The 229,420-nt window shown below is 61.5% G+C and carries 199 protein-coding genes, 4 tRNA genes and 6 pseudogenes (2 of these 209 only partly in view); 96 read left to right on the forward strand and 113 right to left on the reverse strand.

Annotated elements, in window-relative coordinates; genetic code table 11:
* The 4 genes in view from lpdA to OSC50_RS08625 are tightly spaced (at most 4 nt apart) and all read right to left on the reverse strand, a layout consistent with a single transcriptional unit that may run on beyond the window.
* Positions 1-1,347 carry the 5' portion of a dihydrolipoyl dehydrogenase gene (gene lpdA / locus OSC50_RS08610; protein WP_266246038.1) on the reverse strand. The gene continues 33 nt to the left of window position 1, outside the view, so only the first 1,347 of its 1,380 coding nucleotides appear in the window; the start codon lies at positions 1,345-1,347; the stop codon falls past the left edge of the window.
* Positions 1,348-1,351: 4 nt separating this feature from the next.
* On the reverse strand, positions 1,352-2,608 hold the full coding sequence (locus OSC50_RS08615) for a dihydrolipoamide acetyltransferase family protein (protein WP_266246036.1): 1,257 nt from the start codon (positions 2,606-2,608) through the stop codon (positions 1,352-1,354).
* Positions 2,609-3,667, reverse strand: a complete 1,059-nt coding sequence (locus OSC50_RS08620; protein ID WP_181081791.1) for an alpha-ketoacid dehydrogenase subunit beta — start codon at positions 3,665-3,667, stop codon at positions 2,609-2,611.
* Between the two features lies 1 nt (position 3,668).
* The gene (locus OSC50_RS08625; RefSeq protein ID WP_253508413.1) at positions 3,669-4,904 is read right to left on the reverse strand and encodes a 3-methyl-2-oxobutanoate dehydrogenase (2-methylpropanoyl-transferring) subunit alpha; all 1,236 of its coding nucleotides are present in this window, start codon (positions 4,902-4,904) and stop codon (positions 3,669-3,671) included.
* A 195-nt stretch (positions 4,905-5,099) separates the two neighbouring features.
* Here OSC50_RS08625 and bkdR point away from each other — a divergent pair, with 195 nt between their 5' ends.
* A complete protein-coding gene (bkdR, locus tag OSC50_RS08630; RefSeq protein WP_034137807.1) occupies positions 5,100-5,588 on the forward strand; it encodes a Bkd operon transcriptional regulator BkdR in 489 nt (162 codons plus the stop codon).
* Between the two features lie 108 nt (positions 5,589-5,696).
* Here the strand turns inward: bkdR and OSC50_RS08635 are convergent, their stop codons facing one another.
* Positions 5,697-6,560, reverse strand: coding sequence for an MBL fold metallo-hydrolase (locus OSC50_RS08635; protein ID WP_266246031.1), 864 nt, complete (start codon positions 6,558-6,560; stop codon positions 5,697-5,699).
* A gap of 95 nt (positions 6,561-6,655) precedes the next feature.
* Between OSC50_RS08635 and OSC50_RS08640 the strand changes: the two genes are divergently transcribed.
* The 7 genes and pseudogenes from OSC50_RS08640 to OSC50_RS26130 all read left to right on the forward strand — a co-directional run.
* Entirely contained in the window at positions 6,656-6,991 is a 336-nt protein-coding gene (locus OSC50_RS08640) for an ArsR/SmtB family transcription factor (protein WP_017527038.1), read from the forward strand.
* Positions 6,992-7,042: 51 nt separating this feature from the next.
* Entirely contained in the window at positions 7,043-8,287 is a 1,245-nt protein-coding gene (locus OSC50_RS08645) for an NAD(P)/FAD-dependent oxidoreductase (protein WP_266246025.1), read from the forward strand.
* Positions 8,288-9,094, forward strand: a complete 807-nt coding sequence (locus OSC50_RS08650) for a sulfite exporter TauE/SafE family protein (RefSeq protein ID WP_253508407.1) — start codon at positions 8,288-8,290, stop codon at positions 9,092-9,094.
* A 212-nt stretch (positions 9,095-9,306) separates the two neighbouring features.
* Complete coding sequence (gene nosP, locus OSC50_RS08655; RefSeq protein ID WP_181081786.1) at positions 9,307-10,452, forward strand: nitric oxide-sensing protein NosP; 1,146 nt, start codon at positions 9,307-9,309, stop codon at positions 10,450-10,452.
* Complete coding sequence (locus OSC50_RS08660; RefSeq protein WP_266246022.1) at positions 10,394-12,337, forward strand: PAS domain-containing hybrid sensor histidine kinase/response regulator; 1,944 nt, start codon at positions 10,394-10,396, stop codon at positions 12,335-12,337. The genes nosP and OSC50_RS08660 overlap by 59 nt, the downstream gene beginning before the upstream one ends.
* Before the next feature lie 122 nt (positions 12,338-12,459).
* Positions 12,460-12,534 (forward strand): annotated as a pseudogene (locus tag OSC50_RS26125) (hypothetical protein); the annotation flags it as partial.
* Between the two features lie 122 nt (positions 12,535-12,656).
* Positions 12,657-12,731, forward strand: a pseudogene (locus tag OSC50_RS26130) (hypothetical protein); the annotation flags it as partial.
* Between the two features lie 320 nt (positions 12,732-13,051).
* On the opposite strand, the gene OSC50_RS08665 reads toward OSC50_RS26130, so the two are convergent.
* From OSC50_RS08665 to OSC50_RS08690, 6 genes are all read right to left on the reverse strand, one after another.
* The gene (locus tag OSC50_RS08665) at positions 13,052-13,717 is read right to left on the reverse strand and encodes a response regulator transcription factor (RefSeq protein WP_266246020.1); all 666 of its coding nucleotides are present in this window, start codon (positions 13,715-13,717) and stop codon (positions 13,052-13,054) included.
* A gap of 23 nt (positions 13,718-13,740) precedes the next feature.
* Positions 13,741-14,280 (reverse strand): PQQ-dependent catabolism-associated CXXCW motif protein, encoded by a 540-nt coding sequence (locus tag OSC50_RS08670; RefSeq protein ID WP_181081715.1) that lies wholly within the window; start codon positions 14,278-14,280, stop codon positions 13,741-13,743.
* Between the two features lie 107 nt (positions 14,281-14,387).
* On the reverse strand, positions 14,388-15,179 hold the full coding sequence (locus OSC50_RS08675; RefSeq protein WP_181081716.1) for an ABC transporter permease: 792 nt from the start codon (positions 15,177-15,179) through the stop codon (positions 14,388-14,390).
* The gene (locus OSC50_RS08680) at positions 15,176-15,916 is read right to left on the reverse strand and encodes an ABC transporter ATP-binding protein (RefSeq protein ID WP_266246017.1); all 741 of its coding nucleotides are present in this window, start codon (positions 15,914-15,916) and stop codon (positions 15,176-15,178) included. The genes OSC50_RS08675 and OSC50_RS08680 overlap by 4 nt, the downstream gene beginning before the upstream one ends.
* Complete coding sequence (locus tag OSC50_RS08685; protein ID WP_266246015.1) at positions 15,913-16,872, reverse strand: YVTN family beta-propeller repeat protein; 960 nt, start codon at positions 16,870-16,872, stop codon at positions 15,913-15,915. Before OSC50_RS08685 ends, OSC50_RS08680 begins: the two co-directional genes overlap by 4 nt.
* A gap of 26 nt (positions 16,873-16,898) precedes the next feature.
* A complete protein-coding gene (locus OSC50_RS08690; protein ID WP_253508401.1) occupies positions 16,899-18,071 on the reverse strand; it encodes an ABC transporter substrate-binding protein in 1,173 nt (390 codons plus the stop codon).
* 181 nt (positions 18,072-18,252) lie between these two features.
* On the opposite strand from OSC50_RS08690, the pseudogene OSC50_RS08695 reads away from it, so the two are divergent.
* The 13 genes and pseudogenes from OSC50_RS08695 to OSC50_RS08755 all read left to right on the forward strand — a co-directional run.
* Positions 18,253-18,390 (forward strand): annotated as a pseudogene (locus OSC50_RS08695) (sensor histidine kinase); the annotation flags it as partial.
* A 231-nt stretch (positions 18,391-18,621) separates the two neighbouring features.
* On the forward strand, positions 18,622-19,083 hold the full coding sequence (gene pedF / locus OSC50_RS08700; protein WP_253508399.1) for a cytochrome c-550 PedF: 462 nt from the start codon (positions 18,622-18,624) through the stop codon (positions 19,081-19,083).
* Between the two features lie 3 nt (positions 19,084-19,086).
* On the forward strand, positions 19,087-19,962 hold the full coding sequence (locus OSC50_RS08705; RefSeq protein ID WP_266246010.1) for a substrate-binding periplasmic protein: 876 nt from the start codon (positions 19,087-19,089) through the stop codon (positions 19,960-19,962).
* 9 nt (positions 19,963-19,971) lie between these two features.
* Positions 19,972-20,721, forward strand: coding sequence for a quinoprotein dehydrogenase-associated SoxYZ-like carrier (locus tag OSC50_RS08710; RefSeq protein WP_266246008.1), 750 nt, complete (start codon positions 19,972-19,974; stop codon positions 20,719-20,721).
* Between the two features lie 16 nt (positions 20,722-20,737).
* Positions 20,738-21,670: a quinoprotein relay system zinc metallohydrolase 1 gene (locus OSC50_RS08715; RefSeq protein ID WP_266246006.1), complete on the forward strand. Its 933-nt coding sequence runs from the start codon at positions 20,738-20,740 to the stop codon at positions 21,668-21,670.
* A gap of 115 nt (positions 21,671-21,785) precedes the next feature.
* The gene (locus tag OSC50_RS08720; RefSeq protein ID WP_181081724.1) at positions 21,786-23,561 is read left to right on the forward strand and encodes a PQQ-dependent methanol/ethanol family dehydrogenase; all 1,776 of its coding nucleotides are present in this window, start codon (positions 21,786-21,788) and stop codon (positions 23,559-23,561) included.
* A 121-nt stretch (positions 23,562-23,682) separates the two neighbouring features.
* On the forward strand, positions 23,683-25,203 hold the full coding sequence (gene exaC / locus OSC50_RS08725) for an acetaldehyde dehydrogenase ExaC (protein ID WP_181081725.1): 1,521 nt from the start codon (positions 23,683-23,685) through the stop codon (positions 25,201-25,203).
* A 460-nt stretch (positions 25,204-25,663) separates the two neighbouring features.
* The gene (gene pqqA, locus OSC50_RS08730; RefSeq protein ID WP_010209364.1) at positions 25,664-25,735 is read left to right on the forward strand and encodes a pyrroloquinoline quinone precursor peptide PqqA; all 72 of its coding nucleotides are present in this window, start codon (positions 25,664-25,666) and stop codon (positions 25,733-25,735) included.
* A gap of 127 nt (positions 25,736-25,862) precedes the next feature.
* On the forward strand, positions 25,863-27,026 hold the full coding sequence (gene ercA / locus OSC50_RS08735) for an alcohol dehydrogenase-like regulatory protein ErcA (RefSeq protein WP_253508391.1): 1,164 nt from the start codon (positions 25,863-25,865) through the stop codon (positions 27,024-27,026).
* Positions 27,010-28,380 carry an ATP-binding response regulator gene (locus tag OSC50_RS08740; RefSeq protein ID WP_266247604.1) on the forward strand — a complete coding sequence of 457 codons (1,371 nt, stop codon included), beginning with the start codon at positions 27,010-27,012 and terminating at the stop codon, positions 28,378-28,380. The genes ercA and OSC50_RS08740 overlap by 17 nt, the downstream gene beginning before the upstream one ends.
* Positions 28,381-28,457: 77 nt before the next feature.
* Complete coding sequence (locus OSC50_RS08745; RefSeq protein ID WP_181081728.1) at positions 28,458-29,921, forward strand: DASS family sodium-coupled anion symporter; 1,464 nt, start codon at positions 28,458-28,460, stop codon at positions 29,919-29,921.
* A 185-nt stretch (positions 29,922-30,106) separates the two neighbouring features.
* A complete protein-coding gene (locus OSC50_RS08750; RefSeq protein WP_181081729.1) occupies positions 30,107-31,753 on the forward strand; it encodes an MFS transporter in 1,647 nt (548 codons plus the stop codon).
* Complete coding sequence (locus tag OSC50_RS08755; protein ID WP_181081730.1) at positions 31,750-32,892, forward strand: HlyD family secretion protein; 1,143 nt, start codon at positions 31,750-31,752, stop codon at positions 32,890-32,892. Before OSC50_RS08750 ends, OSC50_RS08755 begins: the two co-directional genes overlap by 4 nt.
* Before the next feature lie 10 nt (positions 32,893-32,902).
* Here OSC50_RS08755 and OSC50_RS08760 read toward each other — a convergent pair whose 3' ends face one another.
* The 6 genes from OSC50_RS08760 to copC form a co-directional block, all read right to left on the reverse strand.
* Positions 32,903-33,760 carry an aldose 1-epimerase gene (locus tag OSC50_RS08760; protein ID WP_253508381.1) on the reverse strand — a complete coding sequence of 286 codons (858 nt, stop codon included), beginning with the start codon at positions 33,758-33,760 and terminating at the stop codon, positions 32,903-32,905.
* Between the two features lie 116 nt (positions 33,761-33,876).
* Positions 33,877-34,752 carry an SMP-30/gluconolactonase/LRE family protein gene (locus OSC50_RS08765; RefSeq protein ID WP_253508379.1) on the reverse strand — a complete coding sequence of 292 codons (876 nt, stop codon included), beginning with the start codon at positions 34,750-34,752 and terminating at the stop codon, positions 33,877-33,879.
* 25 nt (positions 34,753-34,777) lie between these two features.
* Positions 34,778-35,596: an NAD-dependent epimerase/dehydratase family protein gene (locus tag OSC50_RS08770; protein ID WP_266247609.1), complete on the reverse strand. Its 819-nt coding sequence runs from the start codon at positions 35,594-35,596 to the stop codon at positions 34,778-34,780.
* 194 nt (positions 35,597-35,790) lie between these two features.
* Positions 35,791-37,053 carry an OprD family porin gene (locus OSC50_RS08775; RefSeq protein ID WP_266247611.1) on the reverse strand — a complete coding sequence of 421 codons (1,263 nt, stop codon included), beginning with the start codon at positions 37,051-37,053 and terminating at the stop codon, positions 35,791-35,793.
* Between the two features lie 306 nt (positions 37,054-37,359).
* Positions 37,360-38,217 (reverse strand): copper homeostasis membrane protein CopD, encoded by an 858-nt coding sequence (gene copD / locus OSC50_RS08780; protein ID WP_266247613.1) that lies wholly within the window; start codon positions 38,215-38,217, stop codon positions 37,360-37,362.
* Between the two features lie 3 nt (positions 38,218-38,220).
* Complete coding sequence (gene copC / locus OSC50_RS08785; RefSeq protein ID WP_266247615.1) at positions 38,221-38,586, reverse strand: copper homeostasis periplasmic binding protein CopC; 366 nt, start codon at positions 38,584-38,586, stop codon at positions 38,221-38,223.
* Positions 38,587-38,701: 115 nt separating this feature from the next.
* Here copC and OSC50_RS08790 point away from each other — a divergent pair, with 115 nt between their 5' ends.
* Positions 38,702-39,322: a TetR/AcrR family transcriptional regulator gene (locus OSC50_RS08790; RefSeq protein WP_181081737.1), complete on the forward strand. Its 621-nt coding sequence runs from the start codon at positions 38,702-38,704 to the stop codon at positions 39,320-39,322.
* A 119-nt stretch (positions 39,323-39,441) separates the two neighbouring features.
* Here OSC50_RS08790 and preA read toward each other — a convergent pair whose 3' ends face one another.
* From preA to hydA, 3 genes are all read right to left on the reverse strand, one after another.
* Positions 39,442-40,716 (reverse strand): NAD-dependent dihydropyrimidine dehydrogenase subunit PreA, encoded by a 1,275-nt coding sequence (gene preA / locus OSC50_RS08795; RefSeq protein ID WP_181081738.1) that lies wholly within the window; start codon positions 40,714-40,716, stop codon positions 39,442-39,444.
* Positions 40,716-42,083, reverse strand: coding sequence for an NAD(P)-dependent oxidoreductase (locus OSC50_RS08800; RefSeq protein WP_266249675.1), 1,368 nt, complete (start codon positions 42,081-42,083; stop codon positions 40,716-40,718). Before OSC50_RS08800 ends, preA begins: the two co-directional genes overlap by 1 nt.
* A gap of 164 nt (positions 42,084-42,247) precedes the next feature.
* Positions 42,248-43,687, reverse strand: coding sequence for a dihydropyrimidinase (hydA, locus tag OSC50_RS08805; RefSeq protein WP_266247618.1), 1,440 nt, complete (start codon positions 43,685-43,687; stop codon positions 42,248-42,250).
* A 590-nt stretch (positions 43,688-44,277) separates the two neighbouring features.
* On the opposite strand from hydA, the gene OSC50_RS08810 reads away from it, so the two are divergent.
* Positions 44,278-45,759, forward strand: coding sequence for an NCS1 family nucleobase:cation symporter-1 (locus OSC50_RS08810; protein WP_266247621.1), 1,482 nt, complete (start codon positions 44,278-44,280; stop codon positions 45,757-45,759).
* A 25-nt stretch (positions 45,760-45,784) separates the two neighbouring features.
* On the forward strand, positions 45,785-47,053 hold the full coding sequence (locus tag OSC50_RS08815; protein ID WP_266247624.1) for a Zn-dependent hydrolase: 1,269 nt from the start codon (positions 45,785-45,787) through the stop codon (positions 47,051-47,053).
* Between the two features lie 61 nt (positions 47,054-47,114).
* On the opposite strand, the gene OSC50_RS08820 is transcribed toward OSC50_RS08815, so the two are convergent.
* Positions 47,115-47,573, reverse strand: coding sequence for an REP-associated tyrosine transposase (locus tag OSC50_RS08820; RefSeq protein ID WP_253508363.1), 459 nt, complete (start codon positions 47,571-47,573; stop codon positions 47,115-47,117).
* 364 nt (positions 47,574-47,937) lie between these two features.
* Here OSC50_RS08820 and OSC50_RS08825 point away from each other — a divergent pair, with 364 nt between their 5' ends.
* Positions 47,938-48,393, forward strand: a complete 456-nt coding sequence (locus OSC50_RS08825) for a polymorphic toxin type 44 domain-containing protein (protein WP_253508361.1) — start codon at positions 47,938-47,940, stop codon at positions 48,391-48,393.
* Positions 48,377-48,757, forward strand: a complete 381-nt coding sequence (locus tag OSC50_RS08830; protein WP_266247627.1) for a hypothetical protein — start codon at positions 48,377-48,379, stop codon at positions 48,755-48,757. Before OSC50_RS08825 ends, OSC50_RS08830 begins: the two co-directional genes overlap by 17 nt.
* Positions 48,758-48,956: 199 nt before the next feature.
* Here the strand turns inward: OSC50_RS08830 and OSC50_RS08835 are convergent, their stop codons facing one another.
* Genes OSC50_RS08835 through OSC50_RS08845 form a run of 3 tightly spaced genes read right to left on the reverse strand, consistent with a single transcriptional unit; the run spans position 48,957 to position 54,739 of the window.
* On the reverse strand, positions 48,957-50,375 hold the full coding sequence (locus OSC50_RS08835; RefSeq protein ID WP_181081744.1) for an efflux transporter outer membrane subunit: 1,419 nt from the start codon (positions 50,373-50,375) through the stop codon (positions 48,957-48,959).
* Complete coding sequence (locus OSC50_RS08840; protein WP_181081745.1) at positions 50,359-51,528, reverse strand: efflux RND transporter periplasmic adaptor subunit; 1,170 nt, start codon at positions 51,526-51,528, stop codon at positions 50,359-50,361. Before OSC50_RS08840 ends, OSC50_RS08835 begins: the two co-directional genes overlap by 17 nt.
* On the reverse strand, positions 51,518-54,739 hold the full coding sequence (locus OSC50_RS08845; protein ID WP_266247628.1) for an efflux RND transporter permease subunit: 3,222 nt from the start codon (positions 54,737-54,739) through the stop codon (positions 51,518-51,520). Before OSC50_RS08845 ends, OSC50_RS08840 begins: the two co-directional genes overlap by 11 nt.
* A gap of 192 nt (positions 54,740-54,931) precedes the next feature.
* Between OSC50_RS08845 and OSC50_RS08850 the strand changes: the two genes are divergently transcribed.
* Complete coding sequence (locus OSC50_RS08850) at positions 54,932-55,342, forward strand: PA0061/PA0062 family lipoprotein (RefSeq protein ID WP_253508357.1); 411 nt, start codon at positions 54,932-54,934, stop codon at positions 55,340-55,342.
* On the opposite strand, the gene OSC50_RS08855 is transcribed toward OSC50_RS08850, so the two are convergent.
* Positions 55,339-55,491, reverse strand: coding sequence for a hypothetical protein (locus OSC50_RS08855; protein ID WP_181081748.1), 153 nt, complete (start codon positions 55,489-55,491; stop codon positions 55,339-55,341). The genes OSC50_RS08850 and OSC50_RS08855 overlap by 4 nt on opposite strands.
* 187 nt (positions 55,492-55,678) lie before the next feature.
* Here OSC50_RS08855 and OSC50_RS08860 point away from each other — a divergent pair, with 187 nt between their 5' ends.
* Positions 55,679-56,341, forward strand: coding sequence for a peptidase C39 family protein (locus OSC50_RS08860; RefSeq protein WP_266247630.1), 663 nt, complete (start codon positions 55,679-55,681; stop codon positions 56,339-56,341).
* Positions 56,342-56,388: 47 nt separating this feature from the next.
* Here the strand turns inward: OSC50_RS08860 and pbpG are convergent, their stop codons facing one another.
* Positions 56,389-57,312, reverse strand: coding sequence for a D-alanyl-D-alanine endopeptidase (gene pbpG / locus OSC50_RS08865; protein ID WP_266247632.1), 924 nt, complete (start codon positions 57,310-57,312; stop codon positions 56,389-56,391).
* Positions 57,313-57,518: 206 nt separating this feature from the next.
* Entirely contained in the window at positions 57,519-58,373 is an 855-nt protein-coding gene (gene folD / locus OSC50_RS08870; RefSeq protein WP_266247634.1) for a bifunctional methylenetetrahydrofolate dehydrogenase/methenyltetrahydrofolate cyclohydrolase FolD, read from the reverse strand.
* A gap of 275 nt (positions 58,374-58,648) precedes the next feature.
* Between folD and OSC50_RS08875 the strand changes: the two genes are divergently transcribed.
* The 12 genes from OSC50_RS08875 (at position 58,649) to OSC50_RS08930 (ending at position 69,239) form a co-directional block, all read left to right on the forward strand.
* Positions 58,649-58,725: transfer RNA gene (locus OSC50_RS08875), tRNA-Arg, on the forward strand.
* Positions 58,726-58,757: 32 nt separating this feature from the next.
* Positions 58,758-58,833, forward strand: a tRNA-His gene (locus OSC50_RS08880).
* A 57-nt stretch (positions 58,834-58,890) separates the two neighbouring features.
* Positions 58,891-58,975, forward strand: a tRNA-Leu gene (locus OSC50_RS08885).
* Positions 58,976-59,052: 77 nt separating this feature from the next.
* Positions 59,053-59,128 (forward strand) — tRNA-His (locus OSC50_RS08890).
* A gap of 328 nt (positions 59,129-59,456) precedes the next feature.
* Entirely contained in the window at positions 59,457-60,767 is a 1,311-nt protein-coding gene (gene tig, locus OSC50_RS08895) for a trigger factor (protein ID WP_181081752.1), read from the forward strand.
* A 91-nt stretch (positions 60,768-60,858) separates the two neighbouring features.
* Positions 60,859-61,494, forward strand: a complete 636-nt coding sequence (gene clpP / locus OSC50_RS08900) for an ATP-dependent Clp endopeptidase proteolytic subunit ClpP (protein ID WP_181081753.1) — start codon at positions 60,859-60,861, stop codon at positions 61,492-61,494.
* A 112-nt stretch (positions 61,495-61,606) separates the two neighbouring features.
* On the forward strand, positions 61,607-62,890 hold the full coding sequence (gene clpX / locus OSC50_RS08905; RefSeq protein WP_034098852.1) for an ATP-dependent Clp protease ATP-binding subunit ClpX: 1,284 nt from the start codon (positions 61,607-61,609) through the stop codon (positions 62,888-62,890).
* A gap of 159 nt (positions 62,891-63,049) precedes the next feature.
* Positions 63,050-65,446, forward strand: a complete 2,397-nt coding sequence (gene lon, locus OSC50_RS08910) for an endopeptidase La (RefSeq protein ID WP_181080981.1) — start codon at positions 63,050-63,052, stop codon at positions 65,444-65,446.
* A gap of 127 nt (positions 65,447-65,573) precedes the next feature.
* Positions 65,574-65,861: an HU family DNA-binding protein gene (locus OSC50_RS08915; protein ID WP_221034285.1), complete on the forward strand. Its 288-nt coding sequence runs from the start codon at positions 65,574-65,576 to the stop codon at positions 65,859-65,861.
* Positions 65,862-66,090: 229 nt separating this feature from the next.
* Positions 66,091-67,965: a SurA N-terminal domain-containing protein gene (locus OSC50_RS08920; RefSeq protein ID WP_266247639.1), complete on the forward strand. Its 1,875-nt coding sequence runs from the start codon at positions 66,091-66,093 to the stop codon at positions 67,963-67,965.
* 166 nt (positions 67,966-68,131) lie between these two features.
* Positions 68,132-68,932 (forward strand): DUF2242 domain-containing protein, encoded by an 801-nt coding sequence (locus OSC50_RS08925; protein ID WP_181080979.1) that lies wholly within the window; start codon positions 68,132-68,134, stop codon positions 68,930-68,932.
* 112 nt (positions 68,933-69,044) lie between these two features.
* Positions 69,045-69,239, forward strand: coding sequence for a hypothetical protein (locus OSC50_RS08930; RefSeq protein WP_181080984.1), 195 nt, complete (start codon positions 69,045-69,047; stop codon positions 69,237-69,239).
* An 8-nt stretch (positions 69,240-69,247) separates the two neighbouring features.
* On the opposite strand, the gene OSC50_RS08935 is transcribed toward OSC50_RS08930, so the two are convergent.
* The 5 genes and pseudogenes from OSC50_RS08935 to OSC50_RS26140 form a co-directional block, all read right to left on the reverse strand.
* Positions 69,248-70,282, reverse strand: a complete 1,035-nt coding sequence (locus OSC50_RS08935) for an AraC family transcriptional regulator (RefSeq protein WP_266247643.1) — start codon at positions 70,280-70,282, stop codon at positions 69,248-69,250.
* A 4-nt stretch (positions 70,283-70,286) separates the two neighbouring features.
* Positions 70,287-71,417, reverse strand: a complete 1,131-nt coding sequence (locus tag OSC50_RS08940) for a carbon-nitrogen hydrolase family protein (protein ID WP_181080977.1) — start codon at positions 71,415-71,417, stop codon at positions 70,287-70,289.
* 229 nt (positions 71,418-71,646) lie between these two features.
* On the reverse strand, positions 71,647-73,425 hold the full coding sequence (locus OSC50_RS08945; protein WP_266247645.1) for a sensor domain-containing phosphodiesterase: 1,779 nt from the start codon (positions 73,423-73,425) through the stop codon (positions 71,647-71,649).
* Positions 73,426-73,569: 144 nt separating this feature from the next.
* Positions 73,570-74,451, reverse strand: coding sequence for a methyl-accepting chemotaxis protein (locus OSC50_RS26135; RefSeq protein ID WP_434085276.1), 882 nt, complete (start codon positions 74,449-74,451; stop codon positions 73,570-73,572).
* A 24-nt stretch (positions 74,452-74,475) separates the two neighbouring features.
* Positions 74,476-75,231 (reverse strand): annotated as a pseudogene (locus OSC50_RS26140) (MCP four helix bundle domain-containing protein); the annotation flags it as partial.
* A 303-nt stretch (positions 75,232-75,534) separates the two neighbouring features.
* On the opposite strand from OSC50_RS26140, the gene OSC50_RS08955 reads away from it, so the two are divergent.
* Both OSC50_RS08955 and OSC50_RS08960 read left to right on the forward strand, forming a co-directional pair.
* Entirely contained in the window at positions 75,535-77,574 is a 2,040-nt protein-coding gene (locus tag OSC50_RS08955) for an NADPH-dependent 2,4-dienoyl-CoA reductase (protein ID WP_266247649.1), read from the forward strand.
* 57 nt (positions 77,575-77,631) lie between these two features.
* The gene (locus OSC50_RS08960; protein WP_266247652.1) at positions 77,632-78,522 is read left to right on the forward strand and encodes a 1-aminocyclopropane-1-carboxylate deaminase/D-cysteine desulfhydrase; all 891 of its coding nucleotides are present in this window, start codon (positions 77,632-77,634) and stop codon (positions 78,520-78,522) included.
* Here OSC50_RS08960 and OSC50_RS08965 read toward each other — a convergent pair.
* From OSC50_RS08965 to OSC50_RS08975, 3 genes are all read right to left on the reverse strand, one after another.
* Positions 78,512-79,069, reverse strand: coding sequence for a cytochrome b (locus OSC50_RS08965; protein WP_181080973.1), 558 nt, complete (start codon positions 79,067-79,069; stop codon positions 78,512-78,514). The genes OSC50_RS08960 and OSC50_RS08965 overlap by 11 nt on opposite strands.
* A 114-nt stretch (positions 79,070-79,183) precedes the next feature.
* Positions 79,184-80,011 carry a phosphonoacetaldehyde hydrolase gene (gene phnX, locus OSC50_RS08970; RefSeq protein WP_253508337.1) on the reverse strand — a complete coding sequence of 276 codons (828 nt, stop codon included), beginning with the start codon at positions 80,009-80,011 and terminating at the stop codon, positions 79,184-79,186.
* Entirely contained in the window at positions 80,008-81,138 is a 1,131-nt protein-coding gene (locus OSC50_RS08975) for a 2-aminoethylphosphonate--pyruvate transaminase (RefSeq protein WP_266247655.1), read from the reverse strand. The genes phnX and OSC50_RS08975 overlap by 4 nt, the downstream gene beginning before the upstream one ends.
* Before the next feature lie 110 nt (positions 81,139-81,248).
* On the opposite strand from OSC50_RS08975, the gene OSC50_RS08980 reads away from it, so the two are divergent.
* Together OSC50_RS08980 and OSC50_RS08985 are read left to right on the forward strand one after the other, a co-directional pair.
* Positions 81,249-82,106, forward strand: coding sequence for a LysR substrate-binding domain-containing protein (locus tag OSC50_RS08980; protein WP_266247658.1), 858 nt, complete (start codon positions 81,249-81,251; stop codon positions 82,104-82,106).
* A gap of 100 nt (positions 82,107-82,206) precedes the next feature.
* Positions 82,207-82,914: a YebC/PmpR family DNA-binding transcriptional regulator gene (locus OSC50_RS08985; protein WP_034098834.1), complete on the forward strand. Its 708-nt coding sequence runs from the start codon at positions 82,207-82,209 to the stop codon at positions 82,912-82,914.
* 52 nt (positions 82,915-82,966) lie between these two features.
* On the opposite strand, the gene OSC50_RS08990 is transcribed toward OSC50_RS08985, so the two are convergent.
* From OSC50_RS08990 to OSC50_RS09005, 4 genes are all read right to left on the reverse strand, one after another.
* Positions 82,967-84,274 carry a protein kinase gene (locus OSC50_RS08990; protein WP_266247662.1) on the reverse strand — a complete coding sequence of 436 codons (1,308 nt, stop codon included), beginning with the start codon at positions 84,272-84,274 and terminating at the stop codon, positions 82,967-82,969.
* A 39-nt stretch (positions 84,275-84,313) separates the two neighbouring features.
* Positions 84,314-85,408 (reverse strand): cell division protein ZapE, encoded by a 1,095-nt coding sequence (zapE, locus tag OSC50_RS08995; RefSeq protein ID WP_266247665.1) that lies wholly within the window; start codon positions 85,406-85,408, stop codon positions 84,314-84,316.
* Between the two features lie 110 nt (positions 85,409-85,518).
* Positions 85,519-86,256, reverse strand: coding sequence for an anti-sigma factor family protein (locus OSC50_RS09000; RefSeq protein WP_266247667.1), 738 nt, complete (start codon positions 86,254-86,256; stop codon positions 85,519-85,521).
* Positions 86,253-86,759, reverse strand: coding sequence for an RNA polymerase sigma factor (locus OSC50_RS09005; protein WP_266247670.1), 507 nt, complete (start codon positions 86,757-86,759; stop codon positions 86,253-86,255). The genes OSC50_RS09000 and OSC50_RS09005 overlap by 4 nt, the downstream gene beginning before the upstream one ends.
* Positions 86,760-86,914: 155 nt before the next feature.
* On the opposite strand from OSC50_RS09005, the gene OSC50_RS09010 reads away from it, so the two are divergent.
* Both OSC50_RS09010 and OSC50_RS09015 read left to right on the forward strand, forming a co-directional pair.
* A complete protein-coding gene (locus tag OSC50_RS09010) occupies positions 86,915-87,997 on the forward strand; it encodes a catalase family peroxidase (RefSeq protein WP_266247672.1) in 1,083 nt (360 codons plus the stop codon).
* A complete protein-coding gene (locus OSC50_RS09015) occupies positions 87,994-88,533 on the forward strand; it encodes a cytochrome b (protein ID WP_253508325.1) in 540 nt (179 codons plus the stop codon). Before OSC50_RS09010 ends, OSC50_RS09015 begins: the two co-directional genes overlap by 4 nt.
* A 17-nt stretch (positions 88,534-88,550) precedes the next feature.
* On the opposite strand, the gene OSC50_RS09020 is transcribed toward OSC50_RS09015, so the two are convergent.
* A complete protein-coding gene (locus OSC50_RS09020; protein WP_181080963.1) occupies positions 88,551-89,702 on the reverse strand; it encodes a M14 family metallopeptidase in 1,152 nt (383 codons plus the stop codon).
* 461 nt (positions 89,703-90,163) lie between these two features.
* Positions 90,164-90,514 (reverse strand): DUF6124 family protein, encoded by a 351-nt coding sequence (locus OSC50_RS09025; RefSeq protein WP_181080962.1) that lies wholly within the window; start codon positions 90,512-90,514, stop codon positions 90,164-90,166.
* Positions 90,515-90,645: 131 nt separating this feature from the next.
* Between OSC50_RS09025 and OSC50_RS09030 the strand changes: the two genes are divergently transcribed.
* Positions 90,646-91,278 (forward strand): LexA family protein, encoded by a 633-nt coding sequence (locus OSC50_RS09030; RefSeq protein ID WP_181080961.1) that lies wholly within the window; start codon positions 90,646-90,648, stop codon positions 91,276-91,278.
* On the opposite strand, the gene OSC50_RS09035 is transcribed toward OSC50_RS09030, so the two are convergent.
* Genes OSC50_RS09035 through OSC50_RS09050 form a run of 4 tightly spaced genes read right to left on the reverse strand, consistent with a single transcriptional unit; the run spans position 91,275 to position 96,800 of the window.
* On the reverse strand, positions 91,275-93,200 hold the full coding sequence (locus tag OSC50_RS09035) for an acetyl/propionyl/methylcrotonyl-CoA carboxylase subunit alpha (RefSeq protein ID WP_266247676.1): 1,926 nt from the start codon (positions 93,198-93,200) through the stop codon (positions 91,275-91,277). The two genes, OSC50_RS09030 and OSC50_RS09035, sit on opposite strands and share 4 nt — an antisense overlap.
* Positions 93,197-94,003, reverse strand: coding sequence for a gamma-carboxygeranoyl-CoA hydratase (locus tag OSC50_RS09040; protein ID WP_253508321.1), 807 nt, complete (start codon positions 94,001-94,003; stop codon positions 93,197-93,199). Before OSC50_RS09040 ends, OSC50_RS09035 begins: the two co-directional genes overlap by 4 nt.
* Positions 94,004-94,017: 14 nt before the next feature.
* Positions 94,018-95,625 (reverse strand): carboxyl transferase domain-containing protein, encoded by a 1,608-nt coding sequence (locus tag OSC50_RS09045; protein ID WP_266247678.1) that lies wholly within the window; start codon positions 95,623-95,625, stop codon positions 94,018-94,020.
* Positions 95,626-95,636: 11 nt separating this feature from the next.
* Positions 95,637-96,800: an isovaleryl-CoA dehydrogenase gene (locus OSC50_RS09050; RefSeq protein WP_181080957.1), complete on the reverse strand. Its 1,164-nt coding sequence runs from the start codon at positions 96,798-96,800 to the stop codon at positions 95,637-95,639.
* Positions 96,801-96,950: 150 nt separating this feature from the next.
* Here OSC50_RS09050 and OSC50_RS09055 point away from each other — a divergent pair, with 150 nt between their 5' ends.
* The gene (locus OSC50_RS09055; protein ID WP_266247679.1) at positions 96,951-98,582 is read left to right on the forward strand and encodes an AMP-binding protein; all 1,632 of its coding nucleotides are present in this window, start codon (positions 96,951-96,953) and stop codon (positions 98,580-98,582) included.
* Between the two features lie 21 nt (positions 98,583-98,603).
* Here the strand turns inward: OSC50_RS09055 and OSC50_RS09060 are convergent, their stop codons facing one another.
* On the reverse strand, positions 98,604-99,659 hold the full coding sequence (locus OSC50_RS09060; RefSeq protein ID WP_266247681.1) for a 2OG-Fe(II) oxygenase family protein: 1,056 nt from the start codon (positions 99,657-99,659) through the stop codon (positions 98,604-98,606).
* A gap of 365 nt (positions 99,660-100,024) precedes the next feature.
* Between OSC50_RS09060 and OSC50_RS09065 the strand changes: the two are divergent.
* Together OSC50_RS09065 and OSC50_RS26050 are read left to right on the forward strand one after the other, a co-directional pair.
* Positions 100,025-101,119, forward strand: a pseudogene (locus OSC50_RS09065) (dermonecrotic toxin domain-containing protein); the annotation flags it as partial.
* A 2,778-nt stretch (positions 101,120-103,897) separates the two neighbouring features.
* Positions 103,898-105,124 (forward strand): NEL-type E3 ubiquitin ligase domain-containing protein, encoded by a 1,227-nt coding sequence (locus OSC50_RS26050; protein ID WP_350355784.1) that lies wholly within the window; start codon positions 103,898-103,900, stop codon positions 105,122-105,124.
* A gap of 549 nt (positions 105,125-105,673) precedes the next feature.
* On the opposite strand, the gene OSC50_RS09075 is transcribed toward OSC50_RS26050, so the two are convergent.
* From OSC50_RS09075 to OSC50_RS09085, 3 genes are all read right to left on the reverse strand, one after another.
* Complete coding sequence (locus OSC50_RS09075) at positions 105,674-106,573, reverse strand: hydroxymethylglutaryl-CoA lyase (RefSeq protein WP_266247686.1); 900 nt, start codon at positions 106,571-106,573, stop codon at positions 105,674-105,676.
* A 16-nt stretch (positions 106,574-106,589) separates the two neighbouring features.
* On the reverse strand, positions 106,590-106,982 hold the full coding sequence (locus OSC50_RS09080) for a MerR family transcriptional regulator (protein WP_034098804.1): 393 nt from the start codon (positions 106,980-106,982) through the stop codon (positions 106,590-106,592).
* 135 nt (positions 106,983-107,117) lie between these two features.
* Entirely contained in the window at positions 107,118-108,053 is a 936-nt protein-coding gene (locus tag OSC50_RS09085; protein WP_181080952.1) for a LysR family transcriptional regulator, read from the reverse strand.
* A 151-nt stretch (positions 108,054-108,204) separates the two neighbouring features.
* Here OSC50_RS09085 and OSC50_RS09090 point away from each other — a divergent pair, with 151 nt between their 5' ends.
* Positions 108,205-109,434: an acyl-CoA dehydrogenase gene (locus tag OSC50_RS09090; RefSeq protein ID WP_253508309.1), complete on the forward strand. Its 1,230-nt coding sequence runs from the start codon at positions 108,205-108,207 to the stop codon at positions 109,432-109,434.
* Between the two features lie 323 nt (positions 109,435-109,757).
* Here OSC50_RS09090 and OSC50_RS09095 read toward each other — a convergent pair whose 3' ends face one another.
* Both OSC50_RS09095 and xthA read right to left on the reverse strand, forming a co-directional pair.
* Positions 109,758-111,092 carry a substrate-binding domain-containing protein gene (locus OSC50_RS09095; RefSeq protein WP_266247690.1) on the reverse strand — a complete coding sequence of 445 codons (1,335 nt, stop codon included), beginning with the start codon at positions 111,090-111,092 and terminating at the stop codon, positions 109,758-109,760.
* Between the two features lie 103 nt (positions 111,093-111,195).
* Positions 111,196-112,008, reverse strand: coding sequence for an exodeoxyribonuclease III (gene xthA, locus OSC50_RS09100; protein ID WP_181080949.1), 813 nt, complete (start codon positions 112,006-112,008; stop codon positions 111,196-111,198).
* A gap of 169 nt (positions 112,009-112,177) precedes the next feature.
* On the opposite strand from xthA, the gene OSC50_RS09105 reads away from it, so the two are divergent.
* The 7 genes from OSC50_RS09105 (at position 112,178) to OSC50_RS09135 (ending at position 123,293) form a co-directional block, all read left to right on the forward strand.
* Positions 112,178-112,828 (forward strand): GNAT family N-acetyltransferase, encoded by a 651-nt coding sequence (locus OSC50_RS09105; RefSeq protein WP_266247692.1) that lies wholly within the window; start codon positions 112,178-112,180, stop codon positions 112,826-112,828.
* Positions 112,829-112,892: 64 nt separating this feature from the next.
* The gene (locus OSC50_RS09110) at positions 112,893-114,620 is read left to right on the forward strand and encodes an autotransporter assembly complex protein TamA (RefSeq protein WP_266247695.1); all 1,728 of its coding nucleotides are present in this window, start codon (positions 112,893-112,895) and stop codon (positions 114,618-114,620) included.
* Complete coding sequence (locus OSC50_RS09115) at positions 114,620-118,291, forward strand: translocation/assembly module TamB domain-containing protein (RefSeq protein ID WP_266247697.1); 3,672 nt, start codon at positions 114,620-114,622, stop codon at positions 118,289-118,291. The genes OSC50_RS09110 and OSC50_RS09115 overlap by 1 nt, the downstream gene beginning before the upstream one ends.
* 333 nt (positions 118,292-118,624) lie before the next feature.
* On the forward strand, positions 118,625-119,098 hold the full coding sequence (locus OSC50_RS09120; protein ID WP_181080945.1) for a MarR family winged helix-turn-helix transcriptional regulator: 474 nt from the start codon (positions 118,625-118,627) through the stop codon (positions 119,096-119,098).
* Positions 119,095-120,546: an efflux transporter outer membrane subunit gene (locus OSC50_RS09125; protein WP_266247700.1), complete on the forward strand. Its 1,452-nt coding sequence runs from the start codon at positions 119,095-119,097 to the stop codon at positions 120,544-120,546. Before OSC50_RS09120 ends, OSC50_RS09125 begins: the two co-directional genes overlap by 4 nt.
* A 15-nt stretch (positions 120,547-120,561) precedes the next feature.
* Positions 120,562-121,764, forward strand: coding sequence for an HlyD family secretion protein (locus OSC50_RS09130; RefSeq protein WP_181080943.1), 1,203 nt, complete (start codon positions 120,562-120,564; stop codon positions 121,762-121,764).
* Positions 121,764-123,293 (forward strand): DHA2 family efflux MFS transporter permease subunit, encoded by a 1,530-nt coding sequence (locus OSC50_RS09135; protein WP_253508296.1) that lies wholly within the window; start codon positions 121,764-121,766, stop codon positions 123,291-123,293. The genes OSC50_RS09130 and OSC50_RS09135 overlap by 1 nt, the downstream gene beginning before the upstream one ends.
* A gap of 94 nt (positions 123,294-123,387) precedes the next feature.
* Here OSC50_RS09135 and lpxH read toward each other — a convergent pair whose 3' ends face one another.
* Both lpxH and OSC50_RS09145 read right to left on the reverse strand, forming a co-directional pair.
* Complete coding sequence (gene lpxH, locus OSC50_RS09140) at positions 123,388-124,137, reverse strand: UDP-2,3-diacylglucosamine diphosphatase (protein ID WP_181080942.1); 750 nt, start codon at positions 124,135-124,137, stop codon at positions 123,388-123,390.
* Positions 124,134-124,637, reverse strand: a complete 504-nt coding sequence (locus tag OSC50_RS09145; protein WP_181080941.1) for a peptidylprolyl isomerase — start codon at positions 124,635-124,637, stop codon at positions 124,134-124,136. The genes lpxH and OSC50_RS09145 overlap by 4 nt, the downstream gene beginning before the upstream one ends.
* Before the next feature lie 249 nt (positions 124,638-124,886).
* On the opposite strand from OSC50_RS09145, the gene OSC50_RS09150 reads away from it, so the two are divergent.
* The 3 genes and pseudogenes from OSC50_RS09150 to OSC50_RS26145 form a co-directional block, all read left to right on the forward strand.
* Positions 124,887-126,587 (forward strand): glutamine--tRNA ligase/YqeY domain fusion protein, encoded by a 1,701-nt coding sequence (locus OSC50_RS09150; RefSeq protein ID WP_181080940.1) that lies wholly within the window; start codon positions 124,887-124,889, stop codon positions 126,585-126,587.
* A gap of 18 nt (positions 126,588-126,605) precedes the next feature.
* Positions 126,606-127,994 (forward strand): cysteine--tRNA ligase, encoded by a 1,389-nt coding sequence (cysS, locus tag OSC50_RS09155; RefSeq protein ID WP_266247705.1) that lies wholly within the window; start codon positions 126,606-126,608, stop codon positions 127,992-127,994.
* A gap of 244 nt (positions 127,995-128,238) precedes the next feature.
* Positions 128,239-128,346 (forward strand): annotated as a pseudogene (locus OSC50_RS26145) (CysS/YqeB C-terminal domain-containing protein); the annotation flags it as partial.
* A 250-nt stretch (positions 128,347-128,596) separates the two neighbouring features.
* On the opposite strand, the gene OSC50_RS09160 reads toward OSC50_RS26145, so the two are convergent.
* The 7 genes from OSC50_RS09160 to OSC50_RS09190 all read right to left on the reverse strand — a co-directional run bounded on the left by OSC50_RS09160 (position 128,597) and on the right by OSC50_RS09190 (position 135,740).
* The gene (locus OSC50_RS09160; RefSeq protein ID WP_253508288.1) at positions 128,597-128,935 is read right to left on the reverse strand and encodes a Na+/H+ antiporter subunit G; all 339 of its coding nucleotides are present in this window, start codon (positions 128,933-128,935) and stop codon (positions 128,597-128,599) included.
* Positions 128,932-129,210, reverse strand: coding sequence for a K+/H+ antiporter subunit F (locus tag OSC50_RS09165; RefSeq protein ID WP_253508286.1), 279 nt, complete (start codon positions 129,208-129,210; stop codon positions 128,932-128,934). Before OSC50_RS09165 ends, OSC50_RS09160 begins: the two co-directional genes overlap by 4 nt.
* On the reverse strand, positions 129,207-129,695 hold the full coding sequence (locus OSC50_RS09170) for a Na+/H+ antiporter subunit E (protein WP_266247710.1): 489 nt from the start codon (positions 129,693-129,695) through the stop codon (positions 129,207-129,209). Before OSC50_RS09170 ends, OSC50_RS09165 begins: the two co-directional genes overlap by 4 nt.
* Positions 129,692-131,374 (reverse strand): monovalent cation/H+ antiporter subunit D, encoded by a 1,683-nt coding sequence (locus tag OSC50_RS09175; RefSeq protein ID WP_253508282.1) that lies wholly within the window; start codon positions 131,372-131,374, stop codon positions 129,692-129,694. The genes OSC50_RS09170 and OSC50_RS09175 overlap by 4 nt, the downstream gene beginning before the upstream one ends.
* Positions 131,371-131,715, reverse strand: coding sequence for a Na+/H+ antiporter subunit C (locus tag OSC50_RS09180; RefSeq protein ID WP_181080932.1), 345 nt, complete (start codon positions 131,713-131,715; stop codon positions 131,371-131,373). Before OSC50_RS09180 ends, OSC50_RS09175 begins: the two co-directional genes overlap by 4 nt.
* The gene (locus tag OSC50_RS09185) at positions 131,715-134,636 is read right to left on the reverse strand and encodes a monovalent cation/H+ antiporter subunit A (RefSeq protein ID WP_266247713.1); all 2,922 of its coding nucleotides are present in this window, start codon (positions 134,634-134,636) and stop codon (positions 131,715-131,717) included. Before OSC50_RS09185 ends, OSC50_RS09180 begins: the two co-directional genes overlap by 1 nt.
* 174 nt (positions 134,637-134,810) lie before the next feature.
* Complete coding sequence (locus tag OSC50_RS09190; RefSeq protein WP_266247715.1) at positions 134,811-135,740, reverse strand: DMT family transporter; 930 nt, start codon at positions 135,738-135,740, stop codon at positions 134,811-134,813.
* Positions 135,741-135,833: 93 nt separating this feature from the next.
* Between OSC50_RS09190 and OSC50_RS09195 the strand changes: the two genes are divergently transcribed.
* From OSC50_RS09195 to OSC50_RS09245, 11 genes are all read left to right on the forward strand, one after another.
* On the forward strand, positions 135,834-136,397 hold the full coding sequence (locus tag OSC50_RS09195; protein WP_181080929.1) for a helix-turn-helix domain-containing protein: 564 nt from the start codon (positions 135,834-135,836) through the stop codon (positions 136,395-136,397).
* A 154-nt stretch (positions 136,398-136,551) separates the two neighbouring features.
* A complete protein-coding gene (locus OSC50_RS09200) occupies positions 136,552-137,748 on the forward strand; it encodes an SfnB family sulfur acquisition oxidoreductase (RefSeq protein ID WP_253508276.1) in 1,197 nt (398 codons plus the stop codon).
* 12 nt (positions 137,749-137,760) lie between these two features.
* Positions 137,761-138,087, forward strand: a complete 327-nt coding sequence (locus OSC50_RS09205; protein ID WP_034098753.1) for an acyl-CoA dehydrogenase — start codon at positions 137,761-137,763, stop codon at positions 138,085-138,087.
* Positions 138,087-139,520: an LLM class flavin-dependent oxidoreductase gene (locus tag OSC50_RS09210; protein ID WP_253508274.1), complete on the forward strand. Its 1,434-nt coding sequence runs from the start codon at positions 138,087-138,089 to the stop codon at positions 139,518-139,520. The genes OSC50_RS09205 and OSC50_RS09210 overlap by 1 nt, the downstream gene beginning before the upstream one ends.
* Before the next feature lie 110 nt (positions 139,521-139,630).
* Positions 139,631-140,479, forward strand: coding sequence for an AMP-binding protein (locus OSC50_RS09215; protein ID WP_253508272.1), 849 nt, complete (start codon positions 139,631-139,633; stop codon positions 140,477-140,479).
* Positions 140,476-141,246: an ABC transporter ATP-binding protein gene (locus tag OSC50_RS09220; protein ID WP_181080925.1), complete on the forward strand. Its 771-nt coding sequence runs from the start codon at positions 140,476-140,478 to the stop codon at positions 141,244-141,246. Before OSC50_RS09215 ends, OSC50_RS09220 begins: the two co-directional genes overlap by 4 nt.
* Positions 141,246-142,127 carry a branched-chain amino acid ABC transporter permease gene (locus tag OSC50_RS09225; RefSeq protein WP_253508270.1) on the forward strand — a complete coding sequence of 294 codons (882 nt, stop codon included), beginning with the start codon at positions 141,246-141,248 and terminating at the stop codon, positions 142,125-142,127. Before OSC50_RS09220 ends, OSC50_RS09225 begins: the two co-directional genes overlap by 1 nt.
* A 4-nt stretch (positions 142,128-142,131) precedes the next feature.
* Entirely contained in the window at positions 142,132-143,181 is a 1,050-nt protein-coding gene (locus OSC50_RS09230) for a branched-chain amino acid ABC transporter permease (RefSeq protein ID WP_266247724.1), read from the forward strand.
* A 20-nt stretch (positions 143,182-143,201) separates the two neighbouring features.
* Positions 143,202-144,542: an ABC transporter substrate-binding protein gene (locus OSC50_RS09235; RefSeq protein ID WP_253508266.1), complete on the forward strand. Its 1,341-nt coding sequence runs from the start codon at positions 143,202-143,204 to the stop codon at positions 144,540-144,542.
* A 3-nt stretch (positions 144,543-144,545) separates the two neighbouring features.
* Positions 144,546-145,313, forward strand: coding sequence for an ABC transporter ATP-binding protein (locus OSC50_RS09240; RefSeq protein ID WP_266247728.1), 768 nt, complete (start codon positions 144,546-144,548; stop codon positions 145,311-145,313).
* A gap of 12 nt (positions 145,314-145,325) precedes the next feature.
* On the forward strand, positions 145,326-146,720 hold the full coding sequence (locus OSC50_RS09245; RefSeq protein WP_266247729.1) for an FAD/NAD(P)-binding protein: 1,395 nt from the start codon (positions 145,326-145,328) through the stop codon (positions 146,718-146,720).
* An 820-nt stretch (positions 146,721-147,540) separates the two neighbouring features.
* Here the strand turns inward: OSC50_RS09245 and OSC50_RS09250 are convergent.
* The 4 genes from OSC50_RS09250 to OSC50_RS09265 are packed head-to-tail and all read right to left on the reverse strand — an operon-like array spanning position 147,541 to position 152,146.
* Positions 147,541-148,785 (reverse strand): efflux RND transporter periplasmic adaptor subunit, encoded by a 1,245-nt coding sequence (locus OSC50_RS09250; protein ID WP_266247730.1) that lies wholly within the window; start codon positions 148,783-148,785, stop codon positions 147,541-147,543.
* Complete coding sequence (locus OSC50_RS09255; protein WP_266247732.1) at positions 148,775-150,253, reverse strand: TolC family protein; 1,479 nt, start codon at positions 150,251-150,253, stop codon at positions 148,775-148,777. The genes OSC50_RS09250 and OSC50_RS09255 overlap by 11 nt, the downstream gene beginning before the upstream one ends.
* Complete coding sequence (locus tag OSC50_RS09260; protein WP_266247734.1) at positions 150,246-151,445, reverse strand: ABC transporter permease; 1,200 nt, start codon at positions 151,443-151,445, stop codon at positions 150,246-150,248. Before OSC50_RS09260 ends, OSC50_RS09255 begins: the two co-directional genes overlap by 8 nt.
* On the reverse strand, positions 151,442-152,146 hold the full coding sequence (locus OSC50_RS09265) for an ABC transporter ATP-binding protein (protein ID WP_181080916.1): 705 nt from the start codon (positions 152,144-152,146) through the stop codon (positions 151,442-151,444). The genes OSC50_RS09260 and OSC50_RS09265 overlap by 4 nt, the downstream gene beginning before the upstream one ends.
* A 356-nt stretch (positions 152,147-152,502) precedes the next feature.
* Between OSC50_RS09265 and OSC50_RS09270 the strand changes: the two genes are divergently transcribed.
* Both OSC50_RS09270 and OSC50_RS09275 read left to right on the forward strand, forming a co-directional pair.
* Positions 152,503-153,240, forward strand: a complete 738-nt coding sequence (locus OSC50_RS09270) for a TetR/AcrR family transcriptional regulator (protein ID WP_253508253.1) — start codon at positions 152,503-152,505, stop codon at positions 153,238-153,240.
* Between the two features lie 291 nt (positions 153,241-153,531).
* The gene (locus tag OSC50_RS09275; RefSeq protein ID WP_266247738.1) at positions 153,532-156,630 is read left to right on the forward strand and encodes a hypothetical protein; all 3,099 of its coding nucleotides are present in this window, start codon (positions 153,532-153,534) and stop codon (positions 156,628-156,630) included.
* 261 nt (positions 156,631-156,891) lie between these two features.
* On the opposite strand, the gene OSC50_RS09280 is transcribed toward OSC50_RS09275, so the two are convergent.
* The 4 genes from OSC50_RS09280 to OSC50_RS09295 all read right to left on the reverse strand — a co-directional run bounded on the left by OSC50_RS09280 (position 156,892) and on the right by OSC50_RS09295 (position 164,489).
* On the reverse strand, positions 156,892-158,805 hold the full coding sequence (locus OSC50_RS09280; protein WP_253508249.1) for an RCC1 domain-containing protein: 1,914 nt from the start codon (positions 158,803-158,805) through the stop codon (positions 156,892-156,894).
* Between the two features lie 95 nt (positions 158,806-158,900).
* Positions 158,901-160,859 carry an RCC1 domain-containing protein gene (locus OSC50_RS09285; RefSeq protein ID WP_253508247.1) on the reverse strand — a complete coding sequence of 653 codons (1,959 nt, stop codon included), beginning with the start codon at positions 160,857-160,859 and terminating at the stop codon, positions 158,901-158,903.
* A gap of 556 nt (positions 160,860-161,415) precedes the next feature.
* Positions 161,416-162,480, reverse strand: a complete 1,065-nt coding sequence (locus OSC50_RS09290) for an FUSC family protein (RefSeq protein ID WP_253508245.1) — start codon at positions 162,478-162,480, stop codon at positions 161,416-161,418.
* Between the two features lie 392 nt (positions 162,481-162,872).
* Positions 162,873-164,489: an NADP-dependent glyceraldehyde-3-phosphate dehydrogenase gene (locus OSC50_RS09295; RefSeq protein WP_266247741.1), complete on the reverse strand. Its 1,617-nt coding sequence runs from the start codon at positions 164,487-164,489 to the stop codon at positions 162,873-162,875.
* 149 nt (positions 164,490-164,638) lie between these two features.
* Here OSC50_RS09295 and OSC50_RS09300 point away from each other — a divergent pair, with 149 nt between their 5' ends.
* The gene (locus OSC50_RS09300; RefSeq protein ID WP_181076597.1) at positions 164,639-165,502 is read left to right on the forward strand and encodes a Dyp-type peroxidase; all 864 of its coding nucleotides are present in this window, start codon (positions 164,639-164,641) and stop codon (positions 165,500-165,502) included.
* A gap of 17 nt (positions 165,503-165,519) precedes the next feature.
* Here OSC50_RS09300 and OSC50_RS09305 read toward each other — a convergent pair whose 3' ends face one another.
* Positions 165,520-166,260: a carbonic anhydrase gene (locus OSC50_RS09305; RefSeq protein ID WP_266247744.1), complete on the reverse strand. Its 741-nt coding sequence runs from the start codon at positions 166,258-166,260 to the stop codon at positions 165,520-165,522.
* 197 nt (positions 166,261-166,457) lie between these two features.
* On the opposite strand from OSC50_RS09305, the gene OSC50_RS09310 reads away from it, so the two are divergent.
* Complete coding sequence (locus OSC50_RS09310) at positions 166,458-167,591, forward strand: MFS transporter (RefSeq protein ID WP_181076600.1); 1,134 nt, start codon at positions 166,458-166,460, stop codon at positions 167,589-167,591.
* Position 167,592: 1 nt separating this feature from the next.
* On the opposite strand, the gene OSC50_RS09315 is transcribed toward OSC50_RS09310, so the two are convergent.
* A complete protein-coding gene (locus OSC50_RS09315; protein ID WP_181076601.1) occupies positions 167,593-168,114 on the reverse strand; it encodes a DUF3087 family protein in 522 nt (173 codons plus the stop codon).
* A gap of 126 nt (positions 168,115-168,240) precedes the next feature.
* Between OSC50_RS09315 and OSC50_RS09320 the strand changes: the two genes are divergently transcribed.
* The gene (locus tag OSC50_RS09320; RefSeq protein WP_181076603.1) at positions 168,241-168,423 is read left to right on the forward strand and encodes a hypothetical protein; all 183 of its coding nucleotides are present in this window, start codon (positions 168,241-168,243) and stop codon (positions 168,421-168,423) included.
* A gap of 11 nt (positions 168,424-168,434) precedes the next feature.
* Positions 168,435-168,635 carry a DUF6021 family protein gene (locus tag OSC50_RS09325; RefSeq protein WP_181076604.1) on the forward strand — a complete coding sequence of 67 codons (201 nt, stop codon included), beginning with the start codon at positions 168,435-168,437 and terminating at the stop codon, positions 168,633-168,635.
* A 48-nt stretch (positions 168,636-168,683) separates the two neighbouring features.
* Here the strand turns inward: OSC50_RS09325 and OSC50_RS09330 are convergent, their stop codons facing one another.
* Positions 168,684-168,920 carry a DUF6555 family protein gene (locus OSC50_RS09330; RefSeq protein WP_181076606.1) on the reverse strand — a complete coding sequence of 79 codons (237 nt, stop codon included), beginning with the start codon at positions 168,918-168,920 and terminating at the stop codon, positions 168,684-168,686.
* Between the two features lie 119 nt (positions 168,921-169,039).
* Between OSC50_RS09330 and OSC50_RS09335 the strand changes: the two genes are divergently transcribed.
* Positions 169,040-169,879: an arylamine N-acetyltransferase family protein gene (locus tag OSC50_RS09335; RefSeq protein ID WP_181076607.1), complete on the forward strand. Its 840-nt coding sequence runs from the start codon at positions 169,040-169,042 to the stop codon at positions 169,877-169,879.
* A 124-nt stretch (positions 169,880-170,003) separates the two neighbouring features.
* Complete coding sequence (locus OSC50_RS09340; RefSeq protein ID WP_253508234.1) at positions 170,004-170,756, forward strand: outer membrane beta-barrel protein; 753 nt, start codon at positions 170,004-170,006, stop codon at positions 170,754-170,756.
* A gap of 255 nt (positions 170,757-171,011) precedes the next feature.
* Here the strand turns inward: OSC50_RS09340 and nuoN are convergent, their stop codons facing one another.
* From nuoN to OSC50_RS09450, 22 genes are all read right to left on the reverse strand, one after another.
* Positions 171,012-172,475, reverse strand: a complete 1,464-nt coding sequence (gene nuoN / locus OSC50_RS09345; RefSeq protein ID WP_181076610.1) for an NADH-quinone oxidoreductase subunit NuoN — start codon at positions 172,473-172,475, stop codon at positions 171,012-171,014.
* Between the two features lie 7 nt (positions 172,476-172,482).
* Positions 172,483-174,015 (reverse strand): NADH-quinone oxidoreductase subunit M, encoded by a 1,533-nt coding sequence (gene nuoM, locus OSC50_RS09350; protein ID WP_034098707.1) that lies wholly within the window; start codon positions 174,013-174,015, stop codon positions 172,483-172,485.
* Between the two features lie 39 nt (positions 174,016-174,054).
* On the reverse strand, positions 174,055-175,908 hold the full coding sequence (nuoL, locus tag OSC50_RS09355; RefSeq protein WP_266247751.1) for an NADH-quinone oxidoreductase subunit L: 1,854 nt from the start codon (positions 175,906-175,908) through the stop codon (positions 174,055-174,057).
* The gene (nuoK, locus tag OSC50_RS09360; RefSeq protein WP_003174727.1) at positions 175,905-176,213 is read right to left on the reverse strand and encodes an NADH-quinone oxidoreductase subunit NuoK; all 309 of its coding nucleotides are present in this window, start codon (positions 176,211-176,213) and stop codon (positions 175,905-175,907) included. The genes nuoL and nuoK overlap by 4 nt, the downstream gene beginning before the upstream one ends.
* Before the next feature lie 2 nt (positions 176,214-176,215).
* The gene (gene nuoJ, locus OSC50_RS09365) at positions 176,216-176,719 is read right to left on the reverse strand and encodes an NADH-quinone oxidoreductase subunit J (RefSeq protein WP_016974048.1); all 504 of its coding nucleotides are present in this window, start codon (positions 176,717-176,719) and stop codon (positions 176,216-176,218) included.
* Between the two features lie 9 nt (positions 176,720-176,728).
* Complete coding sequence (gene nuoI, locus OSC50_RS09370) at positions 176,729-177,277, reverse strand: NADH-quinone oxidoreductase subunit NuoI (protein WP_003174725.1); 549 nt, start codon at positions 177,275-177,277, stop codon at positions 176,729-176,731.
* Positions 177,278-177,288: 11 nt separating this feature from the next.
* Complete coding sequence (gene nuoH, locus OSC50_RS09375) at positions 177,289-178,296, reverse strand: NADH-quinone oxidoreductase subunit NuoH (protein ID WP_181076612.1); 1,008 nt, start codon at positions 178,294-178,296, stop codon at positions 177,289-177,291.
* The gene (nuoG, locus tag OSC50_RS09380; RefSeq protein ID WP_266247755.1) at positions 178,293-181,007 is read right to left on the reverse strand and encodes an NADH-quinone oxidoreductase subunit NuoG; all 2,715 of its coding nucleotides are present in this window, start codon (positions 181,005-181,007) and stop codon (positions 178,293-178,295) included. Before nuoG ends, nuoH begins: the two co-directional genes overlap by 4 nt.
* A 136-nt stretch (positions 181,008-181,143) precedes the next feature.
* Positions 181,144-182,502: an NADH-quinone oxidoreductase subunit NuoF gene (gene nuoF, locus OSC50_RS09385; protein WP_266247757.1), complete on the reverse strand. Its 1,359-nt coding sequence runs from the start codon at positions 182,500-182,502 to the stop codon at positions 181,144-181,146.
* On the reverse strand, positions 182,499-182,996 hold the full coding sequence (gene nuoE / locus OSC50_RS09390) for an NADH-quinone oxidoreductase subunit NuoE (protein ID WP_003174721.1): 498 nt from the start codon (positions 182,994-182,996) through the stop codon (positions 182,499-182,501). Before nuoE ends, nuoF begins: the two co-directional genes overlap by 4 nt.
* Before the next feature lie 2 nt (positions 182,997-182,998).
* The gene (gene nuoC, locus OSC50_RS09395; protein WP_253508228.1) at positions 182,999-184,783 is read right to left on the reverse strand and encodes an NADH-quinone oxidoreductase subunit C/D; all 1,785 of its coding nucleotides are present in this window, start codon (positions 184,781-184,783) and stop codon (positions 182,999-183,001) included.
* Positions 184,784-184,854: 71 nt separating this feature from the next.
* Entirely contained in the window at positions 184,855-185,529 is a 675-nt protein-coding gene (locus OSC50_RS09400) for a NuoB/complex I 20 kDa subunit family protein (RefSeq protein WP_003174719.1), read from the reverse strand.
* 10 nt (positions 185,530-185,539) lie between these two features.
* Positions 185,540-185,953 (reverse strand): NADH-quinone oxidoreductase subunit A, encoded by a 414-nt coding sequence (locus OSC50_RS09405; RefSeq protein WP_003219575.1) that lies wholly within the window; start codon positions 185,951-185,953, stop codon positions 185,540-185,542.
* Positions 185,954-186,523: 570 nt separating this feature from the next.
* On the reverse strand, positions 186,524-187,849 hold the full coding sequence (gene aceA, locus OSC50_RS09410; RefSeq protein ID WP_003174717.1) for an isocitrate lyase: 1,326 nt from the start codon (positions 187,847-187,849) through the stop codon (positions 186,524-186,526).
* 506 nt (positions 187,850-188,355) lie between these two features.
* Positions 188,356-189,093 carry a secretin N-terminal domain-containing protein gene (locus OSC50_RS09415; protein WP_253508226.1) on the reverse strand — a complete coding sequence of 246 codons (738 nt, stop codon included), beginning with the start codon at positions 189,091-189,093 and terminating at the stop codon, positions 188,356-188,358.
* Between the two features lie 216 nt (positions 189,094-189,309).
* A complete protein-coding gene (locus OSC50_RS09420; RefSeq protein WP_181076620.1) occupies positions 189,310-189,732 on the reverse strand; it encodes a GNAT family N-acetyltransferase in 423 nt (140 codons plus the stop codon).
* The gene (locus OSC50_RS09425; RefSeq protein ID WP_181076622.1) at positions 189,725-190,891 is read right to left on the reverse strand and encodes a ribosomal protein uL16 3-hydroxylase; all 1,167 of its coding nucleotides are present in this window, start codon (positions 190,889-190,891) and stop codon (positions 189,725-189,727) included. The genes OSC50_RS09420 and OSC50_RS09425 overlap by 8 nt, the downstream gene beginning before the upstream one ends.
* A gap of 83 nt (positions 190,892-190,974) precedes the next feature.
* The gene (purB, locus tag OSC50_RS09430; RefSeq protein ID WP_007940861.1) at positions 190,975-192,345 is read right to left on the reverse strand and encodes an adenylosuccinate lyase; all 1,371 of its coding nucleotides are present in this window, start codon (positions 192,343-192,345) and stop codon (positions 190,975-190,977) included.
* A gap of 125 nt (positions 192,346-192,470) precedes the next feature.
* Positions 192,471-193,094, reverse strand: a complete 624-nt coding sequence (gene hflD / locus OSC50_RS09435; RefSeq protein WP_016969254.1) for a high frequency lysogenization protein HflD — start codon at positions 193,092-193,094, stop codon at positions 192,471-192,473.
* Positions 193,091-194,215: a tRNA 2-thiouridine(34) synthase MnmA gene (gene mnmA / locus OSC50_RS09440; protein WP_253508224.1), complete on the reverse strand. Its 1,125-nt coding sequence runs from the start codon at positions 194,213-194,215 to the stop codon at positions 193,091-193,093. The genes hflD and mnmA overlap by 4 nt, the downstream gene beginning before the upstream one ends.
* Positions 194,216-194,274: 59 nt before the next feature.
* Complete coding sequence (locus OSC50_RS09445) at positions 194,275-194,721, reverse strand: NUDIX hydrolase (RefSeq protein ID WP_181076626.1); 447 nt, start codon at positions 194,719-194,721, stop codon at positions 194,275-194,277.
* 160 nt (positions 194,722-194,881) lie between these two features.
* The gene (locus OSC50_RS09450; RefSeq protein ID WP_266247771.1) at positions 194,882-197,107 is read right to left on the reverse strand and encodes an NADP-dependent isocitrate dehydrogenase; all 2,226 of its coding nucleotides are present in this window, start codon (positions 197,105-197,107) and stop codon (positions 194,882-194,884) included.
* A 493-nt stretch (positions 197,108-197,600) separates the two neighbouring features.
* Between OSC50_RS09450 and icd the strand changes: the two genes are divergently transcribed.
* The gene (icd, locus tag OSC50_RS09455) at positions 197,601-198,857 is read left to right on the forward strand and encodes an NADP-dependent isocitrate dehydrogenase (RefSeq protein WP_181076630.1); all 1,257 of its coding nucleotides are present in this window, start codon (positions 197,601-197,603) and stop codon (positions 198,855-198,857) included.
* Positions 198,858-198,932: 75 nt separating this feature from the next.
* On the opposite strand, the gene cspD is transcribed toward icd, so the two are convergent.
* On the reverse strand, positions 198,933-199,238 hold the full coding sequence (gene cspD / locus OSC50_RS09460; protein WP_277527055.1) for a cold shock domain-containing protein CspD: 306 nt from the start codon (positions 199,236-199,238) through the stop codon (positions 198,933-198,935).
* Positions 199,239-199,462: 224 nt separating this feature from the next.
* On the opposite strand from cspD, the gene clpS reads away from it, so the two are divergent.
* Both clpS and clpA read left to right on the forward strand, forming a co-directional pair.
* Positions 199,463-199,831 (forward strand): ATP-dependent Clp protease adapter ClpS, encoded by a 369-nt coding sequence (gene clpS / locus OSC50_RS09465; protein ID WP_010567912.1) that lies wholly within the window; start codon positions 199,463-199,465, stop codon positions 199,829-199,831.
* Positions 199,832-199,860: 29 nt separating this feature from the next.
* Complete coding sequence (gene clpA / locus OSC50_RS09470; protein ID WP_181076633.1) at positions 199,861-202,131, forward strand: ATP-dependent Clp protease ATP-binding subunit ClpA; 2,271 nt, start codon at positions 199,861-199,863, stop codon at positions 202,129-202,131.
* A 176-nt stretch (positions 202,132-202,307) separates the two neighbouring features.
* Here clpA and infA read toward each other — a convergent pair whose 3' ends face one another.
* From infA to aat, 3 genes are all read right to left on the reverse strand, one after another.
* On the reverse strand, positions 202,308-202,526 hold the full coding sequence (infA, locus tag OSC50_RS09475; RefSeq protein WP_002553999.1) for a translation initiation factor IF-1: 219 nt from the start codon (positions 202,524-202,526) through the stop codon (positions 202,308-202,310).
* Between the two features lie 100 nt (positions 202,527-202,626).
* A complete protein-coding gene (locus OSC50_RS09480; RefSeq protein ID WP_181076635.1) occupies positions 202,627-203,334 on the reverse strand; it encodes an arginyltransferase in 708 nt (235 codons plus the stop codon).
* 56 nt (positions 203,335-203,390) lie between these two features.
* Positions 203,391-204,071 (reverse strand): leucyl/phenylalanyl-tRNA--protein transferase, encoded by a 681-nt coding sequence (gene aat / locus OSC50_RS09485; RefSeq protein ID WP_266247775.1) that lies wholly within the window; start codon positions 204,069-204,071, stop codon positions 203,391-203,393.
* Positions 204,072-204,322: 251 nt separating this feature from the next.
* Here aat and OSC50_RS09490 point away from each other — a divergent pair, with 251 nt between their 5' ends.
* From OSC50_RS09490 to cysG, 7 genes are read left to right on the forward strand one after another with little or no spacing between them, the layout of a single operon-like run.
* Complete coding sequence (locus OSC50_RS09490; protein ID WP_181076638.1) at positions 204,323-204,595, forward strand: hypothetical protein; 273 nt, start codon at positions 204,323-204,325, stop codon at positions 204,593-204,595.
* On the forward strand, positions 204,570-206,975 hold the full coding sequence (locus OSC50_RS09495) for a DNA translocase FtsK (RefSeq protein ID WP_181076639.1): 2,406 nt from the start codon (positions 204,570-204,572) through the stop codon (positions 206,973-206,975). Before OSC50_RS09490 ends, OSC50_RS09495 begins: the two co-directional genes overlap by 26 nt.
* 54 nt (positions 206,976-207,029) lie before the next feature.
* Positions 207,030-207,653 carry an outer membrane lipoprotein periplasmic chaperone LolA gene (gene lolA / locus OSC50_RS09500; RefSeq protein ID WP_266247779.1) on the forward strand — a complete coding sequence of 208 codons (624 nt, stop codon included), beginning with the start codon at positions 207,030-207,032 and terminating at the stop codon, positions 207,651-207,653.
* Positions 207,654-207,680: 27 nt separating this feature from the next.
* Positions 207,681-209,003: a replication-associated recombination protein A gene (locus OSC50_RS09505; RefSeq protein WP_181076643.1), complete on the forward strand. Its 1,323-nt coding sequence runs from the start codon at positions 207,681-207,683 to the stop codon at positions 209,001-209,003.
* The gene (gene crcB / locus OSC50_RS09510) at positions 209,003-209,377 is read left to right on the forward strand and encodes a fluoride efflux transporter CrcB (RefSeq protein ID WP_266247780.1); all 375 of its coding nucleotides are present in this window, start codon (positions 209,003-209,005) and stop codon (positions 209,375-209,377) included. Before OSC50_RS09505 ends, crcB begins: the two co-directional genes overlap by 1 nt.
* A 16-nt stretch (positions 209,378-209,393) precedes the next feature.
* Positions 209,394-210,674 (forward strand): serine--tRNA ligase, encoded by a 1,281-nt coding sequence (gene serS, locus OSC50_RS09515; RefSeq protein ID WP_181076644.1) that lies wholly within the window; start codon positions 209,394-209,396, stop codon positions 210,672-210,674.
* Entirely contained in the window at positions 210,675-212,069 is a 1,395-nt protein-coding gene (cysG, locus tag OSC50_RS09520; RefSeq protein ID WP_266247785.1) for a siroheme synthase CysG, read from the forward strand.
* Positions 212,070-212,141: 72 nt separating this feature from the next.
* On the opposite strand, the gene OSC50_RS09525 is transcribed toward cysG, so the two are convergent.
* The 6 genes from OSC50_RS09525 to tusD form a co-directional block, all read right to left on the reverse strand.
* Positions 212,142-213,137, reverse strand: a complete 996-nt coding sequence (locus OSC50_RS09525) for a glutathione S-transferase family protein (RefSeq protein ID WP_266247786.1) — start codon at positions 213,135-213,137, stop codon at positions 212,142-212,144.
* An 88-nt stretch (positions 213,138-213,225) separates the two neighbouring features.
* The gene (locus OSC50_RS09530; protein ID WP_266247788.1) at positions 213,226-214,227 is read right to left on the reverse strand and encodes a glycosyl transferase family protein; all 1,002 of its coding nucleotides are present in this window, start codon (positions 214,225-214,227) and stop codon (positions 213,226-213,228) included.
* Positions 214,224-214,559: a TusE/DsrC/DsvC family sulfur relay protein gene (locus OSC50_RS09535; protein WP_181076650.1), complete on the reverse strand. Its 336-nt coding sequence runs from the start codon at positions 214,557-214,559 to the stop codon at positions 214,224-214,226. The genes OSC50_RS09530 and OSC50_RS09535 overlap by 4 nt, the downstream gene beginning before the upstream one ends.
* Entirely contained in the window at positions 214,556-214,834 is a 279-nt protein-coding gene (gene tusB / locus OSC50_RS09540) for a sulfurtransferase complex subunit TusB (RefSeq protein WP_181076652.1), read from the reverse strand. The genes OSC50_RS09535 and tusB overlap by 4 nt, the downstream gene beginning before the upstream one ends.
* A complete protein-coding gene (gene tusC, locus OSC50_RS09545) occupies positions 214,834-215,184 on the reverse strand; it encodes a sulfurtransferase complex subunit TusC (protein WP_181076653.1) in 351 nt (116 codons plus the stop codon). Before tusC ends, tusB begins: the two co-directional genes overlap by 1 nt.
* 1 nt (position 215,185) lies before the next feature.
* Positions 215,186-215,578, reverse strand: coding sequence for a sulfurtransferase complex subunit TusD (gene tusD / locus OSC50_RS09550; RefSeq protein WP_181076655.1), 393 nt, complete (start codon positions 215,576-215,578; stop codon positions 215,186-215,188).
* Between the two features lie 157 nt (positions 215,579-215,735).
* Here tusD and OSC50_RS09555 point away from each other — a divergent pair, with 157 nt between their 5' ends.
* Positions 215,736-216,911, forward strand: a complete 1,176-nt coding sequence (locus OSC50_RS09555; protein WP_266247790.1) for a CaiB/BaiF CoA transferase family protein — start codon at positions 215,736-215,738, stop codon at positions 216,909-216,911.
* Between the two features lie 103 nt (positions 216,912-217,014).
* Here OSC50_RS09555 and OSC50_RS09560 read toward each other — a convergent pair whose 3' ends face one another.
* Together OSC50_RS09560 and OSC50_RS09565 are read right to left on the reverse strand one after the other, a co-directional pair.
* On the reverse strand, positions 217,015-217,509 hold the full coding sequence (locus OSC50_RS09560; protein WP_253508199.1) for a SprT family zinc-dependent metalloprotease: 495 nt from the start codon (positions 217,507-217,509) through the stop codon (positions 217,015-217,017).
* A gap of 128 nt (positions 217,510-217,637) precedes the next feature.
* Positions 217,638-218,240: a Yip1 family protein gene (locus OSC50_RS09565; protein ID WP_181076660.1), complete on the reverse strand. Its 603-nt coding sequence runs from the start codon at positions 218,238-218,240 to the stop codon at positions 217,638-217,640.
* 280 nt (positions 218,241-218,520) lie between these two features.
* On the opposite strand from OSC50_RS09565, the gene ttcA reads away from it, so the two are divergent.
* Both ttcA and OSC50_RS09575 read left to right on the forward strand, forming a co-directional pair.
* Positions 218,521-219,345 carry a tRNA 2-thiocytidine(32) synthetase TtcA gene (gene ttcA, locus OSC50_RS09570; RefSeq protein ID WP_181076661.1) on the forward strand — a complete coding sequence of 275 codons (825 nt, stop codon included), beginning with the start codon at positions 218,521-218,523 and terminating at the stop codon, positions 219,343-219,345.
* A gap of 67 nt (positions 219,346-219,412) precedes the next feature.
* Entirely contained in the window at positions 219,413-220,084 is a 672-nt protein-coding gene (locus tag OSC50_RS09575) for a DNA-3-methyladenine glycosylase I (RefSeq protein WP_181076663.1), read from the forward strand.
* Between the two features lie 50 nt (positions 220,085-220,134).
* On the opposite strand, the gene OSC50_RS09580 is transcribed toward OSC50_RS09575, so the two are convergent.
* Genes OSC50_RS09580 through arsC form a run of 3 tightly spaced genes read right to left on the reverse strand, consistent with a single transcriptional unit; the run spans position 220,135 to position 221,487 of the window.
* Positions 220,135-220,539, reverse strand: a complete 405-nt coding sequence (locus tag OSC50_RS09580; protein ID WP_253508197.1) for a DUF2069 domain-containing protein — start codon at positions 220,537-220,539, stop codon at positions 220,135-220,137.
* Positions 220,523-221,137, reverse strand: coding sequence for an NAD(P)H:quinone oxidoreductase (wrbA, locus tag OSC50_RS09585; RefSeq protein ID WP_181076666.1), 615 nt, complete (start codon positions 221,135-221,137; stop codon positions 220,523-220,525). Before wrbA ends, OSC50_RS09580 begins: the two co-directional genes overlap by 17 nt.
* A complete protein-coding gene (gene arsC / locus OSC50_RS09590; RefSeq protein WP_181076667.1) occupies positions 221,134-221,487 on the reverse strand; it encodes an arsenate reductase (glutaredoxin) in 354 nt (117 codons plus the stop codon). The genes wrbA and arsC overlap by 4 nt, the downstream gene beginning before the upstream one ends.
* 115 nt (positions 221,488-221,602) lie before the next feature.
* Here arsC and OSC50_RS09595 point away from each other — a divergent pair, with 115 nt between their 5' ends.
* The gene (locus tag OSC50_RS09595) at positions 221,603-222,064 is read left to right on the forward strand and encodes a TlpA disulfide reductase family protein (RefSeq protein ID WP_181076669.1); all 462 of its coding nucleotides are present in this window, start codon (positions 221,603-221,605) and stop codon (positions 222,062-222,064) included.
* Between the two features lie 73 nt (positions 222,065-222,137).
* On the opposite strand, the gene OSC50_RS09600 is transcribed toward OSC50_RS09595, so the two are convergent.
* The 4 genes from OSC50_RS09600 to OSC50_RS09615 form a co-directional block, all read right to left on the reverse strand.
* A complete protein-coding gene (locus OSC50_RS09600; RefSeq protein ID WP_181076670.1) occupies positions 222,138-222,542 on the reverse strand; it encodes an META domain-containing protein in 405 nt (134 codons plus the stop codon).
* Positions 222,539-222,979 carry a hypothetical protein gene (locus OSC50_RS09605; RefSeq protein ID WP_181076672.1) on the reverse strand — a complete coding sequence of 147 codons (441 nt, stop codon included), beginning with the start codon at positions 222,977-222,979 and terminating at the stop codon, positions 222,539-222,541. The genes OSC50_RS09600 and OSC50_RS09605 overlap by 4 nt, the downstream gene beginning before the upstream one ends.
* A 71-nt stretch (positions 222,980-223,050) precedes the next feature.
* Complete coding sequence (locus OSC50_RS09610; RefSeq protein WP_181076674.1) at positions 223,051-224,040, reverse strand: 2-hydroxyacid dehydrogenase; 990 nt, start codon at positions 224,038-224,040, stop codon at positions 223,051-223,053.
* A 37-nt stretch (positions 224,041-224,077) separates the two neighbouring features.
* Positions 224,078-226,831 carry a response regulator gene (locus OSC50_RS09615; RefSeq protein WP_181076676.1) on the reverse strand — a complete coding sequence of 918 codons (2,754 nt, stop codon included), beginning with the start codon at positions 226,829-226,831 and terminating at the stop codon, positions 224,078-224,080.
* 205 nt (positions 226,832-227,036) lie between these two features.
* Here OSC50_RS09615 and OSC50_RS09620 point away from each other — a divergent pair, with 205 nt between their 5' ends.
* The gene (locus OSC50_RS09620) at positions 227,037-227,753 is read left to right on the forward strand and encodes a response regulator transcription factor (RefSeq protein ID WP_266247794.1); all 717 of its coding nucleotides are present in this window, start codon (positions 227,037-227,039) and stop codon (positions 227,751-227,753) included.
* Positions 227,740-229,110, forward strand: coding sequence for a sensor histidine kinase (locus OSC50_RS09625; protein WP_266247796.1), 1,371 nt, complete (start codon positions 227,740-227,742; stop codon positions 229,108-229,110). Before OSC50_RS09620 ends, OSC50_RS09625 begins: the two co-directional genes overlap by 14 nt.
* A gap of 3 nt (positions 229,111-229,113) precedes the next feature.
* Here the strand turns inward: OSC50_RS09625 and OSC50_RS09630 are convergent, their stop codons facing one another.
* Positions 229,114-229,420 carry the 3' portion of a DUF2062 domain-containing protein gene (locus OSC50_RS09630; RefSeq protein WP_181076681.1) on the reverse strand. The gene runs 209 nt beyond the window's last position, so the window shows 307 of its 516 coding nt (coding positions 210-516); the start codon falls outside the window, past its right edge — the gene reads right to left on this strand; it ends in the stop codon at positions 229,114-229,116.

Consider the following 229,420-nt stretch of genomic DNA (forward strand, 5'->3'; position numbering starts at 1 on the left):
TGCCGCTTCCTGCACAGCCTCACCGAGGGTCGGGTGCGCGTGAATGGTGCCGGCCACGTCTTCCAGGCGCGCGCCCATTTCCAGGCTCAGGCCGAAGGCCGTGGACAGTTCGGACACACCCACACCCACAGCCTGCCAGCCGACGATCAGATGGTTGTCCCGCCGCGCCACCACCCGCACGAAGCCGGTTTTCGACTCCAGCGTCATCGCCCGGCCATTGGCCGCGAACGGGAAGCTCGACACGATGCAATCCAGTCCCGCCGCCTTGGCATCGTCGGGCGTTTTGCCGACCACCACCAGTTCCGGGTCGGTAAAGCACACCGCCGGGATCGCCGCCGGGTTGAACTCGCGGTGCAGGCCGCTGATCAGTTCGGCAACCATTTCGCCCTGGGCCATGGCTCGGTGCGCCAGCATCGGCTCGCCGCTCAGGTCGCCGATGGCATACACATTGCGCATGCTGGTCTGGCAGCGGCTGTCGATCCTTATCGCCGCGCCGTTCATGTCCAGGTTCAGCGCTTCGAGGTTCCAGCCCTGGGTGTTGGGTTTGCGACCCACCGCGACCAGCACCTGGTCGGTGGCCAATGACAAGGTGTCGCCGTTGGGGTCACGAACCTGCAGGTTGCCGTCGGCAAACCCGGTGACGCTGTGCTTGAGGTACAGCGTTACCCCCAGTTGCTTGAGGGATTCGGCCACCGGCTGGGTCAGCTCGCCGTCGTAGGCGGGCAGGATGCGATCCTGCGCCTCTACTACGCTGACCTGCGCCCCAAGCTTGCGGTAGGCGATTCCCAGTTCCAGGCCGATATAACCACCGCCCACTACGATCATGCGTTTGGGCACGCGGGTCGGCGCCAGGGCTTCGGTAGACGAGATAATCGGCCCACCGATGGGCAGCATCGGCAGGTTGACGCTTGTGGAACCGGTGGCCAGCAGCAGGTGTTCGCACTGGATGCGTTGCTCGCCGACATCGACGGTCTTGCCGTCGACTACCTTGGCCCAGCCGTGTATCACCTGCACCTTGTGCTTCTTGAGCAAGGCTGCGACGCCGGTGGTCAGGCGGTCGACGATGCCGTCCTTCCATTCCACGCTTTTGCGGATGTCCAGTGTCGGCACGTCCACTTCTATGCCCAGCGGCGAGCCCTGGCTGTGATGCACGCTTTGCTGGAATTGCTCGGCCACATGGATCAAGGCCTTGGACGGAATACAGCCGATATTCAGGCAAGTGCCCCCCAATGCCTGGGCTTCCACCAGGATGGTCGGGATGCCCAGTTGACCGGCGCGGATCGCCGCGACATAACCGCCGGGGCCGCCGCCGATGATCAGCAGGGTGGTATGGGTAATTTGTGTCATGCCCTTACTCCAGGAACAGGCTGGCGGGTTGTTCGAGCAGGCCGCGAATGGCCTGGATGAATTGCGCCGCGTCCATGCCATCGACCACGCGGTGATCGAAGGAGCTGGAGAGGTTCATCATCTTGCGAATCACGATCTGGCCCTTGATCACCATCGGCCGTTCGACGATGCGATTGACGCCGACGATGGCTACCTCCGGCAGGTTCAGCACCGGCGTGCTGACGATACCGCCCAACGCGCCGAGGCTGGTCAGGGTGATGCTGGAACCGGACAGTTCTTCACGGCTGGCCTTGCCATTGCGCGCGGCCGTGGCCAGGCGCGCGATCTCTTCGGCGGTGCCCCACAGGTTGCGGGCTTCGGCATGCCGCACCACCGGCACCATCAGGCCGATGTCGCTCTGGGTGGCGACGCCCACATGCACCGCGCCGAGGCGGGTGATGACCTGGGCTTCGTCGTCGTAACGCGCATTGATCTGCGGAAAGTCGCGCAGCGCCACGACCATGGCGCGCACGATAAACGGCAACAGGGTCAGCTTGCCGCGTGTGGCACCGTGTTTTTCGTTAAGGTGCACGCGCAGCTCGTCCAGCGCGGTGACGTCGATTTCTTCCACATAGCTGAAATGCGCGGCGCGCCGGGTGGCGTCCTGCATGCGCTGGGCGATCTTGCGGCGCATGCCGATCACTTGGATCTGTTCTTCGTCGTGGCGTTCGGCGTAAGAGGCGGCAGCGGTTTTATGTTGCGTCGCAGGCTGGAGCAAGTAAGCGTCCAAATCTTCGTGCAGAATGCGGCCCGCCGGGCCAGAGCCTTGGACCAGGCGCAGCGGGATGCCGGCATCCAGCGCATGCTTGCGCACGGCGGGGGAGGCCAGCGGGCGTTCGTCGGCTTCGCGGGCTACCGGGGCTTGCGCTGGAGCCTGAGTTGGTGCGGGTTTGCTTTGGACCGGGGCTGGCTTGGCTTCAACCACGGGAGCGGCTTTCACCGGTTCAGCCTCGAGCGGCACGTTCTTGGTATTGCCCGCGCCTTCCACTTCAATGCTGATCAGAATACTTCCCACGGCCATGACTTCGCCCGGCGCGCCGCCGAGGGCGATCACCTTGCCGTGCACCGGCGAGGGAATATCCACCATCGCCTTGTCGGTCATCACATCCGCCAGCACCTGGTCTTCGACCACCATATCGCCGACGTTCACATGCCACTGCGACAGTTCTACTTCCGCGATGCCTTCGCCAATGTCCGGCATCTTGATAACGTGCGTGCCCATTCAGACCTCCATGACCCGTTGCAGCGCCGCGCCCACACGGGACGGCCCAGGGAAATACGCCCACTCCTGCGCGTGCGGGTAGGGGGTGTCCCACCCGGTGACGCGTTCGATCGGCGCTTCCAGGTGGTGGAAGCAATGCTCCTGCACCAGCGCTACCAGCTCGGCGCCAAAGCCACAGGTGCGCGTGGCTTCATGCACCACCACGCAACGGCCGGTCTTTTTCACCGATTTGACGATGGTTTCCAGGTCCAGCGGCCACAGGCTGCGCAGGTCGATGACTTCGGCGTCGATGCCGGTTTCCTCGGCGGCCACCTGGGACACATACACGGTGGTGCCGTAGGTCAGCACGGTGACGGCCGAGCCCGGACGCACAATGGCGGCCACGTCCAGCGGCACGGTGTAGTAACCGTCCGGCACTTGGGCTTGCGGGTGTTTCGACCACGGGGTGACAGGGCGGTCGTGATGGCCGTCGAACGGGCCGTTGTACAGGCGCTTGGGTTCGAGGAAGATCACCGGGTCATCGTTTTCGATGGAGGCGATCAGCAGGCCCTTGGCGTCATACGGGTTGGACGGCATCACCGTGCGCAGGCCGCAGACCTGGGTGAACACCGCTTCGATACTTTGGCTGTGAGTCTGGCCGCCATAGATGCCGCCGCCGCAGGGCATGCGCATGGTCAGCGGCGCGGTGAACTGGCCGGCGGAGCGATAACGCAGGCGCGCGGCTTCGGAGATGATCTGGTCGGTGGCGGGGTAGACGTAGTCGGCGAACTGGATCTCGGCCACCGGGCGCAAACCATAGGCGCCCATGCCCACCGCCACGCCGACGATGCCGCTTTCGGAGATCGGCGCGTCAAATACCCGCGAAGTGCCGTACTTGCTCTGCAGGCCTTCGGTGCAGCGGAACACGCCGCCGAAATAACCGACGTCCTGGCCGAACACCACCACGTTGTCGTCGCGTTCGAGCATCACATCCATGGCCGAGCGCAGGGCCTGGATCATGGTCATGGTGGTGGTGGTCATGGCGGTTTCCACTTCGATGCTGTTGTTGTGATCGTTCATGTCAGATCCCCAACTGCTGACGCTGGCGCTTCAAGTGCTCCGGCATCTCTTTATAGACGTCTTCGAACATGGTCGCGGCGCTTGGGATCTGGCCACCGGCCAGGGTGCCGTACTGTTCGGCTTGTTTTTGCGCGGCGATGACCTCGGCTTCCAGTTCGGCACTGACCGCCGCGTGCTCCTCTTCGGACCACTGGCCAATCTTGATCAGGTGCTGCTTTAGACGGGCAATCGGGTCGCCCAGCGGGAAGTGGCTCCAGTCGTCGGCGGGGCGGTACTTGGATGGATCGTCCGAAGTGGAGTGGGGGCCGGCGCGGTAGGTGACCCATTCGATCAGGGTCGGGCCCAGGTTGCGGCGCGCACGCTCGGCGGCCCAGGCGGAAGCGGCGTACACCGCGATGAAGTCGTTGCCGTCCACACGCAGGGAGGCGATGCCGCAACCGACGCCGCGTCCGGCGAAGGTGGTGGCTTCACCGCCGGCAATGGCCTGGAAGGTGGAGATGGCCCATTGGTTGTTGACCACGTTGAGGATCACCGGCGCGCGGTAGACGTGGGCGAAGGTGAGGGCGGTGTGGAAGTCCGATTCGGCGGTGGCGCCGTCACCGATCCAGGCCGACGCGATCTTGGTATCGCCCTTGATCGCCGACGCCATGCCCCAGCCCACGCCCTGTACGAATTGGGTGGCGAGGTTGCCGGAAATAGTGAAGAAGCCAGCGTCTTTGACCGAGTACATGATCGGCAGCTGACGACCTTTGAGCGGGTCGCGCTCGTTGGACAGCAACTGGCAGATCAGGTCCACCAGCGGCACTTCGCGGGCCATCAGGATGCTTTGCTGGCGGTAGGTGGGGAAACACATGTCGTCGATGTTCAGGGCCAGGGCCTGGGCGCTGCCGATGGCTTCCTCGCCAAGGCTTTGCATGTAGAACGACATTTTTTTCTGACGCTGGGCGACCACCATGCGGTTATCGAAGATCCGTGTCTTGAGCATGGCGCGCATGCCCTTGCGCAGGATCTCTACGGGTACGCCTTCAGCCCATGGGCCCAGGGCCTGGCCCTGATCATCGAGTACACGGATCAGGCCCTTGGCCAGGTCGGCGGTGTCGGCGGGTTCTACGTCGATGGCGGGTTTGCGCACCAGGCCGGCGTCGTTCAGGCGCAGGTAGGTGAAATCGGTCTTGCAGCCTGGGCGGCCCGAGGGTTCGGGAACGTGCAGGCGCAGCGGTTCGTACTGCTGGGTCATGGCTTTCTACGCTCTATCTTGTGAATTTCTTGTAGTGGGCGCGCTAGCTGACAATCAGTCCCCGGATAGGGGAAATCTTGTCCTACAACAATCATAGGCGGGGCGTAGAAGAATATTTATCTGTGTTTCATTGCGCTCATGATCATTTGCGGATAAAAAATCTGCATAAACATAATAAACAGGTGATTTTGTCTCATGCGCAAACTGGACCGTACCGATATCGGCATTCTCAACGCCCTGCAGGAGAACGCGCGGATCACCAACGCCGACCTGGCCCGCTCGGTCAACCTGTCGCCCACGCCGTGTTTCAACCGGGTCAAGGCCATGGAGGAACTGGGCCTGATCCGTGAGCAGGTCACCTTGCTGGATGCCGATCTGCTGGGGTTGCACGTCAACGTGTTTATCCATGTCAGCCTGGAAAAACAGAATGAGCTGGCCCTGCAACAGTTCGAAAGCGCCATCGCCGACCGCCCCGAGGTGATGGAGTGCTACCTGATGGCCGGCGACCCCGACTACCTGATTCGCGTACTGGTGCCGACGATCCAGGCGCTGGAACGTTTCATGATGGACTTTCTGACCAAAGTGCCGGGCGTGGCGAATATCCGCTCCAGCTTTGCGCTCAAGCAGGTGCGCTACAAGACCGCGTTGCCATTGCCCTCCAACGGCATCAGCCTCGGTTCCTGATGCAACCCAGGCACACATGTGGGAGGGGGCTTGCCCCCGATGGCGGTGAATCAGCTAGCGCCAAGCTGCCTGTCACACCGCCATCTTGGGCAACTCGAATCCCGCATTTCAGAGCTGGTTGAGGGGGATCTTCAGGTAGGTCACCCCATTGTCTTCCGCCGGCGGCAGATGCCCGGCCCGTACATTCACCTGGATCGCCGGCAACAACAGCGTCGGCATCCCCAGCCCCGCATCGCGCTGGGTGCGCATCGCCACAAACGCCGCTTCATCCACGCCGTCATGCACATGAATATTGCCTGCGCGCTGTTCGGCTACCGTGGTCAGGCATTTCGCCTCGCGCCCCCGGGGTGGATAGTCATGGCACACGTACAGTTGGGTCTCCAGTGGAAACGCCAGTAATTTGCGCATTGAGGCGTACAACTGCCGCGCATCGCCGCCGGGGAAGTCGCAGCGCGCGGTGCCCACATCCGGCATAAACAGGGTATCGCCGACCAGGATCAACCGACCCTCGATCAGGTAGGCCATGTCCGCCGGGGTATGACCGGGCACATGCAAGGCCTGGGCTTGCAGGCCGCCGATGTGGAAGCACTCGTCCGGGGCGAACAAATGATCGAACTGCGAACCGTCCGCCCGGAATTCCGGCTCCAGGTTAAATAGGTTTTTGAATACGTCCTGCACTTTGCTGATGCACTGGCCGATGGCGATCTTGCCGCCCAGTGTGCGGCGCAGGTAGGGCGCGGCGGACAAGTGGTCGGCGTGGGCATGGGTTTCCAGCAGCCACTGCACCTGCAAACGGTGTTCGTGTACGAATGCGATCACCTTGTCCGCCTGGGTGGTGTCGGTGCGGCCGGAGGCGGGGTCGTAGTTGAGCACCGAATCGACGATGGCGCAGGCGCCGCCGTCCGCTTCGTAGACCACATAGGTATAGGTCGACGACGCCTCGTCCAGAAAGGATTGAATCAACGCTGGCATGGCGGTAGCCCCTGATGCTGGAAAAAAGTGATTACAATCACTTTATATTTAAACATAATGTTTTCAGATTAAGTGACACACAGGACCCGACGCAAATGGAATCTACCTTGAGTGAGGGCGAAGTCGCCCAGTTGCGTGCGTCCGCGTCCAAAGCCTGCGCCTTGCTCAAGGCGTTGGCCAATGAAGACCGCCTGTTGATCCTGTGCCAGTTGACCCAGGGCGAACGCAATGTCGGCGAGCTGGAGACCATGACCGGCGTGCGCCAGCCGACGCTGTCCCAGCAACTGGGCATCCTGCGCGACGAAGGGCTGGTGGCCACCCGTCGCGAAGGCAAATACATTTTCTACGGGCTGGCCAGCCACGAAGTGATTCAAGTGATGAAGACCTTGTCCGGGCTGTACTGCGGCGCGGTCATAAAAAGTTGGGCGTAACGCCATCCGGCGGCGACCCTTGTGTGCATTGACAAAAAAAGGCGATAGACCATGACCGACCAACACTGGGGCCAAACCATCAGTGGCGACATCGTTGTCATCGGCGGCGGCTCGGCGGGCATCGGCCTGCTGGCCAGCCTGCTCAAGCGCGACCCCCATCTGAACATCACCCTGATCGAACCCAGCGACTACCACTGCTACCAACCGGCCTGGACCCTGGTGGGCGGCGGTGCCTACGACCTGGAAAAAACCCGCCGTCCCCTGGCCGACGTATTGCCCAATGGCGTGACCTGGGTGCAGGCCGCCGTCACCGAGGTGCTGCCGGACAGCCAGAGCCTGGTGCTCGACAACGGCCAGCGCGTGACCTGGAACAATCTGGTCGTCTGCCCTGGCCTGCGTCTGGCCTGGGAAAAAATCGAAGGCCTGCAGGACACCCTCGGCCAGCACGGCGTGACCTCCAACTACAGCTACGAGCACGCCGTCTATACCTGGCAGCAAGTCAAGCAACTCAAGGCCGGTAAGGCACTGTTCACCCAGCCGGCCATGCCGATCAAATGCGCCGGCGCGCCGCAGAAGGCCATGTACCTGTCCTGCGACCACTGGCTCAAGCAAGGCCATCTGAAAAACATCGACGTGGAATTCAACCTGGCCGGCGCGGCGCTGTTCGGCGTGGCGACCTTCGTGCCGCCGTTGATGAAATACGTGGAGAAATACAACGCGCGCCTGGCCTTCAATACCAACCTGGTGAAAGTCGACGGTCCGGCACGCAAAGCCTGGTTTGACGTCAAGGACGCTGAAGGCAACGTCACCCGTGTCGAAAAAACTTTCGACCTGCTGCACGTGGTCCCACCGCAAATGGCGCCGGAGTTTATCCGCAACAGCCCACTGGCCGACGCCGCCGGCTGGTGCGACGTGCACCCGCACAGCCTGCAGCATCAGCGCTATGCGCGTGTCTTCGGCCTGGGCGATGTGTGCGGCACCAGCAATGCCAAGACCGCCGCGGCGGTGCGCAAGCAGATTGTGGTGGTCGCCGAAAACCTGTTGGCCCTGCGCAAACAGGCGCCGCTGCCGCTCAAGTACGACGGCTACGGTTCCTGCCCGCTGACGGTGGAGAAGGGCAAAGTGGTGCTGGCCGAGTTTGGTTACGGTGGCAAGCTGCTGCCGACGTTCGCCCTCGACCCGACGCGGGCACGTCGTTCCATGTGGTTTCTCAAGGCCACGTTGCTGCCATGGTTCTATTGGAACGGCATGCTCAAGGGCCGCGAATGGCTGACCCGCCTGAGCAAGGTGGACTGAATGCTGCTGGCCAGTGTGTTGGGCGTGTTGATGGGCATGGTCATGGGCTTGACCGGCGCCGGTGGCGGCATCCTCGGTGTGCCCGCGTTGGTGCTGGGGCTGGGCCTGAGCATGACCCAGGCCGCGCCGGTGTCGCTGCTCGCTGTGGGCGCGGCGGCGGCGGTGGGGGCGATTGACGGTTTGCGCCATGGCCTGGTGCGTTATCGCGCCGCGTTGCTGATCGCGTTGCTCGGCGCGCTGTTTTCCCCGCTGGGGGTGTTCGTCGCCCACCAGATGCCCGAAGCGCTGCTCAAGGGCCTGTTCAGCGCGTTGATGGTGCTGGTGGCGTGGCGCATGCTGCAACGGGAGAAACTCCAGGCCGGGCCGAGCGACCATGGCGCCGCCTCCTGGGGCCAGAAAAACTGCATGCTCAACCAGCAGACCGGGCGCCTGGCCTGGACCGCCAAATGCACCGCCACCCTGGCCACCCTGGGCGCCATCACCGGTGCGGTGTCGGGTCTGCTCGGCGTGGGCGGTGGCTTTCTGATCGTGCCGGCATTCAAACAGCTTACCGATGTGCAGATGCGCGGCATTGTCGCCACCTCGTTGATGGTGATCAGCCTGATTTCGCTGATCGGCGTGGTCGGCGCGTTCCATGCCGGCGTGCGTATCGATGCCGTCGGCTGGGTGTTTATCGCAGCCAGCATCGTCGGCATGCTGGTTGGCCGGCGCCTGTGTTCGGTCATCGCCGCACGCACCCTGCAGGTGGGGTTTGCCAGCCTATGTGTGGTGGTGGCGATTGGCATGCTGGTCAACGCCCTGCATTGATCGTTCCCACGCTCCGCGTGGGAATGCCGCCCTGGACGCTCCGCGTCCGCTCTTGACGGTCGTGACGCGGAGCGTCACCCGCTGCATTCCCACGCGGAGCGTGGGAACGATCAAGCGCCTTCATCCCATCGCATCCCCCCACCCAGTACCCAAGTAGCATAGGTCGCATCCCCCGCCCTTCGTACACTCATGCATCAGAGGGGGAGGCAACGATGCATAACAGTGAAGGCGTAGTCAGTGCCATGTCCCAGGCCACCGATGAAGGGCAGGCCGCCGAGGAGTTGGCGCAGCAACTGTTGCATCCGTACCTGGGCTTCGTGCTGTTTTTCTGCTCGGCCTCTTACGACCTGCAGGCCCTGGGCCAAGCGTTGCAAGCGTGCCTGGGCAACGTGCGCGTGGTGGGCTGTACCAGCGCCGGCGAGATCACGCCCCAAGGCTACGGCCGCAATTGCATTACGGCGATGGGCTTTAATCACGCGCATTTTTCTATCGCCACCGAGCTGATCGACCAAGTGGAACACTTCAGCCTGATCGACGCCCAGCACATGGTCGAACGCCTGGTCGGCGGCTGTCGCAGCAATACCCTGGCGCCGATCAAGGGCAATACCTTCGCCCTGACCCTGCTCGATGGCCTCTCCAGCCGCGAAGAAATGGTACTCGCCGCCCTCAGCGCCGCCCTTGGCGATATCCCGCACTTCGGCGGTTCGGCCGGTGACGACAACTTCCTCACCCACACCCACGTGTACTTCAATGGAGCGTTCCACAGCGGCGCGGCGGTGGTGGTGCTGGTCAATACCTGGTTGGATTTCGAAGTGTTCACCACCCACCACATCCTGCCGCGTGCGGAAAAACTGGTGGTGACCGGCGCCGACAGCCCGTCACGACGGGTGTACGAGCTCAATGCCGAACCCGCCGCCGAGGAGTACGCGCGGCACATCGGCGTGGCGGTGGCCGACCTCGACCACCGCGTCTTTGCCGCCCACCCGCTGGCGGTGCGTATCCATGATCAGTACTACGTGCGCGCCATTCAACAGGTGCACGAAGACCTGAGCCTGAGTTTCTACTGCGCCGTGGAAAACGGCATCGTACTGACCGTGATGAAACCCGGCCCGATTCTGCCCAACCTGGAAAGCCTGTTCGACGGCCTGCACTCTCGCCTCGGCGATTTGTTGCTGACTGTCGGCTGCGACTGCTTCCTGCGCCGCCTGGAGCTGGAAGACGCCGGGGGCCTGGAACAGATCGGCAGCTTCCTGCAAGCCAAACGGGTGATGGGGTTCAACACCTACGGAGAACAGTTCAATGGCATGCACATCAACCAGACCTTCACCGGTGTCGCCATTGCCCGAGGCCGGCGCTGAACTGCTCGCCCAGGTGGCCCGACTGCAACAGGACAACCACAAGCTGGCGCGGATCAATGCGGCGCTGATCGAGCGTATCGAGTCCGGCATGGCCCAGGGTAATAACCCGTACACCACCTTTCAGCATTCGGTGGTACTGGCCGAGCAAGTGCGCGAACGCACCGATGCCTTGAACCAGGCAATGGCCGAACTCAAGGCCAGCAACCACTTGCTGATCAACGCGAGGCTGCGCGCCGAGACCCTGCGCGGTGAACAGGCGGCGGCGCAAAAGGCCCAGGAAAGTGAACGCTGGATTCGCCTGATCACCGATAACGTTCCGGCCCTGATCGGCTACTTGAATGCCGACCTGGTCTACGAATTCACCAATAAGGTCTATGAACAATGGTACTGCTGGCCGCGCGGCATGATGCTCGGCCTGAGCCTGCGCGAAGTCCACAGCGAGCAGCATTGCCAGCGCCTGGACGCCTATGTCGCCCGCGCCCTGGCCGGGGAGAGCGTGACCTTCGAGTTCGCCGAGACCAACATCAATAACCAGGAGCGCTACATGCTGCGCTCCTATGTGCCGAATATGCTGGCCAGTGGCGAAGTGGTAGGGATCTTTGTGTTGATCCGCGACATCACCGAACGCCGCCGCACCGCCGAAGCGTTGCACCAGGCCTATCAGCACCTGGAGCAACGCGTGGCCCAGCGCACCTCGGAACTCACTGCGCTCAACGGCCAGTTGCTCAAGGAAATCGATGAGCGCCGGCGCATGGAAACCCGCCTGCGCGAGGCCAAGCTGGAGGCGGAACAGGCCAACCTGTCGAAAACCAAATTCCTCGCGGCCGTCAGCCACGACCTGCTGCAACCGCTGAACGCCGCGCGTCTGTTCACCAGCGCTTTGCTGGAGCGCCCGAGCGAAAAGCTGGTGCGCAACGTGAGCAATTCCCTGGAAGACGTGGAAAACCTGTTAGGCACCCTGGTGGATATTTCCAAGCTGGATGCCGGGGTGATCAAGGCCGATATCGCGCCGTTCGCCTTGAGCGAACTGCTCGATAACCTGGCCGTCGAATACACCCAACTGGCCCGCAGCGAAGGCTTGGAGCTGCGCTTCATCGGTTGTTCGGCACTGGTGCGCAGCGACATCCAACTGCTGGCGCGGATTCTGCGCAACCTGCTGAGCAATGCGATTCGCTACACCTACAGCGGTCGCGTGGTGCTGGGCTGTCGTCGCCAGCATCAGCGCCTGTCGATCCAGGTGTGGGACAGCGGCATGGGCATCGCCGAGGAGCGCCTGGAGGAGATATTCCAGGAGTTCAAACGCGGCGATGTGCAGCGCCGCGATCAGGATCGCGGGCTGGGGTTGGGCCTGGCGATCGTGGAGAAAATCGCCGGCATTCTTGGCCATCGCATCAGCGTCAAATCCGTACCCGGCAAGGGCTCGATGTTTGCCGTGGAAGTGCCCTTGAGCGCCACCGCACCAAAAAACCTGCCTGCGCCCAGCATGAGCGAACCGATGCTGGAGCGTTTACAGGGCGCGCGGGTGTGGGTGCTGGATAACGACGCGGCGATCTGCGCGGGTATGCGCACGTTACTCGAAGGGTGGGGCTGCGAGGTGATCACCGCCTTATCGGAGCAGGACCTGGCTGGCCAGGTGGACAATTACCACGCCGAGGCCGACCTGCTGATCGCCGACTACCACCTGGACAACGACCAGAACGGCGTCGACGCCGTGGCCCACATCAACGCCCGCCGCAGCCGCCCGATACCGGCGCTGATGATCACCGCCAACTACAGCAACGAGCTGAAACTGCAGATCCGTGAGTTGGGGCATACCTTGATGCACAAGCCGGTACGCCCAATGAAACTCAAGACCGCCATGAGCCACCTGCTCGGTCGGCCCTGACAACTGATCGTTCCCACGTTCTGCGTGGGAATGCCGCACTGGACGCTCTGCGTCCGCTTTTAACGGGCGTGACGCGGAGCGTCACAGGATGCATTCCCACGCGGAGCGTGGGAACGATCATCCATACCTTGATGCACAAGCCGGTACGCCCAATGAAACTCAAGACCGCCATGAGCCACCTGCTCGGTCGGCCCTGACAACTGATCGTTCCCACGCTCTGCGTGGGAATGCCGTACTGGACGCTCTGCGTCCGCTTTTAACGGGCGTGACGCGGAGCGTCACAGGATGCATTCCCACGCGGAGCGTGGGAACGATCATCCATACCTTGATGCACAAGCCGGTACGCCCAATGAAACTCAAGACCGCCATGAGCCACCTGCTCGGTCGGCCCTGACAACTGATCGTTCTCACGCTCTGCGTGGGAATGCCGCACTGGACGCTCTGCGTCCGCTTTTAACGGGGGTGACGCGGAGCGTCACAGGATGCATTCCCACGCGGAGCGTGGGAACGATCATCCATACCTTGATGCACAAGCCGGTACGCCGAATGAAACTCAAGACCGCCATGAGCCACCTGCTCGGTCGGCCCTGACAACTGATCGTTCCCACGCTCTGCGTGGGAATGCCGTACTGGACGCTCTGCGTCCGCTTTTAACGGGGGTGACGCGGAGCGTGGGAACGATCAGCACATTTGATTTGTGTTGTGCCAGACGGGTCAGCGGCGCAGGTATGAGCCGAAATCGATATCCCCGGCACTGAGGATCGCCTGCACCCGGTTATGCACGTTCAACTTGCGCAGGATCGCCGACACGTGGGCCTTCACTGTGGTCTCGGCGATTTCCAGGGTGTAGGCGATCTGTTTGTTCGACTCGCCCTTGGTCATGCGTTCCAGCACCAGCAATTGCTTGCGCGTCAGGGCTTGCAGTAGTTCGGGGGCGAAGCCGGGGTTTTCGTTGAGGCGGCGCTGGCCCCCGGGTTTCTGGGTGCGGATGATGTCCGGCGGCAGGTACACGTTGCCGTTGAGAATCTGCTGGATCGCCTCGGTCATTTGCAGGCGCGGCGAGGACTTGGTGATAAACCCCACCGCGCCATAGGTGATGGCTTGCAGCACAATCTGCTTGTCCTGCTCGGCGGAAACGATTACCACCGGGATGGTCGGCGACTCATTGCGCAGGTTGATCAGGCCGTTGAGCCCGTGCATGCCCGGCATATTCAGGTCGAGCAGGATCAGGTCGAGGTCGTCGTGTTCCTGGGTCAGGGCGAGGGCGCTGTGCAGGTCGGCGGTTTCCATCACTTCGCTGCCGGGGAAGCCGTCGCTGATGACGTTATGGATCGCCTCGCGAAACAGCGGGTGATCGTCGGCAATCAGGATTTTGTACATGGCCGTTCACCTTCTTGTTGTGGTTATTGAAAAGGCTCGGGTGTCGCAGCCGTCACTGGCAGGTTTGCCGCTTCCCATGCATCCAAGCCGTCGCGGTACCAATACACAGAGGTATAGCCTAGGTTGGCGGCACGTTTTACCGCGTTCCAACTCAGCCAGCAATCGGAGCGGCAGTAGAACACCAGCGGGCGCGACAGGTCGCCGCCGGTGTACTTGTACAGGTGCCGCGCGAAGTAACCTTGCCACTCCGGCGTCAGGTCGCCGTCGCCGGTATTGGCCAGCCAATAGCTGCCGGGCAGGTTGGCGTGGGGCTGGTCTTGGATGAAACGACCTTGCAGCCATTGGCGACGGTAAACGTCGATCAGCACCGGTGCGGGCACCTGGCCGAGCAAGGCTTGCAGGGCCGGGGTGTCGACGATGGTCGCCCCCGGCACATGGTCGGGGGTAGGGCTGCGGTACAGGCTGATGCGATAGCCGTCGGTGGAAAACAGCGGCGTGTCGGCCTGGACCTGGGCGGTGAGCAGGCACAGCAACGCCAGCAGGGGCAGTCGGGCGGGCAGCATGGCAGGGCGATCCTTATCGTTATGCGCCCATTACACGTGAGTCCCGCGCCCTTGGGAATGCGACGATAGACAGCAAAACCAGTACCAAAGTAGTAGTTTTTGCGCCCTCAGCCCGGTTTGCGCAAGGCCGCGTGCTGCGGGTTGAAGGTCAGCACCGCCAGCAGGGTGAACAACCCGGTCAGGCCCAGGCAGATCACCAGGGCCAGGCCGGCCAGGCGTTCATACAGGGCAAAGCGCACCAGCTCCACCGCGTGGGTGAACGGGTTGACCGCGCACAACCAGTACAACCACTGGCTGGCATCGCGCATCTTCCACAGCGGGTACAGCGCCGATGACAGGAAAAACAGCGGGAAAATCACGAAATTCATCACCCCGGCGAAATTCTCCAACTGACGAATCGCGTTGGACAGCAACAGCCCCAACGCACTGAGCATCAACGCCACCAGCAGCAACGCGGGCAAGGCGAGCAACAGACCCATGGCCGGCGGCTGCACGCCGTAGACCCAGGCAATGGCCAGGAACCCGTACACCTGCAACAGCGAAATCAACGCCGTGGCCAGCAATTTGCTGCACAGCAAAAACGTGCGTGGCAGCGGGCTGGTCAGCAGCACGCGCATGCTGCCCATCTCACGGTCGTAGACCATCGCCAGCGAGCCCTGCATGCCGTTGAACAGCAGGATCATGCAGGCCAGCCCCGGAATGATGTACACCTCGTAGGGGATGTAGGTGTCGTAGGGTTCGATTACCGAGATGCCCAACGCGGCGCGAAACCCGGCGGCGAACACCACCAGCCACAACAGCGGCCGCACCAGGGCGCTGAGAAACCGTGTGCGCTGCAACACAAAGCGCAGCCATTCGCGCAGCACGATGCCACGCAGGCACTGCCAATACGCGTTCATGCCGGCGCTCCCGTTGCGGTGGGGCGGGTCAGGCCCGCGAACAGGCGGCCCAGGTCGCCGTCGTGGTTCTGCACCAGCGTGTCGACTTGCCCGCTGGCCACCAACCGGCCCTGATGCAGGATCATCAGCGCGTCATCGGTGTGCACTTCATCGAGCAGGTGCGTGGTCCACAGCACGCTCAGATTGTGCTCCCGGCACAGCCGGCGCACATGCTGGTTCAGCCCCAGGCGGCTGGCCGGGTCAAGGCCCACGCTGGCTTCGTCCAGCAACAGCAGGCGCGGTTCATGCAGCAGGGCGCGGGCGATTTCCACGCGGCGCCGGTGCCCGCCGTTCAGGGCGCGGACCTTTTCGCGCCGCCGTTCGCCGAGCCCCTGGCGCGCCAGCTCGGCCTCGACGCGCAGGTCGGTTTGCCGGCGTGACAAGCCATGCAGGGCGGCGTGATAGCGCAGGTTCTGTTCCACGTTCAGGTCCAGGTCCAGGGTGCTTTGCTGGAACACCACCCCCAGTCGAGTGAGGGCCGCCCGCGGTGCGTCGCGCAGGGAGTGGCCGCCGACGTGGATCTCGCCGCGTTGCAGGTCATACAGCCGCGTCAACAGCGCGATCAGGGTGGATTTGCCGGCACCGTTGGGCCCCAGCAATGCGCTAAAGCGCCCCGGCGCCAGGCTGAAACTCACCTCGCACAACGCCTGTCGAGCGCCATAGGCAAAGTGCAGGTCGCGCACCTCAAGAGCGTTCATGGTGTGACCACCACGCCCCACGGATAGCGCCCCACCTTCACCGACTTGATCACCTTCAGGCTGTCCACATCGATCACCGACACATCGCCGCTGACGCCGTTGGTGGCCAGCAGTTGCTTCTGATCCGGGGTGAATGCCAGCTGCCATCCGCGGCGGCCCACCAGCAGGTAATCGAGCACCTCGAAGGTCTTGGCGTCGACTACCGCCACATGGTTGGCCGGGCCGAGCGCGACAAACCCGTATTTGCCATCGGCGCTGAGTTTGATACCGACCGGCTGCACCTTATCCGGGTGCACGCCCTTGATGGCGAATGTCAGGGTCTTGAGCACCTTGCGGCTGGCCACATCGAGAATGGTCACGGTGCCGCCGATTTCCGCCGAGGCCCACAGCTGCGAGCCATCATGGTTGAACTCGACGAAGCGCGGGCGTTGATCCACCAGGGTGCTGTCGGCCAGGGTCTGGGTGCTGGTGTCGATCCAGTGCAGCATGTTGGTGGTTTCGCTGGTATTGACCGCCCACTTGCCGTCCGGGCTCACGGCCATACCCTCGGGTTCCACGCCGACGCTGATCTGGCCGAGCACCTTGGCGGTCTCTGTGTCGATCACGGTGACCAGCGCATCGTCTTCGTTGGACACATACAACCAGCGGTTATTGGGGTGCAGGGCAAACTGCTCGGGGTCTTTGCCGGAAGGCAGCTCCTTGACGATTCTGCGCGTGGCCACGTCCATCACCTGCACACGGTCCGAGTCGCTGGCGCAGATGTACAGCAGCTTATTGTCATGGGACAACAGCAGGCCCCGTGGGCGCTGGCCGACCTTGAGGGTGTCGGTGACTTGCAGTGTCTGCATGTCGATCAGGCTCAGGCTGTTGTCTTTCTCGTTGGAGACCCAGGCGGTGCTGGCCATGGCATGCCCGGCGGCAAGCAGCAGGGCGCATGAGAGCAGGGTGCGGCGCATGGCGAGTTCCTTATTATTGTGAGCGATCAGGGAAAGCGGCAGGTCACCTCGGGTTGGTCATAACCCAGGCTGTCCATTTCATTGGTGGGGTGCAGGAAACCGTCCTGGGGCGACGTGCTGACCAGCGCGCGCGGCTGCACGATGGGAATCGGCTGGCGCAGTTGGCCGTTCCAGGCGCGGTAGCTGAGCTTGCGGCCCTTGAAACCATCCAGGGGCAACTGCTCGCTCAGCTCCAGTTGACGAATCGCCTGAGGGTCGACCTGGCGCAGTTTGTTGACCGCGCTGGCAACGCTGCGCACGGCCATCCAGGCGGCGAAATCGCGGTCGTTCATCCAGCGTCCGGCCAGGGCTTCGAAGCGCTTTTGCAATTGGGCGGCGCCGTAGGTTTCCACGGTCTTGTGCCAGCCGGTGGGTGTAAGGCCCTGGGTGCCGGCGACGGGGCGCGGGTACCAGGTTTGATAGGGGACATACTCGCCGAAGTCACCGCGTTCGTCGGCCACCAGCACCACGTCGTAGTCGGCGGTCTGGGTAAACAGCGGCATATCGGCCTGGGCGCTGCGGCGTTGGTCGTTATCGAAACGCCAGGCTTTTTCCGCGACCAACTGCACGCCGAAGCGTTTGGCGGCACGGCGCAGGGCGGCGGCGTAGGCCTGATCGTCTTCGGTGGGGCCGACAATCAGCAACGCCTTCTGCCATTTGCGCAGCACCAGAAACTGCGCCAACGCATCGGCGAGCATCGCGCGGCTGGGCAGGGTATGCAGCACATTGGCCAAACAGTCGGTGCTGCGCAGGCGGTCGTCCGGGCTCCCGGCGTTAAACAGCAGGCTGTCGGGCAGGGCGGCACTGAGTTGACGCAGGCTGGCGGCCGGGGCATTCACCACGAACAGGCGCAGGCCCTGAGCGTGCTGGGCTTGGGCCGCAGTGAGCAGCGCTTCGGGGCTGTCCACACTGGCGCTGGTCAAGCTGTAGCGCTGGTTGAGAAACGCGCCGGTGCTGTTGCTGTCGATGATCGCCAGCTCGGCGCCGCGCTGCCCGGCATCGGCGGGTTCGGGAATCACATTCGACAGCAGCGGCCCTGGGTCGGGTCGATAGCCCAGGTAGCCGATCTGCACCTGCAAGGGCGCTTCAGCGGCCTGGCCGTGGCTAGCCCAGGCCATTGTCAGCAGGCAGATCACGGCATAAGGGGCGAGCTGGCGCATAAGGCACTCCATGACAGGTAGCGCCAGCATAGGAAGCCTTAGGGTTGCTGCAAATATGCAGAAAGTAGCGCTGGGGCAGTACCAAGGTAGTAGCGGCGGCGAGCGACGGTCTTAGCATGGACCACCTGGCCTCATTCACAGGAGTGACACGAGCATGCGCGTCTTCACCGCCTGGCCTGGGCTGTCGGCCCTGTGGCGCATCAACCTGTGGGGGTGCAGCTTCTTCACCTTGGTGACCGGCGCGTGTATGGCACTGCTGCTGCACCAAGCCTTGGCGGACGTGGAGCGCGAATTGCAATCGGCCGCGGCGGCGGTGGCCTGACTGGGCGACACCGCCGAGCGCGACCCCGCCAGCCTGCACTGTAAAGTCCCGCCGTGGCCGGGAAGATTTCCCGAGGCGCCGCTGTTTTAGGCCTGCCCCACAAGCCCTACTACCAAGGGAGGAGAGCGCGCCCACCAAAGCAGCATACGGCCCATGCGCCGGGGTTTCTAAGATGGTTGCCATAGCCTCTGCAATGAGGTTTTGCGTGCAATCCTGAGGGCAAAAATAATGACAACAAAACACAACGCCTTGCTCGTGGCCGGGCTGCTGGCCGGTGTGATCGCTGCCGGCTCCGCCTGGGCCCATGGCAACGTGGTCCCGCAAGCGGTGGAAACCAAGGGCCTGACCTCGATCAAGGACGCCGGCGTAGCGGTCAACGAAGACGGCTGGGCGGCGGTCAATCCGTACCGCACCTCGCTTGAACACGACCGCGCCGTGGAAATCGGTGCGTCGGCCTATAACCAGAACTGCGCCGCCTGCCACGGCCTGGAGGCCAAGTCCGGCGGGATCGCCCCCGACCTGCGCATGCTCGATGTGGGCGAAGCCGGTGATGAGTGGTTCGTCGAGCGCGTGCGCCATGGCGCCGTGCGCGACGGCCGCGTGTACATGCCGAAAATGGCCGATTACTTGAGCCAGGAAGCCTTGTGGGCGGTGCGCACCTACCTGGACAGCGTGCACGTCGAGGAGTAAGCCATGCGCCTGTTCGCTTATGTGCTTGGCCTGGCCCTGCTGTGCTGCCAGCCGGCACAGGCGCAGGTGCGCAGCTATGACCAGATGATCGCTGCCGGCGAAATCAACGTGGCGGTGTACCAGGACTTTGCCCCCTACAGTTTCCAGGACGGTGGCACCCCGCGCGGGGTCGACGTGGAGCTGGCCCGGGCCCTGGCCAAGGCGTTGGGGGTGCAGCTCAAGTTGATCTGGGTGCCGGCCGGGGAGAAGCTCGACGACGACCTGCGCGACTACATCTGGCGCGGCAGCCCGTTGCACAACCAGCAACTGGCCGACCTGATGATGCGTGCCCCCTACGATCACGATTACGCGCAAAAGCGCAACGATCAGGGCGAGCTGGAAAATGCCCATGTGGTGATGTTCGGGCCGTACCAGAATGAACAATGGCAGGTGGCCTATGACCGGCGGCGCCTGGCCAGCGTCGCCAGCGTGGCGGTGTTCGAACGGCACCCGATCGGCGTCGAGGTCGACAGCGTACCGTCGTTCTACCTCACCTCGGTGTTCAACGGCATGCTCGCCGCCAGGACCCATCACTACCCCGACGTGCCCCAGGCCTTCGCGGCGATGAAGGCCGGTGAGGTCGACGCCGTGATGGCGATGCGCGGCGAAGTTGACTGGCAGGTGCACGAGGCCCATGACCCGCAATTGGCCCTGGCTGAAAACGCCTACCCGAACCTGGGCAAGCAACGCTGGGAGATCGGCATGGCGGTGCACGAGAGCAATCGCCAGTTGGCCTATGCGGTGGAAGAAGCGCTGGAAAGCCTGATCCGTGACGGCGTGGTGCACGCCATCTATGCCCATTACGGCCTGCGCTACGAAGTGCCCGAGATGTATCAATAGGAGCAGGCGATGAACTGGCGACTGAGCTGCATCCTGGCTTGCTGGCTGCCGCTGGCGGCCCACGCCGTGGAGGTCGACCCGGTGCCGTCGGTGATGTGGGACTTCTATCACAAGCAGTTCCTGGCGCAGGCACCGTTCGTGTTCGACGACCGAGTCAAGCTGCTGGCGCCGCCATTCGCCGAAGATGCGCGCCAGGTGCCGCTGGAAATCGATGCGCGCGCCTTCAACGGCCATGTGGTGAAAATCCTCGCCTGGGCCGAGCTCAACCCACTGCCGAAAATCGTCGACTTCCAACCCAGGGCCGGCGTGCTGCCGTGGTTGTCGCTGCGCATTCGTGTCGAACAGGCCACGCCGTTGCGCGCCGCAGTGCTTACCGACGACGGCCTGTGGCATGTGGGCTCGACTCTGATTGACGCGGCCGGTGGCGGCTGCACCGCGCCCAGCGTGGTACGCACCCAGCCGGGTTGGGAAGAGCACATCGGCGAGGTGCTCGGCGGGCGCTACCCCCGTGGCGAATTCAGCCGCGTGCGCGTGCAGGTGGCGCACCCGATGGACAACGGCATGGTCAGCGGTATCCCCGAATTTTTTATCAATCATGCGCAACTGCGTGGTCAGGACGATCAGGTGCTGGCCGAGCTGGAGTTGTTCCCGGCGGTCAGTGAGAACCCCAACCTGGCCTTCGATATCGACGCGCCGGGACCCACTCGCCTGGTGCTGCGCGACAACAGCGGCAATGAGTTCGACGCGGCCATCCCCTGACCAGAAGGAGCGCGCCATGCGCTGGATTTTCCTGTTGTGCCTGGGCCTGAGCCTGCCGGCCCTGGCGGACCTGGACTACACCCTCAAGCCCCGGCTGATCGCCGAAGACACCTGGCTGCTTGAAGGCAGCACCGACAACTTCGCCAAAGCCAATGGCGGCAATATCGTCAACACTGCCTTTATCGTCACCGAGGCCGGCGTGGTGGTGATCGACACCGGGCCGTCGCGCCGCTACGGCGAAGCCCTGCGCCAGGCCATCGCCCAGGTTACCTCCAAGCCGGTAATCCAGGTGCTGATCACGCATCATCACCCCGACCACGCCCTGGGTAACCAGGCGTTCAAGGACGTGCCCATCGGTGCCCTGGCCGACACCGCGCGCCTGCTGCAGGAGCAGGGCGACAGCATGGCCGAGAACCTCTACCGCATGGTCGGCGACTGGATGCGCGGCACCGAGGTGGTGCTGCCGACCCAGGTGCTGCAACCCGGTGTATTGAGCGTGGGCCAGCATGACCTGCGTTTGCTTGCGCTGGCCGGGCATACCGGCGCCGATCTGGCCATTCTCGACCAGCGTACCGGCGTGCTGTTTGCCGGTGACCTGGTGTTCTACCAGCGCGCCCTCACCACGCCGCACAGCCCAGGGCTGGCGGTGTGGCTGGCCGACCTCGACACCCTGCAAGCCTTGCCCTGGCGCCTGATCGTGCCCGGCCACGGTCCGGTGGCCGACGATGCACAGCCCTTCGCACAGATGCGCGACTACCTCACCTGGCTCGAGCAACTCTTGCGCGACGGCGCGGCTCAGGGCAGCGCCATGGCCGAGATGATCCGCAGCCCAATCCCTGAGCGTTTCGCCGCGATCAGCCTGAGCCGCTACGAACTGATCCGCAGCGTCAGCCACCTGTACCCGCGCTACGAACGCGCGCAGATGCAACGGGTCGATACCCGCTACTAAGGAACTAGCAATCTCGATACTGCGGTCAATTGTGACAACTGCCCCTGCGCCCAAGAATCGGCACCAGACCGGGAAAATTTCCCGGGTATAACAAAAAACCGCAGAGGTAGCCGTCATGACCCAACCCGCCCGCCGCCAACCCTTCGCCTTGAGTGTGTTGCTCGGTGCCATCCTGTTATCCGGCCAGGCCATGGCCGCCGTGAGCGATCAGGACATTCTCCAGGACCCGAAAAACCCCGGGCAGATCGTCACCAACGGTCTGGGTGTGCAAGGCCAGCGCTACAGTCCGTTGGACACTCTGAATGTGGACAACGTCAAGGACCTGCGCCCGGTCTGGGCATTCTCCTTTGGCGGCGAGAAACAGCGTGGGCAGCAGGCGCAGCCGATGGTCAAGGACGGGGTGATGTACCTCACCGGCTCCTATTCGCGGGTGTTCGCGGTGGATGCGCGCACCGGCAAGAAGCTCTGGCAGTACGATGCGCGTCTGCCGGATGACATCCGCCCCTGCTGCGACGTGATCAACCGAGGGGTGGCGCTGTACGGCGACCTGGTGTTCTTCGGCACCCTGGACGCCAAACTGGTGGCCTTGAACAAAGACACCGGCAAGGTGGTGTGGAGCAAACGCGTGGCCGACCACAAGGAAGGCTATTCCATCAGCGCCGCGCCGCTGGTGGTCAACGGCAAGCTGATCACCGGCGTGGCCGGCGGCGAATTCGGCGTGGTGGGCAAGATCGAAGCCTACGACCCGAAAAACGGTGACCTGCTGTGGACCCGGCCGACTGTCGAAGGCCACATGGGCTATGTGTACAAGGACGGCAAGGCCGTGGAAAACGGTATCTCCGGCGGCGAAGCGGGCAAGACCTGGCCGGGCGATCTGTGGAAGACCGGCGGCGCGGCGCCGTGGCTGGGCGGCTACTACGACCCGGAAACCAACCTGCTGTTGTTCGGCACCGGTAACCCGGCGCCATGGAACTCGCACCTGCGCCCCGGCGACAACCTCTACTCCTCGTCGCGCCTGGCGCTGAACCCGGACGACGGCAGCATCAAATGGCACTTCCAGAGCACGCCCCACGACGGCTGGGACTATGACGGCGTCAACGAGCTGATCTCCTTCAACTACACCGAAGGCGGCAAAGAAATCAAAGCAGCGGCCACGGCGGACCGCAACGGTTTCTTCTATGTGCTGGACCGCACCAACGGCAAGTTCATCCGCGGTTTCCCGTTTGTCGACAAGATCACCTGGGCCACCGGCCTGGATAAGAACGGCCGGCCGATCTACAACGAAGCCAGCCGCCCCGGCGCTCCGGGCAGCGAAGCCAAGGGCACGTCGGTGTTCGTTGCGCCGGCCTTCCTCGGCGCGAAAAACTGGATGCCGATGGCCTACAACCGCGACACCGGCCTGTTCTATGTGCCGTCCAACGAGTGGGGCATGGACATGTGGAACGAAGGCATCGCCTACAAAAAAGGCGCGGCGTTCCTCGGCGCCGGGTTCACCATCAAACCGTTGAACGAAGACTACATCGGCGTGCTGCGCGCCATTGATCCGGTGAGCGGCAAGGAAGTCTGGCGGCATAAAAACTTCGCGCCGCTGTGGGGTGGCGTGCTCACGACCAAGGGCAACCTGGTGTTCACCGGCACGCCGGAAGGTTTCCTGCAGGCCTTCAACGCCAAGACCGGCGAGAAAGTCTGGGAATTCCAGACCGGCTCCGGCGTGCTCGGCTCGCCGATTACCTGGGACATGGACGGCGAGCAGTATGTCTCGGTGGTCTCCGGGTGGGGCGGCGCGGTGCCGCTGTGGGGCGGTGAAGTGGCCAAGCGCATCAAGGACTTCAACCAGGGCGGCATGCTCTGGACCTTCAAGTTGCCCAAAGACCTGGTGGCCAAGCACTAGGTCTACGACCAAATGAGCAACACCCCCCTGCCAACGGCGCATTCGCCCTGCCGTGGGGGCACCTTACTATCGGGTGATCGCCTGTTGATCGACAGGCCCGGACCCAGACAGAGGTTTCAACATGATCTACGCACAACCTGGCACCCCTGGCGCCATCGTCAGCTTCAAGCAGCGCTATGGTAATTACATCGGCGGCGAGTTCGTCGCACCGCTCAACGGCGAGTACTTCACCAACACGTCGCCCGTCACCGGTGAAGTGATCGCCGAATTCCCGCGCTCCAGCGCCGCCGATATCGACAAGGCCCTGGACGCCGCCCATGCCGCCGCCGATGCCTGGGGCAAGACCTCGGCCCAGGACCGCGCCCTGGTGCTGCTGAAAATCGCCGACCGTATCGAGCACAACCTCGAAGTGCTGGCCGTGGCCGAAACCTGGGACAACGGCAAGGCCGTGCGCGAAACCCTCAACGCCGACGTGCCGCTGGCCGCCGACCATTTCCGCTATTTCGCCGGCTGCATCCGCGCCCAGGAAGGCGGCGCCGCCGAGATCAACGAACACACCGCCGCTTACCACTTCCACGAACCACTGGGCGTGGTCGGCCAGATCATTCCGTGGAACTTCCCGCTGCTGATGGCCGCGTGGAAACTCGCCCCGGCCCTGGCCGCCGGTAACTGCATCGTGCTCAAGCCGGCCGAGCAGACGCCGCTGTCGATCATGGTGTTTGCCGAGTTGATCAATGACCTGCTGCCACCGGGCGTGCTGAACATCGTCCAGGGCTTTGGCCGCGAAGCCGGGGAGGCGCTGGCCACCAGCAAGCGCATCGCCAAGATCGCCTTTACCGGCTCCACGCCGATTGGCGCGCACATCATGCATGCGGCCGCCGAGAACATCATCCCGTCCACCGTGGAGCTGGGTGGCAAGTCGCCGAATATCTTCTTTGAAGACATCATGCGTGCCGAACCCCAGTTCATCGAAAAAGCCGCCGAGGGCCTGGTGCTGGCGTTCTTCAATCAGGGCGAAGTGTGCACCTGCCCGTCGCGGGCGCTGGTGCAGGAGTCGATCTACGAGCCGTTCATGGCCGAGGTGATGAAGAAGATCGTCAAGATCAAGCGTGGCAATCCACTGGACACCGAGACCATGGTGGGCGCCCAGGCGTCCGAGCAGCAATACGATAAGATCCTGTCCTACCTCAAGATTGCCCAGGAGGAGGGCGCCGAGCTGCTCACCGGCGGCGCGGCCGAGCACCTGGAGGGCGACCTGTCCAGCGGTTACTACATCCAGCCGACCCTGCTCAAGGGCCATAACAAGATGCGCGTGTTCCAGGAGGAAATCTTCGGCCCGGTGGTGGGCATCACCACGTTCAAGGACGAAGCCGAAGCCCTGGCCATCGCCAACGACAGCGAATTCGGCCTGGGCGCCGGGCTATGGACCCGCGACATCAACCGTGCGTACCGCATGGGCCGGGCGATCAAGGCCGGTCGGGTGTGGACCAACTGCTATCACCTGTACCCGGCGCATGCGGCGTTCGGCGGCTACAAGAAGTCGGGCGTGGGACGTGAGAACCACAAGATGATGCTGGACCACTACCAGCAGACCAAGAACCTGCTGGTGAGCTACGACATCAATCCGTTGGGGTTCTTCTGATTTTCTAATTGCAATTAGACCAAGTATGGGAGGGGGCCTGCCCCCGATGAGGGAGTGTCAGCTTAAACAGCTGTGACTGACACACCGCCATCGGGGGCAAGCCCCGATGCCAGTCAGTTAAGGAGGAACACTGGAACTTTGGTGAGCGGGCTTGCCCCGCGTTGGGCTGCGCAGCAGCCCCCAATAGGAGCGTCGCAGTATGCCAGGCAGCTCCGGGACTATGTTTTGGGGCTGCTTCGCAGCCCAACGCGGGGCAAGCCCGCTCGCCACAGGGTACTGGTTGCCCGTTCCGTCTCTTAACTGACCGGCATTGGGGCAAGCGCCATACCATAGTTTTGCTCCCTGTACATTCGCGACCAATGCACTGCGGTATTTACTTCGAAAGTAGCATTCGCACCCCCATCCCCCCATGCACTAATGCGTTTACCGGAATCTTCCGGCACAACAAGAGGACTCTTCCATGTGGACCAAACCCGCCTTCACCGACCTGCGTATCGGCTTTGAAGTGACCATGTACTTCGCCAGCCGTTGATTCAAACCCGGCCAGCCCAGTGCTGGCCGGTGCGCTATTGGGAATGACCCTTTGGTCTGATTGCAAACGCCTGCGGATCGGTTAGTGTGGAGCGCATCTTCCAAAAATAATAAGAACAGGCTTTCCAATGAGCCCCAACCTGAGCCTCCTGCGTAAATTCGTCTCGCCTGAAATCATCTTCGGCGCCGGTTGCCGGCATAACGTCGGCAACTACGCCAAAACCTTCGGTGCGCGCAAAGTACTGGTGGTCAGCGACCCCGGTGTGATCGCCGCCGGCTGGGTCGCCGACGTGGAAGCCAGCCTGCAGGCCATCGGCATCGACTACTGCCTGTACAGCGCGGTGTCGCCCAATCCGCGCGTGGAGGAGGTGATGCTCGGCGCCGAGGTGTACCGGGAAAACCATTGTGATGTGATCGTCGCCATCGGCGGTGGCAGCCCCATGGACTGCGGCAAGGCCATCGGCATTGTGGTGGCCCATGGGCGCAGCATTCTGGACTTCGAAGGCGTGGACACCATCCGCGTGCCCAGCCCGCCGCTGATCCTGATCCCGACCACCGCCGGTACCTCGGCGGATGTGTCGCAGTTCGTGATTATTTCCAACCAGCAGGAACGCATGAAGTTCTCCATCGTCAGCAAGGCGGTGGTGCCGGATGTGTCGCTGATCGACCCGGAAACCACCGCCAGCATGGACCCGTTCCTGTCCGCCTGCACCGGCATCGACGCATTGGTGCATGCCATCGAGGCGTTTGTGTCCACCGGCCATGGCCCGCTCACCGACCCCCATGCGTTGGAGGCCATGCGATTGATCAACGGCAACCTGGTGCAGATGATCGCCAATCCGGCCGACATTGCCCTGCGCGAAAAGATCATGCTCGGCAGCATGCAGGCCGGGCTGGCGTTTTCCAATGCGATCCTTGGCGCGGTGCATGCCATGTCCCACAGCCTCGGCGGCTTTCTCGACCTGCCCCATGGCCTGTGCAACGCGGTGCTGGTCGAGCATGTGGTGGCGTTCAACTACAACTCGGCGCCGGAGCGCTTCAAGGTGATTGCCGAGACCTTCGGCATCGACTGCCGAGGCCTGAACCATCGGCAGATCTGCGCGCGGCTGGTGGAACACCTGATTGCGCTCAAGCACGCCATCGGCTTTCACGAAACCCTCGGCCTGCACGGTGTGCGGGTGGCGGATATTCCATTCCTGTCCCAGCATGCGATGCACGACCCGTGCATCCTCACCAACCCGCGCGAGTCGAGCCAGCGTGACGTTGAGGTTGTGTATGGCGAAGCTCTCTAACGACCAGCAGCGCGCTCTTGCCGGGTTGCTCGGGCTGGGCGACCAGTCGGCGCGCAAGAGCCATTACCCCGAATTGACAGCGCGCCTGGACGAACTGGAAGCCGAGCGGCGGCGCTATATCCGTCTCAACGATGAACTGGAACAGCGGGTGGCGGCGCGTACCGATGAGTTGCTGGAGGCCAACCGCAATCTGCAACAGCAGATCGCCCAGCGTGAACAGGTGGAACGGCAACTGCGCGACGCCCGCGACGCCGCCGAGGCCGCCAACCGCAGCAAGGACAAATACCTCGCCGCCGCCAGCCACGACCTGCTGCAACCGCTGAACGCCGCGCGCCTGCTGATCGCCACCCTGCGCGAGCGGGCATTGCCCAGTGTCGAGCAGGTACTGGTGGAGCGCACCCATCAGGCCTTGGAAGGCGCCGAGGACTTACTCACGGATCTGCTCGATATCTCGCGACTCGACCAGGCGGCGGTCAAGCCGGACGTGGCGGTGTATCGCCTGGAGGAACTGTTTGCGCCGCTGGTCTCGGAGTTCCAGTCGGTGGCCCAGGCGGCGGGGCTGAACTTGCGTGCGCGCACCGGCGGTTATGCGATTCATACCGACCTGCGCCTGCTGACGCGGATCCTGCGTAACTTCCTCAGCAACGCCTGCCGCTACACCGATGAAGGTTGCATTCTGCTCGGCGCCCGCCGCCGTGGCGATTGCCTGCGCCTGGAAGTGTGGGACACCGGGCGCGGGATCGCCGCCGACCGGCTGGAGGCGATCTTCCTGGAGTTCAACCAGCTCGACGTCGGCCGCGCGTCGGAGCGCAAGGGCGTGGGCCTGGGGTTGGCGATTGTCGAGCGTATCGCCGAGATCCTCGGCTACCCGGTGGCCGTGCGTTCATGGCCGGGGCGCGGCTCGATGTTCAGCATCGAGGTGCCCATCAGCGCAGAGATGCCGCCCGCGATCAGCCAGTTGCCGACCCTGCCCAGCACCGGCAACCCGCTGCCGGGGCGGCGTTTGCTGGTGATCGACAACGAGATCAGTATCCTCGACAGCATGCGCGCGCTGCTGGGCCAATGGGGCTGCGACGTGGTCACCGCCACCGACCAGGCCGGCGCAGTGCTGGCGCTGCAGGGCAGGGCGCCGGAGTTGATCCTGGCCGACTATCACCTCGACCACGGGGTGGTGGGCTGTCTGGTGGTCAAGCAACTGCGCGAGCATTTCGGTCACAAGATCCCCGCCGTGATCATCACCGCCGACCGCACCGACCAATGCCGCCGCGCGCTGCGCAGGCTGGATGCGCCGCTGCTGAACAAACCGGTCAAGCCTGGGAAGCTGCGTGCCGTGCTCAGCCAGTTGCTGGCTTAGAAGCTTGATACCTGTCAACACGTCGCAGCCGGCGTTGCGGCAAGCTTAAGGCCTGACCCGGAGGCCTGGAGTACGCCATGAACGCCGCACCTTTCAAACTGCCCATGGGCCTGGTGGTCGCCGTGCTGGCGCTGGCCGGCGTGCTGCTGTTGCCGCTGCCCGCCGACCTGCCGGTGGCCGGCCAGCGTATGTTGGCGATCCTTGCGTTTGCCGTGGTGGTGTGGATCACCGAGGCGGTGTCCTATGAAGCCAGCGCGATCATGATCACTTCGCTCATGGCATTTCTGCTCGGCACGGCACCCTCGCTGCAGGACCCCGCGCACCTGATCGGCTCCAGCCCGGCCATCGGCATGGCGCTCACCGGCTTCGCCAACCCGGCGCTGGCGCTGGTGGCGGGGGCCTTGTTCATCGCGGCGGCCATGACCCACACCGGCCTGGACCGGCGCATCGCCCTGGTGACGTTGAGCCGCATCGGTACCAGCACCCGGCGCATCCTGCTGGGGGCGATTGCGGTGACGATCCTGCTCAGCCTGGTGGTGCCCAGCGCCACGGCGCGCAGTGCCTGTGTGGTGCCGATCATGATGGGCGTGATCGCCGCCTTCGGCGTGGACAAGCGCTCGAATATCGCCGCCGGGATCATGATTGTGGTGGCCCAGGGCACCAGCATCTGGAACGTCGGCATCCAGACCGCCGCGGCGCAGAACCTGCTCACCGTCGGCTTTATGGACAAGATGCTCGGCCAGCGCGTGTCGTGGCTCGACTGGCTGATCGCCGGCGCGCCGTGGGCGCTGATCATGTCGGCGGTGTTGCTGTTGCTGGTGCTCAAGCTGCTGCCGCCGGAAACCGACAGCATTCCCGGCGGCAAGGAAGCGGTGGCCCAGTCCCTGGTGGACATCGGCCCCACGACCGGCCCACAGAAACGCTTGCTGGCGGTGTCGGTGCTGCTGCTGTTGGCATGGGCCACGGAAGGGCGCCTGCATCCTTTCGACACCACCTCGACCACCTACGCCGGGTTGGTGTTCCTGCTGCTGCCGGGCATCGGCGTGATGACCTGGAAAGATGTGCAGTCGCGCATTCCGTGGGGCACGGTGATCGTGTTCGGCGTGGGTATCAGCCTGGGTACGGCGCTGCTGACCACCCAGGCCGGGCAGTGGCTGGGGGCTGCGGTGGTGGCCCACACAGGATTGGATCAGGTCGGGCCGCTGGGGGTGTTCGCGATACTGGGTGCGTTCCTGATCCTGATTCACCTGGGGTTTGCCAGCGCCACGGCGTTGACCTCGGCGCTGTTGCCGATCCTGATTGCGGTGCTGCAGACCCTGCCCGGCGAATTCAACCGCTTGGGTATGACCCTGTTGCTGGGGTTTGTGATGAGCTACGGGTTTATCCTGCCGATCAACGCGCCGCAGAACATGGTGTGCCTGGGCACCGGAACGTTTACCGCGCGACAGTTTGCCAAGGTGGGGATTCTGGTGACGTTGATCGGGTATGGGTTGATGTGGGTGCTGGCGGCGACTTACTGGAGTTGGCTCGGTTGGATTTGATTTGACGTTTACCTCTGGCTGCACCTGAGATCAAATGGGGGAGGGGGCTTGCCCCTCCCACTTTCTGACCCTACCCACTTCTGACATCCATTCCACCCCAAGATGGCAAGATGAACTCCGCTCAGGTTTACTGTTCTCTGAGTAGAGGTATCACCGACGCCCCCGTCGGTCATCTAGGTCATTGAATGGACAAATACACCCCCCGCACCTGGCAACCCCACGAACGCCCGAGCCTGCCCGGTTCGCCGTCGACGCCATTGCACCCCACCTATAAGCGCTGGCTGTTCGCGATGGTCGGCGTGCTGGTGGCGATCACCGGTGGGCTGGGCAATTCGTTGGTGATCGCCAACCTGCAATACCTGCAAGGCGCACTCGGTGCGACCACCGCGGAAATGGCCTGGCTGCCTGCCGCCTATGTAATGACCAACGTGTGCATGAACCTGCTGCTGGTGAAGTTTCGCCAGCAGTTCGGTCTGCGTGCCTTTACCGAAGTATTCCTGGTGCTGTACGCGCTGGTGACCTTCGGCCATCTGTTCGTCAACGACCTTAACTCGGCCATCGCCGTGCGGGCGGCCCATGGCATGGTCGGCGCGGCGCTGAGTTCGTTGGGGTTGTACTACATGATCCAGGCGTTCCCGGCCAAGTGGCGCATGAAAGCCCTGGTGCTGGGGTTGGGCACCGCGCAATTGGCGCTGCCGCTGGCGCGATTGTTCTCCGAGGATTTGCTGCAGATCGCTGAATGGCGCGGCTTGTATCTGTTCGAATTGGGCCTGGCGCTGATCTGCCTGGGTTGCGTGTTTCTGCTCAAACTGCCACCCGGTGATCGTTTCAAGACCTTTGAAAAACTCGATTTCCTCACCTTTGCGATCCTCGCCAGCGGCGTAGCGCTGCTGTGTGCGGTGCTGTCCCTGGGGCGTATCGACTGGTGGCTGGAAGCGCCGTGGATCGGCATCGCCTCGGCTTGCTCGCTCGTGCTGATCATGGCCGGCCTGGCCATCGAACATAATCGCGCCAACCCGCTGCTGATGACGCGCTGGCTGGGCAGCGGTGTGATGATCCGCCTGGCGCTGGCGGTGGTGTTGATTCGCATGGTGTTGTCCGAGCAGTCCACCGGCGCGGTGGGTTTTATGCAGGTGCTCAATATGAGCTACGAGCAGATGCACACCCTGTATGTGGTGATGCTGGCCGGGGCGATCAGCGGGCTGGTGGTCAGTGCGTTGACGATCAATCCGGCGCATCTGTTGATGCCGCTGATCATCTCCCTGGCGCTGATGGCTACGGGGTCGGTGATGGACAGCTTTTCCAACAACCTGACCCGGCCGCAGAACCTGTATGTCAGCCAGTTCCTGCTCGGCTTTGGCGGTACGTTCTTTCTGGGGCCGACCATGGTGCTGGGGACCAGGAACGTGCTGACCAACCCGCGCAACCTGGTGAGTTTTTCGGTAATGTTCGGCATCTGCCAAAACCTCGGCGGCCTGATTGGCGCGGCGTTGCTTGGCACTTTCCAGGTGGTGCGCGAGAAGTATCACTCCAGCATGATCGTCGAGCACCTGACCCTGCTCGACCCTCGTGTGGCAGCGCGCGTGCAGAGCGGCGGTTCGGCCTATGGCGGGCTGGTCGCCGACCCGGAACTGCGCAACCTCATGGGCATTCGCAGCCTGGCCACGGCGGCCACCCGTGAGGCGAATGTGATGGCCTACAACGATGTGTTCATGCTGATCGCGATCATCGCCATCCTGACCATGTTGTGGATCTTCATCCGCAGCCTGTGGCTGATGAGTACAACCAAGGCAGCAACCCCTCCCGTTCAATCCAGCGGCGTTACTTCATGACTGAAACAACGACTACCACCAACGCCATCGCCTCCACCCCCGAAGGCACCACGCCCTCGGGTGCGACCGTGAATGAACCGCGCTCGCTGCGGGTGCGCATCCTGTCATCCCTGGGCTTTGCCGCGATTGCCATCGTCGGTGTGTTGATTGTGCTGTACGCCTGGCAATTGCCGCCGTTCAGCAGCGCGGTGGAAACCACTGAAAATGCCCTGGTACGCGGCCAGGTCACGATCATTGGCCCGCAGCTCAGCGGCTATGTGTTCGAGGTGCCGGTGCAGGACTTTCAGTACGTCAAGGCCGGCGATCTGCTGGTGCGCCTGGACGACCGCATTTATAAGCAGCGCCTCGATCAGGCGCTGGCGCAACTGGCGGTGCAGAAGGCCGCGCTGGCCAATGTAGTGCAGCAGCGCAACAGCGCCGAAGCCACGATCAAACTGCGTCAGGCAGCCTTGGCGGACAGCCAGGCCCAGGCGCGCAAAAGCACCGCCGATCTGCGGCGTAATCAGGAGCTGATCAGCGATGGCTCGGTGTCCAAGCGCGAGCTGGACGTCACCCGCGCAGCAAATGCCCAGACCCAGGCGGCAGTGGCCCAGGCCCAGGCCAGCCTGGAAATCGCCCGGCAGGATCTGCAAACGGTGATCGTCAACCGCGGCTCCCTTGAGGCCGCGGTGGCCAGTGCCGAGGCGGCGGTGGAGCTGGCGCGGATCGACCTGTCCAATACCCGCATTACCGCACCGCGTGACGGCCAATTAGGGCAGATCGGCGTGCGCCTGGGCGCCTACGTCAACTCCGGCGCGCAGTTGATGGCGCTGGTGCCGAAGCAGTTGTGGGTGATCGCCAATATGAAAGAAACCCAGATGGACAATGTGCAGGTCGGCCAGCCGGTGACCTTTACCGTGGATGCGCTGAACCACCGCAGGTTTCACGGCACGGTGCAGCATATTTCCCCAGCCACCGGTTCCGAGTTCAGCCTGTTGCAGGCCGACAATGCCACCGGCAATTTTGTGAAGATTGCCCAGCGCGTGCCGGTGCGGATTACCGTCGACCCGGATCAGGCCGAGAGCGAACGGTTGCGGCCGGGGTTGTCGGTGGTGGTGAGTATCGACACCGCCGGCCGCCTGAAAAACAGCCCGCCCTGAAGGATTGCGGTCAGTGCGGGAGGTATTTCAGGGTGAAATCGAGGTGGGTTGATTGGCCCTGTTCCAGCAGCTTCAGCCCCGGCCTGCCCGGCAGGTGATGGGCATTGACCGGATGGCTTACCGGTTCGATGCAAAAGAAGCCGAGCCCCGGCGGGCAGTACAGCAGGAAGTAATCGGCGCCGATGGCCCGGCACTCCAGGGCATAGCCCAGCTCCGGCTGTTCGATCCGGCAGGCCCCATCCCACTGGCAGAAGCCATTGTCCACGAGGCCATCCGGCAGGTTTTTCAATATGTGGAAATCCCAGGCATCCGGAATCGTCGCCAACGCTGTCGGTAACTTGCTCGCGTCGCTCAGCCATACCTGCGCCGCCCTGGCCTGCAATTGCGTGCCGGCCCGGCGCGGAAAGTAGGGGTGCAACCCCAACCCATGCCACGCCGCCTTTTCGGCCAGATGGGTCACGCACAATTGAATGCTCAGTTCGCCGTTATTCAAGCGAAACCGTTGCTCGGCGCGATAGGCGAAGGGCGTTTGGCACAACACCTCCAACACTGCCTCAGTCGTCGTTTGGCTGACCACTTGCCATGCCTGCTGCCAGGCCGAACCATGAATCGCAAAGGGGTCGGTAAGGCTGTTGGGCGTCAGGGCCAGCCAGCCGTCGGGGTTCTCAAAACCGCCTTCGGCGATGCGGTTGGACCACGGCACCAGCGGGTAGCAGCCAAGCTTGCCGGGCAGCCCGGTGTTCAATGCCTGCTGGTCGCTGTGCCGTAACAGCGGCTGGCCGGTGGCGCGCACGCACCAGTTGACGAGGCTGCCGCCCACGGCAGGGTTCAGGGTGAGGTGAGTCACATGATCTTCAAGTTCAAGCATGATCACTCCGCTGAGCGCTCCCACGCTCTACGCGGAAGCGCTGCCTTGGATGCTGTTGGATCGTGACGCGCAGCGTCACAGGATGCATGCCCACACAGGCGCGCAGGAAGAATCAGTCAGAGGGTGAAGGTGGGCTCCGGCAGGCCGGTCACCCCGGGGTTGAGGGCGAATACGCCGCCGGCGAGCGACTGCGGGCCCTGGTCATCACGGATCGAGGTGACGAACAAGGTGTCCAGGCGACTGCCGCCAAACGCGCACATGCTGGGCTTTTTCACCGGTACGCTCAAGGAGCGATCGAGGCGGCCGTCGGGGGTGAAACGGTGGATCAGCCCGGCGTCGTTGGCGCAGATCCAGTAACAGCCGTCGGCGTCCACGGCGGCGCCGTCGGGACGGCCGAGGTGGTTGTGCATGTCGACGAACTCGCGGCGGTTGGACGGTGTGCCGGTGTCGAGGTCGTAATCAAAAGCCCAGATCCGTTGCACCAACGGGTGCGAATCCGAGACGTACATCGTGCGGCCGTCGGGGCTGAAGGCCAGGCCGTTCAGCGTGATAAAGCCTTCCAGCTGAGCATGCGGCGCGGAACCTGACGCATAGCGGTAAAGGATGCCCTCGGCCGCATTCAGGCCCATGTCCAGTACCATGCTGCCGGCCCAGAAGCGCCCCTGGCGATCACAGCGGCCATCGTTCAGGCGCATGTCCGTGCGCGGGTGCTCGACACCGGCCAGGAGCGTGGCGTCGAGGCTTGCGTCGTTATGCGGGGTGAGTTGGAAAAACCCGGTTTCCATGCCGGCGACCCAATTGCCCGCGTCGGTGCGGGCGATGCAGGCGAGCATCTGCGGGGCTTTCCACGCAGCCAGGTGGCCGGTGGCGGCGCTCCAGCGCTGCAGGCCGCCGTTGGGGATATCCACCCAATACAGGGCGTTTTCCTCGGGTACCCACACCGGGCATTCGCCCACGGCGTTGCGGGCGTCGACGATCAATTCAGCAGTCATGGCCACTTCCTGGGTTGGTGAACGCTCAATCGCCAAACGGCCCGGCCGCGCAGAACGCGCCGCCCTGGTACACCTTGGCCGGGTCGTTGTCAGCCACCGGCGGCTGGGCTTCGACCTGGGCGCGGAACACTTCGGAGTTGTCCTTGGGCACGAAGCCCAGGTGCGCGGCGTAGCGGTTATCCCACCAGGTGTCGAGGTTGTCCGACATACCGTAGACCACGGTGTGGCCGACGTTGGGCGTGTACAGGGCGCGTTCGAGCAGTTGGGTCAGGTCATCGAAGCTCAACCAGGTGTGCATCATCCGGCGATTCTGCGGCTCGGGGAACGAGGAGCCGATGCGGATGCTGACGGTCTCGATGCCGTAGCGATCGAAGTAGAAACTCGCCATGTCTTCGCCGTAGGACTTGGACAGACCATAGTAGCTGTCCGGGCGGCGCGGGGAGCGGGCGTCTATTTTTTCGTCCTGCTTGTAGAAGCCGATCACATGGTTGGAGCTGGCGAAGATCACCCGTTTGACGCCATGGCGGCGCGCGGCTTCGTAGATATGGAAAACCCCGCAGATATTCGCGCCGAGAATCTCCTCGAACGGTCGCTCCACCGACACGCCGCCAAAGTGCAGGATTGCGTCGACGCCTTCCACCAGGTGATGCACGGCTTGTTTGTCCGAAAGATCGCACGGCTGCACTTCTTCCTGGGCGTTGGCGGCGGGGGCCATCTCGGCGATATCCGACAGGCGCAGTACGTGGGCGTAGGGGCGCAGGCGTTCGCGCAGGACTTTGCCCAGGCCGCCGGCGGCCCCGGTGAGCAGCAGGCGATGGAAGGGAGTTGGGGTGATGGTGGTCATGAGCATTCCAGATTTTTGTTGTAGGTTGGCGTATGACTATGGCGAAGTATTGTTACGGAGCTCCGGGTTGTCAACGTCGATTCGGCTTGCCGCGACAGCGGTGGGTCAGCTAAGGAAACATCGGCTGACCCGGCCTCATCGGCGGCAAGCCCCCTCCCACATGAGTTGGGCGTCAGTGTCAGGTTGTGCAATCTTTAGAGCAGCGAGATCGGGTAGCTGATGAATATCCGGTTCTCATCGAACTCGTTGGTGCTGAAATCCCGACGCATCGTCGAGTTGCGCCATTTCACGTTGAGGTTTTTCAGCGCGCCGCTCTGCACGGTGTAGGCCAGTTCCGATTCGCGGCCCCATTCCTTGCCGTCAGTGATCGTTCCGGTGTGCACGTTGCTGCCGCTGATGTAGCGGTTCATCAAGGTCAGGCCGGGTACGCCGAGCACCGCGAAGTTGAAGTCGTGACGCAGTTGCCAGGATTTTTCCTTGGCGTTGTCGTAGCTGGAGTTGTAGCTGTCGTTGGCCAGGGTGCCGCCGCTGGTGCCGTTGACGCGCATCCACACGCTGTCGCCGCTGAGTTTCTGCAGGCCCACGTAGAACGTGTTGCCGCCGTACTTGGCCGAGAGCAGGGCAAACGCGGTTTTGTTATCGAGGTCGCCGGCCAGTGCGCTGCCGTCCTCTTTGCCGTTGAAAAAACCGAGGTTGGCGCCCAGGGTCCAGTCGCCCACCGGTTGGCTGTGGATGAGGTTGACGTACTGCTGCTGGTAGATATCGCTGAGCTCGGCGTACCACAGGCCGACCTGGGTGCGCTTGTCATTGAAGGTGTATTCACCGCCGCCGAAGTTGAAACGGTCGGACTTGAACGCCGTTTTGCCGTTCATGAACATGTCTTCCATGCTCGCGTCGTTGCGCGGGCTGTTGCCGCGAAATTGCCCGCCGTAGAGGGTCAGGCCCGCGATTTCATTGGACGTGACCTGGCCGCCGCGGAAGGTTTGCGGCAGTGAGCGGCCATCGTCGGAGCGCAGGATCGGCAGCACCGGCATCCATTCGCCGACTTTCAATTCAGTCTTCGACAACTTGGTTTTCAGCGCCACGCCCAGGCGTCCGAAGTTGTCGGCGGGGCGGCCGTCGTCGTGGATCGGCAACAACTGGGTGCCGCCGGTGCCTTTACCGCCATCGAGTTTCTGCGAGTACAGCCCCAGCACGTCAATTCCGAAGCCAACGGTGCCTTGGGTGTAACCGGACTTGGCGTCGAGAATGAAGTTCTGCGTCCACTCTTCAGCCTTGCCCTGGGCGTTGCCTGGGTTAGTGAAGTTACGGTTGAAATAGGCGTTGCGCAGGTTGAGGGTGGCCTTGGCGTCGTCGACAAAGCCGTCGGCATGCGCGGCGAAGGGCAGGGTGATGGCCAGGCTGCCGAGGCCGACCAGGCCCAGGCGTGCGCAGGAATTGCGGGCGAGTTGACTCACAGTGACGCTCCATTCTTTTGTTGTTTTTATTGGATGTCATACGTCGTCGTACAACATTGGTGCGGATATTTGCGAGAAATTCTCGGAGTGTCAAGCAGAAGTCATACGATGACTAAGGTGCGCGAGGTTAATGTGAGAGGGGCGGCACGGGTATCAGTGAAAACATCCCTTGAGGCTCTTGTGGTGAGCCAGCTCACCACAGGGCAGGCCTGCTCCCCACAGAGTTATGTGCCAGCCTCTAAGACCTGTGTAGATACCTATGGCTATCGCAGGCAAGTCGAATCGTCGCACCGCCCCTCCCACATTTCAGCCAGCCAGGACCATCGGAGGCAAGGTGCCCAGCACCGAAACGGCCGCTACCGCACAAACACCGAGCAGCCACTCCAGCATTACGCTGCCTTTCAAACTGGCCAAGCGCTGTTCGTCGCTATCCAGGCGCAGCCGGTTCAGCAGGGCCAAGCCCAACATGCCCAGCACCAGCATCACCTTGATCAATAGAATCAACGCAAAACCACTGAACAACGGCGTGGGCCACAGTTGCCCGGTGAGGACACGCACGTTGATCAACCCGCTCACCAGCAACGCCGCAACCAGGCCATAGCCGACGCCGCTGAAACGCCTGAGGACCGGCTCCAGCCGGTAACTCGGCGCTTGCCTGAAGATCAGCACCAGCAACAGCAACCCGCCCAGCCACGCGCCGACACACACCAGGTGCACCACTTGGTTGAGGATCAGCAGGCGTCCGCTCATCCCGTCCAGCATAGCGCCGTGCCCCACCGGGGCCAGAGTGGCCAGCAACAGTGCCAGAAGCGGCAGGCGCAGCGCCGGCCAGGGTTTGACCAGGGCGATCACCAGCAGCAGGTTCAGCAACAGGTGCCAGACCCACACCTGGCCGAAGAACGTCTTACTCAACACCAGGCGTACGGTGTTCGGCTGCAGTGCTGCGTCCCAGCCGCCGGCCATGCTCGCGGTGATCAGCAGCAACCAGGCCGCGCCGGACGCCAGGCCGATCCAGGCCAACCCACGGGTGAGGCGCAGCAAGGTGCGGTCCAACGCCGGCTGTGTATCGCCGCCCAGCAGCCAGGGCCTGAAGGCCCAGGCTCCGAACATCAGCAGCACGACGATAAAATGCACGAAGCGGCACAGCACCAGCAGGGTTGCCATCGCTTATTGGCCGACCTTGAAGCGATAAGTGCCTTCGCTTTTGTGGGTGTCGACGGAGACCGCATGCCACTCGACGGTATAAGTGCCGGCTGCCAGCGGCGCGGCCGGTGTGACCACCAGGACTTTTTTGTCGGCGTCCGGGGTTTCCAGGCCTTTGATAGCGACTTCGGTGCCGTCCTTGCTCAGGGACACCTTGGTGAAGGTGGCCTCGACGCCTTCGCTGAAAGTCAGACGCAGGTCTTTGGGCGGGGTGACGGTACTGTCCTGCGCCGGGGTGGCGCTTTTCAGGTGGGCATGGGCAAATGCCGCCGAAGCGCCCAGCAGGGACGCGAGCAGGGCAACGGTGGTCAGGGCTTGCTTGATCAACATTGTGCAATACCAATCAATGGGGAAGAGCGGGCAGTGTACGAAGTTTCGACTGTGCCTGTCGCCCCGATCTAGAGCGGTGGTAGTCTTTGGTTTATGTCTTTGTCAGGGAGCCCACATGGGCAATCACAAGAGTGGCATTCGCCGAGCCAACGTCGAAAAAATCCTGCTGGCGGCGGAGAAAGTCTTCGCCGAGAAAGGCTATGGCAGCACCGCCATGGCCGACATCGCCGAACAAGCGCAACTGCCGCGCTCCAACCTGCATTACTACTTCACCACCAAGAGCGAGCTGTACAGCGCGGTGCTGTTCGATCTGCTGGACCTGTGGAAACAGGATGCCCTGAGTTTTGAAACCTTCGATGACCCACGGGTGGTGCTCAGCAGCTACATCCGCGCCAAGATGCAGCGTTCACGCACACGGCCGTACGGCTCGAAAGTCTGGGCCAACGAAATCATCCACGGCGCGCCGACCCTGGGTGAGGCGCTCGACGAAAGCCTGTACGACTGGGCCAAGATGAAGGAAGCGAAAATTCGCCAGTGGGTGGAAGACAAACGCATCCTGCCGGTGGAACCGTCGAGCCTGCTGTATATGATCTGGGCTTCGACCCAGCACTACGCCGACTTTGATCACCAGGTGACGATTTTGAATGATCACCAGCCGTTGTCGGATATGCAGTTCGAGAAGGCGATCCAGACGGTGACCAGTGTGATTCTGCGGGGGATTGGGTTGGAGCCTTGAGTATCGTGGTGGGGCTTGGGGCCTCATCGGGGGCAAGCCCCCTCCCACACTTGACCGCATTCATTCAGACAGACTCGGTCGAATGTGGAAGGGGGCTGCCCCCGATGAGGCCTGAAGGGCTACACCGCCTCCCTGTACGGATTCCTCGGATCCTGCGTCCAATTCAAAAACGGCTTGCCCGTGTCGATGGGCACCATCTCGATGCAATCGGCCACCGGGCAGGTGATCTGGCACAGGTTGCAGCCCACGCATTCATCATCGATCACTTCGTATTTATGCGTGCCGTCCGCTTGTTTCAGGCTGGCGATGGCCTGGTGCGAGGTATCCTCACAGGCAATATGGCAACGCCCACAGCCAATGCACGCCTCTTGGTCGATCTTGGCGATCACCTGGTAGTTGATGTCCAGATACTTCCAGTCCGTGGTATTGCCCACCGCGCGGCCGGAAAACGCTTGCAGGCTCTGGTAGCCATGACTGTCCATCCAGCGCGACAGCCCGTCCTTCATCTCTTCGACGATGCGAAACCCATGCAGCATCGCCGCCGTGCACACCTGCACCGCGCCGCAACCGAGGGCGACGAATTCGGCGGCGTCGCGCCAGGTGCCGATGCCGCCGATCCCGCAGATCGGCAAGCCTTGGGTCTGCGGGTCGCGGGCGATTTCAGCGACCATGTTCAGGGCGATCGGCTTGACCGCCGAACCGCAATAACCGCCGTGGGTGCTCTGGGTGCCAACCGTCGGCAGCGCGACCATACGCTCCAGGTCGACGCTGGTGATGGAGTTGATGGTGTTGATCAGCGACACCGCATCCGCCCCGCCCCGATACGCCGCGCGTGCCGCCACGCGGATGTCGGTGATATTCGGCGTGAGCTTGACGATCACCGGCAGCGAGCAATAGGTCTTGCACCAGCGCGTCACCTGTTCCACGTACTCCGGCACCTGGCCCACCGCCGCGCCCATGCCGCGTTCGGGCATGCCGTGGGGGCAGCCGAAGTTCAGCTCGATACCGTCGCAGCCGGTGGCTTCCACCAAGGGCAGGATGTTTTTCCACGACTCTTCAACGCAAGGCACCATCAGCGACACGATCAGCGCGCGGTCGGGCCAGTCCTTTTTCACCTGGGTGATTTCCCGCAGATTGATCTCCAGGGAGCGGTCGGTGATCAGCTCGATGTTGTTGATGCCCAGCACTTCACGGTTGGCGCCATAGTGCGCCGAGTAACGCGAGGATACGTTGACCGCCGCCGGGTCCTCGCCGAGGGTTTTCCACACCACGCCGCCCCAGCCGGCTTCAAAAGCCCGGACCACGTTGTAGGCCTTGTCGGTGGGCGGCGCGGAGGCCAGCCAGAACGGGTTGGGGGCTTTGATACCGGCGAAGACAATCGAGAGATCGGCCATTACGCAGCCTCCACATTCAGCATGAGTTGGGCGTGCATGGCCTCGGCGGCCAGCTTGCCATGTTGTACCGCCTGCACGGTAAGGTCCTGGCCGAGGCTGACGCAGTCGCCGCCGGCATAGACGCCTGGAATGCTGGTGCGCAGGTGCTCGTCGACGAAAATCCGCTCGCCCACGCGGTGCAGTTGCTGGGCCAGTGGGTCGTGCAACGCCTCGTTATCGAAGCCTTGGCCAATGGCCTTGAAGATCGCATCGGCGGCCAGTTCGAAGGTTTCTCCCGTGGCACTCAGACGCCCGTTTTCCATGCGTGTGCGTGCAAAGCGCATGCCGCGAACGTGGCCCTTATCGTCGAGCAACACCTCTTCAGGCTGAGCCCAGGTCAGCAGGCGTACCTGGTTGACCTTGGCGATGTCCTGCTCATGGTGGGTGGCGCCCATATCGGCCAGGCCACGGCGGTAGACGAGGTTGACATCGCGGGCACCGAGGCGGGCCATCTGCACGGCCATGTCGATGGCGGTGTTGCCGGCGCCGAGCACGATGCAGCGGTCGGCCAGCGGCAGTTGGGTCAGGTCATCGGCCTGGCGCAGTTCGCGGATGTAGTCGGTGGCGGCGAGCAGGCCGGGGGCGTCCTCATGGGGTAGACCGAGTTGCTTGCTGGCGGCCAGGCCCAGGCCGAGAAACACTGCATCGAATTGCTGATGCAGTTCGCTCAGGGTCAGGTTGTCGCCCAGGCGCTGGCCTTGGCGGATGTCGATGCCGCCGATCTGCAGCAGGAACTCCAGTTCCTTCTGGGCGAAGTCATCCACCAGTTTGTATTTGGCGATCCCGTATTCATTCAGGCCGCCGGCCTTTTCCCGCGCTTCGAAAATCACCACGTCGTGGCCGTGCAGCGCCGCGCGATGGGCGCAGGCCAGGCCGGCGGGCCCGGCGCCGACCACGGCGATGCGTTTGCCGGTGGGCGCGGCGCGTTGGAACGGGTGTTCACTGAAGTGGGCATTGTCGACCGCATAGCGCTGCAACAGGCCAATCAGCACTGGCGCACATTCTTCGGCGTTATTACGGACACAGGCCTGCTGGCACAGGATTTCGGTGGGGCAGACCCGCGCACAGCTGCCGCCGAGGATGTTGGCCGAGAGGATTTTCTGCGCGGCGCCCTGCACGTTATCGGTGTGGATATTGCGGATGAACGAGGGGATATCGATCTCGCTGGGGCATGCATTCACGCACGGCGCGTCGTAGCAATACAGGCAGCGTGAGGCTTCCAGTTGGGCCTGGCGGGCGTTGAGAGGCGGTGCCAGGTCGGTGAAATGGCTGGCGAGGGTTGCGCCATCTTCTACGGGATGGGGGAGGTGGGTCAGGGTCTGGATCACGGTGGTGGCCTCACGGTTGTTGAGGTTCTGCCTCTGATGGGGGATCGTTCCCATGCTCTGCGTGGGAATGCCTCACTGGACGCTCTGCGTCCGCTCTTGGAACGCGGAGCGTCCCTGGCTGCATTCCCACGCAGAGCGTGGGAACGATCATGTGCGCTGTATGTTCAGCGCTTCACAGCAATTGGCCTGGAATGCTCGGCCCGCTTGCTCAACTGCTCGAACACCGCCGGATACGCCGGCCGCTCCACATAGCGCCCGGCCCCGCGCTCGGCGCGCAGGTCGCCATCGGCCCAGACCAGCTTGCCCTGGCTGATGGTGTGGCTCGGCACGCCGCGCACGGTCTTGCCTTCGAAGATGTTGAAGTCGACCTGCTGGTGGTGGGTCTTGGCGGAAATGGTACGTGTGCCCTGCGGGTCCCACAGCACCAGGTCGGCATCGGCACCCACGCGGATCGCACCTTTGCGGGGGTAGAGGTTGAAGATCTTCGCGGTGTTGGTGGAGGTCAGCGCAACGAAGTCCTGCACGGATAAGCGGCCGGTGTTGACCCCTTCATCCCATAGCAGTGCCATGCGGTCTTCGATCCCGGCGGTGCCGTTGGGGATTTTGCTGAAGTCGTCGCGCCCGGCGGCTTTTTGCTCGGCGCAGAAGCAGCAGTGGTCGGTGGCGGTGGTGTGCAGGTTACCCGATTGCAGGCCGTGCCAAAGCGCCTCCTGGTGCCCGCGCGGACGGAACGGTGGGCTCATCACATAGCCGGCTGCAGTCTGCCAGTCGGGGTGCTGATAGACGCTGTCGTCCAGCAGCAGATGGCCGGCGAGCACTTCGCCGTACACCGGCTGGCCCTTGCCACGGGCATAGGTGATCTCATCCAGGGCTTCTCGGGTGGACACATGCACCAGGTACAGTGGCGTGCCGATGGTTTCGGCGATTCGGATCGCCCGGCTGGCCGCTTCGCCTTCCACCTGGGACGGCCGCGACAGCGGGTGCGCTTCCGGGCCGGTGATGCCCTGGGCCATCAGCTTGCGTTGCAGGTGGTACACCAGCTCGCCGTTTTCCGCATGCACGGTGGGCACCGCGCCCAGTTCCAGACAGCGTTCGAAGCTGGCGACCAGGGTGTCGTCCGCCGCCATGATCGCGTTCTTGTAGGCCATGAAGTGCTTGAAGCTGTTGATACCGTGGTGGCTGACCAGCTCGGCCATTTCCTCGCGCACCTGTTCGCTCCACCAGGTGATCGCGACATGGAAACCGTAGTCGGCCGCCGATTTTTCCGCCCAGCCGCGCCACTGATGGAAGGCTTCCAGTAACGACTGCTGCGGGTTGGGAATCACGAAATCGATGATCGATGTGGTGCCGCCGGCCAAACCCGCCGCCGTGCCGCTGAAAAAATCTTCGCTGGCCACGGTGCCCATGAAGGGCAGTTGCATATGGGTGTGGGGGTCGATGCCGCCGGGCATCAAGTATTGGCCACTGCCGTCGAGCACTTCGGTGCCGACAGGAATGTCCAGGTCCATGCCAATAGCGCGAACTAGACCGCCTGCGCATAAAACATCGGCGCGGTAACTTTCATCATGGGTAATTACGGTGGCGCCACGGATCAACAGCGACATGTCGAATTCCTCACAGGCTTGACCGGCTTGTGCCAGTTCTAAGTGTTGTAATGCTGCGTTCCCATCTCAGGTTTATTCCTGACATCGGTGACAGGAATAGAAACTAGCCCGAGTTTTCCGATTGGGCAAGCTTATTTTTTACAAGCTTATTCAAGATATAACCTATTGAAAATAAACTAAAAAATGTTGGAATCACCAAAATGTAGCGGGCGTTCACCATTTTGACGCACTTGACAGGTTTGCAAATTGAGCAACATTTCTTATTGCAAATCAGGTGCTTGAGATATGTCGCTTGACGGGAGTGAAAAATGAAAATAATTGTGTTGCACCAGATTGAGTCCGACCGGTTCAGGCAACTTGCTTAATGCCCCGGCTGAACCCAGCAACAAGTAACCCGGATTCAATCTGAAAGTTGATTAGCATCAGCAAGTTATATAAGCGGTGAGGGCATGGCGGCGGTTAACGGCACGAATATTGAGTGCAGTGGCGGCTGGCCGGGCCTGTGATGTCATGTTGTTTACGAGGTACTCCGGCCATCTCCTGCGTTGCAGGGGTGAGCAACAATAATTCGAAAAAACCGTGGAGCGGCCATGCAACAGAACAGATCGCAAGTCATTGAGCGCAACGGCCTGTACGAACTCGACGCCGGCCCCGACGTCCTCGACAGCCCTCGCTACAACCACGACATGGCACCGACCAAGGTGCATGAACGAACCTGGAACAAATGGCATATCACCGCGCTGTGGGTCGGCATGTCGATCTGTGTGCCCACCTATACGCTGGGCGGTGTGCTTACCGCGTATTTCGGCTTGTCGGTGGGGGAGGCGCTGATTGCGATTCTGCTGGCCAATATCGTGGTGTTGCTGCCGCTGACCCTCAACGCGTTTCCCGGCACGAAGTACGGTATTCCGTTTCCGGTGCTGCTGCGCTCCTCGTTCGGTATTCTCGGTTCCAACGTGCCGTGCCTGATTCGCGCCCTGGTGGCGTGCGGCTGGTTCGGCATCCAGACGATGTTCGGCGGGCTGGCGATCCACCTGTTTTTGGGCTCGATTTTCGAAGGCTGGAAGTCCCTGGGCGGCACCGGCGAGGTGATCGGGTTCATGATTTTCTGGTGCCTGAATTTGTGGGTCGTGCTGCGCGGCGCCGAGTCGATCAAGCGCCTGGAAACCTTGTCGGCACCCTTGCTGGTGGCGGTGGGCATCGGTCTGCTGGTGTGGGCGATGCCGAATGTGTCGATCAGCGAGCTGATGGCGATCCCGCCCAAGCGGCCCGAAGGCGCGAGCCTCATCGGTTATTTCATGGCGGGCCTGACCGCCATGGTCGGTTTCTGGGCCACCTTGTCGCTGAACATTCCCGACTTCAGCCGCTACGCCAGGAGCCAGAAGGACCAGATCCTCGGGCAGATTTTCGGCCTGCCGCTGACCATGTTTCTGTTCGCCGCCCTCGGCGTGATCATGACCGCCGCCTCGGTAAAACTGGTGGGTGTGAGCGTGTCCGACCCCGTCACCCTCATCGGCCATATCCAAAGCCCGGTATGGGTGGCCGTCGCGATGGCGCTGATCATCATCGCCACGCTCTCCACCAACACGGCGGCCAATATTGTCTCGCCCACCAACGACTTCCAGAACATCGCGCCCAAGCTGATCAACCGCACCACCGCAGTGATCCTCACCGGCCTGGTTGGGCTGGCGCTGATGGCGCATGAACTGCTCAAGAAACTCGGCCTGATTGTCTCGGATGTGAGCCTGGAGACGGTGTATTCCAATTGGCTGCTGGGCTATTCGAGCCTGTTGGGGCCGATCGCCGGAATCATGGTGGTGGACTACTTCATCACCCGCAGGCAGCAGCTGGACCTGGCCGGCCTGTACCGCGACGACGTCTACCCGGCGTGGAACTGGAGCGGGTTTATCGCCTTTGGTGTGCCGGTGGTGCTGACCTTGCTGTCCCTGGGCAGCGATGCGTTCAGCTGGTTTTACAGTTACGGCTGGTTTACCGGTTCGGCGTTGGGCGGGCTGTTGTATTACGGCCTGAACGCCAGGCGCGCAGCCAGCCCGATCGTTGTCAATTCATAAGAAATACAAGCCTGAGGAGACCCCCATGAACGCTGCCCTCGACGTTCTGCAATCGAGCCACCCGCACATCAACCGCGACCGCTTGTGGCAGTCGCTGATGGACCTGGCAAAACTCGGTGCCACGCCCAAGGGGGGCGTGTGTCGGCTGGCCCTTACCGACCTCGATCGCAAGGCTCGCGATCTGTTCGTGCAGTGGTGTGAAGAGGCTGGCTGTACGGTGAGCGTCGACGGCATCGGCAACATTTTTGCCCGCCGCGCCGGGCGCAACCCCGACCTGCCGCCGGTGATGACCGGCAGCCACATTGATACCCAGCCCACCGGCGGCAAGTTCGATGGCTGCTTCGGTGTGCTGGCCGGCGTGGAAGTGCTGCGTACGCTGAACGACCTCAAAATCGAAACCGAGGCACCCCTGGAAGTGGTGGTGTGGACCAACGAGGAGGGCTCGCGTTTTCCGCCGTGCATGATGGGCTCCGGGGTGTTCGCCGAGAAATTCACCCTCGCTGATACCCTGGCCAAGGTCGATGCGGACGGGGTCAGCGTGGGCGATGCGTTGAATGCAATTGGCTACGCGGGAACCCGGCCTGAAAGGGGGCATAGGGTCGGTGCGTATTTCGAGGCGCATATCGAACAAGGGCCAATTCTGGAGGATGAGAAAAAAACCATTGGCGTGGTGCTCGGCGCGTTGGGGCAAAAGTGGTTCGACCTGAAACTGCGTGGCGTCGAAGCCCATGCCGGGCCGACGCCGATGCACCTGCGCAAGGACGCCCTGGTCGGCGCGGCGGCGGTCGTGGCAGCGGTGAATGCGGCGGCGCTGGGGCATCAACCCCACGCCTGCGGCACGGTCGGTTGCCTGCAGGCCTATCCGGGCTCACGCAACGTCATCCCCGGCGAAGTGCGCATGACCCTGGACTTCCGGCACCTGGAACCGGCGCGCTTGGATTCGATGATTGCCCAGGTGCGCCAAGTGATCGAAGACACCTGTGCCAAACACGGATTGAGTTTCGAGATGGAACCCACCGCCGATTTCCCGCCGTTGTACTTCGACAAAGGCTGCGTCGAGGCGGTGCGTAACGCGGCGAACGGCCTGGGTCTGTCGAACATGGACATCGTCAGCGGGGCGGGGCACGACGCAATCTTCGTCGCGGAGTTGGGGCCGGCGGGCATGATCTTTGTGCCGTGTGAAGGCGGCATCAGCCACAACGAAATCGAAAACGCCGCGCCGGATGACCTGGCGGCGGGGTGTGCGGTGTTGTTGCGTGCGATGGTGGCGGCCTCTGCTGCACTCGCCGCCTGAACGTGTGATTAACAATATGGGAGGGCGCTTGCTCCCTCCCACATTTGGGCGGTGTTTGACGTTAAACCCAGATGGCATCCCAGAGTGGGTAGTCGCCAATCCGTTCGACCAAACCCGCACGCAATGGATTAGCCACCACATACCGAGCCATTTTCACCAAATCATCTTCCTCGCGCAGGGCCCGGTCATGAAAGCTCTGCTGCCACAGCCGGCCCTTGCGACCACTCACACCATTGACGGATCGCGTGCTCTTGGACTTCACCTGCCGCATCAGGTCCGCCAGCGAGCCTTTGCGTAGCTCGATCAGCCAATGAAAATGGTCCGGCATGATCACCCATGCCAAAGAGTTGGCCAGCCCTTGGTACTGGGCTAACCGAAATTGCCAGACCACCAGGCGACCGAGGTGGAAATGGCTGAATAGCGGTGTGCGTTCGTGAGTGTTGGTGGTGATGAGGTAGATGCGGCCTTGCTCGCTGAAGCGGCCGATGCGCAGGCGGTGTGAAGCGGGTAGATCTGCCATTCCCTGGCCCTCTTTAGATGTGCTTAGAGAGGCTAGATTGGAGAGCAGGAGGTTGAGCGGCAGGCTTTTGGCAGGATGTGTCTGGAGGGCCGCCATCGGGGGCAAGCCCCCTCCCACATTGGCTCAGCGGCGCTTATACATTATGTGTCTGACGCGGGATCAGTGTGGGAGGGGGCTTGCCCCCGATGAGGCCAGAACTGACGCTGCCGCAACCTCATTGCACTTGGAAGTATCTTGCTTTGAGGCTGTGGTGTAAGGCATGTCTTACTCCTTCGTACGAATCCTCTTTTGCTCTTCTCCTCGCTCATCATCTTGGCTATCCGGTGTTAGGTTCTGCCGCTCAAAAACCTAATGCAGAGGAAGCATGCAATGGCGAACCCTATGCCCCCGCCGGGTGTATCGGTTGACGAAAATATGGCCACCCGCTTTTCATAAAAAGAATGTACTGAAAGCCGGTTCAGCGTTTATGTATTCTTGGCTTTATACTCAGGTCCGCAATCGCGGCCCGTGGGACTACAAGCAAATTTCCAAAGAATATGAAGCGTTTGGAAACTTTCACTATGTCGCCGTGGGGATTGCCGCGGGTTTCAGCGAAGAAGTGCTTTTACGTGCAGCGGGACTTGCTCAAACCAGGGCGGGTACGGATAAACCCGAGTTTGGTCGTTGGTGGGGGGATGCGCCTTTCGGTGACGATCCAGTGGACCAATATTGGATCAAGAAAGGAATCAGGTATGCCAGGTTCAGGAACTACGAGAAAGTCGCTTTATTCAACGGTCACAACGATCTTGCTGGCGCTTTGCTTGGTGTATATCGCTGGTGATTGGCTGCTTTCGCCGGGCCGTCCGCAATTGACGGAGGTTGTACTCCGCGTGCCGATCAGTGATGACGCTTCGATCTATGGCGTCAAGGATGATCGCGGAGGGGCCACTGTGCCGTTCAGTTACCGATATTACGTTTACCGCACCTTGGGAACCGATAGTGAAATATTGGCTTTATTGAAAGATGCCAATCCGTTTCTAGTTACGCGTGACGGGGCGGTAAAAGTTGATGTCGAGAGCCGTTCGATTACGGTTTCGGTGTCGGGGGATGTATCTGACTATCACAGCAGTACCCTGTATCGGCATGCCAATGGTAGTGATTACACAGTGGTGAGTGTTTTTCTTAATAGTCGGCCAGAGGGCTGAAATATGCGGTGGATCAGTCAGTGATGATTGACTGAATCACCGCAATCGGGGGCAAGCCCCCTCCCACATTGGCTCAGCGACGCTTATACATTATGTGTCTGACGCAGGACCCGTGTGGGAGGGGGCTTGCCCCCGATTGCGGTGGCTCAGCTACGGATAAACTGGCTGTTCCACTGCTATCACTGTGCCTGGGGTGATGTCAGGCGCCAGGTTGCCAGCCGCCGCCGAGTGCGGTCATGAGTCCTACACTGGCCTGCAACTGCCGCGTCTGCACCGCCTGCAATGTCCGCTGCGCCTGCAACGCCGCCGTCTGCGCGGTCACCACATCCAGGTAACTCACCGCACCCGCTTGATAGCTGTTCATCGCCAGCGATTGCGTATGCTGCGCCGCATCCGCCGCCGCTTGTTCATCCTGCGCTTCCTGCTGCAAATCCCGCAGTTGCGCCAGGTTATCTTCCACCTCGCGCACGGCCTTCAGCACCTGGCTGCGGTACTGCGCCGACGCCTCTTCAAACTCGGCCTTGGCCTGGCGTTCATTGGCGCTCAAGCGGCCACCGTCGAAGATCGGCAGGTTCACCAACGGGCCCAGTGCCCAATACCGATTGCCCGCCGACAGCAGATTGCCGACGCCCTGCGTCTGCCCGCCAATCAACCCGGTCAAGCTGAAGTCCGGATACCACGCCGCCTTGGCCACGCCGATATTTGCGTTGGCCGCAAACACCCGTCGCTCTGCCGCTGCAATATCCGGGCGACGTTGCAACAGGTGGCTTGGCAACTGCGACGGAATTCCCGGCAGGGCGATCAGTTGCTGGTCGGGCGGCAAGGTAAAGTCACTGGCTGCCACACCTACCAACTCGCCGATGGCGTGCTCAGTGAGGTTGCGTTGGCCGCGTACCTCGTCCAATTGCGCCCTGGCCTGCGCCAGTTGATTTTGCGCACGGGTCAGGTCCAGCTCCGAGGCTATCTGGCCCTCGTAGCGACTGCGGGTCAGTTGCAATGCCTGGCTGAAATCATCCAGCGAGCCAGTGAGAATCCGGCTCTGTGCATCCAGCCCATTGAGCTGCACGTACAAGGTCGCCAGCTGACGCTGCAAACTCAGGCGCGCCACCGCCAGGTCATCCCCGGACGCTTGCGCCTGGGCATCGCCGGCCGCGACCTGATTGCGAATTTTGCCCCACAGGTCGAGGTCGTAGCTCAAGGAAAAACCCGCGATGTTGCTGTTGTACACCGACGGTTGCGTATCCCCCCGCAACGGTCGCGAATCCGATTGCCGCTGGCGCAGAGGTTGCGCGCTGGCGGTGATCTGCGGGAACAGGCCTGCGTGCAGTTGGCTGGCATACGCCTGGGAAGCATCAAAGTGCGCCAGCGCCGCCGCCAGGTCCGGGTTGGCCTTGAGCAGCCGCTGTTGCAGGTCATTCAGGCGCGAATCGTTGTAGAGCTTCCACCATTGGGGCGCCAGTTGGTCGGAGGGCTGGGCGCTGTGCCAGGGTCCATCGCTGGTCTGTTCGCGGTAGTTGGCCGGCAGGTCGATCGCCGGCACCTTGTAGGTCGGCGCCATTGAGCAACCCTGCAAGACCAGCAGCGTCAATGCGGCGAGCGGTTTAAGCCTTATGCGCATGCGCACCTCCGGAGGCATCGGCGAGTTGCACGGGATCACCTTCGCGCAGCGCATCGGGCGGGTTGTCGACGATGCGGTCGGCGGGTTTCAAGCCTTGGTCGATCACCAGGCGTTCGCCCAGGTCGAGGCCGATATGGATGGCTTGCAGGTGGATATGATTCTGCGCATCCAGCACTGCGACCTGAGTGCCCTGGGCACGGAAGATCAGGGCGCTGGCCGGGATGCTCACGCCGTGGGTGTCGGCCGGAATCGGCAGAGTCGCTTCGGCATAGTCACCCGGCAGCAATTCGCCGCTGGGGTTGTCGACCGCGAATTGGGCGAGCAGGGTGCCTGACCGTCGGTCGATGGCAGTGGAATCGCCGATCAGGCGCGCCTTGAAGTGCTCGCCGGGGTGCTCGGGCACGCTCAGCTCGGCTTCCAGGCCCGGATGGATGACCGCTGCGTAGTTCTGCGGCACCGGTACATAAAGGCGCAACTGGTGGGTGTCGGCAATGTTGAACAGTTCCGGAGCGCTGTCGGTGTCGGCTTTGATCAACTGGCCGATATCGGTGTTGCGCGCGGTGATGGTGCCGGCAAACGGCGCGCGGAGGGTCTTGAAGCTTTCCAGCGCCGACAGCCGGGCATAGTCGGCAGCGGCGGCCTCGGCGTTGGCCTTGGCGGCAGCGGCATTGGAAGTTTTTTCATCCGCCTCCTGGCGCGATACCGAATGGCTGGCCAGCAGGTTTTGCCAGCGTGTAGCGGTGGTGCCGGCCAGGCGCGCATTGGCCTGCTCCTGCACCAGGCGTGCATGGGTCTGTGCCAATTGCTGGTCGAGATCGGGGCTGTCGATTTCCGCGAGGACTTGCCCGGCGTTGACGTGGCTGCCGATGTCGACTTTCCAGTCCTTCAGATAACCGCTGACCCGAGCGTGAATCGGCGCCTTGCTCCAGGCTTCCAGATGCGCCGGCAGGCGCAAGGTGTCGCCGGCCACGTTCTGCTTGGGTTGGAACACTCTCACCTGAGGGATGGCGGCGGTCTCGGTCCAGGCGGTGACCGATTGTTCGTGCAGCGTGCGGGCATGCAGGCCGTTGGCAACCAACACGGCGGCCAGGGTCAGGCCGCCGACACCCAGGAGCATCAGGCGCTTGCGCGAGGGTTTGTGATCAGACGACATGGGGCGTTTCTCCAGCAGTGACGCGAGTAGGGTGACGACCGTGGACCAGGCTGAAGACCACGGGTACAAACAACAGGGTGGCAGTGGTAGCGAGGATCAAACCGCCGATGACGGCGCGACCCAGCGGCGCGTTCTGTTCCTCGGACAAAGCCAGGGGCAGCATGCCGATGATCATCGCCAGGGCGGTCATGCACACCGGGCGAAAGCGCGTGTAGCCCGCTTCCAATGCAGCTTTCAAAGCATCGCCGTGTTCGGCCAGGCGTTCCCGGCAGAAGCTCACCACCAGGATCGAGTTGGCGGTGGCCACGCCCATGCACAGGATCGCGCCGGTCAAGGCCGGTACCGACAATGAGGTACCGCTGAGAAATAGCATCCACACGATCCCCGCCAGCGCCGCCGGCAGCGCGGTGATGATCACAAACGGGTCGACCCACGACTGGAAGTTGACCACGATCAGCAGATAGATCAGCACCACCGCGCCCAGCAGACCAAAACTCAAGCCGCTGAAGGCTTCATGCAGCGCATCGATCTGCCCATGCAGGCTGATCGTCGCGCCTTTGGGGCGCATGGCCGCGGTGTCGTCGAGCACCTTTTGCACGTCCCGCGCCACACCACCGAGATCGCGACCTTGCACATTGGCGTACAGGTCCAGGGTCGGCTCGATGTTGTAGTGGGTCACCACCGCCGGGCTTTGCACGCGGGAGATGGTTGCCACGCCGCCGAGGATCTGCGACTGGCCGTTCGCGCCGGTGACCGGCAAGGCTTCCAGCGACGGCAGGCTGTCCAGGCGATATTGCGGGGTGGCGGCAACGATGGAGTAGGACACCCCATTGGCCGGGTTGAGCCAGAAGGTCGGCGCAATCTGCGAGCTGCCCGCCAGTGACGCGACCATGCTGTTGGTCACGTCGCGCTCGGTAATGCCCAGGCCGTTGGCGCGCAGGCGGTCGACATTCACCTGCAGCGAAGGGTAGCCGGTGGATTGCTGGATACGCAGATCGGCGATGCCCGGCACGTGCTGCAGGCGGCGTTCCAGCTCGACGGCATAGGCGCGGTTTTCTGCATCGCTGCGCCCGGAGATTTTCACATCCAACGGCGCCGGCGTGCCGAAGTTGAGGATCTGGCTGCTGATGTCCGCCGGCAGGAACGCAAAGTGGCTGCCGGGGAAGCTTTGCGGCAAGGCTTCACGCAGTTTTTTCACGTAGTCGGCGGTGGGGGCGTGGTGCGCTTTCAAGGTGACCTGGATATCGCCATCCTGCGGGCCGATGGTGCCGCTGCTGCTGTAGGCCATGTCGATGCCGCTCAGCGGCATGCCGATATTGTCGACAATGGTGTCCAGCTCCTGGGCCGGGATGACTTCGCGAATGCGCGCTTCGATACGGTCGAAGGCTGCGGCGCTTTCTTCGATGCGCGTGCCCAGCGGCAGGCGTACGTGCAGGGCCAGTGCGCCGGCATCGGTGGCCGGGAAAAAGTCCTGGCCCAGGCTGGGCAGCAGCAGGAAGGAGGCCAGCACGCAGGCAAGAAACCCTGGGATAAAGACCCTGCGGTTGCCCAGGGCCAGCGTCAGCAGACCGTGATAGGTGTCGCGGATATTCGAGAAGTGGCGCTCGAAACCCTGCTGGAAATTCAGCACCGCTTGCAGCGCGGCATTGCGTGGTTTCGAGTGCTGCTCGCCTTCATGATGGTTGATGAATTCGTCTTCGGGATGGTGCCCCGCGCCTTGCTCCGGGGTGTGCGGCTTGAGCAGAAACATGGCCAGTGTCGGCACCAGGGTGCGCGACAGGACGAAGGAGCTGGCCATGGCGAAGATCACCGCCAGCGCCATCGGCCGGAACAGATAACCGGCGATGCCTTGCAGCAGAAACATCGGCACGAACACGATGCAGATGCACAGCAGAGAGACGAACGCCGGGCCGACGATCTGCGCGGCGCCGTCGAGAATCGCGGTCCTCACCGCCTTGCCTTGTTCCAGGTGCCAGTTGATGTTTTCGATGGTCACCGTGGCGTCGTCCACCAGGATCCCCACGGCCAGCGCCAGCCCGCCCAGGGTCATGACGTTGAGGGTTTGCCCGCTGGCCGCCAGCAGCGCGATGGCCGCCAGCACCGCCAGGGGAATCGATGCCGCGATGATGATCGTGGAGCGCCAACTGCCGAGGAACAGCAGGATCATCGCGCTGGTCAGCAGCGCGGCAATAATGCCTTCCTGCGCCACGCTGCCCACCGATTGCTTGACGAACACCGAGGCGTCACCCAGCAGCGAGGTCTTCAGCGACGGCGGCAGGGTTTCGTTGATGCGCGGCAGCATCTGGCGGATGCCGTCGATGATCGACAGGGTTGAGATGCTGCCGTTTTTCAACGCCGGCATCAGCACCGCGCGATGGCCGTCGACGCGCACGATATTGGTCTGCGGCGGCGAACCGTCGCGCACATGGGCGACCTGGCCTATGGTAATCAGCGCGCCGTCGACGGTCTTGATCGGCAGGTTGTTCAGCTCATCGATGGCCTTGGGGCTGTTGTTGAGCAGGACCGTGTATTCATTCGAACCGAGTTTGGCGGTGCCCACCGGAATGATCTGGTTCTGCAGGGCCAGCGCCGTGCCCACGTCCTGGGCCGACAGGCCTTTGGCAGCCAGCGCCTGAGGATCGAGGTCGAGGGTGATCTGGCGTTGCTTGCCGCCCATCGGCGTAGGCATCGCCAGGCCGGGCAGGGCACTGAGGGGCAGGCGGATATTGTTCTGCACCAGGTCGCGAATTTTGGCTTCCGACAGCGTCGGGCTGGAGAACGCCATCTGCAGGATCGGCACCGTGGACGCGCTGTAGTTGAGGATCAGCGGCGGCGTAATGCCGGGCGGCATTTGCTTGAGCACGGTTTGTGACACGGCGGTCACTTGGGCGTTGGCGGTGCGGATATCGACGCCGGGCTGGAAGAAAATTTTGACGATGCCCATGCCGGGCAGGGATTGCGATTCGATGTGTTCGATGTCGTTGACGGTGGTGCTCAGGGAGCGTTCGTAGGTATAGATCACCCGACCGGCCATGGCGTCCGGCGACAGGCCGTTGTATTGCCAGACGACGGCGACCACCGGAATGCCGATATCGGGGAACACATCGGTGGGTGTGCGCAGGGCCGCCATTGGCCCGATGATGCAGATGAATATGGCCAGCACGATAAACGTGTACGGCTTGTGCAGTGCGGTCTTTACCAGCCCGAGCATGCGTGGATCTCCAACAGAGCAGGATTGCAAACCCCGGCAGTCTTGCCCGACCCACCTAACACGCACCTTTCAGCCAGGTGAAGGAACATTTAGGTAACAGCTGAAGATCGTTTCATAGGCTTTCATTTGTTCCAGCCGTAGCAGCTCTCCAAGCTTGTCGCCCATCGAATGATTGACCCGAGGAGCGTTGCCATGTCACTCAAACCCTTTTTGTTACTCCCTGTCCTGAGCGCCGTATTGCTGTTATCGGCCTGTGCCGGACCGATGCCCAAGGCGGACCCGAGCGAGGCCTGGATCGGCCTTAAAGAGGAAGCGCCCAATGACCTGCTGGCCGAGCGCGTGGATGGCAAGCGCGTGGATGATGGGCGCTTCTTCGAGGTGACCCCGGGCGACCACCGGCTGGATGTGACGTTGTTCGAGGACGAACCTGGGGACGACAACCAGCAGGATTGCCAGGGACGCGTGGAGTACAAGCACTTCAAGGCAGGCGAGCACTACACCTTGGTGGAGTCCAGCCTGGGAATGACCGTGCGCGCATCCCTCAGGGATGCGCACGGTCACGAAGTCGCGACGACCCAGGACTTCAATTGCATGCCTGGCTAGGCGTGACGCGCCACTGACTTATGCGCTTTGGCGGGTTTGACGTGGGGGTGATGGTGCCGGCGGGTGATGCGCAACACCCCCCACAACATGGCGCCGGCTACTGCCAGCCAACCGCAGATCAATAAAAAAATCGTCGTTGCAAGGCTCATTCGGGCCTCCTTCGCCCCGCAGGGGGCACACACAGTCTTCTCAATGGACAGTCTAGCCAACGGGCGGTTGCCTGCTATTGACCAATGGTCGTGTCCGTCTAACCGGTTCGCTATATCCAGGCCCCACGGAAACGTGATTGGGCTATGATCAGGCCCCTCACCGACGGCTGATCAAGAGAGTAAAAAAGTGCGGTTACGGTCGAACCTTACAGCGTCCCTGCTGCTGGCCTTCACCCTGGGGCTCACGGCCTGTGCCGGGCAACCTTCGAAATTGGCGGGCCTGCCCGAACGCGTCGAGCTCAATGGCGTGCCGACCTTTCGCAGCGAGGCTTATCAGAGCGGCCCTGCTGCGTTAGCCAGCATGCTGTCGCAACAAGGCATTGTGAAGACACCGGGGCTGCTGGATAAACCGCTGCAGTTGCCGGGCGGCGAAGCCAACCTTGAGCGCACGATGCCGGAACTGGCGCGCGAGTACGGGCTTATGGTGTATCCGCTGGAGGCCAGGCTGACCGCCGTGCTGGCGCAGGTGGCGGCAGGTTATCCGGTGATGGCGCGCCTTGGCGGCGGGCTGTGGTCCGACGCGCGGTATGTGGTGGTAGTGGGCTTTAATCAGCAGAAGAGCACAGTGCTATTGCGTTCGGGCATGGACCGGCGACTGGTGATGAGCTTCAGCGATTTTGAATCGAAATGGGCCAGTGCCGGGCATTGGGCGATCCTCACCCAGCGCGCGAGCCAATTGCCGGCCAATGTGGATGCGCAGCGCTGGCGCGAGGCGGCCAATGCAACCGCCCAGGCTGGGCAGGAGCAGGCGGCGGCGCAGGCGCTTAAAGTGTTGGCGGAACATCGGTGAAAACGCGGGAGGGGCGTTGCGCCTCCCGCGTCACTGTTTAATGTCGTTCAGCGGCGCACTTCAGTGGCATTCCCACGATTCTTCAGGTTCTTGTCGGCCTTGTAGCGCAACGCGACGTCCGGCACCGCGCCGCCCTTGCCGGTCTCGACCCAACTGCGAATGCGGCTGGCATCGGCGAAGTGGGTGAATTTTCCGAACGCATCGAGGATCACCAGAGACACCGGCCGGTTACCCATGCTGGTCACCAGCACCAGACAATGGCCGGCCTGGTTGGTGAATCCGGTCTTGGTCAGCTTGATATCCCAATTGGCGCGGTTGATCAGGTGGTCGGTATTGGAGAAACCCAAGGTGTAGTTAGGCTTGCGGAACGCCACGGTCTTTTCCTTGGTGGTACTCAACTGGCTCAGCAGCGGATATTTGCGCGCCGCGGCCAGCAGTTTGCTCAGGTCGCGGGCGGTGGACACGTTGTGAATCGACAGGCCGGTGGGTTCGACGTAGTGCGTGCTGGTCATGCCGAGCGCCTTGGCCTTGGCATTCATCGCTGCGATAAATGCCGAATAGCCACCCGGATAGTGATGGGCCAGGCTGGCGGCGGCGCGGTTTTCCGAAGACATCAGCGCGATCAGCAGCATTTCCTTGCGCGGCATTTCGCTGCCGATTTTCACGCGGGAGAACACGCCTTTCATTTCAGGGGTGTCGGTGATGTTGATGTCGATGTACTCGTCCAGGTTCTGCTTGGCTTCGAGCACGATCAAACCGGTCATCAGCTTGCTCACGGAGGCAATGGGCACCACCACGTCGGGGTTGCTGGCATAGATGACTTTGTTGGTTTGCAGGTCGACCAGCATGGCGCTGCCGGAAGCGATTTGCAGTTTGGAGGGATCGCGCGGCGCCAGGGTGGTTTCGGCGGCGTGTGCGAGCGTGCCTGAGAAAGCAAAAAACAGGCTGATGATGGATAGACGAATTTTCACGCGGATGAACTCGCTAAAAAGTAAGAAATACCGTCGGGAAACGGGTTTTTGATAAATGGCGTTACATTTTAGGAGTATGGATCAGAAACTGTCGAATGTTCTTCCATAACCAGACGAAAGTACTTCAAAAATAAGAAAAAACAGGTTTTATTCCGGAAACAAAAAAGCCCCGCGATAAGGCGGGGCTTTTTCAGTACGAGCGGTTATTAATCGTGCAGGGTTTCTGCGGCGTACAAGGTGTTCTCCAGCAGGCACGCGCGGGTCATCGGGCCGACGCCGCCCGGCACCGGCGTGATCCAGCCGGCGCGGGGCAGGGCGGTGTCGTACACCACGTCGCCGACCAACTTGCCGTCGTCCTGGCGGTTGATACCCACATCGATAACGATGGCGCCTTCCTTGATCCACTCGCCTTTGACCAGACCCGGCTTGCCGGCGGCAACTACCACCAGGTCGGCACGGCCGACGTGGCCGGCGAGGTCCTTGGTAAAGCGGTGGGTAACGGTCACGGTGCAGCCGGCGAGCAGCAGTTCCATGGCCATCGGGCGACCGACGATGTTGGAGGCGCCCACTACCACGGCGTCGAGACCGTACAGGTCGACACCCGTGCTTTCCAGCAGCGTCATGATGCCTTTAGGGGTGCAGGGGCGCAGCAATGGGATGCGCTGGGCCAGGCGCCCGACGTTATAAGGGTGGAAGCCGTCGACGTCTTTGTCCGGGCGAATGCGCTCAAGCAATCCGGACGCGTCCAGATGGGCCGGCAGCGGCAGTTGCAGCAGCACGCCGTCGATCGCCGGGTCATCGTTGAGGCTGTCGATCAGGTCGGTGAGGGCTTGCTGGGTGGTCTCGGCAGGCAGGTCGTAGGCCTTGGAAATAAAGCCGACCTCTTCACAGTCTTTACGCTTGTGCGAGACATAAACCTGAGAGGCAGGATCGCTGCCGACCAGGATCACCGCGAGCCCGGGCGTGCGCAGGCCTTGCTGGCTACGCTCGGTGACGCGTTTGGCGATCTGCTGGCGCAGGCTGGCGGCGATTGATTTGCCGTCGATAAGTTGTGCAGTCATTACGCGTGATTAACCATCGAGAGGGGGAAGAAAAGTGCGCGCATTCTCGCATGCCAGGGCGTGAGGGCAAAGGCGCTTGGTCTGCAAATTGGCCTAACCCCTTAAATAAAATGAATTTTTTTCAAAAAAGATTTGACGGGTTTCTGGGGCCTCTATACTATTCGTCGCACTTGTCGGGCACAGCCTAGCACTGGTTAAGAAGGTCGAGCAGAATAGTTGTTCTGTAAGGCTGGAAGCACTTAGTTTGTAATCCTCCAAGAGTACAGATTAATAAGGCGCCCGTAGCTCAGCTGGATAGAGCATCCGCCTTCTAAGCGGATGGTCGCAGGTTCGAGTCCTGCCGGGTGCGCCATTAGGCAGCTTTGGCACAAGTAGCGCTATATGGTGGGCGTAGCTCAGTTGGTAGAGCACGGGATTGTGACTCCCGTTGTCGAGGGTTCGATCCCCTTCGTCCACCCCATATTTTGAAAGGCGCCAGATTTTACGGTCTGGCGCCTTTGCTTTAAGAGCTGCAAGCGCGGATGTGGTGGAATTGGTAGACACACTGGATTTAGGTTCCAGCGCCGCGAGGCGTAAGAGTTCGAGTCTCTTCATCCGCACCAATCACAGCTTTGTTCAATCGTAAGAGAGAGCAGGGCTCGACAAAGAAGTGGTTTGGTTTCTTTGTTAACGCAATATGGTGGGCGTAGCTCAGTTGGTAGAGCACGGGATTGTGACTCCCGTTGTCGAGGGTTCGATCCCCTTCGTCCACCCCATATTCGAAAGGCGCCAGATTTAACAGTCTGGCGCCTTTTTTGGTTTTGGCGGTTCGAACGCTGGGTAGTCGCGGCTACCGCGTCGCCGCGTCAGGGGGGGATGGTGGTGACGCCTTCTATATATAGAAGGAGGCGGCGCAGGGCCCTGGCTTGATTGGCTGTATTTGTCAGCGGGACGAGGAGCAGCAGTGCTCTCGTACCGATAAATTGCCGGCTGTTTACGAGCATATTTCCAGTAGGGTGACTTCTTGAGTTTGACCCACTAGAATGCATGCCCTTGATTGGGGTCGGAAATGGCCGGCTAACGTCTGTGCAACGAGGAATATCCATGCAAGTTTCTGTTGAAAATACTACTGCTCTCGAGCGCCGCCTGAGCATCACCGTGCCGGCAGAGCGTATCGAGACTGCGGTCAACAAGCGTCTGCAGCAGACTGCCCAGAAGGCCAAGATCGCTGGTTTCCGTCCAGGCAAAGTGCCGATGAGCGAAATCAAGCGTCGTTTTGGTGCCGATGCGCGTCAGGAAGCTGTCGGTGACGTGATCCAGGCTTCCTTCTATGAAGCCGTGGTCGAGCAAAAGCTGAACCCGGCTGGCTCGCCTTCGATCGAGCCCAAGTCCCTGGAAGCGGGCAAGGACCTGGAATACGTTGCCGTATTCGAAGTGTTCCCTGAGTTCGAAGTTGCCGGCTTCGACGGTATCGCTATTGAGCGCCTGAGCGCTGAAGTGGCTGACTCCGATCTGGACAACATGCTGGAGATCCTGCGCAAGCAGAACACGCGCTTCGAAGTGGTTGAGCGTGCCGCCCAGACCGAAGACCAACTGAACATCGATTTCGTTGGCAAGGTTGACGGCGAAGTATTCGCTGGCGGCTCTGCCAAAGGCACTCAGCTGGTGCTGGGTTCCAACCGCATGATCCCTGGTTTCGAAGACGGCCTGGTTGGCGCTAAAGCCGGCGAAGAGCGCGTGTTGAACCTGACCTTCCCGGCTGACTATCAGAACCTGGACCTGGCCGGTAAGGCCGCCGAGTTCACCGTGACCGTCAACAGCGTTTCCGAGCCTAAGCTGCCAGAGCTGAACGAGGAATTCTTCGCTCAATTCGGCATCAAGGAAACCGGCATCGAAGGCTTCCGCGCCGAAGTTCGCAAGAACATGGAGCGTGAGCTGCGCCAGGCCATCAAGTCCAAGGTGAAGAACCAGGTCATGGACGGTCTGCTGGCCGCCAATCCGATCGAAGTGCCTAAGGCTCTGCTGTCCAACGAAGTGGATCGCCTGCGCGTTCAAGCGGTTCAGCAGTTTGGTGGCAATATCAAGCCTGATCAACTGCCGGCCGAGCTGTTCGAAGAGCAAGCCAAGCGTCGCGTTGTGCTGGGTCTGATCGTGGCTGAAGTGGTCAAGCAGTACGACCTCAAGCCTGACGAAGATCGCGTTCGCGAAATGATCCAGGAAATGGCTTCGGCCTACCAGGAGCCTGAGCAGGTCGTGGCTTGGTACTACAAGAACGACCAGCAACTGAACGAAGTACGTTCGGTTGTGCTGGAAGAACAAGTTGTGGATACTGTTCTGCAGAAGGCTAAGGTGACCGATAAAGCGGTCTCTTACGAAGAAGCAGTCAAACCGGCGGAAGCAGCACAAGCCGACTGATTGTCCAACTCGTTGGAAATACAACCATAAGCCAGCCTCGCGCTGGCTTATGCGTTTTCAAGACATGACTATTTGGGAGTAACTGCAGAGCATGTTCCGTAATTCCTATATTCAGCAGAACTCTGATATCCAGGCCGCCGGCGGCCTGGTCCCGATGGTTGTCGAGCAATCCGCTCGTGGCGAACGCGCCTATGACATCTATTCGCGCCTGCTAAAGGAGCGAGTGATCTTTCTGGTTGGTCCGGTAGAGGACTACATGGCCAACCTGATCTGTGCGCAGCTGCTGTTCCTTGAAGCGGAAAATCCGGACAAGGACATCCATCTTTACATCAACTCGCCGGGCGGTTCGGTGACGGCGGGCATGTCGATCTACGACACCATGCAGTTCATCAAGCCAAACGTATCGACCACCTGTATTGGTCAGGCCTGCAGCATGGGTGCGTTCCTGCTGACAGCCGGCGCTCACGGCAAGCGTTTCTGCCTGCCGAACTCCCGTGTAATGATTCACCAGCCGTTGGGTGGTTTCCAGGGTCAGGCGTCGGACATCGAGATTCACGCCAAGGAAATCCTTTTTATCCGCGAGCGCTTGAACACGCTGATGGCCAAGCACAGTGGACGCACCCTTGAAGAAATCGAGCGCGATACCAACCGCGACAATTTCATGAGTGCAGAAATGGCGCGTGAATACGGGTTGATCGACGCAGTGATTGACCACCGCCCCGCATAATATAAGCCGCTCAAAATAAGGCTGATCGGCGTGTCCGATCATCGGCGGGCTTGAAAAAGCCCGCATAAGCCTTCATCTTGTGTTGCAAGCCTATCGGATTTGGATCGAACGAATGACTGACACCCGCAACGGCGAGGACAACGGCAAGCTGCTCTATTGCTCCTTCTGTGGCAAAAGCCAGCATGAAGTACGCAAATTGATTGCCGGCCCCTCGGTCTTTATCTGCGACGAGTGCGTCGACCTGTGCAATGACATCATCCGCGAGGAGGTGCAGGAAGCCCAGGCCGAGAGCAGCGCGCATAAATTGCCTTCGCCCAAAGAAATCAGCGGCATCCTTGACCAGTATGTGATTGGTCAAGAGCGTGCGAAGAAGATTCTGGCCGTAGCGGTGTACAACCACTACAAGCGCTTGAATCAGCGAGACAAGAAAGGTGAGGAAGTCGAACTCGGCAAGAGCAACATCTTGCTGATCGGTCCTACAGGCTCGGGTAAGACCCTGCTTGCTGAGACCCTCGCTCGCCTGCTTAATGTTCCGTTCACCATCGCCGACGCCACCACCCTCACCGAGGCTGGCTATGTGGGCGAGGACGTCGAGAACATCATTCAGAAACTGCTGCAGAAGTGCGACTACGATGTGGAGAAGGCCCAGATGGGTATCGTCTACATCGACGAAATCGACAAGATCTCGCGCAAGTCCGATAACCCGTCCATCACTCGTGATGTTTCTGGTGAAGGTGTGCAGCAGGCGCTGTTGAAACTCATCGAAGGCACGGTGGCTTCCGTACCGCCGCAAGGTGGTCGCAAGCACCCGCAGCAGGAATTCCTTCAGGTTGATACGCGTAATATCCTGTTTATCTGTGGCGGTGCGTTCTCCGGTCTGGAAAAGGTTATTCAAAACCGTTCCACCCGTGGTGGCATCGGGTTCAGTGCGGAAGTGCGCAGCAAGGAAGAAGGCAAGAAGGTAGGCGAGTCCCTGCGTGAAGTCGAGCCTGACGATCTGGTCAAGTTCGGTCTGATCCCTGAGTTCGTTGGCCGTCTGCCGGTCCTGGCCACGTTGGACGAGCTGGATGAGGCTGCGTTGATTCAGATCCTCACCGAGCCGAAAAACGCGCTGACCAAGCAATACGCCAAGCTGTTCGAAATGGAAGGCGTCGACCTCGAGTTCCGTACCGACGCGCTCAAATCGGTGGCCAAGCGTGCACTGGAGCGTAAGACCGGCGCGCGCGGTTTGCGCTCGATCCTGGAAGGCGTACTGCTCGACACCATGTATGAAATCCCCTCGCAGTCCGAGGTGAGTAAAGTGGTGATCGACGAAAGCGTTATAGAAGGTAAGTCCAAGCCACTGTATATCTACGAAAACAGTGAGCCGGCTGCCAAGGCTGCGCCAGACGCGTAAGCGTTTCGCGGCATTCGTAAAGACAAAGGGGCCTCCAGGGGCCCCTTTGTGTTTTTAACGTTTTACTGCGCTTAACTGCCGGCAATAAGCTTGTTTTTTTTGCATGCAGCCCCCATCTTGGCTTCATGCTTAATTTTGAACTGTCATAGAGGCGAACTCATGAAGACCACCATTGAATTGCCTCTCCTGCCGTTGCGTGATGTCGTCGTCTATCCGCACATGGTTATCCCGCTGTTCGTGGGGCGCGAGAAGTCTATCGAAGCCCTCGAGGCTGCGATGACGGGCGATAAGCAGATCCTGCTGCTGGCCCAGAAGAATCCGGCTGATGATGATCCAGGTGAAGACGCCCTGTATCGCGTCGGCACCGTTGCCACTGTGCTGCAATTGCTCAAACTGCCGGATGGCACCGTCAAGGTATTGGTAGAAGGCGAGCAGCGCGGCGCCGTGGAACGCTTCATGGAGGTGGATGGCCACCTGCGTGCCGAGGTGGCGTTGATCGACGAGATCGAGGCCCCGGAGCGCGAGTCCGAAGTGTTTGTGCGCAGCCTGCTTTCGCAATTCGAGCAGTATGTGCAGTTGGGCAAGAAAGTCCCGGCTGAGGTGCTGTCTTCTCTCAACAGCATTGATGAGCCGAGCCGCCTGGTCGATACGATGGCCGCGCATATGGCGCTGAAAATCGAACAGAAGCAAGACATCCTCGAAATCATCGACCTGCCGGCCCGCGTGGAGCATGTACTGGCCCTGCTGGACGCTGAAATCGACCTGTTGCAGGTCGAGAAGCGCATTCGTGGCCGTGTAAAGAAACAAATGGAGCGCAGCCAGCGCGAGTACTACCTGAATGAGCAGATGAAGGCCATTCAGAAAGAGCTCGGCGACGGTGAGGAAGGCCATAACGAAATCGAAGAGCTGAAAAAGCGTATCGATGCCGCCGGTTTGCCCAAGGACGCTCTGACCAAGGCCACCGCTGAGCTGAACAAGCTCAAGCAGATGTCGCCGATGTCGGCTGAAGCCACCGTGGTTCGCTCTTACATCGACTGGTTGGTGCAGGTGCCGTGGAAGGCGCAAACCAAAGTGCGCCTGGACCTTGCGCGCGCCGAGGACATCCTCGACGCCGACCACTACGGCCTGGAGGAGGTCAAGGAACGCATCCTTGAATACCTCGCCGTACAGAAACGCGTGAAGAAAATCCGCGGCCCGGTGCTTTGCCTGGTGGGTCCGCCTGGCGTGGGTAAAACATCCCTGGCCGAGTCCATCGCCAACGCCACCAACCGCAAATTCGTGCGCATGGCCCTTGGCGGTGTGCGTGATGAAGCGGAAATCCGTGGTCATCGCCGCACGTATATCGGTTCGATGCCAGGAAGATTGATTCAAAAGATGACCAAGGTTGGCGTACGCAACCCGCTGTTCCTGCTCGATGAAATCGACAAGATGGGCAGCGACATGCGCGGCGATCCGGCTTCGGCGTTGCTCGAAGTGCTCGATCCCGAGCAAAACCACAATTTCAACGACCATTACCTGGAAGTCGATTACGACCTTTCCGACGTGATGTTCCTGTGCACCTCCAACTCCATGAATATTCCGCCGGCGTTGCTTGATCGGATGGAAGTGATTCGCCTGCCGGGTTACACCGAAGACGAGAAGATCAACATCGCCGTCAAGTACCTCGCGCCCAAGCAAATCGCGGCCAACGGCCTTAAAAAGGGCGAAATCGAGTTTGACGTCGAAGCGATCCGCGACATGGTCCGCTACTACACCCGCGAGGCCGGTGTGCGTGGGCTGGAGCGCCAGATTGCGAAGGTGTGCCGCAAGGCGGTGAAGGAACACGCACTGGAAAAACGCTTCTCGGTGAAGGTGACGGCCGATGCGCTGGAGCACTTCCTCGGCGTACGCAAATTCCGATACGGGCTGGCCGAGCAGCAGGATCAGGTAGGGCAGGTGACTGGCCTGGCGTGGACCCAGGTGGGTGGCGAGCTGCTCACCATCGAGGCTGCGGTGATCCCAGGCAAGGGCCAGTTGATCAAGACCGGCTCCCTGGGTGACGTGATGGTCGAATCCATTACCGCCGCGCAAACCGTGGTGCGCAGCCGCGCGAGAAGCCTGGGGATCCCCCTGGACTTCCACGAGAAGCACGACACCCATATCCACATGCCGGAAGGGGCGACCCCGAAGGATGGTCCTAGCGCGGGTGTGGGCATGTGCACCGCACTGGTATCAGCATTGACCGGCATCCCGGTACGCGCCGATGTAGCGATGACCGGGGAAATAACCCTGCGTGGTCAGGTATTGGCGATCGGCGGCCTCAAAGAGAAATTGCTGGCCGCGCACAGGGGTGGTATCAAGACCGTGATCATTCCTGAAGAGAATGTTCGCGACTTGAAGGAAATTCCTGACAATATCAAGCAGGATCTTCAGATTAAACCGGTTAAATGGATTGACGAAGTCCTGCAAATTGCGCTGCAATACGCGCCGGAGCCCTTGCCGGACGTGGCGCCGGAGATAGTTGCTAAGGACGAAAAACGAGAGTCTGATTCCAAGGAAAGAATTAGCACGCATTAATGAGCCTGGGGGCTTCCTTGACAGCTTTTTAGAGCCCTTGTTATAAAGCGGCTCTTAAGTGTCTGTAGGCCATTCAGCACTGGTTTTTGCTTTTACCAAAAAACTTAGAATCATACTCAATAGATATATAAGGGGACTTAGAGTGAACAAGTCGGAACTGATTGATGCTATCGCTGCATCCGCTGATATCCCGAAAGCTGCTGCTGGCCGTGCGCTGGATGCAGTAATCGAATCCGTCACTGGCGCTCTGAAGGCCGGCGACTCCGTGGTACTGGTAGGCTTCGGTACGTTCTCTGTGACTGACCGCCCAGCTCGCACTGGCCGCAACCCACAGACTGGCAAAGCACTGCAAATCGCTGCTGCCAAGAAACCAGGTTTCAAAGCCGGTAAAGCCCTGAAAGAAGCCGTTAACTAAGCTTCGATCAAGCCTTACCTACCCGGGTCCGACGCAGGTCTGGCCTGGCAGCGGAGCGGCAATCGACCCACTATCCATCGGGTCGCCAAGCCGGGGGTGTGGGTTCAGACCCCCGTCCGCTCCGCCAGTTACGAGAAGGCGCATCCTCGGATGCGCCTTTCTTCTATCCGGACTCTACCCACGCTCCACGGTTGCCAATTTTTGAAGTTCAACCGTTTCTGGGGGACGCATGCTGCAAAATATCAGGGACAATTCACAAGGCTGGATTGCCAAGACCATTATCGGGATCATCGTCGCATTGATGGCGTTCACCGGTATCGAAGCCATTTTCCAGGCTTCGACCAACACCAAGCAGGACGTGGCCAAGGTCAACGGTGAAGCAATCACCCAGACCGAACTGAGCCAGGCCGTCGACATGCAACGGCGCCAGCTGATGCAACAGTTGGGCAAGGATTTCGATGCTTCGCTGCTGGACGAAAAACTGCTGCGCGAAGCGGCCCTCAAGGGCCTGATCGACCGCAAGCTGCTGCTGCAAGGCGCAGCCGACGCCAAGTTTGGCTTCTCTGAAGCTGCGCTGGACCAGGTGATCCTGCAAACGCCGGAATTCCAGGTGGACGGCAAGTTCAGCGCGGAACGCTTCGATCAGGTGATCCGCCAACTGGGCTACAGCCGTCTGCAATTCCGTCAGATGCTGATTCAGGAAATGCTGATCGGCCAGGTGCGTGCAGGTATCGCCGGCAGTGGCTTTGTGACCGATGCCGAGGTGCTGGCTTTTGCCCGCCTGGAAAAACAGACTCGCGATTTCGCCACGGTCAATATCAAGGCTGACCCTGCGGCGGTGAAGCTCACCGACGATGAGGTCAAGGCCTACTATGACCAGCACGCTAAAGAGTTCATGACACCGGACCAGGTGGTCATCGATTACCTCGAATTGAAGAAGTCGTCGTTCTTCGACCAGGTCAGCGTCAAGGATGATGAGCTGCAGGCGGCCTATCAGAAAGAAACCGCCAACCTCGCTGAACAGCGTCGTGCCGCGCACATTCTGATTGAAGTCAACGACAAGGTGACCGACGCGCAGGCGAAAGCCAAGATCGAAGAAGTCCAGGCGCGCCTGGCCAAGGGGGAGAAGTTCGAAGCCCTGGCCAAGGAGTTCTCTCAGGATCCGGGTTCGGCCAACAATGGCGGCGACCTCGGATTTGCCGGCCCCGGCGTCTACGATCCGGACTTTGAAGCCGCGCTGTACGCGTTGAATAAAGACCAGGTCTCGGCGCCGGTGCGCACCACCTTTGGTTGGCACCTGATCAAACTGCTCGGCGTCGAAGCACCTGAAGTCCCGACGTTCGCCAGCCTGAAAGACAAGCTGACCCGCGAGCTCAAGGCCCAGCAGGTCGAACAGCGCTTTGTCGAAGCCACCAAGCAATTGGAGGATGCGGCATTCGAAGCGTCCGATCTGGCCCAGCCGGCGTCCGATCTGAAGCTGACCGTGCACACCTCCGCGCCTTTCGGCCGCGACGGTGGCGAAGGTGTCGCCGCCAACCGTGCCGTGGTGACCGCTGCGTTCAGCCCGGAAGTGCTGGACGAAGGTGCCAACAGCACCGCTATTGAGCTGGATCCGGACACCGTCATCGTGCTGCGTGCCAAGGAGCACCGCAAACCAGCGCAATTGCCGCTGGAAAGTGTTGCCTCGGCAATTCGCGCGCAGATGACCAAGGAGCGCGCCAGCGCGGCCGCCAAGACCCATGCTGACGAGCTGATCGCCAGCCTGCGTGAGGGCAAGACCCCGCTGAACCAGCCGATTGATGGTCAGGCGTGGAAGGTCACCGAAGCGGCTACCCGTAGCCAGGAAGCGATCGATCCGGCCGTGCTGCAAGCCCTGTTCCGCATGCCGAAGCCTGCGGCCAAGGACAAGCCAACGTTCACTACAGTGACCCTGGCTGATGGCAGCCTGGTGATCGTGCGTTTGAACGGTGTCAACGAAGCCGCCGCGCCAACGGACGAAGAAAAGGCACAGTACCGCCGCTTCCTCGCTTCCCGTGTCGGCCAGCAGGACTTTGCCGCTTACCGCAAGCAGTTGGAAACAAAGGCTGACATCAAAAAATATTGATGTCGGTTTGAACACCCAGCCCCCGGCCTGTAAAGGCCGGGGGTTTTTTATTGGGGTTCGTTCAGAGCCAATAGTCAACCTGTGACGTTTTACCGACAGGAATACGCGCGCCAGTCCCCCGTTCTGTTGCACAATACCGCCCAGACCGTTTTCCTCAGGATTTTCAATGTCGACATCATTTCACTTGCGCAGCCTCGGGTTGGCGTTGGTGTTGGCGGGCGCCGCGGGCTGCTCGTCACCCAAGACCGCTATCTATGAACATGAGAACTTCGACGACTCCGGTACGTTTTCAAGGGACTACCCGGTCAGCGACGTAGCGGCGTGCGAAGCCGCTCGTCGTGCCTTGCTGAGCCAGGGCTACATCATCACCAGCAGCGATCCGAAACTGGTGGTGGGTAACAAGAGCTTCCAGCAGACCGGCGAAACCCATCTGCAGATCAGTTTCAACGTCGTGTGTGCCGATGACGGCAAAGGTAAAAAGCACTCGACGATGTTTGCCAATGCCTTGCAGGATCGTTATGCGCTGAAGAAGGTCAATAACTCGGCGAGCCTCGGCGTGGGCGTATTGGGGTCGGTGTCGATGCCGATCGGCTCCACCGATGACTCGATGGTCAAGGTCGCCAGCGAGACGGTGTCTGCGCCTAAGTTCTATGATCGTTACTTCGCCCTGGTGGACGTGTTCCTGCCGCAGGAAGTGAAGAAGGCCGAGCATATCCCTGAGAAGCCGAAGGCGGACCTGGGTGTGCCGGAGCCTAAAGCCGAACCTGCTGCAGAGAACGTCGAGGCGCCCAAGCAAGAACCGGCGGCGCCTGCTGCATCGCAACCGCTTGCCCCACCTGCCGAGCCTGCTCCGTTTGCCCCGCAGGTTGAGCCACAAGCGGCGCCAACGCCTGCACCTGCACCGACCAATCCTGAGCTCCCCGCGCCGACCGAGGCAATTCCAGCCCTGCCGACGCCGGCGCAGTAAAACAGATCGTTGCGGGGTCGATCCTGTCCCCGTAACGGTTTCTTCCTCGACAGCCTACGTGTGCTAAATCCCCGCGCCGCTGCTACGTTTAATCCTCAAGTGCAGGAACGTCATGGCGCAGACTTTTTTTCGTCATCACGGCACTTTAGGCTGGTGGTGCGGGTCATTCATTAAAGCCGTATTGCACCGGCTTTCACGATCAGAAAACAGGGAGTACACCATGGACGATTACCAGGAAGAACTGCTGGAGTATCAGGCCTTTGAGCTGGATCCGTTGGATCCGGTCGACGATGCCACCGAGCTGTAATACCGGCCTCAGGCGGAATGCCGCTGACTGCGGCGAAATTCCCCTGGGGTCTGGTTGTTCCATCGCCTGAATGCCCGTTGAAATGCCTGGGCAGAGGCAAACCCGAGCAAATAGGCGATCTCGCCAAAGGCCAGTTCCGTGTCGCGGATGTAGGTCATGGCCAGGTCGCGACGGGTGTCATTGAGAATTGCGCGAAATTGAGTGCCTTCATCGGCCAGTTTGCGCCGCAAGGTCCAGGTCGGCAGCTTTAAGCGTGCCGCCACTTCCTCCAGGTCGGGTTCCCGGCCGCCATTGAGCATCGGCCCAAGCAACCGGGTGATGCGCTCGCGCAGGCTGCGGGTGCGCGTCAACTGCTCCAATTCCCGTTCACACAGTTGCAGCAACAGGTGCCAGGTGCTTGGACAATGTTGTGGGTTGCGCAGGGCCAGGGTGGGTTGGCTCAGGCGCAACTGGTTGATATCCGCGCCGAAGTGCACGGGGCTGTCGCCCAATAGGCTGTAGTGTTCGCTGTAGTCCGGAGCCTCGAATTCAATTTCGATCCGCTGCGCCTGCACCGGTCGCTCGGCCAGGCTGGAGAGTTGGTGCAGCCAGCCGGCGATGATCGAGTCCACCACGAAGCGGTTGTAGGCGTTGTAGGGACTGATGGAGTAAAAGCGCAGCCAGGCGCCTTCGGCGTCCTCATGAAAGCTCGATTGCCCTCGGTAGTTGGAACCGTACAGCGGCTCGAAGCGCGTCAGCGTGCGCGCGGCTTCGCGAACGTTGGGCGCCTGGGCGGCGGTGACGCCCGCCAGCCCGGCCTGGCTCAGGCGGCTGAGCTGTCCCATGCGCAGGCCCAGCGCCGGGTTGCCGGTCAGTTGGATGGCCGCGTGACCCAGGCGCATATAGCGAGGGATCGACAAGCGCGCACCGGCTTCGGCCAGCCGTGCCGGTTCAAGACCGTATTGCAGGAGCAGGGGCTGCGGGTCCAGGCCGTGGCTGTGGACGGCATCGGCCAACGTGTGCACAAAGCCTACTGACAGATCCCCCAGGCGCACGGGCTTCATTGCGTTACAGCCAGATATTGAGCATGCGAGCACCCCGGGCGTCGCCATCGGCGCTGATCTGCCCGTTGCTGCTCAGGAAGCTGTGCCCGGCGGTGCCCAGGTCCCAGAACTGCCCGCGCAGGAACACGCTCATGCCGGCGGTGGCCTGGCTGACGGGCTGCTGGCTGATCAACGTGAGCCGCCGCCAGGCCTCGCCTTCGCTCAGTTCCTCGGGCTTGAGGCTGACTTCCGGTGGCGTCGAAACGCTTTTGAAACCGCGCCATGGCCGATCCCAGGTGTCGCGTCCGGTCACCAGCGCCGGCACGGCAATCAACTGCGCGCCGCGGTCGTTGAGTTTGCGGTAGTTGTCCGGGTACCAACTGTCGCTGCCCACCAGCACCCCCAGGCGACCGGCCGGGGTGTCCACCACGTTGACCGTGTTCTCGTCGCCGGGCTGGATAAATTCGCGCTCGTCGTAGATTGGGTAGAGCTGGCGCTGGGGCTCGCCGATAGGCATGCCGTCGGCGGCGAATACTACGCTGGCGTTGTATAAGGCACCGTGGCCGATCTGCAGTTGGCGTTGGCTGACTGTCGGGTCGGGCAGGGCGATGGAGCCGGCCACCACGGTCACGCCGAACTCTTTGGCCAGGCCGCCGAACAGCACCTGGTAATCGCGCGCCATGCCCGCCGCCTTCATGCGCAGGTAGGCGTCGTCCAGGCGGTCGCTGCCGCTGGCGCTGATCCAGGCGCGCGCGAACTGTAACGGGTTGCTGACCGACAGCCAGTTCATCGCATCCTTGAGATGCATCGCCTGATACACCTCGTTCTTTTCGCCGGTAAGCATCAGCCAGGTGCCGATATGTTCGGGCAGTACCACGATGGTCTTGTCGTTGATCAGGCCCTGATCGCGGGCGTTTTGCAGGTAGGCCGCGAGTTTCAGATGCAGGCGTTCAAGGCTCTGATAGTCGGCGGGAAACAGCTCGGGCTGGATGCCCAGCAGATTGCCACGATCGGCTGGCACGCCTTCGTTGACGGCCAGTGTAATGCGCAGGTCCGACAGGTAATGCGCAACGGGGCGCTCCTGGGTCCAGACCAGATACGCGGCGACGGCGGCAACCAGGGCCAGGGTGGCGGTGAAGGCTAGAAGTTTACGCATGGGTAACAGACAACAAACCGATTGCGGGGCGTGAATTTATGACGCAAGTGCAATTGAGGATACACAGTGTCAGCGGCTTACAGGAATTATTGGCAAGGCGCGCCGATTATTTCCTGCGCTCAATGGCAATTCGCTGTGGGACGAACCTGCATGTTGGAACCGGTTGTCCTGGCTTGGTTCCTGCCGCGCTCGACCTTTGCGCCGAGCAAGTTTCGGTGGACACCGGCGCTCACGTCGCGTCAGCCCCCTTGGGTCTGTTGCCGTCAAAGGTCTGGCCGTTGGCTACCCACTCACAGAGCGCGTCGGGCGACAGTGGCCTAGAGAAGAAATAGCCTTGCCCTTGATGGCATTGCCAGTCGCGCAATAGCCTGTAGTTGGCGAGTGTTTCGACGCCTTCGGCGACCACAGTGAGGTTCAGGTTTCGTGCAAGGCGAATAATGCCTTGCACGATATGCCAATTGCTGGTGTCGGGGCGCAGGTCTGCCAGCAGCGATCGGTCGAGCTTGACGCTTTTTGCGGGGATGTCCCGCAGATACCGCCAGTTGCTGTAGCCACTGCCAAAGTCATCAATGGCGATTTCCACACCGAGCAGACGCAGGCGCTTGAGCTGTTGCTGTACCGCATCGAAGTCCGGGATCAGCACGCTTTCAGTAAACTCCAGTTCAATGCATTGCGGCGCCAGGTTGAAGTGAGCCAGTGATTGCGTCAATTCATCGATGAGCTGGCCATCGGTAAGATCAATCGATGAGACATTCAGCGATACCGTCAGGCGTAGACCTCGGGTTCGCCAGGCGTCGATCTGCTTGCAGACGTTTCTCACCACCCAGCTCGTGATACGGCGGATGACGGCGGTGGTTTCAGCCAGCCCGATAAACTCCGCAGGCCCGATTTCACCCAGAGTGGGGTGCGTCCAACGCAACAGCGCCTCCACCGATTCGCACTGGCCATTGGTGAGGTTTATGCGCGGCTGGTATTCCAGCCGCAATTGGTCATGGGCGAGCAAAGCCGATTCGATCGAGTGGAGCAACAGCGCGCTGCGTTGTGAATGAGCGTCGACGGCGGGGTCGTAATACAGCCAGCGGTGCTCGGACCGCCGCGCCGTATCGGTCGCGCTGGCCATCAATCTCAAATTATCGACAGAGGCCTGCGCGTTGGGACCGATTTTGAGCACGCCGATGCCGACATCGGCAAAGATCGGCACATTTTTGAAATGCACCGGCTGAGCAAGGGCTTCGTTGATGCGTTCGATCAGCTCATCCACCTTCAGTTGGGGAGTGTCCTCCAACAGAATGGCGAAGCTCAGCGTACTGGCTCGATACAAGCGGGCGCCTTCCGGCAGCACGCTGGCGAGCAGGTTTTTAACGCCAAGCATGAATTCAACGAAACAATCCAGGCCCAGGGCCTTGACCAGCCTGTCCATCACGGAGGCCGTGAGCGGTTCAATCAATATCGCCAGGCGGTCGGCCAGGCACGCTTCGCCCTTGACGACGTCCAGTTCGAAGCATTGGCGATTGGGCAGTCCGGTCAGGGCATCGAAAAAAAACTTGTGATGAATCGATTCCAGCCGTGCAACAACAATGGCGCCGGCGTTGTGCAGGAACACTCTGTCCTGCTCGCTCATCGGCGCCCGCTCCTTTTGATCGATGACGCACAGCGCACCCAATGCCGCGTGTCCTTTGGTGACCAGTGGGGCGCCGGCGTAGTAGCGAATGAACGGTGCGGCGGTGACCAGCGAGTTGTCGGTGAATCGAGCATCGTCCACGGCGTTCAGGATTTCCAGTATCCCTTCGCCGTGCATGCAGTGGACGCAGAACGAATCCGCCAGCGGAGCGCCGTCGGCCTCGATCCCGAGCTTGGCTTTATACGTCTGAAACTCATGGTCGACGATGCTCACCATCGCAATCGGCACGCCAAAGTGTGCCGACACCAGCGCGACGATGCTGTTGAGTACCTCATCCGATCCACTCTCGATATGGGCGGTGAGCCGCTCCACTTCGGACAGGCGCATTTGTTCTGCGAACGTTGAGAAGCAATTGGACATTTTCTCGATCCTGCAGTTGAGCAACCGCCACCGACGGCGTGCTCGATAAACGATAAAGCGGATGCTGAAATGAGATCCGAACAACCAACATAGCGCGAGCTGGGCAGACCGTCAGGTTTTAAAGCGCAAAACCAAGGCGTTCAAGGCGACCGACAGTCGCGAGAGTTCATTGCTGGCGGCCAGCGTCTGGCGCGTGCCTTCGCTGCTCTGGACGGCAAGGTCACGGATGCTGATCAAGCTGCGGTCGACATCACGCGCTACGTGCGCCTGTTCTTCGGAAGCTGTCGCAATCTGGAGGTTGCGGTCGTTGATTTCGAGTACCGAATCGGTGATTTGGCGCAGGGACTGGCCTGCTTGTTCCGCAGTGTCTCGGGTGCTGTAGACCTGCGAGGTACTCTCCAGCATTGAGCTGACTGCTGCGCGTGAGCCTGATTGAATTGCGCCGATCATTTGTTCGATCTCTTCGGTCGAGGTTTGTGTGCGATGCGCCAGGGCGCGCACTTCATCGGCGACCACTGCGAACCCGCGTCCTTGTTCACCTGCGCGCGCAGCTTCGATGGCCGCGTTCAACGCCAGCAGATTGGTCTGTTCGGCAATGGCGCGGATAACGCTCAGCACTTTGCTGATGTCCTGCGCTTGCCCAGCCAGCGACTTGACTTGATCTGAAGAGGATTCAACCAGGCCGGTCAGGCTATTCATCGCTGTCAGGGTCTCGTTGACGCGAGTATTACCGAGGTCGGCCGACACGCTCGATTGCCTGGCCGCTGCGGAGGTGGAGGTGGCGTTTCTGGCAACCTCTTCAACGGCGGCGCTCATCTGGGTCACGGCGGTCGCCGCTTGCTCGATCTCGCTGTTCTGTTGCTGCAATGTGCGATCAGCGCTCTCCGTGATCGCCGTCATTTCCACGGCGGCGGTGCTCAGTTGAGCGGACGCCCCTGAGATTTCCAGGATGGTGTTTCTCAGGTTTTCCCGCATCCGGTTGAGTGCGCTCATCAGGCGCGCTGCTTCATCAGTGCCAGTGACCTCAAGCCCCTGGGCCAAATTGCCCACGGCGATATCTTCCGCTAACCGCAGCGACGAGGTGATGGGGCTGACTATGCTGCGGGTGAACACGATTGCCAGAATGACCGTGAGCATTGCAGCGGCCAGCAGGACCACGATCAGCACCATGACGCTGTGTGCGTAGACCCTTGCCGCTTCTTTGCCTGACTCAATCGCCTGACGCGCGTTTTGCTCGCGCAGCAACGTCAGTTGTTCCTGATAGTCACTTGCCCGTTGCGCCTGTTCGCCGTTGGCAATCACGATGGCTTGCTCGTGATTGGAGCCATCCAAAGCGATGACTTGGTTCAAACCCTCAACATAGGCGTTCATTGCCTGATTGGTTTTTTCAAACTGGATTTTGTCCTGCTCGCCCGATAGCAGATGTTCACGGTAGAACTCGGTTCGCGATTTGAGCGCCCCTAAAGCTTCGTGGACCCTGGCCAATGCCACGCTGTGTACCTCAGTGGTGACGCTTGAAAGCATGCGGATGCTCTCAAGACGGGCATGAAGCAGGGCGATCTGAATATCGTCAATGACTTGGACGCTGGGAAGCGAGTTGGTCTCGATGTCCTGCTCGGCGCTGCGCAGGTGATCGATCTGCACGTACGAGAAGCCGGCAAAACCGAATAGAAGCAGCGTGATCATGCCAAAGCAGATGGATGCGCGGCGTGCAATGTTGATTGATCGAAGTGTCATAAGGCCTCCAGAGGCCAGGAAGTTTTGTGAGGGCATGCACGACTGGATTCACAGGCGAGACGAGAGTTGGAACCCCGCAGTGGCGCTGATGCCACAGTGATGGCTCTGGGTGTTGGTTTGAAGTGAGCAAATTAGATTGGGTTGATAGGCGCGCTAAATAATTGCGCGCTCATGAGTGACGAAGGCGGCAGCGACGGCCTCGGTGTGCATTTGGATCAATAACTTGTCAGTTTCAGTCATTGAGCGGTCACTGAACGGCTCTTAGTCTGTCGGGTATAAACCGATGGTCGGCCATATGAGCCTGCCACGTCCCGTGATGATCTGCCGTGGAGCTGTACCATGACCGCCGCTGCTTACCCGCATCTGTTGGCCCCGCTGGACCTGGGTTTTACCACCTTGCGCAATCGCACCCTGATGGGCTCGATGCATACCGGTCTGGAAGAAAAACCCGGTGGGTTCGAGCGCATGGCCGCTTACTTCGCCGAGCGCGCCCGGGGTGGCGTAGGCCTGATGGTCACAGGCGGCATTGGCCCCAATGATGAAGGCGGTGTGTACGCCGGCGCGGCCAAGCTGACCACTGAAGAGGAAGCGCAGAAACACAGAATCGTGACCCAGGCAGTGCACGCGGCGGGCGGCAAGATCTGCATGCAGATTCTCCACGCCGGGCGTTATGCCTACAGCCCCAAGCAGGTGGCACCGAGCGCGATCCAGGCGCCGATCAACCCGTTCAAGCCCAAGGAACTGGACGAGGAGGGCATCGAAAAACAGATCCAGGATTTCGTCACCTGTTCCCTGCTGGCTCAGGTCGCCGAATACGACGGCGTGGAAATCATGGGCTCGGAAGGCTATTTCATTAACCAGTTCCTCGCCGCGCACACCAACCACCGCACCGACCGGTGGGGCGGCAGCTACGAGAACCGCATGCGCCTGGCCGTAGACATCGTGCGCCGTGTGCGCGAAGCGGTAGGGCCGAACTTCATTATTATTTTTCGCCTGTCGATGCTCGACCTGGTGGAAGGCGGCAGTAGCTGGGAAGAAATCGTACAGCTGGCCAAGGCCATCGAGCGGGCCGGTGCGACGATTATCAACACCGGTATCGGCTGGCATGAAGCGCGTATTCCGACCATCGCTACCAAGGTGCCGCGTGGCGCGTTCAGCAAAGTCACCGCCAAGTTGCGCGGCGCGGTGCAGATTCCGCTGATCACCACCAACCGCATCAATACGCCGGAGATTGCCGAACGCATCCTCGCCGAAGGCGATGCCGACATGGTGTCGATGGCGCGACCGTTCCTCGCCGACCCGGAGTTCGTCAACAAGGCCGCCGCCGGCCGCGCCGATGAGATCAACACCTGCATCGGCTGCAACCAGGCGTGCCTGGACCACACCTTCGGCGGCAAGCTGACCACCTGCCTGGTCAACCCCCGTGCGTGTTACGAAACCGAGCTTAACTACCTGCCCGTCACCCAGGTCAAGAAGATCGCCGTGGTCGGTGCCGGCCCGGCAGGCCTGGCCGCAGCGACCGTGGCCGCCGAACGTGGCCACCAGGTCACGCTGTTCGATTCGGCCAGCGAGATCGGCGGCCAGTTCAATATCGCCAAGCGCGTGCCCGGCAAGGAAGAATTCTTCGAAACCTTGCGTTATTTCAAACGCAAGCTGCAGACCACCCATGTCGAGGTGTGCCTCGACACCCGTGTGGATGTTACGCAACTGGTGGCCGGCGGCTATGACGAAATCATTCTGGCCACCGGCATTGCCCCGCGCACCCCGGCCATCCCAGGCGTCGATAACCCCAAGGTGTTGAGTTACCTGGACGTGATCCTGGAGCGCAAGCCGGTGGGCAAGCGCGTGGCGGTGATCGGTGCCGGCGGCATCGGCTTTGATGTGTCGGAATTCCTTGTGCATCAGGGTGTGTCCACCAGCCTGGACCGCGAGGCGTTCTGGAAGGAATGGGGTATCGACACCCAATTGCAGGCCCGTGGCGGCGTGGCCGGCATCAAGGCCCAACCCCATGCGCCAGCGCGTGAAGTGTTCCTGCTGCAACGCAAGGCCTCCAAGGTCGGCGACGGCCTGGGCAAGACCACCGGCTGGATCCACCGCACCGGTCTGAAGAACAAACAGGTGCAGATGCTCAACAGCGTCGAGTACCTGAAGATCGACGATGACGGCCTGCATATCCGCATCGGCGCCGAGGGCGAGCCGCAGTTGCTGGCGGTGGACACCATCGTCATCTGCGCCGGGCAGGACCCGCTGCGCGACTTGCAGGACGGCCTGGTCGCCGCCGGGCAGAACGTGCACCTGATCGGTGGTGCGGACGTGGCGGCCGAACTGGACGCCAAGCGCGCGATCAACCAGGGCTCGCGCCTCGCCGCCGAGCTGTAAGGCCTTGAGCGGGGCGGTGCTAGACTACCGCCCCGTTTTACCGGCAGATCCGACCCCATGGGCCCCTTCGATTGGCATCCCCACGCTCCTCTTGAACCGTTAGTGCTCGATTGGCTGAACGGCGTCGAACTGGCCGTCCTGCGCCTGGACCGCATCGATCCGCTGATCAGCGGCAACAAGTGGTTCAAACTCACCGAGCATTTGACGCAGGCGCAACAGGCCGGTGCCAGTGGGATCATCAGCCTGGGCGGAGCTTACTCCAATCATCTGCACGCACTGGCGGCGGCAGGCCAGCGCTTTGGTTTCGCCACGGTCGGCCTGATGCGCGGCCATCCCCAGGACACACCCACCGTCCTCGACCTCAAAGCGTTTGGTATGCAGCTGCACTGGCTGGGCTACGGTGGCTATCGTGCGCGCCACGCGGCGGATTTCTGGTTGCCGTGGCGCGAGCAATACCCGCATTTGTATCCCGTGCCCGAAGGCGGCGGCGGGGTGGCCGGGGCGTTGGGTTGCGCCGTGCTGGTTGAACAGGCTCGTGGCCAATTGAGCAATGTGGGCTGGGCCGATTACGACGGCTGGTGGTTGGCGGCGGGCACCGGTACCACCCTGGCCGGGCTGGCGTTGGCGGAAGCCGGCGCGCACCCGGTATATGGGGCGATGGCGGTGCCGGACGATCACGGCGTGGCGCAGAATGTGCGGGCGATCGCAGCGCAAGGCGTCGAACTGCTGGATGCCAGCCGTGGTGGTTTCGACAAGGTCGACGGGGCATTGCTCGACTTCATTCGGACCACCGAGCAGGCCACCGGATTGCCGCTTGAGCCGCTTTACACTGGCAAGGCGCTGTCAGCGCTGAAGCAGCAGATCGAAGCCGGGCGCTTTGTGCCCGGCACGCGTCTGATTTTTGTGCACACCGGCGGCTTGCAGGGCCGCCGTGGTATCAAAGGCTAGCGCGTTTGCCCGGTATCATCCGCAGCGCGGTGTTATCGCGGATCACATAGTGATGAACGATCCCCGCCACTGCATGCAGCCCGATCAGCCAGTAGCCGACCTTACCGAACAGCACATGCCAGCCTTCGATCTGCTTGGCCAAGGCCTTGTTTTCTGCGATCAGCGGCGGCAGCTCGATGCCGTAAAACATCACCGAATGTCCCTCTGCACTGACAATCAGCCACCCGGCAATCGGCATGCCGATCATCAACGCATACAGCGCGAAGTGCATCAGGGTGGCCAGCAGGCGTTGCCATTGCGGCGGGGCGGGGACGATTTTCGGGGCCACCCCCAGGCTGCGTGCGAACAGGCGCAGCCACACCAGCACAAACACGGTCAGGCCGAACATGAAGTGCATTTCCACGATCAGCGTGCGAGCGCCGCTGCCTTTGGGGAACTGCCCACGCAGTTCAATGCAGGCGTACACCACCGCCAGCAGCACCACCATCAGCCAGTGCAAGGCAATTGACATGGTGCTGTAGCGTGTATCGGAATTTTTCCACGGCATCGCTGGGTTCCTCGTTCATCAGGGCATGCCTTCGTTCTTTTGTGACGAAGTATTTCTACTGTATGCCTGTTTCAAACGAGTTGCCCGGTGCGATGGCGGTTTTTTTGATCTTAATCAGTAGCTTTGCGGCATTTCACCGCGGGCCAGGCGCTGGTTGATGTCGGCGATCACCGTTGGCAGGTCATTGAGCGTGTCGATCAGATAGTGGGGACGCGCGCCTGCGAAGAGTGCCTCAATGCGCTGGCGTTCGCGGGCGAGGGTGTCCGGGGCCAGTGCTTGGAACTGTGCGTAGGTCAACCCCAGCGCATTGCCCGAGCAGGTCAGCGCCACGGTCCACATCCCGGCGCGACGCCCTTCGAGGATGCCCGGTACGGTGTCGTCGACTTTCACGCACGCCGCCACATCGTTAATGCCCAGGGCGATGACGTTAGCCAGGGCCTGGGCCGGCCATGGGCGGCCGTTGGGCACTTCGTCGGTGGCAACCACATGGTCGGCGACATAGCCGTTGCGCGCGGCCAGGGCGACCACCTTGTCCATCACCTGCTTGGGGTAGCCGGAGCAGGAGCCGATCTTGATCCCCTGGGCGCGCAGTGTGGCGATGGTGTCGAGCGCGCCGGGGATCAACGCCGAATGCTCGGCGATCTTCTCGATCTGCAAGGGCATGAAGCGCTGGTAAATGGCGGTCACGTCGTCATCGGTGGGCGTGCGTGCGAACGTCTGGCGGTAACGCTCGGCCACCTGCGGCTGATTGCACAGGGTGCGGATGTGGTCCCACTTGCCCATGCCCATCGGGCCGCGGGCTTCTTCAATGGAGACCTGCACGCCGAATTCGGCGAAGGCCTCGACAAAAATTTGGGTTGGCGCGAAGGAGCCGAAGTCGACCACGGTGCCGGCCCAATCGAGGATCGCGGCCTGGAGAGTGGTGGGGTTTTGATAGTTCATACGGGTACTCCAGACGCAGAGAGAAGCGGGATGTGCATGGCGCGCAATACCTGGGCGACGGCCGCTACGGCGGCGCGCATGTCGGCTGCGTCGACGTGGCCGATGCAGCCGACACGAAAGGTTTCCACCTGGGTCAATTTGCCGGGGTACAGGATGAAACCCTTGGCCTTGACCCGCTCGTAGAAGTCCTTGAACTGGTAGCGTGAGTGCTGCGGGGCGTGAAAGGTGACGATGATCGGGGCCTGGATCGCCGCCGGCAGGAAGCTGCGCAGGCCGAGTTCGGCCATGCCCTCAAGCAACGCCTGACAATTGCGCGCATAGCGCTGATGACGGGCAGGCAGGCCGCCTTCTTCACGGTATTGCAGCAGCGCCTCGTGCAGCGCGGCGACCACATGGGTGGGTGGGGTGAAGCGCCATTGACCGGTTTTGGCCCGGTAGCTGTGCTGGTCGAACAGGTCCAGCGCCAGGGAGTGGCAGTTGCCTTGGGCGGCGGCCAGCGACTGCTTGTCGGCAAAGACGAAACCCATGCCCGGCACGCCTTCCAGGCATTTGCCCGACGCGGCGATCAGCGCATCGAAAGGCACGTCGCGGGCATCGATCGGCAGCGCACCGAAGGAACTCATGGCGTCGACGATCAAGCGCTTGCCATGGCGCTTTACGACATGCGCGATGGCCGACAGCGGGTTGAGAATGCCGGTGCTGGTTTCGCAATGGATCAGCGCGACGTGGGTGATGGACGGGTCGGCATGCAGCAGGCGGTCTACATCGGCGGCGGTGGTGGGTTGGTCCTCGGCGGTTTCAAAGGTGCTGGACGCACGGCCGAGCACGTCGCAGATCTTCGCCAGGCGTTTGCCGTAGGCACCGTTGATCAGCACCAGAACCTTGCCATCGCGTGGCACCAGGGTGCCGATTGCGGCCTCGACAGCGAAGGTGCCGCTGCCTTGCAGAGGGACGCAGTGGTGGCTGTCGGCGCCGTGGATGATGGCCAGCAACTGTTCGCAGACATCGGTGGTGAGCTGGTTGAAACGGTCATCCCAGGAACCCCAGTCCACCAGCATGGCCTGGCGGGTGCGGGCAGACGTGGTCAGGGGGCCTGGGGTCAATAGCATCGGCGCGGTAGGGAGCATCTCGGGTTCTCGAAAGCGTTGGGTTGAATCTACGGCGCTTACGTTGCGGTTTAGCGTGATATCAATCAAATTGTTTGTTGTTATGCGAGCTATCAGCGAGGCCGATAAGCATGAACCTGTTCCAATTGCGTGCATTCGATGCCGTGGCCCGCGAGGGCAGCTTTACCCGGGCGGCGGCGCGGCTGTTTATCAGCCAGCCGGCGGTGACCGGGCATATCAAAGCCTTGGAGGAGCACTACCAGATCCCGCTGTTACGTCGAACGGCGCGGCGGGTTGAGTTGACCGAGGAGGGCGCGCGGCTGGCGGCGATCACCCGCGCTATCTTCGGCCTGGTGGATGAGGCGCAGGCGCTGCTGGAAGCCAATCGCCAATTACTCAGCGGGCGCCTGGAAGTCGCGGCGGACGGCCCGCATCTGGTCATGCCGATGATCGCCAGTCTGCGCGAGCGGTATCCTGGCATCACTGTCAATCTGCGCCTGGGCAATGCCCAGGAGACCCTCGCCGCGCTGTTGGCCGAGCATGCCGATGTGGCGGTGCTGACCGAGGTTGAACCCCGCCATGGTGTGCACTTACAGCTCTTGGGCGAATCGCACATCTGCGCCTTGGTACCGGCCGGCCACCCTTGGGCGGGATTGTCCGAAGGCATTGGCCTGGAGCAACTGAACGAGGTGATTATGGTGCTGCGCGAGCCCGGTTCGATCACCCGTCGTACGTTTGATGCTGCCTGCCAAGCCGCCGATGTGCATCCCAAGGTGCTGCTGGAGCTCGATAGCCGTGAAGCGGTGACCGAAGCCGTCGCCGCGCAATTGGGCGTCGGGGTGGTGTCGTCACTGGAGACCAGCCCGGACCCGCGGGTGCGGGCGGTGCCGATCCGCGGCGTCGGGTTATTGAACCGGCACAGCCTCGGCTGCATGGAGCGACGCCGTTCGCTGCGGCTGATCCAGGCGTTTTTCGAGCTGGCGCCGTGACGGTTTTTTGGTGGAACGATGCGTCCCTGCGCTATAAACTCTGCCCCCAAAGCGCCGGCCAGTAGACGTTTCGGCGCGATGGACGAGAAGAGAGCGAGTCATGGGCGCACAGTGGAAAGTCAAACATAAAGAAGCGGCAGCCAATGCCAAGGGCAAGATCTTCGGCAAACTGGTGAAGGAAATCACCATCGCCGCGCGCAATGGTGCCGATACCGCGACCAACGCCCACCTGCGTCTGGTGGTGGAACAGGCGAAAAAGGCCTCGATGCCCAAGGAAACCCTGGACCGCGCCATCAAGAAAGGCGCCGGTCTGCTCGGCGAAACCGTGCAGTACCACCGCGTGACCTACGAAGGGTTCGCGCCGCATCAGGTGCCGCTGATCGTCGAATGCGTGACCGATAACATCAACCGCACCGTGGCGGAAATCCGCGTGGCATTTCGCAAGGGCCAACTCGGCGCTTCCGGTTCCGTGGCCTGGGACTTCAACCACGTCGGTCTGATCGAGGCCTCGCCGGACAGCCCGGACGCCGACCCTGAAATGGCCGCCATCGAAGCCGGCGCGCAGGATTTCGAAGACGGCGAAGAAGAGGGCACCACCCTGTTCATCACCGAAACCACCGACCTCGACGCGGTGCAGAAAGCCCTGCCGGAGCAAGGCTTCACCGTGCTGTCGGCCAAGCTGGGCTATATCTCGAAGAACCCGGTAAGCGGTCTGACCGATGAGCAGATGGCCGAAGTCGAAGCCTTCCTTGAAGGCCTGGACAACCATGACGACGTGCAGGACATGTTCGTCGGCCTGGCGGGCTGATAAACGGCTGAGCAAGGTGGAGGGGGGCGAGCCCCCTCTGGCATTGCCTTAATTAATCACAGCTGCAGAGGGAGTGAAGCTGCTCCTCGATCTCTTCAAAACCTGGCCGCGCCAGTACGTCCGGCTGGCAGCAGCGCGCTTGCAAAGCCACCAGTGCCGCCTCCACGGGTTGCCCCTCGATCCGCTCCAGCAATTCCCCCAACAGCACGCCGAAGGCCCGCACTTCGATGCGCTGCAATGCCCGGGTTTCCACGGTGTCCGCCACGGCATGGAATGACGCTGCGCCAAAATCCCCCAGCAAACAATCGCCCGCCGCGTTCCACAGAATATTGTGGGCGTACAGGTCGCCATGGGTGATGCCGTGACGGTGCAAATGCGCCGCCACCGAAGCGATGCCACGGGCTATGCGCAGTGCGACATCGACGCTGAAACGGGTGTCGGGCGCATAGATGTCGCGAGTGCAGGACGCCAGGCTGGGCAGGGCCGCCAGGTTGCGGTAGCTCGGCTCGATCAGGTCCATCACCAATGCAGCCTGGTCATCGGGGTGGCCGACCACGCGACCTTGTACGTTGATCAGGTTGGGGTGCAGGCCGGCGGCGATGCATGCCTGCATCTCGTGCAGCGGCGAACCGTCGCTGGTGATCGTGCCTTTGTAGAGCTTGACCGCCACCGGCAGGGCCTGGGGTGTCCACACGGCTTTGTGGATCACACCGGATGCACCTTCGCCGAGGACGTCGGCCAGTGCCAGTTCGCCCCAGGCAATATCCGCTGTGGCGTCATCGTCCGTGACGGCCACCGCCATTTCCACCGGGTTACCGGCATAGGCCAGCCAAGTCAGGCTTGGCAGTGACAGCAGCCAGTCCGGGAGATGACTGAGGCGATTGGAGGCGATGCGGATCAGCTCCAGGTTGTGGCACTGAGCCAGGCTGCGCGGCAGTTGTTCCAGTTGATTGCCGGCCAGCATCAGCTTTTGCAGCAAAGGCCGCTCGCCCAACTCGTCGGGCAGCTGGCGGATGCTGTTGTCGGTGAGGATCAGCCAGCGCAACAGCGGCGGCAGCGCGGCGGCGGGCACCTGGCTGATACGGTTGGCCTTGAAACCGATCATGCTCAGCTTTGCGCATTGGCCCAGGCAGGTCGGCAGTTCGGTAAAGGCGTTGTCCGAGCAGAACAACACGCGCAGGTGCGACAGACGGTGCAGGTCATCCGGCAAACGGCTCAGGGCGTTACCGCTGAGGTTGAGGATTTCCAGGGTGTCGGCCAGTTCGAAGATTTCCCGAGGGAACTCGGTGAGCCCGCAGGACAAGTCCAGGCGCGTGATACCGGCCAGTTGGCCGGCCTTGAGTTGGGCGAGGGTATGCATGAACGGCGCGGTCACTCGGCTAGGGGACGTAAAGGGCGCTCATGATACCGGGTCGGGCAGGGGTTGCGGGTCGGTCTGTTGCAATTGACTCAGGCGGCTGGCGGTGCGCGCCAGATCGATAGCCTGGCCTGCGAGGCAGTCGGCCAACGGCTCGTTGCCGATCAGGATCAGGTGCTTGTCGCGGTCGTAGAGCACGTCCACCAGGTTGATAAAACGCTGCTGCACGGCAATCGGGCACTGCGCCAGGCGGGGCAGTCCGTCGATGATCCAGTGATCGAAAGCTTCGCACAGCAAGAGGTAGTCCATCACCGCCGTCAGTTCCTCGCAGAGATCGGCGAAGGTGAAGGCAATTGTGCGCGCCTGGTGGTGGCGACACAGCAGTTGCCGGTTACCCACCTGCAGGTGCTGCGCCGGGCCTTGGGTCACCGGCAGGTCGAGGGCGGCACGTTGCGCCGCCGTGCCTGGCCACACGTAGCGGCCGGCAGTAAAGCGTTGTGTGGCGTGGGCCTGGGGCAGGCTGCGAAAGTCCTGGGGCGAGCTGACCTCGAGCACGTCCATGCGCGCGGCGATCAGGTCGATCACCGGCTTGAAGCGCTGGTGGTACAGCGGATTGGGCAATAATCCTTCGGGTGGGTAGTTGGAGGTAACCAGCACCAGCATGCCGCGCTGGAACAGGGCCTTGAACAACCGGCTGATCAGCATGGCGTCGCCGATGTCGTGGACGTGAAACTCGTCGAAGCACAACACCCGGCAGTCTGCCAACAGATTATCCAGCGTCGCGCCCAGCGCATCGTGCTGTTCGCGGTGCTGGAACATGCCCTGGTGCAGGCGTGCAAAAAAATCGTGGAAATGCACTCGCTGCTTTTCAGCCAACGGCAAGGCCTGGAAAAAGCCGTCCAGCAGCCAGCTTTTACCGCGCCCCACCGGCCCGTGCAGGTACAGGCTGCGAGTGGCGTGGCCGGCGAGCAGGTGTGCGGTTTCGCGGGCCATGGCGGCAATCGCGCGGGTTTGCCCGGCGCTGAGGGTGTAGCCCTGTTGCTGGGCTTTTTGCGCAAAGAATTGCGCGATGCAAGCGTCGTTGCGTGGCGAGCGATGTTTACCAAGCAGGCGACGGATCAAAGTCGGCACGGCCAATACGGGTCACTCTGTGGGGCGAAGGTCGCTTACTTTAGGACGCGCGCGCCACTTTGACCAATAGCGAAGGCGCGAATCGGCCATCTCGAAAACGCATGGCGCGCGTGCGGCTAGAAGGTCTGCAGCGGCGCCACCGGGTGATCCGCCGGGCTGACCACCGCGTAGTTATAGCCGCCCCCGGACCAGTATTGCGCCTGCAGGCCATCGGCGGTGCGGCTGCCCCGGGGCAGGAAGCCATTGCCCGGCCCCGGCGGGCGGATGTAGAAACTGATGCGCCTGCCTTGCGCGTCCTGGTACAGCACCATGGCGGCAGCGCCTTGGTCGGTGGTGAGCAGGCGCCCGCTGACCGGCTGGAAACCTGACTGGCTCAAGTCCGGCAGGCGATGGGCCTGGTGGAAGTAGCGGTCGAGCCAGGCTTGCATGGTGCCGCTGTCCTGAGCGCTGTAGTCGGCGGGCAGGATGCCGTCCTGAGCGAACAGGCGAAACGCTTGCATGGCATCGGCCATGGGTTGCAGGGGCGGTTGCGTGGCCTCGCGGGCATGCCAGCCGCCCAGGCCGCCGAGGCTGACCGCTATCAACAACAGCGCCGCCGTAGCCAGGTGGCGGCGTGACTGACGCTTGATGCGCTGGCGGATCAGCGCCGGGTCCAACTGCGGGTTGGCCGGCTGTTGCAGCGCACCGCCCAGGGCCGCACGCAATGTGTGCGCGTCCTGTTGCCAGGCCTGCACTTGGGCCGCCACCTCCGGGTGCGCCGCCAGCCACGTCTCCAGGACCTGCCGGTCACTGTGCGAGAGCTGATGATCGATATAGGCATGCAGGTCGTGTTCGTTGGGGGGCAGGCTGATCATTTGAGTATCCGCAGGGAAGGGCTGGCAATTTCGCCATCACTGAGTTGACGCAGGGCCTGGCGCGCCCGTGACAACCGCGACATCACGGTGCCGAGGGGCACGTCGAGAATCTCGGCGACTTCTTTGTAGCTCAAGCCTTCGACGGACACCCACAGCAGCAGCGCGCGTTGCTCGGTATTCAATTGATCGAAGGCTTGCAGGGTCGACTGAGCGATCACGGTGCGTTCGACCGAAGGCTGCACGTCATCGCGCCCGGTGATGAAGTCGAGCATGCGCGCATAGCGTCGAGTACGGCGGTGGGCGTCCAGGAACTGGCGATAGAGGATCGAGAACAGCCACGCGCGCAGGTCGCCTTCCGGGCGCTTGTGGGCCCAGCGGGTGATCGCACGCTCCAGCGTAGCCTGGACCAGGTCGTCTGCGCTGCTGGTATTACGCGTGAGGGAGACGGCGAAGCGCCGTAGCCGGGGAAGGAGTTCACGTAACGGTTCGTCGAGTTCGTGCATGGGAATCTGTCTGGCCACTACGCTGGGACATGAGAGACGTCGGGGATCGGAGATTATTCCCGGCGGTGAAAAATAAACTCGGGGCCCGGGAATAGACCACCGCAGCGTTCGTCTCAATGCTCCGACCTTCTGGTTTATTGTCTTGGAGTTGTGTCATGGTAGATCACTCACCACCCCCCCGTCCTGCCTTGAGCACTGCGAGCCTGTTGGCCCGCCTGACTGCAATCGGCATTGTGGTTGCCGGTGTGGCCGCGGCGTTTGCCTACGTCAACGGCAGCCTGGACCCACAGCGACTGCGGCCTAAAACCCTGGTCAATGCCCTGGAAACCAATAACGGCGTGCACCCAGGCTTTCGACGCAACCACGCCAAGGGCGTGTGCGTAGCCGGGTACTTCGAGAGCAGCCCCGAGGCTCGTGCCTACTCCCGTGCACAAGTGTTCAACGAGGCGAAAACCCCGGTGGTCGGCCGCTTCGCCTTGCCCAGCGGTAACCCCTACGCCCCGGACAGCAGCGTACCGATCCGCAGCTTTGCCGTGCAGTTCAGCCAGGCCAACGGCCAGCAATGGCGTACCGGCATGAACAGCATGCCGGTGTTCCCGGTGGGCACCCCCGAGGCGTTTTACCAATTGCTCAAGGCTGGCGCCCCGGATCCGGCCACCGGTAAGCCGAACCCGGCGAGCATGCCCGCGTTCTTCGCCGCCCATCCGGAGGCCGCGCCGTTCCTGGCGTGGGTCAAGACCGCCAAACCGTCGGCCAGCTACGCGACTGAGACCTACAACGGCATCAACGCTTTTTACCTGGTGAGCGCCGATGGCGAGCGCCACGCCGTACGCTGGACGGTGGTGCCTCAGAGCCAGGATGCGACGGGCGCTGCGCCAGCCGACGGCGCGGACTTTCTCGAGAAGGACCTGGTACAGCGTCTGGCCGCCGGACCGTTGCGCTGGCAGTTGAACATGACCCTGGCCAATCCTGGCGACCCACTGGACGATGCGAGCAAACCCTGGACCGGCGACCATAAGGTGCTGAACGCCGGTGCCCTGGTGCTGGACAGCAGCCAACCGCAAGCCGACGGTGATTGCCGGGACATCAACTTCGATCCGCTGATCCTGCCCAGCGGCATCGACGCCTCCCATGATCCTCTGCTGGCCGCCCGTTCGGCCGCATACGCCAGTTCGTACCTGCGCCGCGCCGGCGAGGTCAGCCCCTTGCACAGTGCTCCACAGGAGTCGAAACCATGAACGCCTCTCCCCAGTTCTTCGCTCCCCTGGCCCGTCTGCTGCATTGGCTGATGGCGTTGTTGGTTATCGCCATGCTGTTTATCGGCGCAGGCCTGGCGGCCTCGGTGTCGCAGCGGCATGCCTGGTTGATCGACCTGCACAAACCGCTGGGCATCGCGATCCTGGCACTCGTTGTCGTCAGGCTGGTGGTGCGCTTTTCTACGCAACAGCCGCCGTTGCCCAGCGATTTACCGTTGTGGCAAGTGCTGGCGGCGAAGGCGTCGCACCTGATGTTGTATGGCTTGATGCTGGTGCTGCCGCTGCTGGGCTGGGCGATGATTTCGGCGGCGGGCGACCCGGTGATGCTCAGCAGTTCGGTGCGGTTGCCGGCGCTGGTGGGGGCGGATGCGCCGTTGTTCGCCATACTGCGCAAGGCCCATGGCTACCTGGCATACCTGCTGTTCCTGACGGTGTTGGTGCACCTGGCCGCGGCGTTGTTTCACGGGCTGATTCGCCGGGACGGCGTGCTGCAAAGCATGACCGGCACCAGGCACTGAAGCCGGGGTTCGCCGCGTCAGCGCAATAGGCCGACGATATCGGCGATGCTGCTCAACACATCCTTGCCCAGTTGCATCGAGCGTTTGCCGGACCAACCGGTATGCGGGTTGGGCGCGTCGTCGTTGTCCTTGAATGGCATTTCCAGGGTCAGCGACAGGCAATCGTATTGCTGGCCGACCGCGTTGCAGGCCAATGTCATGTTGGCCTCGCCCGGCAGGTCGCGGGTGTAGCCGTGGGTCGTCTGGAAGTCACGGGTCAACCCGCTCAGGTGGGTGCGAAAGTGCTTTTCCAGCGCTTCAAGGCGCGCCGTATAGCCGGGGTTGCCTTCGCAGGCGGCGGCGAACACGTAGGGGATTTCTTCATCACCGTGAATATCCAGGAACAGGTCTACGCCATATTTCGCCATTTGCTGTTGCACGAACAGCACTTCCGGGCTGGTCTCCTGGCTGGCGCTCTGCCACGCGCGGTTGAGGTCCTGGCCCAGGGCGTTGGTGCGCAGGTGACCATGGAAGGCACCATCCGGGTTCATGTTGGGCACCAGGTAAAGATCGGCCACGGCCAGCAGCTTTTTCATTTCGGCATCGCCATCCTGCTGCAGGCGTTCGATGACGCCTTCCATGAACCACTCGGCCATGTGTTCGCCAGGATGCTGCTGAGCAATGATCCATACGTTGCGCCGACCTGAGCCACCCTTGCCGCGGCGCAGCAATTGAATATCACGGCCCTCGGCACTTTTGCCGGTCGCCAGCAACTGCGTGTGGGGGTGTTCCAGCGCGTGCTCGATCAGCCAGGCGTGGCGCTCGCGTGAGTAGGGTTCAAAGTAGGCGAACCAGGCGTGTTTTTCGCGAGTTTCCAGGCTGATGTGCAGGATTTCCCCGTCAAAGCGTGTCGGTACGCGAAACCAGTTGACGTGGTCATAGGACGCGACGGCTTGGTAACCGCTCCACGCATGGGGGTAGGACGAGCGCCCCGCGTTGCTCAGGCGATAGGTGTGGGTATGGCCCACGTGCATGCCTTCGGCCTTGAAGTGGAACCACTGGAAATGCTGGCTGCGGGTATCGGGCTTGATGGCCAGGAGCAACTGGTAGGCGTCGCTGGCATCCAGCACCTGGATATTGCCGCTGTCGAAGTCGGTACTGATCTTGATGGAGGTCAAGGCCACGGTCATAGTCTGATTGCCTGAGTATGATTGTTGTGGCGGCTATATTACACAGGAGTCCGGCAAAGCCAGGCTGCAAAATTGTTGCGGGGCGGGGGCGTCATCCATGACGCTGCGGCAGCTTAGAGTCTATGAGATTGATTCTCAAGCGCTATTTCCCAAAGATCGAGTGCTCGGCCTGCGAGCGGCTTTCTTTCAGCGATAGTCTTTTGCTACCATGCGTGCCATTACGCAACACACAGTCTTCATTAGCCTGAAGCCATGCCAGTAACACTGGCAAAAAAAAGACCCGGCCAAAGAGCCGGGTCAAAAACCGTGATTAGCCTGATGAGGAGATAGTCCAAGAGTCCGACCTAAGGTCTCTTGGTCTATCGACTGATCTCGCGATCAGCTAGGCCCAATAATAATCATTATCATTTGCAAGTCAAATGTTTTTATCTGCGCGATAGAAATATGCTGGCGTGGCGCCTTCAGATCTCCGCCTGTGCTTCCCGCGCCTGCATCGACCGCTCCACCATCGCCTTCGCCATATCGATTAAATACACCACTGAAAACGCCAGGTCGCGATGGTTGCCTTGATGGCTGCTGGCGGACTCATAGGCGGTGGCCGCTGCGCTGCGCAGCAGGTCCGACGCATGGACCAGGGCTTCCTCCTGGCTGATACCGGGCTTGATAGCGAACAAGGCCTCGTTCGCGACGGGCGCGGACATGTCTTCTTTCAAGTAAAAATCCAACGCGCGCTGGGCGGCACCGCTGTTGCACAGGTCGTGCAGATCAACGTTTTCGGGAGTTTCAGGCAGCAGGTAAGGGCTTGTCGTCATGAGGGGCAGTACTCTGGGTGGGGTGTCGAAAACCGTCTGCCTGATAATAGTACGTATCGTATTTATGTCGTTTTATGGATTACTACAAACTGTTTATTGCCATGAAAACGTCCTGCCGTATTGTCTGGCCCATGGATAAATGGATCGGGTTGGTCAAAGCCAACATGAAAGACCGCAAGGTCACCCAGGGTGAATTGGCTGAGCGCCTGGGCATGTCCCAGGGCGGTGTCGGCCATTGGCTCAACAAGCGTCGCGTGCCGAGCCTGGCGGATATGAACCGGGTGCTCGAGGCGTTGGGCCTGGGTGATCTGGAAGTGGTGCAGGAGGTGCGCGAACGGCAGGCCGAAACCGCCTCGCCGACGCCCCGGCCCGCGTATTACCGCTACCCGGTCAACGACTGGAACAGCCTGTGTGAAGTTCGCGAGGAACGCCCGGCCTACGGCGGTGCGCGCTATGAAGCCGCTGACTACCACGCCAGGGGCGACGCTTTCTGGTTACCGGTCATGGGCGACGCGATGACCGCACCCAGCGGCCTGAGCATTGGCGCAGGGATGATGATCCTGGTGGACCCGGCCATCAGCGCCCAACCCGGCAAATTGGTGGTCGCACAATGGCCCGATAGCCCCCACGCCACTTTCCGCCAATTGCTGGAGGAGAGCGGTCAGCTTTACCTGGTACCGCTCAACCCCACCTATCCGAAACAACTGTTCACCGAGGGGTGGCGTATCCTCGGCGTCGTGGTGCTGGCCATGGCAAGGTTCTAGCCGGCCGGTTCGAGGTCCACCAGCACGCATCCTTCGGCAACCATTTCGCCTTCCTGGCAGAAGAGCGCCTTGACTACCCCGGCCTGGGGCGCACGAATGCTGTGTTCCATCTTCATTGCTTCAAGCACCACCATCAGAGTGCCGGCCTCGACCGTCTGGCCGACGTCCACCAGCACCCGCACAATGCTGCCGTTCATGGGCGCGACGAGGCCACCCTGATGCGATTGGTTGGCCCCCACGGCGGCAATCGGATCGAACAGGCTGACCCCATGCATTTCGCCGTCCCAGCGTACAAACACCACGTCTGCGTGGCGCACCGCCAATTGGCTGCAACGCACGCCGTCGCGGTCGATGATCAACTGCTCACCGTGCAGTTGCGCGGGGTCCGGCGCCAGGGTCACCAGTCGATCCTGCCCGTTGCAGCTCAAGTGCAGTGACACCTCGGCGGGCAATCCCGCTCTAAAGCCACGGATGTCCGCCCACGGACCGTTGCCGGCGGGCAGGCTCTGCATGAATGCTTCACCCGCGACCTGCCAGAACGCGTCACTCAACGCACCGGCCTGCGGCAGCAGTTGTTCCTGATAGCGCGGGATAAACCCGGTATCGAGTTCCGCGGCGGCGAACGCCGGATGCGCGATAATGCGCCGCAGGAAACCCAGGTTGGTCTTCAGCCCGCCCACGGCGAATTCGTCGAGCATGCTCAGCAACCGCAGCCGCGCCTGCTCACGGTCTTCGCCCCAGGCGATCAGCTTGCCCAGCATCGGGTCGTAGAATGGCGAGACGCTGTCACCCTGGGCCACGCCGCTGTCCACGCGGCGCCCAGGGCCGGGGGCGGATTCGCGATAAAGCGTCAGGTGGCCGGTGGCGGGCATAAAATCATTGGCCGGGTCCTCGGCATACAGGCGCACTTCAATGGCATGGCCGATCAAGGGCACCTGCGCCTGGGTAATCGGCAACGCTTGACCCTGCGCCACACGCATCTGCCATGCCACCAGGTCCAGGCCGGTGATCGCCTCGGTGACCGGGTGTTCCACCTGCAGCCGCGTATTCATCTCCATAAAGAAGAACTCACCGCGCGCGTCAAGCAGGAACTCCACGGTGCCGGCGCCGACATAGCCGATTGCCTGGGCCGCCCGCACGGCGGCCTCACCCATCGCGCGGCGTTGTTCAGCACTCAAACCAGGGGCCGGGGCTTCTTCCACGACTTTCTGATGGCGGCGCTGGATCGAGCAATCGCGTTCATTCAGATACAGGCAGTGCCCATGCTGGTCGGCGAAAACCTGGATTTCCACATGGCGGGGCTTGAGCAGGTATTTCTCCACCAGCATCTGCCCGTTGCCAAATGACGACAACGCCTCGCGCTGGGCGGAAGCCAGGGCGTCGGCCAACTGGCTGACATCCTCGACCACCTTCATGCCCTTACCGCCGCCGCCGGCCGTGGCCTTGAGCAGCACCGGGTAACCGATGCGGGCGCAGGCGTCGCGGAAGGTCTCCAGGTCCTGGGCCTCGCCGTGGTAGCCCGGCACCAAGGGCACGCCAGCGGTTTCCATCAATTGCTTGGCCGCCGATTTGCTCCCCATGGCGTCGATGGCCGAGGCGGGCGGGCCGAGAAAGATCAACCCGGCGGCTTCGATGGCACGGGCGAAACCGGCATTTTCCGAGAGAAATCCATAGCCCGGATGAATGGCTTGGGCGCCGCTGGCGTGGGCGGCGGCGATCAGTTTGTCGATCTGCAGGTAGCTTTCGCTGGCCTTGCTGCCGCCCAGGTCGACGCACATATCCGCTTCGCGGCAGTGTCGCGCGTCACGGTCGATGGCGCTGTGCACCGCCACGGTGGTCAGGCCCATGGCCTTGGCGGTGCGCATCACGCGACAGGAGATCTCACCGCGGTTGGCGACCAATACGCGGGTCAATGTGCTCATGAACGCGGCTCCTGCGCCTGCCAGCTCGGTGGACGCTTCTGCAGAAAGGCGCGCAAGCCTTCCTGCCCCTCGGCGCTGACGCGGATGCGGGCGATGGCGTTTTCGCAGTAGCGGCGCAACGCCGGGGTGAGGGCGCCATTGCCGACTTCGCGCAACAGGTCCTTGCTGGCGCGCATCGCGGCCGGGCTGTTGTGCAGCAGATTGGCTATCCAATGTTCGACGTGAATGTCCAGCTCGTCCGCCGGGTAACTTTCCGCCAGCAGGCCGATTTCACGCGCGCGCTGGCCGCCAAAGCGCTCGGCGGTCAAGGCATAGCGCCGCGCCGCGCGTTCGCCGATGGCCTGCACCACGAAGGGGCTGATCACCGCCGGCGCCAGGCCGATGCGCACTTCCGACAGGCAGAACTGCGCATCGTCGGCGCCGATAGCCATGTCGCAACAACTGATCAGGCCCAGGGCGCCGCCGTAGGCTGCACCTTGCACCACCGCCAGGGTGGGGATTTTCAGCTTGGCCAAGTTGTACATCAGTTCCGCCAGTTCGCGGGCGTCGTCGAGATTGGTGTGGTAATCCAGCTCGGCCGATTGCTGCATCCAGGCCAGGTCGGCCCCGGCGCTGAAGTGCTTGCCGCGCCCGCGCAGCAGCAGAAATCGCAGGGAGGCGTCGCCCTGCACCTGGTCGAGGGCGATGATCAATTCGCGGATCATCTCGGCGTTAAATGCGTTGTTCTTGGCTTCACGACTGAGCCACAGCGTGGCAAAGCCACGGCGGTCGGTGATCAGTTCGAGGGTATTGAAATCGCTCATGGGTGCAGCTCCATTTACATGCGGAACACGCCGAAGCGGCTCGGCTCGATGGGGGCGTTCAGGGCCGCGGACAGGGCCAGGGCCAGTACGTCGCGGGTCTGCAACGGGTCGATGACGCCGTCATCCCACAGGCGTGCGCTGGAATAGTAGGGGTGCCCCTGGGTTTCGTACTGGTCGAGGATCGGCTGCTTGATCGCCGCTTCTTCCTCGGCGCTGAACCCGGCGCCCGCGCGTTCGGCCTGCTCGCGCTTGACCTGCACCAGCACCCCGGCTGCCTGTTCGGCGCCCATCACGCCGATGCGTGCATTCGGCCACATCCACAAAAAGCGCGGGTCATAGGCGCGGCCGCACATCCCGTAGTTACCGGCGCCAAAGCTGCCGCCGATGATCACGGTGAATTTCGGCACCTTGGCGCACGCCACTGCCGTAACCAGTTTGGCGCCGTGCTTGGCAATGCCGCCGGCCTCATATTTCTGGCCGACCATAAAACCGGTGATGTTCTGCAGAAACAGCAGCGGAATCCCACGCTGACAAGCCAGTTCGATAAAGTGCGCGCCTTTTTGCGCGGCTTCGGCAAACAGAATGCCGTTGTTGGCCAGGATCGCAATCGGGTAGCCGTGCAGGTGGGCGAAACCGCACACCAGCGTGGTGCCGAACAGCGCCTTGAACTCATCGAACACCGAGCCGTCGACCAGGCGCGCAATCACTTCACGCACATCGAACGGCTGCTTGGCGTCGGCCGGAATCACGCCGTATAGCTCCTCGGCGCTGTACAACGGCGCCACCGGTGTGCGTTGCAGCAACTGGCCCTGTTTGCGCCAATTCAGGTTGACCACGCTGCGTCGCGCCAAGGCCAGGGCGTGTTCATCGCTGTCGGCATAGTGGTCGGCCACGCCGGAGATCCTGCAGTGCACATCAGCGCCGCCGAGGTCTTCGGCACTGACCACTTCCCCGGTGGCGGCCTTTACCAACGGCGGGCCGGCCAGAAAGATCGTGGCCTGTTGGCGCACCATGATGGCTTCGTCGGCCATGGCCGGTACATAGGCGCCACCGGCGGTGCATGAGCCCATTACCACGGCGATTTGCGGGATGCCTTGGGCGCTCATATTGGCCTGGTTGAAAAAGATCCGCCCAAAGTGCTCGCGGTCGGGAAATACCTCGTCCTGACGCGGCAGGTTGGCGCCGCCGGAGTCCACCAGGTAGATGCACGGCAGGCGATTCTGCTCGGCGATGGTCTGGGCGCGCAGGTGTTTTTTCACGGTCAGCGGGTAGTAGGAGCCGCCTTTGACCGTGGCGTCGTTGGCCACGATCATGCACTCCACGCCTTCCACGCGCCCGATTCCGGCGATCACCCCGGCGGCGGGCACGTCTTCGCCGTAAACCTGATAGGCGGCGAGTTGGCTGAGTTCAAGAAACGGCGAGCCGGGGTCGAGCAGGCGATTGATGCGTTCACGCGGTAACAGTTTGCCCCGTGAGGTATGCCGCTCCTGAGCCTTGGCGCCGCCGCCTTGCTGGACCTGAGCAAGCAGGGAATGCAGGGCGTCGACCTGTTGGCGCATCGCCGCGCTGTTGCTGGCGAACTCCGCCGAGCGCGGGTTGAGCTGGGTGTGCAAGGTGGCCATGGCGCGTGCCCTCAGCGAGTTTCGTTGAACAGTTCGCGACCGATCAGCATCCGCCGGATCTCACTGGTGCCGGCGCCGATTTCGTACAGCTTGGCGTCGCGCAACAGGCGACCGGCGGGGAATTCGTTGATGTAGCCGTTGCCGCCGAGAATCTGGATCGCGTCCAGGGCCATTTGCGTGGCGCGTTCGGCGCTGTAGAGAATCACCCCGGCGGCGTCCTTGCGCGTGGTCTCGCCGCGTTCGCAGGCCTGGGCCACGGCATACAGGTAGGCGCGGCTGGCGTTGAGCTGGGTGTACATGTCGGCGACCTTGCCCTGGATCAGCTGGAATTCGCCGATGCTCTGGCCGAACTGCTTGCGGTCGTGGATGTACGGCACGATCAGGTCCATGCACGCCTGCATGATCCCGGTGGGGCCGCCGGAAAGCACCACGCGTTCATAGTCCAGGCCGCTCATCAGCACTTTCACGCCGCCGTTGAGCACGCCGAGGATGTTGTCTTCGGGCACTTCGACGTCATCGAAAAACAGCTCGCAGGTGTTGGAGCCGCGCATGCCCAATTTGTCGAACTTGTTACTGCGGCTGAAACCCTTCCAATCGCGCTCGACAATGAACGCGGTGATGCCGTGAGGGCCTTTTTCCAGGTCGGTCTTGGCGTAGATCACGTAGGTGCTGGCGTCGGGGCCGTTGGTGATCCAGGTCTTGCTGCCGTTGAGCACGTAATGGTCGCCGCGTCTGTCGGCGCGCAGCTTCATCGAGACCACGTCGGAGCCGGCGTTCGGCTCGCTCATGGCCAGGGCGCCGACGTGTTCGCCGCTGATCAACCGCGGCAGGTATTTGAGCTTCTGCTCATGGTTGCCGTTGCGGTTGATCTGGTTCACGCAGAGATTGGAGTGGGCGCCGTAGGACAACGCCACCGACGCCGAGCCACGGCTGATTTCTTCCATGGCCACCACATGCGCCAGGTAACCCAGGCCGGCGCCGCCGTACTCTTCCGGCACGGTGATGCCCAGCAGGCCCATGTCTCCGAATTTGCGCCACAGGTCGGCGGGGAACAGGTTGTCGCTGTCGATTTGCGCTGCGCGGGGTGCGATCTCCTTGGCCACGAAGGACTGCACCTGGTCGCGCAGCATGTCAATGGTTTCGCCGAGGGCGAAGTTCAGGGACGGGTAACTCATGGACAGGCACCTTAAATGTGAGCGTTGTTGTTGTGGGTCGGGCGCCAGGAGGAGGGCGCTCACCTTTACGTTAACGTAAGCTTGCGTTACGGCGCTGTCAATCGTAGTTTACGTTTACGTCAACCTACAAAAAAGATAACAGGGGTCGTTATGGATCAACCACTTCAGAGCTACAGCCGTGGCTCCCAGGACAAGACCTTACTGGCCATGACCATCGGCCAGGCCTTCGATCAGACAGTAGCGCGCTACCCTGATGGTGAAGCGCTGGTGGTGCGCCATCAGTTGCGGCGTTATACCTGGCGACAACTGGCCGACACCGTGGACCTGCATGCGCGGGCTTTCCTCGCCCTTGGCCTGCAGACCGGCGACCGCCTGGGCATCTGGGCGCCGAACTGCGCCGAATGGCTGATCAGCCAGATCGCCAGCGCCAAGCTCGGGGTGATCCTGGTCAATATCAACCCGGCATACCGCAGCAGTGAGTTGGACTACGTACTCAAGCAGTCCGGTTGCCAATGGCTGGTGTGCGCCGGTGCATTCAAGGGTTCCGATTATCACGCGATGCTCCAGGAATTGAAGCCCGACCTGCGCGGCATCATCAGCCTCGACCCCAACCCGCCGGCAGGCTTTACGCCCTGGTCGACACTGGCCGACCTCGGCACAGGCGTGCCGCCCGAACATCTGCACCAGCGCCAGGCCACCCTGCATTTCGATCAAGCCGTCAATATCCAGTACACCTCCGGCACGACCGGTTTTCCCAAAGGCGCCACTCTCAGTCATCACAACATTCTCAACAACGGCTATATGGTCGGTGAAAGCCTCGGCCTGACCGCCCGGGATCGGCTGGTGATCCCGGTGCCGCTTTATCATTGTTTCGGCATGGTGATGGGCAACCTAGGCTGTATCACCCATGGCACGGCCATGATTTACCCGAACGACGCTTTCGACCCCCTGCTGACCCTCACCGCCGTCGCCGAAGAACGCGCCACCGGCCTGTACGGCGTGCCCACCATGTTTATTGCGATGCTCGATCACCCACGGCGAGGCGAGTTCGAGCTGTCCAGCCTGCGCACCGGCATCATGGCCGGGGCCACGTGCCCCATCGAGGTGATGCGCCGGGTTATCGCCGAATTGCACATGGGCGAAGTGCAGATCGCTTACGGCATGACCGAAACCAGCCCGGTGTCTTTGCAGACCGGGCCGAATGACGACCTTGAGCGCCGTGTTACCACCGTCGGCCGCACCCAGCCGCAACTGGAAAACAAGATCGTCGACGCCGACGGCAACACCGTGGCGCGCGGTGAAATCGGCGAACTGTGTACCCGCGGCTACAGCGTGATGCTCGGCTACTGGAACAACCCCGAAGGCACCCGCGAGGCCATCGACGAGGCCGGCTGGATGCACACCGGCGACCTGGCGACCATGGACGAGCAGGGCTACGTGTGCATCGCCGGGCGCAACAAGGACATGATCATTCGCGGTGGCGAGAACGTGTACCCGCGCGAGCTGGAGGAGTTTTTCTTCACCCACCCGGCGGTGGCCGACGTGCAGGTAGTCGGCATTCCCGATGCGCATTACGGTGAAGAAATTGTTGCCTGGGTCAAGCTTCACCCAGGCCATGTGGCCGACGCGCTGACGTTGCAAGCCTGGTGCAAAGGCCGCATCGCGCACTTCAAAACACCCCGGCATTTCAAGTTTGTCGATGAGTTTCCGATGACGGTCACCGGCAAGATCCAGAAGTTTCGCATGCGCGAGATCAGCATCGACGAGCTGCGCCAGTCCTGAGGTGCGTCGGCTCGCCCCCGATCACGTCGTGACAGGGGCCGAGCCGGCGTGGCGCTTCATCAGATCAAGGTGAGCGAGCCGGTTCTCCCTGAGGATGCGCCGGGTGGTGATCCGTTCCGGGTAGCAGCGCATGAACATCCGAGTGAAGTGTTCGCCGTAGTGAATGAATGACCCCCGCGTCTGGCCCCGCACCGGCCGGGCGATCGCTTCGAAGTTGGGTTCATGGAAATACGCCAGGGCGAAGCGTTCGCGGGTGTTGAGCTTGACCTTGTGTGGGGTCGACAACAGATAGCCGTCGGTCATGAACTGCAGGAGATCGCCTGGAAACACCGTGAAGACCCTGGGCATGGGCTGGACAAACGTCCAAGGGTCTTGGTCTTCGAACCTGCCTGCCGAGCTTTCTTTTTCCAGCCAGTTCCTGTTGCGTTTTTCCCCGGCGACCGGCGGGCGGATATAAAGCCCGCCCACGTCATCCTGCGCGGCAATCACCAGCAACCCATAGTCGGTATGCGCGCCGATACCTCGGGCAGTCGAAGACGAGCCCGCAGGGAAACGCAGCACGCGCAGGTGATGCCAGCCATCGCGGGTCAGGTCAGTGAACGTATGGCGATCTTCAAGCTCCAGGCCCAGGGCGACCAGTGTCAGCAACCGCTCGCCAATGTCACCCAGCGCATCCATAAAGGTGTGCATGCGCAGGCGGTAGTTTTTGTTCGGCCAGGGCACGGGCCCATGGCAAGGCCAGCCGTTCTTCACCCGGACGTCGTCCAAGGGCAGATCCTTGCAGACGGTGAATATTTCCGAGTAATCCGCCTGGCCCGCCGTGACCTCTTCGCCGGACGCGATGTAGCCGCTGTACGTCAGGTCGCTGATTCGACGGGCCTTGTTCCTGGGCTGCAGTCTGAAAAAACCCTGGCTGGCCGTCATGGCCTGCAGCATGGCGCGATTTTGTGCGGGGGTGGCGGCCACTTGGAAAATACCGTCACGACGCCAGACCTCGATCATTGCCTTGCCCAGGGCGATGTCCTCAGGGGTAGCGCTGATGGATTCAGGCAGGTGGAACGTGTGTAGCGTAGTCATCGGCAGCTCCTTTTACTCCATTAAAAGGACGTGCATTCAGACGCTGGACGGCAGAACTGCTCTCAACGGAACCTTTCAGCCCGCAGGACGGGTTGAATCATGTACGTCGTTTCCCGATAGGGAAGAGAAGGTTATACAACAGGGTTCCGAGCGGTGAAAAGAGACGAAAACCCGCCCATTTGCCGCAATCGGACGAGTGGAAAGGTGTGCAAGCAGGAGACGCAGGGCATCGGTGAGATGACCCTGGAGGCGCTGGGTCGCGGCTGACACATTGCGCCATACCCAGGGTGATATTCGCGTGCCGCCTGTGTATCCAGGCCGCGGCCTAGGGTAGCGAACCTATTTCGCTAACCAGGGCTACCCACGTGACAGCTACCGCTTCAGGCCAGAACGAACAAGAGGTTCACCTTCATACCGTCAGAGACAACACGCCTGACTGGTACACCGAGTCGCTGGCGGACCACAAAACACAACTGGCTCTCCAGCCGTTGAATATTCCGGGTTGGTTCAAACGCGCGCCGGATCAAGCCAGGGAGGCGCTCAAGGCGATTCACAGCCGTAGCCGGCGCTCGTTGAATCAGTTGGATCAACTGCTGATCGGGTTGAACAGTGCCGCTGACTTTGCGCAACCCTTGCTGGTCGAGGCGATCGAAAAGACCTTCGGCCTTCGATTGGATGTCAGGCGGGTTTTTTATGCACGCAAGATGGAACAAAAGGAATGTGAGCGCCTGCCCGGCGAGGTTTCCCGCAGCGCCGAGTCGACACTGGCGTCGCAGTTCTACTTTTATCAAGGGGTGAGCCTGCTGGAAGCGGCGTTGAGCAACTTCAGCGACGATGAAACCAAGGTTCCCGTCTGCCGGGACTGTCACCTGATTACTCACTACAACTTTCATCGGCGTTCATCGCAGGCATTGCCCAATCCCGGCGACGTTAAGTCCCTGCCTGTGGGAATCAAGGCCCATGAGTTTGCCCGCTTGTGCAGGAAACTGGACCTGGGCGCGCAGTACTACGAGCATGTCCGTGCCACGCTCAATGCCCAGATCACCTCGACAATCCCCGGTGCAGCCTCCGGCAAGCTTTACAGCGCGATGATCACCGCGCATCGCAACCAATTGGAGCTGGCCGCGTAGATCGCGTTGATGAAACAGGACATCCAGCCTGATGGACATGCCTTGATAAAGGACATCCTGATCAACCAGAGCGGCCGGCAGCTGGACGGCGAGAATATCCGGTTTTCCAGGTTTTCGTTATGCGACTGCATACTGGAAAATATCCTGGTCATCGGGCCCGTAGCGGTGGCCGCCCATTTAAGGAATGCGTCGATTCTGCCTCGCCGATGCTTGGTCTACATCCCGGGTGATCCGCACTCCGTACTGAAGGCGTACCCCAGCCTCGACTGGTTTGCCGATGACCTGACCACACGGTTGTGCAGCGCCGAATACCGGGCGTTCTTCAGCCAGTTCGTGCCACTTTCCGCGCACGATGAGTTTTTTACCCAGCTCAAGACATTGCTTGATCCTACGGGCGTGTTCACCCATTCCCAGGATTTCGACCCTGCTGCCAAGAGCAGAATTCAGAGTCCTGCCGACTACGGTTACGGTCCGTCATTCAGGGATGTCTGGATGGACAGCGCGTTACAGAAGATCCGCGTGATCATGGCCAACTGCAGCGTCGCCGCTGTTTCGACTCAAGACCTGGACAACCGTGTCTACAGCGCCAGGCTCTCATTATGGGGGAACAGGCTGCTGGACATTCTGAACCTGGCCGGGATGGTGGTGCCGGTTCTTGGCGAAGTCATGCTGGTGGTGGGCGCCTTGCAACTGTCCTATGAACTGTTCGAAGGCATCGAGGCGTGGTCCGACGGGCACGTACAAGAAGCCTGGGGGCATTTCTCCACCGTCTTGCTGGGTGTGGCGGGGCTGGCGATCCCCAAGGCCCTTCTGGTCGCGAAGGAGTCGGCGTTCGTCAAACGCCTGGTGCGCGTCGAATTGGCGGGCGCCAAGGTTCGTCTGCTCGATTCCGGGCTGGGCTCTTTCAAGCACTCGATCACCCTGCCTGCCGAGCTCAAGCCCGATGCCAGGGGGTTGTACGCTCATGAAGGCGAAAGCTATCTGCCCGTGGACGGCGGGCATTACAAAATCGCCGATCCCGATAGCGATGCACGGCTTATCCATCCAGACAACGTTTCGCGCTATTCACCGCGCATTCGGCATAACGGTGGCGGCGCCTGGGTACATGAGTTCGAACAGCCCCTTACCTGGGATCGCAAAACGTTGTTACGCCGTATCGGGCACAGTGTCGATGCCCTGAGCGATACCGACTTGGAGCATCTGAGGGTCATGAGCGGGGTCACGGATCAAGCGCTGCGTAGCCTCTATATCGATCAGCAATTACCCGCGCCGCTGTTCAGGGAGGGCTTGAGACACTTCGAGGCCAATGCCAGGCACCAGGTATTGCTCGATCATCTGCGCAGTACGGAGCCTGACGCACTGACGCGCATAGACGGCTATCAGCAGCTGGATTTGATCATGCGCGAGGGCGTGTGGCCCAGTAGCAAGGCGGTCGCAGTCGTGGATGGGGCGGACAACGTCGTATGGCGATCGGCTGATACAGACGCGCAAAAGCCTTTGATTCGACTGGACGAAGCGGACGTTCGAGCCGGGCGGATATTGCCGACGCTGCTGGCAAACATGGATCTGGCCGAAGCGCGTCAATTGCTGGACGAGGGTATTCCACGCGACACCGTCACGCTTGATCTTCTGATTGGCAGGACCGAGGTCGAATTGCCGGAACACTTGCAACGCTCGCTCCAGAGGCGGGCGCTCGAAGTGCCGTCTGAGGCCCAGAGGGCCGCGAATTACCAGCGGCGTCTGCTGCGATTGGCAACTGAACACCGCAGTGAAATCATTGAGCGCGACATCGCCTCTACAAACCGGTCCGATGACAGCAATGTGCAGTTGGTCCAGCGTACCTTTCCCGGCTTGCCCAAACTGGTCATCGAAGAACTCCTGGCCCACGCTAACGCTGGTGAGCTGGAACAAATCGCACGACATTCCCGCCTGCCATTGCGCCTGGCGCAAGAGGCCCGCGCTTATCTGCCACGCGTGCGCGTCCTGCGGGCCAACGCCGCTATTCACTTTGACACTCAACTGACGATGGACAGTGCGCAGCTGGCGTTGCACACGCTGGCAGCCATCCCCGGCAAACTGCAAGGCGTCAGCATCGAGCTGCGCGCCGACAGCCCGACGGGACCCTTGCTCGACCGCGTAGGCAGCGCAGAAGCCCCCCAACACGTTCAACTGGTGAGCACGGACATGAAGCAGTGGAGTGTCTTCGATGCGTCGGGTAAAACCCTGTACTCACGGGCAGACCCAGGTGCTTTCTACAGCGCGCTCTGGATCGCTGCCGGGGAGCGATTCACGGACTGGGAGACGCTCAAGGTAGGCACTGAAGATCTCAAAGCCGAGCTTGTACGTCAGCCATTGAACCAAACAGCGGCCCGGCGCGCGTTGGGTGTGCAGCCGATCAAACCCGGCTACAAATCACCCATGCGCCTTGCCGATGGGCGTTTCGGTTATCCATTGAGCCCCGTTGCGGGAACTGCCCAACGTCCCTTCGCGTGCAGGCTTGCCGCAGCGAAAGTCTATCCCTCCAAAGCACTTGGAGAGGTGGAAGCTTTTTTAGGCCTTGAGCAGAGCAGCGATGCTGACGTCCTGCAAAGATTGACCGCACTTGGGCGTGAATTCGATCAGCTTGAAACGGGGCTGACCGAATGGAGTACTGAGCCGGGTTCAGGCTTTAGCCAGGCCAGACGCAGGGTTGCCCATTCGATCAAAGCCGCCTGGCGGCGGACCTCAGCCCAGGCCTATGCCGCGGATGGAACACCCATTGGCTACAGCCTTGATTTGGCTGACGAGCCCATCGGGCAACTTCCAATGATCACCGCCAATATGGATCACGTGGGCAGTCTGCGTTTGAGCCGTATGGGCTTGACCGACGATTCAATGGGGTTCTTGAGGCCTTTTGGCGGATTGCGCTGGTTGAAACTCAATGGGAACGCTCTGACCCGATTGCCGGAATTTGCCAATGACGGCATTGGGCTGACCAAGCTGGACTTGAGTGCAAATGATATTCGGCTGAATGGCCAGGCGAACGCACGTCTGGAGCGGATGCACAGTTTGAAAATCCTCAAGCTGTCCGGCAACCGCCGCTTGGGATGGACCGCCAATCTGAGCGGAATGCGAAATCTCAATCAGCTTTACCTGGGCGGGACAGAAACAACAACTTTCCCCGCCGGCGCGGAACAGCTCACGCAGCTGGCCAGGATCGATCTGCATGGGAACCGGATCGGCACATTGCCCGAGTATGCGTACCAGCATCTTGAACGGATCAATCTGCATGAAAATCCGTTATCGGCAGAGACACTCCAAAGGCTCGCTCCCCAAGCCCTTGTGGTTCAGCCAAACTGGGAACATGTGACGGCTGGCGAAGGGCGAGACTTATGGTTGCAAGGGTTGGAGCAAACCGAGCGATCACGCGGTGAAACCCTCTGGGACTCGCTCACGGCCGAACCGGAGTCGAGCGCATTGCTGACCGTGGTGGCGGATACCACGCGATCGGCCGAATACCGCAACCCGACCACCCGAGCGCAATTGAGAGAGCGTGTCTGGGCGATGCTCAAGGCCGTCAGCGACAGCGAGAATATCCGTAATAAGTTGTTCGAGATTGCCGATGACAGGGCCACCTGTGGTGATGGCAGTACGCTTGAGTTCATGAACCTGGAGCGTGAGCTGTTTGTGTTGAATGCTACGGAACTGGCAGATGGGCCGTATCTCGAGGATCAACTGCTGAACGTATCGAAACAGCTGTTTCGATTGAAGTTGGTCGATGAGATTGCACAACGGGATGTGATGGCCAGAGGCGCTGCGTTTACAGAACAGAGTGAAGTGATTCTGGCGTATCGAATCGGGTTGGCCGACAAGCTAGAGCTACCGGTCAAGTCGCGGGAGATGCTGTTCGCTCGGACGGCGAATGTGACCCCGGCGGCCATTAACGCCGCCTTCGATGACGTACTCAAAGCAGAAGCCGTCAGCAGTGATTACGAAACATTTTTGGTTGACCAACCATTCTGGGACAGGTACCTGCGTACGCACTACCGCGCTGAGTTTGAAGCACTGATAGCCCCCGAGATCAAGCCTATAGATGAAAAGAGCAGTGCTTTGTTGGAGTTGTGGGGATTGTCGGAAGGGGGTGTTCCAGAGGATCAAGCGGTCGAGAGGGTGGTCAGCGTACTGGGCGTGAGCCGCGATGAGGTGCTGGTGGATGGCTCGATGCGCAGTGGCTTTTATAAAAAGCAGATGGATGCGCTCGGCGTCTTACGAAGCCAACAGGAACAACTGGGGCTAACGTTATTAACGCGCAAAATACTCAATAATCACGCGGCGAAACACGGCACCCAGCTCTGAAACATCAACCGCAAAAACACAAAGGGGACCCGAAGGTCCCCTTTAACGTATCGTTGCGTGCTCTTTTCTTATTATTGAGGGGCGGTCTGTTATTGTTTTTGGCAACCGTTACCCTTTACCGCTGTTTTGGGCGACCCCCATCCGGGGTCAAGAGCAAACGTATTTTTTTGAACGCTGATCTGCTTCTTCGTAAACGATCCAACCAGTGGGCAGCTACCTGAAGGTAGTTTTATTTTTCTCCGTCCGGTTGCGGGTTTCGGCACGCCGTACCCTGCAAAGCACATCTTCTCCAAAAAAATCTGTTAGCTGCGTCTCTGCCGTGTTGTTTTTGTTATGTCAGAGTCGTTTCGTCTTATTTTTATTAGGTTTGGCGCTTTTTATTCTTGTTATGCCATAGAGATAGCAGAAGCCGTGCCAACTTTTAAAATACCTTTAAAATCAAGGATTTGATTTTTATGTAGGAAATGGCTGGGGGCAAATACGACAAAATATGTTCCCGTGTTACTCGATGTGTAGGGCTTGGGTAACACATTGTCACAGGCGTGCTACTCACATCGCGTTACGTGCCTTGGCCACACGCGAGCCGGTGGGGCGGCCGAGCACCTGGCTGATTTGCCGGCCCGCGTTGATCAACGCGTCCAGGTCTATACCCGTGTGGATGCCCAGGCCATTGAGCAGGTACAGCACGTCTTCGGTGGCGACGTTACCGCTGGCGCCCTTGGCGTACGGGCAACCGCCCAGGCCGGCGATAGAGCTGTCGAACACCTGGATGCCCTCCAGCAGGGCGGCGTACACATTGGCGATGGCCTGGCCATAGGTGTCGTGGAAATGCCCGGCCAGCTTGTCCCTCGGCACCTGCGCACCGACCACTTCAAACAGTCGACGCGTCGCACCCGCCGTGCCGGTGCCGATGGTGTCGCCCAGGGATACTTCATAACAGCCCATGGCATACAACTCCCGCGCCACGGTCGCTACTTGTTCGGCGGCGATCTCGCCTTCGTACGGGCAACCCAATACACAGGACACGTAACCGCGCACGCTGACCCCATGTTGCTGGGCCGCGGCCATGATCGGCGCGAATCGTTCCAGGCTTTCGCTGATGGAGCAGTTGATATTGCGCTGGGAAAACGCCTCGGACGCAGCTGCGAACACCGCCACCTCCTTGACCCCGGCAGCCAGCGCATCCTCGAAGCCGCGCAGGTTCGGCGCCAGGGCGCCGTAGGTAACGCCGGGTTTGCGCTGGATCTGCGCGAACACCTCGGCCGAACCGGCCATTTGCGGCACCCACTTGGGCGAGACAAAACTGCCGACTTCGATATAACTCAAACCGGCGGCGCTGAGAGCGTCCACCAATTGGACTTTGTCCGCGACGCTAATGGGCTGTGCTTCGTTCTGCAAACCGTCGCGCGGGCCGACTTCAACCAGGCGAACGTGGGAGGGGAGGGTCATGGCGGTTACCTTTTGATTAATCGCCGGCCTGGCGCATGGTTTGAGCCAGGGCCTGGGTGCAGCGCTCTTCGGCGGTGTCCAGTTCCAGCTTCATCTGTTCGATATCCAGTAACTGCTGTTCCAACTGCTCACGGCGCTCGGCGATCTTGGCCAGCATGCTGTTGAGTTGGATGTGGTTACCGCTGCTCGGATCGTAGAGTTCGATCAACTCGCGGCACTCGGCCAGGGAAAAGCCGATGCGCTTGCCGCGCAGGATCAGCTTGAGGCTGACTTTGTCCCGTGCGCTGTAGATGCGTTCCTGGCCACGCCGCTCCGGGGCGAGCAGGCCCTGTTCTTCATAGAAGCGGATGGCGCGGGTGGTGATGTCGAGCTCGCGGGCGAGGTCGGAAATGCTGTAGGTGGTGCTCATGGCGGCGCTCAAGAAAGTCCTGGCGCTAAGCTAAAGGCAGGTTGACGTGAACGTCAAGGTCCGCTGCGCGGACCATCGGGGGCAAGCCCCCTCCCACAAAGGGCTCCTTGGTAGTCCATTGCACGGGAGGGGCGCTCAAGCTTGTTGTTTGTCGAGTTTCTTTTCGTGGGCCGTGACCTGCTGGCACAGCTCAATCATTTGCTCGCGCATCCAGCGGTTGGCCGGGTCCTGGTCGGTGCTTTCGTGCCAGTACAAATGGGTTTCCACTGGCGGCACATCGTTGACCGGCAAGTTGAACCAGTGCAGTTCATGGCGTCGGGCGAAGCGTTCGGGCACGGTCATCACCATGTCGGTCTGCTGCAGCACTTGCGAGGCCATCAAGTAATGCTGGGAGCGCAGGGCGATCTTGCGTTGGATGCCCATCTTGCCCAGCGCCAGGTCGACATGGCCCAGGCCGTTGCGGCGGCTGGAGATGTGGATATGGGTCAGTGACAAGTAGTCGTCCAGGGTCAGTTTTTCCTTGCCCGCCATTGGATGGCCCTTGCGCATGGCGCACACGTAGCGGTCTTCCATCAGTTTGACGTGACGCACCTGCGGGTCGGTGTTGAGCGGTGCGTCCACGGCAAAGTCCAGGCGCCCGGCGGCCAGTTCCTTGGTGGTTTCGCGGCGCTTGGACAGGAAACTCTCGATCACCACCGTGGGCGCCAGACGGCGCAGGCGCTGGAACAGCGGCGGCAGGATTACCGCTTCGGTGAGGTCGGTCATGCTGATGCGATAGGTTTTGGCCGCCTGTTGCGGGTTGAAGATGCGGCTTTCCTGCACCGACACCCGCAGCAGCGACAGCGCATTGCGCACCGGGCCGATGATGTTCTGCGCCATCGGCGTGGGCACCATGCCTTGGGCGGTGCGCACGAACAGCGGGTCGTTGAAGGTCTCGCGCAGGCGGGCCAGAGCGTTGGACACCGCCGGTTGGGTGATGCCGACAATCTGCCCGGCGCGGGTCAGGTTGGCTTCGGTGTAGATCGCGTCAAAGACGATGAAGAGGTTGAGGTCGACCTTGCTCAGATTCATTTCGTTGCGCTCTTATTGTTAGGTGTTCATACGCCGATCATATATCGGTGATGAATGTTAATACACGCCGAGAATAGGCTAGGTAAATTATCAACGCTGTTCTAGCATCGATTGCATGACCTAAACAACCTCTCAAAGAAGGGAGCTGCTCATGGATTTCGCCTATTCGCCCAAGGTTCAGGAACTGCGTGAACGCGTCACTGCGTTCATGGACGCTTACGTTTACCCGGCCGAGCCGGTGTTTGAACGCCAGGTCAGCGAAGGCGACCGCTGGCAGCCCACCGCGATCATGGAAGAACTCAAAGCCAAGGCTAAAGCCGAGGGCCTGTGGAATTTGTTCTTGCCCGAGTCCGAACTGGGCGCTGGCCTGACCAACCTCGAATATGCGCCCCTGGCGGAAATCATGGGCCGTTCGCTGCTGGGGCCGGAGCCGTTCAACTGCTCGGCGCCGGATACCGGCAATATGGAAGTGCTGGTGCGCTACGCCAATGCCGAACAGAAACAGCGCTGGCTCGAACCACTGCTGCGCGGCGAGATCCGCTCGGCGTTCGCCATGACCGAACCGGACGTGGCTTCCTCGGACGCCACTAACATGGCCGCCCGCGCCGAACGCCAGGGCGACGAGTGGGTGATCAACGGCAAGAAATGGTGGACCTCCGGCGCCTGCGATCCACGCTGTAAGATCCTGATCTTTATGGGCCTGAGCAACCCGGATGCACCGCGTCACCAGCAGCACTCGATGATCCTGGTGCCGGTGGACACCCCAGGGGTGAAAATCCTCCGCCCGCTGCCGGTGTTCGGTTACGACGATGCGCCCCACGGCCATGCCGAAGTGCTGTTCGACAACGTGCGCGTACCTTATGAAAACGTGTTGTTGGGTGAAGGGCGTGGCTTCGAGATTGCCCAGGGTCGGCTCGGCCCTGGCCGTATCCACCACTGCATGCGCTCGATCGGCATGGCCGAGCGCGCGCTGGAACTGATGTGCAAGCGCTCGGTCAGCCGTACTGCGTTCGGCAAGCCTTTGGCACGCCTTGGCGGCAATATCGACAAAATCGCCGACTCACGCATGGAAATCGACATGGCGCGCCTGCTGACCCTGAAGGCGGCTTACATGATGGACACCGTGGGTAACAAAGTGGCGAAAAGCGAAATCGCCCAGATCAAAGTAGTGGCGCCGAACGTGGCCCTGAAGGTGATCGACCGTGCGATCCAGATTCACGGCGGCGCCGGGGTGTCCAACGACTTCCCGCTGGCCTACATGTACGCCATGCAACGTACCCTGCGCCTGGCCGACGGCCCGGACGAAGTGCACCGCGCGGCGATCGGCAAGTTCGAGATCGGTAAGTATGTGCCTAAAGAGCTGATGCGCGGCGGGCAGTAAGCCTGTGGCGCCTGCATCGGGGGCAAGCCCCTTCCACAATGATCGTTCCCACGCTCTGCGTGGAAATGCCTCCTGGGACGCTCTGCGTCCCGCCAGCCGCCGCAAGTCTAGGCGGCTGCGCACAGGCGACGCGGAGCGTCACGGGCTGCATGCCCACGCGGGAGCGTGGGAACGATCTTTGAAGTTGATGCGCGGCGGGCAGTAAGCCTGCGGCGCCTGCATCGGGGGCAAGCCCCCTTCCACAGTTGATCGGATTCCTCCAGTCAGTGTGGGAGGGGGCTTGCCCCCGATGAGGCCATTGCCAACTACACAACACCCAAGCCTCAATACACCCACACCTCCACCCGTCGGTTCTTGATCCGTCCCTCGTCCGCCGTATTCGCCGCCACCGGCATCTGCGCACCGAACCCTCGAATATCGCGCAGCACTACACCGTTGCGTACCAACTCCCGCCGCACCGCCATGGCACGCAGCTTGGACAGCAACGCTGCCCGTTGCGGGTCGTTCTTGGCATCGCCGAAGCCCACCAACGTCACCTGTTTATTCAGCTTGTCGTGACTCTTCAGGTACGCCACTACCCGTTGCAGGTCCTGGCGCGCCTTGTTGTCGAGGCTGGCGCTGCCTTCTTCGAAGCGAAAATTCACGCTCAGGCGTTGGGCATCGCGGGCAATCGCCTGGTAATCGTCGGGCATCGACGGGCGCGGTGTCACGGCCATGGCCTGCACCTGCTGCGCGATAAAGCCGTTGGCGGCCACGATCGCCTGGCCTTTGGGGCTTTGGGTAAAGTCCACCAGCGCCTCGGCCCATGGGTTGCGGTTCGATGGCGGCAGGTAAAAGAACAAACGACGCGACAGCGGGTAATCCTCGGTGGCGATCAGGCTGTTCAACGGCAGCATCGGTTGCGAGTCGCCGTCGACAATCGCCACCGCCTTGGCCTGACGCACGTAGGGCAGGCCGATAAAGCCAATGCCCTGGGGGTCGCGGCTGACCGCGTCGGACAACTGCTCGCTGGACTCGAAACGCTGGGCGCTCGCCACCAACGGTTTACCGCGCAGGCGCAGCACCAGCTCCTTGAAGGTGTCGTAGGTGCCTGACTGATCATCCCGCGCATACACATGAATCGGCGCGCCGACACCGCCCAACGCGTCCCAGGTGCTGACTTCGCCGTTGAAGATCTGCGCCAGTTGCCAGGTGTTCAAGGTGTTCAGCGGGTTGCGCGGGTTAAGGATAATGGCCAGGCCGTCGATGGCAATCACCTGCTCGGCCTCGGGGCTTTTCAGGTCGCCCACGGGTTCGAGGTCCACCAGTTCGCTGTCCTTGATGGGACGGGACGAGGCAGCCAGGTCGGCGCGGCCTGTTTTGAGGGCGGCGAAACCGGTGCTGGAACCATGGGCGGCGACCTCGATGGTCACCGTTTTACCCTGGCGCGTCTGGCCGACCACCCGCTGTTCATTGGTGCCGTCGCTGGGCTCGCTGTGGAGGCCTTGCAAACCCTGTTCGGTCATCAACCCCTTGACCAGCGCCGGGCCCAGCGCCGCGCCAATGGTGTTGGAACCCTGGATGCGCAAGGCCGGGCCCTGATCGGGAACGGGCAGGGGAGCGGCCATGGCGGTGAGGGAGGATACGCAACACAACAGGAACAGAACGCGCAGCATCATGCCGGCACCTTCTCAAGCCAAAGGGAGTGCCGCGAGATTAAGTCAGTCAGGTTGCATCAATATGACTGACAGGCCGCCCCATTTAACCGAGCCAGACTGCCGGTCAGCTCAATTCAAGCCAGATCGGCGCATGGTCCGACGGTTTTTCCAAACCGCGCAGGTCGTAATCCACGCCCGCATCCTTGACCCGTGGCACCAGGCCGGTAGAGGCCATGATCACGTCGATGCGCAGCCCGCGCTTGGGCTCATCTTCAAACCCACGGCTGCGGTAGTCGAACCAGCTGAAACGGTCGGTCACGTCCGGGTAAAGGTGCCGGAAACTGTCCACCAGGCCCCAGCTTTTAAGGCGCTCCATCCACTCGCGTTCTTCCGGCAGGAAGCTGCATTTGCCGGTCTTGAGCCAACGCTTGGCGTTGTCGGCGCCGATGCCGATGTCGCAGTCTTGCGGCGAGATATTCACGTCGCCCATCACCACCAGCGCCTGGTCGTTGCTGAACTGGCTTTCCAGCAACTGCTGCAGGTCTTCGTAGAAGCGCTGCTTGGCCGGAAACTTGGTGGGATGGTCGCGGCTTTCGCCTTGGGGGAAGTAGCCGTTCATGATCGTGACCGGGTGGCCGTTCTCATCGGCGAAGGTGCCCCAGATAAAGCGGCGCTGGGCGTCTTCTTCATCGCTGGCAAAGCCTTTGTGCACGCTCAATGCTTCCTGGCGCGAGAGCAGGGCCACGCCGTAGTGGCCTTTCTGGCCGTGGTAATACACGTGATAGCCCAGGGCTTGCACTTCAGCGAGAGGGAACTGGTCGTCGTGAACCTTGGTTTCCTGCAGGCCGATTACGTCCGGTTGATGTTTTTCAATCAGCGCCGCCAGCTGATGAGGGCGGGCCCGCAGCCCGTTGATATTGAAGGAGACGATTTTCATGGTCGGCGGTCCGGTTCTGGCAAAAAGGCGATGCTAGCCGACAAGTCAGACGGGGGCCAGCGTGGCGGTAGGACAGATGCACTGCTAATGTCTGGGAACGACTGGTGCCGTGTAGGTTCGTACCCATAAGAACGCCATCTTTTGAGTGGCGCCCAGAGAGATTGACTGTATGCCTGACACTTCGACTGCCATCGCCGACGTCCGCGTGCTCAACAGCGGCTATTCCCGCGAAGCCCGCTCCCTGTTGTACCAGGCTTACCGCCACGAACCGACGTTTGCCTACATCTTCGAGGCCGAACGTCCCGGCTATGAACAGCGGGTGCGCGCCACCGTGCGTGAGCTGGTCAAGCAGCATTTCTTTCAGAAACTTCCCGCCATCGGCCTGTTTGTCGATGACCGCCTGATCGGCATTGCACTGATCGCACCGCCGCAACGGCGCCTGGGCATCACCGAGAGCTGGGCCGGGCAATTGCGCATGTGGCTGAGCACTGGCGTGCGTGGCACGCGGCGTTACCTGGATTATCACCATGCCGTGCTGGCGTGCCTGCCGAGCGAATCGGTGCATGTGCTGCCATTGCTGGGGATTCATCCACAGTTCCAGGGCAAACATTACGGTGAGCAATTGTTGCAGGCGGTGCACAACTGGTGCGCCGAGGACCCGCATTCTTCGGGCGTGGTGCTCGACACGGGCAACTCGCGCTACCTGGAGTTCTATAAGCGCCAGGGCTATGAGGAAATCGGCGAGGTCGCTGTAGGACCTGTCCTTGAGCATATTTTTTTCCACCCCAGCCCGCAGGTCCTGCAGGCTGCCACGGCGTAATGCAGATTTTTTCAGAATCTTCCGAGTTCTACGTTCCTTGCCAGCTCGTGTAGCATCCGCGCCTATGAAGTTTCCAGGAAGATTCACCAGCAGCTTGATTCTGCTGTTCACAAGCTGCGGCGCATTGGCGCAAAGCGAATTGGACGTGCGCATCAAACCCGCCAACGACGCGCTGAAAGCCAATATCGAAGGCTATATCGGCGGCGTGGGCGATCGCGATGAAGAGGCGCTGCTGCGGTTCAGCCGTGGCGCCGAGGAGCAGGCGCGCAAGGCCGCCCAGGCACTGGGCTACTACCAACCGCGCATCGACAGCGATGTGAAAGGCGGCAAGAACCCGCGCCTGATCCTTAATGTCGATCCCGGCGAACCGGTGCACCTGCGTGATGTGACGATTCGGGTCGATGGCCCGGCGGCCAGCCTCAAAGCGTTTCGCGTGCCCGCCGGTGACGATCTCAAGTCCGGCGCCGTGCTCAACCACGGCCATTACGAAGACGCCAAGCGCCTGATCCAGAACCAGGCCTCGCGCTACGGTTTTTTCAGCGGGCGCTTTACCCGGCAGAAACTTGCGGTGGACCCGCAGGCTGGCGTCGCCGATATCGAACTGGTCTACGACAGCGGCCCGCGCTACACCCTGGGCAAAGTCAGCTTTGCTGGCGATACGCCATTTGACGAGGACCTGCTGCACCGCATGGTGCCGTTCAAAAGCGGCGACCCCTACGACTCCGAACTTATCGCTGAGCTCAACCAGAACCTGCAGGCCAGTGGTTTTTTTGAAGGCGTGCGGGTGGACGCCGCCCCCGCCGCCTCGATCCATGATGTGATCCCCGTCGCCGTGCAGCTGGATACACGTAAACCGCGCACCCTGGGCCTGGGCCTGGGTTACTCCACCGACGTCGGACCGCGCGGCAAAGCCAACTGGACGCGGCACTGGGTCAACCCCCAGGGCCATAGCTATGGCTGGGAAGCCGAGCTGTCGGCACCGCGGCAGAACGTCGGCCTTTGGTACGACATTCCCATGGACCCGCCGCTCACCGACAAATTGCGCTTTGCCGGCGGCTATCAGAACGAAGAAATCGCCAACACCGACACCCTGAGTAAATTGCTTACCCTCGGGCCGGAGTGGCACAGCAAGTTGCCCAGCGGCTGGACACGGGTGATCTCGCTCAAGTGGCAACGCGAGGAATATCGCCTGGGCAACGACTCAGGCCTGAGCAACCTGCTGATGCCAGGCGTCAGCTATTCCTACCTGCGCAGCGACAATCGTATTGACCCGCACCACGGCTACCGCCTGCAATTCGACGCCAAGGTGGCCAAGGAGGGGTTGGGATCGGACACCAACCTCCTGTATGGCACGGCCATGGTCAAAGGCTTGACCACCCTGTGGGACAACCACCGGTTTCTCGCCCGCGCCCAAGTGGGCGGCAGCGCCACCAATGGTTACCAGTCGGTGCCACCGTCGTTGCGTTTCTTTGCCGGTGGAGACCAGAGCGTGCGCGGCTATGAGTACCAGACCCTGTCCCCCGAAAACGACCGGGGAGATCGCATCGGTGGGCGCTACATGGTGGCGCTGAGTGCCGAGTACCAATATTCCATCGCCGAAAAATGGCGGATCGCGACCTTCATCGACCAGGGCAACTCCTTTAATGATCTGGAGCTGCCGAGCCTGAAGACCGGCGTCGGCGTCGGTGTGCGCTGGGTCTCGCCGGTCGGCCCGATTCGCCTGGACCTGGCCCATGCTCTGGAAGACCCGGGCGGCATTCGATTGCACTTTTCCATGGGGCCTGAGTTGTGATGCGAGGTGTGAAAATAGCCGGGCTGGCCGTGATGGCCGTCCTCACCGTGGCAGTGCTGACCGGCTGGGCGATACTCGGCACCCAGGCCGGCAGCCGTTGGGCGTTGGCGCGTGTGCCGGGGTTGAGCGTGGAGAATTTCCACGGCCACCTGGGCGGCCAATGGCGCGCCGACCATCTGCTCTGGCAGCAGGACAGCAGCCGCGTCGAACTCCAGGCAGCGACGTTAGCGTGGTCGCCGGCCTGTCTGCTGCGCATGACCTTGTGCATCGATCAACTGGATGTGGAGCAGGTCAGCCTGCAATTTCCCCCCAGTGGCGACGAGAGCAGCGGACCGATTCAACTGCCGGACTTGAAATTGCCGGTGGCCCTGCAGTTGGGCGACGTCCGTGTCGGTCGTCTGTTGTTCAACGGCAGCGAGGAACTCAAGGGCCTGCAACTGGCGGCGCACTGGACCGCGGCGGGGATGCAGATCGACGCCGTGCACCTGCGGCGCGACGACCTGGTGCTGGACCTGAGCGGCCTGTTGCAGCCCAGCGGCGATTGGCCGTTGACCGCCAGCGGCAATCTGAGCCTGCCTTATGCACCCGGCGGCGCGCCGTGGACGGTGGCGCTGAAGATCGACGGCGACCTGCTCAAGACCCTCAAACTCGACGCCGACAGCAGCGGCTACCTGCCGGCCAAACTCAGCGGCGAACTGCAACCGCTGGCGGAAAACCTGCCCGCCCAACTGCGCATCACCGCCGATGGCTTCAAGCCCAGTGCTGATTTGCCCGACACCCTGCAACTCAATCAACTGGACCTTACCGCCAAGGGCGACCTGAGCCGTGGCTACCAACTGCAAGGCAAGGCCGTGTTGCCGGCGGAAAAAGGCCCGGTGGATCTGCTGCTGCAAGGCAAGGTAGACGCCAAAGGCGCGCAGATCGCCGGCCTGGACGTGAATGCCGGCGACAAACAAAGCCTGAAACTCAGCGCCAACCTGGACTGGCAGCAAGGCTTCAGCGCCGATGCCAAAATCGCCTGGCTGGATTTCCCGTGGCATCGCCTGTACCCGCTGATCGACGAGCCCCAAGTAGCGTTGCGTACCTTCAACGGCGAGATTGCCTATAAAGACGGCAACTACCTCGGTAACCTCACGGCCAACCTCGATGGCCCGGCCGGCTCGTTCTCGGTGGTCACGCCGTTCAGCGGCGACCTTACGCAAGTGTTCCTGCCGGAGCTGAAACTGAGCGCCGGTCAGGGCAAGGCCGAAGGTCACCTGAACCTGCAATTCGCCGACGGCATTGCGTGGGACACCGCGTTGGACCTGTCGGCGCTGAACCCGGCGTACTGGGTGGCGGAGTTGCCCGGCACTCTGGCCGGACCGCTGCGCAGCAAGGGCGAATTCAAGAACGAACAACTCAAACTCAACGCCGACCTTGACCTCAAGGGCCGCCTGCGCGGGCAGACCGCCGTGCTGGCGGCCAAGGCCGACGGCGCCGGCGAGCAATGGACCCTCGCCAACCTCGACCTGCGCCTGGGCGACAACCGCATCCAGGGCAGCGGCAGCCTGCAGCAGCGCCTGGCCGGGCAGATCGATATCAAACTCACACGCCTGGCCCAGTTGTGGCCACAGCTGCGCGGTCAGATCAACGGCCGGCTCGACGTGGCCGGCACGCTCAAGGCGCCTCAGGGCAAGCTTGGGCTCAAGGGCCAGCAACTGGCGTTTGCCGACAACCGCCTGCAAACCCTCAGCCTCGACGCCTCGCTGGATAACGCCCAACGCGCAAAGATCGACCTCAAGGGCAGCGGCCTCCAGAGCGGTGACACCCAGGTCGGCACGCTCACCGCCAGCGCCCAGGGCGATATCCGGCAGCAAAAGGTCCAGCTCGACCTGGCCGGCCCGTTGGTCAAACTGGCCTTGGCGCTGGACGGCCATCTTGACCAGGGCAACTGGCGCGGGCGCCTGGCCAGCGGCGATGTGCAGGCCGGCGGCCAGGACTGGCGGCTGCAGGCTCCGGCCAGGATCGAACGCCTGGCCGATGGCCGACTGACATTTGCGGCGCACTGCTGGGTCTCCGGTGCGTCGAGCCTGTGCGGCGAAGACCAGCGTCTGATGCCCGAACCGAAGTTGCGTTATCACCTCAAGCAGTTCCCCATCGACAGCCTGGCGGCGTTTTTGCCCAAGGATTTCGCCTGGCAAGGTCGCCTCAATGCCGACCTGCAACTGGACCTGCCCGCCAGCGGCCCCAAGGGCATCGTGTCGGTGGATGCCAGCGGTGGCACCTTGCGCGTCAAGGACAAGGCCCAGTGGTTGGACTTTCCCTATGAGACCCTCAAGCTGGAAACCACCCTCAACCCTCGGCGCATCGATACGCAGCTGAATTTCCGCGGCGGCCAGCTCGGCGAATTGCTGCTGCAGGCGCAGATCAACCCATTGCCGAAAAACAAGCCGATCACTGGCAATTTCAGCCTGATGGGGCTGGACCTGGCCGTGGCGCGGCCGTTCGTGCCGATGGTGGAAAAACTCAGCGGCAAGCTCAACGGCAACGGCCGCATCAGCGGCGGCCTGCTGGCGCCGCAGGTCAACGGCAGCGTTAACCTGGTGGGCGGCGAAGTGTCCGGGCCGGAACTGCCCATCAGTCTCGAAGGGCTGAATGTGCAGGCGTTGATTGCCGGTGAAAGTGTGCAACTGAACGGCGGCTGGCGCAGCGGCAAAGCCGGGCAGGGCAGCCTCAAGGGGCAGGTCGATTGGGGCCAGGCCTTGGCGATGGACCTGCAACTGCAGGGCACGCAACTGCCCGTCACGGTGGAACCCTACGCCGAGCTGGAAGTGGCGCCCGACCTGAAAATCAGCCTCAAGAACGACAGGTTGGCCGTTGCCGGCAAGGTGCGCATCCCGCGTGGCGACATCACCGTGCGCGAATTGCCGCCGTCGACCGTCAAGGTGTCGGATGACACGGTGATCATCGGCAGCCAGACCGAAGAGGGCAAGCCACCGATGGCCATGGCCATGGATATCGACGTGGTGGTGGGTGAAGACCGGCTGAATTTTTCCGGTTTCGGCCTGACCGCCAAGGTCCAGGGTCAGGTGCACATCGGCGACAACCTCGACACCCGTGGCGAGCTGTGGCTCAACGACGGCCGCTACCGCGCCTATGGGCAGAAGCTTGACGTGCGCCGTGCGCGCCTGCTGTTCGCCGGGCCGCTGGACCAGCCGTACCTGGACATCGAAGCGATCCGCAAGACCGACGACGTGACCGCCGGTATTCGCCTGAGCGGCAGCGCCGAGCAGCCCACCACGCAAATCTTTTCGGAACCGGCGATGAGCCAGGAACAGGCGCTGTCCTACCTGGTGCTGGGGCGCCCGTTAAGCACTACCGGCGAAGACAACAACATGCTCGCCCAGGCTGCCCTGGGTCTGGGCCTGATGGGCAGCGCCGGGGTGACGTCGGACATCGCTAACAAGCTCGGCATTCGCGATTTCGACCTCGACACCCAGGGCAGCGGCAACAACACCGCTGTGGTCGCCAGCGGCAAAATCACCGAAAAACTCAGCCTGCGCTATGGCGTTGGCGTATTCGAGCCTGCCAACACCATCGCCTTGCGCTACCTGCTGAGTAAAAAGGTCTACCTGGAAGTGGCCAGTGGCGTGGCCAGCTCCCTGGATATCTTCTACAAGCGCGATTTCTAAACCCAACGGGGATAGAAATGTAGGAGGGAGCTTGCTGTGGTGAGCGGTTTTTTTGTGGTGAGCGGGCTTGCCCCGCGCTGGGCTGCGAAGCAGACCCAAACCCAGGCACGTCGGTGTATCAGCTAAACCACGTCGCCTGGAATGGGGCCGCTTCGCGGCCCAGCGCGGGGCAAGCCCGCTCGCCACAGCAAGCCCCCTCCCACATTAAGTCTGTCTTTCACCCACCCATCGCCAAACTACCAAGCAAGCTAATTATTCCATTTGACTTTCGCTGCCTAGGCAGTAATATCTCGTCACACATTCACTGCCTAGGCAGTAATAAGGTGACTTCCAATGCCGCACTTCACCCCAGACAACTTCCACAACTGCCACCTCGGCCTGCTGCTGGGCCGCGCCGCGCTCCTCAAGGACCGCATCATCGACACCCATATGGAACCCCACGGCATCACCGCCGCACAGTTCAAGGTGTTGATCATCATGGCCCAGTTCGGCGTCGACACGCCGGCGGAGCTGTGTCGCAACCTGTCCCTGGACAGCGGCTCAATGACGCGCATGCTCGATCGGCTGGAGCAGAAGGGCTTGCTGTGCCGGCAGCGTTCCGAACAGGACCGGCGCCAGGTGCAACTGGTCCTCACCGCCGATGGCCAGCGCTTGGCGGACATGCTGCCGCACATCGGCGCCGCTGCGCTGAATCAACTGGCCGGTGTGCTCGAACCCGGCGAGCTGGAAACCCTGGAACGCATCCTCAAAAAAATTCTGATAGCGGCAGGCGACCCCATCACCCTGCAGCGGGTAGGTAAAGCATGAACACACGCGCCCTTTGCCTGGTGCTCGTGGCCATGAGCATGGCCGGTTGCGCCAACTACAGCGGCCTCGACACCCAGGGCCGGCGCCTTGACGCCAACACCCTGCACACCGAAAAGTCCCTGAGCGGGGTAACGCTCTCCAGCGCTGCCTGGCCGAGCGCCGACTGGTGGAAAAGCCTCGGCGACCCGCAGCTCGACGGCCTGATCAACGAAGCCCTGCAAAACAGCCCGGATATGCAGGTGGCCAGCGCCCGCGCGCACCAGGCTGAAGCCGCTGCCTACGCCGCCGACGCCGCGCGCATGCCCACCCTGGATGCCAGCGCCGGTGTGAGCCGTTCGCGCCTGGCCAAGGACCAGGACCCGCGCGGGCAGGGCGATGCCTACTCGACGGTGCGCAACATCGGCGCCAGCTTCAACTACACCTTCGACCTTTGGGGTGGCCAGCGCGCCGCCTGGGAGGCCGCATTGGGCCAGGCGCGTGCCGCCCAGGTCGATCAACAGGCTGCGCGCCTGACCCTGGCCGCCGATGTGGCCAAGGCCTACAGCGATCTGGGCCAGGCCCATATCGTGAGTGACCTGGCCGAAGAAGACCTCAAGCGCACCCGGCAAATGCTCGAACTGAGCCAGCGCCGCCTGGATTCGGGCATCGACAGCCACTACCAGTACCAGCAAACCGAAAGCCTGGCGGCGAGTTCCGAGTCGCAGTTGATCGATGCGCAGAAACAACTGCAGAGCGCCAGGATCGCCCTGGCAGTGTTGCTCGGTAAAGGCCCGGACCGTGGCGGCGAACTGGCACGCCCGGCCGTGCTCAAGCCTGCCGCCGTGGCGGCGCCTGCGGTGCTGCCCGCCGAGCTGTTGGGCCGGCGTCCCGACCTGATTGCCGCGCGCTGGCGCGTGGAGGCGGCGAGTCGCACCATCGATGCGAGCAAAACCCGCTTCTACCCCAATCTCAATCTCAGCGCGAGCGCCGGCGCCGAGTCGTTGCTGGGCGATGCGATGTTCGGCTCGGCCAGTCGCTTCTTCAATATTGCGCCGACGATCTCGTTGCCGATCTTCGACGGCGGCCGCCTGCGCGCCGACCTCGACGCCCGCGACGCCGACTACGACCTGGCCGTGGCGCAATACAACAAAACCCTGGTGCAAGCTCTGGGCGATATCGGCAACACCTTGTCCCAACTGCGCGACACCGGCCGGCAGATCCAGGCCCAGCAACACGCTACGGACATTGCGCAGCAGTCCTACGACACCGTGGTCCAGCGCTACGGCTCCGGCATCGGCAGCTACCTGGATGTACTCAGCATCGAGCAGCAGCTGCTGCAGGCCCAGCGTCAGCTGGCGAGCCTCAATGCCGGGCAGATCACCCTGTCGATCCAATTGATGCAGGCCCTGGGCGGCGGCTACGGCGCCAGCAATGTCGCGTCGACTACCCCCGCCACCCGCACGGAATAATTCGAGGTATTTGTCATGGCCACTGCCGAACACTCCAACGCCACACCACAACCGAACACCACCAGCAACCCGCGCAAGCGCAAAGTCATGCTGATCGGCCTCGCGCTGATCGTCATCCTGGGCGTGGTCGGCGTGTGGGCCTGGTACGAACTGTACGGGCGCTTCAATGAAAGCACCGACGATGCCTACGTGAACGGCAACGTGGTGGAAATCACTCCGCTGGTCACCGGCACCGTGGTGAGCATCGGCGCCGATGATGGTGACCTGGTGCATGCCGGTCAGGTGCTGGTCAATTTCGACCCGAACGACGCCGCCGTCGGCCTGCAAAGTGCCCAGGCCAATCTGGCGCGCACCGTGCGCCAGGTGCGCGGCTTGTACAGCAACGTCGACGGCATGAAGGCTCAGGTCAATGCGCAGAAAGCCGACGTGCAGACTGCGCAGGACAACTACAACCGGCGTAAGACCCTGGCCCAGGGCGGTGCGATTTCCCAGGAAGAACTGTCCCACGCCCGCGACAGCCTGACCGCTGCTAAGAACGCCCTGACCAACCTTGAGCAGCAACTCAAAACCACCAACGCCCTGGTGGACGACACGGTCATCAGCTCGCACCCCGACGTGCAGGCCGCCGCCGCGCAACTGCGCCAGGCTTACCTGACCAACGCGCGCAGCACTTTGATCGCGCCGGTCACCGGTTACGTGGCCAAGCGCAGCGTGCAATTGGGCCAGCGCGTGCAACCAGGCACGGCGTTGATGGCGGTGATCCCACTGGACCAGCTGTGGATCGACGCCAACTTCAAGGAAACCCAACTGCGCGATATGCGCATCGGCCAGCCGGTGGACATTGAGTCGGACATCTACGGCAGCGACGTTAAATACAGCGGCACCGTCGACAGCCTCGGCGCCGGCACCGGCAGCGCATTCGCCTTGCTGCCGGCGCAGAACGCTACCGGTAACTGGATCAAGATCGTGCAGCGTGTGCCGGTGCGTATCCATATCAACGCCGAAGAGCTGGCCAAGCACCCGCTGCGCGTGGGCTTGAGCACCGTGGTCAACGTCGACCTGCATGACCAGAGCGGCCCGGTGCTGGCGCAACAACCGCCGCAGAAGGCGTCGTTCACCACCACGGTGTATGACCAGCAACTGGCCGAGGCCGATGCCATGATCACGCAATTGATCCATGCCAACAGCGTCGCCGCTCCCAAGGCTGCGCAACGCTGATGAGCAAGGAAGCCTCGTTCACGCCGCCCAGCCTGCTGATGGCCACCATTGGCCTGTCGCTGGCGACCTTTATGCAGGTGCTCGACACCACCATCGCCAACGTGGCGTTGCCGACTATCTCCGGCAACCTGGGCGTGAGTTCGGAGCAGGGCACCTGGGTGATCACCTCGTTTGCGGTGAGCAACGCGATTGCCTTGCCGCTCACCGGCTGGTTGAGCCGGCGCTTTGGCGAGGTGAAGCTGTTCCTGTGGGCGACCATGCTGTTTGTATTGGCGTCGTTCCTCTGCGGGATTTCCACCTCGATGCCCGAATTGATCGGGTTTCGGGTGCTGCAAGGCCTGGTGGCCGGGCCGTTGTACCCGATGACCCAGACGCTGCTGATCGCGGTGTACCCGCCGGCCAAGCGCGGCATGGCCCTGGCGCTGCTGGCGATGGTTACGGTGGTGGCGCCGATTGCCGGGCCGATCCTCGGCGGTTGGATCACTGACAGTTACAGCTGGCCGTGGATCTTCTTTATCAACGTACCCATCGGCATCTTTGCGGTGATGGTGGTGCGCTCGCAATTGAAGAAACGTCCGGTGCACACCAGTTACCAACCCATGGACTATGTCGGGCTGCTCAGCTTGATCGTGGGGGTGGGCGCGTTGCAGATCATCCTCGACAAGGGCAATGACCTGGACTGGTTCGAATCGAATTTCATCATTATCGGCGCGGCAATCTCGGCGATTGCCCTGGCGGTGTTCGTGATCTGGGAAATGACCGACGAGCATCCGGTGGTCAACCTGCGGTTGTTTGCCTATCGTAACTTCCGCATCGGCACCATCGTGTTGATCCTCGGCTACGCCGGTTTCTTCGGCATCAACCTGATCCTGCCGCAGTGGTTGCAGACCCAGATGGGCTACACCGCCACGTGGGCCGGGCTGGCGGTGGCGCCGATCGGTATTCTACCGGTGCTGATGTCGCCGTTCGTGGGCAAGTACGCGCACAAGTTCGACCTGCGCCTGCTGGCGGGGCTGGCGTTCCTGGCAATTGGCTTGAGCTGCTTTATGCGCGCGGGCTTCACCAATGAAGTGGACTTTACCCATATCGCCCTGGTGCAACTGTTTATGGGGATCGGCGTGGCATTGTTCTTCATGCCGACCTTGAGCATCCTGATGTCCGATCTGCCCCCGCAGCAGATCGCCGACGGCGCCGGTCTTGCGACGTTTCTGCGGACCCTGGGCGGCAGCTTTGCTGCCTCGTTGACCACCTGGATCTGGATCCGCCGCGCCGATCAGCACCATGCGTACATGAGCGAAAACATGACCGTCTACGACTCGGCCACCCGCGATGCCTTGCAGGCGTTGGGCGGAGCAGGGCAGAAGGCCTATACGCAGCTGGACCACATCCTCACCAGCCAGGCGTACATGATGTCCACCGTGGACTACTTCACTTTGCTGGGCTGGATGTTCATGGCATTGATGCTGCTGGTGTGGCTGGCCAAGCCGCCGTTTGGTGCCAAGGCAGGGCCGGAAGCGTCCGGCCACTGATTGGCAAAGACTGAAATGCAATCAATTGTGGGAGGGAGTTTGCCGCCTCCCACATTTTGATCTGTATTCACATTGGATCAGCGGTGTTTGAGGATCAGGCGCCAGGCAACGCCAGCTGCGGATTGACGAAGTCAAACGCCGCCAGTTGAAACCCTTGCTCATCCACCTGCAACGCCCAGCCCTGCTTGTCCCAATCCCCGAGCACAATGCGCCGGGCAGCCTGGTCGCCGATCTGCAGCTTGTGGATCGCCGGGCGGTGGGTGTGGCCGTGGACCAGCGTGTGCACGCCGAAGTGCTGCATCACCCGGGGTACTTCCTCGGGAGTGACATCGACAATGTCGTTGGCCTTCATGCGCGTTTGCGCACGGCTTTCGCTGCGCAGCTTGCGCGCCAGCTTGTGGCGGCTGGCCAAGGGCAGGTGGCGCAGGATAAACAGCACAATGGGGTTACGCAGGATGCGCCGCAGCTTCATATAGCCGAGGTCGCGGGTGCACAGGCTGTCGCCGTGCATCAGCAGCACGGGCTCACCGTGCAGATGCACCACGCTCGGGTCTTTAAGCAGGGTGGCGCCGGCGGCTTTGCAGAAGGCCTTGCCGAGCAGGAAATCGCGGTTGCCGTGCATGATGAAAATCGCGGTGCCGCTGTCGCTCAGTTCGCGCAAGTGCGCGCAGATCGAGCGTTGGAATTCGGTCATCCCATCGTCGCCAATCCAGGCTTCGAAGAAGTCCCCCAGAATGTACAACGCCTGGGCGCCACGGGCACGGCCGTGGAGCAGATCCAGAAACGCCCGGGTGATGTCCGGGCGCTCCTCTTCCAGATGCAAATCTGAAATCAGCAATATCACCCAACGATCTCGGCTTTCTCGACGATGACGTCTTCAGCGGGGACGTCCTGGTGGCCGGCCTTGGAGGTGGTGGACACGCCTTTGATCTTGTCGACAACGTCCTGGCCTTCGGTGACTTTACCGAATACCGCGTAGCCCCAGCCCTGCACGTTCTTGCCGCTGTGGTTGAGGAAGGTGTTGTCGGCCACGTTGATGAAGAACTGCGCGGAGGCCGAATGCGGCTCCATGGTACGGGCCATGGCGACGGTGTACTTGTCGTTGGAGAGGCCGTTGTCCGCTTCGTTCTGGATGCTTGGGCGCTTGTCTTTCTTTTCTTTCATGCCAGGCTCGAAACCGCCGCCTTGAATCATGAAGTTGCCGATGACACGGTGGAAAACCGTGTTTTCGTAGTGGCCGGCTTTAACGTATTCGATGAAGTTGGCGACGGTGATCGGCGCTTTCTCGGCGTTCAGCTCGATGACGATGTCACCGTGGTTGGTGGTCAGTTTGACTTGAGTCATGTGCACTACTCTTTTCAGGGAATTCGTGGGTTTGGGCGCGCAGAGCGCCTGACCTGTCTGGCTAAACGGCGGCCAAGGCGCGCAGTTTAGCGTGCCCGGCAGGAATTTCGAGGTGGTTTTTTACCGCCCGTGCATTAAATGCAGCAGTTTTGGGCCACGCTCTGTCAGCGGCTTGACCGCTTCGGCTATGATAAGCCCTTTGTTTTATCTGGCCGCAAACGGCCACGAACCTGTCTGTTCAAGGATCCTATGAGCAAGCCCACTGTCGACCCTACCTCGAATTCCAAGACCGGACCTGCCGTCCCGGTCAATTTCCTGCGCCCGATCATCCAGGCGGACCTGGATTCGGGCAAGCACACGCAGATCGTCACCCGTTTCCCGCCTGAGCCCAACGGCTACCTGCACATCGGTCACGCCAAGTCGATCTGCGTGAACTTCGGCCTGGCCCAGGAATTCGGCGGCGTCACCCACCTGCGTTTCGACGACACCAACCCGGCCAAGGAAGACCAGGAATACATCGACGCCATCGAAAGCGACGTGAAGTGGCTGGGTTTCGAATGGTCCGGTGAAGTGCGCTATGCCTCGCAGTACTTCGACCAGTTGCACGACTGGGCCGTGGAGTTGATCAAGGCCGGCAAGGCCTACGTCGACGACCTGAGCCCGGAACAGGCCAAGGAATACCGTGGCACGCTCACCGAACCGGGCAAGAACAGCCCGTTCCGCGACCGTTCGGTGCAAGAGAACCTCGACTGGTTCGCCCGCATGCGCGCCGGCGAGTTCCCGGACGGCGCCCGTGTGCTGCGCGCCAAGATCGACATGGCCTCGCCGAACATGAACCTGCGCGACCCGATCATGTACCGCATCCGCCACGCCCATCACCACCAGACCGGCGACAAGTGGTGCATCTACCCCAACTACGACTTCACCCACGGCCAGTCGGACGCCATCGAAGGCATCACCCACTCCATCTGCACCCTGGAGTTCGAAAGCCATCGCCCATTGTACGAATGGTTCCTGAGCAATCTGCCGGTGCCGGCTCAGCCGCGCCAGTACGAATTCAGCCGCCTGAACCTCAACTACACCATCACCAGCAAGCGCAAGCTCAAGCAACTGGTCGATGAAAAGCACGTACATGGCTGGGATGACCCGCGCATGTCCACGCTGTCGGGCTTCCGCCGCCGTGGCTATACCCCGGCGTCGATTCGCAATTTCTGCGAGATGGTCGGCACCAACCGCTCCGACGGCGTGGTCGACTACGGCATGCTCGAATTCAGCATCCGCCAGGACCTCGACGCGAACGCGCCGCGCGCCATGTGCGTGCTGCGCCCGTTGAAAGTGGTGATCACCAACTATCCGCAAGACAAGGTCGACAATCTCGAATTGCCGCGTCATCCGCAGAACGAAGCGCTCGGCGTGCGCAAGCTGCCGTTCGCCCGTGAAATCTACATCGACCGTGACGATTTCATGGAAGAACCGCCAAAGGGCTATAAGCGCCTGGAGCCGAACGGCGAAGTGCGCCTGCGCGGCAGTTATGTGATCCGCGCCGACGAAGCGATCAAGGACGCCGACGGCAACATCGTCGAACTGCACTGCTCGTACGACCCGGACACCTTGGGCAAGAACCCTGAAGGCCGCAAGGTCAAGGGCGTAATCCACTGGGTGCCGGCCGCCGCCAGCGTCGAGTGCGAAGTGCGTCTGTACGACCGTCTGTTCCGCTCGCCGAATCCCGAGAAGGCCGAAGACAGCGCCAGTTTCCTCGACAACATCAACCCTGACTCCCTGCAAGTACTCACTGGTTGTCGTGCCGAGCCATCGCTTGGCGACGCACAGCCGGAAGACCGTTTCCAGTTCGAGCGCGAAGGCTACTTCTGCGCGGATATCAAGGACTCGAAACCTGGTGCTCCGGTATTCAACCGTACCGTGACCCTGCGTGATTCGTGGGGCCAGTGATTCTCTAAGGAAGCCGTTGTGCTAACGATCTACAACACACTCAGCAAGACCAAAGAAGTCTTCAAGCCGCTCGATGGCAACAAGGTGCGCATGTACGTGTGCGGCATGACCGTGTACGACTACTGCCACATCGGCCACGGCCGCAGCATGGTGGCCTTCGACCTGGTGACCCGCTGGCTGCGTTTCAGCGGCTATGACTTGACGTACGTGCGCAACATTACCGACATCGACGACAAGATCATCAACCGCGCCAATGAAAACGGCGAGGCGTTCGACGCGCTGACCGAGCGCATGATCGCCGCCATGCACGAGGACGAGGCGCGCCTCAACATCCTCAAGCCGGACATGGAACCGCGTGCCACGGACCACATCCCCGGCATGCACGCGATGATCCAGACCCTGATCGACAAGGGTTACGCCTACGCTCCAGGCAATGGCGACGTGTACTACCGCGTCGCCAAGTTCATGGGCTACGGCAAGCTGTCGCGCAAGAAAATCGAAGACCTGCGCATCGGCGCGCGCATCGAAGTCGACGAAGCCAAGCAAGACCCGCTGGACTTCGTGCTGTGGAAAGCTACCAAACCCGGCGAGCCGAGCTGGGAGTCGCCGTGGGGCGCAGGCCGTCCAGGCTGGCACATCGAGTGCTCGGTGATGTCCACCTGCTGCCTGGGCGAGACCTTCGACATTCATGGCGGCGGCAGCGACCTGGAGTTCCCGCACCACGAAAACGAAATCGCCCAGAGCGAAGCCGCCACCGGCAAGACCTACGCCAATGCCTGGATGCACTGCGGCATGATCCGCATCAATGGCGAGAAGATGTCCAAGTCCTTGAACAACTTCTTCACCATCCGCGACGTGCTGGAAAAGTACCACCCGGAAGTGGTGCGTTACCTGCTGGTGTCCAGCCACTACCGCAGCGCCATCAACTACTCGGAAGACAACCTCAAGGATGCCAAGGGCGCCCTGGAGCGGTTCTACCACGCGTTGAAAGGCTTGCCATCCGTGGCGCCGGCCGGCGGCGAAGCGTTCGTGTCGCGGTTCACCGAAGTCATGAACGACGACTTCGGCACCCCGGAAGCCTGTGCGGTGCTGTTCGAAATGGTGCGCGAGATCAACCGCCTGCGCGAGAGCGATCTCGACGCAGCGGCGGGCCTGGCGGCGCGCTTGAAAGAGTTGGCCAGTGTGCTGGGCGTGTTGCAGATGGAGGCCGATGACTTCCTGCAGGCCGGCGCCGAAGGGCGTGTGGATGCGGCGCAAGTGGATGCGTTGATTCAGGCGCGTTTGACGGCTCGTACCAATAAAGACTGGGCGGAATCCGACCGTATCCGTGACCAACTGACCGCAATGGGCGTGGTGTTGGAAGACGGCAAGGGTGGGACGACGTGGCGGTTGGCTGATCAGGCCTGATTGGCAAACGCCGGATGAAAAACGCCCCGACTGGTTCGGGGCGATCGTTCCCAAGCTCCGCGTGGGAATGCATCCCGTGACGCTCTGCGTCACAAGTGCGCAGGACCTGAGACTCGTGTCGCTGGCGGGACGCGGAGCGTCCCAGGCAGCGCTCCCACGCAGAGCGTGGGAGCGATCACGGGTCCACCGCCATCCGGGGCAAGCCCCTCCCATGGATTAGCCCAATCGATCTCAGATTTATTACAAGGACTGGGCGGAATCCGACCGTATCCGTGACCAACTGACCGCAATGGGCGTGGTGTTGGAAGACGGCAAGGGTGGGACGACGTGGCGGTTGGCTGATCAGGCCTGATTGGCAAACGCCGGATGAAAAACGCCCCGACTGGTTCGGGGCGATCGTTCCCAAGCTCCGCGTGGGAATGCATCCCGTGACGCTCTGCGTCACAAGTGCGCAGGATCTGAGACTCGTGTCGCTGGCGGGACGCGGAGCGTCCCAGGCAGCGCTCCCACGCAGAGCGTGGGAGCGATCACGTCTTTAACTGACCGACCGCAATCGGGGGCAAGCCCCCCTCCCACATTTTTTATCGTGTTCGCCTCAGCGCTCAGCGACGGCTGCTGACCTCGGCCGGCACATCATCACCAGCCATGCGCTTGCGGAACAACGCGGTGCGGGCCAGCAGCAACGTGGTGACCGGCACGGTGATCGACAGCAGAATCGGGATCAACCAGCCATGCAGCACCGGCCCCGATTTGAGCACCGAAAAATAGATGATCGACGCCAACGCCACGCACCACGCACCCAGCGTCGAGGCCAGTGCCGGCGGGTGCATGCGCTGGAAGAAATCCTTCATGCGCAACAAGCCAAGCGCTCCAATCAACGCAAACACGCTGCTCAATACCAGCAGCACCGCGACGACGACTTCCATCCATAACGGCATCATTCAATCACCTCCCCACGCAGCAGGAATTTAGCCAGGGCAAACGAGCCAACGAAGCCGAACAGCGCGATCAGCAACGCCGCTTCAAAGTAGGTGTCACTGGCATAACGAATGCCCAGTACCAGCATCATCAGCATGGCCAGGATGTACAGATAGTCCAGGGCCAGGACCCGGTCCTGGGCCGACGGGCCTTTGAACAGGCGGATCAACGTCAGCACCATGGCCAGCGAGAACAGGAACAGGCTGAGCAGGATCGCATTGGCGAGCAGGGGGCTCATTCGAAGATCTCCATCAGGGGCCGCTCGTAGGTGGTCTTGAAATGCTCGATAAACCGCGTCTCATCATCCAGGTCGAACACGTGCAACAGCAGGATGCTGCGGTCCAGCGCCAGTTCCGACCAGATGGTGCCGGGTACCACGGTGGTGATCATCGACAGCGCCGCCAGGCCGTTGGGGTCGCGCAGGTCCAGGGGGATTTTGATAAAGCCCGAGCGCGGCGGGCGCGAGCCGCAGGTCAGCACGCCCCAGGCTACTTGCAGGTTGGAGACGATCACATCGCGACCGACCACAAAGAACAGGCGGATGATCACGCCAGGGCAGCGGATGTGGATCGGCAGCGGGCGCAACGGCGCCATCAGCAGCGGTGCGAGAAAACCCAGCAGCGCCCCCAGCAACAGGTTGCCGGGGCTGACGGACAGGTTTAACAGCAGCCACAGCAGCCATAGCGCCAGCGACAGCCACGGGGCAGGAAACAGGCGCTTCATGGTTGCACCTCCACGGCGGCGGCCTTGGCTTCGGGGCTGGGCACCGGCCGCGTGGCCATTACCGCCATTACGTAGTGCTCGGGGTTGTTCAGGCTTTGGGCGGTGGCCTGGGTGTAGCGCATCAGGGGTTCGGCCTTGAAGGTCAGGGCGATGCTTAAGCCCAGCAGAAAGAAGATCGGCAGGCATTCATAGCGCCGCAGCAGCGGCGAGGGGCGTTCTTCCGGGGTCCAGAAGCGCTGGATACCCAGGCGCGCGAAGGCAATCAGCGAGGCCAGGCCGGACAGGATCAGCAGTGCCACCAAGCCCCACGCGGCCGGCCGGATCGGCGCGTCGGCACTGGCACCCAGGCCGAGCGGGTTGACCAGCGCGCTCAACAGGCTGAGTTTGCCGATAAACCCGGACAGCGGCGGCATGCCGATGATCAGCAGCGCGCAGGCCACAAAGCTCAAGCCGAGGAAGGCCATGGTCCAGGGAATCACCTGGCCGATCACGGCCTTCTGCTCATCGTCCAGGTTTACGCCGGGCCGTGGGTGCAGGGATTCCATGGCTTTGGGCAGCGCATCGATTTCCTCATCCAGCGGCAGGTCGTTGGCCGAGCGCGAACGCTCGATCAATTCCGCCAGCAGGAACAGCGCACTCAGCGCCAAGGTGGAGCTGACCAGATAGAACAACGCGCCGGCGGTCAGGCTCGGTTGGGCAAAGCCCACCGCCGACAACAGGATCCCCGCCGAGACCAGGATGCTCAGGCTCGCCATGCGCTCCAGCCGCTGCGCCGCCACCATCGCCAGCGCCGCGCAGACGATCGTGGCCATGCCGCCGTACACCAGCCAGTCGCCGCCGAACAACGCCGACGCGCCGGCCTGGCCGGAGAACAGCAGGGTCCACAAACGCAGCACGGTGTACACGCCGACCTTGGTCATGATCGCGAACATCGCCGCCACCGGCGCACTGGCCGAGGAGTAGGCGGGGGCCAGCCAGAAGTTCAGCGGCCACATGCCGGCCTTGGCCAGGAACGCGGTGGCGAGGATCGCCGCGCCAGCGTGCAGCAGGCCGCGATCGGCTTCGGGCACCAGTGGGATTTTCAGCGCCAGGTCAGCGAAATTCAGCGTGCCGGTGACGCCGTAGATCATCGCCGCGCCAATCAGGAACAGCGACGACGCCAGCAGGTTGATCGCGATGTAATGCAGCCCCGACGACACCCGCGCGCGGCCGGAGCCGTGCAGCATCAAACCGTAGGATGCCGCCAGCAGCACCTCGAAGAATACGAACAGATTGAACAGGTCAGCGGTGAGGAACGCGCCGTACAGGCCCATCATCTGGATCTGGAACAGCGCATGGAAACTGGTGCCGGCGCGGTCCCAGCGGGCCATGGCGAACAGCAGCGCACTGACGCCGATGATCCCGGTGAGCACCAGCATCAGCGCCGAGAGCTGATCCACCACCAGCACAATGCCGAACGGCACTTGCCAGTTGCCCGGCAGGTAGACGCCGATCGAGCCGGGGCCGCCTTGCTGCGTCCAGTACAGCAGCAGGATCGCCGTGGCGAGGCCGAGCACACTGGAGAACAGGTTGATACGCGCCTTGAGCGGCCGACGTTTCTCGCTGAGCATCAGCATCAGGGCTGCGGTCAGCAGCGGCAGCAGGATCGGCGCGACGATCAGTTGGTTCACCCACGTCATTCCTTGGGCTCCCGGCCGTCCACATGGTCGGTGCCGGTCAGGCCCCGCGACGCCAGCAGCACCACCAGAAACAGCGCGGTCATGGCGAAGCTGATCACGATGGCGGTCAGCACCAGGGCCTGCGGCAGCGGATCGGTGTAGTGCAGCAGGTCCTGCGGCACGCCGTCCTTGATGATCGGCTCCTTGCCGATAAACAGGCTGCCCATGCTGAAAATGAACAGGTTGACCCCATAGGACAGCAGGCACAGGCCCATCACCACCTGGAAAGTCCGTGGGCGCAGGATCAACCACACGCCCGAGGCCGCCAGGACCCCAATGGCCATTGCGATGACTTCTTCCATCAGGCGGCTCCTTCGGTTGTGACGACTACTTTGGGCTGGTTGCTCGGTTTATGCGCGCGCACCGACTGGTGTCCGAGGGCGGTGAGCATCAACAGGGTCGAGCCGACCACCATGGCGTACACACCCACATCGAAGAACAACGCGCTGGCGATATGGATATCGCCCAGCACCGGCACGCTCAGGTGCAAAGTGTGAGTGGTGAGGAACGGGTAGCCGAAGAACAGCGCACCCAGCCCGGTAAGGGTGGCCGCGAAGAGGCCGAAGCCCATCCAGCGCATCGGCCGCAGGCTCATCTGCGCCTCGACCCACTGGGTTCCGGCGACCATGTATTGCAGGATAAACGCCACCGACATCACCAGGCCCGCGACAAAACCGCCTCCCGGTTGGTTGTGGCCGCGCATGAACAGGTAGAACGACACGACCAGGGCGATCGGCAGCAGCAGGCGCACCAGCACCGCCGGCACCATCATAAAGCCCAGGGCGGTGTCGCTGGCCTGGCGCGGGTTGACCAGGTCGGTGGCCACGTCCGGCGCCAACTGCCGCTGTTGCGGCGGCAGCTCCATGCTTTCCTTGGACGGGCGGAAACGCCGCAGCAGGGCGTAGACCGTCAGCGCCACGGCGCCGAGCACGGTGATTTCGCCGAGGGTATCGAAGCCTCGGAAGTCGACCAGCATCACGTTCACCACATTGCTGCCGCCGCCTTCGGGCAGGGCGCGGCTGAGGTAGAACGAGGAGATATCGTTGGGGGTCTGGCGGGTCAGCATTGCGTAGGACAGCAACGCCATGCCGCCGCCCACCACGCTCGACAGCAGAAAGTCGCGGACCCGGCGGACCCTGGCTCGACGCAAGGTGTTGGGCAGCGGCGAGACCTCTTCGATCCGCCGTGGCAGCCAGCGCAGGCCCAGGAGAATCAGCACGGTGGTCACCACTTCCACCACCAATTGGGTCAGCGCCAGGTCGGGCGCCGAGAACCACACGAAGGTAATGCAAGTCATCAGGCCGCACACGCTGACCATGGTCAGGGCGGCGAGCCGGTGGTACTTGGCTTGCCAGGCGGCGCCCAGGGCACAGGCGATCGCCAGCACCCACAGGGTTACAAACACCACGGAGCCGGGGATTTTCGGGCGGTCGCCCCAGCTAAGGCCGCTGTTAAGCATGGGGATCAGGCCGCCGATCAGCGCCACCAGGACCAATAGGAACAACTGCGGTTGCAGGCGCTTGGTGCTGATGCGTTTTTCGACCTTGCGCACGCCGCGCATCATCATCACCAGGCTGCGCTCGAAGCCGCGCTTGCCGTTGAAATAACTGATAACCGGCGGGTACTTGAAACGACCGCGCTTGAGCTGCTTGCGCAGCATCAGGTACAGCACCACACCGCCGGACATGGCCACCAGGCTCATGATCATCGGCGCGTTCCAGCCGTGCCAGATCGCCAGGCTGTACTCGGGCAGCACGCCGCCGACCACCGGCAATGCGGCGGCGGCGAGGATCGAGCCGACCACCTGGGCCGGAAAGATCCCCACCAGCAGGCAGGTAAACACCAGCAATTCCACCGGCGCGCGCATCCAGCGCGGTGGTTCGTGCGGGATATGGGGCAGGTCGACGGGCGGCGGGCCGAAGAACACATCCACGGTAAAGCGCAGCGCATAGGCCACACTGAACGTGCCGGCGATGGTGGCGATGACCGGCAAGGTGAATTCCACCCATCGGGTCGCTGAGATAAACACCGTTTCGGCGAAGAACATCTCTTTGGACAGGAACCCATTGAGCAACGGCACGCCGGCCATGGACGCGCTGGCCACCATCGCCAGGGTCGCGGTGAACGGAATCAGACGCACCAGGCCACTGAGCTTGCGGATATCACGGGTGCCGCTTTCGTGGTCAATGATGCCGGCGGCCATGAACAGCGAGGCCTTGAAGGTGGCGTGATTGAGGATATGGAACACTGCGGCCACGGCGGCCAGCGGGCTGTTGAGCCCCAGCAGCAGGGTGATCAGCCCAAGGTGGCTGATGGTGGAGTAGGCCAGCAGGCCCTTGAGGTCGTTTTGAAACATGGCGCAGTAAGCGCCGAGGAGGAGGGTGAGGGCGCCGGCACCGCCGACGATCCAGAACCATTCTTCGCTGCCGGACAGCGACGGCCACAGACGGGCCAGCAGGAACACGCCGGCCTTCACCATCGTTGCCGAATGCAGGTAAGCGGAAACCGGTGTCGGCGCCGCCATCGCGTGGGGCAGCCAGAAGTGGAACGGGAACTGCGCGCTTTTGCTCAAGGCGCCGATCAGCACCAGGGCGAGCATCACCGGGTACAGCGCATGCGCGCGAATCTGCTCGCCCGCCGCCAGCACCTGGTCCAGGTCATAGCTGCCGACGATATGCCCCAGCAGCATCACGCCCGCCAGCAGGCACAGACCGCCCGCGCCGGTGACCATCAGCGCCATATAAGCGCCGCGTCGCGCATCGGCGCGGTGGTGCCAGTAGCCGATCAACAGGAACGAGAACAGGCTGGTCAGTTCCCAGAAAAACACGATCTGGATCAAGTTGCCGGAGATTACCAGGCCCAGCATGGCGCCCATGAACGCCAGGAAAAACGCGAAGAAGCGCGGCACCGGGTCGTCCGGCGACATGTAGTAGCGGGCATACAGCGACACCAATGTGCCGATGCCCAACACCAGCATCGAGAACAGCCAGGCGAAGCCATCCATGCGCAGCACGAAATTCAGCCCGAGGCTGGGCAACCACATGAATTCTTCATGGATCACGCCACCGTGGGCGATCTGGGGGTAGAGCAGGGCGACTCGAACGCTGCCGATCAGCGCCACCAGGCCGGCCAGCAGGGATTCGGTATTGCGCGCGTTGTGCGGCAGCAGGGCCGCCAGACAGCTGCCGATGAACGGCAGAAGCAGTAGAACTATCAAGGACATAGGCTTCTAATCTGCGGGAGTTTGGGATGCATCATACGTGCCGCTTTCATGATCACCAAACGGCAAGATGTGGCAGGATCCTACAGAGGCAGTAGAAGGCAGCTACAAGCGGCAAGCTGCAAGAGAACAGCCGGCCGCGTATTTTCTACGGCTTGTGGCTGATAGCTTAAACCATCAACCCTGATTTTCCGGTTCAACTTCGGCCTTAGCGTCGACAACGTTCGAGCTGTTCCTTTTCATTTCACTCACAATCACCGCCAGCACAATCAACGCCGCCCCCAGCATCGCTATCGGCGGGAAGCGCTCGCCGGCGATCCGCCCGACCACGCCGGCCCACACCGGTTCGCCCGCATAGATCAACGTGGCCCGGGTCGGCGAAACGCTCTGCTGCGCCCAGTTCATCGCCACCTGGATGACCGCACTGGTCAGGCCCAGGCCCACCGCGCTGAACAGCAGCAACCATGAAAACCCCGGCAGCGCCTCGCCCATCGGCACCACCATCAGGAATGACAACAGCGACGCCGTGGCCAATTGCACCACGGTGACGCGGCGCACATCCACCTGCCCGGCGAACGCACTGATCAGGATGATTTCGGCGGCAATTGCGATGGCGCCGATCAACGTCGCGATCTCTCCGGCGCTGAAATTCAGCGATGCACCCGCCGGGCCGGTCAACAGCATCAACCCGGCAAACGCCAGCATGATACCCAGGCTTGGCATCAGGCCCGGTCGACGGCCCAGCACCAGCCATTGCAGCAACGGCACGAACGGCACATACAACGCGGTGATAAATGCCGACTGGCTGCTGAGGATGGTTTGCAGGCCGATGGTTTGCAGGCCGTAGCCGAACATGATGGCCACGCCGATAAACACCCCGGCCTTCAATTCGAACACGTTCAGGTCGCGCAGGGTGCGCAGGGAAAAGAACCCCACCACGAGCGCCGCCGCCGCAAAACGCAGGCCCACGAAAAACATCGGCCCGCTGACGCTCATGGCGTGCTGCACCAACAAGAAGGTGCCGCCCCAGATCATGGTGATAAACACCAGGATGCACTCGGCTTTGCTGAAACGATGGAAACGCGACGGGGAGTTCGAGGAGGTCATGGCGGCTCTGGTCTTGCATAGGAAAGGCACGGACCGCACAATGCGCCGCACGCTGGGCAGTATACTGCGCACACCCACCCATTGAGCAATATAGTGCACAAAGAAAATCCGCAGCGGGCTTCGGTCCTGCAACACGTCAGCCAGAACGTTCGTCGCCTGCGCCACGCCGCCGACCTCAGCCAGACTGCGCTTTCAGAAAAGTCCGGGGTCAGCCGGCGCATGCTGGTGGCCATCGAAGCCGGCGAGAAGAACGTCAGCCTGTCCACCCTCGACCGCGTCGCCGAAGCACTGGATGTGGCGTTCAGCGACTTGATCCAGGCGCCCGATGCGCCCGACCACAGTCGCATCAACGAGCTGGCATGGGCCGGCGAGATTCCCGGCAGCAAGGCGGTGCTGCTGGCCAAAGCCACCGCCCGCCGTGAAGTCGAGTTGTGGGAGATGCGCCTGGAGCCAGGTGATTGCTACAGCCCGGACCCCGACCCGGAGGGCTGGAGCGTGCAGCTGTTTGTGTTCGAAGGTTGCCTGACCCTGCTGGTGGGCGACGAGCAAAAGCCCGTGGCCGCCGGTGAGTTCTTTATGTTCGCCAGCCGCCTTGCCCACGGCTACCGCAACGACGGCGATGTGGCCGTGCGCTTTGTACGCAACGTGGTCATCTAACTGTTTGCCTGGCAACAGTGGATGCACACTTTGCTGGTTTGAACCGCGCTATATGGCATTGATAAACCCGCAACCCGCTGAATTTATTGACGATTAAATTCAGGCACGACTCCTGCAATCCTCCTGGTATTCCCTCGGAGCCTGGAGTCGGCCCATGTCAGCCCACCCTCAACACCCTGCCCATATCATCCGCTCGGATGCCGAAGCCATCGAGGTAGCTACGCGCTTGGCCGAACGCTTTGCCGTTGGCGCCAGTGAGCGCGATCGTGAACGTCGCTTGCCGGTGGCCGAACTCGACGAGTTTTCCGCCAGCGGCCTATGGGGCATCACGGTGCCCAAAGCCTACGGTGGCGCCGAAGTGTCCTATGTCACGGTAGCCGAGGTGATCAAGTTGATCTCGGCCGCCGACCCGTCCCTGGGCCAGATCCCGCAGAACCACCTCGGTGTGGTGGACCTGCTGCTGCACACCGCCAGCGAAGAACAAAAGCGCTATTACTTCGGCAAGGTCCTCGAAGGTTATCGTTTCGGCAATGCGTTCTCCGAGGCCAGGAGCAAGAACGCCGGCATCTTCGACACGCAAATCCGCATCGAAGGCGATAGTGCGCAGATCAACGGTGAAAAGTTCTACTGCACCGGCGCGCTGTTCGCCCACCTGGTGCCCACCGTTGGCAATAACGAGCATGGCCAGGCGTTGATTGCCTTCGTCGAGCGCGACGCCCCAGGGCTGAGTGTGATCGACAGCTGGGACGGCTTCGGCCAGCGCACCACAGCCAGCGGCGGGGTGACCCTCGATGGCGTAACGGTGCCCCTGAGCGCGGTGATACCCGCACACCTGGCGTTCGACCGACCCACGGCCAATGGCCCGATTTCGCAGATCATCCAGGCCGCCGTCGACACCGGCATTGCCGTAGGCGCTTTGGAGCAGGCCAAGCTCCACGCACGTCAGGCGCGGCCCTGGATCGACAGCCAGCAGGATCACGGCTGGCAAGACCCTTTCACGATTGCCGCCATCGGTGACCTGGCGTGGCGCGTGCACGGCACCGAAGCCATTCTCGCCAAGGCCGGCCTGGCCGTGGACCGGGCCCTGGCCGAACCGAATGAAGACAGCGTCGCTCACGCTTCGCTGGTGGTGGCCCAGGCCAAAGTGCTGTCGGCGGAAACCGCGTTGCTCGCCAGCAGCAAACTGTTCGAACTGGCCGGTACGCGCTCGGTGACGGGCAAGTACAACCTCGACCGGTTCTGGCGCAATGCCCGCACCCACACCCTGCACGACCCGGCCCGCTGGAAATACCACTTGATCGGCAATTTCGTGCTCAACGGCGTGAAGCCTGCACGCCACGCCTGGAACTGAGAGACCTGACCCATGACCACACTGACCCTTGCGCGCCAACTGCTGGACAGCACCCGTCGACATGTCGAACGCAGCGATGACCCCTACGTGATCAGCCGCTTTGGCGATCTGCAGATCCGCGTCGACGTGGCCGCCGCCTTGCTCGAACGGGCCGAGACCCATCCCAGCCCGGTCGCCCGCGCCGAAGCGCAGATTGCTGCGGCCGAAGCGCTGATTGCCGCCAGCAACACCGAATTCGAATTGACCGGCCAACGCAGTGCGCTGCCGTCAAGCCTGGATAACCCGCTGCGCCACACCTACCACGCAGTCGGCAACTATCACCTCAACGGAGTGCACTGATGGCCCGTGAAATCCGCCTGAATGCCTTCGACATGAATTGCGTCGGCCACCAATCCCCCGGCCTGTGGGCGCACCCGCGCGACCGGTCGTGGCAGTACAAGGACCTGGAATACTGGACCGATCTGGCGAAGATTCTTGAGCGCGGCAAGTTCGACGGGCTGTTCATCGCCGACGTGCTGGGCATCTACGACGTGTACAACGGCAATGGCGACGCGGCGATTCGCCAGGCCACCCAGGTGCCGGTCAACGATCCGTTGTCGCTGATCGCCCCCATGGCGATGGTCACCGAACACCTGGGGTTCGGCCTGACGGCATCGCTGTCGTTCGAACACCCGTATCCGTTCGCGCGCAGGCTTTCGACCCTCGATCACCTGACCAAGGGCCGTATCGGCTGGAACATCGTCACGTCCTACCTGGAAAGCGGCGCCAAGAACCTGGGGCAGAAAGCCCAGACCGAACACGATGCGCGCTACGACTATGCCGAGGAGTACCTCGAGGTTTGCTACAAGCTCTGGGAAGGCAGTTGGGAAGAGGGCGCGGTACTGCGCGACCGCGAGCGCCGGGTTTTCAGCGATCCGAGCAAAATCCATGAGATCCGCCACATCGGCAAGCACTTCCAGGTGCCCGGTATTCACCTGTGCGAGCCGTCGCCGCAGCGCACGCCGGTGTTGTACCAGGCCGGTGCTTCCAGCCGTGGCAAGCAGTTTGCCGCCGAGCAGGCCGAGTGCGTTTTTGTCGCGGCACCGTCCAAGGTGCTGCTGAAAAAGACCGTTGCCGATATCCGCCGGCGTGCGGCCGAGGCCGGGCGCGATCCGAAGAAAATCCTGATTTTCAACCTGCAGACGGTGATCGTCGATGAGACCGACGCCAAGGCCAAGGCCAAGTTTGACGAGTACAAATCCTATGTCAGCTATGAAGGCGCGATGGCGCTGATCTCCGGCTGGACGGGCATCGATTTCAGCCAGTTCAAGCCGGATGAGCCGCTCAAACACGTGCACACCAATGCGATCCAGTCGGCGGTGGAAGCCTTCTCCACGGCCGATCCGAACAAGGTCTGGACGCCCAATGAACTGGCCGACTGGGTCGGTATCGGCGGCTTTGGCCCGCTGTTCGTCGGTGGCCCGCAGACCGTGGCTGACCTGTTGCAGGAATGGGTAGAGGAGACCGACGTGGACGGCTTCAACCTGGCCTACGCGCTGACCCACGAAACCTTTATCGACGCCGTCGAGTGGCTGGTGCCGGAGCTGCAGAAGCGTGGCGTGTACAAGACCGAATACGCCCAGGGTACGTTGCGTGAGAAGTTGTTTGGTGACGGTGCAAGGTTGGGCTCGAACCATCCTGGCGCGAGCTACCGCAATTTATCTGGGATACAAAAAACCAATGTGGGAGGGGGCTTGCCCCCGATAGCGGTGGGCCAGTTAGAGCACTCGTAACTGACCCAACGCTATCGGGGGCAAGCCCCTCTCCCACAGTTGTCCTGTGTTGATACAAATACAAGCCAGCGGACCACCGCACGCATACCCCCCAATAGGAGCAACCCCCTATGAGCGTGCACGAACCCAAGGCTCTCCTGGAACACCTGCGTCACTGGGCACAACTCACGCCGTTGCACATTGCCCTGCGCCACAAGCGTCAGGGACTGTGGCACGCGTGGCGCTGGATCGACACCCTGCGCGATGTAGAACGCCTGGCCGATGGTTTGCGCCAGCAAGGTTTGAGCGAGCAGTCACGGTTGGCACTCAGCGGTGCTTTTGAGCCGAACCTGCTGTTGCTGGCGTTGGCGGCCCAGTCCGTCGGCGCGCAGGTGCTGACGCTGGCCGACAACCTGGAGCCCCAGACCTTGGAACAACAGCTATGGCGTATTCGTCCCAGCCACGTCTACGTTCAAGGTCGCCAGCCCGATTGGGCGTTTACCCAGCGGTTGGATTTTGCCCAACTGCTCGGCCCGGTTGACCCGGCGCAACATGTGCAGCGTTGGTGGAATTCCACAGCCGAAACCGCGTTGTGGAGTGAAGAGGGCACCCACTGGCAAGGCGGCCTGGCGGTGATTCTGGAGCAATGGCTGCACAGCGGCCACGGCCTGGCCTTCCCGGAGAGTCCGGCGTCGGCGCGGCGTGATCGCAGCGAAGTCGCGCCCACCGGCCTGCTGTTGTCGCCGGCGCGCCTGCAGCAGGTGGCCGACGAGATCGAAACCCGCCTCGCGCCCCACGGCACCTGGCGCCGACGCCTGTGCGAGTGGGCCATCGCCGATCCGCGCAGCGGCCTGCGTCGGTTTCTGAAAAACCGCGTCCGCAGGTTATTGGGCTTTCAGCGTCTGACTTCCATCTGGCAGCCCGTCAAATCCAACGCCGAGCCGACCTGGCTGGCCGAATTCAAACGGAAAAGCGCATGAGCCAGGCCATCCTCCAGGTGCGGGACATCTCGCTGTCGTTCAAAGGCGTCAAGGCGATCAATGGGCTGTCATTCGAGGTGCAGCGCGGCGAGATCTGCGCGTTGATCGGCCCCAACGGTGCCGGCAAAAGCTCGCTGCTCAACGTGCTCAACGGTGTGTATCGCTACGATGCCGGAGAGATCGTTTTTGAAGACCAGCATTTTCAGCGCATCGACCCGTTGGGCGCGGCGCGCCGAGGCATCGGTCGCACCTTTCAGAACAACGCCTTGTTCAAAAAAATGAGCGTGCTCGACAACATCCTTACGGGTTTGTCGCGGCATATGCGCAGCACGTTGATCGAGCAGGCCCTCGGCTTGCCGCGTGCGCGACGCGAAGCCGAGGCGTTTCGCCAGCGCGGCCAAAGCATCCTCGAATTTCTTGAGTTGCAGGCCCACCGCGATGTGCTGGTGGGCAACCTGTCCTACGGCCTGCAAAAGCGCGTGGAATTGGGCCGCGCGTTGATCGCCGGGCCGAGCCTGTTGTTGCTCGACGAGCCCATGGCCGGCATGAACGCCGAGGAAAAACAGGACATGGCGCGCTTCGTCGCCGATGTGAACCGCGACCTCGGCACCACGGTGGTGTTGATCGAACACGACATCGGCGTGGTCATGGGCCTGTCCGACCATGTGGTGGTGCTCGACTACGGGCGCAAGGTCGGCGACGGCACCCCCGCCGAAGTCCAGGCGAACCCCGACGTAATCGCGGCCTACCTGGGAGTCGCACACTGATGACCTTCTTCTTTGAAACCCTGCTCGGCGGCCTGCTCGCCGGCACCCTGTACTCCCTGGTCGCCATCGGCTTCGTGCTGATCTACAAGGCCAGCGGCGTGTTCAATTTCGCCCAGGGCGCGATGCTGCTGTTTGCCGCGCTGACCTTTGTCAGCCTGCATGACCAGGGCGTGCCCTTTGCCCTGGCGTTACTGCTGACGGTCATCGTGATGATTGTCGGCGCGTTGCTTATCGAACGATTGGTCTTGCGCCCGTTGGTGAACCGTTCGCAAATCACCCTGTTCATGGCCACGCTGGGCCTGTCGTTCATCATCGAAGGCCTGGCCCAGGGCTTGATGGGGTCGCAGGTACGTGCGCTGGACCTGGGCATCGATGATGTGCCGCTGTTTGTCGGCCCGCTGATGCTCAGCCAGTTCGACCTGATCGCCGCCGTCGTGGCCGTGGTGCTGGTAACGGTGCTGGCGCTGCTGTTCAACAAGACCCGCATCGGCGTGTCGCTGCGTGCGGTGGCGGATGACACCACGGCGGCGCTGTCCATCGGTATCCACCTCAACCGTATCTGGCAGATCGTCTGGGCGGTGGCGGGCGTCGTCGGGCTGGTGGCCGGGCTGCTGTGGGGCGCGCGCCAGGGCGTGCAGTTCTCGCTGTCGCTGGTGGTGCTCAAGGCGCTGCCGGTGTTGATCATCGGCGGCTTTACCTCGATTGGCGGGGCGATTGCCGGCGGGCTGATCGTCGGCGCGGCGGAGAACCTTGCCGAGGTGTATATCGGCCCGCTGATCGGCGGCGGCATCACGCCCTGGTTCGCCTATGTACTGGCCCTGGCCTTCCTGTATATGCGCCCCGCCGGCCTGTTCGGCGAGCGCGCCATCGAGCGAGTCTGAAACCATGTCGATTCCTGTTGCTGAACACACCGCACCGTTGCTGCTGATCCAGCGACGTGTGCCCTGGAGCCTGCTCGGCCTGCTGACGTTGGCGTTTATCGTGGTGCCGCTGTGGGGCAATGACTATTGGCTCAATGCGATCCTGATTCCATTTCTGGTGCTTTCACTGGCCGGGCTGGGCCTGAATCTGCTCACCGGTTATACCGGGCAAACCTCGGTCGGCGCCGCCGGGTTCATGGCCGTCGGCGCCTTCGCCACCTATGGTTTTCTGCTGCGCCTGCCTGAGCTGGGCCTGCCGGTGGCGTTGCTCGGCGGCGGGATCATCAGCGCCCTGGTCGGGCTGCTGTTTGGCTTGCCGAGTTCGCGAATCAAAGGCTTCTACCTGATGGTCACCACGTTGGCCGCGCAGTTTTTCCTGGAGTGGCTGTTCGTCAAATTCCCCTGGTTTTACAACTACGGTTCGTCCGGGACCATATCGGCACCGAGGCTGGCGCTGTTGGGTCATGACCTCAACACGCCGTTGGGCCGCTACTGGCTGACCCTGGTCACGGTGCTGCTGTTGACGTGGGCCGCCGTCAACCTGGTGCGCAGCCAGGTGGGCCGCAACTGGATGGCGATCCGCGATATGGACACCGCCGCCGCCGTGGTCGGCATTCCGGTGGCGCGTTACAAGCGCCTGGCGTTTGCGGTCAGTTCGTTCTACCTGGGCATCGCCGGCGCATTGTGGGCGTTTGCCTACCTGGGCACGGCCAGCGCCAGCAGTTTCGATATCAATCGCTCCTTCCAGATCCTGTTCATCATCATTATCGGCGGCATGGGCAGTATCGCCGGCAATTTTGTCGGCGCTGCCTTCATCAGCCTGCTGCCGATCTTCCTCAGCCACGCCGGGCAGGCGCTGCTCGGCGGTGCGGTGGATGCGGGGCAGTTGCAGAACCTGCAGAAAATCATTTTTGGCGTATTGATCATCGTGTTCCTGATCAAGGAACCCGAGGGTTTGATTCGCCTGTTGCACAACCTTCGCGATTGGCTGCGGCAGTGGCCGCTACGTTTCTAACCCTTCTAAAGAGAACCTCCATGCGTGCATCCTTGAAACGTTCCCTGGCCGGCGCTGCCTTTGCGCTGGCGACATTGGCCGCTGCCGTGCCCCAGGCCGTGGCGTCGGCCGAGCAGCAATTCTTCCCCCTGGCGACCTATCGCGTGGGGGCCTACGCCTCCAGCGGCGTGCAGGTGTGGGCCGGGATGATTGACTACCTGCGCTATATCAACGAGGTCGAAGGCGGCATCAACGGCGTGAAGCTGGTGTGGCAGGAATGCGAGACCGAATGGACGGCGGAGAAGGGCATCGAGTGCTACGAGCGCTTCAAGAACGGCCTGAATGGCGCGCCGGTCGCGGTGTACCAGCCTAACGGCGCACCGGCGGCCTATGCGCTCAGCGAAAGGGCAGAGGTGGACAAGATCCCGCTGATCACCCTTGGCTACGGTCGCACCGAAGCCACCGACGGCACGGTGTTCCCGTACAACTTCCCGGTGATGCTGACCTTTTACAGTGAGGCGTCGAGCCTGGTGAACTACATTGCCCAGCGCGAAGGCGGCTTCGACAAACTCAAGGGTAAGAAAATCGCCACGGTCTACCACGACTCGGCCTACGGGCGCGAAACCCTCGGCCCGCTGAAGCTGCTGGCGGAAAAATACGGCTTTGAAAACATCCAGATTCCGGTGGCCGATCCGGGCAACGAACAGTCCGCCCAATGGCGCCAGGTGCGCCAGGCCAACCCGGACTGGGTGTTCCTGCGCACCTGGGGCGTGTCCACGCCGGTGGCGGTGAAAACCGCCGCGCGCTTCGGCTTCCCGGTGGACCACATCATCGGCGATATCTGGGCCAGTTCCAGCGAAGACGTGTTACCGGCCGGCGCCGCCGCCAAGGGTTACCTGGCGCTCACGCCGTACCCGGCCGGGGCCGATTTCGAGATTCACAAGCGCCTCAAGCAATACGTGCTCGACAAAGGCCACAGCGACCTCAAGGACCTGAAGAACTTCGGCAGCGTCTACTACAACTCCGGCCTGGTGAACGCCGCCGTGGCCGTCGAGGCGATTCGCACCGCCCAGGCCAGGTTCGGCAAGCGCCCGCTCAATGGCGAAGAAGGCCGCTGGGGCCTGGAGCACCTGAATATCGATGATGCGCGCTTGAAGGACATGGGCTACCTGGGCCTGATGCAGAACCTCAAGCTGTCGTGCCGCGACCACGAAGGCGGCGGCTCGGCGCGGGTGCAGCAGTGGGACGGCGCCAACTGGACGCTGATCAGCGACTGGATCGCCGCCGACCGCGCGCTGCTGCGTCCGTTGATCGATGAAAAATCCGCGGCGTTCGCCAAGGAAAAAGGCCTGACGCCACGCACCTGCAATGGGGATGAATAAGCCATGAACCAACCTGCCAGCGCGCCGGCGAGCCCGGCGCTGTTGACTGTCAACGATATCGAGGTGGTCTACGACGGCGCGATCCTGGCGGTGGCCGGGGTGTCGCTGAGCGTGCCCAAGGGCGCCATCGTCGCGTTGCTCGGCGCCAATGGCGCGGGCAAGAGCACCACCCTCAAGGCCATCTCCGGACTGGTGCGGGCCGAGCGTGCCGAGGTCAGCCGGGGTGTGATCGAATATGCCGGGGCGGATTTGGCCGGTATCGACCCGAGCCAGCGTGTGCGCCAAGGCATGGTACACGTGCTGGAGGGGCGCCATGTGTTCGGCCAACTGACGGTGGAAGACAACCTGCGCAGCGGCGGCTTTGTGCGGCGCTTGAGCCGCAAGGCCATGGCCCAGGACCTGGAGCGCATCTACACCTGGTTCCCAAGGCTCAAGACCAAGCGCCACACCCACGCCGGGCTGACCTCCGGCGGCGAGCAGCAAATGGTCGCCATCGGCCGAGCGTTGATGACCCGTCCTACTTTGGTACTGCTCGACGAGCCGTCCATGGGTTTGGCGCCTATGATCGTGCAGGAGATCTTCGAGATCATTGCGCAGCTCAACCGCGAGCAGCAGGTGAGCTTCCTGATCGCCGAGCAGAACATCAACGTCGCGCTCACCTATGCGGCCCACGGCTATGTGCTGGATACTGGCCGCGTGGCGTTGAGCGGCAACGCCGCTGACCTGCTGGCGCGCGGCGACCTGCATGACATCTACCTGGGTAAACAGTAAGGGCGAACCTGCATGACGCAATCCACCCGCAACGCTGATGTGCTGATCATCGGCGGCGGCCTGAGCGGCACGATGTTGGCCGTGCAATTGCTGCGCCTGCCGGGCCGGCGCCGCATCCTGGTGATCGAACCGCGCGCCGAACTGGGCCGGGGCGAAGCCTACAGTGCGGTCGAGTTGGGCCACACCCTCAACGGCAACGCCGCGCGCATGAGCGTCGACCCGGACAACCCCGACGACCTCACGCAGTGGCTCACCGATCACATCGCAGCCGGCGGTTGGCCGGAGTCGGCCGAGCAGCCGGTGCCGATCAGCGAACTTTTTCCGCCGCGCGGGCTGTTTGGTGTGTATGCGCAGCAGCGGCTGGCGGAAGCACAGGCACGTTCGGCGTCCACGGTGGAGCATGTCAGGGCCGAAGTGGTCGACGTGCAAGTGGAGGCGGATTCAACCCTGCTGACCCTCGATAACGGCCAGCCAGTGCGCGGCGCCTGTGCGGTATTGGCCACCGGTATGTTCCCGGCGGCGCGCACGCCACAAACCGAGTCGAGCGGTTTGAACGCGGCGGCGCTGGACCCTTGGGACGTACACGCCATGACTGAACTTGACCCGCATTCGACGGTGCTGATCATCGGCTCGGGGCTGACCATGGTCGATGCCGTGGTGTCCCTGGAACAGGCTGGCCATCGTGGACCCATCAAGGTGTTTTCGCGCCATGGCCTGCTGCCTCATGTGCGTCGCCAGCCACCGAGCTGGGTGGATTTCCTCGACGAAGACCACAGCCTGCGCAGCCCCCGGCAGTTGCTTCGCGAAGTGCGACGTCAATGTCGGATTGCAACGACGCAGGGCATTGATTGGCAGGCGCCGCTGGACACGGTGCGCGTGCATATCGGCCGGTTGTGGAGCCAGGCCAGTGAGCGTGAAAAGCGCCAGTTCGTGCGGCATGTGCGGCCGTGGTGGGAAAGCCATCACCACCGCTCGCCGCCGTTGAGTGCGCAGTTGCTGGCGCGGTTGCACCAGGAGGGGCGGTTGCGCATTCGCGCGGCGTCGTTCAAGGGGTTGGCGCCTGCGGGTGAGGGCGTGACGATCCGTTTGCGCTATCGCGGTGAGCAAGCGCTGACCCAGGTGTCGGGCGCGGCCCTGATCAACTCCAGCGGCATCGAATACGACTGGCGCCGCGTGGCCCGGCCGTTGCCGCAGCAGTTGCTCAAGCGCGGGCTGATCCAGCCTGGGCCGTTGGCGTTGGGGATCGCGGCGGACACGGCCGGTGCAGTGCTGGATGCCCAGGGCCAGGTCAGCGCGCGACTGTTCGCCATGGGCCCGCCGTTGCGCGGGATGTGGTGGGAGAGTACTGCGGTAACGGATGTGGCGCTGCAAGCCAAAGCATTGGCCTCGAAGCTGGCAGAGGTCTAAAAGAAGCTGACAGAGGACTTAGTGTGGGAGGGGGCAAGCCCACCCATATGGTGATCGTCCCCACGCTCTGCGTGGGAACGCCGCCTGGGACGCTCCGCGTCCCGCCAGGTTCTGCAAGTTTGGCTATTACGCACAGGTGACGCAGAGCGTCACGGGCTGCATGCCCACGCGGGAGCGTGGGAACGATCTTGGACCGGATGATCGTCCCCACGCTCTGCGTGGGAATGCCGCCTGGGACGCTCCGCGTCCCGCCAGGCGCTGCAAGTTTGGCTATTGCGCACAGGCGACGCAGAGCGTCACGGGCTGCATTCCCACGCGGGAGCGTGGGAACGATCTTGGACCGGATGATCGTCCCCACGCTCTGCGTGGGAATGCCGCCAGGGACGCTCCGCGTCCCGCCAGGCGCTGCAAGTTCTGGCTATTGCGCACAGGTGACGCAGAGCGTCACGGGCTGCATTCCCACGCGGGAGCGTGGGAACGATCTTGGACCGGGTGATCGTTCCCACGCTCTGCGTGGGAACGCCGCCTGGGACGCTCCGCGTCCCGCCAGGCGCTGCAAGTTTGGCTATTGCGCACAGTTGACGCGGAGCGTCACGGGCTGCATGCCCACGCGGGAGCGTGGGAACGATCTTGGACCGAGTTGATCGTCCCCACGCTCTGCGTGGGAACGCCGCCTGGGACGCTCCGCGTCCCGCCAGGTTCTGCAAGTTCTGGCTATTACGCACAGGTGACGCAGAGCGTCACGGGCTGCATGCCCACGCGGGAGCGTGGGAATGATTTTGAAAAGCACTGGCTTCGAAGCTGACGCCAGGATCTCCATTTATCTTGAGATTTTCACAAAGCCGGGCTTCAGGCCGAACACCTCCACCCCTTGCGCCGTCGACTGCCCGGTGGTCACCTTCACCCGCTCCACCGGTTTATCCATCGCCTCGCGGTACGCCACCGTCATGTCCGGCTCAATCGCCTGGCTGGGAATCACGATCGCCTGGGCATTGTTGTAAGTGACGATGGTCAGCCGCGCACTCATCCCCAACCGCACCCGCTGCAGCTGCTCTGGGGTGAGTTTGGGAATCGACAATGTCACCGCAAACTGCGCGCTGCCTTGACTGTCGCTGGCGATGGCCAAGCCGCTGACCACGCTGACGGAACCCTTCAGTCGTTCGCCATCAAAACCATCGCCCATGACCTCTACCGCCTGGCCCTGATGCAATTGGTTGATGTCCAGCTCCGAAACCTTGGCGACGATTTTCAGTCGCTCGATATTGGCCAGCCCAAACAACACCTGGCCCTGGCTGACCTTGCTGCCGGCCTGGATAGGCACGTTGTTAGTGGCGCCGCCCTGGGGGGAATTATTACCGGGCGCGGGCACCACGATGCCGGAAAACGGCGCCTTGACTTCCTGGCCTTCGAGCAACGTGCGCAGGGCCTCATATTTCACCGTGGCGTTGGTCAGCTCCATGTCGGCGATCTGGCGGTACTCGCCCTTGCCCTGATCAAGCGCCTGCTGCAGTTCACTGCGCGCGGTGGCGAGGTCCAACTGCTGCTGCTGGGCCTGTTGGCGCAGGTCGTCCAGCTCATTACGCGGGATGATGCCGCGCTTGAACAGGTTTTCGCTCTCGGTGAGTTTGCGCTGAGTGTTGCCGGCGCTCATCTCGGCGGTGCGCAGGCTGCGGCGCGCACGGCTGACCGCCGGGCTGCTGTCCCAGTCCTGCATTTCCTGGACGGTGCGCCGGGCCTTGAGTTGGGCGGAGAGGGCGTCGCGCAATTGCACTTCCAGGGTGGCCGGGTCCATGCGCAGCAGCACCTGGCCGGCCTCGACCCGCTGGCCTTGCTCGACCAGATTGGCCTGCACGTTGCCGTCGAAGGGCGCGGCGAGGATGAGCGTGGTATCGGGCTCGATCTTGCCCACCAGGCCGATCTGGTGCACCAGCGCATCCGGCTTGATCGGCAACCATTGTTCGGCGGTATCGGTGGGGGCGGACGCCGGGCTGCGCAGGGCCAGTCCCGCAGCGCCCAATAACAGGATCAGCAGCCCACCCAACAGGCGTTTTCGATTAGTAGTCATTGAGGGCGATTTCCCAACTTTCCAGCGTCATGCCCAGGGTCAGATCGAGCTGGGTCTGGGCGTTCAGATAAGCAATCAGCGCATTGAGCTGCGCGTTTTCGGCGTTGCGCAGGTCGGTCTCGAAGCTCAACACCTGGAAGTTGGTGGATCGGCCGGCGCTGAGTTTTTCCCGTTCGATCTCGATCTTGCGCCGCGACAACTCGACGGCGCGCTGGGCGATCTCATACTGGCGCCAGCGTGTGCCGAGGTCACGCACGACGTCATTGACGCTGCGCTCCAGTTCCTGGCGGGCGTCAGTGATGCGCACCTGCTGGTCCTCCACGTTCACCCGCGCACGCACCTCGGCCTGGCGCGTGCTGATATCACCGATGGGAATCTGCACCTGCACCCCGGCGTAGCTGTCCCAGGTGCGGTTGTTGCTGCTGCCGGCCTCGTTATTGTAGGTGTCGCGTATCTGGTTCGCGCCGGCGACCAGGTCCACTTGCCAGCGCCCGGAGTCCTTGGCGATCACCAGGTTGAGGTCGGCCTGCTGGCTGCCGAGCAGGGCGGCGAGGTATTCCGGTTGCTGGGTCTGCGCCAGGTTGAAGGCCTGGCGCTGGTCGATCTGCATCGGCCTGGCCTCCAGGGCTTCGGTGGCGCGAATCGGCGTGGACAGGTCCAGGGCCAGCAGGCGCAGCAGCGCCAGGCGGTTGGTGTCCAGTTGATTCTGCGCTTCTTCGACGCCCAATTGCTGGGTGGCGATATCGGCTTCGGTCTGCACGATTTCGAACTCGGCCATGCGCCCGGCGCTGATCAATGCCTTGTTCACTTCCAGCAATGTGCCGGAGCGCTTGAGGGCGTCCTGGACGATGCTCAGTTGCTCCTGGGCGCGCAGCAGTTCGCGGTAGGTGGCGATGATCTGGCTGATGGTCTGCGCCACGGTCGCCTTGAGGTTCAGGCGATTGGCCTGTTCCGACAGGCGCGACAGGCGCAGTGGTGCGGTGGTGGCATCCCAGCCGGCGCCGCGCATCAGCGGCTGGATGATCGCCAGGTCCAGGCCATCGCTGCGGTAGCGTCCGGCGCGGTCGGCGTTGTTCAGTTGCTGGGTCCAGGCCATGCTCAGGCGCGTGCCGTATTCGCCGAGCAGGCTGGTGGACGGCGCCACATTGGCGTTGCGCGCGTTATCCACCGATCCGCGGCTGCTGCGGTAATAACTGTTGAGGGTGAGCTTGGGGTTGAACACATCCTCGGCGACCCGCAGGTCGAACTTCTGCGCCACCCGCTGCAGGTACGCGCTGCGGATCGCCGGGTTGTTGCGCAGGCCCAGGTACACCGCGTCGCCCAGGGTCAGGCTGGTCACCTGTGCATTCAGCGATACCCCTCGGTCATAGCCGCTGCGGGTGGTGCTCGGCGCCGAGGGTTTGATGACCACATCCGCCGCCACGCCGGGCAGGCTCACCAAAGCGAGCCACAGCAGCCATTTACTCATCGCGCAGCGCCTCCACCGGTTGCAACCGCGAGGCCGAGACCGCCGGGTAGATGCCGAAGAACAAACCCACCAGCAAGGTGCTGCCCACCCCCAGCGGCAGGGCGGCGGCGGCCAGGGCGAAGGTCCAGCCTGAGAGCCAGGCGTAGAGCCACGCAGCCGTCATGCCGAGCACCGCGCCGCACAGGGCGCCGACGGCGGTGAGGGTGACCGCTTCAAGTAAAAACAGGTTGCGGATGTCTCGCTGCCGGGCGCCCAGCGCCATGCGAATGCCGATTTCGCGGCGCCGCTCCGAGACGTTCATCAGCATCACGTTCATCACCCCCACGCCACCCCCCACCAGAGAGATTGCGCCCAGGGCCAACAGCAGGTACGCGAACGTGCGGCTCTGGCGGGTCATGCCATCAATCATCTGCTGGGGTACCTGAATGTCGACATCATGGTCGACGAGCTGCGGTGTCAGGGCCGCTGCGGTATCGCGGGCGATGCGCTCCATGTCTTCGCCGGGCGCCGCGCGGATGATCACGTTGCCGACCTGCGGAGCAGCGTAGATGCGGCGCATGCCTTCGGCGGGCATGAACAGCGATTCGTTGGCCTGCACCGGCATCAGCATCGCGCGCGGTTGCCGGTGCAGCAGACCCACCACCAGGAACAGGTAATCGTTGATGCGCACGCGGTCGCCCAGTTGCAGCGGATCGCCCGGCGCACTGAGGGCCTGGGCGATGTCGGCGCCGATCACGGCATAGGTTTCGTTGATGTCGAACCCGGACAGAAAGCGCCCCTGCTGCAACGCCAGGCGCATGGCCTGCTCGATGCCTGGGGTGCTGCCGACCAGATTGGCGTTGACGCTGCGCCCGTGGAACACGATGGGGCCGCTGAACAGGCTGAGCGCGCCGATGTGGGCGATGCCCGGAACGGCCCGGCGCACGGCGTCCAGGTCCAGGCGCGTGCGCATCGGCACGTTGCTGGCGCCCTTGGGGGGGAACTGCGCCACCAGGGTGTCGGTGCCCATGTCCTTGAAGATCATCGCCGCATCTACCGAGGCGTTGTGGCCGATATTGATCAGCGCCACGACCGATGAACTGCCGATCACAATGCCCAGCAGGGCGAGGATCGAGCGCTTGCCCAGGGTGCGCAGGCTGACGAAGGCTTCATGCAACAGTTGGCTGAGGCTTTGCTCGACCCGCAGGCTCATGGGCGCGGGGCCTCGTGCACCACGCCGTTGCGCACCAGGATCCTGCGTTCCAGGCGTTCGGCGATGTGCGGGTCGTGGGTGACGATGATCAGCGTCACCTGTTGCTCGCGATTGAGCGCCAGCAGCAGGTCCATGATGTCCTGGGCGGTGCTGCTGTCGAGGTTGCCGGTGGGTTCGTCGGCGAGGATCACCGACGGGTTGCCGACCAACGCACGGGCGATGGCCACGCGTTGGCGCTGGCCGCCGGAGAGGTCGGCGGGACGATGATGGGCGCGTTCGCCCAGGCCCACCTGATCGAGCATGCGCAGCGCCTGTTCCACCGAGTCGTGGCGCGACACGCCGCGATAGCTCAGGGGCAGGGCGACGTTATCCAGCGCGCTGAGGCGCGGCAGCAGGTTGAAACTCTGGAACACGAAACCGATCTGGCGGTTGCGGATCGCGGCCAACTCGTCGGGGCTGGCGCTGAAAATATCGTGGCCGGCGAAGTGGTACTGGCCGCAGTTGGGCAGGTCCAGCAAGCCGAGAATATTGAGCAGGGTACTTTTGCCGGAGCCGGACGCGCCGAGAATGCCGCAGCTGTCGCCGCGATCGATGGACAGGCACACGTCGTTGAGAATCGACAGCGCCTGCCCGGCCAGTTGATAGCGTTTGCCGATGCCTTGCAGGGAAATCAACCCAGGGCGGGCGTGGATGTCGGTCATGGTCGCGGCGCCTTCAGTCTCGCCGCTGTCGTCATTCCCCTGGTAAAGCGTTGAAACACGTTCGGGAGCCAACGGTACGCGTCACGGACTGGTTTTATTTCTTGTTTTTAAAATATTGTTTGAATACTAACCGCGTTCCCTGCGCTTCGCCAGCCGCGATGGGAGAGCGTATTTACCCTTTGAAATGATTGTTTTCGCCGGCGTCCATGCGTGGGCAAAATACCGGTATCCAACGGCAAGCGGCCGTGCAGCAAGGCTTTGACCTCTATCGTGGTGCTTCACTACTTGCTTTCGCAGGGCTGCCCCGGTATAAAAAATCAAATTAATTTTTAAAACAATATTTCCGTGAGATCCCCATGGTCGCGAAGAAACTCAGCGCTCCAAACGTTACCAAGACTCGCTTGCTGGATGCGACAGAGGCTCTCTTCATCAAGTACGGATACGACGCGGTTTTGTTGCGGCAGATTACCGAGCGCGCCCAAGTCAACCTGGCGGCCGTGAACTACCACTTCGGGGACAAGGACTCCCTGATGAAGACCCTGCTGATGCAGCGCCTGGAGCCCCTCAACGAACAGCGCCTGGAACTGCTGGCGCGCTGCGAAGCCGAGTCCGACGGCCCGCTCGATTGCGACACGCTGCTGGGTGTGCTGTTCGCCCCGGCCATGGGCCTGGAGCGCAGCGACCCGGCAAGTGGGGAAGGGCGCTCATTTATTCGTTTCCTTGGGCGCGTCTACAGCGATACGTCGCCATTTATCCAGGAATACCTCAAGGTGCATTACCAACCGGTATTCCAGCGCTTCTTCGAAGCATTCGCCCTGGCCTTGCCGGATCTGCCGCGCAACGAACTGGGGGTGCGCCTGCAATTTGCCCTCAAGGCGATCTCCGGGGTGATGGCCGGCACCGAGCTGCGGCTGCTGATGAACTCCATGAGCCTCGGCCGCCCGGCGACGGATGCAGAAGTGATGGCCAAGCTGATTACGCTGGTCTCGGCCGCCATTCGCGTGCCGCAACAAAGCCCGGAGGCGCAAACCGCGCTGGCGAAGGTGCTGGATACCCAGCGAGCTATTCGTGAACAGGCGAGTACTCCAGCCTGAAGGCCTCGCGTTGATCATCCGGATTTCTCCAGGCAAAAAAAAGCCCGCTGGGGCGGCGGGCTTGATGTGCAACATTTGTAACGGATGAGGCTTCACAGTACGTTTGGGGATGTGAATAAAACGTGAAAAAAATGTAAGTGAAAGTGTGGAGAACGGGTTTTGACTTAATGGATTGCCGACCGTCTGTCGCCACTGTCAATTCTGACAGTTACCTGCTCCATCAGAATGAGAGTTTGATTCTCCTTGCACAACGCGCCGGTTCTGTGCGCGTCCCCAGCCAGGAGACTCACAATGTCCGACCATCCCCTCCCCGAGAGCGAATCAATCTCGGACGGTCCACGCGCAGCTGCGCTTCCAGCCCCCCATCAACCCAACGCGCTGGAACCAAACGAGCCGGCGCGCCCTGAACCGCGACGCCTTGAAGATCTGGATCACCCTTATTCGGCCTTCCCGTCGGTCGACCTGCGGTTCACCGCCTACCCTGAAAATGCGGAATACGGTTTGGGTAAGCGCCATGTGGATCCTTATGCGTTGTTCGCATTTGAAAACTGGCTGATTCAGAGCTTTGGCGACTACTTCGCGCTCTACCTTGAAGACCCGATATTTCCAGTCGCCGACGATATCGTGTGGGATCTGGACGGTCCCAGGCAGTACTTGGCGGTCCCCTACGAATATATTCCTGAAGGCGAGGTAACCAGTTATGGTCGGGTGAGTCGGGTAAGCAGTGGCAATGAAAGTACCTCGCCTGATCGAACACTTTTAATCAAGACCGACCGCCCTGGTGGGGTCGATAGAGATCCGGGCATTCCGTGGCATACCGGCCTGATCATGCGCGTCGAAGGATTTCCAGAAGGATCGAGCGTTGGCGCAGGCGATGTAGCGGGCGGCATTTGGTGCCTGATTAACCGGTACGAGCACATTCGCAAGAACGACGTCATTGAGCTGTCCTGGGATGGCGTGTTTGTTCTGCATACCGTGAGCCCGACTGAGGCGGACGGGTCAGGGCCGATTCGGGTCTTTGTGCCCAAATCGGTCATTGATCGGGGCGGACAACTGGGGACATTGACCCTTCGTTTTCGTGTGCGCGATGTGGTGGAAAATTTCTCCGGGGAAATATATCAGTACTCCAAATCCTATTTCCTGACGGCTGAATTGGACCCCAGTTTGCTGGAGGCTCCGGAGTTCCTGGTAGACAACATCCCGTTCCAGCAGATCGATTTCGATGTCGTATTTGACTCGGACTTTGATGTAATCGCCTACACCGATCGGCAGCGTCCTACCCCCAGCCCCTTGCATCAGATTATCGTAACCCTGATCGGTACACTGGCGGACGGTACCGAAGTAATTTTCCCCGACCTTGAGGCTGTCGAAGATCCCAATCGCGGCTCCACTTATATCCCCGTTGACCGGAGCATTATTGGCCAATTAGTCGGGGGCTCATTTCGGGTGTCGTTCCGGTGGCAAACCGCCGCCGGCGTGCCGCTTGGCCAATCCGGCAGCATTACCATCACCGTGGTCGGCACACCGGTCTTGATGCCGGCACCGGACGTCAGCCCTATTGAGCTGGGGTTGATTCCGGAAGGCGAAGACATCACGGTCACCATTCCGGCTTACGAGCCGCATGACCCCGGCTGGCTGGAAACGCTGTTCATCACCCACGTACCGACGGGGGGGGGTAGTGCCATTATCTACCGCCAGGAACAACTGGCGGGCGCTCAAGGGGGCAGCTACACAGTGCGCGCCGCCGACCTGGAACAGTTCAATGGGCTGGGTCACATTGATATCTATTACGAAACCAATGACGGTGCGGCCCATATCCTGGGCGGCAGTGCCTTGGCGACTCGGCGCTCCTTGAGGCTGGGAGCCCAGATCGGCGAGCGCATGGCCGACATGCCGGCGCCCCGCCTGCAAGGTGTTATGGGGAACAACGTAGACCCCGCGGACGTTCCAGGCAGCGATGTATTGGTCACTTTTACCTACCGTGGTACTCAGGCCGGCGACAAGCTCCATTGGTCTTGCATTGGCTCGGGCCTGGGCGGTTCCGCCAGTGGCACCCTCGACATCAATAGCGCCACGGCCGGCCGGGAACTGCCGTACCCGGTCACGCGTGACATTCTCGACAAAAACAATAACGGCAGCCTGCGCGTCTCCTACAGCCTGGAACGCACTGGCCCACCGCGGGTAGTTCTGCGTTCGGAGGCGTTGGCCGTTACCGTGGGCAAAGGGGTGGAGTTGGATCGGCCCATTATTGTGGGCGCCACGGTTTTTCCTGATGAACTTAACCCGTTGGCGGCCTTGAATGGCACTGAAGTGTTTGTGAAATTCCGGCCAATGCTGGCCACCGACCTCATCTACGTCGACTGGCTCAGCGCCGACGGTATCGGTAGCGTCACGGAACAGGAGCAAGGCAACCCGGTGAGCCATCAAGTTGCAGTGTTCATCGACAAACGCACCATCGCCAAAGGGATCCGCGAGCACGGCAACAGGATCTATGTGCAATATCGCTTCAATCGCGGCACGTTCCCGTACGCGTCCCAAATTGTTGCGTTGACACTGCTGCCCCTGCAAGGGTTGCCCACACCCTATATCCAGGGAGTAGGCGATGCAAAGGACCTGGTGCTCTCCCAACTCATCTCAGGAGCGAGAACTCTGACGTCGGTCTGGCATTTTATTGATCCAGACAGCCGTATCTGGATGGAATACGAGGGGACGCTGGCCGATGGCAACCGCTATCACGAAACAGTCTATAGTTCACACCGCCTGGGGGAAAGCGATGCACTCACCGGGCTGCAACCTCCGACGCCGGTTGAGGCGCTGCAACGACTCATGGACCATTCATCCCTGACCATTCAAGTATGGGTTGGATTCAGCCAAAGCCTGGATAAAGCATTGGCCGTCGCTTTTCCAACGCGGACCTACACAGTACGGCTAGATTACTTCAGAGACCTGACTAACTTTAACAACTTCAACTGGAACGGTTGGACGAACAGCATCAGCGGCAGGGGTGGACTTCAGATTGAAGGCGCGGAAAATGTGATTTGGCGTGCTACCAAGACCGGCATTGAGAACATACAGCCCGGCGTGCAGAAAACTTATATGAACTTGACCGCAAACACTCGCTACGAAGTTAGCTTCTATTGCAAGACCACCGGCACGACTGCTCTGGTAACCGCCAGTATCAACTTCAGCGGCACAACGGTTCCAATGACGGTTGCCCCTGACCTGAATTGGGCCAGGTTCACTCATACATTCACAACGCCCGCAACACCGCCAACGCAGAGCCACGTGGTGAACATAGCGTTCTCGACCAGTGGGGCGGGCGTATTTAGCATGGATGAAATTCTGGTGCGGGAGGTACACAGCGTGCAAACCACGCAAACTGCCAAGTAATAGGTGACTGAAGCAGGTTATATCTGTCTCGTCCTCATAATTGCCCGATGCGTTGCATCGGGCAATTATTTTTCAATACCTGTAACAGCCCGTGGTGATCATTCATCAACAGCGATTTATTCAGTCGTTCGCTTTATTGGTCAAACTCATTGGGCGCTGCCAATGGCGTGATGTCCGATACTGGTTGACCACTCCAGGTCTTCGGGGGGTATAACGCAGAAGAAAAATGCCCGTATCTAACGATACGGGTATTTTTCTGTTCTATTTTGTTGGCCTCGGATCAAAATGCTGGTTTCTCACATTCCCTCCCCATAACACATAGGTGCCATCGACACGTCTTGCAGCGAAGGAAGGGTCCGTGTGAGGAGGAATGGGAGGAGGAGGGGGCGGAAGGACCACATAGGGGAACCGTTTGATGGAATACAGTTCCGTTACCCCGTTGCGCAGGTGCTCCCGCAGTTCGGGAGGGATTTCGCCAGCATCTTCCATCGCCAGGGTCGCGCCCCACACTTCAACCGCACCGTCCGTGCCCCCTTGCGTGAGGATCACTCCGTATGCGCCATTTGTGCAGTAAACATCACGGATCAAACTGGCCATCAGCGTTTGTCGCAGCGCATCACTCATTCTGCCGCCGTGGGTGACCAAACCTGTCAACACGATGGCATTCGTCCTCCCATCGTCATAACGACTCAATAAAAAGAAGCTGACATCGTTAGCGTACAAGCTGAGGTTCCCGCCAACGATGATTGCCCTCGATGAAACATTGTTGCGGTGCCGTTTCGGCTGTTTTTTCTCGCCCCGGCGCAGAGGCTCGCCGGGTACAGCTTTAGCGTCTTTGAGCACCTGCCGGTAGGCGCGTTTTTGCGTGGCCGTCAGTTGCGCGCCACCATATTGAGGAGCGCCCCAGGCCTCCGCCTGACCACTGCGGTTTGCCATCAGGAATGCCCAGCGGGCCGCCCTGCATAAAACGATATTGCCTCGCACTGCGATTGCCTCGGCGCTCGGATTCATATCGCCGCCCTCTCCGGCTCTGCCCCAACTGACAGCTCTGCCACTGTCTCTGGTAATGGCGCAGAATGCTGCCGTCGCGGCAATCACTGATTGCACGCCACCGTCGTCAAGGATTCTCCGCAATTTATCCTCGGGAATAGTCCCACCCCCATTCGCCGCGCCCCATACGACGAAGTCGCCGTTGTCTGTTATTGCGCAGAAAGAAACGGCACTCGCAACAATCCGTGTGACAAACATCGAATCCAGTTGTGCCCGCGCGTCTTGTGGTATCGTCCCCCCGTTGTTCGGCTGCCCCCACGCATAAACCTTTCCATTTTGAGTGCGGACAGCAAATGCGTCATCCGCGGCATAGATGGCTTCAGGAGGATCGAACCACAATGCTCTTTGGATCTCTACAGGAACGGTCGAAACAGGATTGTTCACAGGACCAATGGCGCGAATGCTGTCTGCCCCTGGAGAGGGATTGTCATAAATGATAGCGAACGCACTTCGAGTACTGTACACCGACCTGATCCCCTGCAAAGGCGGTAAGTTGGCTGGAATAGTGCCACCCCAAACTAATAATTGATTGGTGGTGCCTACGTTAACCAATGCGCCGAAACTGAACTCCGCCGAAAATAATTTGATTGCCTTGTTGTTTTTTAGAAAATTTACTATTTCTGCAGGTACCGGCAGTCCCCAGCCGGTCTGCCCTTCCAGATGAACGTCCCCAGTCGAGGGTTCAAGCAGTGCAAAAACTCCACCTGTGGAAACGAATAACCTGTCTGAAGGTTCAGGGACGTGAAATGAAAAATTACCGCGCTGTTTGAGATAGCACCATTCATTTTCTTCGTCGGATATACCTTGAAAACCTGAGCGCACCAAGTATGTAGAAGAAAAGTATTCTGCTCCCTCTATACCGTTGGAATCGACTGGAATAACCGAGAATTGCAGATATTTGTTGGTGTCTGAAGACCTGAGTTTGAGGTCCGGCTGGCCCTCATCTTCAAGTCGATTGCCGTTCAGGTGCCAGTAAAAACGAGAGAGTCCTTCTGGACCGCCGCCATTATTGTCATATCGATAATCACCATGTACGGTCGCACCTACAAAAATATCGCCCAGCACTTGAACATCCGTAGCTATAGGCCCCAGCTTCTTTTTTGCTTCGTTATTTTTTTTGCTCATTTCTATTGCTCCGAGTAAAGCAACATGTTGAGGAAGAATGTAAAGCGGGCGTTAATTAAAAGGAGGATGGATTCAGTACCCTCCTCTTAAAATGCTCAGGTAGGCACAAACAGTTCATCGGTTACCCATCCACCGCCGCCCCAGACGACGTAGTTTCCGTCTTCACGCCGGGCTGCGAACGCCGATACTGATCGAGAGGCAGTGGGAGCAAAGGGAGGGAGGGTTTTCATCGTGTAAAGACTGCTTACGTCCCTTCTCAAATGATCCTCTAACGCGGTCGGAATCACTCCCGCATCTTGTTGAGCCGGTCCACCGCCAAATGCTGAGACAGCGCCTGGGGTGGTACCCTGAGTGCTAATTACCCCATAGGCGCCATTGGTACAATAAACTCCTGTTATAAGGCTGGCCATTAGCACTTGCCGGGTATTCGGCGGGATAGCTCCGCCCCCCGTAGCCTGACCCCAGGCAAATAAATCTTTGGTACGTCCATCCGGTTCCTTTGCAACCAGGAAAAAGCTGGAGTCGTTTGAATGAATGCTGATTACCCCATTGGGGGTTACTACTTCGCTCAGATTGCGACCCGGCAGTGTGTTCGGATCACACTCGCATTTATGCGGTACGGAACGCATACGCTGCTGATACCAGTCATCAATCTTCATGTCGTTGAAGAGCGCTGCAATGCTCTCCTTTGCACCGCTCTCCTCAAATAACTGTGCGGCGTCAACATCCTCCTCGTCTTTACCGTCAGTCAGCGACCCCCCCCCAGAGCCTGCAGCACCCCATGATTCCGACTGCCCTGAGCTATTGACCATGCAAAACGCCCATGCAGAACCTACGCACAGCATGATGTTACCGCGCGCGGCGAACTGTTTCGTGCTGTCGCCCATGGTGCCGCCATAGGGGGCGTACCCCCAGCTTACGGCCTTTTTCCTGCGTTTGGTTATGGCACAGAAGGCGTTACGATTGGCGACGACTTGATCAACCCCATCCTGATCAATGATGGTTTCCATCTCTGGGGCAAGGATATTGCCACCACCATTGGCATCGCCCCAAGTCACTACTAGTTTGATTTCTGGGTCACCGAAGCGTTCCGGCCCAATTGCACAGAATGCACTCGCAGTGCAAACGATTCGTTCAACCTTCATATACATCAGTTGATCCGCGATGTTCCCAGGGATAGTCCCTCCGGTCGTTGGATTTCCCCATGCATAGACGCGGCCTTCATGAGTTAACACAGCAAATGCATACTCCGTCGCATAAATCGCCATGGGGGGATCAAATAAAAGTGGTGACTGGATTGCGACGGGCACTACGCCTCCGAGGGTGGGACTACCGAAAGCGCCAATGGTGTTTTTTCCACGAGGCGGATTGTCGTATATGAAAGCAACGGCAGCACGATTGCTATAAACGTATTTAATGTTATTCAGGTCAAGAGTAGGAGGCACATTAAGCATGTTGTTGCCCCACAACAGCAAACGCTTAGTGCTGCCCAAAACCGGCACCAAGGCCCCAAAGTCTCGCTCGGTCGAAAACATACGAGTGGCGGGGTTGTTTCTAAGATACTGCTGTATTTCTGCGGGGGGCACGCCTGCAAAGTCAGCTCGTCCTCTTACATTGACACTTTGGCTGCTACCGTTGGTCAGCGAAAAGGCGACCGCATTGCCGACGAATACTCTGTCTTTCGGATCCGAACCATAAACGGAATAATGGCCCCGCTGCGACATAAAGCTATTGCGGTCTTCCTCTTCAGTAATATTCTGATATCCGTCAAAAACCTCAAGCGGCAGTGAGTAAGTTTCTATGCCCATGCTGCCGTCGGTTGAAACAGGAGTCACTGAAAACCTTATCTTTGCTCGGGCGTGCTCGTGGGTTATTTCATAGTCAAGACTGGGGGAAGGTAAAAACGATACGTCGTCTACATACCATCTATATATAGAATTTTCCTCAGGGCTTGTGCCGTCATAAAAATAACTTCCTCGAAGGAACGACCCAGGTACGGGGTCGCCAATAATCGTGACGTTAGTTACCACTGGTGTGGTTAATACTTGGCTCATGGTGCAATCCTCTCAAGGTTGACAGCCGGCGCTAAGCGATTCCAATTAGTCAAGGGAGTGTGATTTATTGATAGAGATAATTGATAAGGCGCGCCATGTTTATCCTATGGTTTGACCCGCTGCATGGGATCATTTGCGCAATTCTTGTTTGCGCATCAGTAGTAGGCAGCGCAGGAAAAACCTTGTCTACTGTCATTGTTAACAGGTATCGCGACCGTTCGTCCGCTGGATTGATTCGTTGATTTAAAATCGTTGAATTGACATTGAGGGCATGACGCGCCAACTGCAGCGTGAGGACACAGTACGAGTGTTTCGAGATGAAGGCACTATGCGGTCCGCTTATCATCGCCGTTTGTCGGCCCTGTCAGCGTTGAGCCACCAGCACGGTTATTCAGCAGCACTCGGGCCATAGGAGCCAGTTCGCCCCGGTACTGAGCGATAAGGCGTTGAATGCCTCTTCGGCGGCGGATTCGCTTGCACCATTGTCAATAGAGTGGGCGATAAGGAACTTTGGGTCTAAATACAGATGTTGGCAATTTGATGTGTAAACCAGTGCTCAAATTTTCCACTGCCCTGAGTGCTTTACCAACACCCCTCGCATCGCATTCACGTTTTCAGCCAGCTGTATGGTCAACAATCGATACCCATCCAGCATGGTATAAATAGGTGTTTTTCCAAATTCAGCTTCGCCTGCAGGCAATAGGTTCGACCTCTCCAACCGCTCCGTCACCCCCGACCTCAACGCCCGCGCCATCCCCACCAACTGCACCCGAATCTGCCGATGCTCGGCCTTCAGCATCACCTGCATCCGCGCCATCGCCTGTTCATCGCGAGGGTCCGGGCGGGTATTGCCAAGGATCTCCAGCGTGCTGATACACAGGCGCAAGTGCCGTTGGATCGCGTCCAGCTCAGTCATGGAAATGCGCACTTCCTTGGACACCGACGGCATCAGCGAGCGCAATTGCAGCATCGCCGCGTTCAGGCGGTTGAGCAGTTTGAGGTGTTCGTCGTCGGTGACCGACTGGCCGTTGATGATCCGGCTGTAGATCTGCGCGCAGTCGCGCAACGCACCGGCCAGGTTGTAGCGCCACGAGTAGACGGCGTACAGCGGCAGGGCAAACGAGAACGCCAGGGCCAGCCCGATGCCGATAAGGATATCCACCGTGCGCCACAAGCCATCCGAGATCGGGTTGTCGCCGTGGCCGGCGACGATAAACACCGTGATCGCCGACAGCAGCGCGATGTAACCGCCCTTGCCGATGGCGTGATAGGAAAAGAACCCGCACACCATCGACATCAACAGATAGGTCAGCAGCGGCAGGCCGAAGTAGGCCTGTTGCACCACGAGCAGCAGGCCGACGCTGGCGCCGATCAACGTGCCGTAGGCGCGCTCCATGGCTTTCTTGCCGATATTGCCGTGGTGCTGCAAACCGCCGATGACGATCAGCATGGTCACCGACGCCCACTCTCCGTGGGGCAGGTTGAGGCCGGTGGTCAGCAGGATCGTCGCCAGCAGCCCGATGGACACGCGCACGGCGTGGATCAGCTTGGCATGGCGATAGCGGCGGTAGGGGTCGAGCAACGGGCGCAACAGGCGCCGGGCAACCATAGGCAGATTCATTGATAACAACGGGGCCTCAATTCTGGAGATGTACACAATTCGAATGTGGGAGGGGGCTTGCCCCCGATGACCATGGGTATCTACACAACTTTCAGATCCAGACAAATCCCCTGTGGCGAGCGGGCTTGCCCCGCGTTGGGCTGCGAAGCAGCCCCAGTAAAGAAGAATGTGGTGTATCAGACACTCTGTAGAGGCTGGTTTTGGGGCTGCTGCGCAGCCCAACGCGGGACAAGCCCGCTCGCCACAACAGCCCTATCTGCCGGGAATTCAGCGTTGAGCCAACGTTGTGTAGATACCTATGCCTCGATAACTGTGGATCAGTAAAGAATCGGTTAGCTGACACATCGCTATCGAGGCCAGGCCCTCTCCCACATGGTTTGACCGAGGTGAACCTAGAAGATGTAGTCAGTGGTCAGGAAGCTTGAATCGCGGTTGCGCAGGATCTCGCTGACCAGTGCCTTGTTGCTGTCCTGGAACTTGGTCGCCACCAGGGTGCGGATCGAGAACACGCGTAACGCATCATGTACCGACAGCGTGCCTTCGGCCGAGTTCTTGCGCCCGTTGAACGGGAAGGTGTCCGGCCCACGCTGGCATTGGGCGTTGATATTGATGCGCCCAACCTGGTTGGCAAAGGTGTCCACCAGGCGCCCGATGGCTTCGGCGTTGTTGCCGAACAGGCTCAGTTGCTGGCCGAAGTCCGACTCCAGCACGTAGTCGATCACGGTCTCCAGGTCGCGGTAGGGCACGATCGGTACCACCGGACCGAACTGCTCCTCGTGGTACACACGCATTTGCGGGTTTACCGGGTACAGCACCGCCGGGTAGAAGAACGAACCGCGACTGGCACCGCCATTGGCATTCACCACCTGGGCGCCGTGTTGCGCCGCGTCGGCCACCAGGCCGTTGAGGTAATCCACCTTGCCGACTTCCGGTAACGGCGTCAGGGACACGCCGTCTTCCCATGGCATGCCGGGCTTGAGCGTCGCCAGTCTGGCGTTGAATTTCTCGATAAACGCGTCGACCACGTCTGCATGCACGAACAGAATTTTCAGCGCGGTGCAGCGCTGGCCGTTGAATGAAAGCGAGCCAGTGAGCGCTTCGCTGACGGCATTGTCCAAGTCCACCTCCGGCAGCACGATGCCGGGGTTTTTTGCGTCCAGGCCGAGGGCGGCTCGCAGGCGGTGCGGCTTGGGGTGGAGTTTTTTCAGGTCGCTGGCGGCCTTGTTGGTGCCGATAAACGCAAAGATATCGATCTTGCCGCTGGCCATCAGCGCGCTGACGGTTTCGCGGCCGCTGCCATAGATCACGTTGATCACCCCAGCCGGGAAGCTGTCGCGGAACGCCTCCAGCAATGGGCGAATCAGCAGCACACCGAGCTTGGCCGGCTTGAACACTACGGTGTTGCCCATGATCAGCGCCGGGATCAGCGTGGTGAACGTTTCGTTGAGCGGGTAGTTGTAGGGGCCCATGCACAGCGCCACGCCCAGGGGCACGCGGCGGATCTGCCCGAGAGTGTCCTGTTCCAACTCGAAGCGGCTGCTGCGGCGGTCCAGTTCCTTGAGGGCATTGATGGTGTCGGTGATGTAGTCGCAGGTGCGGTCGAATTCTTTCTGCGAGTCCTTGAGGTTCTTGCCGATCTCCCACATCAGCAGCTTGACCACCGCATCACGCTGTTCGCGCATGCGCCGCAAAAACGCTTCGACGTGGCGGATGCGGTCGACCACGCGCATCGTCGGCCATTCGCCCTGGCCACGATCATAGGCGCGCACGGCGGCATCAAGGGCGGTGAGGGCGGTGTCGGCGTCCAACAGCGGCGTGCTGCCGATCACCACGCGCTGATCACCCAACTGCACCGGGCTGTGGACCTGGGCCAATGGGCCGTCCCACACCTGCAACTGGCCGTCCACCAGGTAATCACGCTGTTCGATGGGCGCCGCCAGGCGGTATTGCTCGGGGATTTGGGCGGTGGAAGTGGGAAACAGCTGGGCGAGCAGGTGCTGAGTGGTCATAGCGCTATCCCTGTAATGGTTAAAAAACTTGAATGGTGCTTGACTAGAGAGTCACCCAACCAAGGGCTCTATGGCAAGGCTTGTGCGCTTTGCAGTACGCAGCGCCACGGGTGCCGGGTAAACTGCGCGCCTTTCTTGAAGGAGTTCACATGAGTCAGTACCAGCCGGGCATTCTTGCCGCACCGGTGCCGTTGCAGGCACGCCATCTGTTTTTTGCCGTGGATTCCCTGGCCGCTGTGCCCGTCGCGCTGGACGCCCTGGTGCGGTTGACCGATGCGGCGGCGGTGGTCGGCCTCGGCGAGCCGCTGGTGACTGCACTGGGCGCGACGATTGACGGTCTGCGGCCGTTTGCACCGATCAGCGGGCCGGGGGCACATAACCCGTCGACCCAGCAGGCGTTGTGGGTATGGCTGCATGGTGTGGATCGTGGCGAACTGCTGTTGCGCGCTCGCGCATTCGAAAAGGCCCTGGCCCCCGCGTTTCGCCTGGTGCAGTCGCTTGAAGGTTTCCGCTACAAGACAGGCTTCGACCTCACCGATTACGAAGACGGCACCGAAAACCCTCACGATGAGGCTGCGGTCGACGCTGCGATGAGCGCCAGTGGCGCAAGCTTCGCCGCCCTTCAGCAGTGGCGGCACGACCTCGACGGTTTCGCCGCGCTGCCGGCCCAGGAGCGCGACCATATTATCGGCCGTCGCCATGGCGATAACGAAGAGTTGGAAGACGCGCCTGAGTCCGCCCACACCAAGCGCACCGCTCAGGAGAGTTTCACTCCCGAAGCCTTCGTGGTGCGCCGCTCCATGCCCTGGGCCGAGAATGGCCAGGCCGGGTTGATGTTTCTCGCCTTCGGCCACTCCTTTGATGCATTCGAAGCGCAGCTGCGCCGCATGAGCGGTCTGGAAGACGGGATTGTCGACGGCCTGTACCGCATCAGCACGCCGTTGACCGGGGGCTATTACTGGTGCCCGCCGATACTCGATGGCCATCTGGACCTGAGCGCACTCGCCGGCTGAACCGGCTGCGGGGTGGATCAGCCGATCAGCTCAACCTCGCCACTGTGCAGGCGGTATACGCCGCCGACAATTTGCAACGTGCCTTTGGCCAGGGCATCGCTCAGCAGGCTTGATTCGGCCTTGAGCCGTGCCACCGTGTCCTGGACGTTTTGTGCGATGGCGTTATCCAGGGTGTCGCCCGGCGCCTTGAGCACTTTGGTGACGGACGGTTTGAGTGCGTCGGCCAGGCCCTGGATTTTGCCGGGGAAGCGCGCGCTGTCCTTGACGGCCTTGACCCCGGCCGCCACGGCGCCGCAGCGGTCGTGCCCCAGCACCATGATCAGCGGTGTACCCAGCACTGCCACGGCGTATTCGAGACTGGCCAGCCCGTCCTCGGTGACGAAATTGCCCGCCACCCGCACCGCAAAGAGGTCGCCGCGGCCGGTATCGAAGGCGTATTCCGGCGCGATCCGCGAATCGGCGCAGCTGAGCACCGCGACGAAGGGGTTCTGACCGCCCACCAGAGCCTCGCGTTCATGCGTGAAATCATGGCGCTTGGTAACCCCATCGACGTAACGCTGGTTGCCTTCCATCAAGCGTTTCAATGCCTGTTGTGGGTTGAGATCGTTGGCGACTTTAGGCGCAGGCGCCGCGTGCACCAGGCTGGCAGGCAAGGCACCGGCCAGCATGATCGCTCCCGCGCCGACGCCGGTGAGGCGCAGAAAGTTGCGGCGGCCGTTGTTTAAAGGGGCATCAGCAGGGTGTTGAGCGTTGCACATGGATGGGCTCTCGCAGTAGGGATGAAGGAAAGCGCAAAGGGTGCAGAGAACGCAGCATCATGGATGTAGGAAGTTTCTGGGGGTATGGTCAGCGGCTCACGGTGATCGTCCTCTGCAAAAGGGCTGACCGGACATTGTAAAAAACCGTGGAGGAACGCTACCTTGACCGCCTGAAGATTTCGGGATGTTTCAGATTTATGTCCAGCCAGGCCCAACGCTCTGCCGACTCCACCTCACGGCGCGCCGCGCTGACTCTCGCCCTGTGCCTGCCCAGCGATGTCCTGCTCTACCTGTTGCTGCCCATGCAATCCCAGGCCTTTGGCATCACCCTGGCCCAGGCCGGGGTGTTGCTGGCGGCCAATCGCCTGGTGCGGATCTTCGGCTACCGGCATGTACTGAATTTTTACGCACGCCACGGTGATCGTCTGACCTGCATGATCGCCGCCGGCGCGGCCGCCCTGTGCGCCGTCGGCAATTCGCTGCTGTCCGGGTTTGCCGCCTTGCTGGGGTTGCGGCTGGTGTGGGGGCTGTGTTTCGCCGCGCTGAACCTGTCGACCCAAGTGCTGGCGACCGCCGAGCCGGCGGGTGCCGCACGACGCGCGGGGCGTTCGCGGGCGTTGGTCGCCTTGGGACCGATGCTCGCGCTGCCGTTTGGCGGCTGGCTCACAGTATGGGCCGGGCCGCGTCCGATCTTTATGCTCCTGGCCGGCTGTTGCCTGGTTGGGGTGTGGATGGCGCGCGGCTTACCCAGCGCCGGCCACGCCTTGCAAAACAGTGGCGTACGTCGCTTCAGATGGCCCGACAGTGTGGCCCTGTGGTCGTTTATTGAGGGCGTGGCGCTGGATGGGCTGTTTATCTTTGGCCTGTCGATTCAAGCGCAGAAGAGTATGGGCGGTGACGCGGTGCTGATCGCCGGCGGCCTGATGGCGTTGCGGTATGTGTCGGAGCTGCTTTTGAGCCCCTTGGGCGGGCAGGCGGCGCAACGCTTCGGCGCGACGTCGATGTTGCTGCTGTTTTCGTTCTTGAGTGCCCTGGCGTTGAGCGCGTTCGGCAGCCATTGGGTGATTGTCGGGGCGGCGGCGGTGTTGGTATTGCGCGCCTTGCAACTGCCCTTGGTAACCACCCTGGTGGCCGAGCGCAATCCCGGTGCGATGCGTGTATCGGCGCTGGCATCCAATGCGGTGTGGCGCGACATCGGCGCAGGCCTCGGACCGCTGCTGGCGGGGCTGTTGCTGCCGGTGGCGTCAGCACCGCTGGTGTTCGGCCTGGCCGGCGCGGCCATCGCCGTGAGTGCACTGTTTTGCTGGCGCGCACGCCCCACGGTGGTGTGACTCAGGCGCTCTTGATGCGGTCGAGCCAGGCGGGGTCCAGGCGGGTCTGGTCGGTGTCCAACCCCAGCGCCTGCATCTTGCCGGCGTGGGCCTGCATCTCACCGACCAACTGTGCCTGGGCGCTGGAGTTGGCATCCAGTGCGTGCATCTGGGTCAGCCCCAGATGATAGAAGCGCAATAGCTTCATGGCCGTCGGATCGTTGGCCTGCACCCGCTCGGTAACGTTGTGCATCACATTGGTCACTCTCATCAGGCTGCGCTTGAGCTGCCAGCCATACACCGCCGGCGCCAGCCACGCCTGGCTCCAGAACGGGCCGCGCACCAGCGCCACGGTGATCAGCACACCCGCGAATACACCACCGACATTGAAACGAAAATTGTCCCCGCCAGGTTCGCCGAACAGCATCACCGCCAGGCTCGACAGCAGCATGGCCAGGGCCAGGAACAGTAAGGCCACGATCAGCGTGCTGCGGCGGGTCTGTCGACGGTAGGTGGCAGGATCGCAGGGTTTGAGCTCGAACATCCGGGGTAGGTCTCCAGAGGGTGGCGGTGCGGCATCATCGCACGCCTGGGCAAACAAGTTGAACGTTGGTGCGCAGGGCTTTCTCTAAATCGATGCAGGCCACCAACCTTTGCGAGGTGAACCACCATGCCCGAATACAAACAGCCGCCGCCCGGCACGCCGGACCCCAACCGTACCCCCGGAGAAGAAGAGCGCGACAACGACGCCCTGCGTCCCAATGACCCGGCGGATCGTCCGGACACCGACGACGATGTGGAGCAGGCCGAGCAAGACCTGGAACACCTTCACGATAAAGCCCGTCCGCTCTAGAGGAGACACCCATGAACGCTCCAGACAAAGGCCCACGCTCCAGCGAGCATGCCAGTGGCAAGGATGAGCTGGGTTTCGACCCGGACTCGCCGGATGTCGCTGACCCGCAGGTCGACCCCATCGGCCCGGCCATCGCGCCGTTGGACAGGGACAAGAAGGATCAACCGGAAAAAAAGCCGCCCTACGATCCGTTGGGCGACTTGAAGAAGTAAGGCAGGCCCCGCTCGATTGAGCGGGGCTTTTTCGTTAAGGGGATGGGGTTATTTAGGTGGCATCCAGGTGACATCGGTGATGCCGTATTTCTCCGCCCACGGACGGGTGGTTTTCTTTACTTGCTCATGGCCCACGCGGCCTATGCGACTCACGTGGGCAATGTCGGCGTCGACCGCCGCCCAATGCCAGGCCTCGGCGTTATTCATCACTTCGGCGCGTACTACAAAGGACTTCGGTTGACCGTGCAGCTGATAATTAATGGTGTAGATTTTTGCGGTACTCATGGTGCCTCCCTGACTTGTTATAAATGGATAGGAAGGCGTTTAAAAAGGTTCATTCAAAATGACAGTCTGCACGCGAGCGCGGCATAGTGACGCCTTTGCCCGTGCCCAAGGACCGTGCCATGCCTCGACTCAACCATTGCCAACGCTACCTGCAACGCCTGGGCTACGACACGCCGCCGCCGCCCACTCTGCAAACCCTGCAGGACCTGCAATTGCGTCATGTCAGCACTTTCGCCTTCGAAAGCCTGTCGACCCTGCTGCACCAGCCGGTGCCGATCGATCTGCCGAGCGTCGAGCATAAAGTGCTGTTCGAAGGGCGAGGCGGCTACTGCTACGAATTGAACCAGATGTTTCTGATACTGCTGCAGGAACTGGGCTTCGACGCGCGCGGCATCACGGGGCGAGTGGTTATGGGCGGCCCACCGGACGCGCGTACGGCGCGTACCCATCGCCTGAGCCTGGTGACCCTGGACGGGGCGCGCTACATCACCGACGTGGGCTTTGGTGGCATGGTGCCCAGCAGTCCCTTACTGCTTGATAGTCAAGCGGCGCAGGCCACGGCCCATGAGCCCTACCGTGTGACTTTCGATGCACGGGAGGGCAGCTACACGCTGTGGGCCGAGGTGGCCGGGGAATGGCGCGGCTTGTATGTGTTCGACCTGCAAGTGCAGGCCGACATCGACTATGAAATCGGCAACTGGTATGTCTCGACTCACCCTGGCTCGCCATTTCTGGGACAACTCAAAGTCGCGCGGCTGGCCGTGGGGGAGCGCCACACGTTGAATAACGCGCACTACGCGATTCACTACCTCGACCGGCCCAGCGCCAAGCGTACGGTGCACCACACTGATGAACTGCTGGCGTTGCTGCGTGACACCTTCGGCATTCAGGTGCCGACGCATCCGCACTTGAAGGACGCACTGGACGGCTTGATCCGGGCGAGCCGCCAAGAGCCTTGATCTAGAGCATTCGCTGAACCGTTTTACCTCCAAAATCAGGTGATTTTTTTCGAACCTTTTGCACGTGCGAAGGTTCGAAGCGATTCCTGAATAATTTGTCCACCTGACAAGGAGAGGTAAAACGATGTCCAAACTATTCGGAACATTCCTCAAGAACGCTTCGTTGTTCGCCCTGGCCACCGCGCCGGCGTTGGCGTTCGCAGCACCGTCCACCGACCCGATTTCCATCTTCGGGCTGCAGGGCAGCTACAACGATTTCAAACTCGAAGGCGGCAGCCAGAGCGACAAGGAGCACATGCCTGAAGCAGGCCTGTTCTACACCTTCGGCAACAAGCTCACCGCTGAGTCCGGTTTTATTTACCAAGCCGGCATCGAAGCCAAGTACGGTGAGAAGAGCGACAACAAACTCAAGGAAGGCCAAGCCGATCTCGACCTGGGCTGGCGTGCCGCGCTGGATGCGCGCAACTTTGTCGATGTGATCGTGGGCGGTGGTTACAGCTGGACCCGCTACGAGCCAGAGTCCAACGGTTATGACCTTGAGCTGACCACCAAATCGCCATTTGCCAAGGCGGCACTGGGTTACAACCACCAGTTCGATGACATGACCCTGCGGGTTGAAGCCGGTGCGCGTCACACCCTCGACGGCCGCGTCAAAGTTAAGGTTGACGGCCTGGGCAGCGATTCCGTGGACCTTAAAGACCGCACCAACCCGTACGCGGAAGTCAGCCTGCTGATGAATCAGAAAGGCAACCTGCCTGTGATGGCGGGCCTGTACTACACCCGCACCGAATACAAACTGGATGAAGACTCCCCCGTGGCCGACAACACCAAACTCAAGCGTGACGAGTATGGGTTCAAGGTCGGTATCGCGTTCTAACCCGTTTGTAGTGAGCTGGCTGATTGGATAAGAGGGGCTTTTGTGGTGACTGAGCTTTTGTGGTGTATCGGCTTTTATGCTGAACAGGCTTTTGTGGTGAGCGGGCTTGCCCCGCGCCGGGCTGCGCAGCAGCCCCACCAAAGGCATTGCTAAACCCGGCTTGGCACTGCGCTGAAAACCTCCAACCCAATCCCCTCAATGCAAAAACGGCGCCCGAAAGGCGCCGTTTTTGTTTACTCACGTCCCGCTAAGCGATCAAACACCCAGCACCGCGTGCTGCACCAGGGTGAGCAACGGCTGTGGGTAGACGCCGAGGAAAAAGGCGAGCAGGGCGATAGCCAGCAGCATCACGCCGCCGGCTTTCTGTTCCCAGTGCAGCTCGGCATCCACACGCCGCAGGTTCGGCTCGATCAGGTACAGGGTGACCATCACGCGCAGGTAGTAGAACACGCCGATGGCGCTGCCCAGTACCAGCGATGCAACCAGCCACCACTCATGCGCTTCAACACCGGTAGCGACGATGTAGAACTTGCCGATAAAGCCTGCGGTCAGCGGGATACCGGCCAGGGACAGCATCATCACGGTCAGCACAGCGGTCAGGTACGGACGGCGCCAGAACAAGCCGCGGTATTCGTACAGGGCGTCGGCATCACGGCCTTTGTAAGGCGAGGACATCAATGTGATCACGCCGAACGCGCCGAGGCTGGTGATCACATAGGTGACCAGATACACGCCGATGGCTTCCACGGCCAGGCCTTTGCTCGCCACCAGGGCGATCAGCAGGTAGCCGAAGTGCGCGATGGACGAATAACCCAGCAGACGCTTGAGGTTGTTCTGGGTCAACGCCAGCAGGTTACCGAACAGGATCGACGCAATCGCGATCACGGTCAGCACGTTGCTCAGCACGCCGGTATTGGCGGCAGGGGAGATCTGGAACAGACGCACCATCACCGCAAACACCGCGACTTTCGACGCCGTGGCCAGGAACGCAGCCACCGGCGCCGGGGCGCCTTCGTACACGTCCGGGGTCCACAGGTGGAACGGCACAAGCGACAGTTTGAACGCCAGGCCAATCAGCATCATGGCCAGGCCCAGCTGGGCGATCGGTGCAGGCAGGTGGGTGGCGGCCAGGGCATGACCGATACCGGTGAAGCTCAGGCTGCCGGCTTCGGCGTAGAGCAGGGCCATACCGAACAACAGGAACGCGGAACCGGCGGCCGACAGCACCATGTACTTGATGCCGGCTTCCAGAGAGCGCTTGTTGAAGAAGGCGTAGGCCACCAGGCCGTAGGTCGGGATCGACAGCAGTTCCAGGCCGATGAACAAGCCGGCCAGGTGCTGCGCGCTGACCAGCACGATACCGCCGGCCGCAGCCAGCAGGATCAGCAGGTACAGCTCTTCGCGGTTGCCCGGGTAGCCGGTGCCGCCTTCGCCGAGGTAGGCGTGGGCGAGGGTGACGCACGCCAGGGTGGCCACCAGGATCAGCGCGATGTACAGCAGTGCGAAGTCATCGATCATCATCAGCGGGGTGACCGCTAACGGCGCGACCTTGAGGGCCGGAATGATCGACAGCAGGGCCAGGTTCAACCCGGCACAGGACAGCAGGAACGTTTGCGAGTGATTGCGGCGCCAGGCGATCGCCAGCATCACCACCACGATGGTGAGGCTGGTGATCAGCAGCGGCGCAAGCGCGATAAAGTGTTGGATCGTGAATTCCATAGCGCTCTTACCGGGCCGAAGCGAGTTGAGAGAAGGCGGTGCCGAACCACTGCTGCACGCCATGCATCGTTGCGGCAGACGTGTCCAGGAACGGTTGCGGGTACACGCCGATATAGATCAGCAATACCGCAAGACCGAGCACCATGATCAGTTCGCGCGCATCCATCCCTTTCAGGACGGTGTCGGACTTGGCCGGGCCGAAGTAAGCGCGGTGGATCATGATCAGCGAGTAGACCGAACCGAATACCAGGCCCGAGGTGGCGATGGCGCTGATCCACGGCGTTTGTACGAACGCGCCCATCAGGATCAGGAACTCGCCGATGAAGTTGCCGGTGCCCGGCAGGCCCAGGGACGCGGCGGCGAAGAACAGGCTGATCGCCGGCAGGTAGGCAATGCGCGACCACACGCCACCCATCTCACGCATGTCTCGGGTGTGCAGGCGCTCGTACAACTGACCACTCAGGATAAACAGTGCGGCGGCCGAGACACCGTGGGCCAACATCTGGATCACGGCGCCTTGCAACGCCAGTTGGCTGCCCGAGTAGATGCCGATCAGTACGAAGCCCATGTGGGAAACGGACGAGAAGGCAATCAGACGCTTGATGTCGGTTTGCGCGAAGGCCAGGAACGCACCGTAGAAAATCCCGATCAGACCGAGGGTCATGGCAATCGGCGCAAACTCGGCCGAAGCATTCGGGAACAGCGGCAGGGCAAAACGCAGCAGACCATACGCAGCGGTCTTCAGCAGGATACCGGCCAGGTCGACGGAACCGGCGGTCGGTGCCTGGGCGTGCGCATCCGGCAGCCAGGAGTGGAACGGCACCACCGGCAGCTTCACCGCAAAGGCGATGAAGAAGCCCAGCATCAGCACGTACTCGGTGGTCAGGGACATCTTGGTCTTCAACAGGTCGGCGTAGTTGAAGGTAATCACGCCGGTGTTGTTGAAGTTGACCAGCACCAGACCCAGGATCGCCACCAACATGATCAGGCCGGAAGCCTGAGTGAAGATGAAGAACTTGGTCGCCGCGTAGATCCGGGTTTTCTTGCCGTCCGAAGAACTGTGGCCCCAGAGCGCGATGAGGAAGTACATCGGCACCAGCATCATTTCCCAGAAGAAGAAGAACATGAACAGGTCGAGGGCGAGGAACACGCCGACCACGCCGCCCAGGATCCACATCAGGTTCAGGTGGAAGAAGCCCACGTGACGCTGGATCTCTTTCCAGGAGCAGAGTACCGAGAGGATACCTAGCAGGCCGGTCAGCAGGATCATCAACAGCGACAGGCCGTCGAGGGCCAGGTGCACGTTGATGCCGAAGCGCTGGATCCACACGTGCTTGAATTCAAGCGCGAACGTCGGATCGACACCCGGTGCCGGAGCAAATGAATAGTCGCCATGGGCCCACAGCCAGAGGCCGAGCGCGAGTTCCAGGGACATGGTCAGCAACGCAATCCAGCGGGGGAGGGTGGCGCCGAAGCGTTCACCCATCCAGCAGAGCAGGCCGCCGATAAAGGGGATCAGGATTAGCCAGGGCAGAATCATGACGGGCTCGTTTCCTTTCGCAAGTTCGCAAAGTTCATATCAGACCGCTACCACTACGATGGCGCCGATCACCAGCACGGCGCCAGCCGCCATGGAAGCCGCATACCAACGCAATTGGCCGGTCTCGCTGCGGCTCAGGGCGGTGTGACCGCCTTTGGCCGCGCGCGGGATCAAACCAATGGTCTGGTCGAGCGGGTCTTTACGCAGTACATGGCTGATGGCCAGGTACGGCTTGACGAACAGTTTGTCGTAGATCCAGTCGAAGCCCCAGGCAGCGAACCACCAGGCCGACAGGAAACGGCCGATGCCACTGTTGGCCACGGCGGTCACGAAGCGGCGCTTGCCGAGGAACAGCAGGGCCGCCAGCAGGATACCGGCAATGGCAATGGCGCCCGAGGCGATTTCCAGGCTGTGCTTGGCGTCGCCGCCGGCATGGCCCACGCTTTCCGGCAATACGCCGGCCAGTGGCGGAGTGATCATGGCGCCGATGAAAGTCGACAGGATGATCAGCACCGACAGTGGCAGCCAATGCGAGATGCCGTGGCCTGCGTGTGCTTCGGTCTTGGCTTCACCGTGGAAGGTGATGAAGATCAGGCGGAAGGTGTACAGCGAGGTCATGAAGGCACCGACCAGGCCTGCGTACAGCAGGTTCTGGTTGCCGCTGGCAAAGGCTTCCCAGAGGATTTCGTCCTTGGAGTAGAAACCGGCGGTCACCAGCGGCAGGGCGGCCAGGGCGGCACCACCGACGATGAAGCTGGCGTAGGCCAGCGGCAGTTTCTTCCACAGGCCGCCCATCTTGAAGATGTTCTGCTCGTGGTGGCAGGCCACGATCACCGCACCGGAAGCGAGGAACAGCAGGGCCTTGAAGAAGGCGTGGGTCATCAGGTGGAAGATCGCCGCGTCCCAGGCGCCGACGCCCAGGGCCAGGAACATGTAGCCGATCTGGCTCATGGTCGAGTAGGCGAGGATGCGCTTGATGTCGGTCTGTACCAGCGCGGCGAAGCCGGCCAGTACCAGGGTCACGCCGCCGACCAGGCCCACCAGGTGCAGGATCTCCGGCGCCAGGGTGAACAGGCCGTGGGTACGGGCGATCAGGTAGACACCGGCGGTTACCATCGTTGCGGCGTGGATCAGTGCCGACACCGGGGTAGGGCCGGCCATCGCGTCCGCCAGCCAGGTCTGCAGTGGCAGTTGCGCGGATTTACCCACGGCGCCGCCCAGCAGCATCAGCGTGGCCAGAGTGATCCAGAAGTCGCCGACCTGGAATTTCTGCGGTGCCAGTACCAGCAGTTCCTGGATGTTCAGCGTGCCCACCTGTTGGAACAGGATGAACAGGCCGATGGCCATGAACACGTCGCCGATACGGGTGACGATAAACGCCTTGAGCGCGGCATTACCGTTGTTGCGGTTGCTGTAGTAGAAACCGATCAACAGGTACGAGCACAGACCCACGCCTTCCCAGCCGAAGTACAAGAACAACAGGTTATCGCCGAGCACCAGGAACAGCATGCTGGCGATAAACAGGTTGGTGTACGAGAAGAAGCGCGAGTAGCCCGCTTCACCGCGCATGTACCAGGACGCGAACAGGTGGATCAGGAAACCCACGCCGACCACTACGCCGAGCATGGTGATCGACAGGCCGTCGATGTAGAGAGCGAAGTTGGGCTTGAAGCCTTCCACCGACATCCACTGCCACAGCACCAGGGTGTAGTGACCGCTTTCCGGCGGCGCCACGTTGAATTGCCAGATGACGTAGGCGGCGACGATCGCCGACAGGCCAATCGAACCCACGCCGATCAGTGCGGACAGGTTTTCCGACCAGCGCCCGCGAGAGAACGACAGCAGCAGGAAACCGATCAGGGGAAACAGGAAAGTCAGAAAGATCATGTTCATCCGCGCATCTCACTGGCAGCGTCGATATCAAGCGTGTGGAAGCGACGGTACAGCTGCAGCAGGATCGCCAGGCCGATACTGGCCTCGGCGGCTGCCAGGCTGATCACCAGGATGAACATGACTTGTCCATCCGGCTGGCCCCAACGTGCACCCGCGACGATGAACGCCAGTGCGGCGGCGTTCATCATGATTTCCAGGCTCATCAACACGAACAAAATGTTACGGCGAACCATCAGGCCGACCAGGCCAAGGCAGAACAGGATGCCGGCGACCGCCAGACCATGCTCCAAAGGGATAGCAGGCATCGTCATTGCTCCTTGGCTTCGTTGCGGCCCAAGTGGAAGGCGGTGACGGCTGCGGCGAGCAGCAGCATCGACGCCAGTTCGACCACCAGCAGGTACGGGCCGAACAGGCTGATGCCGACGGCTTTCGCATCCACGGTGGTGTGGCCGATGGCCTGGCCGCTCTGGTGAGCGAACAGCACATACAGCAGTTCACCCAGCAGCAGCGCCGCGAGGACAACCGGGCCGAGCCAGATGCCGGGCTTGAGCCAGACGCGTTCCTGGGCGACCGAAGCCGGACCCAGGTTGAGCATCATCACCACAAACACGAACAGCACCATGATGGCGCCGGCGTAGGCGATCACTTCCAGCACACCGGCGAACGGTGCGCCGAGGCTGAAGAAGGTCATGGCCACGGCGATCAGCGAAATGATCAGGTAGAGCAGGGCGTGCACGGGGTTGGTGTTGGTGATCACGCGAAGCGTGGACACAACCGCGATACCCGATGCGAAATAGAAAGCGAATTCCATCTTTCTTCCTTAAGGCAGCAAGCTCTTCACGTTGATCGGCTCGGCTTCGTTTTGTGCGGCGCCTTTGGGCTTACCGGCAACGGCCATACCTGCAACACGATAGAAGTTGTAATCAGGGTTTTTACCGGGACCGGAAATCAAAAGATCTTCTTTCTCGTACACCAGGTCCTGACGTTTGAACTCGGCCATCTCGAAATCCGGTGTGAGCTGGATCGCGGTGGTCGGGCAAGCTTCCTCGCAGAGGCCGCAGAAAATGCAGCGCGAGAAGTTGATGCGGAAGAAGTCCGGGTACCAGCGACCGTCTTCGGTTTCAGCTTTCTGCAGGGAGATGCAACCCACCGGGCACGCCACGGCGCACAGGTTGCAGGCTACGCAACGCTCTTCGCCATCGGGGTCGCGGGTCAGTACGATGCGGCCGCGATAGCGCGGCGGCAGGTACACCGCTTCTTCCGGGTATTGCAGGGTGTCGCGTTTGCGAAAGCCGTGGCCGAAAACCATCACCAGGCTTCGCAACTGGGTACCGGTACCCTTAACGATGTCGCCAATATATTTGAACATGGGTCAAATCCTCACTGAACCGCGCCCGCTGGCGTGTTCAACAACACAACGGCAGCGGTCACCAGCAAATTGATCAGGGTCAGCGGCAGGCAGAAGCGCCAGCTGAAATCCATCACCTGGTCGTATCGTGGACGCGGAATGGAAGCGCGCAGCAGGATAAACAACATGATGAAGAACGCGGTCTTCAGGAAGAACCAGAAGAACGCCAACTGCGGCAGGATGCCGAATGGACCATGCCAGCCGCCGAAGAACAGCGTGACCAGCAGGGCCGAGATCAAGATGATGCCGATGTACTCACCGACAAAGAACATGCCCCACTTCATACCGGCGTATTCAATGTGGTAACCGTCGGCCAGTTCCTGTTCCGCTTCCGGCTGGTCGAACGGGTGACGGTGAGTCACGGCCACGCCAGCGATGAAGAAGGTACAGAAGCCAAAGAACTGCGGAATGATGAACCACAGGTTCTGCGCCTGGTACTCGACGATGTCGCGCATGTTGAACGAGCCGACCTGCACCACGATGCCCATCAGCGCCAGGCCCATGAACACTTCGTAGGACACGGTCTGGGCCGAGGCCCGCAAGCTGCCCAGCAGGGCGAACTTGTTGTTGCTCGACCAACCGGCGAACAGCACCGCGTAGACCGACAGGCCGGCCATGGCGAAGAAGAACAGCAAGCCGATGTTCAGGTCCGCCACGCCCCAGGTCGGGGTGATCGGGATGATCGCGAAGGCGATCAGCAAGGCGCTCATGGCCACGACCGGTGCCAGGGTGAAGATCACCTTGTCGGCAAACGGCGGGGTCCAGTCTTCCTTGAAGAACATCTTCAGCATGTCGGCGGCGATCTGGAACATGCCGAACGGGCCGACACGGTTCGGACCGTAACGGTCCTGCCACCAGCCCAACAGGCGACGTTCGATGAAGCTGAGCAGGGCGCCCGCTACAACCACGGCCAACAGGATCACGATAGCCTTGACGACCGAGATGATCACGTCGATCACTTCAGGGGTGAACCAGGTCATTGCGCTGCCTCCTGCAGACCGTCAACGGTAAAACCTTCGATCGCAGGCGGGATGCCGGCGAGGCCTTTAGGCAGTGCAACCAGGCCGGCGCCCAATGCTTCGTTGATACGCAGCGGCAGACGCAGGGTCTGGCCGGCCACGTTCAAGCTGAGCAGGGCACCGTCGTTGACGCCCAGGCGGTCGGCTTCGGACTTGGCCACGGACACGTAGGTTTGCGGAATGCGCTCTTGTACCGGCGCGGCTTTGGAAGAGTTCTCTTCGCTGCCGAACAGGTGGAAGAACGGCACAACCTGCCAGGTGCCCTGAGCCGGGTTGAACGGACGTGGTATGGCGGTGAACCAGTTCAGCGAATCGCCCTGGGTTTCGATCAGGCGGGTGCCCGGGTCGCCGGCACGGATGTGGCCACCGACTTCGTCCTGGAACTTGTTCCAGGCCTGTGGCGAGTTCCAGCCCGGCGACCAGGCGAACGGCACCTGCTGACGCGGTTCGGCCGATCCCGAGTAGCCTTCCATGGAGAAGGCAAACGCGGTGTCGATATCCTGCGGCGTACGCGGTTCGTGCACGCTGATATCGGCGCGCATGGCCGTGCGGCCCGAGTAGCGCAGCGGTTCACGGGCCAGTTTCAGGCCCTTGATGCGGAACGCGGCGGACGGCGCGGCGTCGACAATCCGGGCAAGCTGCGGCGCGCTCGCGGCAGTGGCGGCGGTGACGTGGTCGAGCTGGGTCCAGTCGATCGGCTGGTTCAGCAGAGTGGCGCGCAGGGCATGCAGCCAGCGCCAGCCTTCGTGAACCAGGATGCTGGCGTCCATGTACTTCGGATCGAACACCTGGAAGAAGCGCTGGGCGCGGCCTTCCTGGCTGACCAGGGTGCCGTCGCCTTCGGCGAAGGTGGCGGCCGGCAGTACCAGGTCGGCGCGGTCGCTGGTGGCGGTCTTCTGGTGGTCGGCGACGATCAGCACCTTGGCAGCGTTCAGCGCAGCGTCAACCTTGGCCGCATCGGTACGGGTGTACAGATCGTTTTCCAGCACCACGATGGCGTCGGCGTTGCCGTCGATCACCGCTTGCAGGGCAGCATCCACGGACTCGCCACCGAGCATGGCCAGGCCGAGGCTGTTGGCTTCCGGTACAACCAGGCTGATGGAGCCGTTCTTGTCGCGCAGCTTCAACGCCTTGGCTATGTTGGCCGCCGCTTCGATCAGCGCCTTGGAACCCAGCGAGGTACCGGCAATGATCAATGGACGCTTGGCCGCCAGCAGAGCGTCGGCGATGCGTTGGGCCAGTTCGGCGGCTTCAGTATCCAGGCCTTCGACGGCAGGGGCGCTGGCGTCGAGGGCATGGGCTACGGCGAACCCGAGGCGGGCCAGGTCGTCCGGCGCGGCGTGTACGCACTCTTCGGCAATATCGTCGAGCTTGGTTTCAGCCAGGCTTGCGATAAACAGCGGGTTCAGCGCGTGCTGGCCGATGTTCTTCACTGCGGCGTCAAGCCAGGGCTGTACGCGCATGGCGTCGGCCATCTCTTCAGCCTTGCCTTTGACCGACTGACGCAGGGACAGCGCGATACGCGCGGCGGTCTGGGTCAGGTCTTCACCGAGGACGAAGATGGCGTCGTGGTCTTCGATGTCGCGCATGTTCGGCACCGGCAGCGGGCTGTCGTTCAGCACTTGCAGGACCAGGCGGATGCGTTCCAGCTCACCGGCTTCGATGCCGCTGTAGAAGTGCTCGGCGCCGACCAGTTCGCGCAAGGCGAAATTGCTTTCGAGGCTGGCGCGGGGCGAGCCGATACCGACGATGTTACGGCCGCGCAGCAGATCGGCGGCTTTGTCCAGCGCCGCGTCCAGGCTCAGCTTGGCGCCATCGGCCAGCAGCGGCTGGCGTGGGCGGTCTTCGCGGTTGACATAGCCATAGCCGAAACGGCCACGGTCGCACAGGAAGTACTGGTTGACCGAACCGTTGAAGCGGTTTTCGATGCGACGCAGTTCACCGTAGCGCTCGCCCGGGGAGATGTTGCAACCGCTGGAGCAGCCATGGCAGATGCTCGGGGCGAATTGCATGTCCCACTTGCGGTTGTAGCGCTCGGAGTGAGTCTTGTCGGTGAACACGCCGGTGGGGCAGACCTCGGTGAGGTTGCCGGAGAATTCGCTTTCGAGCACGCCGTCTTCAACGCGACCGAAGTACACGTTGTCGTGGGCGCCGAATACGCCGAGGTCGGTGCCGCCGGCGTAGTCTTTATAGAAACGTACGCAGCGGTAGCAGGCGATGCAGCGGTTCATCTCATGGGAGATGAACGGGCCGAGGTCCTGGTTCTGGTGGGTACGCTTGGTGAAGCGATAACGGCGCTCGTTGTGGCCGGTCATCACCGTCATGTCCTGCAGGTGGCAGTGACCGCCTTCCTCACAGACCGGGCAGTCGTGGGGGTGGTTGGTCATCAGCCACTCGACGACACTGGCGCGGAACGCCTTGGATTCTTCATCGTCGATGGAGATCCAGGTGTTGTCGGTGGCCGGTGTCATGCAGGACATGACGATACGACCACGGGTGTCGTTCTCGTCGGTGTACTGCTTGACCGCACACTGGCGACAGGCGCCGACGCTGCCGAGCGCCGGGTGCCAGCAGAAATAAGGGATGTCGAGACCGAGTGACAGACATGCCTGTAACAGGTTGTCCGCCCCATCGACTTCGAGCGCTTTGCCGTCTACGTGGATAGTGGCCATGGTTCAAAGTTCTTCGTTGGCCCGTTGTCAGCGGGCGTGGCTAATGGAATCTTGTTATTCATGTGCATCTACACAGCCTTCAAGGCGTCAGCACATGAGAAAAGCGAAGGGCACGGACCCTTCGCTTTTTTAAGCGTTACGCACCGACCATGGTCGGTGATACCACCTGATTGAGGTCGCCCGCGCGGGTTGGCGCGATGCCGGCCTCGAATTCAGAGCGGAAGTATTTGATTGCGCTGCCCAATGGCTCCACGGCGCCCGGTGCGTGAGCACAGAAGGTCTTGCCTGGGCCGAGGAAGCCGACCAGGCCCAGCAGGGTCTCGATATCACCCTCGCGGCCTTCGCCTTTTTCCAGGGCCATCAGCAGCTTGACGCTCCACGGCAGGCCGTCGCGGCATGGGGTGCAGAACCCGCACGATTCACGGGCAAAGAACTGCTCCATGTTGCGCAGCAAGGACACCATGTTGACGGTGTTGTCCACCGCCATCGCCAGGCCCGTACCCATACGGGTGCCGACCTTGCCGATGCCGCCGGCGTACATTTGTGCGTCGAGGTGTTCGGGCAACAGGAAACCGGTACCGGCGCCGCCTGGCTGCCAGGCTTTCAGGGTATAGCCGTCGCGCATGCCGCCGGCGTAGTCCTCGAACAGCTCGCGCGCGGTCACGCCGAACGGCAGCTCCCACAGGCCAGGGTTCTTGACCTTGCCGGAGAACCCCATGAGCTTGGTGCCCATGTCTTCGCTGCCTTCGCGGGCCAGGGATTTGTACCAGTCCACGCCGTCGGCGATGATCGCCGGCACGTTGCACAGGGTTTCGACGTTGTTCACACAGGTCGGCTTGCCCCACACGCCCACGGCGGCGGGGAAGGGCGGCTTGGAGCGCGGGTTGGCGCGGCGGCCTTCGAGGGAATTGATCAGCGCGGTTTCTTCACCGCAGATATAACGCCCGGCGCCGGTGTGCACGAACAGTTCGAAGTCGAACCCCGAACCGAGGATGTTCTTGCCCAGCAGGCCTGCGGCCTTGGCTTCCGTCACGGCACGGTTGAGGTGCTTGGCGGCAGTGGTGTATTCGCCACGCAGGAAGATATAGCCCCGGTAGGTTTTCAGCGCGCGGGCGCTGATCAGCATGCCTTCGATCAGCAGATGGGGCAGTTGCTCCATCAGCATGCGGTCTTTCCAGGTGTTGGGTTCCATTTCATCCGCGTTGCACAGCAGGTAGCGGATGTTGATGGATTCGTCCTTGGGCATCAGGCCCCATTTGACGCCCGTGGGGAAGCCTGCACCGCCGCGGCCTTTGAGGCCGGCGTCTTTCACGGTCTGGACGATATCGTCCTGGGCCATGTCGGCGAAGGCTTTGCGCGCTGCGGCGTAACCGTTCTTGGCCTGATATTCGTCGAACCATACCGGTTCGGCATCGTCGCGCAGGCGCCAGGTCAGCGGGTGAGTTTCGGGCGACCGCTGGATGCGGTTGGCCGGGCCAAAAGATGTCAGGGTCATGGGTAGCCCTCGAGCAATTGGGTCACGCCGGCAGGCTGGACGTCACCGAATGTGTCGTCGTCGATCATCAACGCCGGCGCCTTGTCGCAGTTGCCCAGGCAGCACACCGGCAGCAGCGTGAAGCGGCCGTCCGGGGTGGTCTGGCCGAGGCCGATGCCCAGTTTGTTCTGAATTTCGCTGACCACCGACTCGTGACCACCGATGTAGCAGACCATGCTGTCGCACACGCGAATGATGTGGCGGCCGACCGGCTGGCGGAAGATCTGACTGTAGAACGTCGCCACGCCTTCAACGTCGCTGGCAGGGATGCCGAGGATTTCGCCGATGGCGTAGAGGGCGCCGTCCGGCACCCAGCCGCGCTCCTTCTGGACGATCTTCAAGGCTTCGATCGACGCCGCGCGCGGGTCTTCGTAGTGATGCAGCTCGTGCTCGATGGCCGAGCGCTCGGTTTCACTCAAGGTGAAACGGTCTGTCTGGATAAGCGTGCTGTTCATGCTTAGCGGTCCACGTCGGCCATAACGAAATCGATACTACCCAGGTACGCAATCAAGTCCGCGACCATCTCGCCTTTGATCACCGAAGGGATCTGCTGCAAGTGCGGGAAGCTCGGTGTACGAATCCGGGTGCGGTAGCTCATGGTGCCGCCATCGCTCGTCAGGTAATAACTGTTGATACCCTTGGTCGCTTCAATCATCTGGAAGGATTCGTTGGCCGGCATGACCGGGCCCCACGAAACCTGCAGGAAGTGCGTGATCAGGGTTTCGATGTGCTGCAGCGTGCGCTCTTTGGGCGGCGGCGTGGTCAGCGGGTGATCCGCCTTGTACGGGCCTGCCGGCATGTTGCGCATGCATTGCTCGATGATTTTGAGGCTCTGGCGCATTTCTTCGACACGCACGATGCAACGGTCGTAGGCATCGCCGTTGGCCGCCAGCGGTACTTCGAACTCGAAGTTCTGGTAGCCGGAGTAGGGGCGAGCTTTACGCAGGTCGAAATCGCAGCCGGTGGAACGCAGGCCGGCACCGGTGACGCCCCATTCCAGGGCTTCCTTGGTGTTGTACTGCGCAACGCCAATGGTACGGCCCTTGAGGATGCTGTTATCCAACGCAGCCTTTTGGTATTCGTCCAGGCGCTTGGGCATCCAGTCGATGAATTCCTTGACCAGGCGTTCCCAGCCATTGGGCAGGTCGTGGGCCACGCCACCGATGCGGTACCAGGCCGGGTGCAGGCGGAAACCGGTGATGGCTTCGATGACCTTGTAGGCGCGCTGACGGTCGGTGAAGGTGAAGAACACCGGGGTCATGGCGCCGACGTCCTGGATATAGGTACCCAGGAACAGCAGGTGGCTGGTGATCCGGAAGAACTCGGCCATCATGATGCGGATGGTGTCGACACGGTCCGGCACCTTGATGCCGGCCAGCTTCTCGACCGAGAGCACGTACGGCAGGTTGTTCATCACGCCGCCGAGGTAGTCGATACGGTCGGTGTACGGGATGAAGCTGTGCCAGGACTGACGTTCGGCCATCTTTTCGGCGCCACGGTGGTGGTAGCCGATGTCCGGTACGCAGTCGACGATTTCTTCACCGTCCAGTTGCAGGATGATGCGGAAGGCACCGTGGGCCGAAGGGTGGTTCGGGCCCAGGTTGAGGAACATGTAGTCCTCGTTGGTGCCGGAGCGCTTCATGCCCCAGTCTTCCGGACGGAAACGCGCCGCTTCTTCTTCAAGCTGCTGCTTGGCCAGGTTCAGGCTGAACGGGTCGAATTCGGTGGCGCGCGCAGGGAAGTCCTTGCGCAGCGGGTGACCTTCCCAGGTCGGCGGCATCATGATGCGCGACAGGTGCGGGTGGCCCGGGAAGTCGATGCCGAACATATCCCAGACTTCACGCTCATACCAGCTGGCGTTGGGCCAGATGCCGGTCACGGTCGGCACGCTCAGGTCACTTTCGGACAGCGCGACCTTGATCATCACGTCGCTGTTACGTTCCAGCGACATCAGGTGATAGAACACAGTGAAGTCGGCGCCGCTTGGCAGGCCCTGGCGCTTGGTGCGCAGACGCTCGTCCACGCCATGCAGGTCATAGAGCATGACGTACGGCTTGGGCAAGTTGCGCAGGAAAGTCAGGACTTCGATGAGCCTGGCACGTGCCACCCACAGCACCGGCATACCGGTGCGTGTGGCCTGGGCGGTGAAGGCGTCAGGGCCAAAACGGTTATTGAGTTCGACGACCACATCCTGGTCGTCTGCCTTATAAGGCGGGATATACAGAGCACTGCCTGTAGTCATGGTTTTTTATCGCTTTCGGTCAACGTAAAGAATGAGGCCAGGTTTTCGTTCTATGAAAGAAGCGGGCTGGATCAGACTTCGTCGGGGCTGCGCAGGTTGGTGACTGCGATTCGCTGTTCGCGGCGCTGTTCCTTTTGGGACGGCATCTCGGCGCGGTAAACACCTTGATCTCCGACCACCCAGGACAGTGGGCGACGCTCCTTGCCAATCGATTCCTGCAACAGCATCAAGCCTTGCAGGAATGCTTCCGGGCGGGGCGGGCAGCCAGGCACGTAGACGTCCACGGGCAGGAACTTGTCCACCCCCTGAACCACGGAGTAGATGTCGTACATGCCCCCGGAGTTAGCGCACGAACCCATGGAGATAACCCACTTCGGTTCGAGCATTTGCTCGTAGAGACGCTGAATGATCGGCGCCATCTTGATGAAGCAGGTACCGGCGATAACCATGAAATCCGCCTGGCGCGGCGATGCCCGGATTACTTCGGCGCCGAAGCGCGCGATGTCGTGGGGCGCCGTGAAGGCGGTGGTCATTTCCACGTAGCAGCACGAAAGGCCGAAGTTATACGGCCATAGGGAGTTCTTACGCCCCCAGTTGACCGCGCCACTCAGCACGTCTTCGAGTTTGCCCATGTAGATGTTTTTGTGGACTTGATCTTCTAACGGATCGGAAACGGTTTCCCGTTCGCCGATGGGGTACTGCTCGTTAGGAGCATCCGGGTCGATCCTGGTGAGATTGTATTGCATCGCCAAAGCCTCATTGTTTCAGCTTCGCCTGCCGCTTGCGACGAGCTTCCGGAGCCCAATCAAGGGCGCCCACTCGGAACAGGTAGACAAGACCTGCCAACAGAATTGCTATGAAAACGAGAGCTTCGACGAATCCGGTCCAGCCGCTTTCGCGGACGGACACAGACCAGGCAAAGAGAAAGAGGGCTTCGATATCGAAGATCACGAACAGCATCGCGACCAGATAGAATTTGGCTGAGAGCCGCAAGCGGGCGCCACCTGTGGGTAGCATGCCGGACTCGAACGGTTCGTTTTTGCTGCGGCCCCAGGCTTTTGACCCGAGGAGGCTGGAGACGCCGAGCATGAAGGCACAAAGGCCGACAACACCGAGAAGGAAAATGGCAAAGCCCCAGTTGTGGGCCATGAGTCCTGTCGCTTCGGTCATGCTGGAAATCCTTAACAGAGGGCAAAGGCCTCTGAGCTCGAAAAAGTAACGATGCAGTGACGATATGTCGCAGCGTAGTCAATCGCGTTGATTTTATGGCTAAACACCGGGCAAGTAAAATTCCGATGGCGAAATTATTCGGTGGAATAAGCACATAGTGCACCTTCTTGGGGCTGTAACCCTTGCGTGGTGGGCATTAGCGGGCATTTGATCAATTGTGTTTTGTTTAGGTTGTAACGAAGTTTCTATGTTCTAAATGATAATGAATATTGTTTGGGCGGGTTTTAAGCGGACGGTTGTGGTGTGGCGAGGGAAGTTGCCGTTACTTGATCGGTTACCGCTAGTTGTCGCAGCGGATCTTTTAACCGATTTATCTGCGGTGAATACCGCTCTGGATCAAGGTTTTGCACAAAATCTTCAGGTTGCAGGGTTCCTCCCATATTGGGCCCTTATTGAATCGGTGAGATGTATATCGGCAAAAAAAACGCCCCGAACCAGTCGGGGCGTCAGATCGTGCGGCACTGCGGTTAGCTTTTTAACGGGTCAGCGGTGGCCGAGTACTTGGATCGATCAGTGGAACTGCTCTTCTTCAGTCGAACCGGTCAGCGCAGTCACGGACGAGGTGCCGCCCTGGATCACGGTGGTCATGTCGTCGAAGTAGCCGGTGCCCACTTCCTGCTGGTGCGCGACGAAGGTGTAACCCTTGGCGGCGTCAGCGAATTCCTGCTCCTGCAGTTTCACGTAGGCGGTCATGTCGTTGCGGGCGTAGTCGTGCGCCAGGTTGAACATGCTGTGCCACATGTTGTGAATGCCGGCCAGGGTAATGAACTGGTGTTTGTAGCCCATGGCCGACAGTTCGCGCTGGAACTTGGCGATGGTCGCGTCGTCCAGGTTTTTCTTCCAGTTGAAGGAAGGCGAGCAGTTGTAGGACAGCAGTTGGTCCGGGTATTCCTTCTTGATTGCTTCGGCAAAGCGACGGGCTTCGTCCAGATCCGGCTTGGCGGTTTCGCACCAGATCAAGTCGGCATACGGCGCGTAGGCCAGGCCGCGGGCGATGGCTTGATCCAGGCCTGCGCGAACTTTGTAGAAGCCTTCCTGGGTGCGTTCGCCAGTGACGAACGGCTGGTCGTACGGGTCGCAGTCCGAGGTCAGCAGGTCGGCGGCGTTGGCGTCGGTGCGGGCCAGGATAATGGTCGGCGTGCCGGCGACGTCAGCTGCCAGGCGCGCGGCGGTGAGCTTCTGCACGGCTTCCTGGGTCGGTACCAGTACCTTGCCCCCCATGTGGCCGCATTTTTTTACCGACGCCAGTTGGTCTTCGAAGTGCACGCCGGCAGCGCCTGCCTCGATCATGCTTTTCATCAGCTCGTAGGCGTTCAGCACGCCACCAAAGCCGGCTTCGGCGTCAGCCACGATCGGTGCGAAGTAGTCGATGTAGCCTTCGTCGCCCGGGTTCTTGCCGGCTTTCCACTGGATCTGGTCGGCGCGGCGGAACGAGTTGTTGATGCGCTTGACCACGGTCGGCACGGAGTCCACCGGGTACAGCGATTGGTCGGGGTACATGGATTCGGCGGAGTTGTTGTCCGCCGCCACTTGCCAGCCGGACAGGTAGATTGCCTGGATACCGGCTTTTACCTGTTGGACTGCCTGGCCGCCAGTAAGGGCGCCCATGCAGTTGACGAAATCTTTATCGGGGCGGAAGGATGGCTTGGCACCTTGGGTAACCAGGTTCCACAGCTTCTCGGCGCCGAGTTTTGCAAAGGTATGCTCAGGTTGAACCGAGCCGCGCAGGCGGACGACGTCAGCAGCGGAATAAGCGCGGGTCACGCCTTTCCAGCGTGGGTTTTCAGCCCAGTCTTTTTCAAGGGCTGCAATTTGCTGTTCGCGTGTCAGTGCCATGGGGAAAAACCTCGTCGCGTCTTGTGGAAAATCTACTGGGTTGAACATTCCGTTGGCCAGCCACTGTAGCCAGTGCGTGGTCATGGCTGCTCGCTGATCAGAAGCGTAGGCAGTCAGGTCAGGTTCGACGGGGTGGGCGACAGGTTGAACGATGGGCTCAAGGGGGAGTTGAGCAGGTAAGGGCAGACTGCGAACGGTCTTCGGGCGTCGTGGGCCTTTGTACGATCCATCAGTGTGTAGCCGGGTTACCTGGTTAGCTTCCGTCCCTCGGGACAACTTCGTTCCAGTCGCAACCTCGTCAAACACGCCTTGTGGGCGGTACAGACACGAATCGGCTCGGGTGGGTAACTTGGAGCGACGATCCGAAGGCCCTTGCCAGGGCCCCTGATTAGCGGGAGCGAGGCCATCATGCCCAGGCTTTTTTGGATCGTCAAATGTTTTGTAGTGCTTTTTTTCAGGCACTACATCTTTAGTCTTATACGACTCATCAGTCAGTTTTTGGTGCTTCAGTTCAGGGTGTCGACCTTGACCCGCAATGTCAGGTCATCCCGGCCCTGAGTAGAGTAGCTGCGGGTCGTGGACGTTTTATCGGCTTGAGTCTGGCGGTTGATGCCAGCGAGCGGGATCCACTCACCCAGGCGACCGCTGACACTTGTGTCGGTGCTCTGCACGTTCACTACATCGGGACGTTCCTGGCTCATGCGGTCACGGTTGGTACTGATCGCCAGGTGTACGGTGTCGCCGGTGACGCTGGCGGTGACATAGAACCCTTGCGTGACGTTGCGATACTGGGTCTGGTTTTGCAGGCGCCCGTAGCTGTCTTGCGAGGTGGTAGTCAGCGGCACGCTCTGGCCGACCTGGATCAGCGCGGGCACGCCTTCGCTGGCCTGGATCTGCTGAATGCCGCCCTCGCGGCTGACGGTGCCGTAGTTGATGATGCGGGTCTGGCTGTCGCCAGTGTCCTGTTGGTTGCTTTCATTGGTATCGACGGTAATCAGCAGGCGCTTGGCCGGTGTATCCAGTTGGGAGAGCAGGGTGCGCAGGCCCTCGATCTTCCCAGGGGCAGCGTTAACGATCAGCTGGTTGCCGTAGGCACTGACAATGCCGTCCTTGCCGATAAAGTTCTGCGCCACCGGTAGCAGGTCGGCACTGGTGCGGTTGCTCAGGTTGACGACTGCGGTGTCGGCGCTGGCCGAGACGCTGACGGTCAGGAGGAGGGCGGTGAGCAGGGTGCGTAGGGACATGTCCGTTATCTCTGCGAGTCAATTAGACGTGATAGTGCCAGTTTGTCGGCCTGGCCGGTCGCATATTGAATCGTAGACGGCAAAATGCCCCGCATGGCGGGGCATTGCTGGTGTGGCTGAAATAGCTATCGGGGGCAAGCCCCTCCCACATGTTGACCCTGTACATTTCAAATGTGGGAGGGGGCTTGCCCCCGATGGCAGCGACACGGTCTCGAATCAGGCGCCGCGCACCATATCGACATGAGGAATCCCGACTTCCAGGAATTCATCACTGACGATCTCAAAGCCCAGCCGCTCATAGAACGGCGCGGCATACACCTGGGCACTGAGGAATTGCCTGGTCTGGCCGCGTTTTTCAGCGGCTTCGATCACGGCCTCCATCAGCTTGTCGCCCACCTTCAGCCCGCGCCAGTCCTTGAGCACCGATACACGACCGATCTCGCCGCTGGGCAGCAGGCGCGCGGTGCCGATCGGGAAGTCGCCTTCGAACGCCAGGAAATGCATGGCCTCTGCGTCGTCCGCGTCCCACTCCAGCTCAGGTGGAACCGACTGTTCAGCAATAAACACTGCTTCACGAATGCGCCGAATCTCAGCGATATCCTTATGCCAGTTCGCGACACTTACGTGAATTCTATTCATCGGCAAATCCCAGGCTTCCTTGCTTGACCAATTCGCACAGCAAGTCGCGACCGTCTTCGTCCGCCAGCCACGGGCCGAGGTTCTCGGCATGCAGGGCGTCGGCAGAGCAAATCATTTTCAACAGTTCGCGCAACTTGCCCGGCAGGTAACGACTCTGGCCGCTGGCGAACAGCAGCACGTCATCGTCCACTTCCGACCAGGCCATGCGCGCGCTTGGGTTGCGCACCAGGATCGCGCCGTCCTGCAGGCTGGCGACAAAGTCTTCTTCGCCCAGCTCTTCGCCAGCCACCAGTTCCGGATAGCGCGGTTCGGTCATGAATTGGCCGAACCAGGTCAGCAGCATGCGCTCATCGCTCATGTGCTCGGCCAGCAGGCTTTTGAGGCGGTCGAGGGCGTCGCTCTGGATCTGGTGCGGGTCGCTGACCGGCTGCGCGTCGGCATCGGTGTAACGTTCTTCGTCGGTCAGGTACTGGGCGAGGAAGTCGGTGAAGTGAGTCAGTACTTCGGCAGCGCTCGGTGCACGGAAGCCGACCGAGTAGGTCATGCAGTCATCTTCGGCGATGCCGTAGTGCGCCAGGCGCGGCGGCAGGTAGAGCATGTCGCCCGGTTCCAGCACCCACTCGGCGCTTTCTTCGAATTCGGCCAGGATGCGCAGGTCGGCGTGTTGCAGCAGCGGGCTCTCGGAGCTGCACATCTGGCCGATCTTCCAGTTGCGCTTGCCCTGGGCCTGCAGCAGGAACACATCGTAGTTATCGAAGTGCGGGCCGACACTGCCCCCAGGCGCGGCAAAGCTGATCATTACATCGTCGATGCGCCAGCTTGGCAGGAAGCGGAACTGCTCAAGCAGCTCGGCCACTTCCGGTACGAACTGGTCGACCGCTTGCACCAGCAGGGTCCATTCGCGCTCAGGCAGTGTGCTGAAGGCGTCTTCAGCAAACGGACCACGGCGCAGTTCCCACGGACGCTCACCATGCTCGATCACCAGGCGTGATTCGACTTCCTCCTCCAAGGCCAGGCCGGCCAGTTCGTCGGCGTCGATCGGGCTTTCGAAGTCAGGGATGGCCTGACGGATCAGCAGCGGCTTTTTCTGCCAGTAATCGCGCAGGAATTCCCGTGCCGTGATGCCGCCCAGAAGTTGAAGAGGAATATCAGGATTCATGTGTAACCTATTGAAAAAAAGCACTTTTCAGACTGGAATAAAAACGCCCGGCGCGGCCGGGCGTCTCAAGGGTCTTGCTTGGATCAGATGCGCTTGGCCTGGGCCACGGCATTGCCGATGTAGTTGGCCGGGGTGAGCAATTTAAGCTCGGCCTTGGCCGCGGCCGGCATGTCCAGGCCGTCGATGAAAGTCTGCAGCGCTTCAGGGCTGATGCCCTTGCCGCGCGTCAATTCTTTGAGTTTCTCGTACGGGTTTTCGATGTTGTAGCGGCGCATCACGGTCTGGATCGGTTCGGCCAGTACTTCCCAGCACGCATCCAGGTCAGCGGCGATCTTCTGCTCGTTGAGCTCCAGTTTGCTGATGCCTTTGAGGCTGGCTTCATACGCGATCACGCTGTGGGCAAAGCCCACGCCGAGGTTGCGCAGCACGGTGGAGTCAGTCAGGTCGCGCTGCCAGCGGGAGATCGGCAACTTGCTGGCCAGATGCTGGAACAGGGCGTTGGCGATGCCGAGGTTGCCTTCGGAGTTTTCGAAGTCGATCGGGTTGACCTTGTGCGGCATGGTCGACGAACCGATTTCACCGGCAATGGTGCGCTGCTTGAAGTAGCCCAGGGAGATGTAGCCCCAGATATCGCGATCGAAGTCGATCAGGATGGTGTTGAAGCGCGCAATGGCGTCGAACAGCTCGGCGATATAGTCGTGCGGTTCGATCTGCGTGGTGTACGGATTGAAGCCCAGGCCCAGTTCGTCTTCGATAAAGGCGCGGGCGTTGGCTTCCCAGTCGATCTCCGGGTAAGCCGACAGGTGGGCGTTGTAGTTGCCCACCGCGCCGTTGATCTTGCCCAGCAATGGCACGGCGGCCACTTGCGCGATCTGGCGCTCCAGGCGGTACACCACGTTGGCCAGCTCTTTGCCCAGGGTGGTCGGCGAGGCCGGTTGGCCGTGGGTGCGCGACAGCATCGGTACGTCGGCGAAACGGATCGCCAGCTCGCGGATGGCGTTGGCGGTCTGGCGCATCAGCGGCAGCATCACGTCGTCACGGCCTTCGCGCAGCATCAGGGCGTGGGACAGGTTGTTGATGTCCTCGCTGGTGCAGGCAAAGTGGATGAACTCGCTGACCTTGGCCAGTTCCGGCAGCTTGGCCGCTTGCTCTTTGAGCAGATATTCGATGGCTTTGACGTCGTGGTTGGTGGTGCGCTCGATCTCTTTCACACGCTCGGCGTGCTCCAGGGAGAAGTTCTCCGCCAGGGTATTGAGCACGGCGTTGGCTTCGGCGGAAAACGCCGGCACTTCGCTGATGGCGGGGTGAGCGGCCAGGCGCTGGAGCCAGCGCACTTCAACCAGGACACGAGCGCGGATCAGGCCGTACTCGCTGAAAATAGGGCGCAGGGCCTGGGTTTTGCCGGCGTAGCGGCCGTCAACAGGGGAAACCGCAGTGAGCGAAGAAAGCTGCATGGGGTGTTCTCGGACAGTCGGGCAACGAAATGGGGCGCGTATCATACATGAAAAAATCCGCCGGTCCGTCGCCAACTGACCGGCGTATTACGCGTAACGGCGTGAAAACAGCCTGCTGCTGCGACTTATTCGTTGCGCATCAACGGGTAAAGCTCTTTGAGCAATTTGCGACGGCTGATGACCAGCTGCCAACGGTGACCGCCCAGCTGGCGCCACAGTCGCGCCGAACGAATGCCGGCCAGCAACAGGGCGCGGATCTTCGACGCGTTGTTCGGTTGCTGCAGGTTGCGCATGTCGCCATGCACCTGGATGCGCTGGCGCAGGGTGCTCAAGGTGTCCTGGTACAGCGCACCACAGGCGGCGATCACGTTTTCGTGGGCCGGGCCGAAGTGCTCCACCTGGGACTGGATCTGTGGCAGGCGCTTGCCGATGGTCTCCAGCATGTCCTCGCGCTTGGCCAGTTGACGCTCCAGGCCGAGCATCGACAGGGCGTAGCGCAGTGGCTCGCGTTGCAAGGTGCTGGGGTCGCGCTCCAGGGCGCCGATCAGGGCGCGGTAACCTTCGCGCAGCGCCAGGTCATCACCGCCGTAGACTTCCAGGGTGTCCTTGGGGTCGCGGATCAGCAGGCTGCCGAGCATGCAGGTCAGGCCCGCCTCGGTGACCTGGCCGGTCTTGGCGATTTTGTCCACCAGCACGGCGGCCAGGAATACCCCGCCCAATGCCGTCAATTGCTCCTGGGTCGGGCTCATGCCGGGTTGCTCCAGGGTTCTGCGACTTCGATCACGCCACCGCCCAGGCACACCTCGCCGTCATAGAACACCACGGACTGGCCGGGAGTAACGGCGCGCTGCGGGTCATCGAAGGTGGCGCGGTAGCCGTTGGCGGTCTTTTCCAGGGTGCAGGGCTGGTCGCTCTGGCGATAGCGCACCTTGGCGGTCAGGCGGCGTGGGGTAGTGAGGTCAATCGGGTTGACCCAGTAGATCTCCGAGGCCAGCAGGGCGCCGGAAAACAGCAACGGGTGCTCGTTGCCCTGGCCGACGATCAGCACGTTGTGTTCCAAGTCCTTGACCAGCACGTACCACGGCTCTTCGCCGGCGTCCTTGAGGCCGCCGATGCCCAGGCCCTGGCGCTGGCCGATGGTGTGGTACATCAGGCCATGATGACGGCCGATGACCTCTCCCTCGGTGGTCTTGATCTCGCCCGGTTGCGCCGGCAGGTACTGCTTGAGGAAGTCACTGAAGCGGCGCTCGCCGATAAAACAGATCCCGGTGGAGTCCTTTTTCTTGGCGGTAGCCAGGCCGTGCTGCTCGGCAATCCTGCGCACTTCGGGCTTTTCCAGCTCGCCCACCGGGAACAGAGTCTTGGCGATCTGTTCACCGCCGACGGCGTGCAGGAAGTAGCTCTGGTCCTTGTTTGGGTCCAGGCCCTTGAGCAGTTCCGTGCGGCCATCGATATCGCGGCGGCGCACGTAGTGGCCAGTGGCGATCAGGTCCGCGCCGAGGATCATGGCGTAGTCGAGGAACGCCTTGAACTTGATTTCGCGGTTGCACAGGATGTCCGGGTTCGGCGTGCGTCCAGCCTTGTATTCGGCCAGGAAGTGCTCGAACACGTTGTCCCAGTACTCGGCCGCGAAGTTGGCGGTGTGCAGCTTGATGCCGATCTTGTCGCACACGGCCTGGGCGTCCGCGAGGTCGTCCATGGCGGTGCAATATTCCGTTCCATCGTCTTCTTCCCAGTTCTTCATGAACAGGCCTTCCACCTCATAACCCTGCTCCATGAGCAGAACGGCGGAAACGGAAGAATCCACGCCGCCGGACATGCCGACGATGACGCGCTTCTTTTGTGTGTCAGAAGGGGCTGGATCACGCATAGGGTTTCAACGGGTGTCTTGAAAAAGGACGCGATTCTAGCAGGCCTGGGCCCGCAAGGCTAAAGAGAAGGGCGGATCAATTCCAGGCTGTGCCGCTGGCCGGCCAGATAATCATCGATGCAGCGGATAATCAGCTCGCTGCGCCAGGCGTCGCGCAGGCCCATCAGTTCGTCGCGGGTCAGCCAGCGGGCGCGGAGGATGCCGTCGTCGAGTTGATAGTCCGGGTGGTGTTTCAAGGCGTTGGCAATGAAGCAGACCCGTTGATAAGTCACGCCATTACTGGGGGCGGTGTACAGGTAGATGCCGACGATACCGGTCGCTTCCACGTCCCAACCGGTTTCCTCAAGGGTTTCGCGTACGGCGGCTTCGGTTAGCGTTTCATGCGGGTCGAGGTGACCGGCAGGCTGATTGAGTACGGCGCGCCCGCCCTTGAGTTCTTCGACCATCAGGAACTTGCCGTTGTCTTCGACGATGGTGGCGACGGTGATGTGGGGTTGCCAGGTCATGGTGTGCCTCTTGATTCAGGGGGCGGTGCGTTCTTGGATCTGGATTACAGTCAATGTGGGAAGGGGCAAGCCCCTCCCATATTTGATCCGGTTTCCTGAGTTGAGCGCTGGAAACAGAAACCCCGGCACGGGGCCGGGGTTTCTTTGCATCCTTACAACCTTACTTCAACTTGGCAATCGCCGCGTTAAAGGTATTGCTTGGGCGCATGGCCTTGCTGGTCAACTCCGGGTTCGGCGCGTAGTAGCCGCCGATGTCCACGGGCTTGCCCTGGACGGCGTTGAGTTCGGCAACGATGGTTGCCTCGTTCGCGGCCAGGGTTTTGGCCAGTTCGCCGAACTGCGCTTGCAGCGCTGTGTCTTCAGACTGAGCGGCCAGGGCCTGGGCCCAGTACAGCGCCAGGTAGAAGTGGCTGCCGCGGTTGTCGATGTTGCCGACTTTGCGCGATGGCGACTTGTTGTTGTCCAGGAACTGGCCGGTGGCCTGGTCCAGGGTCTTGGACAGTACCAGGGCCTTGGGGTTGTTGTACGTCACACCCAAGTGCTCGAGGGATGCAGCCAGGGCCAGGAATTCACCCAGGGAATCCCAGCGCAGGAAGTTCTCTTCCAGCAGTTGCTGTACGTGCTTGGGTGCCGAGCCGCCGGCGCCGGTTTCGAACAGGCCGCCGCCGTTCATCAGCGGCACGATCGACAGCATCTTGGCGCTGGTGCCCAGTTCCATGATCGGGAACAGGTCGGTCAGGTAGTCGCGCAATACGTTACCGGTCACGGAGATGGTGTCCAGGCCCTTGCGGGTACGCTCCAGGGTGAACTTCATCGCGTCGACCGGCGACATGATGCGGATGTCCAAACCTTCGGTGTTGTGGTCTTTCAGGTAGGCCTGAACTTTCTCAACCACCACGCCGTCGTGGGCGCGCTTGGGGTCCAGCCAGAAAATGGCCGGGGTGTTGCTAGCGCGGGCGCGGTTGACGGCGAGCTTGACCCAGTCCTGGATCGGCGCGTCTTTGGTCTGGCACATGCGGAAGATGTCGCCGGCTTCGACGGTTTGCTCCATCAGCAGGTTGCCCTTGCTGTCGGTGACGCGGACCACACCGTCAGCCTTGATCTGGAACGTCTTGTCGTGGGAGCCGTACTCTTCGGCTTTCTTGGCCATCAGGCCAACGTTCGGAACGCTGCCCATGGTGGTTGGATCGAACGCGCCATTGGCCTTGCAGTCTTCGATGACGGCTTGGTAGATGGTGGCGTAGCAGCGATCCGGAATCACGGCCTTGGTGTCGTGCAGTTGACCGTCGGTGCCCCACATTTTGCCGGAGTCACGGATCATGGCCGGCATCGAGGCGTCGACGATGACGTCGCTCGGCACATGCAGGTTGGTGATGCCTTTGTCGGAGTTGACCATCGCCAGGGAAGGGCGAGCGGCGTAGACCGCCTGGATGTCGGCTTCGATCTGCGCTTGCTGGTCGGCCGGCAGGGCCTTGATGCGGGCGTACAGGTCGCCGATGCCGTTGTTCAGGTTAAAGCCGATCTGTTCCAGCACGGCAGCGTGCTTGGTCAGCGCTTCTTTATAGAACTCGGCAACGATCTGGCCGAACATGATCGGGTCGGAGACCTTCATCATGGTGGCCTTCAGGTGTACCGACAGCAATACGTCTTGTTTCTTGGCGTCTTCGATCTCGGCGGCGATGAACGCACGCAGGGCGTTTTTGCTCAGCACTGCGCTGTCGAGGATTTCGCCGGCTTGTACCGAGGTCTTTTCCTTCAGCACGGTTGCGGTGCCATCTTTGGCAATCAGCTCGATCTTGACCGCGTCGGCGGCTTCGATCTGTACGGCTTTCTCGCTGCCGTAGAAGTCACCATTGCTCATGTGGGCAACGTGGGACTTGGAGTCTGCCGCCCAGGCGCCCATTTTGTGCGGGTGCTTGCGCGCATAGTTCTTGACCGACAATGGCGCACGGCGGTCGGAGTTGCCTTCGCGCAGTACCGGGTTCACGGCGCTGCCCTTGACCTTGTCGTAACGGGCACGGGTTTCTTTTTCCGCGTCGGTGGTTACGGTTTCCGGGTAGTCCGGGAGGGCGTAGCCCTGGGCCTGCAATTCCTTGATCGCCGCCTGCAATTGAGGGGTCGAAGCACTGATGTTAGGCAGTTTGATGATGTTGGCTTCAGGGGTTACGGCCAGGTCGCCCAGTTCGGCGAGGTGGTCCGGCACGGCCTTGGTACCCAGTTGCTCGGGGAAGCTTGCGAGGATGCGCCCGGCGAGGGAAATGTCGCGGGTTTCCACGGCAATATCAGCGGAAGCGGTGAAAGCCTCTACGATAGGCAGCAGTGAATAGGTGGCGAGGGCGGGGGCTTCGTCGGTGAAGGTGTAGATGATCTTCGAGCGGGTGGGCATATTCGGATTAACTCTCTTCTTTGCTGAAAGCGTGCGCAGAAACTCGAGATGCGCCGGGTGGAGCGCGTTCGTTCAAAGTCATCCATGAGCGAAATGTCGAGGTTTCTTCGCGGTGATGTTGGGTTGCATCAGTCGAGCGTCAAGCGGGTGGACTATTGTAATAGTCCTGCTTTCTGGCGGAGGGCCCGGTTCCAGAGCGGTCTGCCGGCGTGACTCTTGGGTCAGCGGCGGCATTATACATAGGTCGCTATGCTTACGCTGAGCCTTCATACAAAAGGTGGGTCGTCCATTGGTCTAAAGGTCGCAGGTACCGGGTTACGCCTAAAGTCGCACGTTGTGCTCAAGATTGGCGTTTTTCCCTTTGCTTTCAGGCTTGTAGGCGACAATTTATGCTGTTTTCGATGCAAATGAGCATGGCGCTAGGTTTCAGTCGTCATTTATCTGGAGTAGGCTCGAACGCAGCCAGATGTTCAATCCATAGATGGAGTTCAGCATGGGATACAAGAAGATTCAGGTTCCGGCAGTCGGCGACAAAATCACCGTCAACGCAGACCATTCTCTCAATGTTCCTGACCACCCGATCATCCCGTTCATCGAAGGTGACGGTATTGGCGTCGACATCAGCCCGGTGATGATCAAGGTGGTCGACGCAGCTGTTGCCAAGGCTTATGGCGGCAAGCGCAAGATTTCCTGGATGGAAGTCTACGCCGGCGAAAAAGCCACGCAGGTTTACGACCAGGACACCTGGCTGCCCCAGGAAACCCTGGACGCGGTCAAGGATTACGTAGTGTCCATCAAGGGCCCGCTGACCACGCCGGTTGGCGGCGGTATCCGTTCGTTGAACGTTGCCTTGCGCCAGCAACTCGATCTGTATGTTTGCCTGCGCCCCGTGCGTTGGTTCGAAGGCGTGCCTAGCCCGGTGAAAAAGCCTGGTGACGTGGACATGACCATCTTCCGTGAAAACTCCGAAGATATTTACGCCGGTATTGAGTGGAAAGCCGGTTCGCCTGAAGCGATCAAGGTGATCAAGTTCCTCAAGGAGGAAATGGGCGTCACCAAGATCCGTTTCGACCAGGACTGCGGGATTGGCGTCAAGCCGGTGTCCAAGGAAGGCACTCAGCGTCTGGCGCGTAAAGCCCTGCAATATGTGGTGGATAACGATCGTGATTCGCTGACCATCGTGCACAAAGGCAACATCATGAAGTTCACCGAAGGGGCCTTCAAAGAGTGGGCCTATGAAGTGGCCGCGCAGGAGTTTGGCGCGACCTTGCTGGACGGCGGGCCTTGGATGCAGTTCAAGAACCCGAAAACCGGCAAGAATGTGGTGGTCAAGGATGCGATTGCCGACGCCATGCTCCAGCAGATCCTGCTGCGGCCGGCGGAATATGATGTGATCGCCACCCTTAACCTCAATGGCGACTACCTGTCCGATGCCCTCGCGGCGGAAGTCGGCGGCATCGGTATTGCGCCGGGCGCCAATCTGTCCGACACCGTCGCCATGTTCGAGGCGACCCACGGCACCGCGCCCAAGTATGCGGGCAAAGACCAGGTCAACCCCGGCTCGCTGATCCTGTCGGCGGAAATGATGCTGCGCCACATGGGCTGGATCGAGGCGGCGGACCTGATCATCAAGGGGACCAATGGCGCGATTTCGGCCAAGACCGTGACCTATGACTTCGAGCGACTGATGGACGGCGCGAAGCTGGTGTCGTCGTCAGGCTTTGGTGATGCGTTGATTTCGCATATGTAAGGCAGGCTAAATAAAACGGCCATTCTGCTGAACCAGAATGGCCGTTTTTTTTGCAGGCTATTTACCCAAATGCGATCAGGCCAGTTGCTTCTTTTCTTTAGAGGATTGATCTTTTTTGGGCTTTTTTTCGTGCGTGGCGTCGTGGGCCGTCCCGGGCGCCGCCGCGCAGGCCGCGCAAATTTCAACGGCATGCAGTCCCTTTGGCCCCTGAATGATTTCGAACTCCACACTTTGGCCTGCTTTCAGCGTCTTGTAGCCGTCCATGGTGATCGCTGAATAGTGCGCAAAAAGGTCATCGGTTTTACCTTCTTCATTAATAAAGCCATATCCCTTGGCGTTATTGAACCACTTGACCTTGCCTTTGATCTTGCTGCCAGACATAACCCATTTCCTTCTGCACCAGACTCCATCACTGGAGTATCATCCAGTTTATCCGTCCTAACCCGAATAAATAAGGTTGACTGCGCGGACCTTTTTTACCCACTGTGGGTTCTATTGGTTGTAACACCGTTTTGCCGATAGTCAAGGCGACCAGTCGGTCAGAGTTGAAATTCTGACAGGTTGCCCCCACCACTGTATTGAACAACTGACGAACCTTTCTTTCCATGCATGCAATCAGCCAGATTCGACTAACATTCAATCAGGATCGACCGGATCACGAACACGATGACGACGGTTCTGCAGGCATTGCTGTTCAGGAGGCCAAGCCTGCCTTACAGGCGCCGCCGATGTACAAGGTGGTTTTGTTCAACGATGACTACACACCGATGGATTTCGTGGTCGAAGTGCTCGAGGTGTTTTTTAACCTGAACCGCGAGTTGGCGACCAAGGTAATGCTGGCCGTTCATACAGAAGGACGGGCAGTATGTGGAGTGTTTACCCGCGACATCGCCGAGACAAAGGCCATGCAGGTCAACCAGTACGCCAGGGAAAGCCAGCATCCGCTACTCTGTGAAATCGAGAAGGACGGTTAACGCCGACCACTTGGGTATGAGGTGAAGCTATGTTAAACCGCGAGCTCGAAGTCACCCTCAATCTTGCCTTCAAGGAGGCTCGTTCGAAGCGTCATGAATTCATGACCGTCGAGCACCTGCTGCTGGCACTTTTGGATAATGAAGCTGCCGCCACCGTTCTGCGTGCGTGCGGCGCCAACCTCGACAAACTCAAGCATGATCTGCAGGAGTTTATCGACTCCACCACGCCACTGATCCCCGTGCATGACGAGGACCGTGAAACCCAGCCGACCCTGGGTTTTCAGCGGGTATTGCAGCGTGCCGTTTTCCACGTACAGAGCTCCGGTAAGCGTGAAGTCACAGGCGCCAATGTGCTTGTGGCGATCTTCAGCGAACAGGAAAGCCAGGCGGTGTTTCTGCTCAAGCAGCAGAGCGTTGCCCGTATCGATGTGGTCAACTACATCGCCCACGGTATTTCCAAGGTGCCTGGGCACGGCGATCATTCCGAGGGTGAACAGGATATGCAGGACGACGAGGGCGGCGAGTCTTCTTCTTCGGGCAATCCACTGGATGCCTATGCCAGCAACCTCAATGAACTGGCGCGTCAGGGGCGGATCGATCCGCTGGTGGGGCGTGAGCTTGAAGTCGAGCGCGTAGCGCAGATCCTTGCGCGTCGTCGCAAGAACAACCCGCTGTTGGTCGGCGAGGCCGGCGTGGGTAAAACCGCGATTGCCGAAGGCCTGGCCAAGCGCATCGTCGACAATCAGGTGCCGGATCTGCTGGCCAGCAGTGTCGTATATTCCCTCGATCTGGGCGCCTTGCTTGCCGGTACCAAATACCGTGGCGATTTCGAGAAGCGCTTCAAGGCGTTGCTGGGCGAGTTGAAAAAACGCCCGCAAGCGATCCTGTTCATCGATGAGATTCACACCATCATCGGTGCCGGCGCAGCTTCCGGCGGGGTCATGGATGCGTCCAACCTGCTCAAGCCGTTGCTGTCGTCGGGTGATATCCGTTGCATCGGCTCCACCACGTTCCAGGAGTTTCGCGGGATTTTCGAGAAGGATCGCGCCCTGGCGCGGCGCTTCCAGAAAGTCGATGTCTCCGAACCTTCGGTTGAAGACACGATCGGCATCCTGCGTGGCCTGAAGGGCCGCTTCGAGGCGCACCATGGCATCGAGTACACCGATGAAGCGCTGCGCTCTGCCGCGGAGTTGGCGTCGCGCTACATCAACGACCGTCACATGCCTGACAAGGCGATTGACGTAATCGATGAGGCGGGTGCTTACCAGCGTCTCCAGCCAGCCGAGAAGCGCGTGAAGCGCATTGATGTGCCGCAGGTCGAAGATATCGTGGCGAAAATTGCGCGGATTCCGCCAAAACACGTCACCAGCTCGGACAAGGAGCTGCTGCGTAACCTGGAGCGCGACCTCAAGCTGACCGTGTTCGGTCAGGATGCGGCCATCGATTCGCTGTCCACGGCTATCAAGCTGTCGCGCGCGGGCCTCAAGTCGCCGGACAAGCCTGTCGGCTCGTTCCTGTTCGCCGGTCCTACCGGCGTCGGCAAGACCGAGGCGGCGCGGCAATTGGCCAAGGCCATGGGTATCGAGCTGGTTCGCTTCGATATGTCCGAGTACATGGAGCGCCATACCGTGTCACGCCTGATTGGTGCGCCTCCTGGTTATGTGGGCTTCGATCAGGGCGGTCTGCTCACCGAGGCGATCACCAAGCAGCCTCACTGCGTATTGCTGCTCGATGAAATCGAGAAGGCACACCCGGAAGTCTTCAACCTGCTGCTGCAGGTGATGGATCACGGGACCCTGACCGACAACAACGGGCGCAAGGCGGATTTCCGCAACGTGATCGTGATCATGACCACCAACGCCGGTGCCGAGACGGCCGCGCGGGCTTCGATTGGCTTCAGCCATCAGGATCACTCTTCCGATGCGATGGAAGTGATCAAGAAGAGCTTTACACCGGAGTTCCGCAACCGTCTGGACACTATCATCCAGTTTGGTCGCCTCAGTCATGAGGTTATCAAGAGCGTGGTGGACAAGTTCCTTACCGAGCTCCAGGCGCAGTTGGAAGACAAGCGCGTACAGCTCGATGTCACGGAAGCGGCGCGCAGTTGGATCGCCGAAGGTGGCTACGATGCGGCAATGGGCGCCCGCCCAATGGCGCGTCTGATCCAGGACAAGATCAAGCGGCCACTGGCCGAAGAGATCCTGTTTGGCGAGCTGTCCGACCATGGTGGCGTGGTGCATATCGACCTGAAGGATGGTGAGCTGACCTTCGAGTTCGAGACCACCGCTGAAATGGCCTGATCGTACCGCACCCATGCAAAAGGCGTTGAAAGGCGCCTTTTTGCTGTGTGGAAATGCGATTGCCAGACCAATGAAGATCCAGTGTGGGAGAGAGCTCACCGCAGAGCCCCTTCGATGTTTGAAAAATCATGCACACAAAAACGCCCGGCATAACCGGGCGTTTTGTATTGACTTGCTTAGCGAGCGCGGTAAGTGATGCGCCCTTTGCTCAAGTCATAGGGCGTCAGCTCGACGCGCACTTTGTCACCGGTAAGAATACGAATGTAGTTCTTGCGCATCTTGCCGGAGATATGCGCGGTTACGACGTGCCCATTTTCCAACTCCACACGAAACATGGTGTTGGGCAGGGTGTCGACGACAGTGCCTTCCATTTCGAAGCTGTCTTCTTTCGACATGCAGTAAAGCCCTCGGTATCCAGTGAATGGCCCGGTGCAACTGCGCCAGGCAAAAGCGGCGTGCATTGTGCCCGAAAAAGGGTGTTTAAGCCAAGGGGTTCTAGTTAAGCGTGACCCATCTTTGATTAATCAGCAGCTCAATGGGCCGATATTGGGTCTTGTAATTCATTTTTTTGCAGTTTTTGATCCAGTAGCCGAGGTACACCGCCTCCAGTTCCAGGCGCAGCGCTTCGCCGATTTGCCAGAGAATGGCAAAACGCCCCAGGCTGCGGCGCTCCTCGCCGGGTTCGTAGAACGTGTACACCGCCGACAGGCCGTTAGGCAGCAGATCGGTGACCGCCACGGCCAGCAACCGACCACCCGCGCGAAACTCATAGAATCGCGAGAAGGGCAGGTCGCGTACCAGGAACGTGGAAAACTGGTCGCGACTGGGTGGGAACATATCGCCGTCGGCGTGGCGTTGCTCGATATAGCGTTGGTAGAGGTCGAAATACTCTTCAGTGAACCTCGGCCTGGCCGACGTTACTGTCAGGTCGGCATTACGCTTGAGGATGCGTTTCTGGTTGCGGTCCGGCAGGAATTGCCCCACGGGGATCCGGGCCGGAACGCAGGCGTTGCAATTCTGGCAATGGGGCCTGTACAGGTGGTCGCCGCTGCGACGAAAGCCCATTTCCGAAAGATCGGCGTACACATGCACGTCCATGGGCTGGCTGGGGTCGAGGAACAGCGTGGTGGCCTGCTCGTCGGGCAGATAGCTGCAAGAGTGAGCTTGAGTGGCATAAAACTTCAAGCGCGCCAGCTCGGTCATGATCAACCCTCGGGATAAGCTTTGAAATAAGTGTAAGCCAGGTCAGCGCAAGTCGCCTAAGAAAGCCAGGGTCCGGCGTTGGGCTGGTCCAGGTGGTCGCGCAGAAAGCCCGCAAACTCGCTGCGGGAAATGCCGCGTGCACCCAGGCTGTGCAGATGGTCGTTGGGCATCTGGCAGTCGATCAACACAAAGCCCCAGGCCTGCAGTTGCCGTGTGAGGGTCGCAAACCCGAATTTGGAGGCGTTGTCGGCGCGGCTGAACATCGATTCGCCAAAGAACAGTTGGCCCATGGCCAGGCCGTACAGGCCGCCTACCAGCGTGCCGTTGTCCCACACCTCCACTGAATGGGCATGGCCGCGCCTGTGCAGTTCCAGGTAGGCGGCCTGGATGCCTTCGGTGATCCAGGTACCATCGGCGTAGGCGCGTGGTGCGGCGCAGGCCTGGATGACGGCGGCAAAATCCTGATCCAAGGTCACGGTGTAACGCTGCTGGCGCAACAGTTTGGCCAGGCTGCGGGACACGTGCAGTTCGTCGGGGAAAATCACGGTACGAGGGTCCGGCGACCACCACAGGATCGGCTGGCCCTCCGAAAACCAGGGGAAGCAGCCGTGGCGATAGGCCTGGATCAGGCGCTCGGCCGATAAGTCGCCGCCGGCGGCTAGCAGGCCGTTAGGTTCGCGCATGGCCTTGGCCAGCGGGGGGAAAGTCAGCGAGTCGCGTTGTAACCAGGTCAGCATGGGTATCCAGGCTAGCGAAAGGGGAGGGGAGTGGCAGGCTTGGCACCTGCCGCGCGAGTGCTGATTATTGTCGAAGCGGCGCCCTGGGGCCAGCCCGAATCGGCCGTTGGCGTGGATTAGCGTGAGCGGGTGTTTCTGCAACTCTGGGCCGAGGGTGCGGTCGTAAGCGGGGCGGTGACATGCAGGCCATTTGCCAAGCTGCTTTGGATTGTCGGAAACAGCGCATAAGCCTTTGTCAGCAAAGGCAATGCATGCTCAAATTGAACCCGTCGCAACAGCGTAATCGGCCAGGCCGTCGAGTTGCAGGCAATGGCGTGGCATCGTGGTCACAAACCCGTACAATGCGGCCAGTGTGGCGTTATCGTCGTTTCGCACGGCAAGCACCCGTGCTGAAAGTAATTTTCACCCCGTTGGTTCATTTTTCAGCTGCCCGGATCCGGCAGTATTTTGCAGTCATTCAACAGATGGACGCGCTAAAAGCGCAGGAAAAGACCCGTTTTGAAGAAATCCACCGCGACACCTAAAACAGTCGTGCCGGCCTGGCGTCAGCACCTGCATTATCGTCTCAAGGAAGGTGCGCTGATCGCGATCGGCGCATTGTGCCTGTTCCTGATGATGGCCTTGCTCACCTATGGCAAGGACGATCCGGGCTGGAGCCATAACAGCAAGATCGACGACGTACAGAACTTCGGTGGCCCCGTCGGCTCCTACAGCGCCGATATCCTGTTCATGGTGTTGGGTTACTTCGCCTATATCTTCCCGTTGCTGCTGGCGATCAAGACCTGGCAGATCTTCCGCCAGCGCCACGAGCCGTGGCAGTGGAGCGGCTGGCTGTTTTCCTGGCGGCTGATCGGCCTGGTGTTCCTGGTGCTGTCCGGCGCCGCGCTGGCCCATATCCATTTTCATGCACCCACCGGTCTGCCGGCGGGCGCGGGCGGTGCCCTGGGTGAAAGCCTGGGCGATCTGGCGCGCAGGACCCTGAATATCCAGGGCAGCACCTTGATGTTTATCGCGCTGTTCCTGTTCGGCCTCACCGTGTTCACCGACCTGTCGTGGTTCAAAGTGATGGACGTGACCGGCAAGATCACCCTTGACCTGCTTGAATTGTTCCAAGGCGCCGCCAATCGCTGGTGGGCGGCCCGGGTCGAGCGCAAACGCATGGTGGCCCAGCTGCGCGAGGTGGATACCCGCGTCAACGAAGTGGTGGCGCCGAGCACGCCGGATCGTCGCGAGCAGGCCAAGGTCAAGGAGCGCCTGATCGAGCGCGAGCAGGCCCTGAGCAAGCACATGTCGGACCGCGAGAAGCAGGTACCGCCGGTCATCGCCCCCGCGCCGCCCAAGGCCCCGGAGCCGAGCCATCGCGTGCAGAAAGAGAAACAGGCCCCGTTGTTTATCGACAGCGCGGTCGAAGGCACCTTGCCACCTATCTCGATTCTCGACGCGGCTGAAAAGAAACAACTCAACTATTCCCCCGAGTCCCTGGCGGCCGTCGGCCATCTGCTGGAGATCAAACTCAAGGAATTCGGCGTCGAAGTGTCGGTGGATTCCATTCACCCAGGCCCCGTGATCACCCGTTACGAAATCCAGCCTGCGGCTGGCGTCAAGGTCAGCCGTATCTCCAACCTGGCCAAAGACCTGGCGCGCTCCCTGGCCGTGACCAGCGTGCGCGTGGTGGAAGTGATTCCCGGCAAGACCACCGTAGGTATCGAGATTCCCAACGAAGACCGCCAGATCGTGCGCTTTTCCGAGGTGCTGTCGACGCCGGAGTACGACAACTTCAAGTCGCCGGTCACCCTGGCCCTGGGGCACGATATCGGCGGCAAACCGGTCATCACCGATTTGGCGAAAATGCCGCACTTGCTGGTGGCCGGTACCACCGGTTCCGGTAAGTCGGTGGGCGTGAACGCGATGATCCTGTCGATTCTGTTCAAGTCCGGCCCGGAAGACGCCAAACTGATCATGATCGACCCCAAGATGCTTGAGCTGTCGATCTATGAAGGCATCCCGCATTTGCTCTGCCCGGTGGTCACCGACATGAAGGACGCCGCCAACGCGCTGCGCTGGAGCGTGGCCGAGATGGAGCGACGCTACAAGCTGATGGCGAAGATGGGCGTGCGTAACCTGTCGGGCTTCAACGCCAAGGTCAAGGAAGCCCAGGACGCCGGCACGCCGCTGACCGACCCGCTGTACAAACGCGAAAGCATTCACGACGAAGCGCCGCTGCTGACCAAGCTGCCGACTATCGTCGTGGTAGTGGACGAATTCGCCGACATGATGATGATCGTCGGCAAGAAGGTCGAAGAACTGATCGCACGTATCGCCCAGAAGGCTCGTGCCGCCGGTATCCACTTGATCCTTGCGACACAACGTCCATCGGTGGATGTCATCACCGGTCTGATCAAGGCCAACATCCCGACGCGCATGGCGTTCCAGGTGTCGAGCAAGATCGACTCGCGGACCATCATCGACCAGGGCGGCGCCGAACAGCTGCTCGGCCACGGTGACATGCTGTACATGCCGCCGGGCACCAGCCTGCCAATTCGCGTTCACGGCGCGTTCGTGTCCGATGACGAAGTTCACCGCGTAGTTGAAGCTTGGAAGCTGCGCGGCGCGCCGGAATACAACGACGACATCCTCGCGGGCGTTGAAGAGGCCGGCAGCGGCTTCGACGGCGGCAGCAGCGGTGGCGACGATGACGCCGAGACCGACGCGCTGTACGACGAAGCCGTGGCATTCGTGCTGGAAAGTCGCCGTGCCTCGATTTCCGCCGTGCAGCGCAAGTTGAAGATCGGCTACAACCGCGCCGCCCGTATGATCGAAGCCATGGAAAACGCCGGTGTCGTCACCGCAATGAACACCAACGGCTCGCGCGAAGTCATTGCCCCCGGGCAGATGCGCGACTGACTACGTGCCGCATGGCAGCATGCGGCATGCCCTAACGACTCAATGAGGACTCCCATGCGCTTTATTCGCATGCTGTTGTTGCCGGCCCTGGCCCTGACTGCTGTTTCGGCGCATGCCGACCCGGCTTCCGTCACCAGTTTGAAGAATCTGTTGGACAAATCCCAGACCCTTACCGCGCGCTTCTCCCAGTTGACCCTGGATGCCGGCGGCACCCAGTTGCAGCAGACCGAAGGTGAAATGGCCGTGCAGCGCCCAGGCCTGTTCTATTGGCACACCGAAGGCAAGTCCGAGCAGACCATTGTGTCCGACGGCCAGAAGGTCACGCTGTGGGACCCGGACCTGGAGCAGGCAACCATCAAGAAGCTCGACCCGCGCCTGAACCAGACGCCGGCGCTGCTGCTGTCGGGCGATGTGTCGAAAATCAACGACAGCTTCGACATCACCTCCAAGCAAACCAGCAACGTGATCGAGTTCACCCTTAAGCCAAAATCCAAGGACACGCTGTTTGACAGCCTGAACCTGTCGTTCGGCAACGGCGTGATCAACAACATGCGCCTGATCGACAGCGTCGGCCAGCGCACCGATATCCTGTTCTCCGGCGTCAAGGCTAACCAGCCAGTGGATGCATCCAAGTTCAAGTTCGTCATCCCCAAGGGTGCCGACGTGATCCAGGAATAAACTGCCCAGAGGTTTCAAACGCTGCCCATGGACCTGTTTCGAAGTGACCCGATTGCCCAGCCCTTGGCCGCGCGCCTGCGCTCGACCAACCTGGATGAGTACGTCGGTCAGGAACACCTGCTCGCGCGCGGCAAGCCCCTGCGCGAGGCGCTGGAACAGGGTGCGTTGCACTCGATGATTTTCTGGGGGCCGCCGGGGGTGGGTAAAACCACCCTGGCGCGTCTGCTGGCGAAAGTCTCGGACGCGCACTTCGAAACGGTCTCGGCGGTGCTGGCTGGGGTCAAGGAGATCCGCCAGGCCGTCGAAGTCGCCAAGCAGCAGGCCGGCCAATACGGCAAGCGCACCATTCTGTTCGTCGACGAAGTGCACCGCTTCAACAAATCGCAGCAAGATGCGTTTTTGCCGTATGTCGAAGACGGCACCCTGATTTTTATCGGCGCCACCACCGAAAACCCCTCGTTTGAACTCAACAACGCCTTGCTGTCGCGGGCGCGGGTCTATGTGCTCAAAAGCCTGGACGAGGCGGCCATGCAGAAGCTGCTGCACCGGGCCTTGAGCGAAGACAAAGGCCTGGGCAAGCGCCAACTGAGCGTCAGCGACGAAGGCTTCAAAATCCTGCTCAGCGCCGCCGACGGCGATGGCCGACGTTTTCTCAACCTGTTGGAAAACGCGTCGGACCTGGCCGAAGACGGTAGCGAGATCGGCGTCGACCTCCTGCAAAGCCTGCTCGGCGATACCCGTCGCCGTTTCGACAAGGGCGGCGAAGCGTTCTACGACCAGATTTCAGCGCTGCACAAATCCGTGCGCGGCTCCAACCCGGACGGCGCGTTGTACTGGTTCGCGCGCATGATCGACGGGGGCTGCGACCCCCTGTACCTGGCGCGTCGCGTGGTACGCATGGCCAGCGAAGACATCGGCAACGCCGACCCGCGAGCCTTGAGCCTGTGTCTGGCGGCGTGGGATGTGCAGGAGCGCCTCGGCAGCCCGGAAGGCGAGTTGGCCGTGGCCCAGGCCATCACCTATCTGGCCTGCGCACCCAAAAGCAACGCGGTGTACATGGGCTTCAAGTCCGCCCTGCGTGCGGCCGCCGAGTACGGTTCCCTGGAAGTGCCGCTGCACCTGCGCAATGCGCCGACCAAGTTGATGAAGCAACTGGGCTACGGTGACGAATACCGCTACGCCCACGATGAACCGGACGCCTACGCGGCCGGCGAAGACTACTTTCCCGATGCTCTGGAGCCCCAGCCGTTCTACCAGCCGGTGCCTCGCGGCCTGGAGTTGAAGATCGGCGAAAAGCTCAACCATCTCGCGCAACTCGATCGCCTCAGCCCCAAACAGCGGAGAAAGTAGTGCTCAAGACAATTCTTGCCGTGTCCGTGGCCGGCATCGCTGGTACATTATTGCGTTTCGCCACCGGCACCTGGGTCAGCGCCAACTGGCCGAAGCATTTTTATGCGGCGACCCTGGCGGTCAATCTGGTGGGCTGTTTGATTATCGGGCTGTTGTACGGCTGGTTTCTGTTGCGCCCGGAAGTGCCGATTGAGATTCGCGCCGGCTTGATTGTCGGCTTTGTAGGCGGTCTGACGACCTTTTCATCCTTTTCACTGGATACGCTGCGCCTGCTGGAAAACGGGCAGGCCCTGGTCGCCTTCGGGTACCTGGGCATCAGCGTGTTCGGCGGGCTGCTCGCCACCTGGGCCGGCCTGTCCTTGACCAAACTTTGATAAACGAGAGACCGACATGCTCGATTCCAAACTGTTACGTAGCAACCTTCAGGACGTAGCGGACCGCCTGGCTTCCCGTGGCTTTGCCCTGGATGTCGCGCGCATCGAAGCGCTGGAAGAACAGCGCAAGACCGTCCAGACCCGCACCGAAGCACTGCAGGCTGAGCGGAATGCGCGTTCCAAATCCATCGGTCAGGCCAAGCAGCGCGGTGAAGACATCGCGCCGTTGATGGCAGACGTCGAGCGCATGGGCACCGAGCTGTCCGACGGCAAGGCCGAACTGGACAAGATCCAGTCCGAGCTGGATCAGATCCTGTTGGGTATCCCTAACCTGCCGGACGCCTCGGTACCGGTCGGCGAAGACGAAGACGGTAACGTCGAAGTGCGCCGCTGGGGCACGCCCAAAGCCTTTGATTTCGAGATCAAGGACCACGTCGCTCTGGGCGAATTGAGCGGTGGCCTGGATTTCGAGACCGCCGCCAAGCTGTCCGGCGCGCGCTTTGCCTTGCTGCGCGGACCGATCGCGCGCCTGCATCGTGCCCTGGCGCAGTTCATGATCAACCTGCACACCGGCGAGCACGGTTACGAAGAAGCCTATACGCCTTACCTGGTTCAGGCGCCGGCGCTGCAGGGCACCGGCCAGTTGCCGAAGTTCGAGGAAGAGCTGTTCAAGATCAGTCGCGACGGCGAAGCCGACTTTTATCTGATTCCGACCGCTGAAGTGTCGCTGACCAATATCGTCGCCGGCGAGATTCTCGACGCCAAGCAACTGCCGATCAAATTTGTCGCCCACACCCCGTGCTTTCGCAGTGAAGCCGGCGCCTCGGGCCGTGACACCCGCGGCATGATCCGCCAGCACCAGTTCGACAAAGTCGAGATGGTGCAGGTGGTCGAGCCGTCCAAGTCCATGGAAGCCCTGGAAGGCCTGACCGCCAACGCCGAGCGCGTTCTGCAACTGCTTGAATTGCCGTATCGCGTACTGGCGCTGTGCACTGGCGACATGGGTTTCAGCGCCGTGAAGACCTACGACCTCGAAGTGTGGGTGCCAAGCCAGGACAAGTACCGCGAGATTTCCTCGTGCTCCAACTGCGGTGATTTCCAGGCGCGTCGCATGCAGGCGCGTTTCCGCAACCCGGAGACCGGCAAGCCGGAGCTGGTGCACACCCTCAACGGTTCGGGCCTGGCCGTCGGCCGTACCCTGGTCGCCGTGCTGGAAAACTACCAGCAGGCCGACGGTTCGATCCGCGTGCCCGAGGTGCTCAAGCCGTACATGGCGGGCGTCGAGGTTATCGGCTAAATGGAATTTCTGCCGCTGTTTCACAACCTGCGCGGTAGCCGGGTGCTGGTGGTCGGTGGTGGGGAAATTGCCTTGCGCAAATCCCGGCTGCTGGCCGATGCCGGCGCCGTGCTGCGGGTGGTTGCTCCCCAGATCGAAGACCAGTTGCGCGTGCTGGTGCAGGGCAGTGGCGGGGAGCTGGTTTTGCGCGGTTATCAGGAGGCCGACCTGGATGGTTGCACCCTGATTATCGCCGCGACGGACGATGAACCGCTGAATGCGCAAGTGTCCAGCGACGCCAAGCGTCGGTGCGTGCCGGTCAATGTGGTGGATGCACCGGCCTTGTGCAGTGTGATCTTCCCGGCAATTGTCGACCGTTCGCCTCTGGTGATCGCGGTGTCCAGTGGCGGCGACGCGCCGGTGTTGGCGCGACTCATCCGGGCCAAACTGGAAACCTGGATTCCGTCCACCTATGGCCAGTTGGCCGGGTTGGCCGCGCGCTTCAGGGCCCAGGTCAAAGGCCTGTACCCGGATGTGCAGCAGCGTCGTGCGTTCTGGGAAGAAGTTTTCCAGGGCCCGATTGCCGACCGTCAACTGGCCGGGCAGGGCGACGAGGCAGAGCGCCTGTTGGTCGAGAAGGTCAACGGTGCGCCGCCCCATGCGCCGGGTGAGGTCTACCTGGTGGGTGCCGGTCCGGGTGATCCCGACCTGCTGACGTTTCGCGCCTTGCGCCTGATGCAGCAGGCCGACGTGGTGCTCTACGACCGCCTGGTCGCCCCGGCGATCCTGGAGTTGTGCCGTCGTGACGCCGAGCGCGTTTATGTCGGCAAGCGGCGCGCCGAGCATGCGGTGCCGCAGGACCAGATCAACCAGCAACTGGTGGACCTGGCCAGGCAAGGCAAGCGCGTGTTGCGTCTTAAAGGGGGCGATCCGTTCATCTTTGGCCGTGGCGGCGAGGAAATCGAGGAACTGGCCGCCCATGGCATCCCGTTCCAAGTAGTGCCGGGCATCACTGCGGCCAGCGGCTGCGCGGCCTATGCCGGTATTCCGTTGACCCACCGCGACTACGCGCAATCCGTGCGTTTTATCACCGGACACTTGAAGAACGGCACCTCTGACCTGCCCTGGCAGGACCTGGTAGGGCCTTCGCAAACGCTGGTGTTCTATATGGGCTTAATTGGCTTGCCGATCATTTGCGAACAGCTGATCCGGCATGGTCGTGCGCCGGACACGCCGGCGGCGTTGATCCAGCAGGGCACCACGTCCAACCAGCGCGTGTTCACCGGCACCCTGGCGGACTTGCCGCGCATGGTGGCGGAGCATGAAGTACATGCGCCGACACTGGTAATCGTGGGTGAGGTGGTGCTGCTGCGTGAGAAACTGAAGTGGTTTGAAGGCGCCCAGTCTCAGGTCTGAGCCTGAAGCGCCATCACCCTGTGGAAGGGGGCTTGCCCCCGACGCGGCCTGGCAGTCAGCCAGGATGTTGGATCAGCTCCACACCCCTTTTCCGCTCAACCGCTGCCGATGGTGCACGGTATCGAACGCCTGCAATGGCCCCTTCGGCACAATCCCGGTGGGGTTGATGGTGCGGTGGCTGGCGTAGTAGTGCCCTTTGATGTGTTCGAAGTCCACCGTCTCGGCCACGCCAGGCCACTGATACATTTCCCTCAGCCAATTCGACAGGTTCGCATAATCGGCAATTCGCCGCAGATTGCATTTGAAGTGGCTGTAATACACCGCATCAAACCGAATCAGCGTGGTGAACAGCCGCACATCGGCTTCGGTGAGGTATTCCCCGGCCAGGTAGCGATGCTCGCCCAGGTGCTGTTCCAGATGGTCCAGCTCGGCGAATACATCATTGAACGCGCTTTCGTAGGCCTGCTGGGAGGTGGCAAAGCCGGCACGGTACACGCCGTTGTTGACGGCCGGGTAGATGCGCGCGTTGAGTGCGTCGATGGTGGCGCGCAACGGTTCGGGGTAGAAGTCCAGGGTGTTGCCGGTCAGCCCATTGAACGCGCTGTTAAACATGCGGATGATTTCCGCCGATTCGTTGCTGACAATGCGCTTGAGCTGGTTGTCCCACAGCACCGGTACGGTGACCCGCCCGGTGTAGTCGGACGTGTCGGCGGTGTAGCGTTGGTGCATGTAGGCAAAGTCGTCGAGTCGATCGCCGGTGGAGCCTTTGGCCTTATCGAAGGTCCAGCCGTTTTCCAGCATCAGCCAGCTGACCACCGACACATCGATCAGGTTTTCCAGGCCCTTGAGCTTGCGCAGGATCAACGTGCGATGTGCCCACGGGCAGGCGAGGGAGACATAGAGGTGATAGCGACCGGCTTCGGCCTTGAAGCCGCCTTCGCCACTCGGGCCGGGCTGGCCGTCGGCGGTGACCCAGTGGCGGCGTTGCGCCTGCTCGCGCTGGAAAGCGCCATCCGCGCTACTTTCGTACCACTGGTCTTTCCAGTGTCCTTCGATCAGCAAACCCATGACTGGCTCCTCGACTAATAAGCGTTGGAGGCCAGTCTAAAGCTCAGGGTTCGATTTAAAAGCGCAAAGACTGCGGGTCAATTATCGATTAAATCGATCTGTCCCGCGCTTGCCAGTACTCCTCGGCCATCGCAAATGCCTGCTCACGGGGTTGCCCAAGGCCGCGTAACGCCAGGGCCATGGTGGCGATCAGCGCCAGTTGCGGGTAGCTGTCCTCGACATCGCCACGCCATACCGCTTTGAGGTGTTCAGGCTCCAGGGTCGCCGGTTTGACATGGCGCTGGGTGGAAAGGGCCGGCCACTCTTCGTCCCAGCTCTGGCCGCCGGTGGTGCCGTAGAGATGGCTGAGGGTGTCGGGGTTGATCTCGATCTCGCCGCCATCCCCCTTGACCACGATCACCGTGTCGCCGAGCAGGCCGCTGGCATCGCGATGCACGCCCTGATAGCCGGGGTGGAAAATACTTTGCAGGCCGCATCGTGCGTTCAACGGGTTGAGCAGGCGCGCCAGGGAATGGATCGGCGAGCGCAGGCCCAGGGTGTTGCGCAGGTCGATCATGCGCTGCAACTGCGGCGCCCAATCCCCTAGCGGGATAAACGCCAGGTTGCCTTGGGCAAACGCGGCCTCGACCTGCTGCCAGTCGCGGCACAATGGAATCTGCAAACCTTGCAGCAATTGCTCGGTGTACAGCCGCCCGGCGGTGTGCGCGCCGCCACCGTGCATCAGGATACGCACGCCGTTTTGCGCCAGGCACTTGGCCGCCAGCAGAAACCACGGCAGATGGCGCTTTTTACCGGCATAGCTGGGCCAGTCGATGTCCACGTTCAGCGCCGGAGCGTTCAGGCGCTCGCGCACCGCTTCGGTAAAACCGGCGAGTTCTTCCGGGCTTTCTTCCTTGTGCCGCAGCAGCATCAGGAAGGCGCCGAGCTGGGTGTCCTCGACTTTTTCGTCGAGCAGCATGCCCATGGCTTCGCGGGCTTCCTCACGGGTGAGGTTGCGCGCACCGCGCTTGCCTTTGCCCAGGATGCGCACGAACGGCGCAAACGGATGCTCGTCAGGGGTTTGCAGGGTCAGTGGGGCAAAGTCGGTCATAAGCAATTCGTCGGCCGGGGCAGGCCCGCCAGTTTGGCGGCGAGTTTGGCGGGAGTGCCGTTGAACAGTTTGTTGAGGTGCAGGCTGTTGCCCTTTTCCGGGCCCAGCTTCAAGGCGGTGTACTTGATCAGCGGGCGCGTGGCCGGGGACAGTTGGAATTCGGCGTAGAACTGGCGCAGCAGATCGAGGATCTGCCAGTGGTCCGGGGTCAGCTCCAAGGCTTCGGCGGCGGCCAGGGCGTGGGCGACTTCGACGGACCAGTCATCCAGGTCGACCAGATAGCCGTCCTTGTCCAGTTCCAGGCTGCGCGTACCGACGATGAGCGTATTCATAGCCAGGTGTTGACCTTGTCGTAGTCGATCGACAATTGCACGAATCCCGGATAATCCACGCTGCCGGCCCATTCAGGCAGCGGCAGGTTGCGTGCCTGGCGGTCTTCGGCCAGCACGAAGACCTTCACGCCTTTGGCCTGCAGCGCCGCGTTGTGCAGGCCGTAGGTGCCGTCACCACACAGCAGGATTGCATCATGAGCGCCGCAGACCCGCAGGCAACTGGCGAGGCGGCTGTCGGTAAAGGGCGAGTGGGAAACCACATGGAGAGTCGACATCAGAGGGTCATCACCTGGTCGTAACGTTCAATCAACTGGGAAACAGCGGCGCTGTCCAAGGGCTGCGCACTGGCGGGAGGCGTAAGCCCGCGTTCGGCCAGGCTGTGGCTGCAGGCGAACACGTCATCGATGCCGAACAACCCGAGGGCCTGCAGATTGGCGCTGAGGTCTTTTTGCTGCACGGCCTTGGCGTCCTGGCCGGGGGCCAGTTGAAACACGCCGTCGTCCATGAACAGCAGGCCGATCGGCAGATCGAAGGCACCGCCGGCCAGCACGATGTCCAGCGCTTCGCGCGCACTGGGCCCGGACCAAGGAGCCTGGCGGCTGATTACCAACAAGGATTTGGACATGTCATGGCCCTCCAAAACAGATCAGGCGGTCGGCGGCCTGGGTGGCGTCGTGCAATTGCCCCAGGCCCGACAGCGCCCAGGGTGCCTCCAGGTTCACGGCGCTGCGTTGATAGCGCGTGGCTTCTTCGGCGTTGAGCACGCCACGGCGCAGGGCGGCGGCGATGCACACCACGCCATCGAGTTGATGCTGGCTGACGAACTCGCGCCATTGGCGCGCGATGTCCTGCTCATCCTGGGGCGCCACGACGGTATTCGCCGCGCTGTACACGCCGTCCTGATAGAAGAACAACCGCACAATCTCATGCCCGCCGGCGAGCGCGGCCTGGGCAAACAGCAGGGCACGGCGCGAGGAGGGCGCATGGGCGGCGGAAAACAAAGCAATCGCAAACTTCATGGAACACTCGGCAAGCAAACGTGGGCCAATGATAAAGCCGCGTGCACGAAAAAGCCCGCCGTGATCAAAACGGTCACTGTCGCTGACTGTTCTGACGATTGCCGGTAGGCAACGGGCTGCTTAGTCTGTGGGAACTCGACACCCAAAAGGAGTTTCCATGCCTGGTCCACTGGCGTCCCTTAAAGTGCTGGATTTTTCCACCTTGCTGCCCGGCCCGTTTGCGAGTTTGATGCTGGCGGACATGGGCGCCGAGGTACTACGTATCGAATCGCCCACGCGCCCGGACCTGCTGCGTGTGTTGCCTCCCCACGACCAGGGTACCTCGGCGAGCCACGCGTACCTCAATCGCAATAAACGCAGCCTGGCGCTGGACCTCAAGCAGGCCGAGGCGCTGCAGATCGTGCATGCGCTGGTCGCGGATTACGACATTGTGCTCGAACAGTTCCGGCCTGGCGTGATGCAGCGCCTGGGTCTGGGGTATGAGGCGTTAAAGGCGATCAACCCGCGACTGATCTACGTGTCGATCACCGGCTATGGCCAGACCGGGCCCTACAAGGACCGTGCCGGCCACGACATCAACTACCTGGCACTGGCCGGCATGGCCAGTTATACCGGGCGCCAGGACAGCGGGCCGTTGCCCCTGGGCGTGCAAGTGGCGGATGTGGGCGGCGGCTCGCTGCACGCGGTCGTCGGCTTGCTGGCGGCAGTGATCGCGCGGCAGCAGAGTGGGGTGGGGCAATACCTGGATGTGAGCATGACGGACTGCTCGTTCAGCCTAAACGCCATGGCTGGCGCGGGTTATCTGGCGTGCGGTGTAGAGCCTCAATGGGAAACCCAGGTGCTCAATGGCGGCAGTTTCTACGATTACTACCGCACGCGGGACGGGCGCTGGATGTCGGTGGGCAGCCTGGAGCCGGCGTTCATGCAGGCCTTGTGCACGGCGCTGGGCCGGCCGGAGTTGACCGCCCACGGCCTCACACCCGAACGGCAGCCGGCGTTCAAGCAGGCGTTGCAGGTGGAATTCGAAAAACGCAGTTTTGATCAGCTCTGTGAGTTGTTTGCCGGTGTGGATGCCTGCGTGGAGCCTGTGCTGACGCTCAGCGAAGCCGTGGCCCATCCGCAGATAATGGCGCGGGCACTGGTCAGCCAAGTGCCCAGAAGCGATGGCTCGAGCCAGGCGCAGATTGCCTGCCCGTTGAAATTTTCAGAAGGGTTGCCGGCGCCCCGACACATTGGCGCCGCCGTGGGGGCACACAGTGATGAAGTGTTGGCGGAGCTGGGTTTCAGTGCTCAGCGGATAGCCGATTTGCGGCGGAGCAAGGTGGTAGGGTGACTGATCTGGCGCTATCGGGGGCAAGCCCCCTCCCACATTTGAAAGTTGATCGACATGACAGTGCGGTCAGATATGGGAGTCGGGCTTGCTCGCGAAGAGGCCCTTATTCCACCCGCGTTTCCCCGCTGAACACCAGGGTCTGCCGACACCGCCGACACAAATACCGCCGCCCCTGAGCCACCATTCCATGACGCTGCGACGAAAATGGAAAGTCGCTATCGGCGCACGTGCAGCGGTAGATGTAGCGGGTCATCTGGCGGCGTTTCACCGCATAGGTGTGACAACGGTCCGGCGGCAGTTCGTAAACCCCGCGCATGATCAATTGCCATTCTTCGCCGTGGGGCTGGATGCGTTCGCCGAACAATTGGTGGGCGATCAGATGCGCCACTTCATGGGCCACGGTCTGCTTGAGGAAGTGTTGGCTGTTTTCCTGGTAAAGCTGGGGGTTGAAGCGCAGCAGGTTCTCGTGCAAATGCGCGACACCGGCTTTCTGGCCCCGCAGCTTGAGGCTGACCTGGGGGCGTTTGAAGCTTCGTTTGAAAAAGGACTCGGCTAGCTGGAAACACTCTTCGACGCGGGTATTGAGTTGCTCGGGCATGCTGTATCTATCTCCAGAGACGCCCAGTATGCCGTAAAACCGGGTGTTTCCGAATCTGTCAGGCGCCGAATGGTCATGCCAGACGCACAAGGCCACCTTGCGGTGGCCCTGCCGGCGCGGTGGGTGCGTCAGTTGGTGTAGATCGGCCCGACGCCCAGGCCCCAGACAATCACGGTAAACGCCATGATCGCCACCAGCACCACCAAACCTACGGCCAGTATGGAGCTGGAAAACAGGAAGCCTTCATCCGGATCGATGCTCATAAAGGTCGGCACGCCCACATACAGCAGATACACCGTATAGCAGATCGCCGCTGTCCCCACGACCATGCCCAGCCACATATGCGGGTAAAGCGCCGCCAGCCCGCCGATAAACAGTGGGGTCGCGGTATAAGTGGCGAACGCCACGCAGCGCGCCATGCTGGGATTGGCGTCGTAGGTGCGTGCCATCCAGTGGATGAAGGCGCCCATCACCGCCACGCCGGCGAGCATGGCCGCGTAGGACATGATGGTCATCCACAACGCGCTTTCCTGAGTCAACATCACGGGTGCGCGGTTGCCGATAACCCAGCCGACCCGGGTAGTGCCGATGAAGGCTGACAGGGCGGGAATCGCCGCAAGAATCAGCGTATGAGTGAGGTACATGTGGCCGATGCTTTCTTCCTTATCGCCACGGATCTCCCGCCATTCCTGGTCAGGATGGGTAAACAGCCCCACGACGTGATGGATCATGCCAGTCACTCCTGTCGTTATTACCATCGCCCCCCATCGGAGCGCCCACGGGCCAGTTGGCCTGAAAGGTCTGGATAGCCTGTCTGCGACCTTATGTCGCAGTATAGGAACGGATGAACGGAAAAGCCGTAGGGCCGTTAGAGCATATTGCACTGTAAACACGCGGCGTAATCGCGCCAGGGTCTGTAGGTGGAGCACTGCAACCGCGCATTGGACTCGTTGGCGCATACCGGTAAAATGCTGCGCTTTTCGTCACACACCTCAAGCGGATCCAAGCGCCATGGGCACTCTTACGGTCAACCAGAACAAACTGCAAAAACGCCTGCGTCGCCTGGCCGGTGAAGCGGTCGCCGATTTCAATATGATCGAGGACGGCGACAAGGTGATGGTCTGCCTCTCCGGCGGCAAAGACAGCTACACCCTGCTTGACGTGCTGCTGCACCTGCAAAAGGTCGCGCCGATCAAGTTCGAGATCGTTGCCGTCAACATGGACCAGAAACAACCGGGCTTTCCCGAGCATGTGCTGCCGGCCTACCTGAAAGAGTTGGGCATCGAGTATCACATCGTCGAAAAAGACACCTATTCGGTGGTCAAGGAGCTGATTCCGGAGGGCAAGACCACCTGCTCGCTGTGCTCGCGCCTGCGCCGTGGCACGCTCTACACCTTTGCCGATGAGATCGGCGCGACCAAGATGGCGCTGGGGCATCATCGCGACGATATCGTCGAGACGTTTTTCCTCAATATGTTCTTCAACGGCTCGCTCAAGGCCATGCCGCCCAAGCTGCGCGCCGATGACGGGCGCAACGTGGTGATTCGTCCGTTGGCCTACTGCAATGAGAAAGACATCCAGGCCTATTCCGACTTCAAGCAATTCCCGATCATCCCGTGCAACCTCTGCGGCTCCCAGGAAAACCTGCAGCGCCAGGTGGTCAAGGAGATGCTGCAGGACTGGGAGCGCAAAACGCCCGGACGCACCGAAAGCATCTTCCGCAGCCTGCAGAACGTGATCCCGTCGCAGCTGGCCGACCGCAACCTGTTCGACTTCACCAGCCTGAGGATCGATGAGACCGCCGCGTCGCGCTTCGTTAATGTGGTGAACCTCTGAGTCGATTCAAGGCTCTGACACACGGCGCTCGCGGGCGCCGTTTTCAATTCCACTGCCAGGAGAGGGCATGCGCGATTACAAGTGGCTGCACGAATATTGTCTGAATCGCTTTGGCTCGGCGGCCAAACTGGAAGCTCATTTGCCGACTCCCAAGACCCCGGCGCAATTGCGCAGGATCAGCGATGATCGCTACCTGTCGACCTTGGCACTGCGGGTATTTCGCGCCGGCCTCAAGCACAGCGTGGTGGACGCCAAATGGCCAGCCTTCGAACAGGTGTTCTTTGGCTTCGATCCGGAAAAGGTCGTGTTGATGGGCGCCGAGCATCTGGAGCGGCTGATGCAGGACACCCGCATCATTCGTCACCTGGGCAAGCTCAAGAGCGTGCCGCGCAATGCGCAGATGATCCTGGATATCACCCAGGAAAAAGGCAGCTTCGGCGCGTTCATCGCCGAGTGGCCGGTGACCGACATCGTTGGCCTGTGGAAATACCTGAGCAAGCACGGCCACCAGCTGGGCGGCCTGTCGGCCCCACGCTTTCTACGCATGGTCGGCAAGGACACCTTTGTGCCCAGCGATGACGTGGTCGCGGCGTTGAATGCACAGAAGATCGTCGACAAGGCCCCCACCAGCCTGCGCGACCTGGCGACGGTGCAGGGCGCCTTCAACCAGTGGCATGCCGAGAGTGGTCGGCCAATGTGCCAGCTGTCGATGATGCTGGCGTACACCGTCAACCACTGACCCCCACGGTCAGCGCGGCGTTCGTGGCGAGTCGCCTCGCCACGGAGGATTTATGCGGCCAGGCGTCGGTTCAACTGATGGCGCCAGCGCACATACAGCAGCGCGGTACAGAACACCGCCAGACTCGCCAGCATTTCCAGCACGCCGAACCACTGGCGGTTCGGGTCATACGCCGCCAACGCGCCCTTGATGAAATACAGGTTCACCGCAAAGCACATCCACGAGTGCCCCCGGGCGCTGCCGAGCAGCATGCCCGGTGCCAGTACCAGCAATGGCACCAACTCGATCAGCAGGATCACCCAGGGGCGTGCGCCGTGCAGATCGGCGACAAACAGATAATACCCGCACAACAAACCCACCAGCGCCAAAAACGCCAGCAGGCTTAATGCGCGCGCCACTTTTACCCGTGGCTCCAGCCACGCTTGCGGTGGCAGTACCTTAGGCTTTCTGGCCACGGCCGTTCTCCAGCAACGTGGCGGTAGTGGCCAGGCGCAGGCCGAGGGCTTTGCACAGCGCCATTTCATGGGGGTCGAGCAGGCGCTTGCCGTCCGGCCCGGCATGGTGGCTGGCGCCGTATGGCGTGCCGCCGCCCTGGGTGTCGAGCAGGGCCTGTTCGCTGTAGGGCAGGCCGGTGATCAGCATGCCGTGGTGCAGCAGCGGTAACAGCATCGACATCAACGTGGTTTCCTGGCCGCCGTGCAGACTGGCCGTGGAGGTGAACACCCCGGCCGGTTTGCCCACCAATGCGCCGGTGAGCCACAGGTTGCTGGTGCCGTCGAGAAAATACTTGAGGGGGGCGGCCATGTTGCCGAAACGCGTCGGGCTACCGAGCGCCAGGCCCGAGCAGTGTTTCAGATCATCGAGGCTGGCATACAGCGCGCCCTCGTCCGGGATGCTCGGCGCTACCGCCTCGCACTCGGTGGACACCGCCGGCACCGTGCGCAGGCGTGCTTCCATGCCGCCCAGCTCAATGCCCCGAGCAATGTGCCGGGCCATTTCACTGACCGAGCCGTTGCGGCTGTAATACAGCACCAGCACATAGGGCGCAGTCACGGCAGAATCTCCAATACGTTCTCCGGAGGACGGCCGATGACGGCCTTGTCGGCGGTTTCCAGGATCGGGCGTTCCATCAGCTTGGGATGGGCGGCAATGGCGTCGATCAACTGGGTTTCACTGAGGCTGGCGTCAGAAAGGTTAAGGCTTTTGTATTCGTCTTCGCCGGTGCGCAGCAGCTGGCGCGCACTCAGGCCGAGTTTGCCCAGCAGCGCCTGAATTTGCGCAGCGTTGAGCGGGGTTTCCAGATAACGCACCACGGTCGGGGTAAGGCCGCGCGCTTCCAGCAGTTCGAGGGCACCGCGCGATTTCGAGCAGCGCGGGTTGTGATAAAGCGTCAGATCGGTCATATGCGGGTCGCATCTTGCAGGAGGTGGCGGGTATTCTACCTGCGCGGCGCCCGGTCCTTAAACCGTAAGAGGCATCCGGTCGCAGCCCATGTCTATTTTTACGAAGGATTACCCCATGACACGTCGACTGATCGGTGCATTGGCGATCATTACAACCCTGCTGCTCAGCGGCTGCGGGAATGACTATGGCATTGACCAATACGGCCAGAAAGTCGCGGCCGAACGTTTGGACAAACAGTGGGTGGTGATCAACTACTGGGCCGAATGGTGCGGCCCCTGCCGTACGGAAATCCCCGAGCTCAATGCCTTGGCCGAACAGCTCAAAGGCCAGAATGTCGGAGTGTTCGGGGTCAATTTCGACAATGTGCAGGGCGAAGAACTCAAGGCCGCCAGCGAGAAACTGGGGATCAAGTTCACGGTGCTGGCGCAGAACCCGGATGGCATCTTCGAGATTCCGCGCAGCGAAGCGCTGCCGGTGACGTACATCATCGATGACAAGGGTAAGGTGCGCGAGCAGTTGATGGGCGAGCAGACGGCCGCAGGGGTGCTGGCCAAGCTCAAGGCGTTGCGCGGGTAAAGCGAGCTCTCAACGCAACGGTGGGAGAGGGCTCTGGTCCCACCGTTGGATGTTCATCCGGTCAGAACTCGGATCAGCCTTCTTCGAGCCACAGGCGGATCGGCTTGCCTTCGGCCGGCCAGAAGCGAGTCTGCTCGATGGGCGAGACGTCCCAGCGTTGTACGTTTTGCAGGGCCTGAAAGAAGCGGTGCTCCTGCTCCATCAGGGCCTCGGCGCAGAGTTTGCGGGTGCTGCCGATCTTGCCGAAGCTGAGTTTGTCGCCGTCCAGAGTGTAGGGCGCAAACCAGTGGTTGCAGCCTCCATTGCCGTAGGCACGTCCGTCATTGCCAAGGGTGACGGTCAGGTGCGCGTAATCCATCAGCGGCCGCTCACCGATCCACTCCACCACGTAGCTGTGGTCCTGCTTGAGTTTGACCTCATCGCCCGCACAGCCGGCCAGGCCCGCGCCGAGTGCTGCCATCAGCAGCACGCCTTTCATTGCGTGGCCTTCCGGCAGCTCGGGCAGCGGTGCTTGTCGCCGTCGCTGGCCCAGCCCAACTCCGCGACACGCGCGTTGGCGGCCGGTTGCAGCGGCTCCTTGGTCAGCTTGGTTTCCACAGCGAACTCAAATTCCAGCACGGCGTCGCAGCTGTCGCAGTTGACCTTCCAGGTGTGGATCTCCAATTCGCCGAATTTCGGCCCCTGGGCCATGGCGACCCATTGGCCGGCCGGGCGGATGGAGTAGCGCGCATCGCCTTCGACGGTCAGACGCATCGACAGGGTTTTACTGCCGCGCAGGGTGACGATCAGAACGTCGCCATGTTTGATCGAGCCACCGTTGCCGGTGACCTGGTAACGGCCCGGCACCAGGGCGCGGCATTCGATCAGGGTGTGTTGCGGGCTCAGCAAGCTGAAGCGGAAATCGTGTTCGGCCATGGATCCTCCAAATAGGCGCGGCATCCTATCACGGGTGCCGGCCTATCATCAGCGCGCTATGTGACCGCTGATCAACCATCAACCTGATTTCGCACCTGGCCGTCGGCCCATGCCGCGATGTTGGTCAGCGTGGTGGTGGCGATGGCCGCCAGGGCCTCGCGGGTCAGGAACGCCTGGTGCGCGGTGATGATCACGTTGGGAAAGGTCAGCAGGCGCGCGAGGACGTCATCCTGTAAGGGCAGGTCGGAGCGGTCTTCGAAGAACAACTGGGCTTCTTCCTCGTACACGTCCAGCCCCAGGTAGCCGAGCTGACCGTCCTTGAGGGCGTCGATCAAGGCGGGCGTGTCCACCAGTGCGCCGCGTCCGGTGTTGATCAGCATCGCCCCAGGCTGCATCTGTGCCAGTGAAACGGCGTTGATCAAGTGCCGGGTGTCTGTAGTGAGCGGGCAGTGCAGGCTGATCACCTGGGCCTGGGCGAGCAGCTCCGGCAGGCTCACGTAGCGCGCGCCGAGCGCCTGCACGTCGGGATTGGGGAAGGGGTCGTAGGCCAGGAGCGCGCAGCCGAATCCGGCCATGATCCTGGCAAAGGTTGCGCCGATCTGCCCGGTGCCGACCACGCCGACGGTTTTGCCCGCCAGGTCGAAGCCGGTTAATCCGTGCAGACTGAAATCGCCGTCGCGGGTGCGGTTGTAGGCGCGGTGCAAGCGGCGGTTGAGCGCCAGGATCAGCGCTACGGCGTGCTCGGCCACGGCGTGGGGCGAGTAGGCGGGCACGCGCACGATGGTCAGGCCCAGGCGCTTGGCGGTGGCCAGGTCGACATGGTTGTAACCGGCCGAACGCAGCGCGATCAGGCGCGTGCCGCCCTTGGCCAGGTGCTCCAGCACTGGGGCGCTGAGGTCGTCATTGATAAAAGGACAGACCACTTCGTGGTGCTCGGCCAGCGCCACGGTGTCGAGGTTCAGCCGCGCCGGCTGGAACTGCAGCTCCAGACCCGGCGGCAGCGGCGCGCCGAGAAAACTGTCGCGGTCGTAGGTTTGGCTGCTGAACAGAATTACGCGCATTGCAAAGCTCCCTGCGTATTCAAATCAATGGGCCGCGTCAGGCGCTGACCCGCGCTTCACTGGCCAATCGGGCGATGGCCATGTCGAGCTCGTCCAGTGCGTGCAAGGCCTTGGCGTCGTCCTGCTTGAGCAGGGTTTCAGCGCGCTGGCAGGCAGCGCGCAGTTGCGGCACGCCACAGTAACGTGTGGCGCCGTGCAGGCGATGCACGCGTTCGATGAGCGCGTTGTTGTCATTGGCTTGGCGAGCGACGCTGATGGCCGTGCGGTCCGCTTCCAGCGAAGCCAGCAACATGGCGAGCATGTCGGCGGCCAGGTCGGTTTTGCCGGCGGCCAGGCGCAGGCCTTCCTCATGGTCCAGCACCGGCAGTTGCACGCCAGGGGCCAGGCCGTCGGTGGTGCGCTCCGGCGCCTGGTTGCGCAGCGCCAGCCCGGTCCATTTGAGTACCACCTGGGCCAATTGCCGTTCGCTGATGGGTTTGGTCAGGTAATCGTCCATGCCGCTTTGCAGCAAGGCGCGTTTTTCGTTGGCCATGGCGTGAGCGGTGAGGGCGACGATCGGCAGCGGCGTGCCATGACGCTCGCTTTCCCACTGGCGTATCGCTTCGGTGCTCTGGCGACCGTCCATGCCGGGCATCTGCACGTCCATCAGCACCAGATCGTAGGCCTCCTGCTTGACCGCGTCGACGGCGGCGTAACCGCTTTCCACCGCGTGCACTTTGGCACCCATGTCTTCCAGCAACGTTTGCACCAGCAACAGGTTCGCCGGGTTGTCATCTACGCACAGCACACGCGGCGCGCGGCTGGACAACGGTTCGCCCGGCTCGCTGCGCGAAGGGCGCGGGCTGATCAGGTCCGACAGCGCCCGACGCAGTTTGCGGGTACACGCCGGCTTGGCCTGCAACTGGCTGTTGGGGTTGGGCACCGACTGATTGAACAGCATCTGCTCAGTGGTAGGGCACAGTACCAAGACCTTGCAGCCCAGGTGCTCCAGGTCCCACAAATGCTGGTTGAGGCGCTCCGGGGGAATGTCGTTGGCCGTCACGCCGAGTACGGCCAGGTCGATGGCCTGCTCAGTCTGATGGGCGCTGGTGATCCCGTTGGTCAGGCTTTCGAGGGTGTTGAACGGGGTGACTTCCAGGCCGCAATCCTCCAGTTGGTGTTGCAGGGCCTGGCGCGCCAACTCGTGGTTTTCGAGGACGGCCACGCGATGCCCCAGCAGCGGCGCGCAGGGCAGGTCCTCGACGTCGTCCCGGGTTTTGGGCAGGTTCAGGCTGATCCAGAACTCCGAGCCTTCGCCAGGCGTGCTGTCGACGCCGATTTCGCCGCCCATCTGTTCGATCAACCGCTTGGAAATCACCAGCCCCAGGCCGGTGCCGCCGGGCTGGCGCGATAATGAGTTATCGGCCTGGCTGAAGGCCTGGAACAGCGCGCGTACGTCCTGGCTGGACAGGCCGATGCCGGTGTCCTGCACGCTGATGCGCAGTTGCACGGTGTCTTCCTGCTCCTCCTCGATCATCGCGCGGGCCACGATGGTGCCCTCGCGGGTGAACTTGATCGCATTGCTGATCAGGTTGGTGAGGATCTGCTTGAGCCGCAGCGGATCGCCCACCAGCGCCAGCGGCGTGTCGCGGTAGACCAGGCTGACAAGCTCCAGCTGCTTGGCATGGGCGGCGGGCGCGAGGATGGTCAGGGTGTCCTGCAGCAGGTCGCGCAGGTTGAATGGAATGCTGTCGAGCACCAGCTTGCCGGCTTCGATTTTGGAGAAGTCGAGAATCTCGTTGATGATGCCCAGCAGGTTGTCGGCGGATTTTTCGATGGTGCCCAGGTAGTCGAGCTGACGCGGCGTCAGTTCGCTTTTCTGCAGCAGGTGGGTAAAACCGAGGATGCCGTTGAGCGGCGTGCGGATTTCATGGCTCATATTGGCCAGAAACTCCGACTTGATGCGGCTCGCCTCCAGGGCTTCCTTGCGCGCCAGGTCCAGCTCGATGTTCTGGATTTCGATGGTTTCCAGATTCTGGCGTACGTCTTCGGTGGCCTGGTCGATGCTGTGCTGCAGTTCTTCCTGGGCGTTCTGCAGGGTCTCGGCCATGCGGTTGATGCCCGAAGCGAGCTGATCCAGCTCCTGGCTGCCCAGCGCGGGCAGACGCGTTTGCAGATTACCGTCCTTGAGCTGGGCCACGGCTTGCTTGATCAGGCCGATCGGCGAGGTGATCGTGCGGCTGATGCGCAGCGCCAGCGCGGCGGTAAAGATCAGCCCGATGGCAATCAACAGCAGGCTGGCGAACAGGCTGCGGTAGCCGCGCAGCAACATGCCGTTATGGGACAGTTCCACTTCGACCCAGCCCAGCAGGCGGTCGCTTTCGTCGGGAATCAGGTCGCCGGCGAGGTTGCGATGCCGGCCGAACACCGGCAACAGGTAACGGGTGGCGTCGTTGCCGGTGCGTTGCAACAGGTGAGAACTGTTGCCTATCGGTGCCGGATTGAGCATGGTCGGGCCGGCGTGGGCGAGGGTGCCGCGGTCGGGCGCGAGGAAGGACACGGTGCGTACATCCTGCTGCTCCAGGGACTGGGTGGCGATGCGCTCCAGCAAGTCCACGTTCCTGCTGCTCAGGGCCGGTGCCACCAGTGGCGCCAATTGCTCGGCGATCATCTCGCCGCGCTGCAGCAACTGGGTTTGCAGCTCCGACAGCTGCATCCAGGTGAAATACCCACCCAACAACAAGGCCATCAGGCTGGTCGGCAACAAGGTCAGCAACAGTACGCGGCCTTTTATCCCCATTCTTCTAAGCACGCCACTCTCCTGCTACTACATTGAAATCAATCGTTCGCGCAGGCATCCCGCCCGCGCCACCTGCGCAGTGTAGCCATTTGCGCGGGGTGGAATCTTGCAAATTCGACACCGCCGACAATCTTCAGGCCATTGGAAGGCGAGCGGCGATTGCCTGCGGCGGGCTAATCTTGAATAATTGGCGATTGAGAATGACTTGCAGACGCTAATGACTCCCGCAGCCAGTATCCTGACCATCGAAGACGATCCCGTGCTCGGTGCCTACGTTCATGAACACTTGGAGCGCAGTGGCTTTCAGGTCACCTGGTGCCAGAACGGCCAACAGGGCCTGGACATGGCGCGCGCGCGTGCATTCGACGTGGTGTTGATGGATATTCTGCTGCCGGGGCTGGATGGCTTGTCGATCCTCACCGATTTACGCAAAAGTCATTCGACCCCGGTGATCCTGATGTCGGCCCTGGGCGCCGAGGCCGACCGGGTCAGCGGTTTTCGCCTGGGCGCAGACGACTACTTGCCCAAGCCTTTCAGCATGCTTGAGCTGCGTGTGCGCATTGAGGCTATTCTGCGTCGCGTGGCGCTTGACCGACGGCCGTTGCCTGCCCGGCCAGCCCTATGCGAAGACGTGCCGGGCCTGCGCTTTGACGATGAGCTGGAGGATGTTTTCCACCAGCAGCACGCCGCCGGCCTGACCCGCAGTGAATTCCGCCTGCTGGAAACCCTGCACCGCAACGCTGAGGAAGTCTTGAGCAAAGCCTTTCTTTATCAGCATGTGCTGCAACGCGGTTATGCCCCCCATGACCGCAGCCTCGACATGCATATCAGCCAGATCCGCCGCAAGCTCAAGGCCATCGGCTACACCGAGCGCGAAGTGCGCACTGTGTGGGGCAGGGGTTATACGCTGAGCGGTCGCGATGACAGCCTTTGAACGTCCTTTGAAGCGCCTGCCGGGCAAGCACTCGTTGTTCTGGAAGCTGGCCTGCCTGTTGATTGCTTTCTGCTTACTGATGATCTGGCTCAGTTGGTCCTGGGGCCGCTACATGGAGCAGCAGAACGCTTATCTGTCCGAAGAGGCGAAATTTACCCTGGGCGGTTATGCGGCGGGCGCGGAGCAGGCTTGGAACCGAGGTGGCCATGCAGGCGTCGATGCCTGGCTGCAGATGCTGGGGGCGCGGGAAACCACCTGGGTCGGCGTGATCGGCAACGACCTGCAATCGTTGAGCAGTTCTCCCCTGAGCAGCTCGGAGAGCCAGCGCCTGACCTTTCTGCGCGGCTTGGACTGGCCGGTGAGCCGGCATGTGAAAGGGCTGCCCTGGTTGAAGATTGCGTTTCCCACCGACCCCGAGGCCGGTTCGTTGGTGATCGAATTGCCGCAGCGTTTTATGCCCGGTCGCTATCAAGTGTTCTGGCGTGTGGTCACCAACGGCGTGATCCCTGGTTTGTTCACGCTGTTGTTGTGCATTGGCCTCTATCGCCTGCTGATCATGCCGCTCAATCAGTTGCGCGAACAGGCCAACGCCTGGCGCGCCGACCAATTGAACACACGCTTGTCGCAAGATGCGACCAGTCGCCAGGATGAGTTGGGCGAACTGGGCCGCGCCTTTGACCATATGTCCGAGCGCTTGCAGGGCACCGTGGTGCTGCAGCAGCAGTTGCTGCGAGACATGTCCCACGAACTGCGCACGCCGTTGAGCCGCCTGCGCGTGGCCTGCGACAGTGAGCAGGACCTGGCGCAGCTGCGTGAGCGCCTGGGCCGGGAAATCGACGCGATGCAGCGGCTGGTGGAAGACAGTCTACAACTGGCCTGGCTCGACGCCGAACGGGCGCCGCTGGTCAAGGAAGCGATCCAATTGCAGGCGCTGTGGGACATGTTGCGTGAAAACGTTTGCTTTGAGAGCGATTGGCCGACGTCGCGCCTGCCGTGCCTGCTGGGGCCTGAATGCTGGTTGCGGGGCAACCTCAATGGACTGGCCCAGGCCCTGGAAAATATCCTGCGCAATGCCATACGGCATTCTCCGACGGGCGGAGTGGTGTGCCTGGACGGGCGGCGCGAAGGGAAGTACTGGCACTTATGGCTGGAAGACCAGGGCGGTGGAATCGATGAGCGGGACCTGGAGCGCATTTTTGCGCCGTTTACTCGGCTGGACGGCTCGCGCCCGGGCGATGGCGGCTTCGGCCTGGGGTTGAGTATCGCGCGCAATGCGCTGCAACGTCAGGACGGCAGCCTGTGGGCGGAAAATACCGGCGCGGGCCTGCGTATGCATTTACGCCTGCCGGCGCTGTAGATCTCAGCCGCGACGCTGTTTGCGTTTCTTCCATTGATGGGCAACCCACCAACGCCAGTAGCCCATGGTCAGGCAATAGGCCAGTGCGCCCAGCACCAGCCCCAGTACCACCGAACCGAGCAGAAAGGGTTGCCACAAGGTGCTTAACTGGCCGCTGATCCATTCCCAGGTCAAGTCGTCGGGAAGGCTGCGCGCGGGGACGTTCATCAGCCAGGCGCCGGTCAGATAGGTGCAAATGAACACCACCGGCATGGTGATCGGGTTGGTCAGCCACACCAGGCTCACGGCGATAGGCATGTTGCCGCGCACC

Source organism: Pseudomonas quebecensis, assembly GCF_026410085.1.
Lineage (GTDB): Bacteria > Pseudomonadota > Gammaproteobacteria > Pseudomonadales > Pseudomonadaceae > Aquipseudomonas > Aquipseudomonas quebecensis.

Excerpts from the sequence above, each read along its gene's own strand:
- clpP (WP_181081753.1), top strand. The coding sequence starts at position 60,859 with ATGTTCCGTAATTCCTATATTCAGCAGAACTCTGATATCCAGGCCGCC.
- OSC50_RS08855 (WP_181081748.1), bottom strand. The coding sequence starts at position 55,491 with ATGAGCCTTGCAACGACGATTTTTTTATTGATCTGCGGTTGGCTGGCA.
- OSC50_RS08845 (WP_266247628.1), bottom strand. The coding sequence starts at position 54,739 with ATGCTCGGGCTGGTAAAGACCGCACTGCACAAGCCGTACACGTTTATC.
- purB (WP_007940861.1), bottom strand. The coding sequence starts at position 192,345 with ATGCAGCTTTCTTCGCTCACTGCGGTTTCCCCTGTTGACGGCCGCTAC.
- OSC50_RS08660 (WP_266246022.1), top strand. The coding sequence starts at position 10,394 with ATGGCATGCACATCAACCAGACCTTCACCGGTGTCGCCATTGCCCGAG.
- OSC50_RS09080 (WP_034098804.1), bottom strand. The coding sequence starts at position 106,982 with ATGAGCACCACCTACAGCATTTCCGACCTCGCCCGCGAGCTCGACATC.
- OSC50_RS09240 (WP_266247728.1), top strand. The coding sequence starts at position 144,546 with ATGAACCAACCTGCCAGCGCGCCGGCGAGCCCGGCGCTGTTGACTGTC.
- OSC50_RS09145 (WP_181080941.1), bottom strand. The coding sequence starts at position 124,637 with ATGACTCAAGTCAAACTGACCACCAACCACGGTGACATCGTCATCGAG.
- OSC50_RS09610 (WP_181076674.1), bottom strand. The coding sequence starts at position 224,040 with ATGCGCGTAATTCTGTTCAGCAGCCAAACCTACGACCGCGACAGTTTT.
- OSC50_RS08745 (WP_181081728.1), top strand. The coding sequence starts at position 28,458 with ATGAACGCCGCACCTTTCAAACTGCCCATGGGCCTGGTGGTCGCCGTG.
- OSC50_RS09295 (WP_266247741.1), bottom strand. The coding sequence starts at position 164,489 with ATGACCACTCAGCACCTGCTCGCCCAGCTGTTTCCCACTTCCACCGCC.
- OSC50_RS09280 (WP_253508249.1), bottom strand. The coding sequence starts at position 158,805 with ATGAGCAAAAAAAATAACGAAGCAAAAAAGAAGCTGGGGCCTATAGCT.
- OSC50_RS09290 (WP_253508245.1), bottom strand. The coding sequence starts at position 162,480 with ATGAATCTGCCTATGGTTGCCCGGCGCCTGTTGCGCCCGTTGCTCGAC.
- OSC50_RS08840 (WP_181081745.1), bottom strand. The coding sequence starts at position 51,528 with ATGTCGTCTGATCACAAACCCTCGCGCAAGCGCCTGATGCTCCTGGGT.
- nuoK (WP_003174727.1), bottom strand. The coding sequence starts at position 176,213 with ATGCCTGCTATCCCTTTGGAGCATGGTCTGGCGGTCGCCGGCATCCTG.
- OSC50_RS09250 (WP_266247730.1), bottom strand. The coding sequence starts at position 148,785 with ATGACTACTAATCGAAAACGCCTGTTGGGTGGGCTGCTGATCCTGTTA.
- OSC50_RS09230 (WP_266247724.1), top strand. The coding sequence starts at position 142,132 with ATGTCGATTCCTGTTGCTGAACACACCGCACCGTTGCTGCTGATCCAG.
- OSC50_RS09270 (WP_253508253.1), top strand. The coding sequence starts at position 152,503 with ATGGTCGCGAAGAAACTCAGCGCTCCAAACGTTACCAAGACTCGCTTG.
- OSC50_RS09625 (WP_266247796.1), top strand. The coding sequence starts at position 227,740 with ATGACAGCCTTTGAACGTCCTTTGAAGCGCCTGCCGGGCAAGCACTCG.
- copD (WP_266247613.1), bottom strand. The coding sequence starts at position 38,217 with ATGGCAACCCTGCTGGTGCTGTGCCGCTTCGTGCATTTTATCGTCGTG.
- OSC50_RS09175 (WP_253508282.1), bottom strand. The coding sequence starts at position 131,374 with ATGACGTGGGTGAACCAACTGATCGTCGCGCCGATCCTGCTGCCGCTG.
- xthA (WP_181080949.1), bottom strand. The coding sequence starts at position 112,008 with ATGAAAATCGTCTCCTTCAATATCAACGGGCTGCGGGCCCGCCCTCAT.
- tusC (WP_181076653.1), bottom strand. The coding sequence starts at position 215,184 with ATGTCCAAATCCTTGTTGGTAATCAGCCGCCAGGCTCCTTGGTCCGGG.
- OSC50_RS09245 (WP_266247729.1), top strand. The coding sequence starts at position 145,326 with ATGACGCAATCCACCCGCAACGCTGATGTGCTGATCATCGGCGGCGGC.
- OSC50_RS09030 (WP_181080961.1), top strand. The coding sequence starts at position 90,646 with ATGGATAAATGGATCGGGTTGGTCAAAGCCAACATGAAAGACCGCAAG.
- OSC50_RS09525 (WP_266247786.1), bottom strand. The coding sequence starts at position 213,137 with ATGGGTTTGCTGATCGAAGGACACTGGAAAGACCAGTGGTACGAAAGT.
- OSC50_RS09105 (WP_266247692.1), top strand. The coding sequence starts at position 112,178 with ATGCCTGACACTTCGACTGCCATCGCCGACGTCCGCGTGCTCAACAGC.
- OSC50_RS09330 (WP_181076606.1), bottom strand. The coding sequence starts at position 168,920 with ATGAGTACCGCAAAAATCTACACCATTAATTATCAGCTGCACGGTCAA.
- OSC50_RS08615 (WP_266246036.1), bottom strand. The coding sequence starts at position 2,608 with ATGGGCACGCACGTTATCAAGATGCCGGACATTGGCGAAGGCATCGCG.
- OSC50_RS09310 (WP_181076600.1), top strand. The coding sequence starts at position 166,458 with ATGTCCAGCCAGGCCCAACGCTCTGCCGACTCCACCTCACGGCGCGCC.
- lolA (WP_266247779.1), top strand. The coding sequence starts at position 207,030 with ATGCGCTTTATTCGCATGCTGTTGTTGCCGGCCCTGGCCCTGACTGCT.
- OSC50_RS09320 (WP_181076603.1), top strand. The coding sequence starts at position 168,241 with ATGCCCGAATACAAACAGCCGCCGCCCGGCACGCCGGACCCCAACCGT.
- OSC50_RS08945 (WP_266247645.1), bottom strand. The coding sequence starts at position 73,425 with ATGCGCCTGTCCGAAGTGGAGCGGCTCACCGCCCATATCGAGAGTGGA.
- OSC50_RS09050 (WP_181080957.1), bottom strand. The coding sequence starts at position 96,800 with ATGAGTTACCCGTCCCTGAACTTCGCCCTCGGCGAAACCATTGACATG.
- OSC50_RS09180 (WP_181080932.1), bottom strand. The coding sequence starts at position 131,715 with ATGGAAGAAGTCATCGCAATGGCCATTGGGGTCCTGGCGGCCTCGGGC.
- OSC50_RS09450 (WP_266247771.1), bottom strand. The coding sequence starts at position 197,107 with ATGCCCACCCGCTCGAAGATCATCTACACCTTCACCGACGAAGCCCCC.
- OSC50_RS09205 (WP_034098753.1), top strand. The coding sequence starts at position 137,761 with ATGACCACACTGACCCTTGCGCGCCAACTGCTGGACAGCACCCGTCGA.
- OSC50_RS08670 (WP_181081715.1), bottom strand. The coding sequence starts at position 14,280 with ATGCTGCCCGCCCGACTGCCCCTGCTGGCGTTGCTGTGCCTGCTCACC.
- aceA (WP_003174717.1), bottom strand. The coding sequence starts at position 187,849 with ATGGCACTGACACGCGAACAGCAAATTGCAGCCCTTGAAAAAGACTGG.
- OSC50_RS09010 (WP_266247672.1), top strand. The coding sequence starts at position 86,915 with ATGGTAGATCACTCACCACCCCCCCGTCCTGCCTTGAGCACTGCGAGC.
- nuoL (WP_266247751.1), bottom strand. The coding sequence starts at position 175,908 with ATGAACATGATCTTTCTGACTTTCCTGTTTCCCCTGATCGGTTTCCTG.
- nuoM (WP_034098707.1), bottom strand. The coding sequence starts at position 174,015 with ATGATTCTGCCCTGGCTAATCCTGATCCCCTTTATCGGCGGCCTGCTC.
- OSC50_RS08935 (WP_266247643.1), bottom strand. The coding sequence starts at position 70,282 with ATGAAGCCCGTGCGCCTGGGGGATCTGTCAGTAGGCTTTGTGCACACG.
- icd (WP_181076630.1), top strand. The coding sequence starts at position 197,601 with ATGGGATACAAGAAGATTCAGGTTCCGGCAGTCGGCGACAAAATCACC.
- serS (WP_181076644.1), top strand. The coding sequence starts at position 209,394 with ATGCTCGATTCCAAACTGTTACGTAGCAACCTTCAGGACGTAGCGGAC.
- OSC50_RS09160 (WP_253508288.1), bottom strand. The coding sequence starts at position 128,935 with ATGATGCCGTTATGGATGGAAGTCGTCGTCGCGGTGCTGCTGGTATTG.
- ttcA (WP_181076661.1), top strand. The coding sequence starts at position 218,521 with ATGGGCACTCTTACGGTCAACCAGAACAAACTGCAAAAACGCCTGCGT.
- OSC50_RS09480 (WP_181076635.1), bottom strand. The coding sequence starts at position 203,334 with ATGACCGAGCTGGCGCGCTTGAAGTTTTATGCCACTCAAGCTCACTCT.
- OSC50_RS08635 (WP_266246031.1), bottom strand. The coding sequence starts at position 6,560 with ATGCCAGCGTTGATTCAATCCTTTCTGGACGAGGCGTCGTCGACCTAT.
- OSC50_RS09015 (WP_253508325.1), top strand. The coding sequence starts at position 87,994 with ATGAACGCCTCTCCCCAGTTCTTCGCTCCCCTGGCCCGTCTGCTGCAT.
- OSC50_RS09035 (WP_266247676.1), bottom strand. The coding sequence starts at position 93,200 with ATGAGCACATTGACCCGCGTATTGGTCGCCAACCGCGGTGAGATCTCC.
- preA (WP_181081738.1), bottom strand. The coding sequence starts at position 40,716 with ATGGCCGATCTCTCGATTGTCTTCGCCGGTATCAAAGCCCCCAACCCG.
- mnmA (WP_253508224.1), bottom strand. The coding sequence starts at position 194,215 with ATGCGTGATCCAGCCCCTTCTGACACACAAAAGAAGCGCGTCATCGTC.
- OSC50_RS09040 (WP_253508321.1), bottom strand. The coding sequence starts at position 94,003 with ATGAGCGATTTCAATACCCTCGAACTGATCACCGACCGCCGTGGCTTT.
- OSC50_RS09225 (WP_253508270.1), top strand. The coding sequence starts at position 141,246 with ATGACCTTCTTCTTTGAAACCCTGCTCGGCGGCCTGCTCGCCGGCACC.
- OSC50_RS09075 (WP_266247686.1), bottom strand. The coding sequence starts at position 106,573 with ATGACCCTCCCCTCCCACGTTCGCCTGGTTGAAGTCGGCCCGCGCGAC.
- OSC50_RS08920 (WP_266247639.1), top strand. The coding sequence starts at position 66,091 with ATGCTGCAAAATATCAGGGACAATTCACAAGGCTGGATTGCCAAGACC.
- exaC (WP_181081725.1), top strand. The coding sequence starts at position 23,683 with ATGATCTACGCACAACCTGGCACCCCTGGCGCCATCGTCAGCTTCAAG.
- nuoC (WP_253508228.1), bottom strand. The coding sequence starts at position 184,783 with ATGACTACAGGCAGTGCTCTGTATATCCCGCCTTATAAGGCAGACGAC.
- OSC50_RS09600 (WP_181076670.1), bottom strand. The coding sequence starts at position 222,542 with ATGAAAGGCGTGCTGCTGATGGCAGCACTCGGCGCGGGCCTGGCCGGC.
- OSC50_RS09220 (WP_181080925.1), top strand. The coding sequence starts at position 140,476 with ATGAGCCAGGCCATCCTCCAGGTGCGGGACATCTCGCTGTCGTTCAAA.
- folD (WP_266247634.1), bottom strand. The coding sequence starts at position 58,373 with ATGACTGCACAACTTATCGACGGCAAATCAATCGCCGCCAGCCTGCGC.
- OSC50_RS09605 (WP_181076672.1), bottom strand. The coding sequence starts at position 222,979 with ATGGCCGAACACGATTTCCGCTTCAGCTTGCTGAGCCCGCAACACACC.
- OSC50_RS09115 (WP_266247697.1), top strand. The coding sequence starts at position 114,620 with ATGCGAGGTGTGAAAATAGCCGGGCTGGCCGTGATGGCCGTCCTCACC.
- nuoG (WP_266247755.1), bottom strand. The coding sequence starts at position 181,007 with ATGGCCACTATCCACGTAGACGGCAAAGCGCTCGAAGTCGATGGGGCG.
- OSC50_RS08940 (WP_181080977.1), bottom strand. The coding sequence starts at position 71,417 with ATGCGTAAACTTCTAGCCTTCACCGCCACCCTGGCCCTGGTTGCCGCC.
- OSC50_RS09120 (WP_181080945.1), top strand. The coding sequence starts at position 118,625 with ATGCCGCACTTCACCCCAGACAACTTCCACAACTGCCACCTCGGCCTG.
- tig (WP_181081752.1), top strand. The coding sequence starts at position 59,457 with ATGCAAGTTTCTGTTGAAAATACTACTGCTCTCGAGCGCCGCCTGAGC.
- OSC50_RS08680 (WP_266246017.1), bottom strand. The coding sequence starts at position 15,916 with ATGAACGCTCTTGAGGTGCGCGACCTGCACTTTGCCTATGGCGCTCGA.
- OSC50_RS09170 (WP_266247710.1), bottom strand. The coding sequence starts at position 129,695 with ATGAAGCGCCTGTTTCCTGCCCCGTGGCTGTCGCTGGCGCTATGGCTG.
- OSC50_RS26135 (WP_434085276.1), bottom strand. The coding sequence starts at position 74,451 with ATGAGCGCACTCAACCGGATGCGGGAAAACCTGAGAAACACCATCCTG.
- OSC50_RS09125 (WP_266247700.1), top strand. The coding sequence starts at position 119,095 with ATGAACACACGCGCCCTTTGCCTGGTGCTCGTGGCCATGAGCATGGCC.
- clpA (WP_181076633.1), top strand. The coding sequence starts at position 199,861 with ATGTTAAACCGCGAGCTCGAAGTCACCCTCAATCTTGCCTTCAAGGAG.
- OSC50_RS09265 (WP_181080916.1), bottom strand. The coding sequence starts at position 152,146 with ATGACCGACATCCACGCCCGCCCTGGGTTGATTTCCCTGCAAGGCATC.
- OSC50_RS09305 (WP_266247744.1), bottom strand. The coding sequence starts at position 166,260 with ATGTGCAACGCTCAACACCCTGCTGATGCCCCTTTAAACAACGGCCGC.
- OSC50_RS09215 (WP_253508272.1), top strand. The coding sequence starts at position 139,631 with ATGAGCGTGCACGAACCCAAGGCTCTCCTGGAACACCTGCGTCACTGG.
- OSC50_RS08960 (WP_266247652.1), top strand. The coding sequence starts at position 77,632 with ATGGGCCCCTTCGATTGGCATCCCCACGCTCCTCTTGAACCGTTAGTG.
- OSC50_RS08640 (WP_017527038.1), top strand. The coding sequence starts at position 6,656 with ATGGAATCTACCTTGAGTGAGGGCGAAGTCGCCCAGTTGCGTGCGTCC.
- OSC50_RS08990 (WP_266247662.1), bottom strand. The coding sequence starts at position 84,274 with ATGCATACCCTCGCCCAACTCAAGGCCGGCCAACTGGCCGGTATCACG.
- OSC50_RS08645 (WP_266246025.1), top strand. The coding sequence starts at position 7,043 with ATGACCGACCAACACTGGGGCCAAACCATCAGTGGCGACATCGTTGTC.
- OSC50_RS08790 (WP_181081737.1), top strand. The coding sequence starts at position 38,702 with ATGGGCAATCACAAGAGTGGCATTCGCCGAGCCAACGTCGAAAAAATC.
- OSC50_RS08760 (WP_253508381.1), bottom strand. The coding sequence starts at position 33,760 with ATGCTTGAACTTGAAGATCATGTGACTCACCTCACCCTGAACCCTGCC.
- OSC50_RS09315 (WP_181076601.1), bottom strand. The coding sequence starts at position 168,114 with ATGTTCGAGCTCAAACCCTGCGATCCTGCCACCTACCGTCGACAGACC.
- OSC50_RS09445 (WP_181076626.1), bottom strand. The coding sequence starts at position 194,721 with ATGACCTGGCAACCCCACATCACCGTCGCCACCATCGTCGAAGACAAC.
- OSC50_RS09260 (WP_266247734.1), bottom strand. The coding sequence starts at position 151,445 with ATGAGCCTGCGGGTCGAGCAAAGCCTCAGCCAACTGTTGCATGAAGCC.
- arsC (WP_181076667.1), bottom strand. The coding sequence starts at position 221,487 with ATGACCGATCTGACGCTTTATCACAACCCGCGCTGCTCGAAATCGCGC.
- OSC50_RS08740 (WP_266247604.1), top strand. The coding sequence starts at position 27,010 with ATGGCGAAGCTCTCTAACGACCAGCAGCGCGCTCTTGCCGGGTTGCTC.
- OSC50_RS09405 (WP_003219575.1), bottom strand. The coding sequence starts at position 185,953 with ATGACCGAAGCGACAGGACTCATGGCCCACAACTGGGGCTTTGCCATT.
- OSC50_RS09200 (WP_253508276.1), top strand. The coding sequence starts at position 136,552 with ATGTCAGCCCACCCTCAACACCCTGCCCATATCATCCGCTCGGATGCC.
- bkdR (WP_034137807.1), top strand. The coding sequence starts at position 5,100 with ATGCGCAAACTGGACCGTACCGATATCGGCATTCTCAACGCCCTGCAG.
- OSC50_RS08685 (WP_266246015.1), bottom strand. The coding sequence starts at position 16,872 with ATGCGCCGCACCCTGCTCTCATGCGCCCTGCTGCTTGCCGCCGGGCAT.
- OSC50_RS09620 (WP_266247794.1), top strand. The coding sequence starts at position 227,037 with ATGACTCCCGCAGCCAGTATCCTGACCATCGAAGACGATCCCGTGCTC.
- OSC50_RS09535 (WP_181076650.1), bottom strand. The coding sequence starts at position 214,559 with ATGAATACGCTCATCGTCGGTACGCGCAGCCTGGAACTGGACAAGGAC.
- OSC50_RS09425 (WP_181076622.1), bottom strand. The coding sequence starts at position 190,891 with ATGAATCCTGATATTCCTCTTCAACTTCTGGGCGGCATCACGGCACGG.
- OSC50_RS08765 (WP_253508379.1), bottom strand. The coding sequence starts at position 34,752 with ATGACTGCTGAATTGATCGTCGACGCCCGCAACGCCGTGGGCGAATGC.
- OSC50_RS09530 (WP_266247788.1), bottom strand. The coding sequence starts at position 214,227 with ATGACCGACTTTGCCCCACTGACCCTGCAAACCCCTGACGAGCATCCG.
- clpS (WP_010567912.1), top strand. The coding sequence starts at position 199,463 with ATGCATGCAATCAGCCAGATTCGACTAACATTCAATCAGGATCGACCG.
- OSC50_RS09130 (WP_181080943.1), top strand. The coding sequence starts at position 120,562 with ATGGCCACTGCCGAACACTCCAACGCCACACCACAACCGAACACCACC.
- OSC50_RS09490 (WP_181076638.1), top strand. The coding sequence starts at position 204,323 with ATGCTCAAATTGAACCCGTCGCAACAGCGTAATCGGCCAGGCCGTCGA.
- OSC50_RS09060 (WP_266247681.1), bottom strand. The coding sequence starts at position 99,659 with ATGACTACGCTACACACGTTCCACCTGCCTGAATCCATCAGCGCTACC.
- OSC50_RS09085 (WP_181080952.1), bottom strand. The coding sequence starts at position 108,053 with ATGAATCTGAGCAAGGTCGACCTCAACCTCTTCATCGTCTTTGACGCG.
- OSC50_RS08815 (WP_266247624.1), top strand. The coding sequence starts at position 45,785 with ATGAACGCTGCCCTCGACGTTCTGCAATCGAGCCACCCGCACATCAAC.
- OSC50_RS09000 (WP_266247667.1), bottom strand. The coding sequence starts at position 86,256 with ATGATCAGCCTGCCCCCCAACGAACACGACCTGCATGCCTATATCGAT.
- OSC50_RS08665 (WP_266246020.1), bottom strand. The coding sequence starts at position 13,717 with ATGTACAAAATCCTGATTGCCGACGATCACCCGCTGTTTCGCGAGGCG.
- OSC50_RS08710 (WP_266246008.1), top strand. The coding sequence starts at position 19,972 with ATGAACTGGCGACTGAGCTGCATCCTGGCTTGCTGGCTGCCGCTGGCG.
- OSC50_RS09415 (WP_253508226.1), bottom strand. The coding sequence starts at position 189,093 with ATGTCCCTACGCACCCTGCTCACCGCCCTCCTCCTGACCGTCAGCGTC.
- OSC50_RS08820 (WP_253508363.1), bottom strand. The coding sequence starts at position 47,573 with ATGGCAGATCTACCCGCTTCACACCGCCTGCGCATCGGCCGCTTCAGC.
- OSC50_RS08835 (WP_181081744.1), bottom strand. The coding sequence starts at position 50,375 with ATGCGCATAAGGCTTAAACCGCTCGCCGCATTGACGCTGCTGGTCTTG.
- nuoJ (WP_016974048.1), bottom strand. The coding sequence starts at position 176,719 with ATGGAATTCGCTTTCTATTTCGCATCGGGTATCGCGGTTGTGTCCACG.
- OSC50_RS09005 (WP_266247670.1), bottom strand. The coding sequence starts at position 86,759 with ATGCACGAACTCGACGAACCGTTACGTGAACTCCTTCCCCGGCTACGG.
- OSC50_RS08675 (WP_181081716.1), bottom strand. The coding sequence starts at position 15,179 with ATGAACGCGTATTGGCAGTGCCTGCGTGGCATCGTGCTGCGCGAATGG.
- nosP (WP_181081786.1), top strand. The coding sequence starts at position 9,307 with ATGCATAACAGTGAAGGCGTAGTCAGTGCCATGTCCCAGGCCACCGAT.
- OSC50_RS09555 (WP_266247790.1), top strand. The coding sequence starts at position 215,736 with ATGCCTGGTCCACTGGCGTCCCTTAAAGTGCTGGATTTTTCCACCTTG.
- nuoN (WP_181076610.1), bottom strand. The coding sequence starts at position 172,475 with ATGGAATTCACGATCCAACACTTTATCGCGCTTGCGCCGCTGCTGATC.
- OSC50_RS09575 (WP_181076663.1), top strand. The coding sequence starts at position 219,413 with ATGCGCGATTACAAGTGGCTGCACGAATATTGTCTGAATCGCTTTGGC.
- OSC50_RS08925 (WP_181080979.1), top strand. The coding sequence starts at position 68,132 with ATGTCGACATCATTTCACTTGCGCAGCCTCGGGTTGGCGTTGGTGTTG.
- OSC50_RS08985 (WP_034098834.1), top strand. The coding sequence starts at position 82,207 with ATGGGCGCACAGTGGAAAGTCAAACATAAAGAAGCGGCAGCCAATGCC.
- OSC50_RS09505 (WP_181076643.1), top strand. The coding sequence starts at position 207,681 with ATGGACCTGTTTCGAAGTGACCCGATTGCCCAGCCCTTGGCCGCGCGC.
- OSC50_RS08965 (WP_181080973.1), bottom strand. The coding sequence starts at position 79,069 with ATGCCGTGGAAAAATTCCGATACACGCTACAGCACCATGTCAATTGCC.
- OSC50_RS08770 (WP_266247609.1), bottom strand. The coding sequence starts at position 35,596 with ATGACCACCATCACCCCAACTCCCTTCCATCGCCTGCTGCTCACCGGG.
- phnX (WP_253508337.1), bottom strand. The coding sequence starts at position 80,011 with ATGAACTATCAAAACCCCACCACTCTCCAGGCCGCGATCCTCGATTGG.
- OSC50_RS09025 (WP_181080962.1), bottom strand. The coding sequence starts at position 90,514 with ATGACGACAAGCCCTTACCTGCTGCCTGAAACTCCCGAAAACGTTGAT.
- OSC50_RS08715 (WP_266246006.1), top strand. The coding sequence starts at position 20,738 with ATGCGCTGGATTTTCCTGTTGTGCCTGGGCCTGAGCCTGCCGGCCCTG.
- OSC50_RS08755 (WP_181081730.1), top strand. The coding sequence starts at position 31,750 with ATGACTGAAACAACGACTACCACCAACGCCATCGCCTCCACCCCCGAA.
- OSC50_RS09420 (WP_181076620.1), bottom strand. The coding sequence starts at position 189,732 with ATGAATAGAATTCACGTAAGTGTCGCGAACTGGCATAAGGATATCGCT.
- OSC50_RS09285 (WP_253508247.1), bottom strand. The coding sequence starts at position 160,859 with ATGAGCCAAGTATTAACCACACCAGTGGTAACTAACGTCACGATTATT.
- OSC50_RS08975 (WP_266247655.1), bottom strand. The coding sequence starts at position 81,138 with ATGCTCCCTACCGCGCCGATGCTATTGACCCCAGGCCCCCTGACCACG.
- OSC50_RS08720 (WP_181081724.1), top strand. The coding sequence starts at position 21,786 with ATGACCCAACCCGCCCGCCGCCAACCCTTCGCCTTGAGTGTGTTGCTC.
- pedF (WP_253508399.1), top strand. The coding sequence starts at position 18,622 with ATGACAACAAAACACAACGCCTTGCTCGTGGCCGGGCTGCTGGCCGGT.
- OSC50_RS09335 (WP_181076607.1), top strand. The coding sequence starts at position 169,040 with ATGCCTCGACTCAACCATTGCCAACGCTACCTGCAACGCCTGGGCTAC.
- OSC50_RS08980 (WP_266247658.1), top strand. The coding sequence starts at position 81,249 with ATGAACCTGTTCCAATTGCGTGCATTCGATGCCGTGGCCCGCGAGGGC.
- OSC50_RS09300 (WP_181076597.1), top strand. The coding sequence starts at position 164,639 with ATGAGTCAGTACCAGCCGGGCATTCTTGCCGCACCGGTGCCGTTGCAG.
- OSC50_RS08650 (WP_253508407.1), top strand. The coding sequence starts at position 8,288 with ATGCTGCTGGCCAGTGTGTTGGGCGTGTTGATGGGCATGGTCATGGGC.
- lon (WP_181080981.1), top strand. The coding sequence starts at position 63,050 with ATGAAGACCACCATTGAATTGCCTCTCCTGCCGTTGCGTGATGTCGTC.
- OSC50_RS09340 (WP_253508234.1), top strand. The coding sequence starts at position 170,004 with ATGTCCAAACTATTCGGAACATTCCTCAAGAACGCTTCGTTGTTCGCC.
- copC (WP_266247615.1), bottom strand. The coding sequence starts at position 38,586 with ATGTTGATCAAGCAAGCCCTGACCACCGTTGCCCTGCTCGCGTCCCTG.
- OSC50_RS08750 (WP_181081729.1), top strand. The coding sequence starts at position 30,107 with ATGGACAAATACACCCCCCGCACCTGGCAACCCCACGAACGCCCGAGC.
- OSC50_RS09400 (WP_003174719.1), bottom strand. The coding sequence starts at position 185,529 with ATGCAATACAATCTCACCAGGATCGACCCGGATGCTCCTAACGAGCAG.
- OSC50_RS08705 (WP_266246010.1), top strand. The coding sequence starts at position 19,087 with ATGCGCCTGTTCGCTTATGTGCTTGGCCTGGCCCTGCTGTGCTGCCAG.
- OSC50_RS08625 (WP_253508413.1), bottom strand. The coding sequence starts at position 4,904 with ATGACCCAGCAGTACGAACCGCTGCGCCTGCACGTTCCCGAACCCTCG.
- nuoH (WP_181076612.1), bottom strand. The coding sequence starts at position 178,296 with ATGACCTGGTTCACCCCTGAAGTGATCGACGTGATCATCTCGGTCGTC.
- OSC50_RS09190 (WP_266247715.1), bottom strand. The coding sequence starts at position 135,740 with ATGACCTCCTCGAACTCCCCGTCGCGTTTCCATCGTTTCAGCAAAGCC.
- tusD (WP_181076655.1), bottom strand. The coding sequence starts at position 215,578 with ATGAAGTTTGCGATTGCTTTGTTTTCCGCCGCCCATGCGCCCTCCTCG.
- OSC50_RS09210 (WP_253508274.1), top strand. The coding sequence starts at position 138,087 with ATGGCCCGTGAAATCCGCCTGAATGCCTTCGACATGAATTGCGTCGGC.
- nuoI (WP_003174725.1), bottom strand. The coding sequence starts at position 177,277 with ATGTTCAAATATATTGGCGACATCGTTAAGGGTACCGGTACCCAGTTG.
- tusB (WP_181076652.1), bottom strand. The coding sequence starts at position 214,834 with ATGTCGACTCTCCATGTGGTTTCCCACTCGCCCTTTACCGACAGCCGC.
- ercA (WP_253508391.1), top strand. The coding sequence starts at position 25,863 with ATGAGCCCCAACCTGAGCCTCCTGCGTAAATTCGTCTCGCCTGAAATC.
- OSC50_RS09565 (WP_181076660.1), bottom strand. The coding sequence starts at position 218,240 with ATGATCCATCACGTCGTGGGGCTGTTTACCCATCCTGACCAGGAATGG.
- nuoF (WP_266247757.1), bottom strand. The coding sequence starts at position 182,502 with ATGACCCTGACATCTTTTGGCCCGGCCAACCGCATCCAGCGGTCGCCC.
- OSC50_RS09045 (WP_266247678.1), bottom strand. The coding sequence starts at position 95,625 with ATGGCCACCTTGCACACCCAGCTCAACCCGCGCTCGGCGGAGTTCGCC.
- cspD (WP_277527055.1), bottom strand. The coding sequence starts at position 199,238 with ATGTCTGGCAGCAAGATCAAAGGCAAGGTCAAGTGGTTCAATAACGCC.
- clpX (WP_034098852.1), top strand. The coding sequence starts at position 61,607 with ATGACTGACACCCGCAACGGCGAGGACAACGGCAAGCTGCTCTATTGC.
- cysG (WP_266247785.1), top strand. The coding sequence starts at position 210,675 with ATGGAATTTCTGCCGCTGTTTCACAACCTGCGCGGTAGCCGGGTGCTG.
- OSC50_RS09560 (WP_253508199.1), bottom strand. The coding sequence starts at position 217,509 with ATGCCCGAGCAACTCAATACCCGCGTCGAAGAGTGTTTCCAGCTAGCC.
- OSC50_RS09055 (WP_266247679.1), top strand. The coding sequence starts at position 96,951 with ATGGATCAACCACTTCAGAGCTACAGCCGTGGCTCCCAGGACAAGACC.
- OSC50_RS09235 (WP_253508266.1), top strand. The coding sequence starts at position 143,202 with ATGCGTGCATCCTTGAAACGTTCCCTGGCCGGCGCTGCCTTTGCGCTG.
- OSC50_RS09150 (WP_181080940.1), top strand. The coding sequence starts at position 124,887 with ATGAGCAAGCCCACTGTCGACCCTACCTCGAATTCCAAGACCGGACCT.
- OSC50_RS08930 (WP_181080984.1), top strand. The coding sequence starts at position 69,045 with ATGGCGCAGACTTTTTTTCGTCATCACGGCACTTTAGGCTGGTGGTGC.
- OSC50_RS09165 (WP_253508286.1), bottom strand. The coding sequence starts at position 129,210 with ATGAGCCCCCTGCTCGCCAATGCGATCCTGCTCAGCCTGTTCCTGTTC.
- OSC50_RS08620 (WP_181081791.1), bottom strand. The coding sequence starts at position 3,667 with ATGAACGATCACAACAACAGCATCGAAGTGGAAACCGCCATGACCACC.
- OSC50_RS09255 (WP_266247732.1), bottom strand. The coding sequence starts at position 150,253 with ATGAGTAAATGGCTGCTGTGGCTCGCTTTGGTGAGCCTGCCCGGCGTG.
- nuoE (WP_003174721.1), bottom strand. The coding sequence starts at position 182,996 with ATGAACAGCACGCTTATCCAGACAGACCGTTTCACCTTGAGTGAAACC.
- OSC50_RS08825 (WP_253508361.1), top strand. The coding sequence starts at position 47,938 with ATGCAATGGCGAACCCTATGCCCCCGCCGGGTGTATCGGTTGACGAAA.
- OSC50_RS08690 (WP_253508401.1), bottom strand. The coding sequence starts at position 18,071 with ATGCGCCAGCTCGCCCCTTATGCCGTGATCTGCCTGCTGACAATGGCC.
- hflD (WP_016969254.1), bottom strand. The coding sequence starts at position 193,094 with ATGAGCCCGACCCAGGAGCAATTGACGGCATTGGGCGGGGTATTCCTG.
- OSC50_RS26050 (WP_350355784.1), top strand. The coding sequence starts at position 103,898 with ATGCGAAATCTCAATCAGCTTTACCTGGGCGGGACAGAAACAACAACT.
- OSC50_RS09185 (WP_266247713.1), bottom strand. The coding sequence starts at position 134,636 with ATGTCCTTGATAGTTCTACTGCTTCTGCCGTTCATCGGCAGCTGTCTG.
- OSC50_RS09595 (WP_181076669.1), top strand. The coding sequence starts at position 221,603 with ATGACACGTCGACTGATCGGTGCATTGGCGATCATTACAACCCTGCTG.
- hydA (WP_266247618.1), bottom strand. The coding sequence starts at position 43,687 with ATGTCGCTGTTGATCCGTGGCGCCACCGTAATTACCCATGATGAAAGT.
- infA (WP_002553999.1), bottom strand. The coding sequence starts at position 202,526 with ATGTCGAAAGAAGACAGCTTCGAAATGGAAGGCACTGTCGTCGACACC.
- OSC50_RS09325 (WP_181076604.1), top strand. The coding sequence starts at position 168,435 with ATGAACGCTCCAGACAAAGGCCCACGCTCCAGCGAGCATGCCAGTGGC.
- aat (WP_266247775.1), bottom strand. The coding sequence starts at position 204,071 with ATGCTGACCTGGTTACAACGCGACTCGCTGACTTTCCCCCCGCTGGCC.
- OSC50_RS08955 (WP_266247649.1), top strand. The coding sequence starts at position 75,535 with ATGACCGCCGCTGCTTACCCGCATCTGTTGGCCCCGCTGGACCTGGGT.
- OSC50_RS09090 (WP_253508309.1), top strand. The coding sequence starts at position 108,205 with ATGGATTTCGCCTATTCGCCCAAGGTTCAGGAACTGCGTGAACGCGTC.
- OSC50_RS09020 (WP_181080963.1), bottom strand. The coding sequence starts at position 89,702 with ATGACCGTGGCCTTGACCTCCATCAAGATCAGTACCGACTTCGACAGC.
- OSC50_RS09135 (WP_253508296.1), top strand. The coding sequence starts at position 121,764 with ATGAGCAAGGAAGCCTCGTTCACGCCGCCCAGCCTGCTGATGGCCACC.
- OSC50_RS08850 (WP_253508357.1), top strand. The coding sequence starts at position 54,932 with ATGTCACTCAAACCCTTTTTGTTACTCCCTGTCCTGAGCGCCGTATTG.
- OSC50_RS08810 (WP_266247621.1), top strand. The coding sequence starts at position 44,278 with ATGCAACAGAACAGATCGCAAGTCATTGAGCGCAACGGCCTGTACGAA.
- OSC50_RS09110 (WP_266247695.1), top strand. The coding sequence starts at position 112,893 with ATGAAGTTTCCAGGAAGATTCACCAGCAGCTTGATTCTGCTGTTCACA.
- OSC50_RS09095 (WP_266247690.1), bottom strand. The coding sequence starts at position 111,092 with ATGATGCTGCGCGTTCTGTTCCTGTTGTGTTGCGTATCCTCCCTCACC.
- OSC50_RS09275 (WP_266247738.1), top strand. The coding sequence starts at position 153,532 with ATGTCCGACCATCCCCTCCCCGAGAGCGAATCAATCTCGGACGGTCCA.